A 226,588-nucleotide genomic window follows, 5' to 3' on the forward strand; every position below is an offset into this window, starting at 1 on the left:
CCGGGGTGCCCGCTCACCTGGAAGGGATCTTCATCACCACGCCGACGGGGTATTTCGAAGTGGCTGAAGCCTGTGCCGGCCTGAAGTTCCTGTTCGCGATGGTGGCCTTCGGCGCTCTGGTCGCCAACCTTTGTTTCCGATCCTGGCCGCGGCGGATCGCCTTCATGGCCGCCTCGGCGCTCGTGCCGATCCTTGCAAACGGAGTCCGCGCCTGGGGAACGATCTACATTGCCCATCGCACCGGGAACATGGATTTCGCCGCGAGCTTCGATCACATCCTGTATGGCGGAATCTTCTTCGCGGTCGTCATTGCCCTGATCCTCGCCGTCGGATGGCCCTTCTTCGATCGAGCGGTTGACGAGCCATGGTTCGATCCTTCGGCTCTTGGCGGTGCTTCCGGAGGACGCCTTGCGCCGATCGCTGCGGGCCTGCTGATGATCGTGGCTGTGCCGCCGCTCTGGTCGCTCACCGTGACGGCAGGCGCTCGGCCGGTTCCCGAAAGTTTCAGCTTCCCGGAAGTGAAGGGCTGGCGCCGGGTGACTTCAGGTTCGGACTGGAGCCCGAACTTCGCGGGCGCCGACCTCGTTCGAAGCGCGCGTTACCGCGATTCGACCGGTCGGCAGGTCGACCTCGTCGTCGCGGCCTATGGCTGGCAGGAAGAAGGGCGGGAGCTGGTCGGCTTCGGTCAGGGGGCTTCGGCACCCGGAAGCGGCTGGACGTGGATCTCCGACTCGACCGCTCCGCCCGGCGGTCGGGGGGAGCGGATTGCCGCGCGCGGGGTGGTGCGCGAAGTGGTCAGCTTCTACCGGGTCGGCACTGTCCTGACCGGGAGCGGCATGGGGGTGAAGCTGGAAACGATCAAGCGGCGGCTGCTTGGCGGCCCGCAACATGCGGTGGCGGTGCTGGTCTCGGCACCCGCACCGGCCGTCGGCATAAGCGCTCGTCCGGCCATTGACGACTTCCTCGTGGGGCTGGGCTCCACGGACGGCATCGCCGCGCTCGCCGATCGAGCCGCCGGGGCGGAGCGCTAGACCATGTGCGGCATTGCCGGCCTGTTCCATCCCGATGTCCCGAAGCCGGTCGACCCGACCCGGATCGGGGCGATGACCGATCGGCTCGTCCACCGGGGGCCGGATGGCGGCGGAGTCTGGACGGCCCCGGGAGTCGGGCTCGGTCATCGGCGCCTGTCGATCGTCGATCTCTCCGACGCGGCCGCTCAGCCGATGCTTTCCTCCGACCGGCGGGTCGCGCTCAGCTTCAACGGGATGGTCTACAATTTCCGCGAGGTGAGGGCGGACCTGGAGGCGAAGGGCCATGGCTTCCGCACCGAAAGCGACACGGAGGTCATCCTCGCAGCTTGGCGGCAATGGGGGCCGGATTGCCTTTCGCGGTTCAACGGCATGTTCGCTTTCGCGCTCTATGATGCCGATCAGGACCTGCTCTTCCTCGCCCGCGACCGGCTGGGAGTGAAGCCTCTCTTCTATTCGGAGCTCAGTGATGGCGCGCTCATCTTCGCTTCGGAGCTGAAGGGGCTGCTCGCCCACCCGACGTTCCGTCGAACCCCGAACCCGCGCGCCGTCGAAGATTATCTTGCCTTCGGCTATGTGCCCGACGACACGTCGATCCTGGAAGGCGTGAGGAAGCTTCCGGCGGGGCATTTCCTGCTGGTCCGGCGGGGCCGTCCCGTTCCGAGTCCGTCCTGCTGGTGGGACGTCGACTTTTCCAATCCCAAACGATCCTCGGCAAGTGCCCTCGAGGAGGAGCTGACCGAGCGCCTCCGGTCGGCGGTACAGTCGCGGATGGTGGCCGACGTTCCGTTCGGCGCCTTTCTGTCGGGCGGCGTCGACAGTTCGGCGGTGGTTGCCTTCATGGCCGAAGCAAGCCGCAATGCCGTCGAGACCTGTTCGATCGGTTTCGACGAAGCGGATCATGACGAGACTCGCTACGCCGCTCTGGTTTCCGAGCGCTTCGCCACCAATCATCGCAGCCGAACGGTCGCCGCAGCGGACTTTTCGCTGATCGATCGCCTGGCCGACGCCTTCGACGAGCCCTTTGCCGACGCTTCCGCTCTTCCGACCTGGCAGGTGAGCGCTCTTGCTCGTGAGAAGGTGAAGGTCGCCTTGTCGGGAGATGGCGCCGACGAGGCTTTTGCCGGCTACCGGCGCTACCGTCTCTTCCGCAACGAGGAACGGATTCGGGCACTGCTTCCCGGGCCGCTGAAGCCGGCCGTCCGCAGGCTGGGCGATCTCTACCCGAAGCTCGATTGGGCGCCGCGCTATCTGCGCGCCAAGACCACGCTCCAGGCGCTCGGCGAGGAAAGTGGCGAAGCCTATGCGCACGCCGTCGGAGTCACCCCGCCGGAGATCCGTTCGCTTCTGTACAGCGCCGACTTCACCCGCGCGCTGGGCGATCACTTGGCCGAGGCCCGCTACGTTCGCACAATGCAGGAAGCGCCGGCAGATGATCCCCTGTCCCGAGCACAATATGCCGACCTGAAGATCTGGCTTCCCGGGGACATCCTCACCAAGGTCGATCGGGCGAGCATGGGCGTCAGCCTGGAGGCGCGGGAGCCACTGCTGGATCACCGGCTCATCGAATTCGCCGCCCGGTTGCCGGCGCGGCAGCGTCTGCGGGGCGGCACCGGCAAGTGGTTGATGAAGCGGGCGCTGCGCGGGCGCCTTCCGGACGAGATACTGGACCGCCGGAAGATGGGCTTCGTCACTCCGGTATCGGCCTGGTTCCGAGGGCCGCTAGCCAGCGAAGCGGCCGCCATCGCCCATTCCTCGGCCCTCGCGGAAACCGGCTGGTTCGATGGCGCAGCCATTTCACGGATTGCGGAAGACCATCGTCGCGGCCGTTCCGATCATGGCCGGCTGCTTTGGCAATTACTCATGCTGGACAAGTCGCTCCAGCGCCTGTTCGGCCTGGGTGCCGCTAATGCTGAGGATAGACAGCCTCGACGAAGTAGAGCCCGTCGGGCGGCGCGTTGAAGCCCAGGGCCGATCGGTCGCGAGCCTCGAGCGCGGCCTTCAGATCCTTCGGCGACCATTTGCCTCGGCCGACCAGTTCGAGACAGCCGACCATCGATCGGACCTGATGGTGGAGAAAGGAGCGCGCCGCCGCCTCCACCTCGATCACCTCGCCAAATCGCCGAACCGTGAGCCGGTCGAGAGTCTTGACCGGGCTCTCCGACTGGCAATGGGCCGATCGGAAGGTCGTGAAGTCATGACGTCCGACCAGATATTGTGCGGCTCGGTTCATCTCATCGGCATGGAGCACGACCGGGACCCGCCAGGCTCGACCCGCTTCCAGTGCCAACGGCGCGCGGCGATTGACGATCCGGTAAATGTAGCGTCTTCCGACGCAGGAGAAACGGGCGTGGAAATCCTCGCCGACTTCCTCCGCGCTGAGGATCGCGATCGGCAGCGGACGCAATTTGGCATTGATCCCGTCGCGAAGGCGGAAGGCCGTGATCGGTCGATCGATGTCGACATGGGCCGTCATCGCCAGAGCGTGCACTCCGGCATCGGTCCGACCAGCGGCGTGGAGGGTCACCGCCTCTTGAGCGATGGCCTGAACCGCTTCCTCGATGGCCTGCTGGATCGATGGGCCATGCGCCTGTCGCTGCCAGCCCATGAAACCGCGACCATCATATTCGACGATGAGCTTGAAGCGTGTCACGCCAGAACGGCACCGGTGGGAATGACGAAGCCCCGGAGAAGCTCGTCAGGACTCATCGCCGCCCGTCCGGCACGCTGGACGAGGGTCGGCACGATCGAACCCTGGCTGCACGCAATGGTGAGGCCGTGGTCGAGCACCGTTCCGGACGGACCGCTCAGGTCGGCGATTTCCGCCGCCAGAACCTTGATCCGCTCGCCTTCGAAATCGAAGAACGCCCCGGGGACGGGATTGAAGGCTCGGACCTGCCGTTCAACGCAACTTGCCGGACGGGAGAAGTCCAGCCGTGCCTCCTGTTTCTCGATCTTCTGAGCGTAAGTGATGCCCTCGGCCGGTTGCGGCTGCGGCACGATCCGGTCCAGCCGGTCGAGGACGTCGGCCATCAGAGCCCCGCCCATGGCCGCAAGCTCGGCGATCAGTTCGCCGGCGGTCTTCCGATCGACGTCCGTCTCGCGCCGAGCATAGACCGGGCCGGTGTCGAGCCCCCGTTCCATGCCCATGATGCAGACTCCGGTTCTCTCGTCGCCCGCCAGTATCGCCCGGTGGATCGGCGCGGCGCCGCGCCAGCGGGGAAGTAAGGAAGCGTGGACGTTGAGGCAGCCGTGCACCGGCGCCTGAAGGATCGGTACCGGCAGGATCAGCCCGTAAGCGGCGACAATCGCTGCATCCAGTCCCAAAGCGGCGAACGATTCCTGTTCAGCCGGGTCGCGAAGCGTTGCTGGAGTTCGGACTTCGATCCCCGCAGCTTCCGCCCGGCGATGCACAGGGGAGGGGGTCAGAGCCTTGCCGCGCCCGGCGGGGCGTGGCGGCTGCGTGTAGACGGCCGCCACTTCGTGCCCTGCTTCGAGCAAGGCATCGAGCGTCGGAACCGCGAAATCGGGCGTTCCCATGAAAGCGAGGCGCATGGCCGCGCTCTAACTGATGCTTGCCGCGCTCCACCAGCCTTCTTAGTTTGTTCTCATGGCTTCCCAGGAAATTGAGGCGCTCACCCAGGCGCTGGCGCGCCTTCCCGGCCTTGGTCCTCGCTCGGCCCGCCGGGCCGTGCTTCATCTGATGAAGAAGCGGGAAGCGGCATTGACGCCGTTGCTTCGGGCGCTCGAACGGGTTCACGACCGGCTCTCGGTCTGTTCGAATTGCGGCAATATCGACACCGCCGATCCCTGTTCGGTCTGCGTCGATCCACGCCGCGACGATCGGCTGCTTTGCGTGGTTGAGGAGGTGTCCGATCTCTGGGCGCTGGACCGTTCGAGGCTGTTTCCCGGGCGATACCATGTGCTCGGCGGGCGGCTTTCTGCGCTCGAAGGTGTTCGGCCGGAAGATCTTACCATTGATCGTCTCATCTCCCGCGTGGCAGGCGGCGGAGTCGACGAGGTCGTCCTGGCGATGAACGCCACACTCGAGGGGCAGACGACGGCCCACTATCTCGCCGAGCGCCTGGAGAGCTTCCCGGTTCGGATCACCCAACTCGCCCATGGCTTGCCGGTCGGCGGCGAGCTCGACTATCTCGACGAAGGAACGCTGGCTCAGGCGCTTCGGGCAAGAAGGCCGGTGACCTGAGGTTCGTCGGGGCAGCAACCCGGCTCCCGGTACCCAACTCTCTGGCGACCCCCGTGATTCCTTGAAAATGAAGCCACTTCCGCTTATTTGCCGACCATGGCCATCTTGCCGATCTATGAAACGCCGGATCCGATCCTCCGGCAGGTCTCCTCGCCCGTCGAGGAGATCACGCCCGAGCTTCAGACCCTGATCGACGACATGTTCGCGACGATGTACGCGGCCCCCGGGATCGGTCTGGCAGCCATCCAGGTCGGCGTGCCCAAGCGGCTTCTCGTCATCGACCTTCAGGAACCCGAGGAGGAAGACGGAGAGCCGGTGCGCAACCCACTCGTCTTCATCAACCCCGAGATCCTGGAAACCTCGGAAACGACCAAGCCCTATCAGGAAGGCTGTTTGTCCGTTCCCGATCAATATGCCGAGGTGCTTCGCCCGGATCGGGTCCGTGCGCGCTGGCTGGACCGGGACGGAACGGTGCACGAGGAGTGGCTCGATGGTCTCCTGGCCATCTGCCTCCAGCACGAGATCGATCATCTCAACGGCGTGCTCTTCATTGACCATCTGTCACGCCTCAAACGCGACATGATCATGAAGAAGCTCCTCAAGGCTCGCCGGGATTTGGGCGGACGCCGAGCCGCCTGAGCGACCCGGCTCTCAAAAACAATCCGGTGATTTTGTCCGGCCGCTTGGCCGGACAGGGCATGGACCTTGCCCCCGGTCGTCACTATGTCGCTGGCGCAATGGAGCTCTTGCTTATCCTTTCGGCGCTTCTGAGCGCCGTCACCGGCGCTTTTGCTGGCGCTCGCGCTCCCGAAGCCGGAGCGAGCCATAAGACGGCCATCGAAGCCGTTTCGGTGGCTCGGGCCACGGTTGCCCCCGCCGCCCAGGCACAGGCGGCGGTCGCGCCGCGGCCGAAAGCGAGTCCCGAGCCGGAGCAACAGCCTGTACCTCCGGAACCCGCTCCCGTCATCAAGTCCCCAATCGAGACGGATCGCCTGATCGAGTGAAGCACGGGGCCGACCGGCTTCGCTCGCGCTTCATTTTTCGCTCCGGACCTTCCGGAGCCTTCCATGTAAAGATCAGGAATTCATTATGTTCGGCGGATTTGCCAAATCCATCTTCGGATCTTCCAACGACCGCTACGTCCGTTCGCTTCGCAAGATCGTCGACCAGATCAACGGGCTTGAGCCCACCATCTCGGCGATGACCGACGATGAGCTCAAGAACCAGACTTCTGTCCTCCGCACCCGCCTCGAGAACGGCGCGACGCTCGACGACATCCTTCCCGAAGCCTTCGCGACCGTTCGCGAAGCCGCCGTCCGAACGCTGGGGCAGCGCCATTATGACGTTCAGCTGATCGGCGGAATCGTGCTCCATCGCGGCGAGATTGCCGAGATGCGGACCGGCGAGGGCAAGACTCTGGTCGGGACCTTGCCCGTCTACCTGAACGCCCTGGAAGGCAAGGGCGTCCATGTCGTCACCGTCAACGACTATCTGGCCCGCCGCGACTCGGAATGGATGGGCCAGATCTATCGTTTCCTCGGAATGAGCGTCGGAGTCATCATCCCGAACATTCCCGACTCGTTCCGCCGCGACGCCTATCATTCGGACATCACCTACGGGACCAACAACGAGTTCGGCTTCGACTATCTGCGCGACAATATGAAGTATGAGCGCGCGCACATGGTGCAGCGCCCGTTCAACTACGCCATCGTCGACGAGGTGGACTCGATCCTGATCGACGAGGCGCGGACGCCGTTGATCATCTCCGGTCCGACCGACGACAAATCGGAACTCTATCTCGCCCTCGACCGCATCGTGAAGGAGATGCCCGAGGAGGATTATGAGTATGACGAGAAGGACAAGCGGGTGCTCCTCACCGAGGAAGGCACCGAGCGGATGGAGCGCTTGCTCGAGGCCGAAGGACTGCTCGTCGGTTCGAACCTGTACGATTATGAAAACACCCAGGTGGTCCACCACCTCAACCAGGCGCTGAAGGCGAATATCGCCTTCAAGCGGGACATCGACTATATCGTCAGGAAGGACGAGAAAGACGGCAAGCACAAGGTCGTCATCATCGATCCCTTTACCGGCCGAATGATGGACGGGCGCCGCTGGTCCGAAGGCCTCCACCAGGCTGTCGAGGCGAAGGAAGGCGTCGAGATCGAGCCCGAGAACCAGACGCTCGCTTCCATCACCTTCCAGAACTATTTCCGCATGTATCCGAAGCTGGCGGGAATGACCGGAACCGCAGCGACGGAAGCGGCCGAGTTCTACGACATCTACAAAATGAACGTCGTTACGATCCCGACCCACCTGCCGGTCAGGCGGATCGACGAGGACGACCAGTTCTACAAGAACCAGGGCGACAAGTTCGCCGCGATCGCCGAGGCCGTGAAGGAGAAGCAGGCGACCGGCCAGCCGGTCCTCGTCGGCACGGTGTCGATCGAGAAATCGGAACTGCTTTCCGCCGAGTTCAAGAAGGCCGGAATCAAGCATGAGGTGCTGAACGCGCGCGAACATGAGCGCGAGGCGCACATCGTCGCTCAGGCGGGGCGCCTCGGTGCAGTGACCGTCGCCACCAACATGGCCGGCCGAGGCACCGACATCCAGCTCGGCGGCAATGTCGACTTCCGGGTCCAGGACGAACTCAGTCACATGGAGGACGGCCCCGAGAAGGACGCAGCGATCGAGCGGATCAAGCGCGAGGTGGCCGAGGAGAAGGAGAAGGTGATCGCTGCCGGCGGCCTGTTCGTGCTCGGTACCGAGCGGCATGAGAGCCGGCGAATCGACAACCAGTTGCGCGGCCGCTCGGGACGCCAAGGTGACCCGGGCCTCAGCCGATTCTATCTCTCGCTGGACGACGACCTGCTGCGCATTTTCGGTCCTCAGACCATGTTCTCGAGGCTGATGAACAAGAATCTGGCGGACGGCGAAGCGATCGTCAGTCCCTGGATTTCGAAGGCAATCGAGACGGCACAGAAGAAGGTCGAAGCGCGCAACTACGACATCCGCAAGCAGGTCGTCGAATATGACGACGTGATGAACGATCAGCGCAAGGTGATCTACGAACAGCGGTCCGACATCATGGATGCCGAGACTGTCGGAGACGTGGTCGAGGACATGCGCACGGAGACCGTCAACGCCCTCGTCGGCGAGGCGATCCCACCCAATTCCTATCCTGAGCAGTGGGACATTCCCCTGCTCCAGGAGCGCGTCGAAAAGGTGTTCGGCCTGACTCCGCCCTTCGATGAATGGGTGAAGGAGGAAGAGGTCGATCCCGAGATGTTCGTCGAGCGGCTTCAGAAGCTGGCGGACGAGCAGATTGCGGAGAAGCTGAAGGACGTGCCCCAGGAAACCTGGGTGCAGATCGAAAAGAGCGTCCTGCTTCAATCGCTCGACCATCACTGGAAAGAGCATCTGTCGATGCTGGACGCGCTTCGCCAGGTCGTTCACCTGCGGGCCTATGCGCAACGCAAGCCGATCGACGAATATAAGCGGGAAGCATTCCTGATGTTCGAGCGGATGCTTTCGGCAATCCGGGAGGATGTTACCGGAACCCTCGCCCGAGCCCGGTTCACGATGATGCCGGAGGATCTGCCGGAGATGCCGGAGATCTTCACCCAGCATATCGACCCGTTCACCGGCGACGACGACACGGCCGATATCGATGCCGGAACCGGCGCGATCCTGTCCCGCTTGCCGCCGCTGGAAATGCCGCAGCCGGCCTTTCCGGAGCGTGGCCCGGCCGGCGCCGTTGCCGAGGTTCCACCGCCGGCGAGCCGCAACGCGCCCTGTCCGTGCGGATCGGGACGCAAGTACAAGCACTGCCACGGCGCCGTGGCATAAGGAAAAGGCGCCGCCCCCGTTGGGGAGCGGCGCCGCTAACTTGGATGGCGGATGGCCGAGCCGAGACTCAGGCCATCTTCATGCCTTCCTTGTTCATCATCGCGCTGAGCCGGGCATTCTGTTCCTCGGTCAGCGCATTGCGGAACTTCGGAAAGACCTCGTCTTCCTCCATCCGCATATGCTCCTGGATCATCGATCGGAAATCGCGAACGCGGGCCAGCCATTCGGGGCTGTCGTTCGGCATCGTCTCGAGTTCGTACAGATAGGTCTTGATATAGCCATGCTCTGAGTTGAGCGCGTCGGCGTCGTGCGCGGAATTCGCCTCCCGAAGCGCCGGGTAGATGACATTCTCTTCCTGATGCGCATGCTTGTCGAGGGCATATTTGAGCTTCATCAGCAGATGCGAGCGGGTGGTCGTCTGGTCGTCGTTCGTCGCTTCGAGCTTGTCGAAGATGGCCAGGGTTGCCTCATGCTCCGCCTTCAGCGCGTCGGCCCAGTCGCCGGCAGAGGCACTCATGCTCTGCACCAGGAACTTGCGGCCGTAATTGGCTGCCAGGCCAACCGCTGCGCCGGCCACCGCCGCCGCTGCAAGCACACCGGTCTGTCCGCTGCCCCAGTTGAAGGCCGAACCCTCGCCCGACCTTTTGCGAGAGCCGGCTTCTCCCTGACTGCTCTTGGAACGCGTCTTGGTCGCCATTCTTCCCTCCATTTTTTGCTTGTTCTCGCAACCAACCGCCAGCGCGGATGTTCCCCGGACGAGGGTTTCGCCTGATCAGGTAAGATCCTGTGTTCAAAGATGTTTCCGGGGCGGAACGAGGCGGGTGCGACCAGTCGTGCTTCGCTTGCGCCGCTTAAGGAGCCGAAAACGAGATCGGAGGACGGGCATGAAAGCGCTGGTTTGGCACGGCAAGGAAGACATCCGTTATGAAACGGTGCCGGATCCGGAGATCGAGGAAGAAGGCGACGCGATCATCAAGGTGACGAGCTGCGCAATCTGCGGCTCCGACCTTCACCTGTTCCACAATTTCATTCCGGCGATGAAGCCCGGAGACGTCGTCGGCCACGAAATGATGGGCGAGGTCGTCGAGGTCGGACGCGGCGTCACCAAGCTCAGGAAGGGCGACCGAATCGTCGTTCCCTTTACGATAAACTGCGATCAGTGCGATCAGTGCAAGCGCGGCAACTATTCGCTTTGCGAGCGCTCCAACCGCAACAAGGCCCTCGCCGACAAGCTGTTCGGCCACACCACGGCCGGTCTGTTCGGCTACACCCATCTGACTGGCGGCTACCAGGGCGGCCAGGCCGAATATCTTCGGGTACCGTTTGCCGACGGAACCCACATCAAGGCTCCTGACGGGCTTACGGACGATCAGCTTCTGTTCCTTGGGGATATCTTTCCGACGGGCTGGCAGGCGGCGGTCCAGTGCGACATCGAGCGTAGCGATACCGTCGTCATCTGGGGCGCAGGACCCGTCGGCCAGATGGCAATACGGAGCGCGATCATCCTCGGCGCCAAACAGGTCGTCGCCATCGACCGATTGCCGGAACGCCTCACCATGGCCGAAGCCGCTGGTGCGGAAACCATCAACTTCGAAGAGGAAAGCGTCGTCGAACGGCTCAACGAACTCACTGGAGGCAAGGGGCCGGACAAGTGCATCGATGCCGTGGGGCTCGAAGCCCATGCTGCCTCGCATCTCGACTCGATGATGGATCGAATGAAGCAGATGACGATGACGGCGAACGATCGCGCCCACGTGCTTCGCGAGATGATCTACGTCTGTCGGGGTGGCGGAGTGATTTCCGTGCCCGGAGTATATAGCGGCCTCGTCGACAAGTTCCCGATCGGCATGTCGATGAACAAGGGACTCACCTGGCGGATGGGACAGACTCACGTTCGCCGTTGGACCGACGATCTCACCCGGCGAATCGAGGAGGGGCAGATCGACCCCTCCTTCGTGATCACTCACGAAGCTCCGCTGGCGGAAGGACCCGGAATGTATCGTACCTTCCGCAACAAGCAGGACGGCTGCGTGAAGGTCGTGCTGAAACCGTAGCAGGGAGGAAAGAATGAATTCAGCAACTCTTTCGGGCGGACGCGGCGATCGAAGCATGACCTGGGGTTTGCGGTCGGCGCGTTTGATGGGCTGGGCCAGCTTCGGACTCGCCGCCGCCTTCATCACCGCTCCCGGCCGGATCGCTCGTACCTTCGGACTGCAGGGCAAGGAGAATCTGATTCGTGCTTTCGGTGCTCAGGAGGTGATGGCCGGCATGGGAGCGCTGTCGACAGAGGCTGACCTCGCCATGTGGAGCCGAGCCGCCGGGGATGTCGTCCACATCGCCACGGTATCGACCGGCCTCAGGAGCGAAGACGACCGCCAGCGCCGCAACGCACGTTGGGGCCTGGCCGCCCTGGTCGGCTTTCTCGTGGTGGATTCACTGATCGCCGCCAGGCTTGCGTCGGAAAAGAGCCGAGCCAGAGGCGACATCGACGATTATGGCGATCGCAGCGGTTTTCCCAAGGGCCTTGCCGCCGCGCGTGAGGCCGGCTCCGGCTTCGACACGCCCCGCGATTACAAGGCCGCGATACCGGCCCCTCAGCCGGCGAGGGAAACGGAAACCCAGCTCGGCTGAGCCGCCGTGGCGGATCGAAGTGGAGAAGTGGCTCCCCGGGACGGATTCGAACCATCGACCAACCGGTTAACAGCCGGTTGCTCTACCGCTGAGCTACCGGGGAGCAGCCATCAGGCGAGGGGCCTATATCAGCAAGATTCCGAGTACCGCAAGGGCTTAGCGGAGGCTTTGCGAAAGCTGGCCTAGACAGCGAACTGTTCCATCGCGATACGTTCGTCGAGCGCGTGCTCAGGATCGAACAGCAGAGTGAGCGCTTCGCTCCGGTCGACGCAGACTTCCACGGCGGCGACGTCCCGGACTTCATGCTGATCAGCCACGGCCGAGACGGGGCGCTTGATCGGATCGAGCACTCTAAAGGCGATCTTCAGCTCATCGGGAATCAGAGCGCCGCGCCAGCGCCTCGGCCGGAATGGACTGATCGGAGTCAGTGCGACCAGCCGTGAACTCAGCGGAAGGATCGGCCCCAGCGCCGAGAGGTTGTAAGCGGTGGATCCGGCCGGTGTGGCCACCAGCACGCCGTCGCAGATCAGCTCCGGGAGCACGACCCGGCCGCTCACCGAAACTTCTATCCAGCCGGTTTGCCGAGTTTCGCGCAGAAGCGAGACCTCGTTGATGGCATGGTGACGAAGCCGTTCGCCGTCCACCGTTTCCGCCGTCATCAGGAGCGGAGCGACGGAAAAGGCCTTTGCCCGCTCCACGCGATCGATAAGGCCGTCGAGCCGCCACTCGTTCATCAGGAAGCCGACGGTGCCGCGGTTCATCCCGAAGACCGGGCATACGCGGCCGCGGGCAAGCATCTCGTGAAGCGTATGGAGCATGTAACCGTCGCCGCCCAGGGCGACGATCAGCTCGGCCTCTTCCAAGGACACGAAGTCATAGCGCCGGCGCAGCATGGCTTCCGCCGCTTGCGCCGCCTCGGCACTGGAAGCGACCAGTGCCATTGCCTTGTTTCCCTGCCGGGCCATCGACTCCTTGCTAGGGTGCCGCTCCGTCCCGCGTCAATGTGCCAGGCCGGGAACTTGGCACGGAGCCGGATTGCGCAACCGCCGTGGCGCGCTACTGCTTGTCCGTGGCACCCCTGTTCATTCTCTCCTTTCGGCACCGCGACGAGTTGTCGCGACTGGCGGAGAGTGCCGGCTGGCAACCGATCGCGGCGCGACGGGCCGAGAATGCCGAGGCGCGATTCGTCGCTTCGGGTGCCGCCGTCGCCGTTGTCGACGCTCGCGGGGCGCTGCAGGAAGGGCAGGATGCGGTCCGAGCCATAGCCGACACCGTCGAGGCCAATGCGGCGGCCTTGCTCGTCCTTCTTTCCCGCAACGATTCGTCGGCTCTCGAGGTCTTTCACGACCATGGGGCGACCCACTTTCTGGTCAGTCCGTTTACCGAGCCGCAGCTCCTTCACGCCCTTCAGTTCGCGCTTCGTCATTCGGAACGGGTCGGCGGCGGAGCTTCGAGGCGGACGGCGGACCGGGGCGAGGCTTCCTGGCGCTGGCAGCCCGGATCGAGAACCGTCGACCTGAGCCCTGCACTTGCTCGCAAGGCCGGGCTTGGCGAGGAAAATGGTCGACGAATCAGCCTGATAGAGCTGTTTCGCAAGCTCGATCCGGAGGGCCGCCGAGCCGCTCGGGCCGCCATCGACCGGCTGACGACAACCGGTGAAGCGACGGCCTTCGCGCATTCCGACGCCGAAGCCGAGGGCAGCCGGATCGCGCATCACGTTCGAATCCAGGGAAGCGGAGAAATCGTTGGGCGAGCCGAGACGATCCTGAACGGAGACGGGCGCCATCTGACGGGACGCGATCCGCTGACCGGCCTTCGGGACGGTCGCGCCGTTCGGAGCTGGCTCACAAGCCAGCTGACCGGCGAGGCCAGCGGGCAGGGGGCGGTGATGCTTCTGATCTCGGTGAACCGCTACGACGCCATCAACGCCGCCTTCGGGCGTCCCGTGGGCGATTCGGTGCTTCAGGCGGTGGCGCGGCGAATCGAACGGCGGGTAGAAGCCGACGGGCGCCACCGACTCGTGGCGCGAATGGCCGGAGCCGAATTCGCCGTTCTTCTTGCCCCGCCGGCCTCGCTCGACGACGGCCGTTTCCTGGCGGCCGAACTAGTGGAGGCGATCGGCCGGCCTTTCATGTCGGGCGACCATGTCATTGCTCTTGGAAGCAGAGCGGGGGTCGCCATGTCGCAGCCAGGAGACGATGCCGCTGGGCTACTGCGTCGGGCCAGTGCCGCTCTTGCGGAGGCGAGGGGCCCGGACAGCGCGCCGGTGCGTGTGCTCGAAGAAGGCGCCGAGAGCGAGACTCAACGGGAGGATCGGCTGGAGATCGATCTCCGCCGAGCGCTCGACCTCGACGAGATCGAGATCCGGTTCCAGCCCCAGGTCTCGGTGACCTCAGGTGAGATCGTCGGCGTCGAAGCGCTCGCGCGCTGGCGGCACGGCCAATATGGCGAGCTTGGCGCTTCGACGCTCTTCAACGTGGCCGAACGCTCGGACTATCTCGCCCAGTTGTCGGAGCATGTGCAACGCAAGGCCATTCGGACGGCCTCCGAATGGCCGGAACCGCTGAAGCGGTTGCGCCTGGCCGTCAACATCACCGCGGCGGACATCGTTCGTCCGGGATTTGCCGCCCAGTTCCTCGAGCTGGTGCGATCAAGCGGATTCGACCCAGGCCGGCTCACCGTCGAGGTCACGGAAAGCGGACTCATCGAGGATCTCGCCGGCGCGGCTCAGCTTCTTGCGCAGCTGAGGAGCGGCGGCCTTCGAGTCGCCATTGACGATTTCGGGACCGGCTATTCCAGCCTTGCTTATCTGAAAGCCTTGCCGCTCGACTATCTCAAGATCGACAAGCGGCTGAGCCAGGACATTGCCGGTTCGACCCGCGATCGCGTCGTCGTCAGAAGCGTGATCGACATGGCCCGATCGCTGGGCCTGGGAGTCGTCGCGGAAGGGGTGGAGACCGAAGAACAGCTGGGTCTGCTCGCCCAGGAAGGCTGCACCTTGTACCAGGGCTTCCTCTGCTCGCCTCCGATCGGCACGGAGGAACTGACCCAGCTGGTCACAAGCTGACTCGGAGAGAGGACCGGATCCGCCCTAGCCGACGATCCTGGCCAGTCCCTTCGACAACTGGAGCGCACCGTTCAGGCGCGAAGCTGCATCGGGCCAGCTTCGGGCAATGACGAGCTTGGAGTCGGGTCGAAGCTTGGCGGTGCCCTTCAGCCGTTCGACATAAGCGAGCAGCCCCTGAAGATCGGGAAACTGGTCATTGAAGAAGTGCACCAGTGCGCCCTTGGGGCCGACGTCGAGCTTGGCGACCTGTGCCTTGCGACAATTGAGCTTGATCTCGATGACCTTGAGCAGATTCTCCGTTTCCGAAGGAAGCTTGCCAAAACGGTCGATCAGCTCCGCGGCGAAGCCCTCGATCTCGTCGGAGGTCTCGAGTTCGTTCATTCGCCTGTAGAGCCCCATGCGCAGGTCGAGATCGGGCACATATTCGTCGGGGATCAGGATGGGCGCGTCGACCGTGATCTGCGGCGAGAACTGGTCCCTCGACGGCTGAAGGCCGCCCGACTTGGCTTCCAGGATCGCGTCCTCGAGCATCGACTGGTACAGTTCGAAGCCGACCTCCTTGATGTGGCCCGATTGTTCGTCGCCCAGGAGATTGCCTGCACCGCGTATGTCGAGATCGTGGGTCGCAAGCTGGAAGCCCGCGCCGAGGCTTTCCAGGCTCGCCAGCACCTTGAGGCGCTTGTCCGCCGTTTCGGTGATCAGGCGATCGCCGGGAGTGGTGAAATAGGCGTAAGCGCGAGTCTTCGCCCGGCCGACGCGGCCGCGCAGCTGGTAGAGCTGAGCGAGTCCGAACCGATCCGCTCGGTGGACGATCAGGGTGTTGGCACTGGGAATGTCCAGCCCGCTTTCGACGATGGTGGTCGAGAGCAGCACTTCATACCTCTTGTCGTAGAAGGCGCTCATCCGCTCCTCGACCTCGGTCGGCGCCATCTGCCCGTGAGCGACGACGTAGCGAACCTCCGGGACCTCCTCGCGCAGGAACTGCTCGATGTCCGGGAGATCGGCGATCCGTGGAACGACGAAGAAGCTCTGTCCGCCGCGATAATGTTCGCGAAGCAGGGCCTCCCGCATCACCACCGGATCCCACGGCATGACATAGGTTCGAACCGCCAGCCGGTCGACCGGCGGGGTCTGGATCACGCTCAGCTCGCGAAGACCGGACATGGCCATCTGCAAGGTTCGGGGAATCGGCGTGGCCGTCAAAGTGAGGACGTGGACGTCGGAGCGAAGCGCCTTCAGCTTTTCCTTGTGCGTGACTCCGAAGCGCTGTTCCTCGTCAACGATGACGAGGCCGAGCTTCTTGAACTCCACTCCCTTGCCGAGGATCGCGTGGGTGCCGATCACGATGTCGATCTTGCCGGCCTTGAGCGCGTCCTTGGTTTCCTTCGCCTCCTTGGCCGGGACGAGCCGCGAGAGCCGGCCGATCTCGATCGGGAAGCCCTGAAAGCGCTCCTTGAAGTTCTGATAATGCTGCCGAGCGAGCAAAGTCGTCGGAGCGACCAGTGCGACCTGAAGCCCGGACATGGCAGCAATGAAGGCGGCGCGGAGGGCGACCTCGGTCTTCCCGAAGCCGACATCGCCGCAGACGAGGCGGTCCATCGGCTTGCCACGACCGAGGTCCTCGATGACGTCGCTAATCGCGCGATCCTGATCCTCGGTTTCCTCGAACGGGAAGCGGTCGGCGAAGGCGGCATAGCCGGTATCCGGTTCCGCGACCGGACTGGCCCGCAAGGCGCGCTCGGCGGCGACCTTGATCAGTTCGCCCGCAATCTCGCGGATCCGCTCCTTCATCCGCGACTTGCGTCGCTGCCAGCCTTCGCCGCCGAGCCGGTCGAGCGTCACGCCTTCGCTCTCGTTGCCGTAGCGCGAGAGAATGTCGATATTCTCGACCGGGACGTAGAGCTTGTCGCCGCCGGCATATTCGAGCGCGACGCAGTCGTGCGGCGCCCTCTGCACCGGGATCTGGGTGAGGCCCTCGTAACGGCCGATCCCATGGTCGGCATGGACGACGAGATCGCCCGGAGTGAGCGTGGCCAGCTCGTTCAGGAAGGCTTCGGTGCTCTTCTTGCGCTTGCGGCGTCGGACGAGGCGGTCGCCGAGCATGTCCTGCTCGGTCAGCAGAGCCACGTCCCGGGTGGTGAAACCGTGATCGAGCTGGATGACGGTGAGGGCGACCTGACCCTTGGCCGCGGCTCCGAGCGCTTCCTGCCAATTGTCGGCAATGCTGATCTTGGTCAGCCCGTGGTCAGCAAGCAGCCCCTTCAGCCGCTCCCGAGCACCGGTCGAATAGCTCGCCAGGATGATCTTGCGCCGGCTTCGCCGAAGCTCGGCGACATGGTCGACGACGGCTTCGTAGATGTTGACGCCCTGGGCGCGTTCCGGCGCAAAGTCACGGGCCGGCTCGACTTCGAAATCGACGACCCTGTCGCTCTCCGGCTCGTGAAAGGGCGTGACGAGATGAAAGGGTCGATCCTCGACGAGGCGTTCCCATTCGTCCCGGCCGAGATAGAGCCGCTCGGGCTCCAGCGGTCGGTAACTGCCGGCTTCCTTGGTCTCGGCGCGACGGCGATTGTCGTAATAATCCGCGATTGCCTCGAACCGGGCTTCTGCCGCGCCGCTGTCCCCCGGATCACGAACGATCAGATCCTCGTCCGACAGATGGTCGAACAAGGTGACGAGCCGCTCCTCGAAAAGCGGCAGCCAGTGATCGATCCCGGCGATCCGACGCCCGTCGGAAACGGCCTGATAGAGGGGATCGCCAGTCGCGTTGGCGCCGAACAATTCCCGATAGGCGGATCGGAAGCGCTTGACGCTGTCCTCGTCGAGAAGCGTTTCGGAGGCGGGAAGGAGGACGAATCCCTCGATTCGATCGACGCTGCGCTGGGTAGCCGGATCGAATCGGCGCACGCTCTCGATCTCGTCGCCGAAGAAGTCGAGTCGAAGCGCCTGCTCCTCTCCCGAGGGGAAGAGGTCGACGATTCCGCCGCGGACGGCGAATTCGCCGGGATCGCGGACGGTTTCGGTCCGGGCATAGCCGTTCGCCTGGAGAAGCACCGAAAGGCGATCCAGGTCGATACGCTCGCCGGGCGCCAGTCGGGCGACGAGCTGGCGGATCCGGAACGGCGTCAACGTACGTTGGAGAGCCGCGTTGACGGTCGTGACCAGAAGCTGGGGCTTGTCGCTCTTGCGCTGAAGCGCATGCAGGGTGGCCAGTCGCTCGGACGTCGACCGGAGGGAAGGCGAGGCACGATCGTAGGGAAGGCAATCCCAGGCCGGGAAGCTCAAAGTCTCCAGTTCGGGCGCAAAATAATGCGCAGAATCGACGATGGCCCGCATCGCGGCCTCGTCCGGCGCGATGAAGACGGCCCGGCCCTTCGCCGCGCGTGCGAGGTCGGCGGCAAGCCAGGGCAGAAAGCCCGAAGGCACGCCGGCCAGGGTCATCGGCCGATCAGCGGCGAGGATCTTCTGAAGGTCGGTCAACTTATTCCGGGTGCTCGATGTAGTTCACTTGCCTGAGTCGAAGCATGAGGTCTCCGCAGAACCGCTTCGGCGGCTCGGCCGTTCCGATGGCCCAGGCCAGAATGTCGACATCCTGCTCCTCGAGCAGCGCCTCGAACCAGGCAATTTCCTCTTCGCCCCATTCGGCGCCGTAGCGGTCGAAGAAGCCCCCGATCAGCAGGTCCGCTTCGCGAGTCCCGCGATGCCAGGCCCGGAAGCGGAGGCGTTTGAGGCGCGCGTCGGGTTCCATGATCTCCATGCAGGATGGGCCGGCGGGACTTTGCGAGCCAGCCGGCAGCGGTTACGAGTGCTCCAGATAGTCATGCGCCCCGACATTCTCAATCCGCTGTTCGCCGAGGTCGAGGTGCTCAAGGGCGTCGGACCTCAGCTCTCCAAGCCGCTCCACCGGCTCGGACTGGAGCGCCTCGTCGACCTGCTTTTTCACCTGCCGACGAACTGGATCGACAGGAAGCGGGTCAACCGGCTCGACGAATCGGACGTCGGGAGGATCATCACCATCGAGGTCATTCCCCGCGACTTCCGGCAGGGGGGCGTCCGAAGCCCGCTCCGGATCCGAGCCGAGGATCAGGCAGGGGAACAACTGACGCTCGTCTATTTCAATCGCGCGGAATGGGCGAAGAAGCAGTTGCCGATCGGCATGCCCAAGGTGATTTCAGGCCGGCTGGACCGCTACGGGCAGGATCTTCAGATGGTCCACCCCGACTATGTGCTGCCGATCGACGAGGTCGCGCAGATCCCGGAACGCGAGCCGGTCTATGGCCTGTCCGAAGGCCTGACCAACAAGCGGCTGAGCGACTTCGCGGAGCAGGCCCTCGCCAGACTCCCGGCGCTCGCCGAATGGATCGAACCGAGCCTCAAAGCGCGAATGGGCTGGCCCGGCTGGGCAGAAGCCTTGACGCTCGCGCACCGCGATCCCGCTTCCGCTCAGGCGCGCGATCGGCTCGCTTATGACGAGGTGCTTGCGAACCAGCTGGCACTGATGCTCGTCCGGGCGTCCTCCCGCAAACGCAGGGGTCTGCCGCTGCGCGGCAACGGATCCCTGCGGTCGCGCCTGAAGCTTGGCTACGCCCCAACCGGTGCGCAGCAAAGGGCTGTTCAGGAGATTGAGGGCGATCTTCAGCAGGAGGTTCCGATGCTGCGCCTACTCCAGGGCGATGTCGGATCGGGCAAGACCCTCGTCGCGCTGATGGCGATGCTCGTCGCCGTAGAAGCCGGTGCCCAGGCGGCGATGCTGGCGCCGACCGAAATATTGGCGCGGCAGCATTTCGAAAATCTGTCGAGGCAGCTTGCCGGCTTGCCGGTGAACGTCGCGATCCTCACCGGCCGCGAGAAGGGACGAGTTCGAGAATCCTGTCTGATGGGACTTGCCGACGGATCGATCGACATTCTCGTCGGAACCCATGCCATTTTCCAGCAGTCGGTGATCTACAAGAAGCTGGGACTGGCCGTGGTGGACGAGCAGCACCGGTTCGGCGTGGCGCAGCGCATGATGCTGGCTCAGAAGGCGGACCGCCCCCCGCATCTGTTGGTGATGACGGCGACTCCGATTCCTCGGACGCTCACCCTGACCCATTATGGAGAAATGGACGTCAGCCGGCTCGATGAAATGCCGCCCGGCCGGCAGCCGATCGAAACTCGGGTCGTCAGCGAAGAAAGATTGCCGGAAGTGGTGGACGGCCTCGGCCGTCAAATCGCGGCTGGCCGCCAGGCCTATTGGGTCTGCCCGCTGGTCGAGGAAAGCGAAACCAGCGACCTCGCCGCGGCGGAGGATCGGGCGGAGGCCTTGCGCCTGCGCTTCGGCGGCAAGGTCGGAGTGGTGCATGGCCGAATGAAGGGGCCGGAAAAGGATTCCGTCATGTCGGCCTTCCAGAGCGGCGAGATTGCGGTACTCGTGGCGACCACAGTGATCGAAGTGGGCGTCGACGTTCCGAACGCATCGTTGATGATCGTGGAGCATGCCGACCGTTTCGGCCTGGCGCAGCTTCATCAGTTGCGTGGGCGGGTCGGACGCGGCGACCAGCACAGTGTCTGCCTTCTGCTTCGCGGAAACATGCTGAGCGAAACTGCCCGAGCGCGGCTCGGGCTGATGCGCGAGACGAATGACGGCTTCCGGATCGCCGAGGAGGATCTGAGGCTTCGCGGCGCCGGTGAGATACTCGGGACGAGGCAATCCGGCGAGGCCCAGTTCCGGCTCGCGACCCCGGACCAGATTTCCAGGCTCGCGCCGATGGCGATGGACGATGCCCGGCTCCTCGTCGATCGCGACGGCGGCCTGGAAGGCGAACGCGGCCGAGCCGCGAGACTCCTGCTTTACCTTATGGAGCGGGATGCGGCAGTGAACCTGCTGAGGTCCGGCTGATGGCAGCGGGACGGCTGGTCATTCTTCACGGTTCGAACGGCTCCGCCCGCGAGATGGCGCCGCTTGTCGGGTTGCTAGCGGGCTACGATCCCTTCGTTCCCGACCTGCTGGGACATGGCGGCCGACCAGTGCCGGAGCGCCTGACCCTCGGATCGATGGTCGACGACCTGACCGCTCAGCTGGACGAAGCGGGAATCGGGCCGAGCCATTTTCTCGGCTACAGTTTCGGCGGCTATCTGGCGCTGGCGCTGGCGCTCAGGAGTCCGGATCGGGTGAAGAGCCTCGCCGGAGTGGCTCTGAAATATATCTGGGACGGTGAGTCCGTGCGCCACGTCGTCCACCTGACCGATCCGGAACGGCTTTCCCGACCGGGCAATCCTCGCCAGGAGCAACTGGCCGCCGCGCATGGGGCGGAGCGCTGGCGCCACGTCACCCTGATGAACCAGGCCCTCTTCGCCTCATTCGCCAAGGATGGTCCGCCGCTCGACGACCGCGCCGTCGCGGCCATCCAGACTCCGGCCTTGATCCTGACTGGAGACTCCGATCCGCTGGTGCCTGCGGCCGAGGCGCGGCATCTGGCGACCATCCTCCCGAATGCCCGGCTGGGTCTCTGGTCAGGAAGCGCCCATCCGCTCCGAAACGTTCCGCTCGTCGAAGCCAAATATGCGCTGGCGCAATTCATCGGCGAAGTGGACGGAGGTCGGTTCAGTCCCGGGCCGCCGCTGCGTCTCCACCGTCAACTGGTCAGCGAAGGGCTCCCCTCAGGCACGCTCGACGTCGGTTTTCGGCCGCGCTCCCGGCGCTGAGAAAGTCAGGGCGTGAGAAGCCCGTGCTTCTTCTTGCCGGCGGAAATCCGGATGTCGCAGCTCACCGCGATCGGCACGTCCTCGCTCACGGCCCGGCCGTCGATGCGGGCACCGCCCTGAGCGATCAGTCGGCGCGCCTCGTTCTTCGAACCTGCCAGCTCAAGCCCCACGAGAGCGTCGACAAGACTGATGGAGCCGCTCACCTTCAGGGTCGGAAGGGCCTCGCCCGCCTTACCCTCCTCGAAGGTCTTGCGGGCGGTCTCCGCTGCCTCGACGGCAGCGTCCTGGCCGTGAACCATTGCCGTGATCTCGTCGGCGAGCACCTTCTTGGCCAGGTTGATCTCGGCGCCCGAGAGCGACTCCAACCGCGCCACTTCGTCCAGCGGAACGTCGGTGAACAGTCGCAGAAACTTGCCGACGTCCGCATCCTGGGTGTTCCGCCAGAATTGCCAGAAGTCGTAGGGAGCAAGCTGATCGCCGTTGAGCCAGATGGCGCCTGCCGCGGTCTTGCCCATCTTTCGGCCGTCCGCAGTGGTCAGCAACGGCGTGGTGACCCCGAACAATTGTGCCCCCTCGACCCGGCGCGCCAGCTCGATTCCGTTGACGATATTCCCCCACTGATCCGATCCGCCGAGCTGGAGCAGGCACTGGTGGCGGCGATTGAGCTCCCGGAAGTCGAAGGCCTGCATGATCATGTAGTTGAACTCGAGGAAGGTGAGCGGTTGCTCGCGCTCGAGCCGCATCCGGACGCTGTCGAAGGTCAGCATCCGATTGATCGTGAAATGGGGGCCGATATCGCGAATGAACTCGATATAGCCGAGCTCCCCGAGCCAATCGTCATTGTTGACCATGATCGCCCCGGTCGGGCTTTCGTCGAAGCGGAGCACGCGTTCGAAGACGGGCCGGATCGTGGCGATATTGGACCGGATCGTCGCGTCGGTGAGCAATTGCCGGCTCTCGTCACGGCCGGAAGGATCGCCCACTTTCGTCGTCCCGCCGCCCATGAGAACGATCGGCCTGTGTCCCGCCTGCTGAAGTCGGCGGAGGAGCATCATCTGGATCAAGTGCCCGACATGGAGCGACGGCGCTGTCGCGTCGAAGCCGACATAGCCGGTGAGCACCGCCGAGGCGGCGAGGGCGTCGAGACCCTCGGCGTCGGTGATCTGATGGATGTAGCCGCGCTCGTCGAGCAGGCGTAGGAGGTCGGACTTGAACTGGGTCATGGCGCCGGGGCGCCTAGCACGGAGGAGGATGAGTGGGGAAGTGCAGCTTGATTCCGCATCCGGACTTCCCATCCGCAGCCGTCGAGGCCGTGGAGGTGGAGCTGGACCTCGCGAAGGGAAGGGCTGCCACGATCCGGTTCGGCCTGATCGGCCGCGTTGAATCGCTGCGGCTCCCGGCCAAGGCTCCACCGCGTCGGGCGGATAGGCTCTGGGAGACCACCTGTTTCGAGATGTTCGTTCTGGACCGTTCGACCGGCGGCTATCTGGAGTTCAACTTCTCGCCTTCGAGCGAGTGGGCGGCTTACCGGTTCCACGGATATCGGAGCGGGATGGCTCCCGCCGAGCTTCCCCACGGACCCACCATCTCCACCCGAAGGGGCGACGGGTTCGAGCAGGCGGTCACGCTCCCGTTCGATCTCGCTGCGGAAGGCGGGTCGATCCAGTTGTCGGCGATCATCGAGGAAATCGACGGCACCAAATCCTATTGGGCGCTGAAACATCCGGCCGGTGCGCCCGATTTCCACGATCCGGATTGCTTTGTGCTCGAACTGCCGCCAGCAGTCTGAGCCATGAAATTCGGTATCGATCGCCTCCTCGCCGAGCCCGAACTGCGCAAGCCGCTCGAGAGGCGGCGAGTCGCACTTCTGGCCCATCCTGCCTCAGTGACCGAGGACCTGACTCACTCCCTCGACGCGCTTGCGTCGAGCGGACTCGAAGTAACCGCCGCGTTCGGACCGCAACACGGCCTGCGTGGCGACAAGCAGGACAATATGGTGGAGTCGGAGGACTTCACCGATCGAGTCCACAACATCCCCGTCTTCAGCCTCTACGGTCAGGTCAGGCGACCGACTGGGCAGTCGATGGGCACGTTCGACACGATGCTGGTCGATCTCCAGGACGTCGGCTGCCGGATCTACACCTTTATCACGACTTTGCTCTACGTGCTGGAAGCGGCGGCGCAGCACGGCAAGGCGGTGTGGGTACTCGATCGGCCCAATCCGGCGGGCCGGCCGATCGAGGGACTGGCCCTTCGTCCCGGCTGGGAAAGCTTCGTCGGTGCGGGGCCACTGCCGATGCGGCACGGACTTACCCTGGGTGAACTGGGACTGTGGTTCGTCGAAAAGTTCGGGCTCGACGTCGACTATCGGCTGATCGAGATGGAAGGCTACCGCCCCGATGACGCGCCCGGCCATGGCTGGCCGGTGGATGAGCGGATCTGGATCAATCCAAGCCCCAATGCCGCCAACCTCAACATGGCGCGGGCCTATGCCGGGACCGTGATGCTGGAAGGGACGACGCTTTCGGAAGGGCGGGGCACGACTCGACCACTCGAACTGTTCGGGGCGCCCGATATCGAGGCCCGGGCGGTACTCGACGAAATGCGCGCGCTCGCACCCCAATGGCTGCAAGGCTGCACTCTGAGGGAAATCTCGTTCGAGCCGACATTCCACAAGCATGTCGGAACGCTCTGCCACGGCGTTCACATCCATGCCGAGGGCCGCTTCTACGATCATGAGGCGTTTCGCCCCTGGCGCCTTCAGGCGCTCGCGTTCAAGGCGATACGCCGCCTTTACCCCGATTACCCGCTCTGGCGCGACTTTCCCTACGAATATGAATTCGACAAGCTTGCCATCGACGTAATCAACGGCGGTCCGGCCTTGCGGGAATGGGTGGACGATCCATCCTCCATGCCCTCCGACCTGGACGCGATCACGCTTCCCGACGAGCAGGCCTGGGGTGAAGAGCGGCGGCGATATCTTCGCTACTGAGCCCGAAGTCGCGAAGGCCATAGCGATGACCGAAGTGGCTCGTCGACCGCTCCAGATAGGCTTTCATCCGCCGCTGGAGGCCGGGGGTGAATTCGAGATCCAGCCAGTCATAGACTCGCCGCATCTGCGCGAGCCAGTCGCTATTCATCGCCTCGAAGCTGATCTCGATCTGCGGAACCTTCGGGTGGGCTCGACGTGCGGTCTCGGCAATTCGCTTGCGCAGCATCGTCTTGCCCAGCCACTCGCGACCGATCCACGCCGGGTCAACGGCATCCGACTGGATGCGCATCTGGTTCCAGACCAGGGAAGCGGAGGAGCCGACGACCTGTTCGATGTCTCGCTCGAGACAGATCAGCCGAGCATCGGGGAAGGCATGGATCACCGTTGGCAGATCCTGCATGAATTGCGGAAGCTTGAGGATCAGCGGCTTCCCCGCCGGATCGCCCCGCGACCAGGCGGCGGTCTGGAGCAGCGCCTTGAATTCCCGATAAAGCCAGGCCGGGTCGGCGGCCTCCCACCAGCGGCTGAACGAGGGAATGCGCCATTGCGCTTCGAACAAGGCGCTTCCGAAAGAGAAGCCGAAAAGGCCGAATTCCTCCTCCGGCGAGCCGACGCCGGTCGGATGGATTCGGTGGACCTCCGGGTTCAAAGCACGAAGGGTCAGGAGTCCGGAACGCGCGAGCAGCTGTCGACCCTTTCTCGGCACCGGGATCATCGATTCCTCGAAGCGGGTATGGACTAGTCGGTCGTCGCAGGCGAGCAGCCGCTGAATCCGTGTCGTTCCGGAACGCATCTGGCCGAGCACGATGATCGGCGCGGGTAGCGGCCGCTCCAATATTTCGGGGCGCTCACGCCAGAGCCTCACCGCCCGAATCCGCGATCGAAGCGCCATCACGATCTGGCCGTGAGCCATGGAGAGCCCGAGCGGGTTGAGTTCCGCCTCGGTCCGCAGGGCCTCTACCAGCACGCGAAGGGCTTCGCGCCAGCCTGTATCTGGTCCAAGCGCTTCGGGCGAAGCACCGCGAAGCGCCACCCGCTCGAAATGGTCGGGATCAAGTCGCGGCTTCGGGAGCCATCCCGAGCGCCAGGCGATGCGCAGCGCCCGGTTCGCTCTGGCGACATTTGGCAGCGGCGATTGCGTCACTTAGCTCTTGCGGCTCAGCGTACGCATCGCCTCGTCCAGGCCTTCCAGGGTCAGCGGGTACATGCGATCCTGCATCAGCTGCCGGACGATCTGGATCGATCCGGTGTAGCTCCAATATTGCTCCGGCACCGGATTGAGCCAGACGGCGGCGGGGTAGGTGTTGGTCAGGCGCTGGAGCCAGACCGCGCCGGCCTCCTCGTTGAAATGCTCGATCGACCCGCCGGGATGGGTTATCTCGTACGGACTCATCGACGCGTCGCCGACGAACACCAGCTTATAATCGTGGCCGAACTTGTGGAGAATGTCCCAGGTCGGCGTTCGTTCATTGAAACGGCGGTGGTTGTCCTTCCACACGGCCTCGTAGGGGCAGTTGTGGAAGTAGAAGAATTCGAGATTCTTGAACTCGGACGTGGCAGCGCTGAACAGTTCCTCCATCAGCTTGATGTGTGGATCCATCGAGCCGCCGACGTCCAGGAACAGAAGCAGTTTCACCGCATTGTGCCGCTCGGGACGCAGCCGGATGTCGAGCCAGCCTTTGCGGGCCGTGCCGTCGATCGTCTCGTCGAGATCGAGTTCTTCGGCGGCGCCTTCGCGAGCGAAACGGCGCAACCGGCGAAGGGCCACCTTGATGTTGCGCGTACCAAGCTCAACCGAATTGTCGAGATTGCGGAATTCGCGCTTGTCCCAGACCTTGATGGCCCGGCCATGTCGGCCTTCGCCTCCGATCCTCACCCCTTCCGGATTGTAGCCGCCATGACCGAAGGGCGAGGTCCCGCCGGTGCCGATCCATTTGTTGCCGCCCTCATGCCGACCCTTCTGCTCTTCGAGCCGCTTCTTGAGAGTCTCCATGATCTCTTCCCAGGAACCGAGCGACCTGATTTCCGCCATCTGTTCGGGCGTGAGATAGAGCTCCGCAATCTTCTTCAGCCACTCCTCCGGGATCGGCACGGCCTCGGTGCCATATTCGGCCTCGATGCCCCTGAACACCTTCCCGAATACCTGGTCGAAGCGATCGAGCAGGCCCTCGTCCTTCACGAAGGTAGCCCGTGCCAGATAATAGAATTCCTCGGGCCGGGCGGCGATGACTTCGGCGTCCAGCGCCTCGAGCAAAGTCAGATGCTCTTTCATCGAAGCCGGAATGCCCGCAGCTCGAAGCTCGTCGACGAAGGAGAAGAACATGGACAGGAGCTCTAGTCGTCGGCGCCGTTCAAGGCCAGCGGTCCCGTGGTTAACGACCTTTCAATCAATTGCCCTTACCCCCTCCCCAAACAAAAAGGAGCGGGGCAGAGGTGGCGAGTTCGGCAGTGGAACGGGCGGACGGTGCGGCGATCAATGAGGTCGCGCGCAATTGCGGTTCGCTGGCAATCGAGTGCAGCGATGTCGCCGGCTACGTGGCCGGAGTCAACGAGCGCATCTCCGCCAACCTCAAGATGCTGGACACGCTTGAAGACGTAACCACTCGCCTGCTTGCGGATCAGGCGCGAGTGTCCGATTCCACCGACGAGGCCCGGGTTCTGGCCGAGCAGGCCCGCCAGAAGCTCGATCAGGGCCGTGGCGCCATCGAGGATACGATCCGGATCTTCTCGGGCCTCACCGAACTCGTCGTTCAGCTTGGCGATCGGATGGCGGGTTTCGCCGAAGCCATGACTCGGGTCCGAAGCGTTTCCTCGGCCATCGAGACGATCGCGAACAAGACGAACATGCTTGCCCTCAATGCGACGATCGAGGCCGCGCGGGCAGGCGAGGCGGGCCGCTCCTTCGCCGTCGTTGCGGCGGAGGTGAAGAAGCTTGCCCATGACACGCGGGTGGCGACCAGCGAAATCGCCGGGACGATCGCCTCGCTCACCCGCGAGGCCGAGGCGGTAACGTCGGAAATCAAGATGGGTGTGGAGAAGAGCCGAGTGGCTCAATCGAGCTTCTCCAAGATCAACGACACGGTTCGCGACGTCGCCGACATCGTCGCCCTCGTCGATCGTCAGACCGATGGAATCGCCCAGGCCACGAACCTGATCGAGCAGAGCGTCGACAGCGTGAAGAGCGGCCTGTCGTCCTTCGCGGCCGATGCTCGCGCCAATGGTGGCCAGCTTCAGGAAACCCGCGAACGGCTGACCAGACTGGAATTGCTGTCCAACGAGATGCTGGACCGACTGGCGTCCAGCGGAGTCCGGATCGACGACACACCCTTTATCGAGTTCGCCCAGCGCGGAATGGCGGAGATCCAGGCGACGATCGAGCGCGGCATCGCCCGCGGCGAGATCGACCTTGAGGCCGTCTTCGACACCAATTACGTGCCGATGCCGGGGACCAATCCGGTCCAGTATCAAACCGGCTTCTGCGATTTCGCCGACATGCACATCCGGCCAATCCTGGATCGGCTGATGGCGGCGGAAGCGCGGCACATCGCCTGCGCCATCACCGACATCAACGGCTATCTCCCGACCCACATCAGCGAACGCTCACAGCCTCAGACCGACGATCCCGAATGGAATGCGGAATATTGCCGCAATCGCCGCAACTTCATCGACGACATCACCCGGCGCGCCATCGCCAGCGACAAGGAAGCGATGCTTGCCACCTACAGCATGTCGCTGGGCCATGGGCGGCACCTGCCGGTGAAGAATGTCTTCGTTCCGCTCTACGTCCACGGCCGGCGCTGGGGCAATTTCGAACTGGCCTATCGAGACGACGCCGCCGCTTAGGTGTCAGGCTGATTTTCCGCTGCCGGGGGGGACGGCAAGGTCACATTCGTATTGCCGTCCGCCTGATGATCGATCGTGCTCCGGATCTGCCCGCCCGCTCGGTCGGCCCCGCTCAATATGTCCGCGATCTGGGCGTCCGAAGGCGGCCGGTCGTAGCTGCCCAGCACCGCCGTTCGCCCGATTTGGTGATGAAGCAGCGTGAACTGGCCCTGTTCCATTTCGACCAGCTCAAGAGTGCTGCCGGCATCGTTCATCGGCACCAGCAGCACCGCGCGCCCGACGAGGCCGACTTCGGCCGACCCGGCGCCGGCGCGGAGGATCGAGAAAGCGGAATTGCCGATCCTGGCGGTGGTCGAGCGACACCAGCGATTGCCGATCCGCGGCGGCATCCCCTCCGCGGCATTGCCCTGCGCCTCGCTCGCCTCCTCGCCGGCGCCGTCGAGCGAGGCGCTCATCGTCGCCGTGAGCAGCCGCTCATAGCCGGGTTCTATCTGGATCGCCGGCGGTTGCTGCTGCGCGCATTCGGAGATTTCCAGCGGCAAAGCCGGGCGGGGTCGACGAGCGGTGCGAAGCCCGCCGAGCAACGCGGACATGGCCGCTTCGACTTCCTGGCGTCGCGCCTCCGGACCCGACACCCGCAGCTTCACCATCCAGCGTCCCACCTTGACGAAGGCGGCGCTGCTGGCGAAGTCGCCGCGATAGCGGGAATAGTCGCGGCGCAGAGCCGAGTTCGGGACTTCGCCTGCGTTGACGACTTGGATCTCGCTGTTGCTTACCTGCGTATTGGAGCTCGACCTCACGGCGAGGTCCGTGGCGAAAGCCGCCAGGCCGACATGGGACAGGCCCGGAAGATAGATATAGGCGGTGCCCCAGACCTCGCGGTCCGGCGAGCGATACTGGACGACATTGTCGATGTTGCGGCCGGCGTGGCTCAGCTCGCGAGTCTCATGGACCGAGATCGTCCCCGCCTGGCGTGGAAGGGCAATCTCCGCCGGGAGGAGACGGACAGTCTCGCCGTTGGTGGCCCAGGCCTGCTGCTGTTCCGAAGGCGATTGACCCGCTCCGGCCACCGGAGTGATCGCGAGCGCTATGGCGGTCAGGTAACGCAGCACGGCGAGCTCCCCCTTTTTGTGGGAGGCTAACCCGAACATCCGCAGGGCGGCAAGGCCCGGGGCTCAGTTCCCCCGCCGACTCATGAAAGCGAGACGCTCGAACAGCATGATGTCCTGCTCGTTCTTGAGCAGGGCACCGTGCAACGGCGGAACCGCCTTCTTCGGATCCTGCGACTGGAGGACTTCCAGAGGCATGTCTTCGTGGAGGAGCAGCTTGAGCCAGTCGATCAGTTCGCTGGTCGACGGCTTCTTCTTCAGGCCGGGGACTTCCCGAACCTGGTAGAAGATGTCCATCGCCTTCTGGACGAGCATCTTCTGAATGCCCGGAAAGTGAACGTCGATGATCGCCTGCATCGTCTCCCTGTCGGGAAACTTTATGTAGTGGAAGAAGCAGCGGCGCAGAAAGGCGTCCGGCAGCTCCTTTTCATTGTTGGAGGTGATGACGACGATCGGCCGCTCTCTGGCCCGAACGGTCTCCCTTGTCTCGTAAACGTGGAACTCCATTCGATCGAGTTCCTGGAGAAGGTCGTTGGGGAACTCGATGTCGGCCTTGTCGATCTCGTCGATCAGCAGAACGGGCAGCTCGGGCGAGGTGAACGCTTCCCACAATTTCCCGCGCTTGATGTAGTTGGAAATGTCGTGGACTCGGGGATCGCCGAGCTGGCCGTCCCTCAGTCGGGCAACCGCGTCATATTCGTAGAGGCCCTGATGAGCCTTGGTCGTCGACTTGACGTGCCATTCGATCAGCGGGGCGCCGATCGCCGCGGCGATCTCGTGAGCCAGAACCGTCTTTCCCGTCCCCGGCTCCCCCTTCACCAGCAGCGGACGACGCAGGGTAACGGCGGCATTGACCGCCACCTTGAGATCCTCAGTTGCGACATAGGAAGCGGTGCCTTCGAAGCGCATGAACCTGCCTTAACGTAAACGTCAACCTCAGCCGGGCATAAGCGGCGTCTCGACCCGGCGCAAGGCGCCGGATCCGGCGCCGAAGCTCAGGCAGGGCAGGTGGGCGCGCGTGAACGCGCGAAATGAAGCCTGTAACTGCCGGTGGGTTCAACCGTCGCCGCGAGCCTGCTGGCGAGCGTCGAGCAGGTCCCAGATGCCGCGATGCTGGAGCGCCAACTGCTGGGCACCAAACAGCAAGGCCCGCTCGACGGCGGCGATTTCTCCGGCCCAGTCGGCGATCGCGAGCAATTCGCTTTCCGAGCCGAGCCGGGCCATCGGGATTTCGACGCCGAGGCGATGGGCTGCACCATCAAGCAGTTTGCGCACCGGCGACCAGTCGAGAGCGAAAGCCAAAGCGGCACCGAGCGCGCAGCCGTTCCGGTCGGACTGCGCAAGCGTCGCCAATGCGCTGCGCGTGGCGTTCACCGCCGTCTCGCTGCCGGAGCCTCCGGGCGTGCTCGGAGCAGGACCAGCGGCAACGGCAAGTCGGGTAAGGAACAGGCGCTCCGAGGCCATCGCTTCGGATGCGGAGATGAACCAGGCGCGGAGTTCCGGGGCGACCGCTCGTCCTGCAGCAAGGTCGATCACTCCGGGATGGCGACCGTGGAGGGTGCACAGGAAATGGACGGCATCGGCAAGATTGCGGGCAGCATGAGGTCCGGCCAGCAAAGCATTGCTTCCGAAATAGGGATGAGCGGCGCTGCCATGCTCGGCAACGCAGGCGTGCAGCAACTGCCCGGTTCGGGCGCTGCCCTTCCTTTCGACCGACCGTGAAGCCATTCATCCCTCCCGACGCCGCAACGCGGCGGATGCAGAGGCGGGCCTACATCACCGGCCGTAAAGAGGAGGTTTACGGCAGGCCCGTGCAGGTTCGAGGTATCCAGGTTCAGTCGGTCCGGCCCTCGACCCAGGCAAGCGCCTTCTCGCGCTGGTCGGGTGTGAACGTCCGATAGGCAATGAACGGGAGGATCAGGCTTTCGAGCTGAGCGCCCGCCCGAACCCAGGCCTGGTCGGCGACGACGGCGATGCGTCCGAAGCGCGACAGCTTGCCCAGGAGCGGCATCGCCCGCGCCGAATAGGTGGCGAGGCCGGAAAGCTCGATCCATCAATTCCATAGGTCTCGAGGAAGACGTGGACCTTGTCACGTTCCTGAAGCAGACGATCGAGCCGATCCATGACCTGGTCGAGATCGGCGCCGGTGATCTTGTTCGAAACTTTGATGGCGAGGACGTCCTCCCCGCTCTGGAGGAATTGGAGCATAGGTGATCTTCCTGCTTCTTCAGCGGCAGAACAACGGCTGCTCCGGGGCCCCGTTCCAGGACAGGGTGGATCAGGTTTTCTCAGGTCGACCTTCGGCCGCCGGTGGCAAGGCGGCGGCCGGACTCACCCTGAGACAGCCGCCATCGGCGCCGGTCACGATCATCCGACTGCCGGCGGGCGAATCCGGCCCCCGAGCCGCCCAGACGCTGTCGCCGACCTTCACCCGGCCTTCGCCATTCTCGATTGCGGTGACGACAATGACGTTCTGTCCGATCAGCCTGGCAGTACGATCATTGAGCAGAGGATCGCTGCTCGGCACCGGATTCTTGTCGTAGTAGCGGCGGCCGCCGAATACCGCCGCCATCGCCAGCAGACCGAAGATGGCGAGCTGGAAGGGAAGGGCGATCGGAAGCAGAGCGGCAACTATTCCGGTCAATGCGGCTGCCGCCGCCATCCAGATCAGGAAAACCCCGGGAACGAAGATTTCGAGGATGCCGAGCGTGGCGGCAAGGATCAGCCACCACCAATGATCGTCGATACCGAGCGGGTTCACCCCTGGCCTCCTTCAAACGGGCCGCGGCGCGGTACCGGATTGGTGATGGTGCCTTCGTCGCGTCCGAGCGCCGTGCGCGCGAGCTCGCCGATCCCGCCGAGCGTCCCGATCAGCTGCGTCGCTTCGACCGGGAAGAGGATGGTCTTGGCGTTGGGTGAGGTGGCGAAGGCGCTCACCGCCTCGACATATTTCTGGGCGATGAAATAGTTTATCGCCTGGGTGTTGCCGCCGGCGATCGCATCGGAAACCACCTGGGTTGCCTTTGCTTCCGCCTCGGCGGCGCGCTCACGCGCCTCTGCGTCGCGGAAGGCCGCTTCCCTTCGACCTTCGGCCTCGAGGATCTGGCTCTGCTTCTCGCCCTCGGCCCGCAAGATCGCCGACGCGCGGCTGCCCTCGGCTTCGAGGATCACGGCTCTTTTCTCGCGCTCGGCCTTCATCTGCCGTCCCATGGCGTTGACGATGTCGGCGGGCGGCCGAATGTCCTTTATCTCCACGCGCGTGATCTTGACTCCCCAGGCTTCGGTGGCGTGATCGACAACCGCGAGCAGGCGTGCGTTGATCTCGTCGCGCTTCGAGAGAGTCTCGTCGAGATCCATCGAGCCCATCACGGTGCGAAGGTTGGTGGTGGTGAGCTGCATGATCGCGACATAGAGGTCCGAGACTTCATAGGCCGCCTTGGCCGAGTCCAGCACCTGGAAGAAGACCACACCGTCGACCTGCACCATCGCATTGTCCTTGGTGATGATCTCCTGCCCGGGAATGTCGAGCACCTGCTCCATCATGTTCACCTTGCGCCCGACCCGGTAGAAGATGGCCGGGTAGAAATTCAGGCCCGGACGGGCCACCGTGGTGAAGCGGCCGAAATATTCTATCGTATATTGATAGCCTTGCCGGACGATCTTTACGCTGGCGAACAACCAGAGGACTACGAAGGCCAGAAGGATGAGCAGAGCGGTCGTGAGCATTCTGAATCTCCCCTCGCGTGACGCTCCGATCATGTAGAGAAAGCGGCCTCCATCCAAGCAGAATCGGAAAAGGGAACATGCAACCAGTCGATCTCCGCCTTTGCCGCTCGATCCTGTTCCTGCCGGCGTCGAACCTCAGGGCGATCGCAAAGGCGCGGCAGATCGACGCCGACATGGTCGTGCTCGATCTCGAGGACGCAGTGAGGGAGGAGGATAAGGCCGCCGCCCGTGAAGCGGCCGAGACTGCGTTGAAGGAGGGCTTCGGAGATCGAGCGACAGCGATCCGAGTCAATCCGAGCGGATCCAGCCATTTTGGCGAGGACGTGGTGACCGTTCGCCACTCACCGGTCGACTATGTCGTTCTCGCCAAGGTCGAAACGGCCAAGGAAGCGGCGGACGCCGGCTGGCTCATGGGAAAGCCGGTGCTGGCGATGATCGAGACTCCTCGCGGCGTTCTAGAGGCCGCTGCGATCGCTCCCGCCACCGAGGGGCTGATCGCCGGCACGAACGATCTTTCGGCGGCTCTCGGAATGCCGGTGGAGGCCGATCGCCGCGGCCTCGTCTATCCGCTGCAGCAGATCGTGCTGGCCGCACGGGCAGCGGGAGTTGCCGCATTCGACGGCGTGTACAACAGGCTGGATGACGTCGAAGGCCTCGCCGCGCAATGTGCCGAGGGACGTGCTTACGGCTTCGACGGCAAGTCGGTCATCCATCCGGGCCAGATCGGAACCGTCAACCGGATCTTCTCTCCGTCCCCATCGGAGGTTGAATCGGCCGAGCGGCTGATCGCGGCGGCGTCCGGCGGAGCCGAGCGGCACGAGGGGCGAATGATCGAGGATCTCCATGTTGCCCAGGCGCGGTCCGTGCTTGCCAAGGCCCGCCGGTGACGGCCGAATCGCTTGCCAGAAACCTAGGCGATCCCTAAGCAGCGCCATGATTTCGACGCTGTTTCGCGGCGCGACGCCGCTGCTTCTCTTCCTCTCCGTTCCTGCCGTCGCCCAGTCGGAGCGCCCCACTGCGCCTGCGGAGCTGATGCGCCACATCGAAATTTTGGCAAGCGACGAATTCCAGGGGCGTGCCCCGGGTTCGGAAGGGGAGCGCCTCACCACCGCCTATATCGTCGAGCAGTTCCGAGCGCGCGGACTCGAGCCGGCGGGAGAGAACGGGACCTGGCTCCAGCCGGTTCGCCTCGTCGAGCGCTTTCCGCAGCGGCACCAGGTCAACTGGATTGCCAATGGCCGTCCCGTCGAATTCGCTGAAGGCGACATCCTGCTGATGGGCAAGGAAGCGTCGGAGCGACTTCAGGGTGCGCCGGTGATCTTCGGCGGCCATGGAGTTCGCATGCCCGAGCGCGGCATCGACCAGCTCGCCGGAGCCGACGTGAACGGTGCCGTCGTGCTGATCATGCTCCAGGGACCGCAGGTTCAGGGCTTTCCCTCGCTTGCGGAACGAACCCGGATGGTTCGTGAAGCCGGCGCCGCGGCCGTGATCGCCATCGTCAGCGACGAAGTGCCTTGGGAAATGATCGTGCGCAGTCTGGGCTCGGGGACGACTCGCCTCGATTCGGCCGAAGTCCCCCGGATCTCCGGAGTGATCCCACAGCGAGCCGCGGAGCGGCTGATCGCCGCCGCGGGCAGCGATTTGGGTCGGCTGCTCAATGAGCAGCCAGGATCGTCCTTTCGGGCGGTCACGCTTCCTCTCCGAGCGACGATCGACGTCACCACCGGCGTCGAGCGGATCGACAGCAACAATGTGGTCGGCCGAATTGGGGGCAGCGGAAGCACTGGAGAAAATGTTCTCTTCCTCGCCCATTGGGATCATCTCGGAATTTGCCGGCCCGAAGGCGCGACCGATCGGATCTGCAACGGTGCGATTGACAATGCCAGCGGCATCGCCTCGCTGATCGAGATTGCCGGGCGGATAGCGGCCGGCCCAAGGCCGGTCCGCGACGTGCTCTTTCTTGCCACCACCGCCGAGGAGGTGGGGCTCCTTGGAGCCGAGCATTTCGCTTCCCGGCCGACTGTCCCGCTTTCGTCGATCGTTGCCGCGATCAACATGGACACGGTCGCGCTTCACCCGGCGGGGACTCCCGTCGCCGTTCTGGGGCGCGGGATTCCGGCGCTCGACCGGGTGATCGATGAGACAGTGGCGGCAGCAGGCCGCCCGCTCGATACGGACGACGAGATCGCCGTGATGGTTCAGCGCCAGGACGGATGGAAGCTCACCCAGGCCGGGGTTCCGACGGTCATGGTGGGCGGCTCGATCTCTGACATGGATCGGCTCGGCGCCTTCCTCAACGGCGCCTATCATGGACCGGAGGATCAGCTTGGCGCCCCGATCCCGCTCGATGGCGCGGCGGAGGATGTCGACCTCCTCGTCGTCCTGGGGCGCCGTCTCGCCGATCCGGCGATCTATCAGCGACCCCAGCCGGTGCAGCCATGAGCCGGGTCATGGACATTCCCCTGGGGCTGACGTTCGATGATGTCCTTTTGCGGCCGGCCGAATCGTCGGTGCTTCCGAGCCAGGCCGATACCCGTACCCGAGTGACTCGCGAGATCGCGCTGAACATTCCGATCCTTTCCTCGGCGATGGATACCGTCACCGAAGCCGACATGGCGATCGTGATGGCGCAGCTCGGCGGTCTTGGAGTGCTCCACCGCAACATGGACATCGAGCAGCAGGCCGCGGCGGTAAGGGCCGTGAAGCGCTACGAGAGCGGAATGGTGGTGAACCCGATCACCATCCGGCCCGAGCAAACGCTCGCGGACGCCCGCGAACTGATGGAGCGGCACAAGATCTCGGGTATTCCGGTGACGGAAACGGACGGTCGCCTGGTCGGGATCTTGACCAATCGTGACGTTCGCTTCGCGGAGAATCCGCGCCAGGCCGTTTCCGAGCTGATGACCCGCGACAATCTCGCCACGGTTGGTCCCGGCGTTTCCCAGGAAGAAGCTCGACGGCTGCTTCATCAGCGACGAATCGAAAAGCTGATCGTGGTCGATGAGGACAGGCGTTGCATCGGACTGATCACCGTCAAGGATATCGAAAAAGCGGTGACCTATCCGTCCGCGACCAAGGATTCCGCCGGCAGGCTCCGAGTGGCTGCAGCAACGACGGTCGGCGACAAGGGCTTCGAGCGGAGCGAGGCACTGGTCGATGCCGAATGCGACCTGATCGTCATCGACACGGCCCACGGCCACAATCGCGACGTGGCGGCGGCCGTGGAACGGATCAAGCGCAGTTCAAACGCAGTCCAGGTCATGGCCGGCAACGTGGCAACCGCCGAAGCGACCCGAGCCTTGATCGACGCAGGCGCGGATGCGGTCAAGGTCGGCATCGGCCCCGGTTCGATCTGCACGACCCGGGTCGTCGCGGGCGTCGGCGTGCCGCAGCTCACCGCCATCATGGAGGCCGCCGAGGAAGCCGCGAAAAGCGAAACTCCAATCATTGGCGACGGCGGTCTGCGCACCAGCGGCGATATCGCCAAGGCGCTGGCTGGCGGCGCTTCGGCAGTGATGATCGGTTCGCTGCTCGCCGGCACCGAGGAAGCGCCGGGGGAAACCTTCCTGTACCAGGGCCGCGCCTACAAATCCTATCGCGGCATGGGGTCCGTCGGAGCGATGGCCCGAGGTTCGGCCGATCGCTATTTCCAGCAGGACATCAAGGACCAACTCAAGCTCGTGCCCGAGGGCATAGAAGGTCAGGTGGCTTACAAGGGCCACGCCCGCGACGTGATCCATCAGCTTGTGGGCGGAGTGAAAGCGGCCATGGGCTATACCGGTGCCCGAACCGTTGCGGAGCTGCAGAAGGCGCAGTTCATCCGAATCACCAATGCCGGATTGCGCGAAAGCCATGTTCACGACGTCACCATCACCCGGGAAGCGCCGAACTATCCGACGCGCTGACACGTCCGATCGGGATCGGGAACGGCACGGCTGGGAGAGAGCGAGCGGCGGGCGCGAGATTGTCCTCATCGGATCGCCATTTCGGAGGACGAGGTGAAGCCAGCGGCACGAGCCCAGGCGGCGATCGAACTGCTCGACGAGATCGTTGCCGAAGCGCGACAAAGCGGGGCGGCAGCGGACACGATCATTGCGCGTTACTTCAAGAGCCGGCGCTATGCCGGCTCGCAGGATCGAAGGGCCGTCCGAGAGCTTGTTTATCGCGCCATCCGGCGTTCGGGAGACCCGCCGCCGAGCGGCCGGGCAGCTCTCCTGGGGCTCGCCCTTGAGGAGCCCGAACTTCTGGCTGTCTTCGACGGTTCTCCGCACGGGCCGGCACCTCCCGCTGACAACGAACCGGTAGCACCGGCCTCGGCTGCGCCTGGATGGCTGATCGACCGGTTCGATCCGCTCATTGCTGCCGAGGAAATCGGCGCCTTGCTCGATCGAGCGCCGCTCGATGTTCGGGTAAACCGGTTGAAGGGCGACCGTGAACAGGCCCGGTCCGCCTTGCCCGCTTCCAACCCGACGCCACTATCGCCGACAGGACTGCGTCTGCCGGAGGGATCCAAGGTCGAGCAGACGGAGATTTGGCGGCGGGGCCTTGTGGAGGTGCAGGACGAAGGCAGTCAGCTGATCTGCCTCGGTTGTGAAGCAACACCCGGAATGCGGGTGGTCGATCTTTGCGCGGGGGCTGGCGGCAAGACCCTGGCCCTGGCGGCGGAGATGCTGAACGAAGGCGTGGTCTTCGCCTGCGACACCGATCGCGGTCGGCTGTCCCGAATGGCACCGAGGCTGGCGAGGGCAGGCGTTTCGATCGTCGAGTCACGGCTCCTCGACCCGATGCAGGAACAAAGATCGCTCGCTGACCTGGCCGGCACGGCCGACATAGTACTCGTTGATGCCCCCTGCTCGGGAACCGGGACGTGGCGTCGCAATCCGGAAACCCGCTGGCGGATCACTGCCGATCGACTCGATCGGCTCGTCGCGCTCCAGGCGCGGCTGCTCGACCTGGCCGCGGAACTCGTCAAACCGGGCGGACATTTGATCTACGCCGTCTGTTCGCTTCTGTCGGAGGAGGGGCGGGATCAGGCTGAGGGCTTTTCGGCTCGTTCAGCCCTGGTTCCGGAAGCCCTGGCCATCGAGGCGGGACGATCGGCCGGACCGGGCTTGATTCTGAGCCCGGCGGTCGACGGGACGGACGGCTTTTTCGTCGCACGATGGCGGCGGTCATGTTAAGCCTTCCGCCGACTGGAATGGAGTTGTTGATGCGCCTCACCCCTATCGCCCTCACCCTAGCCATTGCGGTGACGACCATGGCAAGCGCGGGGCAGGGGCAGCGGCCGGACGATCAGATCGATCCGCGGTCGATACAGCTAGTCGAACAGGCACAGGGACTGGCCGCTGCCGGAAGACATAATGAAGCGATCGACCTGTTGGAGACGGCATTGGTTGTCGATCCGCGCAATCGCAACGCTTATGTCGCTCTAGGTCGAGTGGCTCAAGCGCAGCGGCTTCCGGGCAAGGCGATCAGACTTTACAGCGATGCTCTGAAGATCGAACCCAACGACATCAACGCGCTTGCCCTTCAGGGAGAGGCCTATGTTCAGCGCGGCGCCGTCGAGCGCGCCCGTGTGAACCTCGAACGAGTCCGTGAGCTGTGCAACCAGGCCTGCCCCCAGGCTCAGCAGCTCGCCTCGGTCATCAGTCGCGGCCCGCCCGCCGAAGCACTTGCTGCCCAGCAGTCGGAAACGACAACCCCGCCGGGACAGCCGCCGCGGCGCAACTAGGCACGAATTTCCCGCGCCAGGGCGACAAAATCTTCGACCGCCAGCGTTTCCGCACGTCGCTCCGAGTCGATACCAAGCCGTTCCAGCGCCTGGAGCGCACCCGGGATCGACTGAAGCGATCGACGGAGCATCTTGCGACGTTGCCCGAACGCGGCGGCGGTGAGGCGTTCGATCGCCGCGGGGCCAACCCCGTCGGGCTGTGGCTTGGGAGTGACGTGAACGACCGCCGACATGACCTTGGGCGGCGGCACGAAGGCGGAACGGTGAACCTTCATCGCCAGCTTCGGCTCCGTTCGCCATTGCGCCAGCACGGCTAGCCTGCCGTAGGCCGAGGTTCCGGGCCGGGCGACGATCCGCTCCGCCACTTCCAGCTGAAACATCAAGGTGAGCGACCTCCACCAGGGCGGCCACGACTCGCCGCCGAGCCACCTTACCAGCAGCGCCGTACCCACATTGTAGGGGAGGTTGGAAACGATGTGAGCGGGCCCAACCTCGGAAGGTTCGTCGATCGCGAGTGCGTCGCCCTCAATGATCCGAAGGCGCCCCTCCATGGCATTCCCGATCTCGGCAAGTGCGGGAAAGCAGCGCCGGTCACGTTCGACGGCGACCACTTCAGCTCCGGCACGAAGAAGGGCCCGGGTCAGGCCGCCCGGTCCCGGTCCCACTTCATAGACGCACTCTCCGTCGAGCGAGCCAGGCACCTGAGCGATCCGGTCGAGGAGCTGTTCGTCGAGGATGAAGTTCTGGCCAAGCGCCTTGGACGCACTGAGGCCGTGACGGGCGATGACCTCGCGCAGCGGCGGAAGTGGGGGGGAAGGATTGGTCAAGCCGCACTCCTGGCGGAGCGGCCCAGCGTTCCTGAACGCTTCAAGTCACGCGCCGATCAGTTGGCCGCGAGGCGCGCCGCGCACTCTCCGGCGGTGCGGATTGCGGCGATCATCGCCCCGGGATCGGCAAGGTTCTTGCCGGCAATGTCGAACGCCGTCCCGTGATCGGGTGAAGTGCGCACGATCGGCAAGCCGAGAGTGACGTTGATCCCCTCGTCGAAGTGAAGCGTCTTCAACGGAATCAGCCCTTGATCGTGATACATGCAGAGGGCGGCATCATAGTCGCGACGGCGGCGATCGCTGAACATGATGTCCGGCGGGTAGGGGCCGCTGATCTCATACCCCTCGGATCGAAGCGTCTCGATGGCCGGAGCGATGATGTCGATTTCCTCGGTCCCGAGGGCACCATTCTCACCGGCATGCGGATTGACTCCGGCGACAGCGAGACGCGGCCGTTCGATCCCGAACTGGCGCTGGAGACCGCGAATGGCTGCTCGCCCCTTCATGACGATGAGATCCGCCGTGAGCGACGCCAAAGCCTCGGTGAGAGGCAGGTGGGTCGTCACCGGAACCACTCGAAGGCTGGGGCCCGCAAGCATCATGCAGATCAGGTCACCCGCGACTCCGCAGCGCTCGGCGACAAATTCCGTCTGCCCGGGATGAGAAAAGCCGATTGCGTAGAGCTGAGCCTTCGACACGGGACCGGTGACCAGTCCTGAGGCCGCACCCGAGCGCGCAAGGCCGACGGCCAGTTCGAGCGCGTCGAGGGCGTTGCGGGCGCCGACCAGATCGGGCCGGCCGGGAGGCGCGGTCCTGTCCGAGATGCGGATGATCGGCAGGGCCTCATCGAACAGTTCGGACGCTGCTTCGGGAGAGTCCACCGCGGCTACCGGACCCTTCCACACAGCCTCGATGGCGGCGATGTCGCCAACGGCAAAGAATGGCGGCAGCCTCTCCCCGCGCCGCCTTTCCCAGCTTTTGGCGATGACCTCCGCCCCGATCCCGGCCGGGTCGCCGAGGGAGACGGCGAGGGGCGCCGCCACCATATCAGCGATAATCGATGATCGCGTCGCGGCGCAGGTCGCGAAGGTAGCGCTGAGCACGGCGACCGACCCGCTCTTCGGTCAGCTGGTTGTACACCTGGTCGAAGCTTGGGCCGCTCGCCTGCTGCGGATCGTCGCGGCCGCAGAGGATGAGCACGCTCACTCGTTCGGCAGTACCGAATGGCGGAGTCGCCTGACCGATGCCGAGGTTGAGCATGGCCTGTTGCAGAGCCGGCGGCAGATCGCGAACGCGCATCTGGTCGTTCGAAATCAACTCGGCACCGAGAGTTTGAGCCGCCTGAGCTGCACCGCCGCAGCCGCCCATGGACTGCGTGACCTGCCCAAGCTGCTCTACCCGTGCCTGCAACTGGGACTGGGGTGTGTTCGGCGGGAAGGAAATCGACATCTGAAGCAGGCTGAGTACCGCGTCCCGCTGATCGGCAACGAGAATCTGCCGCGTATCGGCAACGAGCACGATCGAGAAGCCGCCCGGAACAGCAACCGGATCGCTGATCGCGCCCGCCGGCATCTCGCGAACGAGCTCCGCCAGCTCTGGCGGCAACTGCTCGGCCCGAACCCACCCGAGCTCGCCACCCACGGCTGCGGTGGAGGCCTCCGAGAACTGGCGAGCATAAGCGGGGAAGGAGGCACCGGATCGGATCTGCTGGACGATCCGCTGCGCATTGGCGCGAACCTCGTTCATCGTTTCCGGAGTGGCAGAAAGGAAGATCTCCGCGACGCGGTACTCGGCCGTGCCACGCGACGCATTGAGACGTTCCAATATCTGCTGCACTTCTTCGTCGCCGACCGTGACGAAAGGCTCGATCTGACGTCGCTGGAGACGCTGCCACGCCAACTCGCCCCGGATCTGACGCTTCAGCGAGCGCTCGGACGAGCCGATCCTCCGAAGATAGGCGGAGAAGGATTGCGGAGTCTGATTGAAGCCCTGGGCGAAGCGGGCATAATAAGTGTCGACTTCACGATCCTCGACGTTGATCTCCTGCTGTCTCGCCGCCTGGATTTGAAGGGTTTCGTCGATCAGGTTGCGAAGCACCTGGGCCCGCACCCGTTCGACCTCTTCCTGGGGAAGCTCAATCTGCTGGGAGGCGAGGATCAGCGCCAAGCGGTGATCGATATCGCTTTCGGTGATCACTTCTCCGTTGACGATCGCGGTCGCCTTGCGGACCGCCGTCTGATTACCGAAAACCTGGACATTCTGAGGAATGTTAAGGTCGGCGTTGCCGGGGACGCTTTGCGCGGCCGCAACTACCGACAACAAGGAAGCGGTCAGCACGACTGCCGCCCTTGGGAACCTACCGAGCTTCATCATTCCTCCAATAAATGCAGGTACCTATCCTGCGGAAACCTTGCTGAACCACAGCTTAGCGGCCTCTGCCTCTAGAGCCCCAAATTCTTCAGCGCCAGCCGGATCAGGAAGGTGTTGCCCCGTCTTGCATCCCCCGTTGTCTCATAGTCGCGCCGCCACGTCACGCCAAGCTCGATGCAGTCATCGTCGTAAAGGATGCCCAGGCGGTGTCGGACCGGATCGAATCCGTCCGATACGGAGAAGGGATCCTCCCGGGGGCTCGTTAGGTCCACCACGGCCGAACCGAACACCGACCAATAGCGCGCGAAACGGATCCGGCCGCCGAGACGCACTTCCTCGCGGTCGCGCAGATCCTCGATCGCCGGATCGATGTCGCGGTTGAGCCGCAGGTAGCCGATCGTCGCGTAGGTCTGGCGTCCGCCCACCGTCGCGTCGATCTCGTTGCGGCGGATCGCCAGGCTGTCCTTGTCCAGCCGGAAACGATGAACGAAGTTGACGCGACGACCGACCCGCAACGTCGTTCGACCGACGAAATCGGAGAAGCGCCCCGACAATCCGGTGCCGGGAGGCAGGATCGTTTCGCGGGTGCTGAGCCGGTAGCTCTGGCCGATATTGGTCCGAACGGAGATGGCGGCAAAGTCGATCGCCCAGTCGGCGCCGTAGGTTACGCGCACGCCGTCCTCCCACCGATCGTAGCCGGGAAAGCGATTGAGAGCGAACAGGTTCGAATCTTCCAGGTCGACCGAGCGGGCATCCTCGTTGGGAATGTCCATATTCTCGGTAGGCGGTGAGGCAACGATCTGGAGCCGCGGCGTCAATCGCTGCGTGCCTCCGAGGAACTCCCCCACGAACGGCCATCTGACGTCGGCCGCTACCGCTCCGATGAAGCGGGCGCTCCAGCCCTCACGGCCGCTATACATGACATTGTCGGCGAGCAGGGTGTCGTTGGCATAATAGACGTCGCCTCGGGCGAAGGCGGTAAGGGTCAGTTCCTGACCTAGGCTGGTGATCGCGCGGCGCTCCCAGCGGGCGCTGGCAAAAGCGCGCTGGCTGTCCTGCCCCTCCGGCCGAAGGATGGAAAGGCTGTTGGCCTGAAGCTCGAACCGGCCGCCGAGCCACGGGTCCGCCAGGCGCCAGCGGGCGTCGATCGCGGGCAGGGCGATCGGCTGTTGTCCACCTTCGTCGGTCAGCCTCAGCCCTTGAAAGGCCCAGCCGGCGATGGAAACATAAGTGTCGGCATCGATGCGCTCGACGTCGACCATCGATCGCAGGCGGTCGTCGCGCGAAATGTCGTAGCGGCGAAGGAAGGTGCGGTCGGTGACGTACCGTCCAGAGGCCGTCAGACTCCAGCTGGGGCTCAGTTGGAAGCGGCCGTTCCCTTCGAAATAGGCACGCAGTCCCTTGTTGCCCTCAGACTCGGTGACGGAATCGATCAACAGTCGCTCGCCGTAGGTGACGTAGCCGCGGAGCTGGAAGGCGCCGAGGGAGGTAAGCTGGCGATATTCGGCCTCGAGCATCGGCAGCACGTCGGTGTAAACATGGGGAGTGAGGGTGACGTCCCGATTGGGCGCCAGCCGGAGATAGTAAGGCGCGCTGAGCTCGAGACCGTTACGCCGGCTGAAGCGTATGTCCGGAACCAGGAAGCCAGTGCCGCCCCCCTGGCTGCCGTCCGGATGTGACAGGCCGGGAAGAGCGACGATCGGGGTTCCGAACAGGTTGAGGCTCGCTCCCTGGTAGGTGATCCGACCGCGAACCGGATCGTGCACGACCCGAACCGCATTGATCTGCCAGGTTGGATTGCGCGGGCAACCGTCCGGATCGACCACGGCGCAGGGCGAATAGGCTGCCCTGTCCAAGGTGGTGACGCCATTCTCGCGGCGAGCCTGGTTCGCCGCCAACCTTCCGCCGTTGGCGAGCACGAGCAGCAAATCCTCGACCATGCCGTCGCGAAGATTGTCCTCGAGAACGAAGCTGTCGCCATAGGCGGTGTCGCCACCGGGGCTGGTGACGCGCACATTGCCCTCGGCGCGAACCTCGCCACTGATCCGGTTCCAGATCACCCGGTCGGCACGAAGGAAATAGCCTTCGCGGTTCATCCGGACCTCACCCAAAGCGGTGACGGTGTCGGCATTCTCTTCATAGACCAGCTGGTCTGCGCTGAAGGCGATATGGTCCGGCGCCTCGTCCCCCGGCGCCGTCGCTTCAGGTGGCGTCTGGGCGAACGCAGCACAGGGCACGGCCAGCAGCAGTGGCACGGCGCTCCGGCAAATCGATCTGATTCTTTTCACAAATCCCGCTGCCCTGGCCCTCAGGAGAGAGGGCAGCCTATTGCACCGGAGGCCGCTCCCTGCAATGGCAGCACTGCCCCCAGCACCGTCAACAGGAGTGACCGTTCAGTGATCAAGGTGAGCTTTGCCGCGCAGCGTCCGGAAGGCGCCTATGCGCTGGCTATTCCGGTTCGGAGCGAGGACATGCTGCACGAGCGGCTGAGCGGCTTCGGCGAAGCCGCCCGAATGTTGGCTGTCCGGTCGGCCGAAGCGCAGCGTTTCGAGCGCGACGTGGGAGCAATCGCGGATACTTTCATCGACGATTCCGGAATGGCTCGCCGGCTCCTCCTCATCGGCTATGGCACACGGCAGGACGAAGCGGCGGTTGACGAACGCGTGGGCGGCGCGCTCACGGCACGGTTGCTCACCTCCGGCGAAACCAAGCTGGTGATCGATGCGGCCGGACTCGACGGGCGGGCGGCCGCCCGGCTGGCTTTCGGAGCGGCGGCCCGAAGCTGGCGTTATGACATATACCGAACTCGGCTGGGTCGGAAGCAGAAGCCGACCCTCGAGGAAGTGGTGATCGTCGGTGCCGGCGAGGGCGCCGAGGCCGAGTGGGCCCATGAAGAAGCCGTCCTTGCCGGGTTGGACTTCACTCGGTCGCTGGTCAGCGAGCCGGCCAACATCATCTATCCCGAATCCTTCGTGGAGCGCTGCCGCTCGGAGCTGACCGGCCTCGGCGTGGAAATCGACGTACTCGACGAAAATCAGATGCGCGAACTCGGCATGGGCGCGTTGCTCGGGGTCGGGCAGGGCTCGGTTCGGCCGCCGCGGCTTCTCGTCATGCGCTGGAATGGCGGCGGGTCCGGCGCCAAGCCGGTCATCTTCGTCGGCAAGGGAATCACCTTCGATACCGGCGGAATCTCGATCAAGCCCGCTCAGGGCATGGAAGCGATGAAGTGGGACATGGGCGGCGCCGGGGCCGTTGCGGGCGCCATGAAGGCGATCGCGTCCCGAAAGGCGAAGGCCAACGTGGTCGGCGTTTGCGCCCTGGCCGAGAACATGCCTGACGGCAACGCCCAGCGTCCTGGCGACATCGTCACCTCCATGTCCGGGCAGACGATCGAGGTGATCAACACCGACGCGGAAGGACGGCTCGTCCTGGCCGACGCCATGACCTGGGCGCAGCGTCATTTCCAGCCGGAGGTCATGATCGATCTCGCGACTCTGACCGGCGCGATGGTGATCAGCCTCGGTCATGAATATGCCGGCATGTTCTCCAACGATGACGGACTTGCCGAACAGCTCAGCCGAGCGGGAATGGCCTCCGGCGACAAGCTCTGGCGGCTGCCGATGGGCGAGGCCTACGACAAGATCATGGACTCCCAGATTGCCGACATGAAGAATGCGGCGGGCCGGGAGGGCGGGTCGATCACTGCGGCCTGCTTCCTCGGCCGGTTCGTCGAGGAAGGCGTGAAATGGGCCCACCTCGACGTGGCGGGCGTGGTCTGGTCGGACAAGCCCAGTCACCTTTACGACAAAGGGGCAACCGGCTTCGGCGTCGCGCTGCTCGACCGCTACATCGCGGACAATCACGAACGGTAGGGGCGCCTTGCCCTGAGACGACGCTCCCACTAGAGAGCGCGCCAATTCCATCCCTTCAGACATGGAGCTTCATCGGCCATGGCGACCGAACGCACCTTTTCGATCATCAAGCCGGACGCGACCCGGCGCAACCTGACCGGCGCAATCACCAAGATGCTTGAAGACGCGGGTCTTCGGGTCGTCGCCTCCAAGCGAATCCGGATGACCAAGGAGCAGGCGGAAGGCTTCTACGCCGTCCACAAGGAGCGGCCCTTCTTCAATGATCTGGTCAGCTTCATGACTTCGGGCCCCGTCGTCGTTCAGGTTCTCGAAGGCGAAAATGCCGTTGCGCGCAATCGGGAAGTGATGGGCGCCACCAATCCCGAGAATGCCGACGAAGGAACGATCCGCAAGACCTTTGCCGAATCGATCGAAGCCAATTCGGTCCATGGATCGGACAGCCAGGAAAACGCGCGGATCGAAATCGACTTCTTCTTCAAGCCCGAGGAAATTGTCGGCTGATTGAAGGGCGGCGATCAGCCGAGTTCGGGCCTGACCGCCGCTTTCAACTGGATCGCCGGTCCTCGATCGACTGATCGCGCAAGGCGCGTGCATAGGCTTCGAGGGCCGGCGGATAGAGCTCGTGCTCGGCTTCCAGCACCCGTTGAGCGAGGCTCTCCGAATCATCGCGCGGGAGGATTCGGACCTTCCGCTGAGCGACGACTGGACCTGAATCCAGGTCGGGGGTCACGACGTGGACGGAACATCCGGCATATTCGTCCCCAGCCAGGATCGCTCGGCGATGGGTGTCCAGCCCCTTGTAGAGTGGCAGCAGCGAGGGATGGATGTTGAGGATCCGACCCTCCCAGGCCTCGACGAACTGGGTCGATAGCAGCCGCATATAGCCGGCGAGCGCGATCAGTTCGACATCATGGGCGCGGAGGACCTCGTCGAGGCGGGTGTCGAATTCGTGGCGCTCCAAACCTTTGTGGCTCAGCGACCAGGTCTTGAGTCCGAGCCGTTTCGCCAGCACCAGGCCTCGCGCCTCCGGTACATTCGAGGCGACCAGAACGATCCGGTAGGCCCGGTCGGGGTCGCGGCGCTTATGCTCGGACAAAGCGAGCATGTTTGAGCCGCGGCCGGAAATCAGGACCGCGACCCGGACCGGGTCAGTCATGGTGGGTGGCCGTCCAGCTCGCTCTAGCGCTCCAGGTGCCAGCGCTGCCTGCGACCGTGCAGCCGCGGTTGCCGGCCGCGATTCGTCCGATCCGGAACACGATTTCCCCGGCTTGTTCCAGAGCCGTCGTCACATCGGCCGAGTCGGCCTCGGCAACGACCACGGCCATCCCGATCCCGCAATTGAAGGTTCGGGCAAACTCCTCCGGCTCGATATTTCCCTGCGCCTGCAAGAAGGCCATCAGCCGCGGCTGCGGCCAGGAGTCGGCGTCGATCGTAGCGTGCAGATGGGTCGGCAGAATGCGCGGGATGTTTTCGAGCAGGCCGCCTCCGGTGATATGCGCCAGCGCAGCCACCTTTCCGGAACGGATCACGGGCAGAAGCGAGCGCACGTAGATCCGGGTAGGCTCGAGCAATGTCTCGACGAGCAGGTGATCCTGATCGAACAGCGCGGGGCGGTCCAGCTTCCAGCCCCTGTCTGCCGCCAGTCGCCGGACGAGAGAAAAGCCGTTGGAATGCACTCCGGAGGAGGCAAGGCCGAGAATGACGTCACCCGCCTTGACCCGGTCGCCGGTCAGAGCTTCGCCGCGTTCGACCGCACCGACACAGAAGCCGGCAAGGTCATAATCTCCCTCGGCATACATTCCGGGCATTTCGGCTGTCTCGCCGCCGATCAGGGCGCAGCCGGCAATCCGGCATCCTTCGGCGATCGAGGCGATCACCCGCTCTGCCGTTTCGCCCTGCAACTTGCCGGTTGCGAAATAGTCGAGGAAGAAAAGCGGCTCGGCGCCTTGAACGATCAGATCGTTCACGCACATGGCGACCAGATCGATTCCGACGCCGTCGTGCCGGCCGCTTTCGATCGCGAGCTTGAGCTTCGTTCCGACGCCGTCATTGGCCGCGACGAGCAGGGGATCCCGGAATCCCGCGGCCTTGAGATCGAAGAAGCCGCCAAAGCCGCCCAGGGATGCATCCGCGCCCGGTCGAGCGGTCGCCTTCGCCAAAGGCGCGATCGCTTTCACCAGTGCGTTTCCGGCGGCAATGTCCACCCCGGCCTCGGCATAGGTATAGGGCTTTTGATCGTCAGTGCTGCTCGACATCCGGCCCGCCTACCAGAACGCGCTTGGATTTCCACGGCCAACTCGCCAAAAAGGCGCCCGTGAACTTCCCGCGTCGTCTCAAAGCCGCTGCGATTCCCGCCGCCGCCGCACTTCTGATCGCAGGCGCCGGCGCGCTCTATGCCCAGCTCGAAGGTGCGGATCGCGGCATTCCCCCAGTCGACAGCACCAGCCATTTCGAAGTGCTCGGAGTCGAGGTCGACGTCACCGCCGAGAATGCAGAAAAAGCGCGGCTGGAGGGTTGGCGCCGAGCCCAGGCGCAGGGATGGAAGATGCTTTGGGCGCGCACCAACAACCGCCCGCCCGCCCAGGCGCCCAATCTTTCGGAATCCGTTCTCAACTCCATCGTATCCGGAATCGTCATCGAGCAGGAACAGATTGGACCCCGCCGCTACATTGCCCGCCTCGGCGTCCTCTTCGATCGTGCCCGCACCGGTCAGATGCTCGGGGTGGAAGGCCTTACTCGGCGCTCCGCGCCGGTGCTCGTCGTCCCGATCATGAAGACCGGCTCGACAGCCTACAGCTTCGAGTTCCGGAATGAGTGGCAACGCGCCTGGGCGCAGTTCCGGACCGCCAATTCACCGGTCGACTATGTCCGGACGGCGGGGACGGGAATCGATCCGCTGCTGCTCAACATCGGTCAGGCGCGTCGGCGCGGTCGTGGCTGGTGGCGTATGATCCTCGATCGCTACGGCGCCGCCGACATCGTCATCCCCGAAGTCGAGCTTAGACGCTTGTACCCCGGTGGTCCGGCGCTCGGGCTGTTTACCGCCCGCTTCGGCCCCGATGGTCAGGTGCTGGGCCAGTTCCGGCTTCGGGCAGCGAACAGCGCTCAGGTCCCGGCCATGCTCGACGAGGGGGTGCGGCGGATGGACGCCATCTATTCCCGTGCACTCGAGGCCGGATTGCTTCGGCCCGATCCGACGCTGGTGATCATCGAACCCGAAGTAAGGCAGCAGATCGAGGAGATCGAGCGCGAAGACTCGCCGCCTCCGCCGCAGGAGAATGCCGCGCCGGTGCCGGTCGGGGTCGCAGCGACCTTCAACATACAGGTGCCCACGCCCGATCCCGGATCGGTTCAGCAGGCCGAAGTCTCGGTAAGCCGGGTCAGTGGTGTCACCTCGGCGATCACCACCAGCCTGGCCCTTGGCGGTACGTCGGTGATGCGCGTCACTTATGTCGGCGACGCCGCGGCGCTTCAATCGGCGTTGCAGGCCCAGGGTTGGCAGGTGCAGATCGTTGGTGGCAACACGCTGAGGATAACGCGGTAGGTAGTCCTATGAACCAGATCGCGCTGCCGTTCGAATGGCCGGTGGCGGAGAAGGAGGAGGATTTTCTCCTTTCGGATTCGAACCGTGCCGCCTTCGAGCATCTGCGGCGCTGGTCGCTCTGGCCTGTCATGGCGACTTTGATCACCGGCCCTCGCAAATCGGGGCGCAGCCTTCTGGGTCGAATCTTTGCCCGCAAGACCGGTGGGCGACTGTTCGACAATGCCGAAGCCCATGACGAAGAGGCCATCTTTCACGCCTGGAATGACGCACAGGAGCGGCGGAAGCCATTGCTCATCATCGCCAACGCACCGCCTCCGCAGTGGACGGTGGACCTTCCGGACCTCCGGTCGCGACTGGCGGCGACACCGCATGTGGAGATCGGACCTCCTGACGACCTTCTGATCTCGCAGTTGATCGTGAAACTGCTCGGCGACCGGGGGATAGCGGCACCACCGGAGCTGGGCGACTATCTCGTTCCGCGGATCGAACGCAGCTACGTTTCCGTTATCAACGTCGTCGACATACTCGATCGTGTAACACTTTCGCACCACAAGCGAATGACCTTGCCGCTGGCGAAGCGGGCGCTTGATGAGGCGGGGATGATCGGAAGAGCGAAAGGCCGCCTTTGAAGCCATGACCAGCGCTGCAGTCACGCCTGCCGATCAACTGGTGCCTGGGACCGCGAGCGAAGCAGGCGAGCCGCTTTACTTCAACCGCGAACTCAGCTGGCTCGCCTTCAATCGTCGGGTACTCGAGGAAGCCTCCAACCCCGCTCATCCGCTGTTCGAGCGGGTCCGATTCCTGTCGATCTCGGGCAACAATCTCGATGAATTCTTCATGGTTCGGGTAGCAGGGCTGAAGGCCCAGCAGCTTCTCGGAGTCGAGGAACCCTCTGCCGATGGACTGACACCATCGCAGCAGCTGGCGGCGATTGCCGTCGAATCTGACGCGTTGACCAACAGCCAGCAGGCGGTCTGGGCCGAGCTCCGCCCGCTTCTGCGCAAAGCCGGAGTGGCCGTTCTTTCGAACGAAGAGATCGGTAACGACGAAGCGGCGTGGCTCGAAGAATATTTCAAGGTCCATGTCTTTCCGGTTCTCACGCCGCAGGCCATCGATCCGGCACATCCGTTTCCCTTCATTCCCAACCGTGGCTTCTCGCTCGTCTTCGATCTGAGGCGCATGTCCGATGGCGAGCCGATCCAGGAACTGCTGATGGTTCCGGCAACGCTTCCGCGTTTCGTTCGGCTCCCCGGAGAAGCGAGTCGCTATGTTGCCGTGGAGACGCTCATCCGGCGCCAGGTCGGGACACTTTTTCCCGGCTACGAGCTGCTCGGCGGCGGAGCGTTCCGAGTCATTCGGGACAGCGACATCGAGATCGAGGAAGAAGCCGAGGATCTCGTCCGGTTCTTCCGAAGCGCCATCAAGCGCCGCCGCCGCGGCCGAGTGGTCCGCTTGAAGCTCGAGGCGGACATGCCTGATCATCTCGTGGCGCTGGTGCGCGAAGGACTCGACGCCAGCGAGGCTCTGGTGTCCGAATCGACCGGCTTTCTTGGCATCGCCGACCTGGCCCAGCTCGTCGAGGAAGACCGCCCGGACCTGAAGTTTCCCGCCTTCAGCGCTCGCTTTCCGGAACGGATCCGCGAATATGACGGCGACTGCTTCGCGGCGATCCGAGCCAAGGACATCGTCGTTCACCACCCCTATGAAAGCTTCGACGTCGTCCTCGCCTTTCTCCGACAAGCCGCCGAGGATCCCGACGTCGTCGCGATCAAGCAGACGCTTTATCGGGCGGGCAAGCAGTCGGCCGTCGTCAGTGCGCTGATCGCGGCCGCCGAGGCGGGCAAATCGGTAACGGCCGTGATCGAGCTGAAAGCCCGCTTCGACGAAGAGCAGAACCTGATGTGGGCGAACGCCCTCGAGCGCGCCGGAGTCCAGGTCGTCTACGGCTTCGTCGAATGGAAGACGCATGCCAAGATGTCGATGGTCGTCCGACGGGAGGATGGCGGCTATCGCACCTACTGCCATCTCGGCACCGGCAATTATCATCCGATCACCGCGAGGGTTTATACCGACCTCAGCTATTTCACCGCCGATCCCCGGGTGGGCCGTGATGTCGCCCACGTTTTCAATTACATCACCGGCTATGTCGAGCCGCGCGGGCTGGAGCTCCTCGCCACTTCACCCCAGGGGCTGCGCGAACATCTGTGCGAGCTGATCGACCGCGAGATCGACCATGTCCGGCAGGGAAGGCCGGGATCGATCTGGGCGAAGATGAATTCCCTCGTCGATCCGCCGATCATCGACAAGCTTTATGAAGCCAGCCAGGCGGGCGTGGAGATCGACCTGATCATCCGTGGGATATGCTGCCTCAGGCCCGGCATTCCGGGCCTTTCGGAAAATATCCGGGTGAAGTCGATCGTCGGGCGGTTTCTCGAACACAGCCGGGTCTGGTGCTTCGGCAATGGCGACGAGCTGCCGAACCCGGAGGCTGGGGTCTATATCAGCTCGGCGGACTGGATGCCGCGCAACTTCGATCGCCGAGTCGAAATCGCGCTGCCGATCGACAATGAGACCGTCCATGCCCAGATCCTCGACCAGGTGATGGTGGCGAACATCATCGATAATGAGCAGAGTTGGCGGCTGCTCGGCGATGGCAGTTATGAAAGGCTTCGTCCCGCTCCGGGCGAGAAGGCTTTCAATCTCCATCACTATTTCATGACCAATCCCTCGCTGTCGGGGCGCGGCGCGGCCTTGCGCTCGACCGGTGCCGTGCCGAAAAAGCTTCAGCTTCCGCGCGGGCACCACACGTCCTAGACGCACCGCATGTTTGCGGAAGCTCCCGTGGCGATCGTCGACATCGGGTCGAACTCGGTGCGGCTGGTGGTCTATTCCGGCGCCAAACGCGCGCCATCGATCATCTTCAACGAGAAGGTGATGGCCGGCCTCGGCCGCGACATAGGAGAGACCGGCGCCTTGAGCGACCAGGCGCAGGCGCGGGCGCTGGACGCACTCAAGCGGTTCCACTTGCTGATCGACAAGATGAAGGTGGTTCGAACGCGAGTCGTCGCGACTGCCGCGATGAGGGACGCGTCCAACGGACAAAGCTTCATGAAGCGGGTTCGCTCGGTTGGCTTCGATGCCGAGATCATTCCCGGCGAGGAGGAAGCCAGGCTAGCCGGACTCGGAGTTCTCTCGGCGATCCCCGACGCCGACGGGATTGTCGGCGATCTTGGCGGCGGCAGCCTGGAGCTGGTCGAAGTGGCGAAGGGAAGGGTGCTTCGCAACGTGTCGCTTCCGTTGGGCGTCCTTCGCCTCGAGGAACTGGGCGATTCGCTCGCGAAGAAGGTCGCCAAGGCCGTCGCCGCGGCAGGGTTTGAAGGCTCCGCCTCGGGACGGCCCTTCTATCTCGTCGGCGGAAGCTGGCGAGCACTGGCTCGCATCGATCTGGCGCTGACGGGGCATCCCCTGCCAATCACCCATCAGCACGATCTTCCGCCGCCACGAGCACGGGAGCTTCGGTCCGCCCTGCAGAAGCTCGACAAGGATTTCATCCGTCGAGTGGCGTCACCCTCCCGCCTGCCGTCGCTGCCGAAGGCCGCCCATTTGCTCGAGAGTCTGGTGGACTCGCTTCGCCCGGCGGCACTGGTCGTTTCCAGCTTCGGCATCCGCGAAGGGCTCTTGTACGACGATCTCGACCCCGGCCTGAAGCGGCTCGACCCGCTCATCGAGGCAGCGCGCGAAGCCGGGGCCGGCCTCGGCCGATTCGAGCAGCATGGCGATCTGCTCGATTGCTGGATCGCTCCGGCTTTCGACGATTCACCGCGCGCAGCGCGCTTACGGCTGGCCGCCTGTCTTCTCTCCGATATCGCCTGGGCGGCGCATCCGGACTTTCGCGCCGAACGCGGCATCGACATGGCACTGCACGGCAATTGGGTGGCCATCGATGCGCCTGGCCGGGTGATGCTGGCACAGGCCTTGTTCAGCAATTTCGGAGGCGGCTCGGAACTCCCTTACCCTCGGATTGCTGCGCTCTGCACGGCAGCGGAGCTCAAGCGCGCCGCCAAATGGGGCTATGCCATCCGTCTCGGCCAGCGCCTCAGTGGCGGAGTCGCGGCAGGACTCGAGCGCAGCCGACTTATTCGCCGCTCAGGGGCCTTGCGCCTCGAGGTCGGCCGCGAGGACGGTGCCCTTCTCAGCGAAGCGGTGGAACGGCGATTGAAGACGCTGGCAGGCGAACTCGGGCTCCGCTCCGAGACGGTAATTTCCGGCTAACCGCAGGCGAAGCGATCGACCCGGTTGCTCGAATCGAGGTGAACGTTGAGCCGGTCCGGTCGATAATCCATCGTCACGGCATCGCCGGGGCGGATCCATCTCAGCTTTCGGGCGCCGCTTCGGCGCATCGCCTCGGCTCCAAGCTCGCTCGTCGCAGGACGACCGACCAGCTCGGAAAGAGCTTGCGTGCGACAGCTTCCTCCCTCGCCGGGCTCGACCGGCACTTCGTCGGCAGGAACCGTGGCGCAGGCCATGGTTCCCAGCAGGGCGCCCACTAGCAGTGCAGTTCTCATTCAGCGGCCTCCTGTTCCGTTCGGGTCATGACGAGTTTGCCGTTGCGGATGGCAAAAGCGAGGCGTCCCTCGACCAGGTCGAGCGCATCGCGACCGAATTCGTCATACCGCCAGCCCTGGAGGATCGAAAGCCCGTCCCGTCGCCCGGCCGCGAGCAATTCAAGCTCCTCCGAACGCGCCACCAGGCGCGGCGCGACATTGCTTTCCCGGGCACGGATCTTGAGCAGCAATTTCAGCAGATCGGCCACCAAGGCTCCGTCGCGGCCGAGTCCCGGACCGCGTTCTTCGCGCGGCGGCATCTCTGCTGAGGGCAAGGGATCGGCACCGGAAAGCGCTTCCATCATTCGGGCACCAATATCGTTGCCCTTCCAGGCGGCAGAGAGGCCGCGGACCTGTCCAAGGGCCTCCTGGCTCGCCGGCGGGTTCATGGCAACGTCGGCCAGAGTCTCGTCCTTCATGATCCGGCCGCGTGGCAGGTTCTTCGACCGGGCTTCGAGCTCGCGCCAGGCCGCGAGCGCCTTCAAGCGGCCAAGCACCTCGGCCTTGCGGCTCTGGATCTTTACCTTCTTCCACGCCTGAGCCGGGTCGTTGACGTAGTTGGACGGATTCGAGATGCGTTCCATCTCCTGGTCAAGCCATTCGCCGCGACCGGTCCGCCGCAAGCGCTCGAGCATTCGTGGAAACAACTCGGCCAGATGAGTGACGTCACCGATCGCGTAATCGATCTGGCGCCGGTCCAGCGGCCGTCTCGCCCAGTCGGTGAAACGGGCGCCCTTGTCGAGGCTTCGACCGAGCAGGGACTCGACGAGGTTGGAATAACCAACCTGTTCCCCGAGCCCGAGCGCCATGGCGGCAATCTGCGTGTCGAAAAGCGGATGCGGCGTCCCGCCCGTGAGATTGAAGATGATCTCGATGTCCTGTCCGCCCGCATGGAAGACTTTGAGCACATGCTCATTGTTGACCAGCAGGTTGAGAAGTGGAGTCAGATCGATCCCGCTCGCCTTGGGATCGATGGCAGCGGCTTCCTCCCGGCTGGCGACCTGGAACAGGCACAGGTCCGGCCAGTAGGTATTCTCGCGCATGAATTCGGTGTCGACGGCGACGAAGTCGCAGCGGGCGAGTCGTTCGCAGAGCTTTTCGAGAGACTCGGTGTCGGTAATCAGTGGGTGAATACGCATTGGCCGCCCTCATAACGACGGCTGCTCGCTTGACAAAGCGCAGTTAGTGACGCGAAGCGCTCGCACTCATTTTTCAGCCAGCCAAGTTCGAAAGCGATCCTCGATGCACGCCTACCGTACCCACAATTGCGGAGAGCTCCGCGAGAGCCATGTCGGCGAGCGCGTGAAGCTGTCCGGCTGGGTTCACCGCAAGCGCGACCATGGCAACCTGCTTTTCGTCGACCTTCGTGATCATTACGGAATCACCCAGATCGTCAGCGACGTGGCCGACGAAGCGTTCAAGCTCCTCGAAGGGATCCGCGTCGAGTCGGTCGTCACGGTTGAGGGCGAAGTGGTCCGGCGCGATCCCGAGGCCGTCAACCCGAACCTCGCCACCGGCCAGATCGAGATCCATGCCGCGAGCGTCGAGGTCCAGTCGGCGGCACAGGAACTTCCATTGCCGGTGTTCGGCGAGCAGGAATATCCGGAGGAGATCCGGCTGCGCTACCGCTATCTCGACCTGAGGCGCGAGCGGCTTCACAATAATATCGTCCTGCGTTCGAAGGTCATCAGCTCGATCCGTCGCCGAATGATCGATCAGGGCTTTACCGAGTTCCAGACTCCAATTCTGACCGCTTCGTCACCGGAGGGCGCCCGCGACTATCTCGTCCCCAGCCGAGTCCATCCCGGCAAGTTCTACGCGCTTCCCCAGGCGCCGCAGATGTTCAAGCAGTTGATCATGGTTGCGGGTTTCGACCGGTATTTCCAGATCGCGCCCTGCTTCCGGGACGAGGATGCCCGCGCCGATCGTTCCCCGGGCGAGTTCTACCAGCTCGACTTCGAGATGAGCTTCGTCACGCAGGAGGACGTCTTCGCTGCGATCGAGCCGGTCCTCGCCGGTGTCTTCGAGGAGTTCGCGAACGGGAAGAGCGTCACCCCGGCGGGCCAGTTTCCGCGCATTCCCTACAAGGAAGCGATGCTGAAATATGGATCCGACAAGCCCGATCTGAGAAATCCGATCCTGATCTCCGACGTTTCGGAGCATTTCCGCGGTTCCGGCTTCGGACTGTTTGCCCGGATCGTGGAAGGGGGCGGAGTGGTTCGCGCCATTCCGGCGCCGGGGACTGCTGACAAGAGCCGCAAATTCTTCGACGACATGAACGAATGGGCTCGATCGGAAGGCCATGCCGGCCTCGGCTACATCACTCAGAAGGGCGGTGAGCTGGGTGGACCTATCGCCAAGAATCATGGCGAGGAGGCGACGCGCAAGCTTATCGCCGAACTGGGTCTCGGGCCGGACGACGGTCTCTTCTTCGCCGCTGGCAATTCGGCCCAGGCAGCCAAGCTTGCTGGTGCCGCGCGGACTCGGGTTGGCGAGGAACTTGGCCTGATCGAGCGCAACTCCTACCGTTTTTGCTGGATCGTCGACTTCCCGATGTACGAATATGACGACGAACAGAAGCGGATCGACTTCAGCCACAATCCCTTTTCGATGCCCCAGGGAGGACTCGAGGCGCTCGAAACGAGGGATCCGCTCGATATCCTTGCCTATCAGTACGACATCGTCTGCAATGGTGTCGAACTGAGTTCGGGGGCGATCCGGAACCACCGCCCGGACATCATGTACAAGGCCTTCGAGATTGCCGGCTATTCGAAGGAAGATGTCGACACCAACTTCTCGGGCATGATCAACGCTTTCAAGTTCGGGGCTCCACCGCATGGCGGCTCGGCTCCCGGGATCGATCGAATCGTCATGCTCCTCGCTGACGAGCCGAACCTGCGCGAGGTCGTGCTCTTCCCGATGAACCAGCGAGCCGAAGACCTCATGATGGGTGCCCCGGGAGAAGTGACGGCCAAGCAGCTGCGTGAGCTGCATATCCGAATCGTGCCCCCTTCCGGGACAGCCGAAAAGGATCCGGCTCGAAGCGTGGCGCGGGAATAGCCGCGCTGTTAGGCTGGCCCGATGGCCATCGACCTTGCCGACTTTGAAGCCGGAGCGAAATTCCCGGGAGACTATCAGCGGGCGCTGGAGTCGCTTCAGGAACGGCTGTCCCAGCTCTTCGTCTGCTTCCACGTCCACCGGCGCAAGGCGGTCATCGTCGTCGAGGGCTGGGATGCGAGCGGCAAGGGCGGGGCAATCCAGCGCCTGACCGCGCAGTGCGACCCGCGGCACTATCATGTCTGGCCGATCGCCGCTCCGAGCGAAGAGGAAAAGGCGCACCACTATCTTTGGCGCTTCTGGGCTCGACTGCCCCGGTCTGGCGAAGTGGCGATCTTCGACCGCAGCTGGTACGGCAGGGTTCTCGTCGAGCGGGTCGAAGGCTTCGCCAGCCCGTTGGAGTGGCGCCGAGCCTATGACGAAATCAACGAGTTCGAGGCTCAGCTGACGACCGACGGCACCACCGTCATCAAGCTGTTCTTTCACATCACACAGGCGACTCAGGATTCGCGATTTGCGGCGCGCCTGGCTCATCCATGGAAGCGGTGGAAGGTCACTCAGGAGGATCTGCGCAATCGAGCGCGTCGTGACGAATATTTGACCGCACTCGCCGACATGTTCGAGCTTACCGATACTCGCTGGGCCCCCTGGACGGTGATCGACGGCAACAACAAGAAGTCGGCCCGGATCGCCGCTCTGAATGTGGTGGCGGATGCTCTCGATCGCGCCTGTCCCAAGGATCCTCCAAGGATGAGTCCTGAAATGGGACAGGTGGTACGGCAGCTCCTGACAAAGAAGGATTGAGTGCCGTCAGAAATGGTAAATGGCGCCGACTGAACGGGAAGGCTGACGATGCGCGCTATCCTCCTATTGGCCCTCGTTGCAGGCATCGCTGCTTGCGCTCACGATGTCTACGGACCTCCGCCACCAGATTATGCCGGGGCCGAATGGCGCGGAACGCGCGGGCCTCATGAAGGGCCGCTGAGGGGCCCCGGTCTCGACATCCTCGACCCTTGGCTGAAGGAGACCGAGGAAGGGCGGGCGATCGTCACGATGGGCTTCAGCGATGCCGCGGAAGGCTTTGTCAGTGAAGATGTGGCGCACCGCGTGAACATCTGGTTCCGCCGCTATGCGGATCATGACCGCGATATGAGGATCACCGATCCGGAGATCCGAACGGCTCTGGTCTACGCCGCCGGGGGCTATTTAAGGGGACCTCGGCGGCCCTAGCCGAACGGCACTGACGTCAGACTGATTGGATCAGGTCCGCGACCGTCTATCGGCGTTCGCCGGGATATTCGATCGCCAGCACCTCATATTCCCGTTCGCCTGTGGGAAGCGCCACCCGGCGCAGGTCGCCAACGGCCGCACCCCGGATGGCCCGCGCGATCGGCGAGTACCAGCTGACCAGTCCGGCCGAAGCATCGGCTTCGTCTTCGCCCACCAGGGTGAGCGTCCGCTCCTGGTCATTCTCGTCGACCAGCATCACCTTCGCCCCAAACCACACTCGATCCCTGTCCGGCTGCTGCGCCGGATCGGTGACCTTGGCCTCCTTCATCCGGCGGGCGAGGAAGTTTATCCGCCGATCAACCTCGCGAAGTCGACGCCGGCCATATTGATAGTCGGCATTTTCCGAGCGATCGCCATTGGCCGCGGCCCAGGAAATGGTTTCAAGCAGCTTCGGCCGTTCGACCGAAAACAGCGCCTCATATTCTTCCCGCAGCCGCTTGTAGCCCGCGGGCGTGATGTAGTTCGGACGATCGGGCACGCTCGACTTCTACCTTGTCGCGCCGGAAGCCGAATCAGCGGCTGCGAAGATAGGATGACGGAGCCGGAGCCGTACCTCCGCTGCGCTGAGCGCGCATGGCATCATAGACGACCGCATTCTCGATCACGCGCTGCACATAGTTGCGCGTTTCGAAGAAGGGTATCTGCTCGATCCACTCGATCATATCGACACCCGCCGTGCGCGGATCGCCATTTTCGCGGACCCACCGCCGGACATTGCCGGCACCGGCATTGTAGCTGGCGACAGCAAGCGGGACGTTGCCACCCCACTGCCGAAGCAAGGTGTCGAAATAGCTCGAACCGAGCATGATGTTGTAAGCCGGATCCGAAGTCAGCCGTCCGAAATCGTACGGGAGGCCAAGTCGGCTGGCGGTCTCACGCGCCGTGGCGGGCATCAGCTGCATCAGCCCGCGCGCTCCGGCATGGCTGACTGCGGCACGGTCGAAGGAGCTTTCCTGCCGAGTAATGCCATGGGCGAGCGCCCAGTTATGGGCATAGGCCCCAGGAAGGGAAACTTCCGGGAAGGCGGGAGCGGCGTAGAGGCTCTCGCCCTTGTTTCGCGCTTCGCGCGCCACCCATACCGGCAGGTCGAGCCGGCCGATCGCCCGGCCATACTCGGCTGCGATCAATCGCTCGCGTTCGGTATCAACCTGCTCCGCAATGGCTCGCACGAACAGCGACTGGTCCGACCATCGGCCGCTCTCGCCGAGATAGCGGGCCGCCTGCACCAGCGGGCGAGCGGTAAAGGCTGCGCGCTCCTGAGGTGTTGGCGGCACCGTCACGGGGGCGGGCGGCGGAACCGGGCGGCCGAGCCTTTCGAGCGCAAGCTGCCCATAGAACTGGTCGGGGAAGGCCGCTGCCTGCTGGAGCAGGGCGTTGGACTGCTGCGCCTGCCCGGCAGAATGGGCCGAGCGGGCGGCCCAGTAGAGGCCCTTGGCGCGGGTCTGGCCCGAGCGTCCGCCGCGGGCATAGCGTTCGAACATTCCGACAGCGTCGGCGGGTCGTCCGAGTCGATGCGCCGCCTGGCCGGCCAGCCAGGTAAGGTTCGTATATTCGTCGCGCTCGCCATAGGACAGAGCGCTGATGTCAGTGCCCGGGGCGTAGAGGTCGTCGACCTGGCTGGCGATCTGATAGGCGAGAGTCCACTGCCGGTCGGCGGCGGCGCCGCGAGCCAGAGCGACCATGGCCTCCATAAACTTCTCGGGAGCGGCGGGCCGGCTGGTCAGGCGTCTCGGACGGGCAAGCAATTGCCGGGCTCCTAGCGGGTCGCTCGAGCGCAGATAATTCGCCTTGTCGATCAGCAGGCCGGGATCGCCGTCGAAGGCGGTTCCGAGCGAATCAACGCGAGACCGAGCGTCCGAAGCGCGGGTTTGGAGCGCCAGTCGAGCTTCGAAGAGCGGCCGCTTCGCCGGCGACGTCCAGGCAAGCATCCGTTGAGCGCTCTGAGTGTCGCCGTTTCCGAGCAGCACTTCCATTCGCATGTCGTGGTCCTGCGGCGTCAGCATGCCGCCGAAGGCGCCGAGCAGGCGCTGCTCGTCGGCCACCGGCATTACGCCGGCAGTCCAGGCGGCCCGTGCCGCCGCGCGCGCCTGCTCCGTTCGGCCACTGGCCTGAAGAGCGAAAGCGTGGCGGGCATGGCCCGCCGGAGTCAGCGGTGGGAAAGCTTCGAAGAAGCGGACGACTTCGGCCGCCGAGGTCGTGGCGGGGTCGATCTGCCGCTCCGCCGAACGGCGCATGGCCGACTCGCCCGGCCAGCCGCGATGGCTGAGAAGGAAGGAGGCGTAGGAAGAGAATGGCAGGTTATCGCTTTGCCGCAGACTATGCCAACGTGCGACGCTGCCGGCGATCGCATTGGCCGGCACCGATGCCATCGACTGGGCGACGGCAGCGGCCGGAACGACCGCTGCACGACTCACCGCCGGCTCAGGCTTCTTGATGATGACAGGTCCGACGGAATTCGCGGCAACGGCCGCGACGGAGGCTCCCAACAGGAGCAAAATGGCCGCTTCTTTGTGCATGCTGGACAGAATGACATCCGGCTCCTTATCAGACGCTGAACATTCCCCCTGGAACGCTCAAACTCTTCCATAGGCCGAGCCGACTCCCGGGGTGAAGGAGGCTTTCATGTTCAAAGGGTCGTTCCCGGCTCTAGTGACGCCGTTTCGCGACGAAGCGTTTGACGAGGCGGCTTACCGTGCTTTCGTCGACTGGCAGATTCACGAAGGAAGTCATGGACTTGTCCCGTGCGGCACGACGGGCGAATCGGCGACCCTCAATGGTGAGGAGCATCGCAGAATCGTCGCCTCGTGCGTCGAGGTTGCGGCCGGCCGGGTGCCGGTGATCGCCGGCTGCGGCTCCAACGACACGACTCACGCGATCGAGCTCACCCGTTCGGCCAGGCAGGTCGGCGCCGATGCCGCGCTCCACGTTCCGCCTTATTACAACCGTCCCAACCAGCAAGGCATTTTCGCCCATTTCGCGGCGATCGCCGAAGCCGTGGACTTGCCGATCGTCCTGTACAACGTCCCGTCACGGACAGTCACAGACATTTCCGTCGAAACCATGGCTCGCCTTGCCGAGATCCCGAACATCGTCGCGGTCAAGGATGCGACGGGCAACCTGGCTCGGGTATCGGCCCAGCGCGAAGCCTGTGGCCGCGACTTCGTGCAGCTTTCCGGCAATGACGACATGGCGCTCGGTTTCATGGCCATGGGGGGTGTCGGCTGCATCTCGGTGACAGCCAATGTCGCGCCGCGCCAGTGTGCGGAGTTCCAGGAGGCCTGCCTCGGCGGGAACTTCAAGCAGGCTCTTGAGCTTCAGGACCGGCTTTATCCGCTCCATTCGGCCTTGTTCAGCGACGCTTCACCCGGACCGGCAAAATACGCGGTCAACCGTGTCCGTCCCGATTTCCCCTCCGACCTTCGGTTGCCAATGACGCCGCCGAGCGAGTCGAGCCGCCGTGCCGTCGACGCCGCCCTGCGGCATGCGGGCCTGATCTGATGCCGGTTTCTTCATCAGGTCTCGACATATATTCCCCTGATCCCGACGAGCCGATTGCAGGGAGAGGGTGCCACTCTGACGAGCTTGTCTTCGACAGACGCTTTCGCACCTTGCCATCGACACCTATCTGCTGATCATGGTTCGTCCCCGTCCCGCCACGTTCGACAAGAAGAAGGTCGTCGCCGAAAACCGGCGGGCGCGTTTCGACTACGCGATCGAAGAAACGTTCGAAGCCGGAATCGCGCTAACCGGCACCGAGGTGAAATCGTTGCGCTTCGGTGAGGGATCGATTGCCGAAAGCTATGCCGAAGTCAAAGACGGCGAAGTCTGGCTGATCAACGCCAACGTGCCTGAATTCAGCCACGGCAACCGGTTCAATCACGAGCCGAAACGCCCACGCAAGCTCCTGCTCAACGGACGTGAGATCAACAAGATGTTCGGTGCGGTCGCTCGGCAGGGGATGACGCTGGTACCACTATCCATTTATTTCAATTCCCGCGGACGGGCCAAGGTTGAACTTGCGCTGGCGCGAGGACGAAAGCTGCACGACAAGCGCGAGCACGAAAAACAGAAAGACTGGAAAAGGGAGCAGGGCCGCCTGCTTCGGCAGCATGGTTGATCGCATCACCAGATGGTTCGCGAAGAACGCGCCCAAGCGGGAGGAGCTGGCGAAGAGTCGGCTTTTGAAACCGTTCGGCACGCGTGTGCTCAGCAGCGAGTTCTGGCGCTTCACCCGCCGGTCGGTTCCGCGCGGCGCTGCGGTCGGCATGTTCGTGGGAATCTTCCTCCTGATCCCGGGCGTTCAGATCATAGGATCGGCCCTGATGGCCGTGCCGCTACGGGCCAACATTCCGATCGCCGCGGCGATGACCTTTCTCACCAACCCGGCAACCACGCCTTTCCTGCTGGGGGCGTCCTACTTCGTCGGCAGCGGCCTCGGCTTCGGTGGCCACAAAGGGGTCCCAGGCGGTGATGCAAGCATCGCCGAATGGTTCGGCTGGCTCTTCTCCGATGCGGCCCTGGCGATGGTCAGCGGGCTCTTCGTCCTTGCGGCCGTGACTTCGCTCGTCACCTATCTGGTTTCGGTCTGGATCTGGCGTTGGTGGACCGCTCGAAAGTGGCGCCGCCGCTCGCTGAGGCGCCTGCAGGGCATCTGATGAGCGCGGCATCACGCGTCCGCCCAGCGATCGAGTTGCCACTCTTCGCCGCGGCCGCCCTCGCGTCGGCGGGCCTGCTGCTTTGGGCGGTAGGCGATCGGACCTTCGCCGCGGCCTTTCTCGCTGGCCTGATCGGCGCCGGTGGGCTCCTTCTTCTGCTGAGGCGGCCACGACCCACCGCCGTTCCACTGCTCGAAGCTCCGGTCCAGGATACCGATCCGGCACTGATCCGGGCTGCGCTTGACGGGGCCGGAAAGGATATTGCGCTGGCTCTGACCGATGGCCATGGCAACCTGATCAGTGCCAACGAGGCTTGGGCCCAGTGGCTCGGAGTCGAGACCGGCCCCCTGGCTCTCTTTCGAGAGCTGCCCGAAACCGTTCGGCTGGCTCGGCGCGAGGGCAAGGCCGATCTTGGGCGCATCGAAATTGGCGGTCTCAGGTATCGAGTCGAGATCCGCGCTGTGGCCGAACATCTGCTGTGGAGGCTCACGCGCGGCGAGGGCGTGGACCTGATCGCCGAGGCCAGGCGCCTGCTGTCGGGCGAAGCCGACCGCCGACTGAGCGATGCTGGATTGATGCTGGTCCTGTCCGATTCGGAAGGCCGGATCAGCGCCGCCACATCCTCCTTCGCTTTCCGTGCAGCCGGCGAAGAGGGCGAGCAGGTCGAGGGCACTTTGCTGGTGGATTATCTCGCTGCCTCCGAAAGCGGGCAGTTCCACTTCGCGGCCGAAGGGCGGACGGGAATGCCGTTGCGCATTCTCCAGATCCCGCTCGGTGACGGCGCGGATTCGCTTTCGCTGTTCCTGATCATCGACGACGTTCCGGGCGCTCGCCTGGGCGAGGACGAGAATGCCCATATCCACGCCCTCCTGGACAGCCTGCCGCTCGGGCTTGCTCTGGCGGATACGGACGGACGCTTCGCCTTTTTGAACAAGGCCTTCCGCCGCGCCGTCGGGCTAGGCCAGAACGAGCGGCCCGCCTGGCCCGGAGATCTCGTCGTCGACGAGGACAAGGCGGCGGTTTCGGAGGCTGTGCGGCGATTCGCCCGAGGCCGATCACTGTCGGGCGACCTGGCGGTAAGGCTCAAGTCCAGCCCGGAGGAGCCTGTCGCAATGACGGTTGCGGGGGCCAGAGGCCTCGGCACGGCCGCAGTGCTGATAAGCCTCAAGGACAATAGCGAGGAAGCGCGCCTCAAGCGGGAGATCGCACAAGCCACGAAGATGCAGGCGGTGGGTCAGCTCGCCGGAGGCGTCGCCCATGATTTCAACAACATATTGACCGCCATTCTCGGCAATTGCGACCTGATGCTGATGCGCCATACGCCGGGCGACTCGGACTATGACGACATTCAGCAGATCCGCTCCAACGCCAATCGCGCCGCCAATCTCACCCGCCAGCTGCTCGCATTTTCGCGCCAGCAGACGCTTCGCCCGCAGGTCCTGCAACTTCCGGATGTCGTTGCGGAAGTGTCACACCTCCTCAATCGGCTTCTCGGCGAACGGATCAAGCTTCAAGTGAAGCATGGCCGCGGCCTGGGCCCCGTGCGCGCCGACCCCGGTCAGTTGGAGCAGGTCATCGTCAACCTGGCGGTCAATGCCCGCGACGCGATGCTCGCCAAGGATCCGGAAGGCGGAGGCACCCTGACTCTTCAGACCTATGCCGTCACTGCGGACGATGTGCGCCGGATGGGCACCGACATCCTGCCGATCGGCGACTATACGGCGCTCAAGGTTGCCGACACCGGAACCGGGATCCCCAAGCACATCATCGGCAAGATCTTCGAACCCTTCTTCACCACCAAGGAAGTGGGGAAGGGGACCGGTCTCGGACTTTCGACGGTCTACGGAATCGTCAAGCAGTCCGGAGGTTTCATCTTCGCCGAATCGCAGGTCGGGAAGGGAACGACGTTCACCATCTATCTTCCCGTGCACCGCGGCCATCCCGGCGAAGCACCCTCCAAGGCCAAGCCCAAGGAAAAGCCCGCGGAGTTGTGGGGCAGCGGCACGATCCTGCTCGTCGAAGACGAGACAATGGTCCGAGCCGTCGCCGAGCGCGCGTTGACCCGCCATGGCTATACCGTTCTGACGGCCGAGAATGGCGAGGCGGCGCTGGAAATTCTCGGCCGCGAGGAGAAGGTCGACCTGCTCATCTCCGACGTGGTGATGCCCACCATGGACGGCCCGACGACGGTCAGAGCCGCCCGGAAGATCCATCCGCAGCTGCCGATCCTGTTCATTTCCGGCTATGCCGAGGAACAGCTTCGTAAGTCGATCGACATCCCCAACGTCGCTTTCCTGGCCAAGCCTTTCTCGGTTCAGCAACTCGCCGAAACGGTCCGCGACGTGCTCGCTACGAAATAGGCTTTTTCTTTGGCGCGCAGACGCTAAGTCGGGCGTCATGCCGGACAAAAGGTCGATACTGATCGTCGAGGACGAGCCGCTCATTGCAATGATGCTCGAGGATTTTCTCGAAACGCTCGGACATGACGTTGTCGGGACCTGCGAGGGAGTCGAGGAGGCGCTGGAGCGGGTCGACCAGGGCGGGTTCGACGTCGCCATCATCGACGTCCAGCTCAAGGACGGGAAGCAGGTCTGGCCGGTTGCCGATCGCCTGGCCGAAACGGGCAAGCCCTTCATCCTCGCCACCGGCGGCCATGTCGAGCCTCCGCCGGAAAAGCATGCCGCCGCCCCAGTCCTTTCCAAGCCTTACACGATCGACGCGATCCCTCCCGTGCTTGAACGGGCCCTGGCCAGCTGATCGTCCTGGCTATGCCCTGGACGACGTTGCACGATGAGCTTCCGATCGCGTCGACAGTCCGGCTGGATCTCTCAGCCGATTTTCCCGGAGCCGCAGGGACTCGGCTAGGAGAATGGCCGTGTGGCTGGTCAAAGCGCTACTGGTGCTGCTCACCCTTTATGTGGCCGTTGCGGCCATCATCTACTTCGCCCAGACATGGATGCTGTTTCCCGCCGGCCGGGTCCTCCCTGCCGGCCCGCCGCCAACGACGGCCCGGACTCTGGAGTTCTCGACGCCCTCGGGTCACCAGCTTCGCGGCCTCCACATTCCCCCGGCAACGGGCTCCGAAGAGCAACTCCTGATCCTCGGTTTCGGCGGTAATGCCTGGAATGCGACCTCGGTTGCGGAATATCTGCACGAGACCTTCCCGGAAGCTCACGTAATCGCCTTTCACTATCGCGGCTACGCGCCGAGCAGCGGATCGCCGAGCGCTCAGGCGCTGCAGGAGGATGCGCTTCTCGTTCACGATTGGGTGCGACAGGGCTTTGGCGAAACCCGAACCATCGCGGTCGGCTTCAGCATCGGCAGCGGAGTCGCCGCCTATCTCGCGCGCCAGCGACCAATCGGCGGCGCAATCCTGGTGACCCCATTCGATTCACTCATGAGGGTCGCTGCCGGTCACTATCCGTGGCTTCCCGTTCGACTGTTGTTCCGCCATGAGATGGAGCCGGCCGAAGCGCTTCGGGACAGCCGAGTTCCGGTCGCCATCATCGCCGCCAGTCATGACACTTTGATCGTCCCGGCGCGCACCGACGCCCTGCGCCAATCGACGGGTAACCTCGTCTACGATCGCACGATTGCTGGAGCGGGCCATAGCAACATCTATGACCATCCCGCCACCAAGCCTGCGTTGAGGGAAGCTCTCCTGCGGATTGGGTCGGCCGGCTCAACTTCAGGCGCCGAACCGCTTACCCGCTAACGCGCGACCGGGGCTAAAGGAGACTGCGCATCGAGACAGATCGAGGAACGGCGAGGCGTGTTCTCTACTTGTTCCCTTGGAACGGATCATGTACATGTGACTCACGCGTTGAACGATCCGCGCGGAGACAATAACGGGAGCAAGGCCATGGTGGCGCCACTCAAAGTCGTATCCGACAGGACCAATCTCGATATGGACAAGCAGAAAGCCCTCGACGCCGCCCTGGCACAGATCGACCGCGCATTCGGCAAGGGCAGCGCCATGCGCCTCGGCTCGCGCGAGGCGATCGAGATCGAAACCATCTCCACCGGCAGCCTCGGGCTGGACATCGCGCTCGGCATCGGCGGCCTTCCACGTGGCCGAATCGTCGAAATCTACGGTCCGGAAAGTTCGGGCAAGACGACCTTGGCACTCCATGCCGTTGCCGAGGCGCAGAAGGCCGGCGGAGTCGCCGCCTTCGTCGACGCCGAACATGCACTGGATCCGATCTATGCCCGAAAGCTGGGGGTAGACGTCGACAATCTGATCGTTTCGCAACCCGATACCGGCGAACAGGCGCTGGAGATTACCGATACGCTTGTTCGCTCAGGTGCCATCGACGTGCTGGTCGTGGACTCTGTCGCGGCGCTCGTTCCCCGCGCCGAGATCGAGGGCGAAATGGGCGATTCGCACGTGGGTCTCCAGGCGCGGCTGATGAGCCAGGCGCTGAGAAAGCTTACCGGCTCCATCTCCAAGTCGCGATGCCTGGTCATCTTCATCAATCAGGTGCGGATGAAGATCGGAGTCATGTACGGGAATCCGGAGACGACCACCGGCGGCAATGCGCTCAAATTCTATGCCAGCGTCCGGCTCGACATCCGCCGTACGGGCCAGATCAAGGACCGCGACGACATTACCGGCAACACCACGCGGGTGAAGGTCGTGAAGAACAAGCTCGCTCCGCCGTTCAAGCAGGTCGAATTCGATATCATGTACGGCGAAGGGGTGTCGAAGCTGGGCGAGATCCTCGATCTCGGAGTCAAGGCGGGTCTGGTCGAGAAATCGGGCGCCTGGTTCAGCTACGACTCGATCCGGATCGGCCAGGGTCGCGAGAATGCCAAGACCTACCTCAAGGAGAATCCTGAAGTTGCCCAGCGCATCGAGCGAGCGATCCGCGGCAAGACCGAGGAGGTCGGCGATGCCCTGATGGCCGGTCCGGCCCCCGACGACGATATTTGATCACACCAGCAGGGGCGGGGGGGGCTTAATCCCTCCCCCGTTTTCATCCCTTGCGCGAAGCGGAGCCCGAGTGGCTCCGCTCCTGTTTCAGGGGGCGGTTTCGGCGACCGGCGCGCTCCGGGGATTGGCCCACCAGGCAAAGAACAAGGCGACGGCACCGCAGGAGACGAACCCAGCGACCATCGGGACAGTCGTTCCGTCGAACTGCTGACCGATCGCAAAGCCGATAAGCGCTCCGCCGACCGTGGTGATCAGGCCCTGGAGGGCCGAAGCCGTTCCGGCGATATGTCCCAAAGGCTCCATCGCGAGGGCTCCGGCATTGGCGCCGATGAGGCCGAAGCAGGCCATGGTCAGCGCCTGGAGCGCGACGAACGTCCAGATCGTTTCCCCAATGGTGAGCGCCACCGCCAGGTGGAGCAGCGAAGTGAGGGTGAAGGCGCCAAGCGCCGTCAGCAAGATCCGGCGCGATCCCAGCCGCATCACCAATCGCGAATTGGCGTAGGAGCTCACCGCCATCGGTCCGGCGATGCAGGCGAAAACGAGCCCGAGCAGAGCCGGTCGTTCGAACACGTCGAAGACGATCTGCTGGATCGATCCGATGAAAGCGAACAAGGCTCCAAAGGTCAGGGTCGTCGCCAGAGTATTGCCGAGCGAAGCCCGTCGCCCCAGCGTCTCGGATGCCGCACTCCAGACATGGGCAAGAGAAAGCGGTCGTCGAGCCTCCGTTGCGAGTGTTTCCGGCAGGCGCAAGCCTGTCCACAACATCAGCAGCAGGCCGTAAACGGCCAGGCCGATAAAGATGTGCCGCCAGCTCCCGAACGCCAGGACAGCCTGGCCGAAGGTCGGCGCCAGCACGGGAACGACGATGAAGATGATCATCACCGTGGACATGATCTGTGCCATTGCCGAGCCCTGGAAGCGATCGCGGACTACGGCGACGACCAGCACGCGCGTTCCCGCCGCGGCGACACCCTGCATCGCCCGTGCGGCCAGAAGCAGGGCGAAGCTGCCGGCAATGCCGGCCAGGCCAGCGAATAGCGCGAAAAACAGCATGCTCGCGACCAGCAACACCTTGCGTCCGTAGCGGTCGGCAAGCGGACCATAGGCGATCTGGGCACCGCCGAAGCCAAGCAGGTAGGCGGTGATCACGAGCTGTCGCCGATTTTCCTCGGCTACGCCAAGCGCTTCGCCGATGGCCGGCAACGCGGGAAGCATCGCATCGATTGCCAGCGCATTGGAGGCCATCAAAGCGGCCATGAGCACGACGAATTCTGCCCGGCCCGGCATGCGCCTGCTTTGCTTTGAAACTACGTCCATCGATGCTTTCCAGGAGATGCCCGCCGCTACTGGAGAAGCGGCGCCTTGGGAGCAAGTTCCAATTCCAGCCGTATCGCAGCTGCGCTAGGACAGGGCCATGATCGTCGTTCACCATCTCGAAAATTCGCGCTCCCAACGCATCCTGTGGCTGCTTGAAGAGCTCGGCTTCGTCTATGAGGTCCGCCGCTACAGTCGCGATCCGGATACTCTGCTCGCGCCAATCGAGCTGAGGCAGGTTCATCCGCTTGGCAAATCACCGATCATCGAGGATCGATCGGCGTCGGGCGGACCGCGAGTGCTCGCGGAGACCGGAGCGATCATCGAGTATCTGGTCGAGAAAGCAGAAGGGCGGCTGGGGCCTCCTGCCAACCGCGAAGCCGTTTTGCGCTACCGTTTCTTCCTTCATTATGCCGAAGGTTCGATGATGCCGCCGCTGTTCGCCTTGCTGGTGGTGCAGCGTCTCGGCTGGCTCGGTCGGCCGGCGCGCAGGCCATTGCTTAGGATGTTCGCTCATCATCTTGCGTGGCTGAACCGGGAACTGGCCGAAAGAGCATGGTTTGCTGGCGACGAATTCACTGCGGCAGACATCATGATGAGCTTTCCCCTGGAAGCGGCGCGAAGCCGGGCGGGACTAGGCGCGGAGCACCCGAACCTGGTCGACTGGCTCGAGCGGATCCACGCACGTCCGGCCTACGCCGCAGCGTTGCAGAAGGGCGGCCCCTACGCCTACGCCTGAGTCAAGCTCGTCGCCTGCAGCGAGCTTGGACGTCCCCGCGACTTGCCTCGAAGCGGACCTCTATCATCGGTCGAGCCAGGCGTAAGAGCCGAGGCTCCTCTTGTGATCCGGGGCAGGGGCGTTAGTTCCGATCCGCACATCGCCACTCCGATCAAATGGAGTGTTGACTTTTAGGCCGCCGGGCGCCCGGATGCCGCGCAAGAAAGCAGAGGGGATCGACATCTATGCAAAGCACCAAGCCGCGTCGGATGGCGCTGCACATGCAGATGCTGATTGGGTTCCTCGTCGGCTTGATCGCAGGCCTGTTCGTCTATGTCACCCAGCCCGATGCTCCTTGGGTCGAGGCCGTCACTCAATATGTGACCCAACCGATCGGCCAGGTCTTCCTGCGGCTGATCTTCATGCTGGTCATTCCGCTGCTCTTCTCGGCGCTAGTCGTCGGGGTATCGGAGATGGGCGAGATCCGCTCGCTCAAGCGCGTCGGCCTCAGGACCCTGGCCTATACGGTGATCGTTTCCTCGATCGCGGTGATGGTCAGCCTTGCCGTCGTCAACCTGCTCCAGCCGGGCGCCGGTGTGGACCGTGAAGCCGCCGCCGCTCTTCTTGCCGAGCAGGAGGGGCGGGCCGGCCAGATAATCGAAACCGGACGCGAGCAGCCGACCGGAATTGACGCGTTCGTCAGCATCATCCCGAACAACCTCGTCGAGGCGATGGGAAGCAACAGCACGATCCTCTCGGTGATGTTCTTCGCTCTGTTCTTCGGAATCGGCCTGATGCTCACCGATACGCCGGCCGCTCGAACTTTGAAGACCGGCTTCGAAGGGCTGTTCGACGTCACGATGCGGCTGATCATGATCGTCATCCGACTGGCGCCGATCGCCGTCGCCTGTTTCATGTTCAACCTCGCCGCACTGTTTGGCTGGGACTTGCTGGTTCGCCTGTCTGCTTATGTCGGGGTGGTGCTGCTTGCTCTTGGCATCCAGATGTTCATCGTCTTTCCGCTGCTGCTCACCACATTGGGTCGCAAGAGCCCCGTGGACTTCTTCCGTCAGACTCAGGAAGCGAGCCTGATGGCCTTTTCCACGGCCTCGTCAAACGCCACCTTGCCCACCGCTCTAAGGGTAGCGGACGAGCAGCTCGGCCTTCCGCGCCGGGTGGCACGATTCGTTCTCACCATCGGCGCGACCGCCAACCAGAACGGCACGGCCATGTTCGAGGGCGTTACCGTCATTTTCTTGGCGCAGTTTTTCGGCATCGAACTCACTTTAGGGCAGCAGGTCATGGTGATGCTGGTCTGCATCCTCGGCGGAATCGGCACTGCCGGCGTCCCGGCGGGATCGCTGCCGGTCGTGGCCTTGATCCTCGCCATGGTGGGTATCCGGCCGGAAGCGATAGCGCTCGTACTCGGCGTCGACCGCTTCCTCGACATGTGCCGAACGACATTGAACGTCGTCGGCGATCTCGTTGCCGCCCAGGTGATCTCCGCCGGGGAGCCGGCGGAAGCGGAATCTTCCCTGCCCGGCGGAGAAAGCGCTTCCGTTGCGGAAGCGCACCCCTCCTGAAGGCTCAGGCCGGTTCGAGCTCCCGCTGAACCACCTTCTCCGCCAACGCCCCATTCAGCTCGGCGAGGTGGTCGAATTCGGCTTCGTAGGTGCCGAGTCCCTGGCTCAATGAGCGAAGCTCGGCATCGAAACCCTGCATTTCGGCTTCCGGTAACAGCGCCTCGATCCGGTCCCAGCGCGACCACCCCTCGCGCGGTCCCATGCCCAGCATCTGTCCTCTCCGGCTGGCAATCGCCGAAGTCACGCGTGACGTGGCAGAACCCGGCGCCGTCACCGTCACCTTCAAAACCGGCTCGAGCAGGTGCGGCGAGGCCTGGGCCAGAGCCTCCGACATTCCTATCCGACCGGCGGTCCGGAAGGCGATCTCGGAGCTGTCGACGCTGTGATACGATCCGTCGACAAGAGTGACCGCCACATCGACGACGGGAAAGCCGAGCGGGCCCTTCACCAAGGCGTCCCGCACCCCGGCTTCGACCGCGGGAATCCATTGCTTCGGCACAACTCCGCCAGAGATACGCTCGGCGAACCTGAAGCCGGAACCGCGGGGCAGCGGTTTCACTTCAAGTACCACGTCTCCGAACTGGCCATGGCCGCCGGACTGCTTCTTGTGCCGGCCCCGCTGAGTCACCGATTTGCGGATCGATTCCTTGTATCCGACATGGGGAGGACGCGAGTCCACAGCGACTCCGTAGCGCCTTTTCAGCCGGTCCAGGGTGACCTTGAGATGTTCATCGTTGACGCCCCTGAGCCGAGTCTCGTGCATCACCTCGTCCTGTTCCCACTCGAGTGATCGATCTTCTTCGGTCAGTTTGTGGAGGGCCGTGGAGAGTCGAACGTCATCCTTGCGGTCCCTGGTGGAGATGGCGAGTGCATAGTTCCTGACCGGCCGCGGGACTTCGGTCGCAGGCAGGCTTTCGCCGCTTGTCAGCCACTGCCCGGCGCTGACGCCTTCAAGCTTGGCGATCGCAACGACATCGCCGGCTCTGGCTTCGGCGAGCTTCGCACTCTTTTCTCCCTGAACCGCGAACAGGGTTCCGACGCGGATCTGTCCCTCGGGTCCCCTGAGTTCGGCTCCTTCCTTCAGCGTACCGCCGAAGACGCGCGCATAGGTCAGCCGTCCCATCGCGCCGCTGTTCGAGACCTTGAACACAAAGGCGCAGCCGCCGGCCGCGCCGAGGCGCTTTGCCGCCGCCGACGGATCGGGGACTTCGTGGCGAAGCGTCTTGAGGAGCCGCCGAACACCGAAATCGTTGATCGCAGAGCCGAACAGGACGGGCACGATCTGGCCGGCACCCGTTTCTTTCGCGAGATCCGAATAGATGGTCTGCGGATCGGGCGTTTCGTCCATGAGCAGGGCCTCCAGCAGCGCATCGTCATGATCGGCGAGCCGTTCGAGCATCTGACTGCGTTCGAGGCTTTCCCGATCTGCGAGATCCGGCGGGATGGCCTTCTGCTCCGAAGGCTGACCAGGCCGATAATAATAGGCCCGTTCAAGAGCGATATCGACGAAGCCGGCGATCTTCTCGCCATCACGGATCGGGATCCAGCGAGCGATCAGGGGTGAGGCACTCATCGGCTGAAGCGCCTCCAGCAGCCCCTGGATGGACCCGCGTGCCTGGTCGATCTTGTTGACGAAGATCATGTGCGGGATGCCGAGCGTCTCCAGTTGCCGCAGGGTCGGCTCGGCGAGCAGGGCCCGGTCCGGGTCTGGGTCGATGACGACGATGGCAAGGTCGGCGGCGGCGGTGCCGAGTGCGCCGTCGGCAGCGAAGCCCACCGAGCCCGGAGCATCGATCAGGGCGTAGCGATCTTCGAGATAATCCAGATGCATCAAGTTGATCTCGGTCGAGCCGCCCCGCGCCCGCGCTTCCGGACTGAAGTCGCCGACGCTGGTGCCGTCGGCAACCGAGCCTTGCCGACTGATCGCCCCCGTTGCGAAAAGCAGGGCCTCGGCGAGGCTGGTCTTTCCAGCGCCGCCAGGCCCGACGAGCGCGATGGTCCTGGTGCCTGCTGCTCTTTCGGGCATGATCGTCTCCTTCACGTGCCGAGCGGCATCCGCGAGGAAGACGCGGCGCCGCGCCTTGTGGGACTTGTCAGACTTGACCCAATCTTCACCGAGCGCAAGGGGGATGGGGCAAAAAGCCGCCAGATTGCGTCAACGGCTGGTTCGAGCGAGCCAGTCAATGAGGGCACGTCGTTGGTCGGGCTCGCGGATCCCCAGAAAACCCATCTCGGTTCCAGGAGCAACCGATTCCGGGTCGGCAATGAAGCGGTCGAGAAGCTCCGCAGTCCAGCGACCCTGACGGTCCGCCAGTCGCCGAAGCGCGGGCGAATAGTCAAATCCGGGTTCGGAGGCGATCGGCCGGCCAACAATTGCATGCAGTGTTGGACCGGCGGGCGTGTTTCCGTCCGGCTCGATCGCATGACAGGCATAGCAGCGCCGGTAGATCCGCTCCCCGTCGGCAGAAGCGGGAGGCGAAGCCGCAGCCGAGGCGCTCGCGGCAAGGACCGCGACACCCGCCCACGCCAGGGGGTTCACGATCCCTCGGCGGTTCGGATGACCATGATGCGATCGAGGCCGGATTCGGGAAGATAGATCCAGCCGGGGCGCCCGAGGATCTGGCGAACGTTGCTGTTGTCGCCGCTTCCTGGATAGCGGGTCCACCGCTCTGACTGGGGATCGAAGGAAAGCACCGAATTCGCGCCGAAGTCGCTGATCCAAACGATGTCCCGATCATCGACATAAACGGCATAGACCCGTGGTCTTTCTCCCTCGGGTTTCCAGCTCCGCCATTCACCGGTTCGGGGATCGTAACGGGTCAGCTGCCCGCTATTCCACTCGGAGATCCAGAGGTTCCCGCGACTGTCTGCCCAGACTCGTCGGGCTCCCTGCTGCGGGGTGGGCGGTTCGATGATGGCCGCCTCGCCGGTCTGCCGGTTGATTCGGGCAAGATGGCTGCCCGCGAGAGAAACGTAGTAGATGTCGCCCGCCGGCGTCGCGGCAATGCCATAGGGCCCACGGCCTTCAGGATCGCGCCACACACGCATCTCCTCGGTGCGTGGATCAAGCCGGCCATAGACGCCGGTCTGGCCGGTGAACCATAGCACGCCCTCGCCATCGAAAGCGGCGGTATTGAGGTTCGAGTCCGGAAAATCGGGGGGAAGCCTCCAGGCTTTCACTTCCTCAGTGCGGGGATCGACCCGAACGATGGCATTGAGCCCGCCGTCGGTGATCCAGGCAGCGCCGTCCGGTCCCTGAATGACCCCATGGGGGGCCGAGCCCTCGCCCAGCGGGATCTCCCTGACCTGTCCCGACTGCAGGTCGAGTATGCCAAGCGTTCCACGGCGCTGGCCCGTATACCAGACCTTGCCGTCGGGCGCGGGCGCAACGTCGTGGGGCCGACTTCCCGCCGGTACTTCGTAGATCCGGACGTTGGCGGGAAGGTCCGCGCGCGCCGGCGCGGAAGACTCGGGCGAAGGGCTCCCCGATTGGGCCGAGGCGGTCGCCGCGATCAGAGCGCAAGCGGCCGCAAGGGCTGTGGCGGACTGACGGAGCATGCTGATCCTCCTTGCAGCTTCTCTGGTCCCGACCTTAGCGGCATCGCCGCAATAGCGGAAGAAGCTCGGATCGGAGCCGTTCAGGTGGCTGCCCCCTGCTTGCCGCAGCGCAGCACGTGGCTTACATCGCCGTCCATGACCTCGACCAACGACATCAGGCGCACATTCCTCGAACATTTCCGGAGCGAAGGCCATGAGGTCGTTCCGTCGGCACCTCTGGTTCCGCAGAACGATCCGACCCTGATGTTCGTCAATGCAGGCATGGTCCCCTTCAAGAATGTTTTCACCGGCCAGGAAAAGCGCGGCTATGCGACCGCCGTCTCCTCGCAGAAATGTGTGCGCGCCGGCGGCAAGCACAACGACCTGGACAATGTCGGCTACACGGCCCGCCACCACACCTTCTTCGAAATGCTGGGGAATTTCTCCTTCGGCGACTATTTCAAGGAACGGGCGATCCTGCTCGCCTGGAACCTGATCACCCAAGAGTGGGGGATTCCGAAGGATCGGCTGCTGGCGACCGTCTACCATACGGATGACGAGGCGTTCGACCTTTGGCGCAAGATTTCCGGAATGCCGGAAGCCCGGATCATCCGCATCCCGACCAAGGACAATTTCTGGGCGATGGGGGACAACGGCCCCTGCGGACCCTGCTCCGAAATCTTCTACGATCATGGTGACAAGATTCCGGGAGGTCCGCCCGGATCGGCTGACGAGGACGGGGATCGGTTCACCGAGATCTGGAACCTGGTCTTCATGCAATATGAGCAGGAGGACAATGAGATCGTCCGCGACCTGCCGCGGCCGTCGATCGATACCGGGATGGGCCTGGAGCGGATCGCTGCCGTGCTCCAGGGAGTTCACGACAATTACGATACGGACACGTTCCAGGCGTTGATCGCCGCGTCGGCGGAACTGACCGGCTCGGTGCCGACGGGCGAGCAGAAGGCAAGTCATCGGGTCATTGCGGACCATCTGCGGGCCTCCGGCTTCCTCATCGCCGACGGCGTACTCCCGCAGAACGAGGGGCGGGGCTATGTGCTCCGGCGAATCATGCGCCGCGCCATGCGCCATGCCCATATCCTGGGGGCCAAGGACCCGCTGATGCACCGGCTGGTTCCCGCGCTGGTCGCCGAGATGGGCGCGGCTTACCCGGAGCTGGTTCGTGCTCAGCCTCTGATCGAAGAGACTCTCAAGCTCGAGGAAACCCGCTTCCGTCAGACCCTCGACAAGGGACTACGGCTGCTGGAGGAGGCGACTGCTTCGATGAAGGCGGGGGAAATCCTGCCCGGCGACGTCGCCTTTCGCCTCTACGACACGTACGGATTTCCCTACGACCTCACCGAGGACGCCCTCCGTGCTCAAGGACTCTACGTCGATCGCGCGGGTTTCGACGCGGCCATGGCCGAGCAAAAGGCGGCCGCCCGGGCGGCATGGAAGGGCTCCGGCGCCAAAGCCTCCGAAGACATCTGGTTCGATATCGCCGAGGAGTTCGGTTCGACGGAGTTCATCGGCTATGCCGGCCATGAAGGCGAAGGCCAGGTCCTCGCCATCGTCAAGGACGGAGTCCGGGTCGACCGCGCCTCCGCCGGTGACACGGCCGTGATCCTGACCAATCAGACTCCCTTCTACGGGGAAAGCGGCGGGCAGATTGGCGACAGCGGATTCATCCGCTCGGACAAGGGTCTGGAAGCTGAAGTTGAAGACACGTCGAAACCGCTCGGTCGATTGCACGCCCACCATGTCGCGATCCGATCCGGAGAGTTGGCGGTAGGCGAAGCCGTGCACCTCGTCGTCGATGCGGAGCGTCGCTCCAGAGTTCGCGCCAACCATTCGGCCACCCACCTACTTCACGCCGCCTTGCGCAACCGGCTGGGCACCCACGTCACCCAGAAGGGCAGCCTGGTCGCTCCCGACCGGCTTCGTTTCGACTTCTCGCATCCCAGGCCGCTCACATCCGAAGATATCGAGGCGCTCGAAGAAGAAGTGAATCGCCACATCCGCGAGAACGAGCCGGTCACGACGCGGTTGATGAGCCCCGACGAGGCGATCGCGGCCGGCGCCATGGCTCTGTTTGGCGAGAAATATGGTGACGAGGTGCGGGTCCTCTCAATGGGTCGCGCCCCGGGGAGCAGCTATTCCGTCGAGCTTTGTGGCGGCACCCATGTCAGCGCACTCGGCGACATCCAGCTTTTCAAGATCATCTCGGAGAGCGCAGTCAGCTCCGGAGTGCGCCGCATCGAGGCCGTGACCGGCGAGGCTGCGCGCCGCTGGCTGCTCAATCGGGACTATCGACTTCGCGAGGCTGCGGCAACGCTCAAGGCTTCGCCCGACGAGGTGCCGGCCCGTGTCGCGACGCTGATCGAGGAGCGGCGCCGGCTCGAGCGCGAGCTTGCGGAGGCCAAGAAAGCGCTGGCGATGGGCGGAGGCGCGTCCAAGGAGGCCTCCGGCCCCGAGCAGGTCGCCGGCACTGCCTTCATCGGCCAGATCCTCGATGGGATGGATCCAAAGGGTCTGCGAAGCCTGATCGACGAAGCGAAGAAGAGGATCGGGTCGGGAGTGGTGGCCATGGTCGCGGTCAATGACGGGCGCGCCAGCGTCGCCGTTGGAGTGACGGAGGATCTCGCCGAACAGCGCAACGCCGTTGAACTCGTCCGCAGGGCGGTCGAGGCGCTCGGCGGGCAGGGCGGCGGCGGCCGCCCGGACCTGGCCCAGGGCGGCGGACCGGACGGGAGCAGGGCTCCGGAGGCGCTTCAGGCGGTCCGGGGAGCGCTGGAGGCGGTACCCGCCTGAGGCGAAGGCTCCGGGCCGAACACGCTCATCCCGCCATAGTCATGGCTCCGGGCGCGTTCCTCGGCGATCAAGCGCTCGAACGAGGGACCGCCCACGTAAGGCTCGAGCCTGCGCGCCTGCTCGTCGAGCCGACGGATGGCGTCCAGCTTTTCCTTCCGCCCAAGTTTTGCCGCTCCGACCGCGCTTTTGAGAATGGCGATGGTCTGGTCGTAGACCTTAAGCGGCACGGGAAAGGGGTGGCGGTCCTTGCCGCCATGGGCGAGCGAATAGCGGGCCGGGTCGGCAAATCGACAAGGCGCCCCGTGGATCACTTCGGCGACCATCGCCAGCGAGCGTACGGTCCGAGCGCCGACGCCCGCAGTCATCAGGAGCTCGGGGAAGTCCTTCGGACCGGCTTCGGCGGCGGCCACCAGCGTCCCGTGCAGTCGGCGGAGCTGGACGTCGCCTGATCTTACGTCGTGGTGCGAGGGGAGGATGAGGTGCGGGAGCTCCGGCTGCGCGCCGGTACCGACCTGGCGAAGCGCCGCGACTTCACGGGTCAGCCGTTCCGGACCGAGTTCCGACAGGAGAGCAAGCTGGGCCTGGCGCGAGAACGAAGCGCGTCGGTCGGCCAGATTCACGATCTCTCCTTGGCATTTGCCTTCGATCGCGGAGTGCGGCGCGTCGACGAAGCTTGTCAGTTCCTCGGACAGCCAGTGATAGCGACGCGCCGTTCGGCTCGCTTCATTCATCCCCTGCTGGACCACCGTCCACTTGCCGTCGTCAGTGACGATGAAGCCGTGCAGATACAGGTCGAAACCGTCCTGAACGGCGGCGCTGTCGACCTTGGCGACCAGCCGACTGACCCTTGCCAGCTCGCCGCCGTCGAAGCCGGCCCGCTCGCCGGCCGCCAACAGTTCGGCGGGGGTCTGGCGCGAATGCCGGCCGCGACCGCCGCAGACATGGACGCCGAGTTCCCTCGCAACGGGATTGAGGCCTCGCTTCAGCGCTCCCACCACGCTGGTGGTGATTCCGGACGAATGCCAGTCCATGCCCATCACCGCGCCGAAGGACTGGAACCAGAAGGGGTGCGAAAGCCGCCTGAGCAGCTCGTCGCGGCCATAATGGTGGACGATCGCCTCGGCGACAACCGTGCCGAGCCGGGTCATCCGTTCCCCCAGCCAGGCGGGCACACGCCCACCGTGCAAGGGAAGATCGGCGCTGCCGGAGCGCTTTGACATGAGTCCTCCACGGAACAGATAGCGAACGCTAGCAGAGCGCAAGCTGCTCGGCCAGTCGTTCAGCCTTGAAAGGCGTCGCGAAGCCTCTTGCCGCGCTGCGGCGGCTCATCGCTCAGCTGACCCATTTCCATGATCTGCTTTCGCAGTTCGGCCCGCTTCTCGTGGATCGAGGCGATGACCGGTCCCATCGCCATGCCGAGGTCGACAAGCACCGCCTCGGAGAGCTGAAGCGAGGATTCTAGCGTTTCGGGAACCGCGTCTGTCGCGCCCGCCTGGTAGAGTTCGGCGGCATGTTCCGGATCCCGGGCACGAGCCACGATGGTCAGGTCCGGACACCAGCTGCGTACCTTCTTGACGAGCCGAACGACCTGAACGGGATCGTCCATCGTCAGGATCAGAGCGCTGGCATGTCCGAGATTGAGCCGGTCGAGCAACTCCGGGCGCGACGCGTCGCCGAAGATTATTGGAAAGCCTTCCCGACGTGCGGCTGCCACCGAATCGATGTTGGAATCCACGGCGACATAAGGCCGCGCGTGTTGCGCCAGCATTTCGGCGACCAGCCGTCCCACCCGGCCGAAGCCGATGATGACGGCGCGGGGGTCCTCGCGAGTCGGTCGAATATCCGTGCTGCCATCATCGACGCTGCGATCGATCCGCCGGGCGACGTCGCGACCCAAACGCGCCAGGAGCGGCGTCAGGGTCAGTCCCATGGCGGTCACGATCTGCCAGAAGGCGGCGGTGTCCCGACCGATCAGCCCGGCCGCAGCGGCTGCGGCAAGGACGATCAGGGTCGTTTCCGATGGGGAAGCCATGAGCAACCCGGCTTCCGCGGCGACCGCTCGGCTGTTTCCGCCAAGCCTCAGCAGAAGGGCCGTCACGATCGTCTTGACGAGCATCACGCCGGTCAGAGCGAGCAGCAATCCGGCCCAGTTGCGCAGGATGAAACCGAGGTCGAGGCTCATCCCGACGGTGATCAGGAAAACGCCGAGGCCGAGTCCCCGGAACGGGGCAGTCATCACTTCGACTTCGCCATGATACTCGGTCTCGGCAATCAGAATCCCGGCGACCAGCGCGCCGACAATGGGCGAAAGGCCCGCCGCGGCGGTGGCCACGCTTGATGCGATGACAACGAGGAGGCTGACCGACAGGAAAAGTTCAGGACTCTTGGTTCGAGCCGCCTGCGCGAAGAGTCGGGGCAGGATGAATCGGCCGATCACGAGCATTCCGATGACGACCAGCCCGCCGACCCAGAGCGTCGTTAGCAAACCGGAGACGCCGTCAGCTTGGGCATGGGGGGCGAGCGCACCCATCGCGAAGATGATCGGAACGATAGCCAGATCCTCGAAGAGGAGCATGGCGAAGGCCGAGCGGCCCACCGGACTGGAGGTGCCGACCAGCGGTAGGACGACGGCGGTCGAGGATAAAGCGAGGGCGAGTCCAAGCGCAACCGAACCACTCACGCTCTGGCCAAGCAGGTACAGAGCCGGAGCGATGATCAGAGCCGCTCCCAGCAGTTCGGCTGCCCCAACTCCGAAGACGAGCCGGCGCATGCCCCAGAGGCGACGAAACGATAGTTCCAGCCCTATGGTGAAGAGCAGAAGGATGATCCCGAACTCGGCGAACGGCTCGATCGCCTCACGATTGGAGATCGTGACGAAGTGGAGCCAGGGCGCCGTGTCGGTCATTCCGCCGAGGCCCGCCGGCCCCACTAGGATGCCAACCAGGATGAAGCCGATGACCGGGCTGATCCGGAAGCGGGCAAAGGTCGGGATGACGATCCCGGCTGCGCCGAGGATGACGAGCGCGTCGCTGAGCCCGGACGTGCTGAAATCGTGCGTCATGCGACCCTTATGCCGCTTCCACGCCGCTTGTCAGCAATTTACGCGCCCGGTGCTCAGGGCTGCTCCGCCATCGCTGCTTCCAGATTCTCGACGATCGCCTCGAAGAACTGCTCGGTGGTCATCCAGCTCTGGTCCGGACCGATCAGGATCGCGAGGTCCTTGGTCATCTTGCCTTCTTCCACCGTCTTGATGCAGACTTTCTCGAGCGTTTCGGCGAACCGGGTCACTTCGGGCGTGCCGTCGAATCGGCCGCGATACTTGAGGCCGCCGGTCCAGGCGAAGATCGATGCGATCGGGTTGGTGGAAGTCGCCTTCCCCTGCTCGTGCATTCGGAAATGCCTCGTGACGGTGCCGTGCGCCGCTTCCGCTTCGACGGTCTTGCCGTCGGGCGTGAGGAGGATGGAGGTCATCAGGCCCAGCGAACCAAAGCCCTGAGCGACCTGATCGGACTGCACGTCGCCGTCGTAATTCTTGCAGGCCCAGACGAACTTGCCGCTCCACTTGAGCGCGGAGGCAACCATGTCGTCGATCAGGCGATGCTGGTATTCGATTCCCGCCGCCTCGAATCGATCACGGAACTCGCTCTCGTAGATCTCCTGGAAGATGTCCTTGAACCGGCCATCATAGGCCTTCAGAATCGTGTTCTTCGTCGAAAGGTAGACCGGCCAGCCACGCAGGAGCCCGTAATTGAAGCAGGCATGGGCGAAATCGCGGATCGACTCGTCCAGATTGTACATGCCCATGGCGACTCCGGCTTCGGGAAAGTCGAACACCTCATGTTCGATTTCCTCGCCATTCTCGCCGGTCCACTTGATGGTAAGCTTGCCGGGACCGGGAACCCGAAAATCGGTGGCCTTGTACTGGTCGCCAAAAGCGTGGCGGCCGACGACGATCGGGTCGGTCCAGCCGGGAATGAGCCGAGGCACGTTGTCGATCACGATCGGTTCCCGAAACACTACGCCGCCGAGGATGTTGCGAATGGTGCCGTTCGGGGAACGCCACATCTTCTTCAGTCCGAACTCTTCCACCCGAGCCTCGTCGGGAGTGATCGTGGCGCACTTGACGCCCACGCCGTGCCGCTTGATGGCTTCGGCGGCCTCGACCGTGATTCTGTCCTCGGTCTCGTCCCGCTTCTCGATCCCCAGGTCGTAATAGATCAGGTCGATGTCGAGATAGGGGAGGATCAGCCTTTCGCGGATCCACTGCCAGATAATCCGGGTCATCTCGTCGCCGTCGAGCTCGACGACGGGGTTCTTCACCTTGATCTTCGCCATTTGGCTGCTTGCTTTCCTGCCCTGTGGTGTTGCGTGCGGGTCGTGTAAGCGGAGCCGGGCGGTCGATCAACCGCAACGACCTCCGTGCTTCGCCGCGATCGATTGCGACCGGCTCGATAGGCCGTCAGGTAACCGGTGGGGCAACGTCCACCATTGCCGCCTGTGGGTCTGCACCGTAAAGGTCCCGCGATGAGCTCGCTCGAAAAGCCCGACATCGTCACGAGCAACGTCCGTTACCGGATGCCGAGCGTGCATCCGGAAGGTCGCAAGTTCGTCGTCATCGCCGCCGCGATCACTGCCTTGTTCTGGTGGATCGTCGACTGGGACGTGGTCGGCTGGCTTGCCGCCGGCCTGACCATCTGGACGGCAGCCTTCTTCCGCGATCCGATCCGGACCACGCCGACGGGCGAGGGGCTGATCGTCGCACCTGCCGACGGACTCGTGACGATGATCACGACCGTGCCGCCGCCGCGGGAACTGGTCGGTGAGGATGGCCTCAAGGACGAACCGGTGATCCGGGTTTCCATCTTCATGAGCGTGTTCGATGTTCACATCAACCGCTCGCCGATCTCCGGCACGATCAGCCGGGTCGTCTACATTCCGGGCAAGTTCCTCAACGCCGACCTCGACAAGGCCAGCGAGGACAATGAACGTCAGCACATCCTCGTCAGGGGCGAGGACGGAAGTCAGATTGCCTTCACCCAAATCGCCGGTCTCGTTGCCCGCCGAATCGTCCCCTGGATCAAGGCAGGCGATCGGGTCGTCGCGGGGCAGCGGGTCGGACTGATCCGGTTCGGAAGTCGAGTGGACGTCTACCTGCCGGCCGGAACCTCCTCGCAGGTCCTGCTCGGGCAGCGCACCGTCGCCGGAGAGACGATCATCGCCCGAACCGGTGTTTCGGAACTGATCGAGGGCGTCGCCCAGTGAGCCCGGCGCCGGTCGAGCGGGATCGGAAGGGCATTCCGCTCCGGGCGGTCGTACCGAACGCGGTTACCGCTTTGGCGCTCTGCGTCGGCCTCACCGGAGTTCGCTTTGCCATCGCCGGGGAGTGGGACAATGCGATCTACGCCATTGTCGCGGCCGGCGTGCTCGACGGAATGGACGGTCGCATCGCTCGTGCTCTCAAGGGGCAAAGCCGGTTCGGCGCCGAACTCGACTCCCTGTCCGACGTGATCGCCTTCGGCGTCTCGCCGGCAATCATCCTTCACCTGTGGGTGCTTCAGACCTGGCCGCGCATCGGCTGGATCTTCGCGGTCGCCTTCGCCGCCTGCATGGCCCTGCGCCTCGCCCGGTTCAACGCTCGTATCGATGTCGAGGATCAGCCGCACAAGTCGGCGGGCTTCCTGACGGGAGTGCCCGCGCCCGCCGGCGCCGGGCTGCTTCTTCTGCCGATCATTCTCTGGCTGGCGAGCGACGAACAGTGGGACTGGCTCCGCGATTATCGGCTGGCCGCCGCTTGGGCCGCGCTGATCGCCTTTCTCGCCATTTCGAGCATCGCAACCTTCTCCTGGGGGTCGTTCAGGCTCAGACGCAATGTCAGGCTGGAAGCGATCGTCATCATCGCACTGGTCGGCGCCGCCGTCTTCTCCGCGCCCTGGGAGACGCTGAGCATCGTGGCGCTGCTCTATCTGGCGACGATGCCGTTCAGCATTGCAAGCTATGCCAGGGTCAAGCGACAGCGCGCCGCGCCGATCGTGGATCCACCGCCCGCCGAGCCAGGATCGGTGCCGGCACAAACGCCCGGCCGCGCAAGGCGGCGACGATCTCCGCCCGATGGGCCTTCACAGTAAGCTCAAGAAGCACGACCAGGGCCAGCAGCAGGCCGAAGAAGAACAGAATCGCCGCAAAGTGAGCCACAGCTTATCCCCTTGATTATCCACAATTGAACGAAGAAGCGGCCGTCTCGATCCGCAACGACGTTGAGACACCAAGATGTTCGTCTTTTGTTCCGCTGTCAAGCAGGGTTGATTTCGGCCGCGCTGAACCTTAAGTGGCCGCCATTCCACATGCGGAAGCCACCATACCGGTGCCCCGATCGGGGTTCTCGGCACCGCAGAGGTAGAACCGGAAGGAGAAAGACCATGGCGTCCACCGACGTCAGCATGCAGCAATTGCTAGAAGCCGGAGCGCATTTCGGCCACCAGACCCACCGCTGGAATCCGAAGATGAAGCCGTACATCTTCGGCGAGCGCAATGGTGTTCACATCATCGACTTGTCGCAGACCGTTCCGCTGTTCGCGCGGGCTCTGGACTTCGTCCGCCAAACGGCCGCCGCCGGAGGCAAGGTGCTGTTCGTCGGCACCAAGCGGCAGGCGCAGGATCCGATCGCCGAGGCAGCCCGGCGCTGTGGCCAGCATTTCGTCAATCATCGCTGGCTCGGCGGAATGCTGACCAACTGGAAGACGATTTCCAACTCGATCAAGCGCTTCAAGTCGCTTGAGGAGCAGCTCGCGGGCGACACTGCCGGCCTGACCAAGAAGGAAGTCCTCCAGCTCACTCGTGAGCGGGACAAGCTCGAACTGTCGCTGGGCGGAATCCGCGACATGGGCGGCCTGCCGGACATCATCTTCATCATTGATGCGAACAAGGAAGAGCTGGCGATCAAGGAAGCCAACGTGCTCGGCATTCCGGTCGTCGCAATCCTAGACACCAACGTCAGCCCACAGGGCATCGCTTTCCCGGTGCCGGGCAATGACGATGCGAGCCGGGCGATCCGACTTTATTGCGATGCGATCGCCGATGCGGTTCTCGCCGGCAAGCAGGGCGGCGCTTCCGCTCGCGGAGTCGATATTGGCGCGATGGATGAGCCGCCGGCTGAACAGGCGCTCGCGGAGGCTTGATCTCGCCCCTCCCGTCCGCGGGAGGGACGGCCTTGCCTGTCCTGGACGGACGCTGCGGCGGAACAGGCAGAGCCTCGGCGCCACGGCCCGCACCCAACCACAGCCCCGATGCCAGCGATCGCTGGACCAGGGGAGACAGAAGGAAGAGAGACATGGCTGAGATCACGGCCGCGATTGTGAAGGAACTGCGCGAGCGCACCGGCGCCGGCATGATGGACTGCAAGCGCGCGCTCAACGAAACCGGCGGCGACATGGAAGCCGCTATCGATTGGCTGCGCACGAAGGGCCTTGCGGCCGCCGCGAAGAAGGCCGGCCGAGTCGCCGCCGAAGGCCTGATCGGGGTTGCCGTGCTCGATACGATCGGCGCCGCTGTCGAGGTCAACAGCGAAACCGATTTCGTCGCCAAGAACGATCAGTTCCAGGACTTCGTCCGCAACGTCGCCCAGATTGCCCTGGCAACGGGTGCCGACATCGAGGAGCTCGGCCGCGCCCAATATCCGGGCGGCGGCACCGTCTCCGAGGTTCTGACCAACAACATCGCCACGATCGGCGAGAACCAGTCCCTTCGACGCGCCGCTCGCCTTGAAGTGGGTCAGGGCAGCGTCGTTTCCTATGTCCACAATGCCGTCGGCACCGGTCTGGGAAAGATTGGCGTTCTCGTCGCGCTCGAGAGCGAAGCCGACAAGACGGAGTTGGGCAATTTCGGCAAGCAGCTCGCAATGCACATCGCCGCGGCGAACCCGCTGGCGCTTCGTGGCGAGGATCTCGATCCTGAACTCGTCGAGCGCGAGCGCGTGATCGCCAGCGAGAAGGCGGCCGAGTCAGGCAAGCCCGCCAACATCGTCGAGAAGATGGTGGAAGGCGCTCTGGCCAAGTTCCGCAAGGAGAATGCGCTGCTCTCGCAGATCTTCGTCATCGACCAGAAGAGCAAGGTCGAGGACGTGATCGCGGCCGAGGCGAAGCGGCTGGGCAAGGACATCACCTTGAAGGGATATGTCCGCTTCCAGCTCGGCGAGGGAATCGAGAAGAAGGTCGACGACTTCGCCGCCGAAGTGGCCGCGGCGTCTGGCGTGAACCGGCCCGAGCCGGTCTCCTGAAGGACTGGCTCCTCTCCGCTTGAGGAGGGGGGAAGATGCTTGGCAGGGTGGCGTCTCCTTACTAAGGTGCGCCACCTCAGCCCGCAGATCCCGAACGGACCCAGAGCCTCCATGTCGCGCCCGCGCTTCAACCGCATCCTCCTGAAGCTGTCCGGCGAGGCCCTGATGGGCGAAGGGCAGTTCGGAATAGACCCCGCCACTGTCGCCCGCCTGGCGGACGAGATTCGCACCGCCAAGGAAGATGGGCACGAGCTGTGCATCGTCGTCGGCGGAGGCAACATATTCCGCGGACTGGCCGGAGCTGCCAAAGGCTTCGATCGAGCGAGTGCCGATTATATGGGCATGCTCGCCACCGTGATGAATGCGCTGGCGATGCAGAATGCGCTCGAGAAGATCGGCGTCGACACTCGGGTTCAGTCGGCAATCCCCATGGCGACCGTCTCCGAGCCCTACATCCGGCGCCGAGCGGTCCGGCACATGGAGAAGGGAAGGGTGGTGATCTTCGCCGCCGGAACGGGCAATCCCTTCTTCACCACGGACACCGCCGCCGCGCTTCGGGCCGCCGAAATGGGATGCGACGCCCTGTTCAAGGGAACCAGCGTCGACGGCATCTACGACTCCGATCCGAAAAAGAACGAGAGCGCCAAACGCTACGAGAGACTGAGCTTCAACCAGGTGCTTGCGGATGATCTCAAGGTGATGGACGCGAGCGCCGTCGCCTTGTGCCGCGACAACAACATCCCGATCGTCGTGTTCAACATCCGGGAACAGGGCAATCTTGCCCGGGTACTCGGTGGCGGCGGCACGGCAACGATCGTCCAGAATGAGGGAGGAACTCATGCCAGCCTATGACAAGGCCGATATCCAGCGCCGGATGCAGGGCGCGGTTGATGCACTCAAGCACGATCTGGGCGGGCTGCGCACCGGACGGGCATCGACGACTCTGCTCGATCCCATCCAGGTCGAGGTGTACGGCGCGAACATGCCGCTGAACCAGGTCGCCACCGTCTCGGCGCCGGAGCCGCGGCTGCTGTCCGTTCAGGTGTGGGACCGGAGCAATGTCAGCGCGGTCGAAAAGGCCATTCGCAATGCCGGTCTCGGCATCAACCCTGTCGTCGACGGACAGAATATTCGGCTTCCCATTCCCGACCTGACGGAGGAAAGGCGCAAGGAACTTTCCAAGCTTGCCCACCAATATGCCGAGAAGGCGAAGGTGGCGGTGCGCAACGTCCGGCGCGACGGCATGGACGCGCTGAAGCAGGACGAGAAGAAGCACGAGATCAGCGAGGACGAGCGGAAGCGCAAGGAGACCGAGGTCCAGAAGCTGACCGACGATTCCATCGCCGAGATCGACCAGATCGTCAGCGCCAAGGATAAGGAAATCCTGCAAAGGTGACCGAAGGGTCATGACCGCAGGCCCCCAGCCCGCAGAAGCCGGACCGGAGCTCGCTTCGGTTCCCCGGCACGTTGCCATCATCATGGACGGCAATGGCCGTTGGGCGAAGGCGCGTGGGCTTCCCCGTTCGGCCGGGCATCGCGCGGGGGCCGAGTCCGCCCGCAAGGCGCTTCGAGCCGCCGGGGAGGCCGGGGTCGAGTGCCTGACGCTTTATGCCTTTTCCTCGGAAAACTGGCGCCGTCCGGCGGACGAGATAAGCGATCTGACCGGGCTCCTCAGATTCTATGTGCAAAGAGAGCTGGACAGCCTTCATCGGGAAGGGATCCGGCTGAAGATACTCGGCGATCATACGGCATTCGCGCCCGACGTTTCGAACCTGGTCGACAAGGCGGTGGCGAAAACCGCGGGCAACGATCGGATGACGCTTGCGGTGGCGCTCAATTACGGCGCCCGAAACGAGCTTGTGAAGGCGATGCGCCACCTAGCCGAACAGGTCGAACAGGGCAGGCTCGAACCGACGGAGATAGACGAGGCACGGGTTGATGCCGCCCTCGACACTCGCGACCTGCCGCCGCTCGACCTGCTCATCCGGACTTCCGGCGAGCAGCGTCTGTCCAACTTCCTGTTGTGGCAGGCGGCCTATTCCGAATTGCTGTTCGTCGACACCTTGTGGCCCGATTTCGACGAAGCAACGATGCGCGCTGCCCTGGCCGAATATGCCCGGCGCGAACGGCGATACGGGGGCCTATGAACCCGGCGGGTGCGACGAGGCCGTCCGACCTGCCCACCCGCTTCGTCGCGGGTGTCGTGATGATCGCCGTCGCGGTCGCCGCCACCTATTTCGGCGGCTGGCCGTTCCGGATTCTCGCGGCAGCGGCAACCGCCCTGATGCTGATCGAATGGAGCGACATGCATCGCGCTCCTCGCGTCTGGGCCTATGTCGGCGCAGCCTTGCTGGCTGCACTCCTGCTTGCCGGGTCGCAATACCTTTACCCCGTCGGGACAGCGGACTGGACGCTTGACGAAACCACGGGCGCGATGATCGCCTATTTCGACCGGGAGACGCTTTCGCCCAATTGGCTGGGCTTCGCGGCCATCGCCTTGCTCGCCCTGTTCCTGGGCGTGCTGAGCCGCAGGTTGGCGATGATCGGGGGCCTCGCCTATGTCGGCATTCCCGCCTTTGCGCTGATCACGCTCAGCTGGGTGTGGGAAGTGCTGGTTTTCTGGGTTTTCATCGTCACCTGGGCGACGGACATTCTCGCTTACTTCGCGGGACGGAATCTCGGCGGTCCCAAGCTTGCGCCCAGGATCAGCCCCAACAAGACCTGGTCCGGACTGATCGGCGGCGCGCTTGGCGCAGGCATTCTCGGATGGGTCACCGCCTGGTACTTCGAACTCGGGGCGCTATTCCTGTGGGCCGGCGCCCCCATGGGGGTGATCGCACAATTGGGCGATCTCTATGAAAGTTGGGTCAAGCGGAGAGCGGGGGTGAAGGACAGCGGATCGCTCCTCCCGGGGCATGGCGGAGTGCTCGACCGGCTGGACGGGCTGCTCGCCGTCGTGCTGGCCACGACCTTGCTCTTGATGTTGGGATTCTGGACCGAGTGAACGCCCGAAGCGTCACCATACTTGGAGCCACAGGGTCCGTCGGCCGTTCGACGCTCGACCTTATCGAGCGCAATCAGGACGATTTCGAAGTGATGGCTTTGACGGCACGCAAGGACGTTGCCGGTCTGGCCGAACTGGCCCGCAAATTCCGCCCGAAGCTCGTGGCGATCGGCGACTCAAGGCTCCAGCCGGAGCTCTCCGTGGCGCTCGAAGGATCAGGGATCGAAGTACTCGGCGGGGACGAGGCCATCGTCGAAGCGGCCACTCTCGGCGCCGAATGGACCATGGCCGCAATTGTCGGTTGCGCCGGCCTGAAGGCGGTCATGCGCGCACTGGAGCGTGGTGGCACCGTGGCATTCGCGAACAAGGAAGCCTTGGTCTCCGCCGGTGAGCTGATGATGGAGGCGGCGACGGCGAACGGCGCAACGCTTCTCCCTGTCGATTCCGAGCATAATGCCATCTTCCAGTGCTTCGATCGGGCTCAGCCGGAGAGTGTCCGCCGAATCATTCTTACCGCCAGCGGCGGTCCGTTCCGGACTTGGAGCCTCGAGCAGATGCGTCGAGCGACGGCCGCTCAGGCCGTGGCTCACCCGAACTGGTCGATGGGCGCCAAGATCTCGGTCGACTCGGCGACCCTGATGAACAAGGGGCTCGAATTGATCGAAGCTTACCACCTCTTCCCCGTCGGCGTGGAAGCGCTGGATGTGGTGGTCCATCCCCAATCGGTGATCCACAGTCTCGTCGAATATGTCGACGGATCGGTGCTCGCTCAGCTCGGTGCTCCGGACATGCGGATCCCGATCGCCTATACGCTCGCCTGGCCCAGGCGAATGAGCACGCCATGCGAGACTCTCGATCTCGTCAGGATCGCTTCGCTGGACTTCGAAGAGCCCGACCTCGAGCGCTTTCCCGCCCTGGCGCTGGCCCGAGCAGCGCTTCGCGAAGGAGGTGCCGCCCCGGCTATTCTCAATGCAGCCAATGAGATAGCCGTCGCTTCTTTCCTTGAAAGCCGCATTGGCTTTCTCGATATCCCTGCTCTCGTCGGCGAGGTGTTGGAGGCCTATTCGCCTTCGGCGCCCGCTTCAGTGGACGAAGTGCTGGAGATCGACGGGGAAGCCCGACGCATCGCCATCGCGACAGCAGGAAAGTATCATCCTTGAACAGCCCCGGCCTCCTTTTCACCGTTGTTGCCTTCCTCCTCGTCATCGGGCCGTTGGTTTTCGTCCACGAGCTGGGTCATTATTTCGCCGGTCGCTGGTTCGGAGTGAAGGCGGAGACCTTCTCGATCGGTTTTGGTCGCGAGCTGTTCGGCTGGACCGACAAGCGCGGCACACGCTGGAAAGTGGGATGGCTGCCGCTTGGCGGCTATGTCCGGTTCAAGGGAGACATGAATCCGGCGAGCACGCCGTCGGAAGAATGGCTTGCGCTGCCACCGGAGGAGAGGAACGAAACCTTCCAGGCCAAGAAGGTCTGGCAGCGCTTCATCATCGTTCTGGCCGGCCCGCTGACCAACTTCCTGTTCGCAATCCTCGTCTATATCGCCCTGTTCGCAAGCTACGGACAACCCCGCACCCCTCCGGTGATCGCCCAGATACAGCCCGGATCAGCGGCGGAGGCGGCCGGCTTCCAGCCCGGGGACCGTATCGTCGAAATCGATGGACGGCCCATCCAGAGGTTCGAAGACATCGCCTCCTATGTCGGCATCCGCCCGGGCCAGACAATGGACTTCGAGTTCCAACGAGACGGACAGGTTCGATCGATCGAAGTGACTCCCCGTTCGATCGAAGTGGAGGACCGCTTCGGCAATCGAGCGCGCATCGGTCGACTGGGCGTGGGGCCGGGTGGGGTCGAGGTCGCCGATCTACCGCCCCATGAAGCCGTCGGCGCCGCCTTCACACAGACCGGCGACACGGTGAAGATGATGGTCGTCACGCTCGGGCAGGTGGTGCGTGGGCAGCGCTCGCTCGAGGAGATGGGCGGGCCGCTCCGGATCGCTCAATATTCCGGTCAGCAGGCCAGCCTCGGCTGGCTGGACTTCGTCCTGTTCATGAGCCTGATCTCGATTAATCTGGGATTCATCAATCTCTTGCCAATCCCCTTGCTGGACGGCGGACACCTGCTGTTCTACGCGATCGAGGGAGTGAGGCGGAAACCGCTCAAGCCGGAGGCCCAGGAATGGGCTTTCAGGACGGGCCTGGCGATGCTGCTGGCGCTGATGATCTTCGTCACCTTCAACGACCTGGCGTCTTTCGGCCTCTTCACCAAGCTTGGCAGCTTGATCGGCTGAGCGTGATCGGGCAGGGCAGGCGACTGACAGGGAGCATCGCCGGCCAAGTTGCCGGCTCTCAATCAAAGGCGGGGACGCGTGAACGCGAAAGAAGCTTTTCCCAAGGGTAGAAAATTGTGTGCCGCTCTCCTCGTCGGGACGGTGCTCGGTGGCTTTGCGGTTCCCGCCGCAGCCCAGCAGACGCAGGCTCAGGCGCAGCAGCCGCAGGCGACGCCGTCGCCGGCAGTTCCGGAAGCAGCTCCTGCTCAGCCGACGCGGACGATCCGTTCCATCGAGGTCTCCGGTAACCAACGTCTCGAAGCGGAGACGGTGCTATCCTATACCAATTTGCGGGCCGGTGAGCCTTACGACCAGGAGCGGCTCGATCAGGCGCTTCGGGAGCTTTATGCGACCGAGCTGTTCGCTGACGTCCAGATCGCCGGAGCCGATACCGGTGACCTGATCATCCAGGTCCGTGAAAACCCGGTCATCAACCGTATCATCCTCGAAGGCAATCGGCGTCTCAAGGACGACAAGATCGTGCCGGAGATCCGGCTTGCGCCGCGCCAGATCTTCACCCGGTCGCGGGCCCGTGCCGACGTTGCCCGGATCATCGAGCTCTACCGGCGCCAGGGCCGCTATGCCGCTCGAGTCGAGCCTCAGATCGTCCAGCTCGACCAGAACCGGGTCGACGTGGTGTTCGAGATCGACGAGGGCCCGCGTTCCAAGGTGCGCCAGATCAACATCATCGGCAATGAGGAGTTTGGCGACAATCGCCTGATCCAGGAGATGGCCACCCGCGAATCCACCTGGTGGAACATTTTCAGCTCGAACGATACCTACGATCCGGACCGACTGGCTTTCGACCAGCAGGCGCTGCGCCGTTTCTATCTCACGCAAGGCTATGCCGATTTCAGGGTCGTCTCTGCGGTCGCCGAACTCACTCCCGACAGGCGCGATTTCATCATCACCTATGTGGTTGAGGAAGGTGAACGCTACAAGTTCGGCGAAGTCGGCGTAGAAAGCGACATTCGCGACTTCGATCAGCAGGCGCTTCAGCAGCGGCTGCCGATGAGGACGGGCGACTGGTACAATGCCCAGCTCGTCGAGGACACCGTCACCAGCCTGAACGAACTGGCGGGATTGTTCGGCTACGCCTTTGCCGACGTGCGGCCGCAGTTCAACCGAAGCCGTGAAGACCTGACCATGTCGGTGACCTTCCGAGTGGCCGAATCGCCGCGCGTCTATGTCGAACGGATCGACATCAGCGGCAATACCAACACTCGGGACAAGGTGATCCGGCGCGAGTTCCGCCTCGCCGAGGGCGACCCGTTCAACAATGTCCGGGTCCGCCGCTCGCGCGACCGGATCCAGTCACTCGGCTTCTTCCAGGAGAATCTGGAGATCACCCAGGAGCAGGGATCCGCACCCGACCGCATCGTCCTTGGAGTGGCGGTCGAAGAGCGGGCCACGGGTGAACTACAGGTGTCGGCCGGATTCTCCAGCCTCGAGCGCTTCCTCGTTAATCTTTCGATCCGGCAGCGGAACTTCCGCGGCCTCGGCCAGGAACTGAGGGCTGCGGTCAACTACTCCAGCTATTCCAAGTCGATCGAACTGGGCTTCACCGAACCCTATGTCTTCGACCGCAACATCGCACTGGGATTCGACCTCTACCGGCGCGATTTCAACAGCTTCAACTTCTTCGGCAACAATCGCGAAACGACCTACGAGCAGGTCAGCACCGGCGGTCAGATCCGCATGGGTGTGCCGATCACCGAGACGCTGTCGCTCGCGCTGCGCTACGGCCTGGTCTACGATGAAGTTTCGCTCAATCCGTCCATCTACTTCTCCGACCCAGACGGTCCGGGGCCGGAGCCGCTTCAGTGCGATCCACTGCTCGCCGGACGCTATCTTTGCGACGTGATCGGCAACAGGGTGACGTCGTCGGTAGGTTACTCCCTGCTCTACAGCACCCTGAACAATTCTCTTCGGCCGACCAATGGCCATCGCGTTCTGCTGAGCCAGGACTTTGCCGGCCTGGGCGGCGACGTGCGCTATCTTCGGACTCGCGCAAGTGCGGCGAAATACTGGAATGTCTTCAACAATTTCATCTTCTCGCTGAGCCTTGAAGGCGGCTACGTCCAGAGCTTCGAGGACGGTGCGCCGAACGTCGATCCACTTCGACTGACGGACCGATTCTTCCTCGGCAGCCCCCAGATCCGCGGCTTCGACATTCGCGGCGTCGGTCCGCGCATTCAGCGTATTCCTTATACCTTCGAGACCGACACCGCCGGCAATCCGATCAATGTCGCACTCTCGACCGACCGCAACCAGATCGTCGACGACGCGATCGGCGGCCGTGCTTATTATCTGGGGCGCGCCGAACTCGAGATTCCGCTCGGATCGGGCGCCCGTGAGCTTGGGCTTCGGCCTTCCATCTTCGTCGACGTCGGGGCGCTCTGGGGCGTTCGGCAGCCGTCTCTGCTCGACATCGCGCCGGGAAGCCCACTGACCCGCAATCAATGCGCTGCCGCCGATGGTACGGTGACCACCGTTCCGGCCGGCCAGGGCTGCCCCGAAAACACGACACTCACGCGTTTCGGCGTGAGTCCGTTCCGCGAAGTCTTCCTCGGCGACACGCCGAGTCCGCGCGTGTCGGTCGGCTTCGGGGTGAACTGGAACTCGCCATTCGGTCCGTTCAGGATCGATATAGCAAAAGCGCTTATCTCTGAGCCGGGTGACGATACCAAGCTCTTCAGCTTCAACGTAGGGACTGCATTCTAATGAACAGACTGACTTTCGGCGCGGCTACTGCCGCGCTTGCTCTTGCCATTCCCGTTGCCGCCAGCGCGCAGCAGCTTCCGCCGGCGGTCATCGCCGTCGTCGACAGCCAGCAGATCCTGCAGCAGTGCACGGTCTGCCAGGCGGCGAACCAGCAGCTTCAAGCCCAGCGGCAGCAGCTCGAGCAGCGTGCGCAGCAACTTGCGACTCCCCTCCAGACCGAAGAGCAGGCGCTCCAGACGGCGATCAATGCCCTTCCGCAAGGTGGGCAGCCCGACGCGGCGCTTCAGACCCGGGTGCGGAACTTCCAGCAGCAGCAGGAAAATGCCCGCCGTGAGCTGACCACCCGCGAGGAGCAGCTCCGCCGGAACCAGGCCTTCATTCTGCAGCAGATCCAGCAGCGCGTGGCTCCCGCCGTCCAGCAGGTCGCTCAGCAGCGTGGCGCCACCATTGCCATCGAAGCCAGCAGCCTGGCCTGGAATGCTCCGACCGTCGACATCACGTCAGCGGTCGTTGCCATCGTGAATCAGAACACGACGCCGCTCAACGTCAACGCGCCGCCGCCCCAGCAACAGCCGGCCCAGCAGCAGCCCGCCCAGCAGCAGCGTCCGCAGGGCCGCTAATGGCCGATAGCTCCGGCGCCGCCTCATCCGCCAAAGTCAGCATGCCACTGGACGTTCGGCGGGTGATGGCGGCGCTGCCGCACCGATTTCCAATGCTCCTCGTCGACAGAGTCGAGGAGCTCGTCGTCGACGAGAAGATCGTCGCCATCAAGGCGGTGACGATCAACGAGCCCTTCTTTGTCGGGCATTTTCCGGATCGTCCGATCATGCCGGGGGTCCTGATCGTCGAAGCTCTGGCCCAGGCGGCCGGAGTGCTTGCGGTCGAATCGCTCGGGCTCAGCGGATCGGGAAAGCTCGTCTACTTCATGGCGATAGACGGAGCGAAGTTCAGGACTCCGGTCGAGCCCGGGGTCCTTCTTCGACTTGACGTCGAGTTTGTTCAGAAGCGGGCCAGCGTCTGCAAGTTCGCCGGCCGTGCCTATGTCGGTGACAAGCTCGCTGCCGAAGCCAACTTCACGGCAATGATCGCGGATCCGCCATCGTCCTGAAGGCCGGGCGCCATTCGCCTTCCACTCGCTCGATCCCGAACACTTTCGGGATTGCCGGTCCGGCGACAAGGTCTTCCGGCGCTCCATCCGCCGCGATCCTGCCTTCCGCCATCACGATCATCCGGTCGCCATAGCGCACGGCAGCGTCGAGATCGTGCATCGCCACAAGCGCCGACTGCCCGCTCTGGCGGAGCTCCCCCTTGAGCATTTCCATGAGACGGATCTGCCAAAGCGGATCGAGGTTGGCGGCCGGCTCGTCGAGCAGCAACAAGGCCGGCTGCGGCGCCAGCGCTCTTGCGATCAGCACTCGGCTGCGCTCGCCGGTGGACAATTCGTCGACTCGTCGACCGACCACAGGGCGCAGTTCCAGTCGATCGATGGCGGACTCCATCTGTTCAACCGAAGCTCCACCCAGGCCTATGAGGTCGCGCACTTCCAAGGGCCATCGCAACTCCTTCGTCGCAGGCAGAAAGGTGAGGTAGCGAACCCGCTGGGCCGGTCCAAGCGAGCGCGGGTCAATCCCATCCACCCGCACTTCGCCCTGCGCTTCGGTCAACCCGGCAATAGCGTGAAGGAGGCTGGTCTTGCCGCTTCCGTTCGGCCCGACGAGACAGGCAAGCTGCCCCGCCGGCACGTCCAGTGAGACATCGAGCAACCGGCTTCCCAGTGCGATCCGCCTTGCTTCCAGTCTCACGGCCGCAGCCTCCAGCGCATATGAGCCACCATCCACAGAAAGAAGGGGGCACCGAGCAGTGCGGTCACGACACCGATCGGCAATGTTCTCCCGAGCGGGGCAAATCGGGCCATCAGGTCCGCTCCGGTGAGGAGCAAGGCGCCGATCATGGCGGCGGGCAGAATGGCCCGACCGGGATGGCCTCCCGTCAGTCGCCGCGCAAATATGGGCGCGACCAGACCGATGAAGCCGATGGCACCGCAAATCGCTACGCAGGCGCCAACGCCGAAGGCGGTGAGACAGACCACCTGAAGCCGTAGCGAATGGGTATCGTAACCAAGCGATTGGGCGACATCCTCGCCAAGCGCGAGGCTGTCGAGGGGGCGTACAAGCCTCAACAGCAGCGCCATCGTAAGGAGTGCAGGTAGGGCGGCAAAGGCCGTCTGGGCGAGACTGCGATCGACCAGCGAACCCATCAGCCAGTCATAGGCGTCGTAAAAGGCAAAGGGGGAGGGCGCGAGTGCCAGGGCCAAGGTCGTCAGTGCCCCCGCCATGGCGCTGATGGCGAGGCCGGAAAGAAGGAGGGTTGCAGTTTCTGCCCTCGGTCCCGCAAGGGCAAGCAAGAGCGCCAATGCGCCCAGCGCACCGAGAACCGCTCCGACGGAAAGCGCGACCGGGGCCGAAAATCCGAAAATATAGGCGGTCATCACTGCGCCGAGCGCGGCCCCGCTCGTCGTTCCGGTGAGATCGGGCGAAGCGAGGGGATTGGCGAAGAGCGCCTGGATCGCGGCGCCCGAAGCGGCGAGAGTCGCGCCATAGATCAGCGCCAGGCTCGCCCGGGGGAGGCGCAGTTCCACGAGCAGGGCCCAGGCAAGCTCGCGATGCTGCGGAAAGAGCTCCGCCAGTGCGGGCCAGGGCAGCAACAGGGAGAGCAGGAAGGCGGCCGCCGTTCCACCGACGAGCGCGATCGAGACGAACGGCTTCACCGGAAAAGCTCCGCTCGCAGGCGAATTATCTCATCGATCAGAGGTGGTCCCATACAGGTCCAGCGCCGGCCGTCCGTCACGACGCTTCGGGAGCTGCGCACCCGGCGCGCTATGGGATGAGCCAACCATCGTTGCGCTCCGGAATATTGACCCTGGCGATAGTCGCTTCGCAGCAGGACTCGGGGCGGACGGACGATCAGGGCCTCGAGCGACACGCGATCGCCGTTGACCCGTCGCTGCTGCAGGCCGGCAAGAGCCATCCATTGAGACTCCAGTCCATCGGCCGAGACGGTTCGTCCGCCTCCGCCAAGCCAGATCGTATCGAGCCGAGCCGCGGGTGCGGTTGCCTTCAAGGCCGCGATCCGGCGCCGGAGCGCCGCTCCGGCGCCCGGCCGTCCGAGCGCTTCCGCCAAGGTCGAGATACTCTGCTCGACCTCGTCGAGGCTCTGGGCGAAAGGAAGATCGACGGTTCGGATGCCGAGCCTTTCGGCGATTCGCAGTCGATCGCGCCCACCGCCGCCCATCGTCACGATGAGATCCGGCCAGAGCGATGCCACGGAGATCAGACTTCCATCATTGCGATGGTATCGCCGTGCCTGCCGCCAAACCGGCGTTTCCGCCGGATTGTGCGCGAGATGAGTGACGGACAGGATCTGGTCAGGGCTCGCCAGCGCCAACAGCAGCTCGTCGGTGCACAGGTTGAGCGATGCCACCCGCTTCGGCGCACTGGCTTCCGCCGGCGTTGCGAATGCGACGCTAATCGCCAAGAGCGACGCGAAGACCCGCATATACCGTTCGCCCCGCAGTGTTGTAGCCGACGACGTCCTGGTAATCGGCGTCGAACGCATTCTCCATTCGTCCGAACAGCTCCAGTTGCGGCAGCACCCGCCATCCGAGGCTCAGCGATGCCAAGGCATAATCGTCGAGGCGCACATTTGCGGCAGGGAAGAAATCGAAATCCGTGTCCTCCCGAACCCCGACATAGGCCAGGCTTGCGCCCCAGCTGAGTCGCCCGGAACTGCCAAAGGCGAGCAGGTTGGCACTATGTCGCGGTCGCCGGGTTTCCCGGATGAGAGCGCTTCCGGCATTCCGCTGTTCGTCCGCATCGAGGAAGGTGTAGTTGGCCGACAGATTCAGCGCCTGTGAATGACGGTAGCTGCCAGTCAGCTCGAACCCCTCCCGGCGGCTCTTGCCGTCGACATTCTCGGTGCTGGATAGGAAGGTGACGGGATCGAACACATCGACGATCTCGTCGCTCAGCCGGCTTGCGAAGCCGGTAACCCCGAGGCTGAATCGATCGTCTTCCCAGCGAATCCCGAACTCCCAGGATCGAGCGCTTTCCGGCCGAAGGTCCGGATTCCCCACGAACGAACCCGGAAAGAACCCATAAAGATCATAGAAAGAGGGCTGAGCGATGCCCTCGCCATAACCGCCATGCACGGTCCAGCCGGGTGCCGGGCGGATCATCACGGCTGCGCGCAAAGTTGTGGCAGAATCGAAGGCGCTGAAATCGTCGTGCCGAAGCGCCAAGTCGGTAGTCAGCCAATCGGCCCACTCCGCTCGCCAGCTGCCGACGAAGCCGGTGAGATTGCGCGAACGGTCCTGATCGGTGCCGCCGAAATAAGCCGTGTCCCGAGCCCGGAAGTCCTCATTCTCATGGTCGACTGCAACGGTAAGGAGGTGACCGCCAAGTCGGCGTGAAACTTGTCCGCCGAGCGTCAACCGCTCGCCGAAGGTGCTGTTCAGCGGAGCACCGTCGAGGCGGTTGCGATTGGCACTGTCGAGGAAGCTTGCCGCCGCGCGCACAGTCCAGCCGTTCCAGTTCCCGGATGCCCAGCCGCGAACCGCGCCGATCCGGTTCTCCGTCTCGTCGAGCGTGTTGCCGCGAAGGAAGGTGACGGGATCGAAACCGTCATATTCGCTTCGCCCCTCTATCCAATAGCCGACGGCACCGGCTTCGACCGCTCCGGCCCGGTAAACCGCCTTCAAGTTCGCAACGAAATTCTCGAAGCCGTCCCGTTCGATGCCGCTTCCGAAGGAATCGATTCCGTCGCTCCGCTGCCACCCAGCGCCGGCAGAAAGGCCCAGATCACCGCTCGTCAAAGCGTAGCGACCGAAAAGCCGGCTGCTGTCGAGGCTGCCATACTCGCCCAGACCAGCGAAGCCGGAAGAACGGAAGGGGTCAGCGCTTTGGATCGCGACCACGCCTGCCAGGGCTTCGGCACCCCAGAGCGCCGATTGCGGCCCACGAACGACTTCGATCCGTGAAGCCAGGTCGGTGGTCAGAAGTTCGAACCGCGCTTCATTTCCTGCCGCTGGGTCATTGAAGCGGATGCCATCGACGAACAAGGCCGTGTGGTTCGCTTCGGCACCGCGGATCCGGAGCTGAGTCTGAGTGCCGCGCGGTCCCGTCACGGCGACCGAAACGCCGGGGGCGAGCCGAAGCACGTCGCTCGCCGAGGGGAGCGACAAGGCCTGCAAGGTCTCAGTTTCGAACAGGGTTGCGGATACCAGCGCCTCGTCGGCCGCCACGGGCTCGCGTGCGGCGGTGACGATGATCGGCGATCCAGTCTCGATGGCCGCCAATGAAGCGAGTAACAACGTTGCTGACATTCTATCCTCCTGAAACGACACGTTCATGTCGCCTCGGAGGAGCCACGCGGAAGTGCCGAGCGGCGCCACGCACCGCTGGCTGGTCCCGGCCGGGTGCGGACGACAGCGAAGGCAGGTCTCCTGGCTCGCGGCTCCCGGGCCCTCGAAGTCTTCCTTCGTGGATCCTCGTCGCTCCGGCACCCTTTGCGGGTGGGGAGCTCGCCGCTTACAGTTGCGGGCACAGCGCCGGCTTTCCACCGGCTTCCCTTTTCACCACCCCTTGACGGGCGGCACCTTCACGGCGGCTGGCTAGAACCGGGCGGGCAGGCTTGTCAATCACCCGGCCAATCGCTAGATCGCCCGCCTGCCTGTCCAGCAAGGCTGGTCGGAACCAGCCGAATCCATGGAAGATTTCACCGATGAAGACCGGAACGCATCCCGACTACCACATGATCAAGGTGCAGATGACCGACGGCACCGTGTTCGAGACCCGCTCCACCTGGGGCAAGGAAGGCGACACGCTGCAGCTCGACATCGACCCCAAGGTGCATCCGGCCTGGACCGGCGGCCAGACCCGAGTCCTCGACCAGGGTGGCCAGGTGGCCCGCTTTAACAAGCGTTTCGGCGGCCTCACTCTCGGCAAGAAGTAGTCCCGAGTGGCCGACGCTCCGGTCCTGCAGACCGAGCGGCTGACGCTCCGGCCCTTTCGCCCGGACGATCTTGAGGCTCAGGCGGCGGTCTTGGCTGACGCCGATGTCGTGCGCTTCCTCGGCAACTCCCCGCTGACGCGCGAAGAGACCTGGCGCCGGATGATGACTGCTTGCGGCATGTGGTCGATGCTCGGCTACGGCTACTGGGCCGTCGAGCGTCGCGACGATGGCAGCTATGTCGGACAACTGGGCTTTGCCGATTTCAAGCGGGACATCGACCCATCGATCGAGGGCATGCCCGAGATGGGTTGGATCCTGGCGCCGTCGGCGCAGGGCCGTGGCTACTGCACCGAGGCCGCGATGGCAGCCCTGCGCTGGGCGGACGAGACGCTGAAGGCCCGCGAGATCACGGCAATCATCGCACCCGGCAATGCGGCTTCGATCGGCGTTGCGGAGCGCTGCGGCTTCAGTCGTGCTGAAGAGACGCTCTACAGGGACGACCCGATCATCATCTTCAGGCGCCGCGTCGAGTCCTGATGCGCTCTCGCGGCCAGGTGTCGTGACGATGCCTAGATTTCCCCGGCACCGGACGCTCCAAGAGCCGGGCTCGACGTTTCGGCGACCTGCCGGCGCCCATCGATCACGACCGGCGAGGCGACGCCGGGCACGCCGCCGCGCTCGATCCGCATTCCGCGGTGGATCACCTGTGGATCGGCAAAGACCTGCGCCACATCGTTGATCGGCCCCGCCGGCACCCCGGCCGAGGCCAGAACCGGAAGCAACGCCTCGGCCCGATGGACCGCGACCAGCGGCGACAGCGCCGCTTCGAGCGCGGTGCGATTGCGGACTCGATCGGCATTCGTTGAAAAGAGCGGGTCGTCGCCTAGTTCCGGGGCTCCAAGGAGGGTGCAGAGCCGCCGGAACTGCGAGTCATTGCCGACGGCCAGTGTGATATGGCCGTCGCATGTTTCGAACGTCTGATAGGGGGCGATGTTCGGATGCGCGTTGCCGAGGCGGCGAGGGGGTTCGCCCGACACGAGATAATTCATCGCCTGATTGGCGAGGACCGCTACCTGGCAATCCAGCAGCGCCAGATCGATATGGCAGCCAGCCCCCGTCGCCGCGCGGCCCCGCAAGGCCGCAAGCACCGAAACGGCGGCATAGAGGCCGGTGAACAGGTCGGCATAGGCGACTCCGGTTTTCTGCGGCGGACCTCCAGGCTCCCCCGTCAGGTCCATGATCCCGCCCATGCCCTGGATCATGAAGTCGTAGCCGGGACGCGAAGCATAAGGACCGGTCTGGCCGAACCCGGTGATCGAGCAATAGATCAGGCCCGGGTTCAGACTGGCAAGAGTGGGGTAGTCGAGCCCGTACTTGACCAGACCGCCAACCTTGAAATTCTCGATCAGGACATCGGCCTCGCCGGCTAGGGCACGCACCTGCGCCTGCCCCTCCGGGCTTTCGAGATCGATGGCGAGCGAGCTTTTGCCGCGATTGCAGCTGTGGAAATAGGCCGCTGCGCCATCCTCGGCAAAGGGCGGCCCCCAGCTGCGCGTATCGTCACCGGATCCCGGCCGCTCAACCTTGATCACTTCGGCGCCCAGATCGGCGAGCAACTGGCCGGCCCAGGGACCGGCGAGGATTCGCGCCAGCTCGACCACCTTGAGGCCGGCGAGTGGCCTGTCCATCAGAAGGCGGCAATCCCCGTGATCGCCCGACCGAGGATCAGCGCGTGCACGTCATGCGTCCCCTCATAGGTGTTGACCGTCTCCAGGTTCGCGGCGTGGCGCATCACCTGGAACTCGGCGCTGATGCCGTTGCCACCGTGCATGTCGCGCGCGATCCGGGCAATATCGAGCGCCTTCCCGACATTGTTCCGCTTGATCAGGCTGATCGTCTCAGGGACCAGCTCACCCGAGTCCAGCCGCCGTCCCACTCTGAGCGCGGCTTGCAGTCCAAGAGCGATCTCGGTCGCCATGTTGGCGAGCTTGAGCTGGACGAGCTGGGTGCCGGCCAGCGGACGTCCGAACTGCTTGCGCTCGAGCGTATAGCTGCGAGCAGCGTGGAAGCAGGCCTCGGCCGCCCCCATCGCGCCCCAGGCGATCCCGTAGCGAGCGCGATTGAGGCAGCCGAACGGGCCGGCGAGGCCGCTGACATTCGGCAGCAAGTTCGCCTCGGGAACCTCGACTCCTTCCATGACGATCTCGCCCGTGATCGAAGCCCGAAGCGACAGCTTCTCCCGGATCTTGGGCGCTGAAAGGCCCTTCATTCCCTTTTCGAGCACGAAGCCCCTGATCCGGCCGTCATGCTCGTCCGACTTTGCCCAGACGACGAACAGGTCCGCGATCGGGGAGTTGGTGATCCACATCTTCGTGCCGGTCAGCCGATAGCCGCCGTCGATCTTCTCGGCCCGGGTGCGCATCGATCCCGGGTCCGAGCCGGCGTCCGGTTCGGTAAGGCCGAAGCACCCGACCCATTCACCGCTCGCAAGCTTTGGCAGGTATCTCTGCTTCTGCTCTTCGGTTCCGTAGGCATTGATCGGATGCATGACGAGCGAGGACTGCACCGACATGGCCGAACGGTAGCCGCTGTCGACCCTCTCCACGGCTCGAGCGATCAAGCCATAGCTCACATAGTTGAGGCCGGCGCCCCCATATTCGGTCGCGATGGTTGCGCCGAGCAGGCCGAGCTCGCCCATCTCGCTCATGATCTCGCGATCGAACCGCTCCTCAAGATAGGCGCTGGTCACTCGCGGCTGGAGTCTTTCCTGGGCGTAAGCCTCGGCCGTGTCGCGGACCATCCGCTCCTCGTCGGAAAGCTGCGCATCGAGCGCGAAGGGGTCCGCCCAGTCGAAGGGCAGGGGGCGCGGATCAGTCATGAACACCTCTGCGTTGGAATCTGCGGAGGCCTAGCCGCTAGAGGAGCGGGAGGAAAGTGCGCTAGCGGCGGGAGGGTATCGGCGTTCGCTCCCGCAGGTCGAAGCGGTCGCCGGTGCCGAGGACGTGGACTCGAACGTTGTGCATCGACAGCACCCGCTCGGGCTCGGCTTCGGCCAGATTGCAGTGGCTCACCGTCGAGCCATCCACCACATAGACGGCTCCGCTACCGAGAACTTCGAACTCGTTGCCATCGACGATCGCGGCCGTGTCCTCGTCGATTCCGATCCCAAGCACTCGAGGATTATGGGCAACCGCGCCGATCAGTCGCCCGAAGCGGCCGCGCTCGGCGAAATGCTGGTCGATGATCACATCACGAACGAGCCCGAGACCCGGTGCCATATGAAGGTCACCGATGCGGTGGGTTTCCGAACTGGTGCCGCGGACCAGCATCATGTCGCTCATCACCGACGCACCGGCCGATGTGCCCGCGACGAGGCCGCCGCGCTCGTACAGTCGGCGCACCTTCGCCTCGATGCCGCTGTCGCCAATCTGGCTCGTGATTCGAAGTTGATCGCCGCCAGAGAAGAAAATGCCGGCAGCGTCGTCGAGAACGGCAAGCTTGTCGCGATCGCCGGCCTCCGTGCGGTCTTCCACATACAGCTCGACCAGTTCGCCAATTCCCAAGTCGGCGAACGCCTCCTCATATTCGTCGAAATAGCCTTCGGGCTGGTGGCTCGCCACGGTCGCGAGGACCAGTTTGCCGCCATGGAGCCGCCGCGCAACCTCTCGCAATATGTCGCGCTTTCCCCTCGGATCGCGATCCTCTCCACCGCCGATGATGATGAGGCAGCCCTGCCGGCGGGTCTCGTTCATATCTCTTCCTTGCTCAGCCACACCTTGCCGTCCGGTTCATCGCTCGTGGCGATGGCGATCGAAAGGTGAGGGCTGTTGTGCCACCAGCCGATCTTCCCCGTCTTCGTCAGCGCTATGCCGCCGCCGTCACCTCCCATGTGCGGAAGTCGGTCAAGGACGCGCCGCAGAGCCTCCTCCGGTTCGATCTCAGGGAGGTGATGCATGATCTGCGAGGCCGCCGCGATCCGGGCGAGCCCTTCGCCGTCTCCGGTCAATACCACTGCGCCGACATGATTGTCCGCATAATAGCCGCCGCCGGGCAGGGCGCTGTCGCCCATCCGACCGACCGGCTGACCCGTCAGTCCGCCGGTGGAGGTGGCCGCCGCCAGATTGCCTTGTTCATCCAGCGCGACCGCACCGACCGTATCGTGGGCCTCGGCGGCCTCGCGCTTCTTTTCCGTGATGAGATCCTGGTGGCTGCAGATTTCGGCGCCCCGCTCCCGTGCGAACCGAGTGGCGCCTTCACCGGAAATCAGCACCCAATCCTCGTCCAGCAGCATCTTCGCAACGCTCACCGGGTGGCAGACCTCCTTTATGGCTCCCACGGCGCCGACGGCTAGGTCGCTGCCGCGCATGATCCCGGAACACATTTCCACCTGACCGGCCTGGTTCAGCTCGGATCCGCGCCCGGCATTGAACGTCGGATTCCGTTCGAGGACACGCACCGCCGCTTCGACGGCGTCGACGGCGCTCCCGCCTTGTTCGAGTATGCTCTGGGCCGCGGCCAGCGCCTCGAGACATCCCCTGCGATGCGCTTCCTCCTCACCGGCTTCGATCTGCTTGGCTCCGCCATGAACCGCGAGTGCCCAACCTGTCGGCCGCCCCATCCTATTCAGCCGCGTACAAGGGTTGATGGACGACCGAGTGGTCGAGCTGGGACGGAACGAACTCGCACACTTGCTGCCAGGCCGCAAAGACATCGGAAGGGGTGATGACCAGCAAGTCGCCCTGCCTTCCGGCCCGAAGCGCCGCTGAGGTCGCTTCACGCTCCCCGGCAATCAGATGGAGCCGATCCGGTCGAGCGCCGCTTTTCAGGGCACCCTGCTTCAGCAGGTTCATGATCTCGCCGCGGGGCCGTCCGCGAGTGGACGGATCCTCCCGAAAGTAGAGCTCGTCGAAGATGCCTGCGGCAATCCGTCCAACCTCCAATATATCCTCGTCCCGCCGGTCGCCGGGGATCGAGATCACGCCCATCGTTCGCCTGTAGCGGTGCCTCAGGCCGTCGATCAGCTCTCCCAGAGCGGAAAGACCGGCGGCATTGTGGGCGTAGTCGACGATGATCCGGAATCCGTGCGCATCGTGAACGTTCAGGCGGCCGGGATTCTGTTCGAAACTCGAACGGAAGGTGGCGAGCGCGGAGCGGATCGTCAGCAAAGGAACATCATGAGCGACGGCGATCGCGCAGGCGGCAAGTGCATTGGCGACGTTGAAGCCGGCAGCGCCATGCAAGGTCGCGGGAATGTCCGCAGCGGGCATGATCACTTCGCGCCGTCCGCCATGATGGAGGATGATGCAGCCGCCTTCAGGCCCTGGCTCGCGAACCACGGCACGGCGGCCGGCGTCGATGTGCCGGCGAAGGCAATCCGGCATGTTGTCGCCGCCTTTCAGCGAGAACCAGATGATCTCGCCTCCTACCCGGCGCGCCATCTTGGCCGTGAGACGGTCGTCGGCATTGAGGATGCTTGCGCCGCTTCGCGGCACCGTCTCGGCGATCAGCGATTTGACATAAGCGAGGTCTTCAAGCGTATCGATACCGTTGAGACCCAGATGGTCCGCGGAGACGTTCAGAACGGCGGCAATGTCGGCCTCGTCGAAAGCCAGGCCTTCGCGCAACAGCCCCCCGCGCGCGGTTTCGAGGACCGCAACGTCGACGCTCGGGTCGCGAAGCACCATGCGCGCACTTCGCGGTCCAGTCGCATCGCCTTCGGAGACGAGCACGTCGTTGACGTAGACTCCGCTGGTCGAGGTGAGGCCGACCGTCACGCCGGTGTAGCGCAGGATATGGTTGACCATCCGCCCGACCGTCGACTTGCCGTTCGTGCCGGTGATGGCGATGATCGGGATCCGGCCACGTGAACCGCGCGGAAACAGCATGTCGATCACCGGACGGGCAACGTCGCGGGGCGGCCCCTCCGACGGCTCCAGATGCATCCGGAAGCCGGGAGCCGCATTGACCTCGATGATTCCGCCGCCCGTCTCGCGAACCGACTTGCTGATATCCGGGGCGATGAAGTCGATCCCGGCAATGTCGAGGCCGATGATCGCTGCAGCCCGGCGCGCGATCTCCAGGTTCTCCGGATGGATATCGTTGGTCCGGTCGATCGCCGTTCCTCCGGTGGAGAGGTTTGCGGTGGCACGAAGGTCGACCTTCTCGCCGAGCGCCGGAACGCTGTCGATGGTGAGTCCCGAGCGCGCGATGAACTCGACGAGGTGGGCGTCCACCTTGATCTTCGTCATCACCTTTTCATGACCGTCGCCGCGACGCGGGTCCTGGTTCACCTTTTCGATGAGCTGAGCGATGGTGCTTTCGCCGTCTCCGACCACCTGGGCAGGTACTCGCTCGGCAACCGCCACGACCTGACCATCGACGACAAGGATGCGGTGATCCCGACCGCTGAAATATTGCTCGACGATGACCTGGCGGCCATGTTCCCGGGCCAGCTCGAAACCGAACCGAAGCTTGGCCTCGTCGTCTATTCCGGTGGTGACTCCGCGGCCGTGATTGGCGTCGAGCGGCTTGGTCACGAGCGGCCAGCCGAGGCGCCGTGCTTCACGCAGGGCTTCATCGATACTCCGGACCACCATTCCCCGAGGCACCGGAAGCCCGCTATCGGCAAGAAGCTTCTTGGTGAGATTCTTGTCGCCGGCGATTTCAACCGCGACGAACGAAGTTCTGCCGGTGATGCTGGCGCGAATGCGTTGCTGCCGCCGGCCGTATCCCAGCTGGATAAGACTCTTGTTGTCAAGTCGAACGATAGGAATGCCGCGTCGGGTAGCTTCGTCGAGCAGCGCCTGAGTGGTGGGCCCGAAACTCGTCTCCCGCACCAGACGCTTCAAAGCTTCGAGCCGCCCTTCCAGTGTGAACTCGCCGTCGGCTTCATGGATCTTTTCGAGACCCTCGACCCCGCGAAGCTGGTCCGGGAGCAAAGAATCGACGAGCTCGAGCGCGAACCGCCCGGCCGCAAGGGCAACCCGATCGTCGCGATAGGCGAACATGACATTGTAGCGCCCTGGGTGCCCGCTGACCGACCGAGTCTTGCCTCGAGTGACGGTGTCTCCGGCAAGAGTCTGCAGCTCAAGCGCAACATGCTCGACGACATGGCCGAGCCAGGTTCCTTCCTTCAGCCGGCGGACGAATCCGCCGCGGCGGCCGTAGGAACAGCCATGCCGATCCAGCCCGGGCAACGTCTCGAGCAGGCGATCGGCGAAGCCATCGATGCGATCGGACGGCCAATCCTCCATCCGCCCCAGATCGACCTGGATCCGGACCATCGGGGTGTGACTGTAATAATGGGGCCCCCTGTAGACGCCGGTCTCGATCACCCTGACGGGCTGAGTCAGAAGCCGGGTCGCGGCGTCCGTTTCGGCACCGAAGAATAGCGGTCCGTCCCCCACAAATGTCTCCTGCACGCGGATCCCCGCGCCGGGCCGCGCAAGGACGAGGATTATCGTGTCGCCTCAAACGGCTAGAGATGATTGGGGTTCCGGAACAGTTGGCTGATTCAAGTTAGAAAGGGAGCCCGCTGCGGTGGCGGACAGGGTGGGATTCGAACCCACGGTGGGCGTGAACCCACGGCGGTTTTCAAGACCGCTGCCTTAAACCACTCGGCCACCTGTCCAGATGACCGCGGATAGCCCCGGCGCGGCCATACGTGCAAGCCACGCGCTCTTATGCTTTCACCTTGCGGACAGCACGTGTCATATAGGGGCCGGAGGAAGAGGACGAAGTATGCGTATCGGAAAGACGGTTCTTGGAGCGGCCCTGCTGGTAGCGGGATTCCCGGCGGGGCGCTTGGGTGACGGGACGATGCTGGGTTTCCCCGAAACGCCGGCAATGGCTCAGCCAAGCGGCCTCAGCCAAGCCGGATTCCAGGCCTATCTGCCACGGCTCCGAGCCGAAGCCGAGCGCGCCGGGGTGAGCCGGGCGACGATCGAACGAGTCTTTCCCGAACTCACTTTCTCTCCCAGGACGATCGAGCTCGACCGGGCCCAGCCGGGCGGTAGCAGCGGAAGCACGGCGACCCCGCCCTTTGCGCCTTATCGCGCTCGCCATCTCACGTCCGCCCTGATCGATCGCGGCCGCCAACGCTATTCGGCCAATATCGGGCAGTTGAACGAGATCGGACGTCGCTACGGGGTGCCGCCTTCCGTCCTCGTGGCGATCTGGGGCAAGGAGACGAGCTACGGATCGATCATGGGCGATTTCGACCTCCTCAACTCCCTTGCGAGCCTGGCCTATGAGGGCCGCCGCCGCGAACTCTTCACTCAGGAATTCATTGCCACGCTGAAGATGATGGATCGCGGCTTTCCTCGCTCGCGGCTACGCGGGAGCTGGGCCGGCGCGACCGGCCAGTCGCAGTTTCTCCCGTCCGTCTACATTCGTCTGGCGGTCGACGGTGACGGCGACGGGCGGGCCGACATCTGGGGAAGCCAACTCGATGCGCTCGCCTCGATCGCCAACTATCTGCGCAGCGCCGGCTGGCGGCCGGGGCAAAGCTGGGGCGTCGCGGCGCGAGTGCCTGCCGGCTTCGATCGCGCCTCGGTGGCCAACCGCCTGCGTGCTCCACGCTGCCCGCGCGTGTTCGAACGCCACAGCCGCTGGTTGACCATGGCGGAATGGCGGCGCCGGGGAGTCGTACCGCTCGGCAGCGGCATCCCGGACGATGCGATGGCCTCGCTTCTCGAGCCTGACGGCCCCGGCGGAACCGCCTATCTGTTGACCAACAACTACCGCACGATCCTCGACTATAACTGCTCCAACTTCTACGCCTTGACCGTCGGCCTGCTCGCCGATTCGGTTTCCCGCTAAAGGCCCGAGGAACGACCTGAACTATGCTGCGCAAACCTCTGTATCTGCTTGCCTTCACATCCGCGATCAGCCTTCCGGCCACGGCTTCGACGCCGCCGTTCGAGACCGCGGCTCCGATCGCCTACATGGTCGACCTGTCATCCGGCGCCATATTGTACGCCAAGGACGCCGAGCGCCGGATCCCTCCCGCCTCGATGGCCAAGATGATGACCACCCATGTCGTGTTCGATCTGCTGAAAAGCGGCGAACTGCAGCCGAACCGGATGTGCACGGTCCGTCCGGAAACCTGGCAGCGCTGGCACGGGCCCGAGGCAGGTTCGACCATGTTCCTTTCGCCCGGCGAGCAGGTCAGCGTGAGCAACCTGCTCCACGGGATCGTCACCCTTTCGGGCAATGACGCCACCGTCGTGCTCGCCGAGTGCATTTCCGGCACCGAAGCGGCCTTCGTCGCGCTGATGAACCGGGAATCGCGCGAACTGGGGCTTCGCAATTCGCACTGGGGCAATCCGGTCGGATGGCCGGACAATGGCGTGACCTACACCACCGCGCGGGACCTGGCGACGCTGGCCGCCGCAACCATCCGCAATCATCCTGAACTCTATCGCGAATATTACGGCCAGCGTGAGTTCACCTGGGGCCGGACGTTGGGGGGCAACCAGCCGATTACCCAGGGCAATCGGAATCCCCTGCTCGGACGGGTTGCTGGTGCCGATGGCCTGAAGACCGGCCACACGGCCGAGGCAGGCTACGGCTTTACCGGCTCGGCCGAACAGAATGGCCGGCGGATCGTCATGGTGGTCGCGGGGCTCGACAGCTTCAATCAGCGGATCGAGGAATCGGTCAAGTTCATGGACTGGGGTTTCCGCGCCTGGCAGACTCGGCCCCTGCTCCGCCAGGGGGAGAGAATCGGCGAGGCCCAGGTCCAGCTGGGTGACGACGACAGCGTCGGACTGGTGGCGCCGCGCAACCTTGCCGTAACCTATCCTTCGGGGCTCGGGCAGAATGTCAGGGCGCGGATCGTCTATCAGGGGCCGGTAAAGGCTCCGATCCAGCAGGGGCAGCATATCGCCGATCTGCACGTTCAGGTGGAAGGCATGCCTGCCCAGGTGACGCCCTTGCTTGCCGAGCAGGCCGTTGGCGAAGCGGGCTTCTTCCGCCGGATCTGGACAGGGCTGAAGAGCCTGTTCGCATGAATGGCGGCCGAGCGTGACCGGCCGTTTCCTGACACTTGAAGGTGGGGAAGGGGTCGGCAAATCGACCCAGCTCAGAGCTCTTGCCGAAGCCCTTCGCGCCCGCGGCCTCGAGGTGATCGAAACCCGCGAACCCGGCGGGAGCGCTGGCGCCGAGGCCATCCGGAATCTGCTGCTGCACGAAGTGGAATGGACTCCACGGGCCGAAGCGCTGCTGTTTGCGGCGGCTCGGGCCGATCATGTCGAACGCAAGATCAAGCCCGCACTCGCCGCGGGGCAATGGGTGGTCTCCGATCGCTTTCTCGACAGCTCGATTGCCTATCAAGGCGGCGCTGGCGGCCTCGGCTTCGAGGAGATCCGCCGATTGCACGATTTCGGGAGCAAGGGATTCATGCCGGATCGGACGCTGCTGCTGCGGCTTCCCGAGGCGGAGGCAAGCCGCCGTGCCGAGGAACGCGACCGCAATGGCGCCGACCTGATCGGAAGTCGGGGTCCAGCCTATCACAGGGCCGTCGCTGCCGCGTTCGATCGTCTCGCCGATGAAGAGCCGGACCGCTTTCGAATCGTCGAAGCGACGGGGAGGCCCGAAGAAGTGACGGCGCGCTTGATCGCGGCGATCGAGGATCTGCTGTGATTCCGCTCCATGGCCACGACCGGGCGGTGGCGGCCTTTCGAACCGGTCTGGACAGTGGCCGGCTCCATCATGCCTGGCTGATCACCGGTCCGGAAGGGATCGGCAAGGCGCTGTTCGCCGACAAGGCCGCGTTGCGGGTTCTCGCCGAAGGGGCGGGACCACCGATCGACGCTGCCGGACTCGACGTTCCGGGCGAGCATCCAACCGCCCGATTGGTGGCGGCCGGAAGCCATCCGGACCTGGTGCGTCTGGAGCGCCTTACCCGCGAAAGCGGTACCGATCTCGCACGATCGATCACGGTCGATCAGGTTCGGCGACTACAGCGGCTATTCGCCACGACGCCCTCCCTGTCGCCATGGCGGGCGGTCGTGATCGATTCGGTGGACGATCTCGAGCGGAACGCCGCCAACGCCCTGCTCAAGAACCTGGAGGAACCGCCACCCAGCACGCTCTTCCTTCTCGTCAGCCATTCTCCCGAGCGGCTTCTGCCGACGATCCGATCGCGCTGCCGAGTGCTTCGTCTCGCACGCCTCGACAGTGCCGCCATGGCGTCAGCCTTACGCACGGCCTTGCCCGATGCCGACGACGAGGAGATCCGGGCTCTCATCGAAGTGGGGGAGGGGGCGCCCGGCCGAGCCATCGCCTACCGCGGACTCGACATCGACTCGCTCGACCGGATGCTGGCCGAACTGGTGAGAGAGGGCGATCCGACCAACATCAGGCGGGCCGCGCTTGCCCAGAGCCTTTCGCTCAAGTCGGCGCAGCCGCGCTACGAGGCCTTTCTCGTCCGGGCGCCCTCCCTGATTGCCTCGATCGCGAGGGAGCGACGGGGAAGTTCGCTTGCGGAGGCGCTCGCCTTGTGGGAGCGGGCGACGTCCCTGGCAGCGAATGCCCGGCGGCTGTCGCTCGACACGCAGAGCACCGTCTTCGAACTGGCCGGCCTTCTTGCCGCCCTTGCGCCAGGGAAACAGGGGAGGGCCGCCTAACGAGTGTGCGAACCGCTGGGGAGGGGCTTTATCGGTCGGCCCATCCCCGCTAGGCGCGAGTGCAAATGGGCAAGCCTTTCTACATCACCACCGCGATCAGCTATCCGAACGGTCGTCCGCATATCGGGCACGCTTACGAGGCGATCGCCACCGACGCCATCGCCCGCTTCCAGCGGATGCGCGGCCGCGACGTCTTCTTCCTGACGGGCACGGACGAGCATGGCCTGAAAATGGCTCAGGCCGCGCGCGAGCGAGGCGTCGAACCCGGTCAGCTCGCGAGTGAGATGTCCAGTTATTTCCGAGAGATGGACGAGAAGCTGAATATCTCGTTCGATCGCTTCATCCGAACGACGGAACCGACCCACCACCGGGCCAGCCAAGCCATCTGGAAGGCGATGGCCGACAAGGGCGATATCTATCTCGGCCGCTACGAGGGCTGGTACTCGGTTCGCGACGAGGCCTATTATGACGAAAAGGAGCTGATCACCGCCGACAGCGGCGAGCGCCTGTCGCCCCAGGGCACGGAAGTGGAGTGGACGGTCGAAGAGAGCTGGTTCTTCCGACTTTCCGCCTATCAGGACCAACTGCTCGCTCACTATTCGGCCCATCCGGACTTCATCCGGCCGGAAAGCCGCCGCAACGAGGTGCTTCGCTTCGTCGAAGGCGGATTGTCGGACCTGTCGATTTCCCGGACCAGTTTCGACTGGGGCGTCAAAGTCCCCGGCAGCGACAATCACGTCATGTACGTCTGGCTGGACGCCCTGACCAACTACCTGACCGGGATAGGCTATCCAGATGGCGGCGAGGCCTGGGAGAAATACTGGCCCGCCGACGTGCATGTGATCGGCAAGGACGTCGTCCGTTTCCACGCCGTCTACTGGCCCGCTTTCCTGATGTCGGCGGGCTTGCCGCTGCCGAAGCAGGTGTTCGGCCATGGCTGGCTTCTGTCGCGCGGCGAGAAGATGTCCAAGTCCGTCGGCAACGTCGTCGACCCGAACGATCTCATTCGTCTCTTCGGCGTCGACCAGCTGCGCTATTTCCTGCTTCGGGAGGTCACCTTCGGCCAGGACGGCAGCTACAGTTCGGAAGCGATCGTCAACCGCGTCAATGCCGACCTCGCCAACAGCTTCGGCAATCTGGCGCAGAGAACTTTGTCTTTCATCGCAAAGAATTGCGACGGGATACTCCCAGTCGACGGCAAGGGGGATCCTGCCGACGAGACGTTGCTGAACCTCGTACGCGACGTCTGCCGCCGCGATCTGCCCGCTCATTTCGACGCTCTTCAGTTGTCGCAGGGCATCGAAAGCTGGCTGAAGGCGGTCTTCGCCTGCAACCAGTATATCGATGCTCAGGCGCCGTGGAGCCTGCGCAAGTCCGACCCGGAGCGGATGAATGCGGTGCTGGCAACGCTTTTCCAGGCGATCCGCGACTTGGCCATCGCCATCAGCCCGGTCGTTCCGGCATCGGCAGCGAAGCTGCTCGACCTGATGGGCATTCCCGAAGCTGAGCGGGGCTATGGAGCGCTCGAGGATGCCGCCAGCTACCAGCGACTGGCCGCTTCCGGATTCAGGCTGGCGGCGCCGACGCCCATCTTCCCCAAGCTGGAGCTGCCCGCCGAGGCGTGAGAATGATCGAACCGTCATGTCCCTCGATCGCCCGCAGCAACGGTGACGCATTCGGGTCGGGACGCTACAGGCGTGACCATGTTCGTCGATAGCCACTGCCATCTGAACTATAAGGGCCTGATCGAGGATCAAGCGGGCGTACTCGAACGCGCAAGAGCGGCGGGCGTGACCCGGATGCTCAACATTTCCACCCGGGCCAGCGAATGGGACTCGGTGATCGCCACCGCGGAGCGCGAACCCGACGTCATGGCGTCAATCGGTATCCACCCGCACGAGGCAGACCTTCACCCCGACGTCCAGGCCGAAATCCTGGTCGAGAAAGCCGGCCATCCGAAGGTGATCGGCATCGGCGAAAGCGGCCTCGATTATTATTACGACCATAGCGATCGCGAACGGCAGCGGCAAAGCTTCCGGGCGCATATCGCCGCCGCCCGCGCAACTCAGCTACCGTTGATCGTCCACACGAGGGACGCTGAACAGGACACGTTCGAGATCCTCGCCGAAGAGATGGGGAAGGGGCGCTACCCGGCGCTGATCCACTGCTTCACCGCCAGCGCGGATTTTGCCGACAAGGTCCTGGAACTGGGACTGTTCATCTCGATCTCCGGGATCGTGACGTTCAGGAATGCCCGCGAACTTCAGGAAACGGCGAGGACAATTCCCCTCGAGCGGCTGCTGATCGAGACCGACTCACCTTTCCTGGCTCCGGTGCCGCACCGGGGGAAGCCCTGCGAGCCGGCCTATGTGGCCGATACTGCCCGGTTCCTGGCAGAGCTGAGAGGCGAGTCGCTGGACTCGCTGGCGGCCGCAACGACCGACAATTTCCATCGGCTGTTCGCCAAGGCCGCGGCATGAGGCGAGGGGGCTGCCGCCCACTTCAAGCTGGGAAGGGCAAGCCATGAAGCTTCGCATTCTCGGCTGCGGTACTTCGTTCGGAGTGCCGCGGATCGGCAATGACTGGGGCGAGTGCGACCCCGCCGAACCGAAGAACCGTCGCCGGCGTGTTTCCATCTGCGTCGAGCATCAGGAGTGCCGGATTCTCGTCGACACGGGGCCGGATCTTCGCGAGCAACTTCTCGACGCGGAGATCTCGAACCTGGACGCCGTGATCTGGACTCACGACCATGCCGATCATTGCCACGGGATCGACGATTTGCGCGCGATCTTCCATCATCGTGGTTCACCCATTGCCGGCTATGCGCGGCCGCAGACGCTGGAGGTCCTGACCCGACGCTTCGACTATATTTTCGACGGGAGCGCTGCGGGCTATCCCGCCATCGTCGATGTTTCGCCGCTTCCCGAGGGGTTCGAGATCGGCCCGATCCAGGTCCGCGCCGTCGATCAGCCGCACGGCGAGATCACAAGCGCTGGGCTTCGGTTCGACGCGGGCGGCAAATCGGTCGGCTATTCCACGGATTGCAACGCCCTGACCGCTGAAATGGCCGAGCTTTTTGCGGGGGTTGACGTCTGGGTGGTCGATGCGCTCCGCCGCCGGCCGCATCCGACCCATCCCCACCTGGAACAGGCGCTGCGATGGATTGGCGAAATCCGCCCGGGCCGCGCTATATTGACGCACATGGACAACAGCATGGACTATCGGACCCTCGCGGCCGAGCTGCCGAGCGGAGTCGAGCCCGGCTTCGACGGTTTGGAGATCCAGCTGTGAATGATGGCGATCAAGCCGTTCATTTCATTTATCTTATCGGGGTTCTGGTCCTCGTCGTCAGCGCCTTGATGGTGCGCCGAATACCGATCGCGCAAGGCCTGAAGATGTTCATCGGCTGGGTGCTCATCTTCGGCGCCGCCTTCGTCGTCTTCACCCTGAAGGACGAGTTCCTGGCGCTTGGAAATCGGGTGCTGCTCGAGACTCGCGGCGGTGTGGAGCAACAGAGCGAAGCCGGAGAGGTGCGCGTGCGCCAGTCGCCGGACGGGCATTTCTGGGTCAACGCCGAGCTGAACGGCGAGCCGGTGCGCTTTCTGGTCGACAGCGGTGCGACGACGACGAGCATTTCGCGGGAAACGGCCCAGCGGGCGGGCATCGAGCCGAGCCGCGGCTTCGGGGCGATGGTACAGACAGCGAACGGCATCGTCGTGGTCGACCGAGGTCGGGCGCAGTCGCTGAAGGTCGGGCCGATCGGCCGACGCAATGTCGCGGTCCACATCTCGGACGCGTTCGGCGACCTCAATGTCATCGGAATGAACTTCCTTTCGAGCCTGTCGGGATGGAGCGTCGAAGGAAGAACCTTGATCATGCGCTCCGGCCAGGCGCGGGAATCGTCGGAAGGATCGGAGACGGCGGCTTCCAAAGTCCTGCGCACAACGGCCGGGCCGTCGCGGCTCGCTTCCTGATCGACCTGGATTTAACATAATGTATATTATCGGACTTTGTCATGTCCTCATCTGACGCTCTTTCTGCCCCGGCGGCCCTCGCCGAACTGATCGACGTCATGGCCCGATTGCGCGACCCGCAAGATGGTTGCGAATGGGACCGCGAACAGACGTTCGAAACGATCGCGCCTTACACGATTGAGGAAGCCTATGAGGTCGACGACGCTATTCGCCGCGGCGATATGGCGGCGCTGAAGGACGAGCTCGGCGATCTTCAGCTTCAGGTCGTCTATCATTCGCGGATTGCGGAGGAACTCGGCGCCTTCAGTCTCCATGACGTCCTTGTCTCGATCGTCGGGAAGATGATCCGAAGACATCCCCATATCTTTTCCGACGCCCGACAAAGCCCGGGCTGGGAAGCGCTCAAGGCCGCCGAGCGCGAGGACCAGGACGATCGCAGCGCGCTCGCCGGCGTGGCCCTCGCCCTTCCCGCCCTCAAGCGCGCGGAGAAGATCCAGCGGCGGGCCGCCCAGGTCGGCTTCGACTGGCCGGATGCCGAAGGGCCGCGGCAGAAGATCGACGAAGAGCTTCAGGAGATCGAGCAGGCGGAAAACGACGCTGAACGGGAATCAGAGGTCGGCGACCTGCTCTTCGCCGTCGTGAACTATGCTCGTCACCTCAAGGTCAATCCCGAGACGGCTCTTCGAGAGGCGGTCGCCCGGTTCGAACGGCGTTTCCGCAAGGTAGAAGAATTGTCCAGCAAGCCACTGAAAAATATGGATATTGTTGAATTAGAAGCGCTTTGGCAGAAGGCCAAGAAGCTGGTCTAGGCGCGCTCCGTCTGGCGCGCCTTGAACCGAGCCCAATCGGTGTCGGACAAGCGGACCTCCAGCCGGTTCCGGATGCCGTCCTGCTGCTGGCTCAGAACCTCTCCATGAGCGTGGAGCCAGGCCATCGCCTCGCCGTCGCTTGCGTCGAGAGTCACCGTGCGCACCGGTGCGCCCTTGCGCAAATGGTTTGCGGCACAGGCCAATAGAGCCTCCACGCCCTCGCCGGACAATGCCGAGAGCACAACGACATCCTCTCGGCGAGCCGCTTCGGAGCGAACCCGTTCCGCTTCCTCGCCGGCGAGAGTGTCGATCTTGTTCCAGGCTTCGATGAGCGGTGCGCCGCCTTCGCGGACGGCACCGATCTCCTCCAGGACTTGCTCGACGTCCTGCCGCTGCGCGTCGCTGTCCGGGTGAGAGATGTCGCGGACATGGACGATGAGGTCGGCGGCAACGACCTCCTCCAGTGTCGCTCGAAAGGCCGCGACGAGCTGGGTCGGCAGTTCGGAAATGAAGCCCACCGTATCGGAAAGAATCGCCTTGTCGATGCCCGGAACGTCAATCTCCCGCATGGTCGGATCGAGAGTCGCGAAAAGGAGATCCTCCGCCAGCACCTCCGCTCGAGTCAGCCTGTTGAACAGGGTCGACTTGCCGGCATTGGTGTAGCCGACAAGGGCAATGACCGGCCACGGAGCGCGCTGGCGGCGGGCTCGATGGAGGTTGCGAGTTCGGGACACCTGTTCGAGCTCTCGTCGCAGTTTGGCCATTCGATCCCGGATCAGTCGCCGGTCCGCCTCGATCTGGGTTTCGCCGGGCCCGCCGAGGAAGCCGAAGCCACCGCGCTGCCGCTCAAGGTGAGTCCAGGACCGGACGAGTCGGCCAGCCTGATAGTCGAGATGGGCCAATTCCACCTGCAAGCGGCCCTCCGAAGTCGCGGCGCGTTCGCCGAAGATCTCCAGAATCAGTCCGGTCCGGTCGATGACCTTTGCCTTTGTCTCATCTTCAAGATTCTTCTGCTGGACCGGGGAAATGGCCCCGTCGACGATCAACAGCTCGGCTTCGGCAAGCCGGACGGCTTCGGCAATCTGCTGGACCTGGCCTGATCCGAACAGGGTTGCCGGACGCGGCTGCCGCACCCGGAAATGCAGCTTCTCCTCGACCTCGATACCAATCGCCTCGGCAAGCCCCGCCGCTTCCTCGAGCCGGGCCGAAATGTCGCGCTTCGCCTCCCTGCCGAGATCGGGCAGGGCAATCACGGCCCTGGCCCCGCGTGCGAACTCGGAATCGTCGCGATTGAAAACGCTCAGGCTTCGGACTCCTCACCTTGCGGATCGACCAGGCTGACCGGATGTTCAGGCTGCACCGTCGAGATGGCATGCTTGTAGACGAGCTGGGACAGACCGTCGCGCTCCAGGAGCATGCAGAACAGGTCGAAGGCGGCGATCTCTCCCTGGAGCATGACGCCATTGACGAGGAACATCGTCACCGGTTCGCCTGAACGGCGAACCGCGGTGAGGAAGACTTCCTGCAGCAGCGTCGGCTTCTTCTTGTCGAGCTGCTCCTCGAACAGCTTGCGAAGTTCGCCAAGGTCGACCGGCTGCGCCGGCATGATGGTCGATATCGCGTGCTTGTAGATCAGCTGCGCCTGCCCGTCCCGCCGGAGCAGCACCGAAAAATTGTCGAACCAGGTGATGATCCCTTGCAGCTTGACGCCCTTGACCAGGAACATCGTCACCGGCGTCTTGGTCCGCCGAAGCGTGTTGAGGAACATGTCCTGCAGGTTGTTGACCTTGTCGGCCATTCTCATTCTCCCGCACCCGCACACGCGATCCGTGGCGGGAAGCCAATATCACGCCCACCGCCGCGAAGCTATTCGCCGCCGTCGCCGCGCGTGTCGCCAAGGCCAAGGGCCTTGAGCTTGCGATGCAGCGCCGACCGCTCCATGCCGATGAAGTTCGCCGTGCGCGAGATGTTCCCGGAGAAACGCCGGATCTGAACTTTCAGATATTCGCGCTCGAAGGTTTCACGCGCTTCGCGAAGCGGTGTGCCCATGATGGCCTTGACGGCCTCGCTCGGCGTGAGCTGCGTCTGCTCGTCCAGTATTTCCGGCGGCAGCATGTCCATCTCGATGCAGCCGATGCGGTCTCCGGGTGCGAGGATCATCGTCCGCTCGATGACGTTGCGCAGCTGGCGGACATTGCCGGGCCAGTCATAGGCCTGAAGCGCCGCCATGGCGTCAGCCGATACGCGCGGTGTCGGCACGCGCTGGTCGGCCGCATAACGGGCAGCGAAATGATCGACCAGCGCCGGAATGTCCTCCCGCCGCTCGGCAAGCGCTGGCAGGTGGACGGGCACGACGTTCAGACGATAATAGAGATCTTCGCGGAAGCGACCGCCGGCTATCTCCTCCGGCAGGTTTCGCGCCGTCGAGGACACGACCCGCATATCCACCTTTACCGTCCGCTGTCCCCCCACCCTCGTGAAGCTCTGATCGGTAAGCACGCGAAGAATCTTGCCCTGGGTGGAAAGCGGCATGTCCGCGATTTCGTCGAGGAACAGGGTTCCGCCATGGGCTTGCTCGAGCAAACCGGGACGGGAAAGCTCGCCGCCCTCCTCCACGCCGAACAATTCCTCCTCCACGCGCTCCGGAGTCATCCGAGCCGCGGTGACGACGATGAACGGTCCCACCGCCCGAGGGCTCCAATTGTGGAGCAAGCGGGCCGCGACTTCCTTGCCGACCCCCGCTGGACCGGAAACCAGCACTCGGCTGCCGGTTGCGGCGACTCGCTTCAGCGTTGCCCGCACATTGTTGATCGCGGCGCTTGAGCCGGTCAGCTCCATGTCGTTGCCGACCTGCTGCCGAAGCGCCTCATTTTCGCGCCGGAGCCGCTCCGTCTCGGTCGCACGGGCGACGAGGTGAACGAGGTGCCCCGCTTCGAACGGCTTCTCGATGAAGTCGACCGCCCCCTGCCTGATCGCCGCGACCGCCGTGTCGAGATTGCCGTGACCCGATATGACGAGGACCGGAAGCGAGGGATCGCGCCGCTTCATCTCCTCCAGAAGCTGGAGCCCGTCGAGCTTGGAGCCCTGCAGCCAGACATCCAGCAAGGCGAGCGACGGTCGCCGATCGGCCAGGGCCTGCAACGCCTCGGTGCTGTCCGCGGCGGTGCGGGTCGTATAGCCCTCGTCTTCGAGTACGCCCGAGACAAGATCCCGGATGTCCTGCTCGTCATCAACTATGAGGATATCCAAAGCCATATATAATCAGCCACTTGCTACATTGTCTTCAGTGTGCCTCGCGGTCGTCCCGCGAAGCCGGCCCAGGACCTCCGGATCGAACAGGAACCGGATGATGGAGCCACCTCCCGGCCGATCGTCGAACTCCATCTGACCGAAATGTTCCTCCACGATCTTCTTGACGATGGCGAGCCCCAGTCCCGTTCCCTTCACCCGAGTCGTCATATAAGGCTCCGTCAGGCGACCGCGTTCCGTGGGGAGGCCGACTCCGGTGTCGCATACCTCGATTGCGAGCTTGCCCTCCTGCTCTCGGATAACCATCGCAACCCGCTCCCGTCCTTCGGAAGAACCTTCCTGTTCCTGCTTCTGCTGGATCGCTTCCACCGCGTTCTTGACGACGTTGGTCAGCGCCTGACCGAGAAGCCGCCGGTCGCAAACCAGTCGAACGGGAGATTCCGGCGCGTCCAGGAAGAAATCTATTTCCGGATGAGCGACCTCGTGAAGGAACAGGGCCTGGCGCGCGATTTCCGTCAGCGGCTCTTCCTGGAAGGTCGGCTTCGGCATTCGCGCGAAGGAGGAGAATTCGTCGACCATCCGCCTGAGATCGCCAACCTGCCGGACGATGGTTCCGGTCAGACGCTCGAAGGTGGCCGGGTCGGACTTCACCTCATCGGTGTAGCGGCGCTGGAGCCGCTCGGCAGCGAGCTGGATCGGTGTCAGCGGATTCTTGATCTCATGGGCGATCCGTCGAGCCACGTCGGACCAGGCGGCGCGCCGCTGATCCAGTAGCTGCTCGGTGATGTCGTCGAAAGTGAGCACGTAGCCGCCCTTCACCTTCACGGTCTTGACGGCGAGGGTGCGCGGCTCACCCGTCGACGCGAACTGGATGATGTCCTCCCGACCCTCGGCGCTGAGCTGCCGGTCGAGTTCCGGAGCCAGATCCGCAAGCTTCTGGCCGACCGGACTCTGGCCTCCGGTCTTCAGAAGGGCTTCGGCCGAGCTGTTGATCAGTTGGACGACATGATCTTCGCCGACGGAGATGACGCCAGCAGTCACGCCGGAGAGCACGGCCTCGATGAAGGCGCGGCGACTCTCAAGCTGGGTGTTGGCCGTTCTGAGTGCTCCCGTCTGCTCCTCGAGCCGCCGGGTCATCCGGTTGAAAGCACTGCCGAGGGTCGCAATCTCGTCCTTGGTGTCGGTGACCGGGACCCGCACCGACAAATCGCCAGCAGTGACATGGCGGGCCGCGTCCACCAACTGCCCCATCGGTCGCACCAGCCGCTCGGCCAGCTTTAACGCGATCCAAATCGATATTGCGACGATCAAGAGAGAAACGAGCAGGAGAATCGCGTTGAATCTCAGCTGAAGATCGCGCGACCGATTGAGAGTCCGGGCATAGGCACTCGCCGCGCTTTGTGCCTCGCGCCACTGCTGGAGCGCGGCCTCGTTCAGAGCACGCGAAATGTAGAGATAGATCTCCGCACTTGGATCGAGTTTTATCACGGCTTCGATGCGATCGCCGGCATCCGTCACCACGCGGGGCTCTCCACCGCTGAGGGATTGGCGCACTTGTGGAGGCAAGCGCCGCTCCAGCGGTCTGCTATCCAGGTTGACCAGCGCTTGGATCTGTAGTTCGCCGCTGCTGCTAACGGAGATGATGGCTGCTTCGCTGAGATCACGCAGAACGACCTGGCGGAACAATGCCTCTTGGAAGATCGGGCTTTCCAAGCCGAACTCATTGATATCGGCGACAACGTCGCCACCCATCGCGATCAGCTCTCTGGTGATGCGCTCTTTATTCTCGTCTACATAGATCTGCGCGACTCTCCCTGAGCTTTCGAGTACGGTCCGCGCTCTCTCCGAAAACCAGAACTCGACGCCGCTCTGGAAGAGCATCGACGCAAAGATGACCACAAGCACCGTCGGAACGCTGGCAATGACAGAGAAGATCGCCACCAGTCTCACCGGCAAGCGGCTCTTCATCCCGAGCGGCGACTTCGCCGCCCGGCGCTTGGCAAGACGACGAGCCAGAAGGACCATGAGCGCCATCGCTGGCACGAGTGTCGCGACCAGCAGCATCGCCACCATCGGAGGCTTGAGCAGCGAGCCGCTCTCCCTGCCGGTAACCGCGTGATAGGCCACGGCAATGGTCGCGAGCAGTGCGACAAGGGCAGCGACTTCGATGAGCGGAATGAAGCCGTGACGTCGGAAGGTCACTGCGAGACGTCGCCGCCAGCGCGGCCGGGTGTCGACTTGAATCGCTGCTTCGGCGTTCACAGCGCGGCTCTAGCACATCAATGTGGCACAAAGAACACAGTCTTTGAGCCACTCACCGCAGTGCAAGCCGGTCCGGTCGCTCAGGCGGCGGCCTTGCTGAGCCAGGGAGCGTAGAAATCGCGCAACATGGCACGGGCCCTGCCCGGGTCACCTTCCTTGTTGAAGGCGTTGCGGAATTCGGCAGAGCCGTGCAGGCCCTTGGTGTACCAGCCGATATGCTTGCGCGCGCAATTGACGCCAATCACCGGACCATAAAGTTCGAGCATGGCGTCATATTGCTCGATGATGACGGCAAACTGCTCGTCGAGGCTCGGGTCCGGCAGACGCTGGCCGGTGCCGAGCCAATGCATCACCTGCCTGAGCAGCCAGGGTCGGCCGTAGGCGCCGCGCCCGATCATCACCCCATCCGCGCCCGACAGTTCCAAGGCGCGATCGGCATCCTCGATCGAGTTGATATCGCCATTGGCGATCACCGGCACCGTGACCGCTTCCTTGACCTTGCGAATGAATGCCCAGTCGGCCTCGCCTTTGTACATCTGGCACCGGGTGCGGCCATGGACCGTGATCATCCGGACTCCGAGATCCTCGGCGATTCGGGCAAGCTCCGGCGCGTTGAGGCTGTTATGGTCCCACCCCATGCGCATCTTGAGGGTGACCGGCACCTGCACGGCCCGGACCGTCGAATCGATGATCGCCGCGGCAAGCTTCAGGTCGCGCATCAGCGCAGATCCCGCATCGCCATTGACGACCTTCTTCACCGGGCAGCCCATGTTGATGTCGATGATGGCGGCGCCGCGATCCTCGTTGAGCTTCGCGGCCTCGGCCATTTCGATGGGGGAGCAGCCGGCAAGCTGCATCGATACCGGCTCTTCGACCGGATCCCAGGCCGCCTTCTGGAGCGACTGGCGGGTTTCGCGAATGGCCGCCTGGCTGGCGATCATCTCTGTCACGGTGAGACCTGCGCCATAGCGTTTCACGAGCCGGCGGAACGGCATGTCGGTGACGCCGGTCATCGGCGCCAGAATGACTGGCGTTTCGATCCGAACGGGACCGATCTCGATGGGTTTCAGGCGCGGCATGGGCTTCGGGAGATAGGGTGAAAGGCGCTGGCGGGCAAGGTTGGGCTCGGCTAGTCGGGCCGGCGATGGAGAGTCGGGGCATAACGGCGGCACTGATCGTCGCGGCCGGCAGCGGCAGCCGCGCCGGCGGAGGCGCAGGCACTTCGCCCAAGCAGTACCGACCGGTCGGCGGGCACCCCGTGCTTGCCCATGCCGTGCGATCCCTCCGAGTTGAGGGTGTCGATCTCATCCAGGTGGTCATCGGTCCCGACCAGGAGGAGGCCTTTCACGAGACCGTCGGCCGTCTCGACCTCCCCTCACCTGTTTTCGGCGGAGCCAGCCGGCGTGAATCGGTCAGGAACGGCCTAGAGGCGCTTGCTCGTTGCGACTCGGTGGATCGGGTTCTCATCCACGACGCTGCCCGACCCTTTGTCCCCTCCCCGGTGATCGGGCGATTGCTGAAGGCGCTGGAGACCAGTGACGGGGCCGTTCCCGTGCTGCCGGTGGTCGACACCCTCGCCAGGGCAAAGAATGCGCTTGGTGAAACCGTGCCTCGCGACGAGATCGTCCGCGTGCAGACACCGCAGGCCTTTCATTTTCCCGAAATCCTTCGGGTGCATCGCGAATGGGAACGGGGCGAAGCGACGGACGACGCCCAGATGGCGCGAGCGGCGGGTCTCACCGTTGCAACGGTGACCGGAGACACGATGCTGGAGAAGCTGACCTACGAACCGGATTTCGACCGCGCCGAGCGTTGGTTGGCTGCCTCCAGGGTGCCGCGCACCGGCATGGGCTTCGATGTCCATCGGTTTGGTGCGGGCGACGCAGTGTGGCTGGGCGGGATCCGGATCCCCCACGATCGGGGCTTGGTGGGGCATAGCGATGCCGATGTCGTCCTTCACGCCTTGACCGATGCGCTGCTCGGCGCCGTCGGCGCCGGCGATATCGGGGATCATTTTCCGCCAAGCGATCCACGGTGGCGTGGCGCGGACTCGGCGCTGTTCCTGGAACATGCCCGCGACCTGGTGGAGGCGCGACACGGAGAGATAGCGCATGTCGACGCCACGATTATTTGCGAGACTCCGCGAGTCGGTCCGCACCGACAGGCGATGCGCGAGCGGATTGCCGGATTGTTGCGGCTGCCCCTGGAGCGGGTTAGCATCAAGGCAACGACGACGGAGCGGCTCGGCTTCACCGGGCGCGGCGAAGGAATCGCCGCCCAAGCGATCGCAACTATTCTCGTGAGGGAGAAATGATGAACCCGCCGTGCTTCGTCACCGCTCTTGCGCCTTCGGCGGCATGAACTCGTCCAGGCATCTCCTTCCCGATGAACTCGTCGAGCTCGGCCGGCGTGTCCTGGAAGAAAATCGCGCCGCCGGCCGAACGATCGCCGTGGCGGAAAGCTGTACGGGCGGTCTCGTCGCCGCCGCTCTGACCGAGGTTCCCGGCAGTTCCGACATCTTCCAGGCCGGCTTCGTCACCTATTCGAACGAAGCGAAGATGGACCTTCTCGGGGTTGCCCGTGACGTGATCGAGACGTTTGGAAGCGTTTCCGTCGCCGCCGCCTGGGCGATGGCCCAGGGTGCCCTCAAGAAGAGCGGCGCCGACGTGGCAGTGGCGATCACCGGGATCGCCGGACCCGGCGGAGGATCGGAACTCAAGCCCGTCGGAACGGTGGTTTTCGCCCGCGCCGAACGTGATGCCGATCCGAAGGAGATCGTTGCCGACCGCAAGAATTTCGGTGACCTTGGACGCGCTGGCGTCAGGTTTCAGGCGGCGGTCTGCGCGCTCGAATTGCTGCTCCCGGGAAGCTCGGAGCCATAAAGCGAGTCCGCCCGTTCCTCGAAAGCCCCGATCATCCGGCGAAGCGCCCGGTCAAACATCTGGCCGGCCAGGCTTTCGAAAATCCGGTTCTTGAAGGCGAAGTCGACGCAGAAATCGACATGGGTGCCCCCTTCGCCGTCCGGTTCGAAGCGCCAGCTGTTGTGAAGATATTTCAGCGGGCCTTCGATATAGTCGATGGTAATCTCGTTCGGCCGCCTCTTGTGCACCCTGGACGTGAAGGTTTCCTTCAGCGCCCTGAAGCCGACGACCAGATCGGCGATCATTTCCGTGTCGCTGTCTGACCGGACCCGGACGGCGGCGACCCAGGGCAGGAAATGCGGATAGCTTCCGACGTCCGCGACCAGGTCGAACAGCTGCTCCGGACTGTAAGGTAGATGCCGCTTCTCGGTGTGACGCGGCATCAGACCGGCTGCAGCGCTGCCAGCCTCGCCTCGCGGGCTGCCTTCATCTTGGCGAAATCGTCGCCGGCGTGATAGCTGGAGCGCGTCAGCGGGCTTGCCGCCACGAGAAGGAAGCCCTTGGCGCGAGCGATGGCCGAATAAGCGCTGAACGCCTGCGGCGTAACGAACTCCTCGACTTTGGCGTGGCGAGGCGTCGGCTGGAGATACTGGCCCATGGTGAGGAAATCGACGTCGGCCGAACGCATGTCGTCCATCACCTGATGGACCTCCAGGCGCTGTTCGCCGAGGCCGACCATCAGCCCTGACTTGGTGAAGATCGACGGATCGTGGCGCTTCACGCTCTCGAGCAACCGCAAAGAAGCATAATATCGCGCTCCCGGGCGGATCGTCGGATAGAGCCTCGGTACCGTTTCGAGATTGTGGTTGTAGACGTCGGGGCGAGCGGCAATGATCTTCTCCACCGCCGCTTCAGATTTGTTGCGAAAATCCGGAGTCAGAATCTCGATTGTGGTCGAAGGCGTGTTTCGCCGCAAGGCCTCGATAACCCGAACGAACTGCATCGCGCCGCCGTCTGGCAGGTCGTCGCGGTCGACACTGGTGACGACGATATGCTCGAGACCGAGCTCGGCGGCGGCAACGGCGACATGCTCCGGCTCCATCGGATCCACGGGTCGAGGCATCCCCGTCTTGACGTTGCAGAAGGCGCAGGCGCGCGTGCAGGTGTCGCCAAGGATCATCACCGTCGCGTGCTTCTTGGTCCAGCACTCGCCGATGTTCGGGCAGGCGGCCTCCTCGCAGACGGTGGCGAGATTGAGACGGCGCATCAGCTTGCGGGTTTCGGTAAATCCGGCACTTACCGGCGCCTTGACCCGGATCCAGTCGGGCTTTCGCTGCCGCGGCACGGCCGCGAGGGGATCGGCTTCGCTCATGGCGGCGAGATAGCGATTGTCGCACCGTCTTGCCACCCCTCCCCGCCCCTTGATGTGGTCTTGTCGCAACAGGGAGCGGCGGCTAGCGCGCGGACCATGGATACAGTGATCGCGACACTCAGCTCGCCGGTGGTGTTGTTCTTCGTTCTCGGGCTGGGTGCGGCCTTCCTTCGTTCGGATCTCACCATTCCCGACGCCGTTGCCAAGGGCCTCTCCATCTACCTGATGATCGCGATCGGCCTCAAAGGCGGGGTCGAAGTCTCCAAGACCGGGTTCACCCCGGAGCTTGGAGTCGCTGCGCTGGCCGGCCTCGGGCTCAGTTTCGCGCTGCCGTTTCTGGCCTACACGATCCTCACTCGCTTCGGTCGGGTCGAGCCCGTCAACGCCGCAGCGGTCGCCGCCCATTACGGATCGGTCAGCGTCGTGACCTTCGTCACCGCATCGGAAGTCCTGAGCCGCGGCGGCCTTGGGCCTGCCGGCTACATGGTCGCCGTCCTCGCCCTCATGGAGACTCCGGCGATCGTCAGCGGGCTAGTGCTGGCCCGCCGAAGCGGCGGCATGGACCGCACCGGTTCGAGCGCCCTGATGCACGAAGTCCTTCTCAATGCGTCGGTCGTGCTCCTGATCGGCAGCTTTGTCATCGGATTCGCTGCCGGGCCGGCCGGCTTTGCTCCGATCGCACCGGTCTTCGACACTTTGTTCCGCGGACTGCTATGCCTGTTCCTGCTCGACATGGGACTCATTGCGGGACGCCGGTTGGTCGAGAATCGCTCGCTGACTCATCGAACGGCAGCGCTCGCCATCGCTTTTCCTCTTCTGAACGGCACGATCGGAACATTCGCCGGTGCGTTGATCGGGCTGGACGTCGGCTCGACCGCCGCGCTCGGCATTCTTGCGGCCAGTGCCTCCTATATAGCGGTTCCTGCGGCGATGCGCCTTGCGCTCCCGCAAGCTGATCCGGGCCTGTATCTGTCGATGTCGCTGGGCGTAACCTTCCCTTTCAACATCATCCTCGGCATACCGCTGTTCGCAATGCTGGCACGGATCGTTTCATGAAATGGTGAGCACGTTCACTCGGAAGCGGGTAGAGATACTCGTCGACACTCCGCTCGCGCCCCGGCTGATCCAGGCCGCGGCCGATTCCGGGATTGCCGGCTATACGCTGATCCCGGTCCAGTCCGGCGCTGGTCGTGGCGGCACCTGGAGAGATGATGCCGTAACCGGAGCCGGGGCCAAGACGATCTTCCTGACCATCGCCTCCGAAGAGAAAGCCGGCCGCTTGGTCGACATGCTCGTGCCTTACCTCGAATCCTACGGAATGCTGCTTACCCTGTCCGACGTCCAAGTCGTCCGCGGGGAGCGCTTCTGAGATGCCGGAATTCAAAGTCCTGCTCGAAGGCTATCGGCGGTTCCGAACCGGCGATTATCTGGTCGAGAAGCAGCGATGGGAGCGGCTTGCGCACGGCCAGGAGCCGCCGGTGATGGTGGTCGGCTGCTGCGACAGCCGAGTCGACCCGGCGACCATCTTCGACACCTCTCCCGGACAGATGTTCGCCCTTCGCAACGTCGCCAACCTCGTCCCTCCCTACGAGGTCGGAGGCGGTCTTCACGGTGCGTCCGCGGCGCTCGAATTCGGTGTCGTTCATCTGAAGGTCCGCCACATCGTGGTGCTGGGGCACGGCGCTTGCGGGGGCATTGCCGCAGCGCTTGCCGGAGACGATCTCGGCGAACCTGGTCACAGCTTCATCGATGACTGGATGGCGATCGTCCGGGAGGCGCGCGACCGAGTCGTCGCCAGCGGCGGCGCCGACCCCCAGCGAGCGCTGGAACTGGAGGCGATCAGGACCAGCCTTCGCAATCTTCGAACCTTTCCTTTCGTCCGGGAACGCGAGGATTCCGGTCAACTCAAGCTGCACGGAGCCTATTTCGCCATTCATGACGGCATCCTCCACGTGCTTGACGAGAGCCGAGGCGATTTCGAGGCGGTGGACTGATGGAAACCGGCACCATCGTCTCGCTCGCGCTCTATTTCGCCGGAATGATCGCAATCGGTCTGTGGGCCTGGAAGCGCTCGACGGACGATATTGACGGCTTTCTCCTCGGAGGTCGAAAGCTCAGTCCTCAGGTTGCCGCGCTTTCGGCTGGAGCGTCGGACATGAGCGGCTGGTTGCTGCTCGGACTTCCCGGGGCAGCCTTCATGTCCGGACTCAGCGCGGCATGGATCGCGATCGGATTGTTCGCCGGCGCCTTCGCCAACTATCTGGTCGTCGCGCCGCGACTGCGCGTCCATACTGAAAAAACATCCAACTCCATCACGATACCCGAATTCTTTGAGAAACGGTTCGATGATCGGAGCCACTCGCTCCGGGTGATTGCCTCACTCGTCATCATCCTGTTCTTCACGCTCTACACCTCGTCGGGCGTGGTCGCGGGCGGGAAGCTGTTCCAGAGCGCATTCGGCGCGGATTATGCGCTTGGCTTGTGGGTGACGGCCGGCGTCGTGGTCGCCTACACCCTGTTCGGTGGCTTCCTCGCGGTGAGCCTGACCGATTTCGTCCAGGGCCTCATCATGTTCGTGGCCCTGATCCTGGTGCCGCTGGTCGCCTTTCTGCGCCTGGATTCGAGCGTTGCCGCCGACATAGCGGCGGTCAACCCGGACGCGCTCGATCTGTTCGCCGGCACGACACTGCTCGGGATCATTTCGGCCCTGGCCTGGGGATTGGGCTATTTCGGTCAACCGCACATCATCGTCCGCTTCATGGCCGTGCGCTCGGTTCGCGACGTCCCGGTAATGCGCAATATCGGCATGAGCTGGATGGCGGTGACTCTCCTGGGAGCGCTGGCGACGGGCTTCGTCGGCCTGGCCTTTGCCACACGCAACGGCCTTGCTCTCGAGGATCCCGAAACCATTTTCATCCTCCTTTCCCAGGTCCTTTTCGACCCGCTGATCACCGGATTTCTCCTGGCGGCGCTCCTCGCCGCGATCATGAGCACGATCTCGTCGCAGCTTCTCGTCTCTTCCAGCTCGCTCACCGAGGATTTCTATCGGATCTACTTCCGCCGGCAGGCAAGCCAGCGGGAGCTGGTGATTGTGGGAAGGATCTGCGTCCTGGCGGTCGCTCTGGTGGCGATCCTCCTGGCCTACGATCCGGAAAGCAACATCCTTGGACTGGTGGCGAATGCCTGGGCGGGTTTCGGTGCCGCCTTTGGGCCGATCGTCATCCTCAGCCTCACCTGGAAACGGCTCACTCGCAACGGCGCGCTTGCGGGGATGATCACCGGTGCCGTCACGGTCCTCTTCTGGATCTTCGCGCCGGTGCTCCCCGACGGCGAAACCTTGAGCTCCGTCCTTTACGAGATCGTCCCGGGATTCCTCCTGTGCGGGTTGGTCGCCTGGCTGGTCAGTCTCACCGGTTCGGCTCCTCCGGAGGCGGTCGTCCGCACGTTTGAAGACAGCGAAGTCGAACGCCTTGCCGCCCGGCCCTGACGAAAATCAGGGGACCCGCTGCCCGACCACATTGCCCGAAGGCGCGTAGCGGCAGACCAGAAAGTCCCAGCTCGACGATCGATGGATCGCACAGCCCACGCGATCGGTACTTCGCCATATCATCTGCGTGTAGTGCGCGACGTCGCTCCAATGGCCGCTGGCGCTGACGTCAGGAAAGGTGCCAGGGCGGAACAGTCTCTTTTCCCCTGCCCAGCCCGCCACCATCTCCTCGAGACTATAGGCTCCACGACTTCCCATCCAGAGATTCTCGCCCTGCCCCGGACGTGTTTGGGGAGCTGAATGGGCCAGCCGCCCCAGCCGTTCGAGCTCGGGACCGTAACTGGCTGCCGCCGCCGCGAGTCGAGGATCCCAGCTGAGCGGCGTCACGCCAACCGCCGCCCGCTCGCGATTGTGCAATGACAGGAGTCGCTCGGACAGGCGGGACAGGTCCTGGGGCGGTCCATCGGCCGGACGCTCGGTGCGAACCATCGCTCCATCGGCCCAGGGCGGGCGTGAAGGTCCGCAGCTTGCAAGCGCGATCAGAGCCAGGAGCGAGATGGCGACACGCCTCGGCATTGCGGCAACAAAGCCGTGGACGAAGACCGGTTCCGTCAATCTGACGTCATAACGCCACGCCCTCATCAGTTTCTTCTCCTGCGGCGGAACCGAGCAGCTTGATTTGTGTTAGTAACCGTTCAGCGGGCGGGGAGTCGAAGACAGCAGCGTGCCTGAAGCCAAACCTCTATTCACACATCACAAGCCGCAGCTTCCGGACTCGATCGTTGCTCGCGCGGTGGACGCGGCGCGTGCTGGCGAGGAGGCCCTTCATTCGGCGCTGGATTCGGAACCTGCGGCTGTCTACCTCACGGACGCCGACGGCTGGGTGACCTACTTCAACCGAGCCTGCGTCGATTTCGCCGGAAGAACGCCCGTTGCGGGTCAGGATCGCTGGTGCATCAGCTGGCGGCTCTATACCGAAAGCGGCGAGCCGCTTGCTCATGAGGATTGCCCGATGGCCGTCGCGCTTCGGGAACGGCGCCCGATCCGCGGCCTGGTCGCGGCTACCGAGCGACCGGATGGCAGCCGGGTCATCTTCTCTCCCTTCCCCACTCCGATCCATGACGATCATGGAAATGTCGTCGGCGCCGTGAACATCCTCCTCGACGTGACCGACCGAAGACAGGCTGCTGAACTTCGCGCGCAGGCGGCGCGATGTCGGAGACTGGCCCAATCCATGACCGATGCTCGAACCGTCGAAACGCTGATGAGCATGGCCAGCGAATATGACGAAGAGGCAAGCAGCCTCGGTCGCGACTAGCTGACGAACGATCCGGCTCGCCCAACAGGTGCGGGCAAGGCGTCTTCCCGTAAACAAGACGAGTGACTAGGCGGGGCCATGGCGAAATTCCGCTATGCGATCGCGCTCGGCTCCAATCGACGCCATGGCCGACATGGCCTTCCTCGTGGCGTCCTCACGGCCGCGACGCGCGCCCTGTCGCGGCTTGGCGAGATAGAGATCGGCTCTGACATCGTCTCTACGCCGGCGCTGGGGCCGGCCGGACGAGCCTTTGCGAACGCGGTCGTCATCCTCTCGTCCGACCTGCCTCCCGAGCCGCTGCTGGAAGCGCTGAAGGACCTCGAACGGGATTTCGGGCGACGCAAAGGGCGGCGTTGGGGGCCGCGAGTGCTGGATCTCGACATCATCCTCTGGTCGGAAGGGGCCTGGAGCGGCCCCGGCACGCTGATCCCGCACCCTGAGTTCAGGAACCGCCGATTCGTGCTCGAACCGCTCGCGCGCGTTGCTCCGGATTGGCGGGATCCGATCAGCGGAGCAACGGTGCGACAACTTCTTGCCCGTCTTCGCCGACCTCGCGCGGTTGACCAGGGCCGCCGCCACTCCTAGGTGGAACTGCTCGTTCAAGGGCCCATAGCTCAGTCGGTAGAGCAACTGACTTTTAATCAGTAGGTCGCTGGTTCGAATCCAGCTGGGCTCACCACATTTTCGGTCGACCCCGCCCGGGAACAGGGCCCGGTGCCGAAGGTTCTTTGGCTGTCAGCAGCCGGGAGCCAATCGATGACGAGCAACGTTCGACACGCATCCTACTGGAACGCGACCGCGCCGAGGAGCGACCACCCGGCTCTCGCGGGAGAGATCGATGTGGACGTGGCCATCATCGGCGGCGGAATGGTGGGTACCACGACGGCTCGGCTGCTCAAGGATCGGGGGCTTACCGTCGCCCTGGTCGAGGCGCGTCGGATCGGCGAGGAGGTCACCGGCAAGTCGACGGCGAAGATCACGTCGCAGCACAACATCAAATATTCAACGCTCGCCCGAAAGTTCGGGGAGGACGGAGCCAAGGCCTATGCCGACGCCAACGAGACGGGGCTACGCACCATCCTCGAACTGGCGGAGCGCCACGGCATTTCCTGCGAGATCGAGCGGGCGCCGGCCTTCACCTATACCAATGACGAGTCCTACGTGTCGCAGATCGAAGATGAGGTCGAGATCGCCCGTCGCCTGGGACTGCCGGCATCGCTGACAACGGACACCGGCCTGCCCTATCCGGTACTCACCGCCATGAAGTGGGACCAGCAGGCGTGGTTCCACCCCGTAAAATATCTGAAGGGGCTTGCCGCAACGCTTCCCGGCGACGGGAGCCACGTCTTCGAAGGCTCGCGCGTGGTGGATTGGGACCCGCAACGCATCGCCACGGACCAAGGCACGGTGCGGGCCCGCCAGGTGGTGATGGCGACCCACATGCCGCTGGGCCAGGTAGGCCTCTATTACGCCATGGCCTATCCCCACATCCACCCGGTCATCATGGGTCGTGCCGAGTCCGGCCGGGTTCCGCACGGCATGTTCATCAATGCGGAGTCGCAGCCGAACCATTCGGTGCGGCCGCACCTTGACGAACAGGGCACCGCCTGGATGATCTTCGGCGGAACCAGCTTCAAGCCCGGCCATGTCGACGAGGAACGTCAATATTTCGAGGAGATCGAACGCTACGCCCTGGAGCAGTTCGGCGTTCGTCCGGAGTATCGCTGGACCAATGAGGATTATACGCCGATGGACCAGTCACCGTTCGTCGGCTGGTCGTCTGCTGCACGGGACGGTTACCTTGTTGCCACCGGGTTCGATGCCTGGGGTATCGCCAACGGCACCGCCGCGGCCATCCTGATCGCCGACCTGATTGCCGGGCGCGACAATCCGTGGCTGAAGATTTATGACGCCTCGCGCGTGAAACCGGTCGCCGGCGGCAAGGAGTTCGTTAAGGAGAACACTTCAGTCGCGACGCACCTGGTGAGCGGCTACCTTTCGCGCAAGCCGCTCAGTTTCGCCGAGCTGGCTCCCGGCGAGGCTGCGATCCTCAAGATCGACGGCAACAACGTCGCGGGGTTCCGGGATGAGCAGGGCCGACTGCATGCCGTATCGGCCGTGTGTACCCACATGGGCTGCCTGGTCGGCTGGAATGAAACCGACCGGACCTGGGACTGCCCGTGCCACGGATCGCGGTTCGCACTGGACGGAGAGGTGATCCATGGCCCCGCCGTTTCCAACCTGAAGCCGGCACCCGGCGAGGCGCCAGCGGAGGATCAGGCCAGTCTGTCGGCGTAGAGGAAGCGCCCCGGCCCGAGCCTCGCCAGGACTTCCTGAAGGCTTGCATTCGGGAGCGCGAAGCAGCCTTCGCTTCGTCCAAGGCGCCCGTGCGCCTCCACCTGGTCAGGTTCGGCATACCAGGCGGTGTGAACGACGATCGCACGCGCTTCGGCATTGCTGTTGCTCGGGTCCAGCCCCTTCACCCGCATCGATCGGCCATATTTCCCGTAATAGTAATTGCCGGTGAGATAGGCACCATCGGAACTCGCCTCCGAACCGATGCGATTGGAGAAATGCTGAAGGAAACCCGTATGGCCGGGATCGGAGCCGCGGCCATGCGAAACAAGATGAGGCGTGACCCGACCGGTATTGGTGTCCAGAAGGTAGAAACGGGGCTCGCGCGAAGGCCGGGTAAAGTCGACGATTCCGACGATATCGCCATGAGCGATCTGCGGCCTGTGCCGGTCGAAAGCGGCACGGGCACGAGTGACGATCCGGGGATCGACGATCGGGTCCACCATGACTCGCGGACGGGCCGGAACGGGCACCGGCGAAGCCTGTCCGGGAGAAGAACCGACGACCTGGGCCAGCAATGGCGAGCTTGCCATCACCGCGAGCGCACCAGTGGCGGCTCCAGCCTCGATAATCTGTCGTCGCGTCAATGACATGAAGGTCCCTCCCCGGCTTCGACCGAAAAGCTAGGAATTTTCTCGAAGCGTCTCAATGATTAGGCCCTCATTATTAGCTCGGTTCATCCTGTCCGCGCCGCCGTTCGCCGCAGCCTCGGGAACTTTGGTAAAGAAGTGTTTCGCGCTTCGGCGACCCGTGCGGGAACCGCGACAAGCTTCCGGAGTCTCACCCTTTGCGAAACTGCCAGGGAGAGATCGTGGCCGAATTCGACCGGCTGGAGATCAGACCGCCTTTAGCACCGATGGAGGCGAAGCCGGCCGAGTCCCTGCCGTCCGACGAGGGATGGCAGTTCGAGCCCAAATGGGATGGCTTCCGTTGCCTGGTCTTCCGCGACGGCGACCAGGTGCACCTGCAGTCGAAGTCCGGAAAGCCGCTAGGACGCTACTTCCCCGAAGTGGTCGACACTTTGCTGTCGATGGAGGCCGACCGTTTCGTCGTCGACGGCGAGCTGATCATCCCGGTCGGCGGCCTGCTCTCGTTCGAAGCGCTTCAGCTTCGGCTGCACCCGGCAGAAAGTCGGGTACGCAAGCTCGCCGCCGAGACTCCGGCGCAGCTGATGCTGTTCGACATGCTGTTCCACAAAGAGACCCGCTATATCGACGCTCCACTGTCATTGCGGCGGCGAGGCCTTGAATTGCTGGAGCTTGGAGACGTCAGCGACGGCGTGTTGCTGTCGCCTCGGACCGACAGCCGGGATCAGGCCCAGCGCTGGCTCGATCAGGTAGGAAACGCTCTGGATGGCGTCGTCGCCAAGCGAATCGACGGCCGCTACGACCCCGGCGAGCGGGCGATGCTGAAGATAAAGAAGATCCGAACCGCCGACTGCGTCGTCGGCGGTTTCCGCTATGGCACCGGCAGCCGGGAAGTCGGCTCGCTCCTTCTCGGCCTCTACGACGACGATGGGCTATTGCATCATGTCGGCTTCACCTCGGCGATCAAGCTGCGGGACCGAGGTGCGCTCACTCGGCGGCTCGAGGCGTTGCTCGAGCCCCCCGGCTTCACGGGCGACTCACCAGGCGGCCCGAGCCGATGGGCGACCGATCGCACCGGCGAATGGCAGCCCTTGCGGCCCGAGCTGGTCGTCGAGATCCGCTACGATCATGTCACCGGGCGCCGCTTCCGGCACGGCACCGGTTTTCTTCGCTGGCGGCCCGACAAGGCACCGGAACAATGCCTGATCGACCAGCTTCAACCGGAAGCCGCCCCGCAGCGGATCGAACAGGTGACTTCGGCATGAGCGAACGGATCGTCGAGGGCGTTCGGCTCTCCAATCCAGACAAGATCCTCTATCCCGAACAGGGCATCACAAAGGGGGACCTTGCCGACTATTATCGCGCCGTCGCCGACCAGATCCTTCCGCATGTCGCACTGCGACCGATCAGCATCGTTCGCTGCCCCACCGGACGGCAGAAGAAATGCTTCTACCAGCGCCATGCCGGCGCGGGCGTGGCTTGGCAGATCGAAAAAGTCACCATGCCCGGGTTCGACAATCCCTACCTGTTAGTCCGCGACCTCCCCGGACTGATCGCCTTGGTGCAGATGGGAGTCTTGGAAATCCATCCCTGGGGCGTGACGGTGGATCGTCGCGACAAACCCGACCGAGTGATCTTCGATCTCGACCCCGACGAAGGCCTGGCCTTCGATGCCGTAGTTCGTGCGGCCTTCGAGGTGCGTGATCGCCTAGGATCACTGGGACTCACCAGTTTCGTCAAGACGACCGGCGGCAAGGGGCTGCACGTCGTCTTGCCGATTGCGGCCGTGCATGAGTGGCCGGTCGTCAAGTCGTGGGCCAAGTCCCTGTCCGAGCGCATGGCCGCCGACTCGCCGGAGCGATATCTGACCCGGATATCCAAGGCCGAGCGCGAGGGCAGGATCTTCATCGACTATCTCCGCAACGACCCGACATCGACGGCGATCGGCCCCTACTCCACTCGAGCCCGACCGGGCGCTCCGGTGGCGACGCCGCTTCACTGGAACGAGCTCGACGAAGGACTGGATCCGGCGGCCTTCACCATCGACTCCGTTGTCACCCGGATCCGGCAGAGTTCCGACCCGTGGCAGGACATCGACAGGCTGGACCAGCGACTCCAGAGCTTGGATTCGGAATAAATCGAGTCATTTCCCGGTTCGGCGACGCACTTCTTCGACCGCCTGCATCAGCCGCCGCGCCGTCTCTTCAGCCGCATCGGCCGTGAAAGTGACGGCGACGCCGTCCGGGCCTTCGACGATGATTTCACCCTCTTCGACAACGACTTCGCTGGGATCGGATTGCGCATCAGCTGGGCACATGCCGCTCGCTCCTTTGGCGGCCTTCAACCAGCCTCTCCAGTCCGCGGTTCCAACCTTTCGCGGCTGTTTCGCCGTTCATGGTTACCGGGCTGATTTGGATCAACTTCTCTTGCTCTTTGGCGGTCTAGCTCCCATTGTCGACACCGGGGCCAGAACCATTCCAAACGAAGGACTAAGACACTGAATTCGTATCAAGTGTATGTGGTCGACGACGATCGGGATGTCCGGCGTTCGCTGAGCTTCATGCTTGGCGCTTCTGATATCCGATCCCATCCGTTCGGGTCGGGGGCGGATTTTCTCGATGCCATTCAGGACCTCCAGCCGGGATGCGTCCTGCTCGACCTTCGAATGCCGCAAGTGGATGGTTTCCACGTCATGGACGAAATGAATCGGCGTGGGATCGACTGGCCCGTCATTGTCATGACCGGGCATGGCGAAGTCCCCGTCGCGGTTCGTGCCATGAAGCTCGGAGCAGTCGACTTCATCGAGAAGCCTTTTTCTGAGGAATCTCTGCTTTCCTGTTTCAGCCACGCCTTTTCACTGCTGAGCGAGCGTGAAGTCGAAGGGCGGCGCAAGCGCGCTGCGCTCGAGCGCGTTTCACAGCTTACCACACGCGAGAAGGAAGTGTTGGAAGGCCTTCTTTGTGGCGAATCGAACAAGCAGATTGCGAACCGACTCGGGATCAGCCTTCGAACGGTCGAGATGCACCGCGGCAACATGATGGAGCGGCTGCAGGCCTCCAGCCTCGCCGAGGCACTTACGACGGCGATCGAGGGCGGGATGAAGCCGACATCGGAGCAGGCGGCCTGAACGGTGAACAATCTTTCACCGCTGCCGGTCGGGGGATCAGCGGATCTTGACTCCGAGTCTGCCCGCCTCAGGGCGGAGCTGAGCCTCCTCAAGGCTCAGAACAAGCGGTTGCGCGAAAGCGAGAAGATGTATCGCTTCGCGGCCGAGATCGGCGGACACCTCGTCTGGGTCGCCGATCCCGACGGCGCGATCAGATCGATGAGCAAGGCCTTCCGCGACCTTTCTGGTCTTCCGGAAAACCGTGCCTTGGGATCCGCTTGGCTGGAACTTGTCCACCCCGACGAACGCGACCGAGTGACCGCCTCGTTCGAAAGCTCGATCGCCTGCGGAGAACCCTTCTCGATTGAGTTCCGCGGCCGAGTAGCAGACGGATCCTATCGGACCGTGCTTGCGAGGGCCTTGCCTGCCAAGGATCGCAGCGGACGAATCACGTGCTGGTACGGGTCAACGCAGGACGTGCATGAGGCCCGCGTCGCCGAACAGGCCTATCGCGACGCGGAGGAGCGCTATCGACTGGCCGTTCGAGCGACGAGCGAAGCCGTGTGGGACTATGACGTCGCGCGCGGTACCGTCGATTGGAGCGAGAACACGGCCGGGATTCTCGGCCGTACGGACGACCCGCCTGGTCGGACGAGCATCGGCTGGTGGGCGGAACGAATCCATCCTGACGACAAGGCTGCGGCCGTTCAGAGTCTCGCCGACGCGATTGCGGGCAGCGACAATCGCTGGTCGGCAACCTATCGCTTGCTCAAGGATGACGGCAGCTATGCCGACGTGCTCGACCGCGGCTTCATCATCCGCGATGAACAGGGCCGCGCCACTCGTGCAGTTGGCGCCATGGCGGACCTCACAGAGCAGCATCGCGCACAATCCGAGATTCGCCGCATGGAAGCCCAGCTGATCCACGTCTCCCGACTGAGCGCGATGGGGACGATGGCTTCGACCCTGGCCCATGAGTTGAATCAGCCCCTCACGGCCGCGAGCAATTTCATCAGCGGAGCACGACGTCTTGCGGCCAGCGTTCCCGGCCAGCCTGAGGACATTTTGGAAGCGCTGCAGTTCGCCGAAGCGGGAGCGAGGCGGGCCAGCGAGATTGTCCGTCGGCTTCGTGAACTGGTCGCCCGCGGGACTGTCTCGATGACGGTGGAGCACCTGCCGCGGCTGATCGAGGAAGTCGGAGTTCTCGCATTTCTGGATGAGGCGGCGCTGGGGATTTCTCACCGGGTCGAGCTGGATCCAGCGGCCAAGTGGGTGCGGGCCGACCGAGTTCAGGTCCAGCAGGTGCTTCTCAACCTGATCCGGAACGCCGTCGATGCAGTGGGGCAAAGCGATCGCCGGGAGATCCTGATTTCCACCCATGCGCTGACCGATGAACTCATCGGGATCAGCGTTGCCGACACCGGATGCGGAATACCTCCCGAACTGCTCGATCATCTGTTTTCCCAGTTCATGACCACCAAGCGCAACGGGATGGGAATCGGGCTGCCCATCTCTCGAACCATTGTCGAAGCCCATGGGGGCACTATCTGGGCAGAGAACCGCCCCGAAGGCGGCGCGGTCTTCAGGTTCACTCTCCCTCGTTCCCGAAGGGGTCGGGAAGGGTCCGAGCCGACAGCAGGAGAATGATCATGGCCACTCAGCAGGCGACCTTCGCAGGTGGCTGCTTCTGGTGCACCGAGGCGGTCTTCAAGGACGTGGTCGGAGTCCAGGCGGTCGAAAGCGGCTATATTGGCGGTCACGTACCGAACCCCAGCTACAAGCAGGTTTGCGACGGCAATACCGGTCATGCCGAGGCGATCCGGATCACCTATGACGACGAAGCGATCAGCTACGACCAGCTTCTCGATATCTTCTTCGCCACCCACGATCCGACCCAGTTGAACCGGCAGGGCAACGACATCGGCCCGCAATATCGCTCGGCCATCTTCCCGCACAATGAGGAGCAGGAGGAAGCCGCTCGACGTGGCATCCAGCGCGCCCAAGCCGATTGGCCGCAGCCGATCGTCACGCGGATCGAACCGCTCGGTGAATGGTGGCCCGCCGAGGAGTATCACCAGGACTATTGGGAGAATGAGGGGCAGCGAAACCCGTATTGTCTTGCCGTCATTCCCCCGAAGCTCCAGAAGCTGCGCAAGAGCTTCCAGGCTCGGCTGAAGAGCAACGCGGCCGTCTAGTCTCGGCGCTTGGCATCGCGAACTGCTCGTCGACGACGTGTTCCGGGCGGGAGCGTCGTCCGAAGCTCCCCGCCAAAATCTCCGTCTACCGCGGCGCGGCCGCGCGACGGAGACGATCGTTGACCGCGACGCCGATCCCCTGATCGGGAATGGGCGCGACGGCAATCCTTGGCGGCGCCGCCCGGTCCGCCTCATGGAGTCGATCGAACAGGCTTGCGGCGGCCTCAATCAGGTCGCCGGCAAGGCTGAGGCTGGAATGACCCGAAACCGGCCCGAATCCGATCAGCCATTCGTCGATCTTTGCCTCCCTGGCCTTCAGTCGAAGCGGCTTGGCGGGAGCATAGTGGCTTTGAAGCTGGCCGGGAGCTTCGATGCCTGAACGGGTGCTGCGAGCGACCGCCAGATCGATCGGCCCCGGCCGCAGCATGCGCAATTCGCCGTCCGTGACGGCAATGATGGTCGATTCCAGGCCGTGCGATGTCCTGCCGCCGTCCACAATCAGCGGGATTCGTCCATCCAGGCTGGAAAGGACGTGCTCGGCGCGGGTCGGACTGATCCGGCCACTCGCATTGGCGGAGGGCGCCGCAAGCGGCTTCCCCGACAATCGCAACAGGTCGCGAATGGCCGCGTGGGCCGGAGCGCGAAGAGCGATGGAGGGCAGCCCGGCCGTCACCAGGGAGGCGATCGGCGCCCCCTGCTTGAGGGGCAGCACTATCGTCAACGGGCCCGGCCAGTAGCGGCTTGCCAGGGAAAGGCCCGAGTCCGGCAAGTCGGCAATCTCTGCTGCCTGCTCGATCCCAAGGACGTGAACGATCAGCGGATTGAATCTCGGCCGCCCTTTGGCCTGGTAGATCCGGGCGACGGCCTCTCCGTTGGTCGCATCCGCGGCAAGTCCGTAGACGGTTTCGGTCGGAATCGCGACCGGCTGTCCGGCGTCGATCAGCCGAGCCGCTTCGGCGATGGCCTCCGGTCCATAAGGGAGCAGCCGCGTTTGCACCATGAACCGCGCCGGCTATAGCCATGGCGTCGTCCGCGCAACCATTCCGGGAACACCGATGAACTATACGCCACCGGTCGAGGAGCAGAATTTCCTTCTTCGTCACGTCGTTGGGATGGACGAGCTGGCGGCCCATCAACTCTTCGCGGAAGCTACGCCGGATCTCGTCGAGGCCGTGGTCGCTGGCGCAGGTGAATTTGCTGCGGGCGAGTTCGCGCCGCTCAACCGGATCGGCGACCAGATCGGTGCCAAATGGTCTCCGGACGGCGTGACCCTGCCACCAGGTTTTCGCGAAGCCTACCGCGCCTATGTGGAGGCCGGCTGGGGAACATTATCGGGGCCGCAGGAACATGGCGGCCAGGGCCTGCCGCTTAGCCTTGCCACTGTGGTGATGGAGGATCTCGGCTCGGCGAACATGGCCTTCTCGCTGGTCATGATGCTGACTCCCGGCGCCGTCGAAGCGCTTAAGCATCATGGCTCCGACGATCTCAAGCAGACATGGCTACCTAAGCTGATCAGCGGCGAATGGACCGGAACAATGAACCTGACCGAGCCGCAGGCGGGTTCCGACGTCGGCGCGCTGAAGACTCGGGCGATTCCCAGCGACGACGGCTCCTACCGGATCTTCGGTCAGAAGATCTTCATCACGTTCGGCGAGCATGACCTTGCCGACAATATCGTTCACCTCGTCCTTGCCCGGCTGCCCGACGCCCCCCAGGGAACGAAGGGAATCTCGCTCTTTCTGGTGCCGAAGATCCTGCCCAACGGAACCCGCAACGACCTGCGCTGCGTCTCGATCGAGCACAAACTCGGGATTCACGCATCTCCCACCTGCGTGATGTCCTACGGGGAGGACCGGGGCGCAGTCGGGTGGCTGATCGGCGAGGCCAACAAGGGAATGGCGGCGATGTTCACGATGATGAACAATGCCCGGCTCAATGTCGGCCTCCAGGGCGTGTCGATCGCCGAGCGCGCGCTGCAACAGGCGGTCGGTTTCGCCCGCGAGCGCGTCCAGGGCTCCCGCGAGGGTCAGCCAGCCCCAATCATCGGTCATCCCGACGTCCGGCGGATGCTTCTCAGGATGAAAGCGCTGACTCAGGCAGCGCGGGCGCTTGCCTACTACACGGCGGGGCAAACCGACCGGGCGACTCTCGGCGACCCGGCGGCAAAGGCGCGGGCCGATCTGTTGACGCCGCTGGTGAAGGCCTATGGAACCGACGTGGGCGTCGAAGTGACCAGCCTGGCGGTTCAGGTCCATGGCGGAATGGGCTATGTCGAGGAGACGGGCGTTGCACAGCATTATCGCGACGCCCGAATATCTCCCATCTACGAAGGTACGAATGGCATCCAGGCTGCAGACCTGGTGGGGCGCAAGCTCGCCCTGGCGGGTGGAGCCGCATTGAACAGCCTGCTTGCCGAGATCCGGGAGGCATCCCGCGGCGAAGCGAGGCTCGTCGAACTGACCGACGCGTGCGAGGCGCTTGCCCGCGACCTGATGGCCGCTACCCCTGACGACCGGCTGGCCGCCTCCTACCCGTTCCTGACGATGCTCTCGACCACGGTCACCGGCTGGCTCTTTGCGCGGCAGCTGACCGCGATCGATCAATCCGGAGAGACATCGGCTTTCGCCCGCTCGAAACAGGCGGCAGCGCGCTACTTTCTCGACATCCTCGTTCCGGAAGCGCTCGGACTCGAAGCCGCTGCGCGCCTGCGGGCGGATCTCCTTTATTCGATCGACGAAGAAACCTTCGCTGCCTGATCAGACCCGCTTCGCGAGCTTGTGCGGTCGCTGTCCGACCGTTCGCCAGATCCGTGGCCCCTGGTCGACCCGGAATGCCCCCATCTTGTCGCTCTGCTCCTGGAGCTCCCGTCCGACGACATAGGATTTGGAAGTCTGTCCGGTTCGTCCCTCGCCCCAGTCATAGAGTATGTTCACGGCGACAACCGGAATGAAGAGAAGGCGATCGTCCAGCCGGACCGCACGTATCTCGTCTCGCGGCATCGCGACTTCGCCGCGGATCACGCCTGTATTCTCAGCGCCGATCCCCGGCAGGTTGAGTTTGGTGCTTTCGCGTCCCGCAGTCTTGAAGAAGGCGCCGATCGCCTGATCCTGTTCCCGTCCGGCGTTGAACATCTTGACGTCGATACGCAGGTTTCGAGCGGGACTCTTGCCGGTATTGCGAACGGTCAGCTCGAACTGGACGACTGCTTCGGTCGCCGTGAAGGAAGCCCGCTCGGTCTTGAGTTCGAGTTCCAGCCATGGCCGTGGCACGGGATCGGGCCGGGGCTTGGGCGGCGCCGCGGCTGGCGCAGGCGCTGCGGCCGGTTCGGCCGCACTGATCCGGCGCCGGCGTCGGAACAAAGCAGCGCCGAGCAAAGCCAGACCCGCTGCCGGGATCGCGTACAGCCAGTAGGACCCGTCCTCTTGCTGCTCCGACGTGGGCTGCCGAGCAGCGGGATCGATCGGCGCCTGCTCCGGCAATGCTGGCGTCGGCCGGGGGGGTGGAAGGGCATCGACGGTCGGCGCTTCGCCCGTGGTAGCCGCCGGCAAGCTGGGCGCGGTCTCCGTCGGCCCCGGCCGCTCCTGGGTATCCGCCGGTCGGCTCGGCTGCGCTTGAGTGGGTCGAATGACGGTGCGGGATGGGGGTTCCTGCGACTCCGGCTGAGGCGTGCGGACCGGGGACGGCGGTGCAACCTCGACGGGCGGCGCCGGAGCCGGCGTCGGTTGAGTCACGATCCGCTCCTGAGGCTGCAGCCGGAAGTCCCGCAGCTGGGGCGGACCGATCACCGTCCCCGAATTGCCTGCTGGGGCGGCGCTGCTCCCCAGGTCTTGAGCTAAGGCGCCGAACCCCGTGCAGAGCAGGCAGCTCCCTACGCCGCCGACCAACAGGCTCCGCTTCTTCGTCAACATGAACCTTTCGACCCCCCGGCTCCGGCGATCAGACACCCGGTCGATCGCACGCGCGGCACACATAAGCGTCAAGGCGCCGGATTTTAACGGCGAGTCAATGTCCTGACGCTGAACAGGCGCGCAGCTGCGGCAAATCGGTCACAGCCGCTCGCCGTCGATGTCGCCTGCCTTCTAGTGGTTCTCGCCGTCGTGGTCGGCGTCATGAGCGCTGGCCTCGCCCGCGGCCCCGCGGACTCGTACGCAGCGCGCAATCAGGCGATCTTCGTTTCCGGAAGATTCACCCAGATGGCCTTCTTCGCCCGTTACCGACCAGACCAGCGACGCAGCCCCCTCCCCGCTCGGGTCGGCGCGATAGCGCATGCCCGTGACCGCCGGGGCAGCCCGAAGCTCGCTCGTCCTGCCGTCATAGGTCAGCTTGACCGTGGCGTAGCGATAATCGCCGCCATGTTCGTAAACCGCCGTGACCGGACGCCCATCTTCACAGAGATAAGGAATGATCGGCGGCCCGGACTTGGCACTCGGAGCGGCAAATCCGGACAGAAGAAGGCCGGCGCCCACCAGGGTCGCCGCGGCGAACATGCCTGGATACTTCATCATTCTCCTCCGCAGCAGCGTCGATGCGATGGTGCGGCAGCCGCCGCGCCGAATCAAGCGCCTAAGCGGACAAACGGCGCTCGCTGGCAGTCTCCACCGGAGCCGCGAGGGCCCAGCTGATCAGCCCATGTCCAGTGAACAACACCGTCAGTCCGGCGGCGAACGAAAGCAGGAAGGCGCGAAGCGGAGTCATCACACGATCCTTTCGTCGGAAACAGATTGGAGTGCCGCCGGCGCCAGATCACTTTCGGGGGGCGTAGGAAATTTACCCGGCACCGGCGGCTGACGGCTCAATGGCGTGCCGATGTTTCGGCCTCATGCCTCTCCGGGCGCAACTTTGTTTCAGTTGTTACAATCGTCCTCCGGAGCGTCCGGGCGTCAGGCGAGCGAACGCTCAAGCAGATCGTCGACATCGAGCCCGAGACGCCGAATGTGCGACACGACCGCCGGCCAACGGTTTTCGAGGAAATCCTTGCGCTCCGCCTCGCGCAACCGGGCCGACGCGCCGGCCGCGACAAACATTCCGACGCCGCGCTTCACCACCACCAGTCCTTCTTCCTGGAAAGTCTGATAGGCCTTGGCGACGGTCAGGGGATTGGCGCCGAAGTCGGCGGCAAGGGTTCGAACGGAGGGAAGCGGATCGCCATCTCCGACACGCCCTTCCAGGATCATTGCAGCGATGGAATCGCGCAGGCGGAGATAGACGGGGCGTTCTTCGGTCATGCGTTATGCTGGACTAACACACCGCATGACGGGAGTCCAGCATAAAATATCATGCCTGCCAGCGAGATATCACCTGGTCGGGGTCCGGCCGCGCCCGTTCCTCCAGCGCCGTCGGGCAGCTGCCGATGAACACGAACCCCGCGATCCGCTCCGGGGCCGTTCCGAAAGCCTGAAGCACTTCCTGGGAGTAAGCGGCCCAGCCGGTCACCCATCCTGCGGCATAGCCTGAGGCATGGGTCGCCAGCAGCAGGTTCATGAGGGCAGCGCCGCAGGACAGCTCCTGCTCCCAGACTGGGATCTTGTGGCCGAGCGTCGGGCTGGAAAGCGCAACCACGAGTTCCGGCGCCTGATGCGCAAACCGTTCCGTCGCCTCGATCTCCAGGCGGCCGGGGGCGGGATTGTCGATCCGATAGGCGCGGTGCAGCAACGCAGCGAAGGCTTCGCGAGATGGCTTCGGCACATGGACGAAGCGCCACGGATGGAGTTTGCCATGGTCGGGCGTCCGAGTGGCGATCTGGAGGATTTGGCGAAGCTCTTCCGGTGACGGTCCGGGTTCGACCAGGTCGCGAGGTCTGGCCGAACGCCGGGTGCGCAGGAGGCTGAGCGGCGACGACAGGTCGTTGAACATCGCCAGCCGCTAGCAGTCCGGGAAGGGCGCAACAATCCCGCTTCACAATGGGAATTCTCCCGCTAGTCTGCCCCGCCAACGACCGCCGCCCGAGCGGACGGGAAACCTTGGGAGCAGCTGCCTGATGGCCACCACCACGCCCGACACGTACGACTCGAAGACATTTCTGGGGCACCCCAGAGGGCTCTTCGTCCTGTTCTTCGCCGAAATGTGGGAGCGCTTCTCTTACTACGGCATGCGGGCGCTGCTGATCTTCTATCTCACCCAGCACTGGCTTTTCTCGGACGAAAGGTCCGGGGTCATCTACGGCGCCTATACTGCGTTGGTCTATATCACGCCGGTGCTCGGCGGCTATCTTGCCGACCGATGGCTCGGCCAGCGCAAGGCCGTCCTCTACGGCGCCGTGCTGCTCACCTTCGGCCACTTCCTGATGGGCTTCGAAGGGACGGGCGGCCAGGACGCCGCGTCGCTCAACATCTTCTGGCTTGCCCTCAGCTTCATCATCGTCGGCTCCGGCTTTCTTAAAGCCAACATCTCAGTGATCGTCGGCCAGCTTTATCCGCGTACCGACGTTCGGCGCGACGGCGCCTACACAATCTTCTACATGGGCATCAATCTCGGCGCCGCGCTGGGTTCGCTGCTGTGCGGTTATCTCGGCCAGACCTACGGCTGGAGCTACGGCTTCGGTGCCGCCGGTGTCGGCATGCTCCTGGGGCTCGTCGTTTTCGTGATCGGCAAACCGCTGCTGATGGGCCGCGGCGAGGCGCCGGATCCCTCAGCCCTGTCGCGGCCGGTTGCAGGCATCAAGTTCGAATGGCTGCTCTACCTGGTCGGGTTCGCCGCGGTGGTCGGAATTTGGCAGCTCATCCAGTACCAGGAGGTCGTCGGCTGGTTGCTGCTCGTCGCCGGTGTGATTCTGGTCAGCTACGTACTGTTCACAGCCGTGGCCAAGCTTCCGAAGGAGGATCGTGACCGGATCTTCGCCGCGATGTTCCTGATCCTGGGATCGATCCTGTTCTGGGCTTTGTTCGAGCAGGCGGGATCGTCTCTGAACCTGTTCACGGACCGCTCGGTGGATCGCAGCATGATGGGCTGGGAGGTTCCGGCCTCCATGTTCCAGTCGATCAACGCCATCTACATCGTCCTTCTTGCGCCTCTGTTCGCCACGCTCTGGACCTGGCTCGGACGGCGCGGAATGGAGCCGTCCACGCCCGCGAAATTCGGCCTCGCCATGCTTCAGCTGGGACTCGGCTTCCTTGTCCTCGTCTGGGGATCGCAGGCCGCCGGGATGGAGAACCTGACCCCGGTCATCTTCATCTTCCTGATCTATCTGCTCCATACGACCGGTGAGCTTTGTCTCTCCCCTGTGGGCCTCAGCGCGATGAACCGGCTGGCCCCCAAGCATATGGCGAGCCTGATCATGGGCACATGGTTCTTCGCTTCGGCGACCGGCAACTTCGCGGCCGGTCTCATCGCCGCAGCGACCGGCTCGGGCGAGCTCGAAGGCGAAGCGGCAGGCGCCAAGGAGGTCGTGCTGGACGTCTATTCCACGGTCGGCTGGGTCGCCGTGGCGTTTGGGGTGGCCGTCATCATCGTCTCGCCGCTGGTCAAGAAGCTGATGCACCTCGACACGCTTCGCGATGACGAGGAGCTGGCCGGCTATAAGGAGCTGGCCGAGAAGCAAGCGCCCGGCATTCACCCGGAGCGGGAAACCAAGCCGTCGAGGAGCAAAATCTGACATGAAGTCACGCCTGATTGCCGCGGCTGCGGCCGTGGCGCTGGCCGGTTGCGCCGCGCAAGGAAACGACGCGCGGTCGGCCTCGTCCGAATCCCGCCCGGCTTCGCCTCGATATACCCCTCCCGCGGATCCCTATCCTTCCACCTACCGGCCCTATCCCGGAGTCCCGACCGCAATCACCGGCGCGACGATATTCGACGGCGAAGGCGGCCGGATCGAGAACGGCACGATCGTCCTCGTCGACGGCCGAATTCAGGCGATCGGCGGGCCGGAAACGCCCATCCCCGAGGGCGCCACTCGGGTTGACGGCGCGGGTCGCTGGGTGACGCCCGGGATCATCGACGTTCACAGTCACTTGGGAGACTATCCAAGTCCCGGCGTCCAGGCCCATTCCGACGGCAACGAGATCACTTCGCCCGTCCGCCCCGAAGTCTGGGCGGAGCATAGCGTCTGGCCGCAGGATCCCGGCTTCTCGCGGGCGCTCGCCAATGGCGGAGTCACGACTCTGCAGGTGCTGCCGGGATCGGCCAACCTGTTCGGCGGCCGCGGCGTGACTCTTCGCAACGTTCCGGGGCGAACTATGCAGCAGATGCGCTTCCCCGGCGCACCGCGCGGCCTCAAGATTGCGTGCGGCGAGAATCCCAAGCGCGTCTATGGCGGGCGCAATCAAATGCCGCAGACGCGCATGGGCAATGTCGCCTTGATGCGCCAAACCTGGCAGCGGGCGGCGGAATATCGCGAACGCCGTGCCCGCGATCCCGGTACGGCTCGCGACATGGCGCTCGAGACCCTCGCCGAAGTCCTCGACGGCGACATCCTCGTCCACAATCATTGCTACCGTGCCGACGAGATGGCGATCATGATGGACATGGCCCGGGAATTCGGCTTCCGAATTTCCACCTTTCACCACGCGGTCGAGAGCTACAAGATTGCCGACCTGCTGCGGGAGAATGACGTCTGTTCCGCAATGTGGGCGGACTGGTGGGGCTTCAAGATGGAAGCCTATGACGCGGTCAACGAGAATATCCCCCTGGTCCACAATGCCGGCGCCTGTGCCATCGTTCATTCGGACGATCCCAACGGGATCCAGCGCCTGAACCAGGAGGCGGCGAAGGCGCTCGCCGACGGACGCCGGATGGGAATCAACATTTCCGACGAAGTCGCCTGGCGCTGGCTGAGCTTCAATCCCGCACGGGCGCTCGGAATCGACCGCGAAACCGGGTCGTTGCGAGTAGGCAAGCGCGCCGACGTCGTGCTCTGGAACGGCGACCCCTTCAGCGTTTACACCCGACCGCAGCAGGTCTGGATCGACGGTGCCCTGCTCTACGACATGAACAATCCGCGGCTGCGACCGGTGTCCGACTTCGAACTGGGGCAACCAGGCGAGGGAGATGTGAAATGAGGCGGCTCGCCATTTTCCTGGCGGGGATCGCCGCCGTCGCCGCCGCGCCCGTCGCGGCTCAGAACGATGGTGCCTCGCTGTCAGTCGGTCAGCGTGGCGATGGCGCGGTCATCGCCATCACTGGCGGACGAGTCGTCGTCGGCGACGGCACTGATCCGATCGACGGCGGCACCGTGGTGATCCGCAACGGCCGGGTCGCCGCGGCCGGAGCCGGTGTCCCGATCCCAGCAGGCGCAACGGTGATCGACGCCCGAGGCAAATGGGTGACACCCGGCATCGTTGCCGGATTCTCCCGCATCGGTCTCGTCGAAGTCGACGCCGTCGACCCGACGAACGACGTCCAGGCCAACAGTTCGCCATTCAGCGCCGCCATCGACGTCGCGCCCGCAATCAACCCGCAGGCGGCATCGATCGCCGTGAACCGCGCCGCGGGCGTCACTCGAGCCGTGGTCTCGCCCGCGACGGGTCGAAGCATTTTCGCCGGACAGGGCGCGGTGATCGACCTCGGCGGCGACATGGATCCGATTACGCGCGCTCGCGCCTTCCAGTTCATCGAACTGGGCGAGGCCGGAGCCAGCGACGCCGGCGGCAGCCGTGCCTCGGCGCATGTCCTCCTTCGCAACGCCCTTCGCGAAGCCCGGGACCTTCGTGCCCCGATCGGCAGCGGCGGGCGCATTCAGCGCTCCGCCTCCGAGCCGCCGCCCGAAGATATCGAGGAAAACCCGTACCTCCTGCCGGGTGCGCAGCGATCGGAGGACGTGCTCCTGACCCGCTTCGATGCGGCCGCCCTGGTGCCCGTTTTGCAGGGACGGCAGCTGCTGCTCGTCCATGTCGAACGGGCGAGCGACATCCTCCAGACGTTGGCGCTCAAGCGCGAATTTCCCCGGCTCCGGCTCGTCATCGTCGGAGCGGCCGAAGGCTGGCGAGTTGCCGACCGGATCGCGGCGGCGGGCGTTCCCGTCATCGCCAACGCGCTCACCGACCTTCCGAACAGCTTCGAGCAACTGGCCGCCACTCAGTCCAATATCGGAAGGATGCGGGCTGCAGGCGTGGATGTCGCGATCGGGATGATCAACGACGACGAAACCCGGCAGATCAGGGTTTCCACCCAATATGCCGGCAATCTCGTCGCCATCGGCCGAGTACCGGGTCATACGGGGCTGAGCTGGAACGAGGCCTTCGCGGCGATCAGCTCCCGTCCCGCCGAGGCGATCGGCCTTGGCGACCAGATCGGCTCGCTTCGCCCCGGTCGGCGCGGCGATGTGGTGATCTGGGACGGCGATCCGCTCGAACTCGCGAGCGGCGTCGAAGCCGTCTGGATCGACGGAGTCCAGCAGAGCCTCGAGAACCGACAGACCCGGCTGCGCGACCGTTATCGCAATCCGACCGAGGGCCAGTTGCCCAATGCCTATGAAAGGTGATGATCGAGGATCGGACCGGACGGTCTCCGCCGCCGGCTAGCTTCTTGAGGATGGCTGGGAATTGAGCCCGCTTGCGCAGCTCGCGCTGGCAACAGGGGCGTTTGTCGGCTCGCATCTGGCGCTTTCTCATCCACTACGAGCGAAGCTGGTCGAGCGGCTCGGCGAGCGCGGCTTTCTCGGCCTATATTCCTTCATCGCGCTGGCCACCCTTGGCTGGATGATCATCACCTTCCGTTCGGTGGAACTGGCAAACCCGCTCTGGATCGCGCCGTCCTGGTGGTGGCCAGTCGCGTCCGCGATCATGCTCGGCGCCAGCATTCTCCTTGTGGGCTCCTTGCGTGGAAATCCCGCCTTCCCTCATCCCCGCTCTTCGCTGCGACCGGTTCCAGGACCGCGCGGAGTCTTCGCGATCACACGTCACCCGATGAACACGAGTTTCATCCTTTGGGCGCTGGTGCACATCTCCGTTTCCGGTACTGCTCGAAATCTGATCGTCGCGTCCGGGATCCTTGTGCTGGCGGTGCTGGGGTCGATCGGACAGGATCACAGGAAGGCCTGCCGGACGGCAGAGGCCTGGCCCGATTGGCAGCGGCAGACGTCGTTCGTTCCCTTCACTGCCTTGTTTCAGGGCAGGATCCGCTGGCGTGATGCAGTGCCGAGCTGGGTGGCGCTTGCCGGCGGCCTGATCCTCTGGGCGGCCGCCACTTCCGTTCACGTCCCGATCGTTTCACCGATCGGTGAGCTGCTCTATTCCGCCGCTAGCGACTGAACAGGAAATGCTCGGTTTCTGCCGTTTCGGGCTCCGGCGAACTCGGGAAGAGCCGGCTCGTGATCTCAGCGACATGCCTCCCTTGGAAGCGCGCGCCGGCAAGTTCGTTGTCGCTCGGCTGGCGTGATCCGTCGGCGCCGGCAATGGTGCTCGCGCCATAGGGACTTCCGCCCGTAATCTCATCGAGGGTCATCTGCCCCGCGAAGCTGTAGGGCAGGCCGACAGTCACCATGCCGAGGTGAAGCAGATTGGTGTGGATCGCCATCAAGGTTGTCTCCTGGCCGCCATGCTGGGTGGCGGTGGAGGTGAAGGCCGAACCTACTCTTCCGTTCAGCGCGCCCCGCGCCCAAAGAGCGCCGGTCTGGTCGAGGAAGTTGGCCATCTGTGACGCCATTCGTCCGTAGCGTGTGCCGACGCCGATGATGATCGCATCATAGTTCGGAAGCTCGTCGACGGTCGCGATCGGTGCAGCCTGATCCAGCTTGTAGCCGGAGCTTCGCGCCACCTCTTCCGGCACCAGTTCGGGAACCCGCTTCACCTGGACCTCGGCGCCAGCCTCACGAGCGCCTTCGGCAACTGCATAGGCCATTCTTTCGACATGTCCGTAGGTCGAATGGTAGAGAATGAGGATCCGGCTCATCAAAGTCTCCGCAAGTCTGGCTTGCCGCGAGAACGTCCAAGGTCAATGCCGGCTGCCGCGCTGGCGACGCAACGTTGGAAAGCGGCGTCAGGCCGCGTCGGAGACCGGCGACCTCAGTCGGTTCGAGGAGAGGAAGCCGTCAATCTCCTCGACGGGCAAGGCTGGCGCGTAGAGGAAGCCCTGGAGTCCGTCGCATCCGGCCTCGATCGCGATCATCTCCTCCTCGGGACAGGAGATGCCCTCGGCGATCACCTCAAGGTTCATCGCATGGCCGAGAGTCACCGCCGCGCGGATGATGGCAACGCTCTGGTCGCGCGCGGCAAGGTCAATGAAGGAGCGGTCGAGCTTGATCTTGTCGACGGGGAAGCGGCGCAGGCAGCTCAATGACGAGTAACCGGTCCCGAAATCGTCGAGAGCCACCCGGAAGCCATAGCCGCGCAACTCCTCGATCGCCTGGCTGCACAAGGCGTCGTGCTCGATGAAGAGCGTTTCCGTAATCTCCAACTCGATCTGTCTGAAATCCACGCCTTCCTGTTCGGCGATGCTGCGCAAGCTGGCCGGGAAGGCGGTATTTCGGAACTGGACGGGCGACAGGTTGATGGCGACGGTAAGATCGGGCCAGCGCCGAGCCGTACGGCAGGCGTCCCGGAATAAGATCAGCCCAAGTTCTTCGATGATCCCGCACTCCTCTGCGATCGGGATCACGTCGCTGGGCGGAACCTGCCCAAGCACGGGATCGTTCCAGCGCAGAAGCCCTTCGAGGCCGATGACACCCCCGGCGCTCCCGATCACGGGCTGGAAGAATAACCGCAAGCCAGTGGCGTCAGGAAGTTCGGACCGAAGAGCATTTTCGATCCGGTCACGACGCTGTACGTCGGCATCCATCGCTTCGGTGAAAATTCGGAAGCAATCACGACCGGCCGCCTTGGCACGATACATGGTGATGTCGGCTTTCCGCAAAAGCTCCGAGGCTTCGGAGACTTCTGCGCTGGCGAAGACCGCGCCGATGCTGACTCCTACTCGGGCTTCGCGATCGCCGATCTGGAAAGGCTGGCGAATGGTGCCGATGATCCGCTCGCACATCCGCCGAACGTCGGCTTCGCCCTTGGGGCTGACCTGGACGATCGCGAACTCGTCTCCGCCGATCCGGGCGACGGTATCCGTTTCCCGGACCAGCGACCGCAGCCGGTCGCCCACCTCGGCAACGAGCCGGTCGCCGGCATGGTGTCCGAGGGTGTCGTTGACCTGCTTGAATCGATCCAGGTCGAGCATCAGCAGGGCCACTTGCTCACCGCTTCGCCGGTAGCGGGTGAGGGCCTGCGCCAACCGGTCTTCAAGCAGAGCGCGGTTGGCAAGGCCCGTAAGCTGGTCGTGAAGCGCCTGATGCTGGGCGGCAGCCTGCCGATTTTCGAGCTCCTGAACGAGCTCGACCAACGACTTGTAGAGGAAGGACATGACCAGCACGACGGCCACGGCCGAAGTCAGCGCGATCGGCCAGATCGCACCGAACAGCTCGATCCGCGAAGCAGCATCGTCCTTGACGATGCTCACCGTCGCGAAGTTCGTCAGAACGATCGTGGCCACCGCTGCCGCGACAATCGGCGGGCCGACCTGACGTGAATAGCCCACTCGCGTCCCCTTCACGAGAAACTCGGCCGATAGCGTCTCAGCAGTTAACAAAATGCCTCCCCCCACGGAGGAGGCGAGCTTCGTCGAAAGTTTGGCGGGGCTTCATCGAAGGAGGAATGACGATCGTCGCCGCCGACAGAAGACCCGCATTCGAGGGGAATGTTGTCATGATGAAGTCAGCGTCTGTCTCGGTCGCGGCCGTTGCCGCCTTTCTCGCCGCCGCTCCAGCCGAGGCCCAACGGAGCAACGAGAATGTCGTGACCTCGGCCGGCGATGCTTTCGGAACCAGCGTCGGCAACGAACGCGTGGGCATCTACAATCCCTACAGTGCTCGCGGATTCAGCCCGGTCCAGGCGGGCAATGTCCGGATCGAAGGTCTCTATTTCGACCTCCAGGCCGATCTCGACCAGCGTCTGATTTCCGGAACGACGATGCGCGTCGGAATAGCCGCCCAGAGCTATCCCTTTTCCTCCCCCACCGGAATCGCCGATTTCAGCCTGCGCAAGGCCGGCGACGAAGCGGTTCTTAGCACGGTGCTGAGCTACGGCACGTTCGGCAGTCTTCGCGCCGAAGCGGATGCGCAGCTTCCGATCAATGACGCCCTCGGCATTGCGGCCGGTGCGACGATCCTGCGCGAGAACCTTCATTATGGCGGCGCCCGCACCTTCATCAGCGGTGCGGTGATTCCAAGGTGGCGGCCGAACGACCGGGTCGAAATGATTCCGTTCGTCAGCTATTTTTCATCGCAGGGAACACAGGCCCAGCCCATCTACTTCATGAACGGGTCCTATCTTCCGCCCGAAATCGAGCGCCGGCGCTTCTATGGACCCTCCTGGGCGGAAAGCGACTCGGAAGGACTGAATTGCGGCCTCCTGAGCACCGTTCGCGCAGGCGAATGGACGATCCGCGGCGGGCTGTTCCGATCGCGCTTCGCGCCGGAGAAAACCTTTACCGAGCTATCGCTCAACACGGATCGTTCGGGTGTCGGCGATCGGTTCATCTCGGTTGAGGCGGATCGGCTCTTTGCATCCACCTCGGGTGAGATGCGGGCGTCTCGCAGCTTCGCCGATGGACCGCGCCTTCACACGCTCCATTTCGCGCTGCGCGGCCGCGAGCAGCAGCGGCGTTATGGTGGCGGCTTCTCGGTTCCCCTGGGACGCCGGCCGATCGACGAGCCGGTCGAGGTCGATGCTCCGGACCTGGCGATCGGTCCCCAGACGACGGATCGGGTCCGCCAGTTCACCGGCGGCATCGGCTACGAAATGCGATGGCGGGAAGTCGGGGAACTGGCGGTCAACCTCCAACGAACGGACTACCGCAAGGAAGTGGAAACACCCGCAGGCCCCCTCCCCGTCTCCACGGCTCAACCCTGGCTGCTCAACGCGACCGCGTCCGTTCACGCGACCGACTGGCTGAGCGTCTATGCCGGTTATGCACGCGGGCTCGAGGAAAGCCCGGTTGCCCCGACCGTGGCGCGCAACCGCGACGAAGCACCGCCCGCGATCCTTACCGAGCAGATGGACGCCGGCGTGCGGCTAGTCCTGCCTCGAAACCTGAGGCTCGTCGCCGGATTGTTCGAAGTCACCAAACCGTATTTCGGACTGGACAACAATCTTGTCTTCGGCCGGCTCGGGATGGTCCGGCACCGGGGCGCGGAAGTGTCGCTTGCGGGATCTCCGTTGCCGGGCATGACCGCTGTGGTCGGAGTGATGTTCCTGGATGCCGAACTCAGTGGCGAGGCGGTGGAACAGGGTCTGGTCGGGCCACGCCCGGTCGGAGTCTTCGGACGCTACATCAACGGCGCCTTGGACTATAGATTGCCCTTCGCGCCCGGTCTGTCGGTCGACCTTGCCTATGAGAGCACCAGCGATCGAACCGCGGATCGGCTGAATACATTCGCGATCCCCGCCCGCTATGTCATTGCGCTGGGAACGCGCTACCGCTTCCGGATTGCAGACGCACCGGCGACCCTTCGCGCGCAGGTCGCAAACATCATGGGCAATTACGGCTGGAACAATATCGGCGAAGGCTTCCACTACAATCTGCCGCGCCGCTACAGCCTTTCCCTGACGGCCGACATCTAGGACGGAACGGAAAATTCGATGCCCTGGGCCAGGGGCAGTTCCAGTCCATAGTTAATCGTGTTGGTGGCTCGGCGCATATAAGCGCGCCATGCATCCGAGCCGCTTTCGCGTCCGCCTCCGCTATCCTTCTCACCGCCGAAAGCCCCGCCTATTTCGGCGCCGGACGGACCGATATTGACGTTGGCAATGCCGCAATCGGAGCCGGCGGCGGACAGGAAAAGCTCCGCCTCCCGAAGGTTGGTGGTGAAGATGGAGGAAGCGAGGCCCTGCGGTACGTCGTTGTGAAGTGCCAGAGCCTCCTCGAATGTCCGATAACGCAGAACGAACAGGATCGGAGCGAAGGTTTCCCTGCGTACCACCTCCGTTTGGTCCGGCATCTCGACGAGCGCCGGGCGAACATAGCATCCCTCCAGCCTTTCGCCGCCGTGCACCGTTCCCCCCTGGGCGCGTGCCTGATCGAGCGCGACCTGCATCGCAAGAATCGCCGCTTCGTCGATCAGCGGTCCTACCAGAATCCCGGGCTCCAGCGGATTGCCAATGGGCAGACCTGACCAGATCCGCTTCAGTCGTTCCATCAAAGGTCCGTAGATCGCTTCGTGAACGATCAGTCGTCGAAGGGTCGTGCAGCGTTGCCCTGCCGTTCCCGCCGCAGCGAAGGCGATGGCCCTTTCCGCCAGGTCGAGGTCGGCGGACGAGGTGACGACCATTCCATTGTTGCCGCCGAGCTCGAGCAGGGTTCGTCCGAGGCGGGCCGCGACACGCGGCGCCACGTCGCGTCCCATCCGGGTCGATCCGGTGGCGGAGACGAGAGGAATGCGGGGATCGTCCACCAGGGCTTCCCCGGTCTCGCGGCCGCCCTGGACCAGTTGGAGCAGGCCCGATGGAGCCTCGCCGAACCTTTCCCGCGCCCGCTGGAACAGTGCCTCGACGGCCATGGCCGTCAGCGGCGTCTTTTCGGAAGGTTTCCAAACCACCGTGTCGCCGCACACGAAGGCAAGACAGGCATTCCAGGCCCAGACGGCGACGGGAAAGTTGAAAGCGGAGATGACCGCCACCGGTCCGAGCGGATGCCAGGTCTCCATCATCCGGTGGCTGGGCCGCTCCGTGGCGATGGTCAGCCCGTAGAGCTGCCGCGACAGACCGACGGCGAAGTCGCAGATGTCGATCATCTCCTGCACCTCACCGAGTCCCTCCTGAAGGATCTTCCCCGCTTCCAGACTGACCAGTCGAGCCAGCGGCTCTTTCTCCTCGCGAAGAACCTCGCCGAACAGCCGGACCAGTTCCCCGCGCCTGGGCGCGGGAACGAGGCGCCAGCTCAGGAAGGCTTGTCGGGCCCGGTCGACCGCGGCGGCGACATCGGCAGCGCCGTTCGAAGCGACTCGCCCGATCACTTCCCCGTCGATGGGAGAGAACGACGCCAGGTCGCCGGAATCCGGGCGGATACCGAGCCTTGCGAACACAGGCTCGGCTTCCCGCGAGGAGGAAAAGTTCATTTCAGACGCTCCATAAGGCCCTGGGCAGCTGCCGGATTGCGGATTTTTGCGCCGCTGATCACGAAAGCGAAAACGTCGCGCGGGTTGGCCGACGCCCTGGCATCGCTGACATAGTCCAGACCGTCCGGGCTTTCGCCTCGGGCCCATGTCCGGATTGTGCCGGCCCACCGATCGAGCTCGGCCGACGAATAGCCCGCCGGCTCCTCCTCCCGAGTCCGCTGCAGCCGCGCATAAACGAAGTCGGCCGTGAGATCGGCAATGGCAGGATAGATGTCGCTGTCGGCATAGACGATCGCGACCCCAGCAGCGCGAGCCATCGCCACGAACTCGCGACTTCGAAAACTGTCGTGCCGGACCTCGAGCGCATGTTTCAGCGCGACACCGTCCTGTCTCGTCGGCAGCAGCATGAGAAAGGCGCGGATCTCCTCAGGATCGAACCGCTTGGTCGGTGCGAGCTGCCAAAGGATCGGCCCGAGCTTCTCGCCAAGTTCGGTGAAGCCCTGGGCGCAGAACTTCCCGATCGCCTCGGCCGAGTCTCCCAGCCTCTTGCGATTGGTGCAGAATCGCGAGGCCTTGATCGCGAACTTGAAACCCTCAGGTACCGAATCAGCCCACCGCTTGAACAATTCCGGAGATTGCAGCTTGTAAAAGGTTGCGTTGATCTCGGTTGCCGTCAGATTCTGACCTGCAAATTCCAATTGCTTCGTCTTTGGCAATCCCTCCGGGTAAAAGGTACCGCGCCAGAGATCGAAGTCCCATCCACCCACGCCGAGGTAAATATTCGAAGTTGGCGAAATGCTCATGCGCTCAGCATAGCTTTGGAACTTTACATCGTGCAATTTACTTTGCTCCGCTGAATCCGGGTTGACGCTGTCCCCTCTCCCGCGGGAGTGAGCCGCCATGAACGCCTCGTCCAGCGGAGAAAGTGTTCCGCATCGCCGCTTCAATCCGCTCAACGGAAGTCATGTTCTGGTTTCGCCCCAGCGCGCCTTACGTCCCTGGCAGGGCGCCGTCGAGAAGGCGATCGGGGATCCTCCGCCTGCCTACGATCCGCATTGCTATCTCTGCCCCGGCAATCTCCGGACCAGCGGGGAACGCAATCCCGACTATCCCGGCACCTACGTCTTTCCGAACGACTTCCCCGCCCTCACCGGCGAACGCGCCTCGCCCGCCAGCGACGATCTGTTCATCGCCGAGGAAGCCACCGGAGAGATGCGCGTCGTCTGCTTCTCCCCCGATCATGGAGCCACGCTGCCCGAGCTGCCGCAGGCGGCCGTTCGAGCCGTCGTGGACACCTGGTGTGCACAGACCGCCGAACTGGGTGCGATCTACCCCTGGGTACAGGTGTTCGAGAACAAGGGTGCCGCGATGGGATGTTCCAATCCGCACCCCCACGGGCAGATCTGGGCCACCGGCTTCGTCCCCGACGAGCCGGCGCGCGAAGACGCCTTGCAGCGGGACTGGTTCGCCCGAACCGGGCGACCCCTGCTGATCGAAGTTGCGGAACGGGAACTGTCATTGGGCCAGCGACTCGTCCTTGCCAATGACGACTGGCTTGCCGTCGTCCCCTTCTGGGCGGCCTGGCCTTTCGAAGCGCTTCTGTTGCCGCGATTCTCGGTCGCCCGGCTCCCGGATCTCGGTTCAGCGCAGCGCGACAGCCTGGCAGCCGCCATTCGCGAACTGACCATCCGTTACGACAATCTGTTCGAAACGAGCTTTCCCTATTCGATGGGTTGGCATGGTGCGCCGTTCGACGGCGACGCCGAAGGTTGGCAGCTTCATGCCCATTTCTACCCGCCGCTGCTCCGCTCCGCGACGGTAAGAAAGTTCATGGTCGGGTTCGAAATGCTCGCCGAAGCGCAGCGCGACCTCACCCCGGAACAGGCGGCAGAACGGCTTCGCGCGGTCGGCAACGTCCATTATCGGAGCCGGTCATGAGCGTCCCTGCTCGTCTTGTCGATCGGATCCTGGAGGCCTTCGCCGGCCGCTTCGGCGGATCTCCGACGCTGATGACCTATGCCCCCGGTCGGGTGAATCTGATCGGCGAGCATACCGACTATAATGACGGCTTCGTTCTGCCCTGCGCCATCGATCGGGGCACGATCGTGGCCGCTCGTCCACGCGAAGATTCGCAGCTTCGCTTGTTCGCCGCAGACCTGGAAGAGGAGGACAGGTTCGATCTCGAGACGATAGTCCCCAGTGCCTCGCGACCCTGGTCCAACTATATCCGGGGAGTCGCCTCGCTGCTGGGCGGACCGGCTCGCGGCGCCGACATCGCCGTCGCCGGCAACGTTCCGCAGGGAGGCGGCCTGTCCTCCTCCGCCTCGCTCGAAATCGCTACCGGACGCGCTCTGGCCGAAATGTGGGGCCTCGAGCGAAGCCTCGACGAGCTGGCGCTGATCGGCCAGCGTGCCGAACATGAGTTCGCCGGCTGCGCGTGCGGGATCATGGACCAGCTCGTATCCGCGCGGGCCGAGGCCGGGGCGGCTCTGCTGATCGACTGCCGCTCGCTCGACTGCAGATCAGTGCCGATCGCTTCGGGGATCATGGTCATGGTCGCCGACTCGCGAGTCCAGCGTGGCCTCGTCGACAGCGCCTATAACGAGCGACGCCGCCAGTGCGAGGTCGCTTCCAGACATTATGGCGTACCGGCGCTGCGTGATCTCGACAGCGCCACGCTCGAAGCCGGACGGGGGGGGCTTGATCCGGTCAGCTTCGCCCGCGCCCGCCATGTCGTTTCCGAGAATGCCCGAACCCTCGCCGCAGCGTCGGCGCTCGCCTCCGGTGACCTGCGCCAGCTCCGGATGTTGATGGCGGAGTCGCACAGGTCGATGCGTGAGGATTTCGAGATCACCGTCCCCGCCATCGACCAGCTCGTCGGCATCGCCCAGAAGGCGGTCGGGGAGCAAGGCGGCGCACGCATGACGGGCGGCGGCTTCGGTGGCTGCATCGTCGTCGTCGGCCCAGAGGATCGCGAACAAGCGGTACGGGAGGCGATCGCGGCCGATTATCGATCACCCACCGGCGAATCCGCCCAGGTGCTCGTCATTCGACCGTCGGCAGGAGTCACCCTCCTCTGAACGCGCTGCGCCGGGCGCCGGATCAGCCGCGCGAGCGGCGCGGTCCGGAACCCTTGCGGAACGGCTTGGGCTGGTGACGCGGTGACGGCGGCCCGCCCCGTCGCTGCTCGCGCGCCCGATGGCGTGGATTGCCCTCCGCCGCTTCGATCCTGATGCCGCCCTCGCCCTCGGAATCGCTTCCGGCGGTCCGTTTCAGCGCCGCCGCAAATTTGCCGGCAACGGCGCTTCGGACCTCGAACAGGGTCTCGCCCGCGGTGATCCGGATCGCTCCGATCTCGTTCTTGGTGATGTGTCCGCGGCGGCAGAGCAAGGGCAGGATCCATCGCGGGTCGGCATTGTCCCGCCGGCCGACGTCCATCCGGAACCAGACGGTCTGCTCGAACCCAGGACGTGGACCGTCCGACCGTTCGCGCGGTGCGGCCCCCGCGTCGGTCAGCTCTTCGGCCGCCGGAAGCCGCGAGCGATGGGTCCGGACCAGCGCCGCGGCAATCTCTTCGGGGCTCTTCTGTTCGAGGAGCTGGCGGCCCAGTCCGAGATCCTCGTCATCGATCTCGACCGGGGCGAGCAAGGTGGAAAGCAGCCGCTCGCGATCGGCCCGGGCGATCTGTTCCGGTGTCGGCGGCTGGATCCAGTCGGCGGCGATTCGCGCGCCGCGAAGCATCGACTCCACGCGCTTCCGGCGCGGATAGGGAACGACGAGGACGGCAATGCCCTTCTTGCCTGCACGTCCGGTGCGGCCGGAGCGGTGCTGCAGGGTCTCCGCGTCGCGCGGGAGCTCGACGTGGACGACGAGGCTGAGACTGGGAAGATCGATCCCCCGAGCCGCGACGTCGGTCGCGACCAGGACCCTTGCCCGGCCATCGCGAAGCGCCTGAAGCGCCTGATTGCGCTCATTCTGGCTGTGCTCACCCGACAGGGCAACCACGCTGAACCCCCGCTCGGTCAGGCTGGAATGGAGCCGGCGGACATTGTCGCGAGTCGCACAGAAGAGAAGTGCCGACTCCGCCTCGTGCAACCGAAGCAGGTTGACGACGGCATGTTCGATGTCGGCCGGCGCTACCGCCATCGCCTGGTAGGCGATATCGCCATGCCCCCGCTCCTCCCCGATCGTCGAGATCTGCAAGGCGTCGCTCTGATAGCGACGGGCAAGTGCGAGTATCGGCCTCGGCATCGTCGCGGAGAAAAGCAAGGTTCGCCGGACCGAAGGCGTTGCGTCGAGTATCTCCTCCAGATCCTCGCGGAAGCCCATGTCGAGCATCTCGTCGGCCTCGTCGAGGACCACCGCCTTGAGCTCGCCAAGATCGAGAGCGCCCCGCTCCAGATGGTCGCGAAGGCGGCCCGGCGTGCCGACGACGATATCGGCGCCGTGCGCAAGGCTGCGCCGCTCCCGCGACGGATCCATTCCTCCCACACAGGTGGCAATTCGCGCCCCAGCCTTGCCGTAGAGCCAGATGAGCTCGCGGCTGACCTGGAGCGCCAGTTCACGGGTTGGCGCGATCACCAGGGCGCGGGGCCTCGGCGTCGGGGCGAAACTGCCGTCGGGCTCGAGCAACTGCGAGGCCATGGCCAGGCCGAAGGCCACGGTCTTGCCGGAACCGGTCTGAGCGGACACGATGAGGTCGCGGCCTTCGGCGCCGGCCTCGAGAATTGCGGCCTGGACCGGGGTCGGGCGATCATAGCCGCGTTCAGCGAGCGCTTCTCCGAGAAGCGGCGGAAGAGTTTCGAATGTCATATCCTGTCCAAATGGGGGTCGCGGGCCGGACCACAAGAGCAGCGAGTCACAAGGCTTGTGCGGCCGCCCAGCCGCTGGACCAGGCCCACTGGAAATTGTAGCCGCCGAGCCAGCCGGTGACGTCCACGGCTTCACCGATCGCATAAAGGCCCGGCACTCGGCGGGCCTCCATCGTTTGCGAGGAAAGATTGTCGGTCGAGATCCCTCCGGCCGTGACCTCCGCCTTTGCGAAACCTTCGGTGCCCTCCGGCCGGAAGCGCCAATCGGCGAGCTTCGCTTCCGCCAGTCGAAGCCGCTCGTCGGCAAGGTTGGCGAGTTCGCTCCACAGGCCGATCTTTCGGGCAAGGGTCTCGGCCAGTCTCCCGGGGAGCAGCTCACCAAGCAAGGTGTGGAAATGAGTCCTCGGGCGCGCTCGCTTCGCGGCCACGGCCCAGCCGGCAGGCTGATCGGGAAGGAAGTCGATCGCGACCTCTTGTCCGTGGCGCCAGTAGGATGAGACCTGAAGGATGGCGGGCCCTGAAAGGCCGCGGTGGGTGAACAAGGCCGCCTCCCGGAAAGCCGCCTTGCCGGCCCGGGCGACGACCTCCGCCGAAACGCCGGAAAGCTCCCGAAACAGCCTTTCTTCGCCGCTGAGGGTCAGCGGCACCAGGGCCGGCCGCGGCTCGACGATCTTCAGGCCGAACTGGCGCGCCAGATCGTAGGCGAAGCCGGTCGCCCCCATTTTCGGAATCGAGGGACCGCCGGTCGCGATTACCAAAGCGGGCGCCATCGCCACGTCCTCGCCGAAGCGGACCGTGAAGCGTCCATCACCATGGCTGACTTCGTTGATCGGCTTGCCGAGCGAAAGGCGCACCTGCCCCTTGGCGCATTCCGCCGTCAGCAGCCCGACAATCTCCCGTGCCGATCCGTCGCAGAAGAGCTGGCCGAGAGTCTTTTCGTGCCAGGCAATGCCGTAGCTTTCGACGAGCGCGAGGAAATCCTCGGGGCGATAGCGCCTCAACGCCGACTTGGCGAAATGGGAATTGGCCGAAAGGAAGCGATCGGGCGCGCAGTGCAGGTTGGTGAAATTGCAGCGCCCGCCGCCCGAAATGAGGATCTTCTTCCCCGGCCGATCCGAATGATCGATCACCAATATCCGGCGGCCCCGCTGGCCGGCGACGCCGGCGCACATCAGACCGGCGCCGCCGGCGCCGAGGACGATCGCATCGAAATCACGGCTCCTGACGCTCATGGACGGTGCCCATGGCACGGAGCTGAGTTCGGGGGGAGATTCATTCGGCCCCTCAAGAGCAAGACGGTTCATTTCGATCAGGATTTCGCTTCAACCACGAACGGGATTGATGTTGGACAGTTGGTCCGGACCGGGCGTCAAAGTCCCGTCGCCGGTCCCACCGACGTTCGTTACCAAAGGACCCCTTCCGGCTGCCTTGCTCTCAAGGGACAGACAAATCGCCTGCGGGAGCGACGCCTCTTTGGGTCAGGTAGAAAAATCAGACTGGAAGCGGCGACTGCTTGGTCGCTGCGTCGCTACCGAAGCGGTTGGCCGCCTCCCCTTTCGCCTGAGCCAAGAAGATCATGACGGACCAGACTCGTACAGGGCTTCGACCCGTCGGGCGCGTTGCAGCAGTTCCTCACGCAGCTCCTTCGGCTCCAGAACTTCGATCTCATCCGAAAACCCGAGCAAAAGGCCGGCCGCATGCTCGATCGTCTCGATCGGGACCGACGCCTCGCGCCATCCCTGCGGGTCGGGCTCGGCCGAGCGCAGGCTTTCCGCCATGTCCGCCCCCAGCCGGTCCAGCCGGTCCATGCAGGACTTTGCTACCCTGAGCACCGCGGTTCCACGCCTGAGGCTCGCTTCGAAACCCTCGACCGACTCGCTCCATGTCCGCTGCAGATCGAAATCCTTCGGACGCTCGAAGCTTTCGTCGAGCATGGCGGCTTCGCGGACCTTGTCGAGCCGATAGATCGCGACCCCCTTTCCCGACCCGGCCAACAGGTACCAGCGTCCGCCCTTCATCACGACCCCGAGGGGCTCGACCGTCCGAAGCCGGGTGCGGCTCCAGCTCTCGTAGTTCAGCTCGAGCCGGCGGCTTTCCCACACCGCCCCGGCGATGACCTGAAGATGTTCCGGAGGACGGGGGCGGCTGTACCAGTCGGATGGGTCCAGATGAAATCGATCGGCAACGATCTGGGCGCCCTCCCGGGTCGCCGCCGGCATCGCCGCCAGCAGCTTCAGGCGTGCGGCCAGAGCAGTTGTGGCGAGACCAAGGTCGGCGGCCGCCGCGGGAACGCCCGCGAGCAGCAGGGCCTCCGTCTCCGCGGTGGTCAGACCGGTGAGGCTGGTCCGAAACCCGTCGACAAGCGCAAATCCGCCGCTGGGGCCGCGATCAGCATAAACCGGCACACCGGCGGCGCTGAGCTCATCAATGTCCCGATAGATCGTGCGCTTGGAGACCTCCAGCTGCTCGGCAAGATCCGCAGCCGTCATCCGGCCTCGCGATTGAAGCATCAGAAGGATCGAAAGGAGCCGGCTGGCACGCACATTTTTCTCCTACCTTCGGAATGCTGACAGAGGATGTCAGCTAATGCTCGCTATCGTCCGTTTCTGTCCATTCAATCCGGAGCGACCATGTGCCAGAAGCGCGACGATCATTTGCCAGACGGGAGCTCCTCTCGCTCCTCAGCGTCCTCCCCGTTGTTCCCTTGTTTCCAGCACCGGCGGGAGCCGTCATGAGCGGGTCAGAGGGTTCCGCCGGCGAACGGGATTTCGATTTTCTTCACGGCCGATGGTCTGTCTTACACCGGAAGCTCCGCGATCGACTCGTCGGAAGCGCCGACTGGTACGAATTTCCGGGCACCCTTGAGGTCTGGCCGATCCTCGGCGGCCTCGGAAATATCGACGAGAATGTGCTCGACGACCCGTACGGTCGCTATCGAGCCAATTCCATCCGAACCTTCGACCGACGCCGGGACGAGTGGTCGATCTACTGGGCCGACGGCCGCTTCGGCGGCCTCGATAAACCCGTCGTCGGCCGGTTCCTCGACGGGCTCGGCACCTTCTACGGGGACGACGAGCTGAACGGCCGGCCGATCCGCGTCCGCACCACTTATCAGCTCTACGGTCTCGAAGCGGCTCGCTGGACCCAGGCTTTCTCGCCCAATTCGGGGTCAAGCTGGGAAACCAACTGGATAATGGAGTTTACAAGGGAGGGTCGCGCGTGACCTCGATAGAGTCTGCTCCGAGCGATTTCGCTTTCCTAACAGGAAGTTGGGAGGTCCAGCACCGCAAACTGGCTTCACGTCTCACCGGCTCGAACCAGTGGATCGAGTTCGGCGGGACCTGTCGAGCCTGGGAGTTGCTTGGCGGGTCGGCGAATGTCGACGACAATTTCCTGGACGACCCCAACCAAAGCTATCATGCCGATACCTATCGTCGACGGGATCCCGAGACCGGCCAATGGTGGATCTGGTGGCTGGACCCGCGCCACCCGCTGGACCCGCCGGTCGTGGGCGGATTCCGGGACGGCGTGGGCACCTTCCTTGCCGATGACCAGCTGAACGGCCGTCCCATTCGGGTCCGCTTCATATGGTCCGACATCTCGGCCGATTCCGCGCGCTGGGAGCAAGCCTTCTCGCCCGACGCGGGCGCCACCTGGGAAACCAATTGGGTCATGACCTTCCGCCGGACCGGCAACTGAAGCGGCCGCCGGACCCACCCCTGCGCGATCGATCGCGCCCGCGGGGGAGGAACCACGCGCTCGAAAGGATCGAAACATGAGCGATGTGCAAGTGATCGAGCTACGCCAGTATACTTTGTTCAAAGGGCAGCGGGACAAGCTGATCCAGCTTTTCCACGGGGAGTTCGTCACCCCCCAGGAAACCGTCGGCGCACGTGTTCTGGGAACCTTTGTCGACCTCGACGATCCGGACCGGTTCGTCTGGTTCAGGGGCTTTTGCGACATGGCTGCGCGGGAGAGGTCCCTCGCCCAGTTCTACGGTGGACCTGCTTGGCGCCAGCATCGCGAAGCCGCTAATTCGACGATGCGCGACTCCGACAATGTTCTGCTTCTTCGTCCCCGCGGCGGGATCGATCTTTCGGCTCTCGCCGCTGACGACCCGGGCCCGCTCTCGGTCATCATCTATGGTCTCCGCGGTGTGACGCCCGAAGTCTTCGCTGATTTCTTCGAGCGGGCGCTGCTCCCGCCGTTTCTGGACCTTGGAGCGGAGACTGTCGCTTGCCTGGAAAGCCACCCCGGGCCCAACAATTTCCCGCGACTTCCGGTGCGCGAAGACGAACCCGTATTCGTCTGGGTGGGGCGCTTGCCCGACCGGGCTACGCTCGAAGGTTTCGAGCTCGGCCTGACCCGACTGAGCGGGTGGCGTGACGAGGCAGCGCCGGAACTGCTCCGCTCTCTCATGCGCAAGCCCGAGCGTTTGCGATTGGCCCGGCCGAACTGCTAACCAGCACCCTGAAGCGCCTCCCGCGCGCCACTGCCCTGGATCGGAACCCGAGGGCAAATGCATCCTTAACATCCAGCCGATCCGCATAAGGTCACGAGGCCTGCCCAGTGGACCCGATCCGTCGCACCGACCCCATCGAGAGCAGCGCAAGCAGTGCAGTCGTGCTCGCTAGGCCGATGAGACCACCCAGTTCGAGCGCCTGGCCGCCGGCAAAACTGCCAAGGGCGATGCCGATGTTTGCAGCCGAGATGTTGAGGGATCCGGCAAGCCTCGGAGCCTCGGGCATCGCGGCCATAAACCGCACCTGACTGAGGACGAAGCCCGCCGAATGGGCGATGCCCCAGACCAGCATCGCCGCTCCGATCGCCGCTGCCCCGAGCGGCTCGGCGACAGCCAGCCAGGCGGCCGACCCCGCGACGGCGAGCAGGACGCCCTGAGTAGCCGGCAGGAGCCACTTCGCGAGCAGGCCGGCCAGCACGTTGCCGCCCAGTCCGGCGATCCCGAAACCGAGCAAGGCCAGCGTGACGGCGTCCGATCCGAGACCGGTACGGTGCAGGAGAAGGCCGACATAGCTGAAGCCACTGAACATCGTTGCGAACAGCAAGGCGGAAAGCAGCAGGTGTGAGCGTATGATCGGTGCGGCGAGCCGCTCGAGCGATACTCGCTGTTCCGCTGCATTGCCGCGGCCGCCTATCAGCAAACAGCCTGCGCCTGCCGCGAGGGCGAGGAGACCGATGGCCGCCATCGGCACGCTCCAGCCCAAGCGCTCCGCTGAAGAGGTGCCGACCGGCGGTGCAATCGTCCCACCGATCGTCACTCCAACGTAGAGGAGCGCCACGCCCTTGCCAGCACCGAAGGTCGACGCGAGTCGAGCCGCGGCGAGGCTCATGAACAGAGGCAGCGCCGCGCCCTGGAGCAGGCGAAGGGCTGCGGCGACCGCGAAGGTCGGAAACGGAAGCAGGAGCAGGTTCGCAGCGAAGGGCAGAAGAGAAGTGGCCAATACCGGCCCAGGTCGGAAGCGCGTCGTGGCGGCAACCAGCAGAGGCCCGATCAAGGCGGAAGCCAGCGCGAACAATGTGACAAGCCAACCCAGTTTCGATGGCGAAAGGTCGAGCTCGGCCGCCATTGCCGGCGCGAGGCCGATGACGATGAACTCGGCACCGACGACGAGCGCGGCACCGAACCCCAGCAAGGCGGCCCAGGCCCGCTTCATGCGTTCGCGCCATTGTCCACGAGTATCGCCGTCCCGGTGATCGCTCCGGCCTCGGGCGATGCGAGATAGGCCACCGCAGCGGCAATATCGGCCGGCGTGCCGTAGCGCTTGAAGGCGGTCCGGGCCACCTGAGCGCCAGCCTGCTCGCCGTCGGCCGGATTCATGTCGGTGTCCGTCGAACCGGGATGGACCGTATTCACGGTTATCCCGCGAGGCGCGACGTCCCGCGCCAGCGCCTGCCCCATCATCGCGAGACCCGCCTTGCTCGCCGAATAAGCGGCAAGCCCCTCATGGGGCGCCTGAAGCGCGAGATTGCTGCCGATCGCGATGATCCGTCCCCCCTCGCCCATGTGCGGCAGAACCGCTTGCACCGCTACGAAGGCCGCACGCAGATTTACCGCCATGACCGAGTCGAAGTCCTCAAGACGGAGGGAGTCGACCGGAGCGCCGACGAATATGCCGGCATTGTTCACGAGGATGTCGATCCCGCCGAACGCACCCGCTGCGGTTTCAACGGCGGACTGGATGGCGTGCGCCTCGCGATTGTCGGCGCCGATCGCCAGCGCCTTTCGTCCAGCCCGCTCGATCTCTTCAGCCAGTCGATCCGCCGCCATGGCCGACGAGGCATAGGTGATCGCGACATCCGCGCCTTCGGCCGCGAGCCGACGAGCAATGGCGGCGCCGATGCCGCGGCTTCCGCCGGTCACGAGGGCGCGTCTTCCATTCAAGCGTGTCATGTTCATCTCCATTCTGTAGTGATCGATACATATATGGAGATGAGTTGCGGTTCGGGTCAAGGAAAATATATAGTGTCCGCTACAAAAGGAGCGGGTTCATGGCTGAACGCGGACGACCCCGGAGTTTCGACCGGACGAAAGCCCTCGATCGGGCGATGCGTCTGTTCTGGGAAAAGGGCTATGGCGGCGCCTCGCTTGCCGAGCTGACGGAGGCGATGGGGATCAATGCGCCCAGTCTGTATGCCGCTTTTGGAAGCAAGGATGAGCTGTTCCGGGAGGCGGTGGAACATTATGTCCGCTGCCAGGGAAACAGAATATGGAGCGCGCTCGAAGAAGCGCCGACGGCTCGCGAGGCGATCGAGCGGTTCCTCCTTGAAACGGCCATCGCCTATTCGAGACCGGGCGACCCGCCCGGTTGTCTCGTCGTCCTCGGAGCGCAATTCGCCCTTGACGAAGCCAATGCTGCTTATTCCGAGTTGAGAGCTCGCCGCCGCGAGAATCTCCGTGAGATCAGCACCCGACTTGCAAGGGCGGTTGATGAGGGCGAGTTGCCTGCCACCTTCCCTGTCGACGACGCAGCCGCCTTTTACCTCAGCGTCCAAACCGGAATGTCGGTGCTCGCCCGGGACGGTGCCGACCGCGCCGCGCTAGAGGCGGTCGCTCGAGGCGCAATGCTGGGCTGGGACCGCTGGTCCGCCGCCGAGCCGGATACCCATAAGGCTGGCCGGCGAGGCTGAGCTCAATCGGTAACCTGGCGGTCCCCCCGCCCCGGACCCAAGCCCGGCTCAGCTGAAGTTCGCGATTCGTGCCCCGGAAGGCGGAAGCCGCACCCAGCGCCAGTTCCCAGGCCGTCGGCCCCCGGCGGGCCCGCCGCTTAGGATTTGGCGGCTGAACTTGCCGCGTTCAGCACGACCTGCGCCCGGTCAACGGCCCCAAGGATGACGGCCGTTTCCTCGTCGACGAGCAGCAGGCGCGGCGGCGATTCAAGGCCGAGCCGCGCCGCCACCTGATCCTCGGCGTCCGTTAGCTCCATACAGGCACCCGCCAGTCGCCGACGCACGCCGGGGCCAAGATCGGCGAAGCTGGGAAGGTGGCGCCGCCGTGTGAAGAGCCGGTCCAGCCAGCGCATGGGTCAGCTGCCGGCCTTGTGGAACGGCAGGATCGCGAAGGCGACCGCCTGAAGCAGCAAGGACAGAAGGATCAGCCTGAGCGCCCACGTCCGGTGGCGCGCGCTGGTCGCATTGCCTCGAAGATATTGCTCGTAGGCGACCGCGTAGCTCGCAGTCAGCACGGCACGAAGCCTTGCTTCCGCTTCCTCGGCGTCCTTCGCTCCCTCCTGCACTTCGACCAGGCCTTCCAGGCGCGGCGGTTCATGGTAGACGAACAGCCATTCCGACATGACGACGTGCCAGGCCGACGCGAACAGGGCGGCGATGGCGGCAAGGCCGAGCACCATGATCGGGAGGGTCGCAGCTTCCCGCCAGCGGTCGACTTCGAGCTCGAGAGCCAGATTGCTCAACGCGAACACCGCGAAGGAGATCGCGGCGACGGGTGTGCTGATGCTGCCCCGGATAGTCTCCCGGCGCGAACGCTCGCTGAGGAAAAGCGTACGACAATGCTCAAGGTGGAGGGCCGTCACGGAAGCCGCCACTCTCGAGTTGGAGAGCCACGCGGGTTCATCGCAGTCCGTCCACCGCCCATTCGTCCCGCAGTCTGCCTCGACGAAACACCGACGCCGTACTCTTTCGGACGAGTGCTGTAGCCATCACGAGGAGAAACGAGACGGGCCAGCAGTGGTTGCAGGGCGATCTGCAGCAGCTTCCGCGTGTTGGACCAGCAAGAGCTTCCAATCTGTCTCACGCTCAACTTGCTTGGGAGCACCGGATCCGGATGTCATCCGTCGACATTGCCGCGAAGCGGTCGGATATCCAGGATTTGCTGCGGGAAGCCGTTAACGCAGTGCCATGCAGGCCCGTGCCTACCTTCCCGGGATTGGCAAGTGGGGACGCCTGATTCGCCGGATTGGCAAATAAGCGTCGAGAGGCCGGAAACGAATTGGGCGGCTCAGCGCCCGCCGCCGCCGAGAAGCCTGTGCGCATTCTCGAACCTGATCCTCCTCTTCTCCTCATCGGTCAGGCTGAGCTGCTCAAGCGCCTCGGAAGCTTCGGCGAACGTATACTGAGGATAATCGGAACCGAGTAGCACATGGTCGATGCCCACATTGCGGACTGTCCAGACGAACTCCTCGGCAAGCGGCGATCCGGCGACGAGATTCACCGTCGCCGAGATGTCGAAATAGATGTTCTCGCCGAACAGCCCGTCCGCGGTCCGTGCCGCCTTGAGGATGTTCCAAAGCCGGAAATTCATCCCGCCCATGTGAGTGAAAATGAATGTCGTGCCAGGAGAATGCAGCGCCAGGTTGAAGAGACGTTCGCTGTCGCCCGGCAGAATGCCGGCATTGTCCATCATCACGATCACGTCGAGCTCTCCAGCAAGACGCACCAACTCCAGAACACGGGGATCGCCGGCGTCGAAAATCTGCGTGTGGGGATGGATCTTCAGCAGCCTCACGCCAAGACCGGCAACGCGCCGCAGCTCCTCGAGCGCATCCTCGCCATCATAGGGATGCACCGTCGCGGCAGGATGCAGACCGGCTCGCCGGTCAGCCAGCGCGATGATGGCATCGTTCGCAGCCCGGATCACGCCCGTCTGCCCGTGGCGTGCCTGGTTGGGACCGCCGAACCAAATGACGCCGACGCCGGAAACCTCCTGCCCCGCCGCCCGCAGCTGCGCCTCGTAGCGCCGAAGCGAGTCCTCTCCCGCGTGGAGATGGACGTGAATGTCGAAGCCCGTTCGCGAGCTAGCCTCGGCGGGCGAGGCGGATGCGAGCAGGCTGGCGATCAAGCATCCAATCGATATGGGCATCCAAACAGGTCCTTGCCTCCACGATGCATTCGTCCTGGCCATCCCAACCGCAGGATGCCTTCTGATGAAGCGCCATCCGCCTCGCGGCGACCAAGACGGCAGCACAGCGCGGAGCGCTCGACGTGCGTGATCCATCGTGCAAACAGCCGTCGCGGCTCTGGTGCCGAGCTGGCGGCGCCTCGGCAACTACCTGACAGGTCATTGCGGAGTTCTCCTGAACCGGGCCGAATTGTCCCGCTTTCCACCGGTAGAGGGCGGGCCTGGAACTCCTCGTCACATCCCGTCTGCCTATCGCCAAACCAAAGAGGGCCACTAGCGCACCGAGCGCCTCCCTGTCCGCCGAGCGTGCAGTGTTCGGTCGCCCCTACCTGGGGCGTAATTGAAGCCGATCGGGGCAACATGCAGGAAGAGGGCATGAGCGAATCCGAACCCACCGGCAGCAGCCCGGCCTCGTCATCCTTTCGTCCCCTCGGCTACGATGGCGACCCGGGGGAGAATGACGGCGTCTCCATCTGGGGCGCCGCCGAATTCCACGCCGCCCGCAGGTTCGCCGACCTGCCGACAGGCCGCATTGCTTATGTCGAGCGAGGTTTCGGCCCCGTCGCGATTTTCCTGCACGGATATCCGCTGAACGGATTCCAGTGGCGCGGGGTCATGGCCCGCCTGTGTGCGAGCCGCCGTTGCATCGCGCCGGACCTGATGGGACTCGGCTATAGCGAGGTCCCAGACGGAACGCCCCTCTCACCGGAGGCGCAGGCCAGAATGGTGGTGGCGTTCATGGACGAGCTGGGGATTGGCGACGCCGATCTCGTCGCAAACGACAGTGGCACCGGAATCGCGCAGCTCCTCGCCGCAAGCCATCCCGGACGCGTGCGCAGCCTCCTGCTCACCAACGGGGATGTCGAGGACTATTGTCCACCGCCCCTGCTGATGCCGTTCATCGAAATGTGTCGCAGCGGCGAGGCCGACGAATGGTTCGCGCGGCACCTGGTCGATTCCGGCTGGGCCCGTTCCGGAGAAGGCTTGGGCGTGACGTTCGAAGATCCCGCAGCAGCCCTGACGGACGAGGTGCTCGAGACATATCTCCGGCCGCTAGCCTCATCGCCGGAGCGCCGCGTTCAGGCTCGCCGGTACGCGATCGAGATGATTCCGAACCCGCTTCCTTCCATCGCAGCGCAGCTTAGGCAATTCCTCCGTCCGGCCCGAATGGTCTGGGCGCGCGACCAGGACTTTTTCCCGGAGGAGTTGGCGGTCTGGCTGGACCGGACAATTCCCGGGTCCCGCGGAGTCCGGTTTGTGTCGTCTGCAAGATTGTTCTTCCCGGAGGAGCGTCCCGAGCTGGTCGTGGAAGAAGCGCTGACACTCTGGGCTGATTGAAGATCAGAAGATCCGGTCGACTCTCAGCTGGCTTCCCCAACTCCGCTGCGCCTGACTGCGATCCGGTCGTGCAGATCACTCCCGGAGAAGCGCTCCGGCGGATGATGCCGCAGGGCGCTGCGGTTGAGAAAATCTTCCTGCGAAAGATCGATCGCCGCATTCGCGGCACCTAAACAGCCCCCAGCCGGGCTCATCCGTCTCGCGCGTGAGGCTGGCTTGCTACCGATTGAGAGACCCGTCCGGAACGGGCAGGCTTGAATGTGTCGTCAGTGCCCGGTCCGGACAGTCCACAGCAAGCTTCGTCCAGTCACGCCTTAACCAAGGGTCCCAAGGTCCACCTGATACGGCCGGATCGCTGCAGGAGACTTTGTGGCGTATGACTTCCCAGGCCGGGGATCGTTCAATCGAACGCATCCTTGAAGATGGGTGGGAGGTCCTTCTCGGATGCATTCGGTAGCGCGGCCGAGAACGCGACCCACGCACCGGTCGAACGGCCGAAGGCATCGCAAAGCAGGATCTGCCGGAACGGGTGGACCTTGACCGTGCCGTCTGCATGCAGGACTGGAATATTGCCGGCCGACTGCGGCCGATCCACGCCGGTTCGCTCCATGGCGCCCCGAAAACCGCGCCAATGCCGGTCGCGATACTTGGGCGGGATGATGAAGTCGACCGAGCGGCCCGTTACCTCTGCGGCGTAGAATCCGAATATCCGAGCCGAGTCCTCGCTCCAGAAAAGGACAACGCCTTCGCGGTCGACCAGAACCTGCGCCGAATACTCCGATGACGCCAACCCTTCAGCACGGACTTCGAAGGTCATCCGCATGTCTCACCGGCTTGGATCGGCCACTCGCACCAGTTGCACAGCTACCCCTCAGCCCGCCGGTGAACGCGATGAGATCCCATTGAGCCGCGCGGCATGGTCAGAGGCAATCCGTGCAGAGCACCCGCCTGCCGTAGCGCCCGTGGCAAGTCTGAAAAGGTCTCGTCGCTCCATTCCCGCCGAAGTTCCTCCATGGACGACGCCTTGTTGCGGCGAACTGAAGCCGACGTCGATTATCCAGCAGGTAATTGCCGCGCCCCAGCCGCCGGCTATGCGTTGCTCACCACAGGCAGGAGACAGCACGAATGCCGCCAAGGAGAGCGATTTTGGCGCTGACGCTCCTGCTGGGGGCGTGTCAGCTGGAGACTGGCCAGACCTCCGGAAGCGCGGCCACGCCTGGAGGTTACGAGCAGGCAGCCGCCGCGCTCGATTCGGCGATCTCCGCGAAGGACAGGGCCACACTGGAGTCACTCATCGCCGAGGATTTCGTGTGGATCCGCGGCAGCGGCGCCAAGGGCGACAAATCGGCCTTCATCGCCGCCCTCACCGCGCCATCGATCAGGATCGAGCCGTTCCGGCCGAGCGAAGTCCAGTGGATCCTCGAAGGGAATGCGGCCCTTCTCACTGCCACGAACAGCTTACGGGGGTCGATCGATGGTGAACCCTTCCTCGATCGCCACCGGTTCGCGGACCACTGGCTCTGGCGGGACGGCCGCTGGCGCCTGGTCTACGCCCAGGTGACCCCCGCCCCCTGATCGGCCGAGACACCCTAGTCGTCCCGCAGGCGCTGGGCCGCCCTCCGCCGAGCCACGCCCGAAGATCGGGAAGTCCCCGGAGGAGGCGGGCGGACAAGGCTCATCCGAGCAAGCGGCGCTCCGCAAGAAATCGAAAGACGGGATGGTCGGAGTGGATATGGTTCTCCTGGACATATCCCTCCCGCAGGATCAGCCGATCGACGCCGGTGATCGTCCCCGCCCCCACCGGCGGCGCACCCTCCACGATCCAGCGAACGAAGGCGACATCCCCGTCGCGGGCGTGTTCCGTCACCCTGGCCGAGAAGAAGGGAAAGGCAGCGAGAAAGTTGGCGATGCCCCGGACATAGGCCTCGCGCCCGACGAGTGGTGCAGTCGCGCAGGGCCAGTGGCCCCGCACGTCCGGCCAGACCACGTCTGCCACGACGGCGGGATCCCTGAGCGTGGACCAGAAATAGGAAAATCCCTCAACGGACCAGCGTGTGCGTGGTCCTGGCGCCTGGTGGGGTGCAGACATGGCTTTCTCCTCAATCGAGGTGGAAGTCGATCGAAACCGAGCTTGCCGGCTTGGGAAATCGCTTCCGGCTCATCCCTCGAGTATCGGCAACCGGTTCCCCTTGCCGCCGGCGCCGAGTTCCAACCGCCGGGCGTGCCCTTGAGCAATCCTGTCACTGTCGCAAAGAGCCGTCGGCACGACCTCTTGTTCGGGAGCGGTCAGGCGGCTGCTTGGGCTTTTGAATGCCCGGGCATGTGCCGATACTCCGCCAGTGCGAGAGCAGCGACCACCAGAGCCTGCGCGAGAATGAAGAGCGTTCCCAGAAGGGTCGGCCGGGTCAGGAACAGCACCCCGACACTCGCCAGGACCCAGCCGACATTGCCGACGACCGCGACCAGCACGAGCCCCGTGCCCAGACGAGACGTTCGCGACATCCACCAGAACAGGGCAGCAACGCCGAGCAAGGCGAGACCGGCAAGCAGGATCAGGGCCGAAGGCAGACCAAGCGGCCCGGCGAGGGACGATGCTCCAAGGCTCATCACCAAGCCGGAGAGCAGGCACGTGAGAGCGTCGAAGGCGAGGACGCGGCGAACGGAATGATCGGCTCTGGTCATCACGGCACTCCTTCTTTGGCCTCCATTGCATCGCAAGCCCGCACGGCGCGGTCGATTACCCGGCACGTAATCGCGCTCCCACTCCAGGCGGGATAGTGGCGGCACCGGAGGTGCGACATGGCGAGAGCATGTAACGAAGCGGGCAGGCAGCTGCAGGCCCGGCGCCTGAAGCGCCGGATGAGCCAGAAGGATCTGGCGCCGGAAGTGGCGATCTCCGCAGGGCGTCTCAGCCTCCTGGAGACCGGTCGTGGCCGCCCGGGTCGCGCGATGATCCTGCGCGTGACCGAAGGACTGGAGATGCCGCCGTGCCGATGTAACAGGCTGTTTCCTGCTGGCCGGACAGGCATCGGGGACGTGTCGTCGCCGCGCTGGTCGAATCGTAGCCCGCGCCTGAAGTCCGGCGGTGCGAGAGGAGCATACGCCTCGGTGCCGCTTTCGCTACCCCGCAGGTAATCGACCGCCCGTCAGCGCACCCCTCTCGTCAGCACCATAGCAAGCGAAGATGCAAACGATCGACGACAGGTCGGATGGCCGGACACCCTTCGGCCGAGCACTGGCGCGATGGCGCGCACACCGCGGCGTTTCGCAGATGGAGCTGGCGCTGCGTGCCGACGTCTCGGCCCGGCACGTCAGCTTCCTCGAGACCGGCCGCGCCTCGCCGAGCCGGACGATGGTGATGAAGCTCGCCGAGGCGCTGGGCCCTCCTCCGGGACCGGTTGACGAACTCCTCCTCGCCGCCGGCTACGCGCCGCACGGTCCCGGCGCATTCAGCCGTGATGCGATGACGGCTGCGGGATGGCGACGTCACACCGGGCCCGACCTGGTCGACACGCTCCTCGAGATCCAGGATGCAGCCCATGAAGATACCGCGGCCGAGATTGCCTCCGTTGCTCTGGCGAAGCGTGGACTCACCCATTTCCTCACCGGAACGATCAGGCAGTCCGACGGCAGCGCGGCGGACGTCCGGCTCGGCAATACCAGCCATGGGCTCCTTTGCTGGATCGCCCATTTCCGCCAGCAGGGTTATCACGGCGACTGTCCCTTCACGCGAGCTGCAGCCACCTGGCGGCGCCCTTTCTTCTGGGAGGACGTCCTGCGCACCAGACCGCGCCTGACTTCCCGTGAAAAGCAGATACTCGGAGAAGCGGCGGAGCATGGGGTGCGAACCGGGTTCGTGTTGCCGATCCGGCTACCGGACCGGCGCATCCACGCGCTTTCCGCGATGGGAGAGCAGGTCGATGTGTCCAATCCCCGCACGGCGATCGAAGCCAGATTGATCGCGACCGCCTTGCTGGAGCATCTGGAGCGTGCCCGCGTGCCGGACAGGCCCTCCTCGCCGCGTCTGGGCCTCGGCGAGCTCGATTCTGATTGCCTGCGTTGGGCGGCGGCGGGACGCGACCTGGAATGGATCGCCGAGCGCCACGGCAAGCGGGTCGATGAGGTCGACAAAATCCTTGCCCGCGCCTGCACCGCTCTGGGAGCGACGGATTTCGGCCAGGCCGTCGTGCGTGCGAGACGCTACGGCCTGGTGGAGTTCGCCTGACGGACCTGATCCGTACCGTCGGCCAGTGGAAGCAGTTTCGGACGCGTGAGCGTGGAAACCGCCCTGCCCTCGGCGGCCATCAGCACGCCACGATCACGCGCGGTCCGGGATCGACCGCCCGATTACCCCAGAGGTTATCGCAATCCGGCGCCAGCCTCTGCATGTGAGGCCCGAGAAGGGAGTTCCGCCAATGATCAGACGACTGATGCTCTGCGTTGTCCTTGCCGCCACCGGCCTCGCCACTCCGGCGCCGATCTTCGCTCAGAATGGGGGGGCACCGGCCGGGACCCCCGCTGCGACCGTGCGTTCGGCGATCGCGCGGTCAGGGGACCTGGCGATCGCCTATCAGGTACATGGCGATCTGGGATCCGGGACAATGCCGATCCTCGTTCTGCACGGCGCCTATATGTCCGCCAACGCCATGGCCGCGTTCGTCGAGCGTTTCGCACGAACCCGTCCGGTCATCGTCTTCGATCAGCGCGGCCATGGCCGAACCGGTGATGCGCCCGGCCCGATCACCTACGAGGCCCTGGCGGACGATGCCGCTGCCGTCCTCGACTCAGCCGGCGTCGGGACGGCCGACGTGTTCGGCTACTCGATGGGCGGCTCGGCCGCGATGCAGCTGGCCATCCGTCATCCGGAGAGGGTCGGCAAGCTCATCACGGTTTCCGCCAGCAGCCGTCTAAACGCTCTCTATCCGGAGGTGCTCGCCGGCATCGCCGCCATCGAACCTTCTGTGTTCGAGAACACGCCGATCCGCCGGGAATATGATCGCCTGGCGCCGAGACCCCAGGATTTCCCGCTCCTGGTCCGCAAGCTCAAGGTCCTCGACGCGACGCCGTACGACTGGGAAGGAGCGATCCGGGCCCTGGCGCACAAGACGATGATCGTGATGGGCGACTATGACGTCATCACACCCGAGCATGCGGTGGAGCTGTTCCGCATGCGCGGTGGCGGAGCCGCGGCGACGGCCGCCCAGGGTTTCCTTGCCGCGCCGCCTCCGGCGAGGCTCCTCGTGCTGCCCGGCGCCTCCCATATCGGGGTGATGGCGGAGGCCGAGGCGATCGTTGCCTTCGCACTGCCCTTTCTGGACGACGTCACGCCGCAAATGCCACCAGGGTTCTTCTGACAGGCGCCCGCCCACCGGAGCCGTCCTCAAGCGCCGCGGGCGCGGACGCGATCCTCTCACAGAGGGCGATGATCCGATCTGGACCATCCCCCATCAGAGCATGGAGTAAAGAAATGCCGAGAATGATCTTCATCAACCTTCCGGTCGCCGATCTGGCCGTCTCGACGCGCTTCTACGAGGCGATCGGCTGCCGCAAGAACGCGCAGTTCAGCAACGAGCAGGCCTCGTCGATGGTCTGGTCGGAAGCGATTACCTTCCAGCTTCTTGCACGAGACTATTTCAGCACCTTCATCGCCAAGGACATTCCGGACGCCCGTCAATCCTGCCAGGTGCTCATCTGCCTCTCACTCGATGCCCGCGACGCGGTCGACTCCACCATTGCCGCGGCCGTGGCAGCCGGCGGCCGCGGCGACCTTCGCGACCCTATCGACATGGGGTTCCTTTATAACAGGAGCGTGGAGGATCCCGACGGTCACGTCCTCGAAATCGCGTGGATGAACCCGGACGCCGTGATGCCGCCCCAAGAAGCCGCAGAGTGACGCTTCGTCCGTCGACGTTCGCCTAGGCTGGGGAACGGGTCCCGTGGGGAGCTCGACGTGCAGCGAGGTGCCCGTGAAACTGACCATCAGGCCGGCCGAGCCGAGCGACTGGCCGTCGATCTGGCCGATCGTCCACAACGTGGCGGCGGCCGGCGAGACCTTCGCGATCGACCCTGATCTGACGGAGGATCGCGCCCGGGCAATGTGGATTGAGGCGCCGCCGGGACTGACGGTCGTAGCGGTGGACGGCGACCATGGAGTGGTTGGCTCCGCCAAGATGGGGCGCAACCGCGAAGGCCCGGGCGCCCATGTCGCCACGGCCAGCTTCATGGTGGCAGCCGCTGCGAGACGCCGAGGCGTCGGGCGGGCCCTTGGTCGCTATGTGCTGGCCTGGGCCCGCCAGCAGGGCTTCCTCGGGATCCAGTTCAACGCGGTCGTCGAGGTCAATCGAGCGGCTGTGAATTTGTGGACCGAGCTCGGCTTCGCCGTCGTCGGGACCGTACCCAAGGCGTTCAACCACCCGGAACAGGGTCTGGTGGGTTTGCATGTCATGCACCGGTACCTGCCTTAGTTGGAGCACCGTCGGATTGGCTCGTTCGAGCCTCACCCAGGAATCTGAACATGCCATCATTCGATCGCGGGGAGAACGGACGGGCCTTGTGCGCCCACAGCTGCGAGGAAAATAGGGTGCTAGCCGACGTCCCAAATAATCCCATTTGGGCGGATGATGGAGCCGAGCACGACTCTGAGCGCGCCAGCCGATTCCGATGTCACGTTGGACACTGCAATCTGCCGTGCTTGGAAAGCGAGCGGAATGAGCGCAGAGATCGACTTTTGACGCTGTGCGAACAGCGGTGCACTTCGACTTCAGTCAGCAGGTCAAGGATCTGGCCATCGGACAGGCGGAAACTCGCGCAACCAAGAAGTGCGGCCGCGCCGATAGACGTGTTAGATGGATGCCATGCGCCGACTTCTCCCGGCTCGCCGCGGCCCAATCGATGCGCCGGATTCGAACCTTCACGAGGTGAAGCCAGCAAATCCAGGCACTTCGTTGTGAATTGGCTGGGGCGGCAGGATTCGAACCTGCGAATGCCGGTACCAAAAACCGGTGCCTTACCACTTGGCGACGCCCCAGCAGCGCGGACGCGCGCGCCTTATAGCCGCGCATCCGTGGATCGGAAGCTCTATGCGTTCGAATTTCGGCGATAGACGAGATCGAAATAGTCGCGCCGGAGGCCGAGGGTAAGCTCACCCACCTCGAAATTCCACGGTCCGGCCGAGGCAACTGGGGTGACCTCCGCGGCGCTTCCGGTCAGGAACATCTGCTCGAAGCTTTCCAGCTCCTCCGGCCAGATTGGCCGCTCGATCACCTCGATCCCGCGCCGGCGGGCGAGTTCGATGATCGTCTGGCGAGTGATTCCGTTGAGGAAGCAATCCGGCGTGGGCGTGTGGAGCGCGCCGTCGCGAACGAAGAAGGCGTTGGCGCCGGTCGCCTCCGCCACCCGGCCGCGCCAGTCGAACATCAGCGCGTCGTCGAAGCCCTTGGCCTGGGCGGCATGGCGCGACAGAGTGCAGATCATGTACAGGCCAGCCGCCTTGGACTCGGTCGGGGCGGTATAAGGGGCGGGCCGGCGCCAGGGCGCAATGTCGAGCCGGACGCCCTTCAGCAACGCCTCCTCGCCGAAATAGGCGCCCCAGGGCCAGCAGGCGATGGCAAGATGGATCATCGACCGCTGCGCCGATACGCCCATCTGCTCCGATCCGCGCCAGGCGAGCGGGCGCATATAGGCGTCCTCAAGTGCGTTCGCCTTCAGCACTTCGCGGCAGGCCTCGTCGATCTGATCCACCGTCCAAGGGATTTCGAAACCCAGCAGTTCCGCGCTTCGGCGAAGTCGGCGGCTATGCTCGGTCAGCTTGAAGACCTCGCCCCCATAGGCCTTCTGCCCCTCGAACACCGACGAGGCGTAGTGAAGCGCATGGGTGAGGACGTGGACGTTCGCCTCTCGCCACGGTACCAGTTTGCCGTCGAACCAGATCCAGCCGTCGCGGTCGTCAAAGGTGCGCAGATCGCTCATGGGCAGCGGATATAACCGACCTCCCGGTCGGTCAACTTTGCGGGGCAGAACGCGCTTCCGCTGCCATTTCGAGGCTCCGACGACGCGACGCGCCGAGCGTTCGAGCGATCAGCGCGTTGAGCGCTTCGTCCTGATCGAGAACCTGAAGCCCCGCTTGAGTGGTACCGCCCGGGCTGGCGACCCGTGCCGCAAGTCGCTCCGGCCCCTCGCCTGAAGCGACGGCAAGCGCGGCTGCGCCCTCCACCATCGCGGCAGCGAGACGGGCCGCCTGTTCCCCGGGCAGCCCGAGCTGGGCCGCGCCTTCGCCAAGCGCCTGGAGGAATCGGAACAGGAAAGCCGGCCCCGCTCCGGTCAACACGCCCGCAAGCTGGAACAGGCCCTCCTCCTCGATCCACTCCGCATGCCCCAATGCCGACATGAGGCCGGTCACCATGGCTCGAGCGGCGAGATCGCCGCTGTCGCTGTGGAGGGGGACGACTCCCTTGCCGAGCGCGACCGGCAGGTTGGGCATTGCCTTGACCACGGTCTGCGGCATCAGGAAGCGTGCCCGAAGCGAAGCCTGTTCGACTCCCGCCAGGATGGAGACAAGCAGGGTATGAGGATCGAGGACCGGCGCGAGCCGAGGCGCGACCAGGTCGATCTGGTAGGGCTTCATCGCCAGCACGACGATCGCCGGGACTTCATCCTCGGGATAGTCGGTAAGGACTCGCACGCCATGGCCGACAGGTCGGCCGCTCGGGCGAACGACGGTCACATGAGCGGGATCGATCCCGGCGGCGATCCAGCCCTCGAGCATCGCCGAGCCCATATTGCCGCAGCCGACGAGCCAGAGCGGTCCGGGAAGCAGTGGATCTTCCGACATGACCGCGCTCTAGCTTCAAAGCGCGGCGAATCCGAGCCCTCGCTCAGGCTTCGCCCTGAGTTTCGATCAAGGCTGCGGCGATCGCTTCCTGGGGAGTCTTGTTCGCCCAAAGGACGAACTGGAAAACGGGATAGAAGCGCTCGCATTCCTCGATGGCCGCTTCGACGAGGGTTTCCGCCTGCTGGAGGCTGAGCGTTCCCCGGTCCTCGCCCTCCAGAAGTGCGGCATGGCGGAAGAGGACGAGGCCGGAGGCCGACCACAGCTCGAAATGGCCGAGCCAGAGTTGCTCGTTGATCAGGCCGATCGTTTCGTAAGTCGCGTCCCTCTTGTCGGCCGACACCCGAATATCCGGCAGCGCCAGGAACTGGAGCACCTGATCTTCCTCGCGCCAGATCGCGCGAAGCTCATATTGAGTCCAGCTGCCCTGAAAGCTGGAGACGATTTCGTCGTCGCCATTACGCTCATAAGCCCAGCCGAGAGCGCTGAAATATTGTTCGAGCATGTCGATCGGCGCGCTCGCCTCCCGTTCCAGCTCGTACTCATCCATATCCATGCAGCGTCCCCGGCCTTGTTTTGTTCGCACGGAATCTGCCTGTCTCTCCTGCAAAGCGCAAGGAGAGCCATGGTTCCGCATTAACAAAGCTGTGGATACTCAGGCGATTCCCTCGCTTGCGCCCGAACTCTTTCGGGCACGGGAACCGGCCGGCTTGGCAGAGGCCGTGGCCGCAAGCGCTGCTTCAAGCGCCTCGATCCGGGAACGAAGCGCCTCATTCTCTTCACGGGCGGCGACGGCCAAGGCGCGCACTGCCTCGAACTCCTCGCGGCTGATCAGGTCGAGGCCTCCGACCCATTCGCGAGCGCGGTCCTGAAAGGCGGCCTGAGCCTCGCGGGTCATTCCGGCAATCGTTCCGGCGGCGCCGTTCATCACTTTGACGAAATCGTCGAACAGGCGGTTCTGGGACTGCATCGCGAGCCTTCCTCCGAATGGTTCAGAGAGGGATATCGGCACTTGCCCCGTCCGGCACAAGTGCGGCTGCGTCGGGATTCAGCCCCGAGATGGAAATCGTGAGAAGGGCTGCGAAACAGATCCAGGCGAGATAAGGCAACATCAGGAGCGACGCGAGGCGCCGGATTCTCCACAGCAGCACGACCAGGGCGACGGTGAGAACGACCATGGCGCCGATCAGCAGCAAGGCCGATCCGACATCGTGAAAGCCGAAGAAGACCGGCGACCAGGCATAATTGCAGGCGAGCTGAAGGAGGAACAAGCCAATCACTGCTCCTCGCCTGTGGGCACCGCGAGCATGCAACAGGATCGCTAGAACAAGCCCGAGTAGAATGTAGAGCGCCGTCCAGACGGCGCCGAACACCCAGCCCGGCGGCATGAAGTCCGGCTTGGCGAGGGCATCGAACCAGGGATTGCCGTAGCCGGAGTTGGCGATCCGTCCCGAAATCGTCCCGAGCAGCACCACCAGCGGAACGGTGATCAGCGCATAGCGAAGAAACGACATCCTGAGCTGCGATCTCGAGGCCAGTTCCATCATTCTCTCACTCCGCGGGCGCTGGCTGAGGCCCGCCGGAAAGCTCCGTCTCGAGCTTGCGGGTCACGGCGAGCGGAGATCCGGTAAAACGCGCCAGGCGCGAATAAAGCAAGGGGATGAGAAACAGCGTGATCAGGGTCGAGATCGAGACTCCGAAGACGATCACCGTTCCGATCGTGCTTCGTGCTGCCGCGCCCGCTCCGCTCGCGATCATCAGCGGCACCGCGCCCGCGACGGTGGCGATCGAGGTCATCAGGATCGGTCGAAGCCGACGGCGGGAGGCGTCGCGTATCGCGGCGCCGATCTCCCGACCGGAATCGCGCAACTGATTGGCGAACTCGACGATCAGGATTCCGTTCTTGCACGCCAGACCGACGAGCATGACGAGGCCGACCTGGCTGTAGAGGTTCATGGTCTGGCCCATCACGGAGAGGCCGAGCACCCCGCCGGCGACGGCCAGCGGCACCGTCATGATGATGACCGCCGGATGAACGAAGCTTTCGAACTGGGCCGCGAGCAACAGGTAGACGACGAGGATGGTGAGAGCGAAGACCAGATAGATCGATCCTCCCGTCTCCCTGAAAGCCTGGCTCTCGCCGCGATAGCCCACCGCCACTACTTCGGGCGCCTGAGCGGCCTGCTGCTCGAGGAATTCGAGCGCCTCGCCAAGCGAGTAGCCGGGGGCGAGGCCGGCCGAGAGGGTGATGGCGCGAAGCTTGTTGAAACGGCCGAGATCGCGCGCTCCCGCGGCTTCACGCACCGTCACTAGGTTCGACAGCGGAACGAGGGCCCCGGTCCGGCTGCGCACATAGATCGATCCGAGATTGGCCTCGGTCGCCCGCGCCGACTCCTCGGCCTGGACGACGACCCGATATTCCTCGCCGCGGTCCATATAGGTCGACACCCGGCGCGATCCGAGCAGGGTCTGCAGAGCCTGGCTGACATCGGCGACCGAGACTCCGAGATCGCCGGCGCGAGTCGTATCCACGTCCAACCGGAGCTGCGGCTTGGTTTCCTTATAGTCGCTGTCGAGGTTGATCAGCCCGGGATTGTCCGCGGCCGCCGCAATGATCCGATCCCGAGCCCGAGCGAGCCCCTCGTAGGTCGGCCCGGCGATGACGAAGTTGACCGGCTGCCCGCGGCCTCGGCCGATCGACGAGCGGACCTGAGCATTGCCCCGAACCGCCGGCACCTGGCCGAGGATCCGGTTGACCTGACCGACCACCTCCTCGGTGGTTTCCTCGCGTTCCTCCCAGGGCCGAAGGAAGACGATGACGGCGCCGCTGTTGAAATCGTCGCTCGAGCCGAAGCCGCCGGGCGTACGCGTGATGATCGAGCGGACCGGGCCGTCGTCGCCGACGAGCTGGAGAACCCGAGCCTGGACGTCGAGCATGTAACGGTCCATCTCGGCATAGCCGGTGCCTTCCGGCGCGGAAACATTGGCGCTGAGGATTCCGACATCCTCTGCCGGCACCAGCTCCGATCGAAGCATCGTGAACAGCACGCCCGATCCGGCGACGAAGATCGCGACGGCGATGATCGGGATCAGCGGCCTGGTGAGCACGCGATCGAGAAGACGCGCATAAAGGTCTTCAAGTCGTCGGAAATTGCGGTCGACCCAGGCGGCCAGGCCGCCGCGCTCCTCCCGCTTGAGCAGCTTGGAGCAAAGCATCGGCGCCAGGCTGAGGGCGAAAAAGCCGGAAAAGGCGACGGCGCCGATCATCGCCGCCGCGAGCTCGCGAAACAGGAGACCGGTCTGGCCGGCGATGAACATGATCGGGACGAACACCGCACAGACGACAAGCGTTGTCGAGACGACGGCGAACGCGACCTGGCGCGCGCCGTTGAACGCCGCCGACAGCGGCGGCTCGCCTTCCTCGATCCGGTGATAGACATTTTCGAGAACGACGATGGCATCGTCGACGACGATTCCGATCGACAGCACCAGCGCCAGCAGGGTGAGCAGATTGATCGAGAAGCCGAACAGCCAGAGCACCGCGAAACTTGCGAGCATGCAGAGCGGCACCGTCACGGCCGGGATCAAGGTCGCGCGCCAGCTGCCCAGAAAGAGATAGATGACCAGAACGACGAGGACGGCCGCTTCGGCCAGGGTCACCCAGACCTTCTCGATCGCGCGATCGATGAACAGGGAATCATCGGACCCGACGACGATTTCCATGCCTTCCGGCAAAGTCGGCCTGACCTGCTCGACAGCGGCCTTGGCCGCTTCGGCGACGGCGAGCGTGTTGGCGCCCGACTGGCGCACTATCCCCAGGCCGACGGCAGGATCCCCGTTGAGCCGGAAAGCCGTGTAGGGGTTTTCCGGCCCCTGCTCGACCCGGGCCACATCGCCGAGCTTGACGAGATAGCCGTCGGGGCCGCGACCGACGACGAGCTGAGCGAAATCCTGCGGAGTCGTGAAGGGCCGGTTGACCCGCAAGGTGACGTTCTGCTGCTGCGATTCGAGCCGCCCGGCGGGCAGCTCGACATTCTGGCTGCGCAGGGCGGCCTCGATGTCTGCCGGAGTCAAACTGAAAGCGGCAAGCCGCTCCGGCCTCATCCACACGCGCATGGCCGGGCGTGCCTCGCCGCCGATGAAGACCCGAGCAACTCCGTCGAGCGAGGAGAATCGATCGACCAGATTGCGATCGACCCAGTCGCTGAGCTGGAGCCTCGACCAGTCCGGCTTCGAAATCACCAGGAACATGATCGGCGAGGCGTCGGCGTCCACCTTGCGAACCTCAGGGGTCAGCGCTTCGTCAGGCAAATCCTCCGCAGCGGCGCCGACCCGGTCGCGGACGTCGTTGGCCGCGGAATCGATGTCCCGGCCGGGAGCGAATTCGATGGTGATGTCCGACTGGCCGTCGCGGGAGCGCGAAGTGATCGTCTGGAGACCCTCCACCCCCGAAAGCTGCTCCTCGAGCACCTGGGTGATTCGGGTCTCGATCACATTTGCGGCGGCGCCGATATAGCGCGTCTCGACCGAGACGATCGGCGGATCGACGTCCGGATATTCGCGGACGGAAAGGCTGAGAAAGCCGACGATGCCGACGACCGCCGCCAGGATCGCGAGTACCGCCGCGAAGACCGGACGCTTTACGGAGACGTCGGAGATGAGCATGGGCTAGCCGCCCTGCCTCGCCGGCTGTCGAGCGGCGCGCTGCTGGCCATTTTGCGGACCCGCCAGTCGTATCTGCATTCCGTCGGCGACCTTCACCACGCCCTCGGTGATCACCCTCTGGCCAGGTCTCAGTCCTTCCAGGATCTCCACCCGGCCGGCCGACCGGACGCCGGCCCGGACCGCCGTTCGGCGGGCCCTGCCCTGCTCGTCGACGACGAACACGTAGCGGTCCTCGCCTTCGCCGACGACCGCCAGCTCCGGAACCGACAGGCTCATCCGCGGCTGGTTCTGGATGCTGACGCTCAGCATCATGCCCGGACGAAGCAAACGGTCGGGATTGGGCAGGCGAGCACGCACCTTCACCGCCCGGGTACTCGGATCGACCACCGGGTCGATCGTATGGATCTGACCGCGAAACGGCCGATCCGGATAGGCTGCAGAGCGGGCTTCGATCGACAATCCGGGTCGGATCGCACTCAGCATCGTTTCCGGCACGGTGAAATCGAGCTTGATCGTCGACAGATCGCTGATCGTCGCGATTTCCGTTCCCTGGCTGGCGATCGCGCCGACGGAGATGTTGCGAAGGCTGACCCAGCCGGAAAAGGGCGCCCGAACGACTCGCTCGCCGATCTGCGCCTGAACCTGCTGCGCCTGGGCGCGCGCTGCAGCGGCCTGCGCCATTTGGGTATCGTAGCTGGACTGCGTCGCGAAGCCGCGCTGCTTGAGCTCGGCAATTCGATCGAGCTGCTGTTGCGCTTCGCGGGCCCGCGCCTGGGCTTCGCTGAGCTGAGCGCTCTGCTGAGCCTGCTGGAGAACCGCGACGACCTGCCCGGCGCGGACGAAGCTGCCGTCGTCGAAATTGAGGCGGACGATCCGCTCCGTTACGGGCGCAGCCAGAGTCACCTGCTCGTTGGCATTCGCGGTTCCGATCGCCTCGATCGTGTCCGCGAACGGCATTGTCGAAGCCGGCTCCGCCTTGACCAGAGGCGGCGGGCGCTCGCGACTCTTTTCCGCGCCGCCGCTGCCGCAGGCCGCAAGGGCCGCGCTCACGGCGACGATCAGCAGACGGCGAGCAACCGCGACCATGTTGGGGTCTCTCAGCATGCGAGGCCGCTCAATGCCGGATTTTCGTTACTTGTCGAGTGCGGGCTTGTATCAATTTGTATCCCCCGCCTTGCTCAGCACGGCAGCCAGGAGGAACTCCACATTTCCCTCGGGTCCGGTGATCGGGCTCTTCTCGATTCCGATCACGGCCCAGCCCCGCGACTGGACCCAGTCCGCGGCGGCGGCGCAGACCCGCTTGTGCACCGCGGGATCCCGGACCACGCCGCCCTTGCCGATCTCCTCCCGCTCCGCCTCGAACTGCGGCTTCACCAGGGCGACCAGCCGGGCGTTCGGACCGGCAAAGCTGAGGGCGGAATCCAGCACCTTGGCGAGGCTGATGAAGCTCGCGTCGCAAACGATCAGATCGACCGGCTCGGTGACGATGTCGCGGGTCAGATAGCGGGCATTGGTCTGCTCATGAACGAGCACCCGCGGGTCCTGGCGAAGCTTCCATGCCAGCTGATTGGTGCCGACGTCGATCGCGAAGACCTTGGCCGCCCCTCGCTGCAGGAGGACGTCGGTGAAGCCGCCCGTGGAGGAGCCCACGTCGAGCGCCACCGCCCCGCTCACGTCCCAGTGGAAATGATCCAGGGCGTGGGCGAGCTTGATCCCGCCCCTCGATACCCAGGGATGGTCCTTTCCGCGGACGTGCAACGGCGCATCGGCCGCGATCGGCTGACCTGCCTTGTCGATCTTCCGGTCGCCTGAAGAGACGAGCCCGGCGAGGATCAGCGCCTGCGCCCGGGCGCGGCTCTCCGCCAGACCGCGTTCAACGAGCAGCTGATCGACGCGAACTTTGGGCATATGCCTGCCAGACGATTTTGAACAAGGATCGCCGCTCGGCCCGAGCCGGGTTCAGGCGCGCGCGCCCTCCACCACTCCAGCGCTGTTGTGGCGAAGCGCCTTCAGCACCGTGTCGACGATGCCGTCCGCGTTAAGGCCGGCTTCCTCATACTGCTTCTCGGGCTTGTCCTGATCTTGGAAGCGGTCGGGAAGGCGCATGGTTCGAAGCTTGAGGCCGGCATCGACGAGGCCCAGATCGCTCGCGAGGGTGAGGACATGAGCCCCCAGGCCTCCGATCGCCGCCTCCTCGATCGTGACGGCCACTTCATGGCTAATGAGAAGGCGCCGGATCAAAGCTTCGTCCAGCGGCTTGGCGAAGCGGAGATCGGCCACCGTGGTCGGGAGGCCCTGGGCGTCCAGCCGCTCGGCGGCCTTCAGCGCTTCGGCAAGACGGGTTCCAAGCGACAGGATCGCCACCTTCTTGCCTTCGCGGACGACCCGGCCCTTGCCGATCTCGAGAACCTGAGGCTCCTCGGGCAGGGGAACGCCGACACCATTGCCGCGGGGATAGCGGACCGCGATCGGCCCGCTGTCATGCTCCGCCATCGTCTTGACCATGTTGGCCAGTTCGGCCTCGTCGGCAGCGGCCATGACGACAAAGTTCGGCAAGGTGCATAGATAAGCGAGATCGAAGCTGCCGGCATGCGTGCTGCCGTCGGCGCCGACCAGCCCAGCCCGATCCATGGCAAAACGCACCGGCAGGTTCTGGATGGCCACGTCATGGACGACCTGATCGTAGGCGCGCTGGAGGAAGGTCGAATAGATGGCGCAGAACGGTCGCATACCCTGCGCCGCCAGGCCGGCAGCAAATGTGACCGCATGCTGCTCGGCGATACCGACGTCGAACGCTCGATTCGGATGCTTCTGGGCGAACTTGTCGACCCCCGTTCCCGATGGCATCGCCGCCGTGATGGCGCAGATCCTTGAGTCGGTCTCGGCCAGCTTGGCGAGAGTCTCGCCGAACACGTTCTGGTAGGCGGGAGGGCCGCCGCCCGGCCCCTTGTCCTGTTTGCCGGTGACGACGTCGAATTTGACGACGCCATGATATTTGTCCGCCGCCGCCTCGGCCGGAGCATAGCCCTTGCCCTTCTTGGTGACGACGTGGACCAGCATCGGACCTTCGTCGGCGTCGCGGACATTCTCCAGGATCTTGACGAGGGTGTCGATATCGTGGCCGTCGACCGGCCCGACATAGTAGAAGCCCAGCTCCTCGAACAGCGTCCCGCCCGTCGCCATTCCCCGCGCATATTCCTCGATCTTGCGCGCGGCATTGTGCAGAGGGTCGGGCAGCTTGCGGGCGAAACGCTGCGCCAGCTGACGGACGCTCAGATACTTGCCCGACGAGACGAGCCGGGCGAGATAGTTCGAAAGGCCCCCGACCGGCGGCGCAATCGACATGTCGTTGTCGTTGAGAATGACGATCAGCCGATTGCCGGCCTGTTCGGCATTGTTCATCGCCTCATAGGCCATTCCGGCGCTCATCGCGCCGTCGCCGATCACCGCAATCGCCTTGCCGGGCTTGTCTGCCAGCTTGTTCGCCACCGCGAAGCCGAGGGCGGCGGAGATCGACGTCGAGCTGTGGGCTGCGCCGAACGGATCATACTCGCTCTCGCTGCGCTTGGTGAATCCGGAAAGGCCCCCGCCCTGCCTCAGAGTCCGGATCCGGTCGCGGCGTCCGGTCAGGATCTTGTGCGGATAGGCCTGGTGTCCGACGTCCCAGATGAGAATGTCACGCGGCGTATCGAAGACATAATGAAGCGCGACGGTGAGTTCGACGACGCCGAGGCCGGCGCCGAGATGGCCGCCGGTGACCGACACGGCCGAAATGGTTTCGGCGCGCAGCTCTTCGGATAGTTGACGCAATTGCTCCCGCTCGAGCTTCCGGAGCTGCTCGGGCGTGTCCACTCCGTCGAGCAAAGGCGTGTGCGGACGTTCGGTCATTCTGTCCCCTCTCAGCCCGCCTACATAGTATGCGGGCGAAGGGATGTCGAACCGAAAGGCCGCCTCAGCCAGCGCTGCGCTCTCCTCGCCAAAGCCCATCCAGGCTCCACCGACCCGGCCCGGCAAAGACGAACAGGAGGAAGACGAAACAGTAGAGGATGGCCGCGTCGCCGCCATTGTTGACCGGAAAGAAGTTCTGAGGCGCGTGGGCGTACCAATAGGCGACCGCCATCGTACCCGAAGCCAGGAAAGCCGCCGGGCGAGTGAGGAACCCGAGGGCGATCAGAAGGCCGGTAACCAGTTCGACGATGCCCGCAAAGGCACCCGGATTGTCGAACGCCCATCCGGCTCCGGCCCGTTCGCCGCCGGGAAAGCTCAGGAATTTCTGGGTCCCGTGGGCAAGGAAGAGGAGCCCGGCGACGATCCGCAGCATCCCGAGGGCATGCGGAGTCCAGGCAGAAATCGAACGGGAATCAGGCATGGCGAACTTCCTCCTCCTCGAAACCAGCGACATAGTCGCCGCCGCAGGCCCAAGCGTCCATCCTCAAGATGGCGCAGGTGCTGCTGGAGTGGAGATGGCGCGCTGCCGCGGTTCCCGGCCCGTCCAGAATTGCGAAAAACGCGACGTCCTCAGTCAGCGTCGCAATCTCCGCACCGTCCGTGAACCTCGATCACCGGCCGGGCCGGCGAGAAGCCAGCGCGTCTGGCAGCGTCGCGAACGCCTCCGGAAAGCCGGTCGTCATCGATATGCTTGGCCTGACCGCAAGTGTCGCAGATCAGGAAGATGCAGTCGTGGAGGCAGTCCGGATGGTCGTTGGCGACATAGGCATTGGCGCTTTCCACCCGCCGCGCGAGATTGGCGCCGACGAACAGGTCCAGGATTCGATAAACGCTGTTGGCGGCAACCCGCCGACCCTGCTCCTGCGACACCTTTTCGGCGATGTCGTAGGCCGAGGCCGGTTTCTGGAAGCTGGCCAGAGCTTCGAAGACGGCGGCGCGCATCGGTGTCCACTGCTCGCCCGAGCGCTCCATGGTGGTTCGGGCAGCTTCCGAGAGATCGGCGCCGCTATGGCTATGATGGACATGCTCCATGAGCGGAGATGTAAGCCGTTACGGCGGCGCGAACAAGTGACTGGCCGGGCAGCTCAGATCACGGCGCGGCGGTTGAGATCGTGGCCGAGCGCGAGAATCAGGACGCCGGCAACGGAATAGAGAGTCGTCGTCCCGCCATGCTCCAGAGTGAGAGCCCCCGCCATGATCCCGAGCCCTAGGCTGCCGATCGCCGCCGGAAGCATGAAACCGTGGTGCAGGACCCCGCGGCCGAGCCCGACGACTCCGAGGACCAGGGCCACCATCATTCCGACCTCGTGAAAGATCGGGTCGAGCAGAACGCCGCTGGCGGAAGCCAGCATCGTGACCAGAACGGCGCTGGCAATGCAATGAACGAGGCAGAAGCCGGACACGCCAATCGCGAGCCGGTCGATGCTCCCACTCCTGATTGCACTCTCAAGCACACGCATTCCTTCCTGCCGCCTTTATAGCGTGCCCATGTTGAAGTTACAACATCACATCGCCGTCAAACGTTCCCAGCCGGCGATTGGCAAGACGCCGCGGCTGAGCCATAGGCGGGCCATGTTTGAGCGTCCCGCCGAGCCGCGACCGCGCCCCCACGCCATCTCCATCTGGCTTCTTTTTGTTGCCGTCCTCGTCTTCCTGATGGTGATCGTCGGCGGAATCACGCGACTGACGGAGTCCGGTCTCTCGATCGTCTACTGGGAACCGATTTCGGGGACGATCCCGCCCTTGAGCGAAGCCGACTGGCAGGCCGAGTTCGATCATTATCGATCCTCCCCGCAATACCAGCTCGTCAACAGCGGAATGACCCTGGACGATTTCAAGACCATCTTCTTCTGGGAGTATGTGCATCGGCTGCTGGGGAGGATCATCGGCCTGGTCTTCGCCCTGCCCCTGCTGTGGTTCTGGTGGAAGCGCGCCATTCCGGCAGGCTTCGGCTGGAAACTGAGCGGGATCCTCGCACTCGGCGGGCTCCAGGGGGCGATCGGGTGGTGGATGGTCGCGTCGGGTCTGGTCGACGTTCCGGAGGTCAGCCATCTTCGGCTGGCCGTTCACCTGCTCACCGCGCTCCTGATCCTGGCCGCCTTGATCTGGGTCGCTCTTGACCTTCTATCCGGCCGTTCCCGAATGCCGCTGCTGGGAATCTGGACATTCTGCCTGCTCTTCCTCCAGTTCCTGTTCGGCGCCTATGTGGCCGGTCTGGAAGCCGGCTATGCCTTCAACACCTGGCCACTGATGGGCGATGAGTTCTTCCCATCCGATGCGCCGATGGTGGAACCTCTTCTTCGCAACCTCGCGGACAATCCGATCGTCGTCCAGTTCATTCACCGCTGGCTCGCCTTCCTGGCCGGAGGCGTGGCTGTCTGGCTTGCCGTTCGGGCGTGGAATTCGGGCTTCATGATCGAGGGAGCGGCGCTGGGCGTTGCCGTCATTGCGCAGATCTATCTGGGAATCCTCACCATTCTGTCTGGCGTCCAGATCGAGATTGCCGTGGCTCATCAGGGGATGGCCGCCCTCCTTCTCGCCGCCGCGGTCCTCGCTGCCCATCGGCTAGGAGAGAAAAGAAGTTGACCGGAATCGTCAGCGTCTACGCGACCTTCGCCAACGAGGAGGAAGCCCGGCGCGTCGCCCGGATCGTGGTGGAGGAGCGCCTGGCGGCCTGCGCCAACATCCTCGCGCCCTGTCGGTCCATCTATCGCTGGCAAGGCGAAGTCGAGGAAGCGATCGAGGTTCCGGCACTCTTCAAGGCTCGCTCCGAGGGCGCGTCGGTGCTGCTCGCGCGGATCGCCGAACTTCACAGCTATGACGTCCCGGCGGCGGTCGTCTGGCCGATCGCGGAAAGCCTGGACGACTATCGGTCCTGGGTCCGAGGCGAAACATCAGGGTAACATAATACCTCTCGTCAAACCACCGCTTTTCCTTGACTTCTTCCCACTCCACTGCCATTTGCCCGCCGTCCGCGCCGCTCGTCTAGGGCGGCGCTGCTCGTTTCAACAAGAGGTCCGGGCCCATGAAGGCGCTGATGAAGACCACCAAGGCCGCCAAGCCGGCCGAGGTGGAGAAGAAGTGGCATCTGATCGATGCCGATGGTCTGGTGGTCGGGCGGCTCGCCACGATTGTCGCCAATCTCCTGCGCGGCAAGCACAAGCCGAGCTTCACGCCGCACGTCGATTGCGGCGATCATGTCGTGATCGTCAATGCCGACAAGGTTCGCTTCACCGGCCGCAAGCTCGGTCAGAAGGTGTATTACAAGCATACCGGCTATCCGGGCGGCCTCAAGGAGGTCACCGCCGCCAAGGTGCTCGAGGGACGTTTCCCCGAGCGTGTGCTTGAAAAGGCGATCGAGCGCATGATCCCGCGCGGGCCGCTCGGCCGGCAGCAGATGCGCAGCCTTCACCTTTATTCCGGCGCCGAGCATCCGCATGGCGGCCAGAACCCCGAAGTCCTCGATGTCGCGGCCATGAACCGCAAGAACAAGGTGGGTGCCTGATGTCCGATACCCGTCAATCGCTTTCCGATCTCGCCGACCTGACTTCCGGTGCGCCCGCAGCGGCGCCCGCTGCCGCTGAAGGCGAGACCGCTGCACCGCAGGCGCCGACGGCGCCGCTTCGCGAGCAGCAGCTCGACAAGCATGGCCGCGCTTATGCGACCGGTCGCCGCAAGGACGCCGTCGCGCGGGTGTGGCTCAAGCCGGGCAACGGCACGATCACGGTCAACGGCCGCGACCAGACCGTCTATTTCGCTCGTCCGACGCTTCGGCTCGTGATCAATCAGCCGTTCGACATTGCCGGTCGCCAGGGCCAGTATGACGTGATCTGCACCGTCACCGGCGGCGGTCTTTCCGGCCAGGCCGGAGCGGTCAAGCACGGCATCGCCCAGGCGCTGAGCCGCTTCGAGCCGGCACTGCGTACCACGGTGAAGCAGGCCGGGTTCCTGACGCGCGACCCGCGCGTCGTCGAGCGCAAGAAGTACGGCCGCGCGAAAGCTCGCCGCAGCTTCCAGTTCTCGAAGCGCTAACGCCTTCAGGTCAGGACAGAAGTCACCGGTCGGGGCGGCTCGGAAACGGGCCGCCCCTTCTCTTTGGGCGCTGGCTCTCGGACGATCGGCGTGAGCCACCCCGAATAGCGAATGATTCGACCCACGAGCGGCATTCCGACATCAACCAAAAAGCGGAACCGTTCTTCCTCCTCATATTCAACCGCATCGATCCTCGGAGCCATCGCGAGAGGAAGTGGTATCCGAAACACGCTCCACCGGCGCAGTTTCATCTGGAGCCTCCTGTTTCGGACCAGCAACTCAAAGGCGAAACGGATCGGCCCGAACCGCTCCACAACCTGCTCGCCCCTCGCGCTCAACTCGCTTGAAAAGCCATGGCCGCCGAAATCGCGAGTCCACTGCTCCGTGCCATTCCGTTCAGCAAATGCGACATGAAGCGGCCATGATCCGGGCGGCGGGAATCGCATCATGGCCGCGATCACCCGGGCCAGCCAACTATTGCCCCGAACCACCGTGCCCTCCCCCGCCGCACCGGCGTCGGCGTAGACTAGATGGACGGCTCGCAACACCGGCGGCAGGCTCTCGAAAGCCGCTCCCATCACTCTGGCGTATAGGGGTGGAGGCAGCAGCCTTTCTCTTGTTTCATGGCGAACGGCAAGTCGGGAGAAGGCCGGCTCGAACTGGTCCAGCGAGAGGAGGCCGGCGGAATCGAACGCACCGGGAGCCAGTCGGCCGGCGAGGATCTGCTCCGCCAGCAGTTCGGCGGCGAGTGTTGGGATCTCCTGCCCCTCCCCTCGTTCGGCCACGATCGTCCAACGTCGCTCCAGGGCGCGCTGACCGCTGCGGCCACGGGCCGTGATGCTCATTGCCGATCGCATTCCGCCCAATGGAGCGGTCAAGCCATAGAAAGCCCGCAGCCCACGGCGAGCGCCTCGCAGCGATGGCAACAATCCTGAACGCACGAGCCAGCTTGCCAGCCAGAGGCTCCGCATCTGGAAATTCAGCTCGGTGCCGGCCCGAAAGGTTACCGCCGGCCGACCCGGGAACAATTCAGGAAGGATTTCGCAGTCGGGAAGGTCCGCCAGGGCGACCAGTCGGCGGCGGAGTCCTTTGGCTCCAGAAACGAGAAAATCCTCCCGCTTCATCTCTTGCCAGCCGAAACCGCGAGTCCAGCGCCTGCCCCGCCACAAGCGGATGGGCTGACCGACGTAGCTGAGGATCGCGGCAATGACCGCCTCACCCCCGCTTGCGCGATTGGCCGCACTGAGGGCGATGTCGACGCTGTGAACTTCGTCCAGCTGGGCGCAAAGCCGGCGCATGATTGCGCCGGTCAGCCCCGGTGAAGTTGATGCGCCGGTGATCACAGGCACACCAGCCAGGCGCGCAGCCTCGTCCAACGCACCGATACCGAGAACGAAGTCGCGGGCGTCGGCAAGATCGAGATAGGGTATCGCGGCGGCAATGCAGCTTTCCGGGACGGAATAGCCGCTCCCCTGGAACGGCCCCGCGGCGTCGATCACGAGGTCCGGACGGTGCACTTGCAATGCTCCGATGATGTTGGCGTTCCGGTCGAGTAGGATCGGCTCGCCACTGCGAAGCTCAGCGCAGAAACGTGACGCTCTTTGCAGGTTTCGGCCCGCCACCAGCAGATGGTGCCCCGCCGCCGAGAGTCGCCGACAGAGCCGAGCTCCAAATCCCCCATAGCCGCCGATGACGAGAATCCGGCTCATAGGACGCGATCCGCATATTGGCTGTCGGGCACCCAACAGCTTTCCAGGCGTCCAAAGAGTCGAAAGCGATTCCGTGCTACCCATGAATAGATCGGGTTGCGCAACTGGCGGGGTATCAAGCGAGCAATTCCGGCCAGGCGCCACGGCCAGCCGAGGCCAGCAAATATGGCGAGAACGGCGTCGCTGCTCCTGAAGACCTGGTCACCGCGGATGAGCAGGAGCGTTTCCGGCTCGGACGGATCAAGCCCGAACCGCCGATAGAGGGCCGCGCCCGCAGTGCTCTGTACTGACGCCAGTCGGAAGCGCCTTTCCCGATCCTGCTTTAAGATGAAGCGAGCGTTCGCCGAACAAAGGAGGCACTCCGAGTCGAATACGATTACCGCTCCTTCCCGATCGCTCATCGCCCGCCTCCCTCGCAGGCGTCGGCAAACATGACGACTTGGTGGATCATTTCGCCCAACAAGGAATGGTTCAAGGCGAACTTGAACGCAAAGCGGCCATGGCTGCAGTCGATGTGGCTGACTCGCAGATCACCAGGCGATAGCCATTGCGGCAGGCGGAAACGCCATCCGAGCAGGGAAAGGAAATAATGGTCGCCAACGAAGTGCAGCCCGCATTGATCGGTCTCCACTCGCAGGGCGACACCGAACCCGCGCCCGAGATACTCCTCCAGCCCGGTCGGGCCGGCGAAGCGCTTGCTGGAGTGGATGACTTGCGGAAAGCCACGACGACGGCCGTATATCCGGGTCCAATACTGGCCGCTGCAGCTTTCATCCTCGGTCACACTGACTGCCGCCGGAACATTGATGTCGCGGGTCAATGGCAGCGGCGCTCCGATGAGGCGCGTCAGCTGAGCCAACAGCCAGCCCCAGCGGCTCATACTGCACTCGATAACCTCGCCGACATAAAGAACCGTTCGGCAGTCGGCGATCCGCGTGCCGAACCGGGCACGAGTGGAATCGGGCAGCCTGACCCATTGCTCTGGCGGAAGCAAAGCCCGGAACCGGAGGTCGTCCAGAGCCTCTCCGGCGTGCGGCCGATGCGACGGGAATGGGATCACCTTAGCGTCAGTTTGCTGCCTCGCCACCAAGGACCTCCCCTCCTGAAGCTCAAGACCGATATCCGAGTTGGAGAAAGCTCAACTTCCTTCCTTCTCCTTGCGACCGAAGCTGAGAAAATTGACCACCCGGGAGCCCATCCGGACCAACGCCATGATCTTGCTCGGGGGCACGCCCAGCATCTGCTCGTACCAGCGGTTCAGAGTCTCGATGAAAGCCTGCAATTCGCTGAGGCGCTCGCGTGCGGTGGCGCTGACCCGTGGATCACCTTCGGCTTCGGCCATGCATGACCGAAGCGCCGCCGCGGCGGGATCGATCTCACGTTCCTTGCGGCCCTGAGCGATACGGGTCACCATCGCGAGGATATCGGTTTCCGCTTCGAAATGGTCGCGCCGGTCCCCCTTTACCGGAACCCGTCGGACCAGCTTCCAGCCGATCAGTTCCTTGAGGCTGTTCGAGACGTTGGAGCGGGCCATTCCCAGCGTCTCCGCAATTTCCTCTGCCGTTCGCGGCTGCTCGGAAAGGTAGAGCAGGGCATGGATCTGGGCCACTGAGCGGTTGACGCCCCATTGATTGCCCATGTCCCCCCAGTGGAGCACGAACCGCTCAACGGCCGGAGGTAGTTTTGACGACTGGACTGTAATTTCTGTCATGACAGAAATATCCAACATGTCTGCGAACTAGTCAATAGCTCCATGCCGGCACTCGCCCTGTTCACGCACAATCAATGTGCTCGGGTCCATGGGCGAGAGATGCGTGCCGCTTTGATCCTGACGCTTTCTGTTTTCCTTTCCGGCTGCCTGGCACGGACGGCGGTGGATATCGTCACCTTGCCGGTGAAAGCCGTGGGCGCTGGAGTGGACGCCGTCACCACCAGCCAGGCTGAGGCCGACCAGAGGCGAGGACGGCAGATAAGGGAAGAGGAAGAGCGGCTGGGGCGGCTCGCTCGACGGTGCGCGCGCAATCCGGATCGGCGCGAATGCGAGGAACTGCCCGACCGACAGCTGCCCGAGGGCAACTGATCAGGCGGCGAGGCGCAAATCCTGCCGCATCGTCCGACTCATTTCCTGCTCAATCCAGTCATAGGCTGAGCCCCAGGCGAGCTCGATCTCGGCTGTCCAGCCGGGCCCGAGCGCCTGCCGCCCGGTCCTCAGCAGAGCTTCGCGCAGCACGGCATGGTGCGCCTGCTCAAGGCCATAGCCGAAATGCCGCACGGCCAGCACTTCCAGCGCGGGAACGAACATCTGGGGGCGATGGAGATTGTCGACCATCACGGCGATCGCATCGACCAGCCGGGAGCCGCGCCCGCCGCCATCCACCACCAAGCGCAGTCGGAAGGTCGGATCGATCTCGAGGAGATTGCGATGGAAGAGATCGGCCAGGCGTTGGCGGACCGGCGCCATTCGAGCGAAGCTCTGTCTCACGATTCTGATGTCACTCGGCGTCATCATCCTGCCTCCGGCGAGCCCCTTTCCGCTCCCGCCGCTACCGGCCGATCGTTTCGTCTGGATGCCGCAGGATCGCCGGGATGGTTTCAATTGTCACAGGTCGCTACGCCAGGCCGTTGCAGTTTTTTGACGACCTAGGGGCGACAATCAGGGGCCTCGACACTATATGCCCGCCAGGCGAAGTGCACGGGCGGGGCAGATGCTGACGACCAATCCATTCGATGACGACAAGCTGCGTGAGGAATGCGGCGTATTCGGTGTCTGGGGTGCCGACACGGCCGCGGCCGTGGTCGCGCTCGGCCTTCATGCGCTTCAGCATCGGGGCCAGGAGGCGGCTGGGATCACGAGCTTCGACGGTCACGGATTCCACAGCCATCGGGCGATGGGCCACGTTGCCGGCAATTTCGACAAGGACGGAGTGATCCGAGCTCTGGCCGGACGCTCCGCGATCGGTCATGTCCGTTATTCCACGACCGGAGAGACGGCGCTTCGCAACGTTCAACCGCTCTTCGCGGAGCTTTCCACGGGCGGGTTCGCGGTCGCCCATAACGGCAACATCTCGAACGCGATGCGGCTTCGGCGCGAGCTCAATCGCCGTGGCTCGATCTTCCAGTCGACCAGCGATACGGAGGTGATCATCCACCTTGTCGCGACTTCGGCCCAGCCGACCCTTCTCGACCGCTTCATCGATGCTCTGAAGCAGGTCGAAGGCGCCTACAGCCTGGTCTGCCTGACCGACGACGGTCTGATCGCATGCCGCGATCCGCTCGGCATTCGCCCCCTGGTGATGGGTCGCCTCGGCGACGCCTACATTTTCGCTTCCGAGACGGTCGCCCTCGACGTGGTCGGAGCTACCTACATCCGCACCGTCGAACCGGGCGAGTTGGTCGTCGTGTCCGAAAAGGGCATCCGAACCCACCGTCCGTTCCAGGGCGCCAGGCCGAGGCCCTGCATCTTCGAACATGTCTATTTCTCCCGCCCCGACAGCATCGTCGACGGAGTCTCGGTTTATTCCGTCCGCAAGCAGATCGGCGCCGAGTTGGCTCGGGAGAATGCGGTCGAGGCCGATTTCGTGGTGCCGGTGCCCGACAGCGGCGTGCCGGCGGCGATCGGCTATGCGCAGGAAAGTGGAATTCCGTTCGAACTCGGGATCATCCGATCGCATTATGTCGGGCGAACGTTCATCCAGCCGAGCGATCAGGTTCGTCACCTGGGTGTGAAGCTGAAACATAATGCCAACAGCGCCCTGATCCGCGGCAAGAGGCTGGTGCTGATCGACGATTCCATCGTCCGCGGAACGACCAGCCTGAAGATCGTCCAGATGCTTCGCGAGGCCGGCGCTCGCGAAGTGCATATGCGGATCGCTTCGCCGCCGACCCGCCACAGCTGCTTCTACGGTGTCGACACGCCCGAGCGGACGAAGCTTCTCGCCGCTCAGATGGATGTCGCCGCCATGAACAAGTATATCAAGGCGGACAGCCTCGCCTTCCTCTCGATCGATGGTCTTTATCGTGCCCTCGGCGAGGAAGTTCGCGAGGAAAACGAGCCGCAATATTGCGACGCCTGCTTCACCGGAGCCTATCCGACTCGACTGACCGATCAGGAAGACCTGGAGCAACGCGATCAGCTCCTTCCGGCGGAACGCTACGCCTGATGCCGGGGAAGATGGACGGAAAGCTGGCGCTGGTCACCGGCGCAAGCCGCGGAATCGGCGCTGCGACCGCCGAGGCCCTTGCGCGCGCGGGCGCCCACGTGATCCTGACGGCGCGCAAGGCAGATGAGCTGGAGCAGGTGGAGGAACGAATCCACGCATCCGGCGGATCGGCGACGATCGCTCCGCTCGACCTGACGGAGCGGGACAGCATCGCCCGCCTCTCCCAGGCCGTGAGCAGCCGCTGGGAAGCGCTCGACATCCTTGTCCTCAATGCCGCCATGCTGGGCTCGCTGTCTCCGGTGGCGCAGATCGACGGCAAGGAGTTCAACAAGGTCCTGACCCTCAACCTGCTCGCGCAGCAGGCGCTGATCGCGGCTTTCGATGCGATGCTGAGGCGCAGCCCGGCCGGTCGGCTGGTCAGCGTCACCTCCAGTGTCGGCAAATCTCCTCGCGCTTATTGGGGTGCCTATGGAGCGTCCAAGGCCGCGCTGGACACTCTGGTGCTGAGCTATGCCGAGGAAGTTCGCAATCTATCCGCGGTCAAGGTGGCGATCGTAGACCCGGGCGCGACGGCGACCCAGATGCGCGCCAAAGCCTATCCGGGCGAGGATCCGGCGACTCTGAAACCGCCGAGCGCGGTTGCCGACGCGATCGCCGACCTTCTGACCTTCGACTTCGAAACCGGCCATCGGCTGGAAATCGGTCGTTAGCCTACGCGTCTAGGACTTGACCAGAGTAACCTGGGCGACGTCGATTCCACCGCCGCGAAAGCCCCCTTCGCAGTACATGAGATAATAGCGCCACAGATTGTGGAAGGCCTCGTCGAATCCGTCGGGAAATCTCCCTTCCCGCACCGCATTGTCATAATCCAGCCGCCAGCGTCGAAGCGTTTCGGCATAATGGAGCCCATAGCCGCGGCGATCCCGCCATTGCAGCCCGGTCCGTTCGGCGATCCGGCGAAAGCGCTCCTCGCTGATCAGCAGGCCGCCCGGGAAGATGTAGGTCTGGATGAAATCGGCGTTGGCGGCATAGCGTTCGAACAGTTCCTCGCGAATGGAGATGAGTTGGAGCGCCGCCCTGCCGTCTGGTTTCAGGAGCCGGGAAATGCTCTCGAGATAATCCGGCCAATATTCCTGGCCGACCGCCTCGACCATTTCGACCGACGCCACGGCATCGAATTCGCCGCTGGCGTCGCGATAGTCGACAAGCTGGATTGACGACCGATCCGCCAATCCGGCGTCCCGGAGCCGCTTTTCGGCATAGACCTTCTGCTCGCTGGAAAGGGTGAGTCCGGTCACGCGAACGTCGTAGTGACGAGCCGCGGCCTCCATCAATCCGCCCCACCCGCAGCCGATCTCGAGCAGCGAGTCTCCTGACTTCAATTCGAGACGGTCGAGCAACAGCCGGATCTTGCGCTCCTGCGCTTTCTCCAGTGCCTCCTCGGCCGAGATCGGCTCGGCGAAGATGGCGCTCGAATAGGTCATCGTCGGATCGAGCCAGGCGGCGTAGAAATCGTTTCCGAGATCGTAATGATGCTCGATATTCTGCCGCGCCCGCGACTTGTCGTTCGCTCGAAAGGCATGGGCGGCGCGATTGATCAGCCTCCAGGGCCCCTTCGCCCTGGCGGTATCGCCCAGCGAAACGGCGTTGAGCGAGAAGATTGCGAATACCGCCACCGGATCGGGACTGGCCCATTCGCCGTTCGCCCAGGCCTTGTACCAGCCGACCGACCCCGACGTGGCGAGCCGGATGAGTGGTCGCCAGCTTCTCAGGTTGACGATGGCGGCAGGTCCCTCGCCGCGACCGCCGAGAATGTGAAGCCTTCCGTCAGGAAGGATCGTCTCCAGCCGGCCGTGAACGAGGCCGCGGTCGATGCGATCGAACACTCGCGAGACGCCGCCGGCGAAGATGCGCGCGATCAGGCCGCCGCCAGTGGCGAAGCCCCGGTCCGCTGCGACCAGATGTTTCCCCCGAGCCGTCACGGATCCAAAGTGCGGCGGATTGGTCGAGCCTGCAAGCGTCGGCTTCAGATTTCACGCGGTTCCTTGGTGACCTGCCAGGTCTGCCCCTTGGACACGAGCGCCTGAAGGTCCGGCGCCTTGCCGACCGCTGCTTCCTCGTTCTGGCGAAGGATCGCGCTCTCGAAGGTGGGACGCGGATCGTCGTAGATCACGCCGAGAGCCATCGGGAAGCTGCCGAACGGCATGTCGATCAGCATGTGGGCGACGGCCTTGTTCTTCGGATCGTGGACGATCACGTCGGCGGCTTGCCAATCCCCGTCGACGACATCGACCACCTTGAGGTTGAGCGCCTCCCGGTCGAGGGTCAGCCCCTTGGTTCCGCCATCGAACAGCATTGGTTCCCCCGGCTTCAGCCAGAGCTGCTTGCCGGCATTGTCCTTGGCGGTGAAGGGCGCGAACACGTCGTCATTGTAGACGATGCAGTTCTGGAAGATTTCCACGAAGGCAGCGCCCTTGTGGGCATGGGCCGCCTTCAGCACGTCGGGCAGATTCTTGTGAACGTCGATCGCTCGGGCGACGAAGCGCCCCCCCGAACCGAGCGCGAAGGCGCAGGGACGCACCGGCCGGTCCACCGACCCGAAGGGAGTCGAGGGCGATCGCGTGCCGACCCGACTGGTAGGGGAATATTGCCCCTTGGTGAGTCCATATATCTCGTTGTTGAACAGCAGGATCTGGCAATCGAGATTGCGCCGAAGGATATGCATCGTGTGATTGCCGCCAATCGACAGAGCGTCGCCGTCGCCGGTGACGATCCACACGTCCAGCTCGGGATTGGCCAGCTTCACTCCGGTGGCGATCGCCGGTGCGCGCCCGTGGATCGTATGGAAGCCGTAGGTTTCCATATAATAGGGAAAGCGGCTCGAGCAGCCGATGCCGGAGATGAAGACCGTCCTCGAAGGGTCGACCCCGAGATCGGGCATGGTCCGCTGGACCGCCTTCAGAACGGCATAGTCGCCGCAGCCGGGGCACCAGCGAACCTCCTGGTCGGTGGCGAAATCCTTGGGGGTCAGCTTGACCATCTCGGTCATCGGAAAATTCCTCAGTTCAGATAATAGATGATCGCGACCACGACGATCAGCATCAACACCAGCGGAATGAGCCGCGGCGGGTTCATGCAAGCGCTTCCTCGATGGCGGTTTCGATCTCGGCGATCTTGAAGGGCTGGCCCGAAACCTTGTTCACCGGTCGCGCATCGACGAGATACTGGTCGCGAAGAAGCGTCTTCAACTGGCCCTTGTTCATTTCGGGAACGATCACCCGCTCATAGGAGCGAAGTAGATCGCCCAGATTCTTCGGCAGCGGCCAGATGTGACGAATATGGACGTGGCTGACGTCGAGCCCCCGGCGACGCGCACGCCGGACGGCCTGATGAATGGGACCGAAGGTCGATCCCCAGCCCACCACGACGAGCCTTCCCCCCGGTTCGCCGAGGCAGACGTCCTGATCGGGAAGGGAATCGGCAACTCCGAGCACCTTGTTTGCGCGGATGTCCGTCATGGCCTGATGGTTCTCCGGCGCATAATCGATATGGCCGGTGCCGACATTCTTTTCGATCCCGCCGATGCGGTGCCGAAGTCCCGGGGTACCCGGCTTGATCCAGACCCGAGCGAGCTTCTCGTCGCGGGCATAGGGGTTCACCCCCTCCCCCTCGGCCGGAGGCGTGTCGTGGAAGCGGACCGGGAAGCGCGGGTAGACGGCCATGTCGGGCACTCGCCACGGCTCCGCGGCATTGGCGATATAGCCGTCGGTGAGAAGCATGACCGGAGTCATGTATTGCACGGCGATCCGGCAGGCTTCGATCGCGCAGTCGAACGCGTCGGCAGGCGATCGGGCGGCAATTACCGGGAGCGGTGCATCGCCGTTGCGGCCATAGACCGCTTGATAAAGATCGGACTGCTCGGTCTTCGTCGGGAGACCGGTGGACGGGCCGCCACGCTGCGAATTGACGATGATGAGCGGAAGCTCGGTCATGATCGCCAGGCCCATGGCTTCGGTCTTCAGCGCTATTCCCGGCCCAGACGAGGACGTCACTCCGAGCTGACCGGCAAAGCTGGCGCCGATCGCGGCCGCAATCGCCGCAATCTCGTCCTCCGCCTGGAAGGTGGTGACTCCATATTCCTTGAGGCGCGACAGATGGTGAAGGATCGCGCTTGCGGGCGTGATCGGATAGCCGCCGAAGAACATTGGCAGGCTGGCCAGGTTGGCGCCGGCGACGAGGCCGAGCGAGATCGCTTCGGCCCCGGTGACCGTGCGGTAAAGGCCCGGCTCGGCCGGTGCCGGGTCGATATGGTGCTGCTTGAGCGGCGAACCGATTTCCGCGGTCTCGCCAAAGGCGTGACCGGCATTGAGAGCGGCGATATTCGCCTCGGCCAATTGGGGCGCCTTGGCGAACTTGGCCTTGAGCCAATTCTCGATCGGCTGGCGGTCGCGGTCGAACATCCACAGCGCCAGCCCCAAGGTCCACATATTCTTGCAGCGCAGGGCTTCCTTGTTGCCGAGGCCGAACGGCTTGACGGCGTCGAGGGTCAGCTGGCTGATGTTGAACCGAACGACCTGCCAGCGGGCCAGCGATCCATCCTCGAGCGGATTGTTCTCATAGCCTGCCTTGGCGAGATTGCGGGCGCCAAATTCACCTTCGTCGGCGATGATCAGGCCGCCCGGCTTGAGATCCCCGACATTGGTCTTCAGAGCCGCCGGATTCATCGCGATCAGGACGTCGGGCGCGTCACCGGCCGTCTCGATCGCCGCCGAGCCGAAATTGATCTGGAAGGCGGAGACTCCGAACGTCGTTCCCTGCGGCGCCCGAATCTCTGCCGGAAAGTCCGGAAAGGTGGCGAGATCATTTCCGGCAAGCGCGGTCGAAAGCGTGAATTGTCCACCCGTCAACTGCATTCCGTCACCGGAATCCCCGGCGAAACGGACGACAACCGCTTCAGGCGCTTCGGCCGAACCGGCTTCTTCAGGCGTGAGATAGTGAGTGGCCGTGGCCAAGGCGGGTTCCTTTGATGCTTCGCTTCATGCCTAGCCGCGTGCGCACATAGTCACAACCTGTGGCGCGCGGACGCATTCGCCTAGATAGGAGGTCCGAATCGCTTGTGAAACCGGAGTTGTTCGTGATCGACCCCTATGTGCGTCCAGACGTGCGGCTGTTCCTCGATTATCTGAACAACCTGCCTGGGCCGCAGACCTATGAAGCGGGCCCGGAAGAAGCCCGGACGATGATGCGCAAGTCGCGGCACGTGGCGGATCTTCCGACCGGCCCGCTCGCCTTGATCCGAGACCTGTCCTGCCCCGGTCCCGCCGGAGAAATTCCGCTTCGGCTTTTCGATTCGCGGGAGCGGCGCGACCCCGGACCCCTCCTCCTGTTCTTCCATGGCGGCGGCTTCGTTTTCGGCGATCTCGACACTCACGAGCCATTTTGCGCGGAGATGGCCCGAGCGCTGGACTTGCCGGTCCTCGCGGTCGACTATCGGCTCGCACCGGAACATCCCTGGCCAGCCGGGGTCGAGGACTCGATCGCCGCGGCGCGCTGGGCGGCGGCAAGCCCGGCAGCGCTCGGACGTGAAGTGACGGGTCTCGTCGTGGCCGGCGACAGCGCCGGCGGTAATTTCACGATCGTCACCTGCCTCGCCCTTCGCGACGAGCCGGCGCAGGTCCCGGTCCTTGCGCAATGGCCGATCTATCCCGCCGCCGATCCTGTGAAAGGCTATCCCTCAAAGAAGGATTTCGCGGAAGGCTATTTGTTGAACCGGCTCAGCATGGACTGGTTCGACCGCTGCTATTGCGGCGATCCCCGGGACTGGCGCTATGCCCCGCTGCTGAAGAGTCAGACGGGCATGCCGCCGACCCTGGTCGTGACAGCCAGCCTCGATCCGATCCGCGACCAGGGGCGAGCCTATGCCGCCGCCTGCATCGACGCCGGCGTTCCGACCATTTATCGCGAAGCCAGCGGACAGATCCACGGCTTCATCAACTTGCGACGAGCCATCCCCTCGGCGGTGGAAGACGTCGCGGGCTGCGTTGCCGCCCTGAAGCTCATTCTAGCGGAGGCTCGTCAATGAACCGGTCCGGCTATCGTCCAGCGGTCGGCATCATGCTGATCAACGACCAGAAGAAGGTCTGGGTAGGCCAGCGGCTCGATAGCACGCTCGAGGCCTGGCAGATGCCGCAGGGTGGCCTCGACCCGGGCGAGGAACCGCTCGAGGGCGCTCTGCGCGAACTGGAGGAGGAGACGGGCATTCGCGCCGATCTGGTCGAGATTCTCGATCGCGCGAAGCAAGAGCTGACCTATGACCTGCCCGACGATCTTGTCGGCAAGGTCTGGAAGGAGCCCTGGCGCGGCCAGCGGCAGACCTGGTTCCTGGCGCGCTTCCTTGGCCAGGACAGCGACGTCGATCTCGCCACGGCGCATCCGGAGTTTCGCGCCTGGAAGTGGGCAGAACCCAGCGAACTCCCGGTCATGATCGTGCCGTTCAAGAAGAAGCTCTACGAGGAGGTACTCCGGACCTTCGCGGATTGGCTTTAGCCGCTTCCCACGGCTACAGGCTCGCCATGCGGGGACTTTCGAGCATCGAAGCGGCGGCGGTGGAACGTTGCGCCGAACCGCCTCTGCTGGAGCAGGTACGGCAATGGTCTGCAATCAACAGCGGATCGCGAAATCTGCAGGGATTGGAAGAGGTCGGTGGCAATCTTGCGGAGGCCTTCTCCGTCCTGCCCGGCGATCTTGCACTGGTCGAGCCGGCCCCCGTAGAGAGAATGGAGGCTGACGGCTCACTCGCTGCGGTCGCTCATGGCCGCAACCTGCATCTCAGGGTTCGTCCGCAAGCTCCCGTACAGATCCTGCTGACCGGCCACATGGATACGGTGTTCGGTCCTGATCACCCCTTCCAGAACGTCTTCTGGCGCGAGGAAGGTGTGCTGGGCGGCCCGGGAGTGGCCGACATGAAGGGCGGCATTGCGGTGATGCTCGCCGCCCTCCGCTCATTGGAGGCTTCGCCGTTGGCCGGGCGGATCGGCTACGAGGTCGTGATCAACAGCGACGAGGAAGTCGGATCGCCCGGATCGGCAACACTGATCGCCGAAGCCGCACATGGGAAACTTGCTGCGCTGACCTACGAGCCTTCGGCGCTTCCGGACGGAACGCTTGCCGGGGCCCGACCCGGAAGCGGCAATTTCTCGCTGTTCGTGGAAGGCCGAAGCGCTCATGCGGGCCGCAATCCCGAACAGGGAAGAAATGCTCTGCTCGCCGCAGCCGACCTCGCCCTGCGGCTCGCCAAAGCCAGGACGCCCGGCCTGAAGATCAATCCCGCCAGGATCGATGGCGGCGGGCCGAACAATGTCGTGCCCGACAGGGCCGTCCTCCGGGTCAATCTGCGCCCGACCACGCTTGAGGACCAGGCCAGCGCCCAGACGATCATCCAAGAGGCGATCGCCGCGGTCGCGGCCGAGCACGACGTGCGCGTTCATCTCCATGGCGGATTCGCACGACCGCCCAAGCCGATGGATCCTCGGACCGGCAGGCTCTTCGAGCTCGTCCGCCAGTGCGGCGTCGATCTGGGCCAGGAGATCGGCTGGCGCGACACAGGCGGGGTTTGCGATGGGAACAACATCGCTGCCTGCGGCGTGCCTGTGGTCGATACGATGGGAGTTCGAGGCGGCGCCATTCATTCGGCCGATGAATTTTTGATCGTCGAGAGCCTGGTCGAGCGCGCACAACTTTCCGCGCTGACGATCCTGCGCCTCGCCAATGGGGAGAAACCGTGAGCTTTCGCATCCGACCGATCCGCAACGAGGACTTCGACGCGATCTACGAAATGGCGAAGCTCACCGGCGGCGGCTTCACCAATCTGCCGCCCGATCGGGGAACGCTGGTTACCAAGCTTGCCCGTTCCGACTCCGCCTTCTCGCAGGAGGAGGGCAGCCCTGAAGGCGACCTCTTCATGTTCGTTCTGGAAAATGCCGAAACGCAGCAGATCCGGGGAACCTGCCAGATCTTCAGCAAGGTGGGCATGCAGCAGCCCTTCTACAGCTACCGCCTCGCAACCCTGACCCAGACGTCGCGCGAACTCAACCGGACGTTCAAGGCAGAGATGCTGATCCTCTGCACCGACTTCGAAGGCTGTTCCGAGGTTGGCGGACTGTTCCTTCACCCTGGCGAACGCGCCGGCGGCCTTGGAATGCTGATCGCGCGCAGCCGCTATCTCTTCATCAAGCTCAACCGCGAACGCTTCGCCGACAAGGTCATCGCCGAACTTCGCGGAGTCATAGACGAAGCCGGAGGGTCCCCCTTCTGGGATGCGATCGCCGGCCGCTTCTTCGGCATGAGCTTCCAGGAAGCGGACGAGTTCAACGGCAAGCATGGCACTCAGTTCATCGCCGACCTGATGCCCAAGACTCCGATCTATACGGCGATGCTTCCCGACAGCGCCCGGGCGGTGCTCGGAGTGCCTCACCCATCCGGCAAGGCCGCGATGAGAATGCTGGAGAATGAAGGCTTCAGGGGCGACGGCTATGTCGACATTTTCGACGGCGGCCCGACCATGTGCGCCGCCACCGACGAAATCCGGACCATTCGGGAATCTCGGACTTTCTCGCTCAGCGGCGCGAGCGATCGGGAGGGGGGGCAAAGGGTGCTGCTGGCCGCAGGAAAGCTGAAGAATTTTGCCGCCTGCTACGGCCGCATGTATCCGGACAATGAAGGCACAGCCACGCTCGACCCCGAAAGCGTGTCGCTGCTGGGGTTGAAGCCCGGCGACAGCTTCCTCGCAATGGGACGCTGATCGATGTCCCTCCTGGAAATCAATTTCGACGGAATCATCGGGCCCAGCCACAATTATTCCGGGCTCAGCCTCGGCAATATCGCATCCACAACCAACAAGGGCATGGTCGCCTATCCGCGCGACGCCGCGCTTCAGGGCATCGCCAAGATGCGGCACAATCTTCGCCTTGGATTGGCTCAGGGCGTCCTGCTTCCCCATCGACGACCGAACCGTGGCTGGCTCGAAGCGCTCGGCACCTCCCTTGAGGACGTTCCCGATTCGCTACGCCCGGCCGCATTCTCCGCTTCGGCGATGTGGGCAGCCAATGCGGCAACGGTATCCCCTGCCCCGGATACCTCGGACGGCCGCTGCCATCTGACGGTCGCGAACCTCCGGACGATGCCGCATCGAAGCCACGAGTGGCCGGAGACCCTCGCTCAGCTTCGGCTCGCCTTCGCCGACGACGCCCATTTCGCCGTTCACGCGCCTGTCCCCGCAACCTTCGGCGACGAGGGAGCGGCCAATCACATGCGGCTCGGCGCCAGACACGACGGGCCTGGCGTCGAGGTCTTCGTCTACGGCGTGCGCGGCGGCGAATTCCCGGCAAGGCAGCATGTCGAGGCGTCGAGGGCGGTCGCCCGGCTGAATTGCCTCGATCCGGAGCGAACCTTGTTCGTCGCTCAGTCCGAAACGGCGATCGCAGCCGGCGCCTTCCACAACGACGTCGTCGCCGTAGCCAATGAAAACGTTCTCTTCGCGCATGAGCAGGCCTTCGAGGACCGGCCCGGCTTTTACGCGGCGCTGAAACGATCCGTTCCGGAACTCGAGATCGTCGAGGTACCCGCAACCGTGATCAGCCTCGAAGACGCGATCAAATCCTACCTGTTCAACGCTCAGCTGGTCACTCTTCCAGAAGGCGGCATGGCGTTGATCCTTCCGGAGGAGGCCCGTGAGACGCCCAGCGTCTGGGCCTGGCTCGAAGCGATGGTGGGCGGGAACGGGGCGATCCGCAAGCTGTGCGTCGTCGACGTCCGCCAGTCGATGGCGAATGGCGGTGGTCCCGCCTGCCTTCGCCTCCGCGTTGCCGCCGACCCCATGACCGTCGATCCCCGGTTCCTGGTAGACGAAGCGAAGCTCGACCGCATTGCCGAATGCATCGCCCAGCATTGGCCGGAAAAGATCGCCCCACCCGACCTCGCCGATCCCGAACTCTGGGCGAGAATCGAGAGTGCGCGCCAGGCGCTATACGGACAGCTCGACCTCGACCAGCTGCTCTGAGGAACCGTGGCTCGCCACGAGCCGTTCTCCGTTCGAAAGGAGATCGGCCATGCCTGCCAAATCCGCCGCTCAGCAGAAGGCCGCCGGTGCCGCATTGTCGGCCAAGCGCGGCGACACGCCGAAGAGCCAGCTCAAGGGGCCATCCAAGCAGATGGCCGAATCGATGAGCGAGAAGGAACTCGAGAAGATGGCGTCGACGAAGCGCAAGGGCAAACCCGAGCACGTCGGCGACTGACGAGGGACGAACCGGCTCGGCTGCTCGACTGCCGCCGGACCTGTCGCGTCTCAAGCATTGCGGGTCCGGCGGCGATCCCTTGCCTCCCTGACGCCCCGCGTCAGTCCGGCGGCGATCCCTTGCCTCCCTGACGCCCCGCGTCAGTCCGGCGGCGATCCCTTGCCTCCCTGACGCCCCGCGTCAGTCCGGCGGCGATCCCTTGCCTCCCTGACGCCCCGCGTCAGTCCGGCGGCGATCCCTTGCCTCCCTGACGCCCCGCGTCAGTCCGGCGGCGGGATAGTTCCCGGTCCGCCTTTTCCGGGGCGACCGTCCTCGCCAGAATCGTCTCTGGCGATCTTGCTGTTATCGACTTCGCTGGCGGGAAGCCCGAGATTCTCGCCCTTCTCGATCAGGGTTTCGCCGCCGCGCCATTTCTCGCGGGCTTGCGCCTCGTCGTGCAGCGGGAGCTTTTCTTCCTTGGCCGGCATGTCCTTCTCCATTCTGCAGTAGCAACGAGAAGACGGAGTATTTGTTCAGGAATAATTTCAAACTTTTGCTTCAAATCGGGTTGAATCCCAAGATCTCGTCTGTAGGTTACGGAACAGAGGGGAATCCATGTCATTTTTTTACTTTGGGCTCACGGCGACGGCGCTTGCGATCGCAAGCCAATCGGCGCAGGTTCCCGATCGACCCGCCACCCAGTCCGTTCAGCAGCAGTTCGACGCGGCTTCCGCCGCACTTGAGGCCTCCAATTGGGAAGAGGCGCTCCGTCTGTTCACCGCGCTCGAAGCCGACATCCGCAGTCCCCGCAGCCTCGCAGTCGTCCGCGTTCGCAAGGCGGAATCCTTGATCGAACTCGGCCGAACGGAAGAGGCGGAACCGATCCTTCGATCGGCGCTCCCGCACCTGCCGGCGGATGATGAAACGCTGAACAGCGATCGATTCCGCGCTCTCACGACGCTCGGCCGGATCAGCGAGGGTCGCCTGGCCTATGGAGAGGCGCAGTCGCAGTATCGCAGGGCTGTCGAGATCCCGGTCCCGCCGGAAGAAAAGCTGCTGGTCTATCGCGGACTGATCCAGACCTTGCTGTTCGAGGATCCCGGCGCGGCCCTCCGCAGGGCTGACGAGGCCATCGCCGCGGCGGCGAGATCGCCCGTCGATCGCCAGGTGCAGGGTTACTTCCACACTCTCAGGGGCAGAGCTTTGCTGAACCTGGGGCGCCACCGCGAGGCCAGGGACTCTCTCGAAACGGCGCTCCGGCTGCTCGGGAATCTCACCTTGAGAGTCGACCGCGCGGACCTGGTCGCCCGTTCCGACCTCGCCCTCGCGGCCCTGCTGACCGGCGACGTCGAGCGGGCCCGCCGCTATCTTGCCTATACCGGTGCCGGGCGGTTCGAACGCGGCGCGCTGGTCCCGAATGCCGGAATCATGCCTCCACGTTGCGGCGAGGACGACTTGCGCCCGCAGGACGTTGCCGTGGTCGAATTCTCGGTACTTGCCGACGGCACGGTCGGCCACGCCCTGCCGGTCTATGCCTCGCGCCAGGGAGCCAGCGCCCTCGCCTTTGCGCGTGCCGTGTCCCGATGGACCTTTCGTGCCGACCGACTGGAAAATGTCGCGCCGCTCCTTCGATCAGTCTCCCGCGTCGAGATTCGCTGCACCACGATCGAACCTGCCCACCCGCCCATGGAAGATGACGCGCTCGGCCCATGGCGGACTCTGGTAGACCGCGAGAGCGCCGATGCCGATGTCCCTGCCGCACCCATTGCCCAGCTTCGCGATCGACTCGCCGCTGCAGAGCGGTCGAATCCGCCGGACCGGGTCCGGCTCGCCGCTGCGGCAGTCCAGATGGCGAGGCACAGTGCGGTCGCGCCGGCCGAGCGCGTTCAGCTTCTTCGAAGGGCTTTGCTGCTCACGTCCGAAGCTCAAGCGCCAGGCCTCGTCGTCGGCTCTCTCGCCCTGCAGCTTGGCCGGGCGTTGCGGGAACAAGCGGACGATGACCAGGTCGATCATGAAGCCCTGCTTTCCTTGCCCGAAGTTGCTCGCGAGCCGGTCGCCAGCGCCATGGTACGGATCGCGGAAACGCAGCATCATTTCGGAGAGGGCAGAGAGGATCGGGCCATGCAGCTAGCAACGGAGCTGAGCGCGCTGCCCGAGGTGCTTCGGGAGCCGCAACTGCGAGTCCGAGTGAACGCGCTGCTGACGGCGATCCATGCCGCCAGCGGCGATGTTGCCGCGGCTCGAGCAGCTTATGAGGCGATCGGGCCAGGGGCGGAGCCATGTTGGCTTCCTCGGCGCGGTCGACGATTACCTGCCTCCTCCTCGGACTTCCCCAATGAAGCGCTTCGCTGGGGCTTTGAAGGTTGGACCGTCACGCAGGCCGATGTCTCTCCCGAGGGCCGGCCGACCGGCGTCAGGACGTTGATCTCCTATCCGGCCTTCGTCTTCAGCGAGGCAGGACGGAAGATCGTGGAGCGAGCCCGCTTTTACCCGAGCTATGTTCCGGATGGCCGGACCTGCCCGATCGGCCCCCAAAGGATCCATTTCCGGCTGGCCTACTGATCGGCTTTCGAGCGGAAGCGCTTGGCATCAGCCTGGATCTCAACACGAGTCGACGGCGACCTGGGCTGGAGCGAAGCTTCGGCAACCCGGACCGGCCCGCCCAGCCTGACCACGACGTCGTCGACATGGACTCCGCCGCGCTCGATCAGCAGGTTTTGAAAGTTGCGCTCGTCCTCGCGAGTGGTCGCCGGAATGTCGCCCTCGCGCCGGAATCGGCGACGCACATAGGTCGCAAGCTCCCCGGCGGTCACGATGCGGTCGCCATCATCATCCGCTTCGCCGCTCATTCCGGAGCGAAGAAAATAGGACAGAAAGCCCCCCGCCTTGAACCGACTGGCAACGAGGCTCGTGAGATCCTCCTCGGAGCTGAAAAGCCCCATCACGTTGGGACGATCGACCAGATTCCGAAAGCCGCCGGCATAACAGGCGTCGATCACCACCATCGCCATTCGGCTGTTCACCCCGGCAAAGAGGCGGTGAAGTTCGGCATCCGTCATCGCCGCGTCGAAGAGCTCGATGGTCTCACTTCGTCCATCCAGCTCGGCGGCGCTCCGCTCGACATCGATCTGATCGCCATGGCCCGAGAAGAAGAACATGAACAGGTCATCCGGTCCGGCCTGCGCCGCGGCTCGGGCGAACGCAGCGCCGACGCCCTTGGTCGTCGCCTGTTCGTTGGTCAGTACCATGCTGGCGGGATGGAGCAGGCCGGCTCCGCGAAGGCTTTCGAAGAGCTGCCGAGCGTCCTGGTCGGTGTTCGGCAGGTTGGAGGTCCGCCCGCCATAGTCCGACACGCCGATCAGAAGCGCCAGTACTCGAGGGCCTCCGGGCACTCCGGCCTGGCGAGGCAGACCCGGACTTTCAGCAAGGGTCAGGCGGTAGTCTCCGGTCTCGCCCGGACGATAGGAGGTGGCGACGAGAACATATTCACCGTCCTCCGCCAGCACCGTGTCGATTCGGCTGTTGGTCGAGGCCTGACCATCGAACAGGCTGTCGTCATTGTCGTCCTGGGTGCCATCGGGCCGACGAAGCATGAGATAGGTGTCGAACTTGCCGGCCGTCAGTTCGGCGCGGATCCGCTGCCCGCGCCGAGCCGAGAAACGATAAGAATCGCTATATTCGCCGGACGCAAGCCTTCCGTCGCTTTGCCCTAGCCGACCCTGCACGCTCGCGCCAATCTGGATCGGCTCCGCCGGCTCGGAGCGTGAGACAGCAAGTCCGGCCGGCGGATCCGAGGCCTGGAGCTGGTAACGTCCAGTCTCTCCGGCACGATATGTGGTGACGGCGACCCGGTACTCGCCGTCGACCGGCAGCTCGATGACGAGGCGGCTGTGAAGCGCCTCCCCCTGCCCCGGCTCGTCATCGTTTGAGAGACTGAAGCCACCCGGTCCGGTCACGACGAGGTAGGAGTCGAAATCGTCGGAAGCGAGACGAAGATCGATCCTTCCGCCTCGACGGCCCTGGAGTAGATAAACGTCCTCAAACTTGCCGGAGCGCCGCTGAACGTCGTTCGGGCTGATCTCGCCGGAAATCGTCTGACCGACGGAAATCGCGCCGACGGGGCGAGACTGCGCAAACGCAGACGAACCGCCCAGGAGCATCACCCCAAGCAGAAGCCCCTTCGCAATTCCCTTCATCCCCATCTCCGTCGTTCTGCTCGAAAAGCCTAGCATATGGCCCGTCAGCGTGCGAGACGATTGGCGATGCAGCCTTAGCAAAGACTTACGGTTTCAGACACTTCAGCGCGAGCGTTCGACTTGGCTGTGGCAAATCAGCAGCCTCAATGGTCGTATCCGACGTCCTCTCCGACCTTCCCGCGGAAGACCCAGTAGGTGTACGCGAAGTACCCCAGGAGAACAGGCAGAAGAGCCAGCATTCCCACCAGCAGGAATAGCTGACTGGAGCGGGGAGCAGCTGCCTCGTAGATGCTGATGTCGGGCGGTATCAGATTGGGCCAAAGGCTGATGGCAAGGCCCAGAAATCCCAGCAGGAACAGTATCATCGTCAGAAGGAAAGGAAGGATGTCCCTCCCCTGCGCACGGCGGACAGTCCGGAAGAGCGCGTAGCCCGTCCCGGCGACAAGCAGGGGCACCGGCGACAGGAAGGCTATGTTCGGCCACGAAAACCATCTGCTCGCGATTTGCGGGCTGAGGAACGGGACCCACAGGCTCACAATGACCATCAGTCCGATCACCGTCAGAACCAGCTTGACCGAAGTTTGCCGCGCCCAATCGTGCAGCCTGCCGGTGGATTTCGCGACAATCCATGTTGCCCCGAGAAGCGCATAACCGGCGACGAGTGCGAGCCCAGTGAACAAGCTGAAGGGAGTCAGCCAGTCGAACGCGCCGCCGGCATATTGGCTATTCTCGACGCGGACGCCTTGGACGAACCCACCAAGAACGATGCCCTGCGAGAAGGTCGCGAAGAACGAGCCGAAGAAGAAGGCGCGGCTCCAGAACGGCTTGTGCTCATGAACCTTGAACCGGAACTCGAAGGCGACGCCCCTGAAAACAAGGGCTATCAACATCACCAGAATCGGCAGGTAGAAGGCAGGGAGCAGAGTTGCATAAGCGAGCGGAAATGCACCGAAAAGTCCGGCTGCACCAACGATCAGCCAAGTTTCGTTGAAGTCCCAGATCGGTGCCACCGAATTCATCGCGACATCGCGTTCGCGCTCGTCCTGCATGAGTGGAAACAGGATGCCCAGTCCCAGGTCGAACCCGTCAAGCAGAACGTACATGAAGACAGCGAAGGCGATCACCGCCGTCCAGATGATGGTGACGTCCATGTTCATCGGGCCGGCTCCGTCGGATCGCTAGGATCAGGACTTTCATCGAGTACGGAGAGCGGGCGCTTGGGCCGTTTGTCGTAGCGGGCGTGGCCAGGGGTCGGCGAATCGACATCTGACGTCTTAGGACCGGCCGCGATCAGCTTCAGCATGTAGTAGGTGCCAGCACCGAATATCGCCAAATAGACGATGAAGAACGTGGCGAGGGACGTGGCGACGCTGGCAGCCGGAATGGGTGAAACCGCATCGGCGGTCCGAAGATAGCCATAGACTACCCAGGGCTGACGCCCCACTTCCGCCGTGAACCAACCCGTCAGGACGGCTATGAAGCCACTTGGAGTCATGGCCATGCAGGCGAACAAGAACCACCTGCTTTGATAAAGGCGCTTTCGCCACCGAAGGTACAGGCCGGCAAGGCCAATGAAGAGCATCGCGAAGCCGATCGCTACCATGATCCGGAACGAGTAGAACGGGATCTTCACCGGCGGCCGATTTTCTCTGGGCCATTCCTTCAACCCGCGAATGACGCCGTTCGGATCGTGCACAAGGATGATGCTGCCCAGCTTGGGAATAGCAATCTCATAATCGTTCCGCTCCTCTTCCTCGTTGGGCAAGGCGAACAGGATGAGCGGTGCACCCGCTCGGGTTTCCCAATGGCCCTCGATGGCGGCCAACTTCGTGGGTTGCTGGTCAAGCACCGCCAATCCCTGAAGGTCACCGGCCACGATCTGCATCGGCGCTACGATCGCCGCGAACCACATTGCCATCGAAAACGAGGTCTTGGCGTGTTCGACGGCCTTGCCTCTCCAGAGCTGCCAAGCGGATACGCCGGCCACCACAAAGCAGGTCGTGAGATAGGCACCCAGAACCATGTGAACGATGCGGTTGGGAAAGGAAGGATTGAAGACGATCTGCCACCAATCCGTGGGGACGAACCGCCCGTTCTCGATTGCGAAGCCCGCCGGCGTCTGCATCCAGCTGTTGGTGGAGATGATCCAGAAGGACGAGAGCAAGGTGCCCAGCGCCACCATGGAAGTTGCGAAGAAATGAAGCTTCGGGCCGACCTTGTTCCAGCCAAACAGCATGATCCCGAGGAAGGACGCCTCCATGAAGAAGGCGGTGATGACCTCATACTGCATCAGTGGGCCGACCACCGGACCGGCAATGTAGGAGAAGCGGCTCCAGTTCGTGCCGAACTGATAGCTCATGATGATTCCGGAAACGACTCCGAGACCGAAGGAGATGGCGAAGAGCTTCACCCAGAATCGAAACAGTTCGATGTAGAGGGTGCGCTTCGTGCGCAGCCACATGGCCTCCAGCATCCACAGCCAGCTCGCGAGGCCGATAGTGAAGGCGGGGAAGAGAATATGGAACGAAACGACGAAGGCGAACTGAATCCGCGATAGAAGTAGCGCGTCGAGTTCCACCCCAGCCCTCCTTCGTGCTGAGCACGAGCGCCCTGGGGATGGAAAAGTTCCGTACAGATCGGTTCGGACTCGATGCGCCAGGCGAGTTGGACCCCTTCGGGACTGTTCGCCGTGTTCGGCTGTACCCCGGCAGGACCTGGCGCCGTCAAGCGGGAGCGATGTTGATCGCCCGAGCCAGCTGGTCGCCGATCTTGTCCGATGCCGAAGTCATACGGCCGAACGGCCGATCGACGTGAGTGTCGCGGCTAAGCCTTGCAACCGGCTGCTCTTGCCGAAATGTCGCAGTGTTCAAGGGAATGTGGCGCGCCCGAAAGGATTCGAACCTCTGACCCCCAGATTCGTAGTCTGGTGCTCTATCCAGCTGAGCTACGGGCGCGCGGGAGAGCGCCACATAGGAGCTGGAATCACAGCGCGCAACCCCCGTTGCCGGACGACTGTGACGGGAATAGGAAGGTCGCGGTGACCTCTCGAACCCCTCACGTTGCCGCGGCCCTGGCTGCGGCATTTAGCCTGTCCGCTTGTGTCAGCGAGGGAGATTTCCCATCGCTGGCGCTGCGCGACGTCGAACTGGATCGATCGACCGAAGCTCCGCTGCGTCCTGCGATCGACATCCCCTCGGATCCGGAGCTGCGCCGGCAGGTCGAAGAGTTCGCCGCCCAGGCGAGGGCCGGACAAGCCGCCTTCGAAGCGGAAGCCCCCTCAGCGGCGGCGATCGTCGGTCGAGCCGGGACCGAGGGCAGCGACGGCTGGGTGGACGCCCAACAAGCGCTGTCCCGGCTTGAAGCTGCCCGGGCCGGAACGATGAGGGCGTTGGCCAATCTCGACGAGCTGGCGATCGACCGGGCCGGCGAAGCGACGGCTGCCGAGGATCGGGCCGCACTCAACGCCGCCATCCAGGCAGTGGAGCGGCTGGCGCTTCAACAGCAGCAGCGAATGGACGCCCTAAGGGCGAGCCTCAGGCGCTAAAGGCGGTTAGCGCGGTGACAGCGGTTGTGCGGTTTCCGAGAGGGCCTGACGGTGGCGCCTCGATAGATCGACATAATGCCGGGCGCCAAGCCGCATCCCTTCCAAGTCGGCGAGACTGAGATCGCGAACGAACTTGGCGGGACGGCCGGCCCATAGCTGGCCGGAGGGTACCCGCTTGCCTGGGGTCAGCATGGCCCCGGCCGCCAGCATCGCGTCGCCCTCGATCTCGCAACCGTCCATGACGATCGCGCCGAGGCCGACAAAGGCGCGGTCATGAAGGATGCAGCCATGGACCATCGCCATGTGCCCGATAAGCACGTCGTCGCCGATGAGACAGGGATAGCCGTTTTCGGGGCCTCCCGGCCGTGGCGGATCGACGTGGATGACGGTGCCGTCCTGAACGTTGCTCCGAGCCCCGATCCGGATCAGGTTCATGTCCCCGCGAAGAACGCAACTGTACCAGACGCTGGACTCCGGACCCATTTCGACATTGCCGATCAGATGTGCACCGGGCGCGACGAAGGCGGTCGGATCGAGCTTTGGCGAATGCCCTTCGAAATCGATCAGCCGCATCTCAGTCGAGCCCCAGCCAGTCGGGATAGTTGATGATCGGAAGGATCGAGGCATGATCGTCGGTCCATCCGGAGAAGCCGGGCGTCGGCTCGAGTACCTCCCAATAGGCGCCGTCTGATCCACTCAACTGAACGAGACGATCGATGGTAGCCGGATTTCGTGACAGCGCGATCCAGACCGAGATGGTGGCGTTCAATGCCTCCTCGTCCTCGTCGGGAACATATTGCAGCAGCGCACTTGACCAGCCGCCGCGCTCCGCGATGTCGGCGATGACCGGTTTGAGGTCGAGATAGCGGTTCGAGATGTGGAACAGGACGAGGCCGTCCCGCTGAACCGCCTGACCGTAAACCTCCAGCGCCTCCCTCGTCAGAAGGTGCATGGGCACGGCGTCGGACGAGAATGCGTCGACCGCCAGAACGTCGATCGAGTTCGCCGGCTGGCGTGCGAGGGTCAGTCGGGCATCGCCCAGAACCACTTCTGCCTGTGGAGCGCACTGGCTGAGGAAGGTGAAGCGGGTTCGGGCGACTTCGACCATCGCCGGATCGATTTCGAAAAAGGTCCAGCGTTGACCGGGCTGGGCGTAGCAGGAGAGCGTTCCGCTGCCGAGACCGATCACCCCGATCCGTGCCGCCGGCCCGTAAAGCGCCTCGGCATTGGCAAGGGCGAGGCCGACGGCCGAGCGCCGCGCATAGTAGCTGGTCGGCACCGTCTCCAGCCCGGGCTTCAGGTTCTGGATCCCGTGGAGCGTCGTGCCATGGGTCAGGACCCGGGCCGAGCCGTCATAGCGGACGCTGACCTCGTATATCCCGAAATAGGAGCGGGTCCGCGAATCCCCCGCCGAGCGCTCGATCGTCGACCAGCCGCCATAGCTGAGCATCAGTGCGGCGAGACTGGCGGCGAACGCCCAGGGGCGGCCGAGGCAGGCGAGCGCGACCAGCGAGACGGTGATGCTCCCTGCCATCGTTCCGAAATCCGAAAAGCTCAGCAGGCCCCGCTCGGTCGCGAAGGACAGAAGGAAAGCTGATCCCGGCAGGACGATCCGGAGCAGCCATTCCCATCTGGGCGGCCAAGGCACGAGCGCATATTGCGGAACCAGCAAGGCAGCCGCGAGAATCAGCAGCGGATGTTCGTACGCCCAGTCGAACAGAAGCGGTGCGACGATGGCGCAGAACAGACCTCCCAGCATTCCCCCGAAGGACATGGCGAGATAGAATCGGGTGAGGTGGCCTACGGCCGGCCGGAGGCGGAACAGCTCGGCGTGGAGCGCGACTGCGACGACAAAGAGCAGCACGAGACCCAGGGTTGCGGAGAAGAACGGATTGCGTGTGCCATCGGTGAAAGCCAATCCGCCGGCAATCAGGATCATCAGCGGCGCGACCACCGTAAGCAGGTTCGCGATCCCTCTGCGCTCGGCGAAGGCGATCACGAAGCTTAAAAGGTAAAGTCCCAGCGGCAGCGCCCAGAGCAGGGGCATGGCGACGATGTCGGTCGTGAGGTGGGTCGTCGTCGACAGCATCAGCCCGGAAGGCACGGCCGCCAGTGCGATCCAGTTCAGCATTTGACGCCGAGTCGGGGCAGGCGCCGTCTCTTCGGGCCGGACCTCGACCGCTTCCGGTGGCACGGTGAGTGCGCATATCGAGACGAGCAGCACCAGCAGCGCATAGATTGCGGTCCACAACCAGCTCTGCTGCTGCAGGCTCAACAGCGGCTCAACGATCAGGGGATAGGACAGAAGCCCGGCGAAGCTTCCGAGATTGGACGCGGCATAAAGCGGATAGGGGTCGCCGCGGCTCGTCTCCAGCGCATACCAACGCTGCATCAGCGGCGCCTGACTCGAGACGATGAAGAATAGCGGGCCGATCGACGCGATCAGGAACCAGGGCACCCAGAAGGCCAGCTCACCTTCGGGCGGGGGGAGCGCTCCAGCCAGCCCGATCGGCAGCCAGAGCGCCGCCAGAGCCAGCAGGACGAGGTGAATTCCGACCTGCTTCCTCGGCCGGAGCCGAGCGACCCAATGGGCATAGCCATAGCCGCCGAGAAGAAGCAGCTGATAGACGAGCATGGCGCTGTTCCAGACGGCCGGAGCGCCGCCGATCCGCGGCAGCGCCATGCGCGCGATCATCGGCTGAGTAAGGAAGAGCAGGAACGATCCGGTGATGATCGTCAGCAGGAACAGCGGACGCGCATATCGCTCCTGCACTCTTCTGCCGACGGCTCCACCGGCCAAATCAGGTCCTTCCGTCACGCGGCGAGCAATCGCGCCGCGACTGGCGCGTGATAAGTGAGCACACCCGAGCAGCCGGCGCGCTTGAACGCCAACAATGTCTCGATCAGCAGCGAGTCCCGGTCACCCGCGCCAGCGGCAGCGGCGGCTTCGATCATCGCATATTCGCCCGACACCTGGTAGGCGAAGACCGGAGTTTCGAAGCGATCCTTTACCCGCCGGATGATGTCCAGATAGGGCAGACCCGGCTTCACCATCACATGGTCGGCCCCTTCGGCGATATCGAGGGCAACTTCGCGCAGCGCCTCGGAGGAATTGGCGGGATCCATTTGGTAGCTCTTCTTGTCGCCCTTCAGAAGGCCGCGAGATCCCACGGCGTCCCTGAACGGTCCGTAAAAGGCGCTCGCATATTTCGCCGCATAGGCCATGATCTGGACGTTGACGTGACCAGCCTGCTCCAGAGCTGAACGGATCGCGCCGATCCGCCCATCCATCATGTCGGATGGGGCGACGATATCCGCGCCGGCCTCTGCCTGGACCAGCGCCTGCTCGGCGAGGATCCGGACGGTTTCGTCGTTGAGTACATAGCCCTTTTCATCGACCAGTCCGTCATGACCATGCTCGGTATAAGGATCGAGTGCCACGTCGGTGAGAACGCCGACCTCCGGAGCCGCCTCCTTCACCGCCCTCACCGCCCGGCAGATGAGATTGTCGGGGTTGAGCGCCTCGGAAGCCCCGGCCGACCGCAAGCTAGCGGGCGTGTTCGGAAACAGGGCGAGGCAGGGTATTCCCAAAGCGCGAGCCTCCTTCGCTTTCTCGCCAATCCTGTCGATGGACCAGCGCGAAACTCCCGGCAAAGTCGCGATCGGCTCCTCCATTGCCTGGCCGTCGGTCACGAAGAGCGGCCAGATCAGATCGGACGGAGTCAGCACTGTTTCGGCGACCAGGGCGCGGCTCCAGGCGTGAGCCCGAACGCGGCGCATTCGAAGGGCGGGAAAGGCAGGCACGGACATCGCGGTGGGGCTTAGCGCGGCCGAGCCCCCGCGCAAAGCGGATTGGACATTCCGCCGCTCTTGCGAGTTTGGCTCCTCGTGACAGAGAGCAAGCCCGTCCCCCGAACCGCGGTACTCGTGGTCAACGCCCATTCGAGACGGGGGCGCGAACAGCTCGACGAGGCTGTCAAAAAGCTTCGCCAGGCCAATATCGAGCTCACCGCCGTCTATCCCGTTCGCAATCCCCGGAATCTCATTTCGACCATGAAGAAGGCGGTTCGCAGCGGCGCTCCGATGGTGATCGTCGGCGGTGGCGACGGCTCTCTCTCCTGTACCGTCGACGAGGTGGTCGACCAGGAGGTCGTCTTTGCGCTGCTTCCGCTCGGGACAGCGAACAGCTTCGCGCGAACCCTCGGAATCCCGCTCGACCTGGACCGCGCCATCGAGGTGATCGCCACCGGCAAGCGGCGACGTATCGATCTGGGCAAGGTCAATGGCGATTATTTCGCCAATTGCGCCGCCATGGGCTTGTCGCCGATGATCGGTGAAGGCGTGCCGCACAGATTGAAGCGCTATCTCGGTCGGGTCGGCTACCTTATTTGGGCGGTCTACTGCCTGATCCGGTTCCGCCCCTTCCGCCTCACGGTCGACGACGGCAAGGAGATCCGCAAACTCTGGGTCAGCGAGGTTCGCATCGCCAACGGAACCTTCCATGGCGGAGTCGAGCTGATCGAGCAGGCGGACGTCGCGAGCGGGGAGATCGTGGTTCAGGCCGTGACCGGGCGGTCTAGCCTGCGGCTCATCTGGGACTGGTTCGCGCGCTATTGGAAGCTGCCGGCGCGCGATGCCGCCGCAGTGGAGTTTCATGCCCGCCGGCTCCGGATCGACGCCAGACCGCGCCAGCGAATCTCCATCGACGGCGAGGTCCTGGCGAAGACTCCTGCTGTGGTCGAAGTGGCCGAAAGGGCGATCGAGGTCGTCGTGCCCGCCGATTCGCCGAGTGCGAGCTAGTCAGCCCAGCCGGTCGAGAGCCGCCCGATATTTCTCCGCCTGAGCCGATTTCTCCGCATGATCGGCTCGGGCCTTCTCCACGGCGTCGGGCTTCGCTCGCTCCATGAAGCTCGGGTTCGACAGCCGAGCGGCAAGCGCGTCGCGCTCCTTCTCCGCCGCTTCCGCTGCCCTGGTCAGCCGGGAACGCTCGGCGCCGATATCGATGACTCCCTCCAACGGAAGGATGAAGGTGGCCTCGTCGACCACGACCTGTGCGGCCCCTCCCTCGAACGGCTCGTGGCTGAGCGAGTCGATGCGTGCGAGGCGCTGGATCGCGGGCTGGTTGCGAGCAAGCCGCGCTTCCGTCTCCTCTGAGGATTCACGGACATGGAGCGCCAGCTTGGCGGCCGGAGGCACGTTCAAGTCGGCACGGGCGGCGCGGATCCCGCTGATCACCTTGATCAGCCAGTCGATTTCGGGACCGGCCTGCGGATCAAGCGCGCGGGCATCCGGGACCGGCCATTTCGCCAGGATCAGCGGATAGGGGCGATCCCCCATCGCGTTCCAGAGCTCCTCCGTGACGAAGGGCATGAAAGGGTGAAGTAGGACCAATATCTGATCGAGCACCCAGCCGGCGACCGCCTTGGTCTCACCGTCGATCTGGCCCTTGATGAGTTCCAGATACCAGTCGCAGAACGTGTCCCAGACGAAGTGGTAGAGGCTGTTGGCGCTCTCGTCGTAACGAAGCTCCGCCAGGGCGAGATCGAGCGACTGGATCGTCTTGACTGTCTCGCCGATGATCCAGCGGTTGACCGGCAGTTCGGCCCGAGGCGGATCGATCGTCGCCGAAGCGCCAATTCCGTTGCTCTGGCAGAAACGCGCGGCGTTCCAGAGCTTGGTCGCAAAGTTGCGATAGCCTTCGACTCGCTTCTCGTCGAGCTTGATGTCCCGGCCCTGGCTTTCCATCGCGGCGAGAGTGAAACGCAGCGCGTCGGCGCCATATTTGTCGACGAGCAGCAGCGGATCCACCGTATTGCCCTTCGACTTCGACATCTTCTGGCCCTTGGCGTCGCGGACCAGGCCATGGAGATAGAGCGTCTTCCAGGGCTTCTCCCCCATGAAGTGGAAGCCCTGCATCGCCATCCGGGCATCCCAGAAGAAGATGATGTCAAACCCGGAAATCAGCACGTCGTTCGGGTAATGACGCCGCAAGGCTTCGGTCTGCTCCGGCCAGCCGAGCGTTGCGAACGGCCAAAGAGCCGACGAGAACCAGGTGTCGAGCACATCAGGGTCGCGGCGAAGAACAGCCCCCTCCCCGGCCTGTGCCTGAGCTTCGGCCTCGCTTTCAGCGACATAGACCTTGCCCTGATCGTCGTACCAGGCAGGTATCTGATGGCCCCACCAGAGCTGACGCGAGACGCACCAGGGCTGGATATTCTCGAGCCAGTTGAACCAGGTTTTTTCCCACGTCTTGGGAACGACCTTGATGTCGCCGCTGCGCACGGCCTCGATCGGCCGCTTCGCAAGCTCGGCTGCATCGACATACCATTGGTCGGTAAGCCAGGGCTCGATCACGACTCCGGAGCGATCGCCATAGGGCAACTGAATGACTCGGTCCTCGACTCGTTCGAGAAAGCCGCCGTCCTTTAGAATTTCAACCACACGCTTGCGCGCTTCGAACCGATCGAGGCCGAGGAGCTCCTTCGGGATGAGGCCGTCTGCCGTCTGGACGACACGAGCCTCGGCGTCGAACATGTTGAGCATGTCCACAGCCCTGATACCTGCCCGGCGGCCGACCTCGAAATCGTTGAAATCGTGCCCGGGCGTAATCTTGACCGCGCCCGAGCCAAGCTCCGGATCGGCATGTTCGTCCGCAATGACCGGGACCAGACGTCCGGTGATGGGGAGGCGAACCTTTCGGCCGACCAGTTCCCGATAACGCTCGTCGTCGGGATGGACCGCAACGGCCATGTCGGCCAGCATGGTTTCGGGACGCGTGGTCGCCACCTGGATGAAGCTACTGCCATCTTCGAGCGGATAGCGCAGATGCCAGAATTGGCCCTGGACCTCTTTCGTCTCGACTTCGAGATCGGAGATGGCGGTCTGGAATCTCGGGTCCCAGTTGACCAGCCTCTTGTCGCGGTAGAGCAGCCCGTCGCGATAGAGCTGGAAGAAGACCCTGGTGACTGCGGCGGAAAAACCCGGATCCATCGTGAACCGCTCGTTCGACCAGTCGCACGACGCGCCGAGCCGGCGAAGCTGGCGAGTGATCGCACCGCCGGACTGGGCTTTCCAGTCCCACACGATGTCGAGAAACTTCTCGCGCCCAAGCTCCTGACGAGTGAGGCCCTGTCCAGCGATCGTCCGCTCGACCACCATCTGGGTTGCGATTCCCGCATGGTCGGTGCCGACGACCCAGAGCGCATCCTTGCCCTGCAAGCGGGCGTGGCGCGTCAGAATGTCCTGAAGCGTGATATCCAGTGCGTGACCGATATGAAGTGAGCCGGTCACGTTGGGCGGCGGGATCACGATCGTCCAGGGCTCGGCTTCGCGCCGCTCAGGGCGGAAGAGACCCTTCTCCTCCCAATGCTGGTACCAGCGCGCTTCGATTGCGGCCGGGTCGAAGGTCTTCGGCAACTCGCTCATTCCGCCGCTCTTAGCGGCGCGGCGCGTCTCCGCCAGCCCCCCTGAGCCAGCGGTCGAGCCAGCCATGGACTTCGCGATACCATTGGATGCTGTTCTGGGGCTTCAGTATCCAGTGATTTTCGTCGGGGTAGATGAGAAGTCGAGACGGTATGTCGCGCCGCTGGAGCGCGTTGAAGGCGGCGAGCGACTGGCTGTACGGGATTCGGAAGTCGCGCTCGCCATGAATGACGAGCATCGGCGTCTGCCAGCGATCGACGAACAGGACCGGATTGTTGCGCTCCATCACCTGCGCCGCCGCGGTGTCGAAATATGGGCCGCCAAACTCCCACTCGGTGAACCACAGCTCCTCGGTTTCATAGGCCATGGCGCGAAGATCGAACACGCCGGCATGGCTGACGAGGCATTTGAAGCCGTCCGGCCACTGACCGGCGATCCAGTTGACCATATAGCCGCCATAGGAGCCGCCGAGAGCGCAGGCATTGGCCATGTCGATCTGTGGATCCTCACGACCAGCGGCGGCGAGACCCAGCCGAAGATCTTGCAAAGGTGCCCCGCCCCAGTCCCGGTTGATCGCGTCGGTGAAGGCCTGCCCATATCCGGTGGAGCCGTGGAAATCGACCGTGACCGCCGCATAGCCGGGGCTCGCGAACAGCCAAGGGTTCCAGCGGTAGGACCAGGAGTTGCCGAAGGAACCCTGTGGCCCGCCATGGATGAGGTAGGCCACGGGCAGGCGACCGCTGGCGTCCGCCGGCTTGACGATTTGGCCCCAGACGCGGTCGCCCCCCGCGCCGGCGAAGCTGAAACGCTCCACCTCGATCGGATCGAGATCGGCGAGCCGGTCGGCATTCACGGCAGTCAACCGGGTCGAGCGGCCGCGACGATCGACGCGATAAAGATCGTCGGGAGCGCTCAGGCTGTTCAGAGTATGAACGACCGTTCCGTCGGGAAGCGGGCTTACGTTGCCAGCGGTTCCGCTTCCGGTGAGGCGGGTTACACGCCCGGTGCCCACGTCGACCCGGAACAGCGGCGTGTCCAGCACCTCTCCAGCGGTCACATAAAGGCTTCGCCCGTCCGGTGCCCACGCGATCGAACCCACCGAGCGGTCCCAGTCCGCGGTCAGCGCCCTCACCTCTCCGGTGCGGAGATTGCGGAGCTGAACGACCAGACGGTCAGCCTCATAGCCTGGCCGAGCCATCGCCGCATAAGCAAGCCAGCGCCCGTCCGGGGAAACGGCCGGGAGCGTGTCCGTCGCCCGATTCCCAGCCGTCAGGTTCACTGGCGAGCTGCTGCCGTCCGCCGGCACGGCGAAGATGTCGAGATTGGTCGAGAGAGGCTCGCCCGGCCCGCCTTCACGCAGGGTGAAATAGAGCGTTCGCCCATCCGGGCTCCAGGCAATCTCCTCCGCGCCCCCGAAGGGCTTGGAAGGCGAATCGCCGGTCAGATTGGGGGCGACCGGCGTTCCGGCGCCCTGCGGAACGCCATCGACCAGAGGGAGCGTGAAGATCCGCGACCGGACCCCTGGCTCGACCCAGAAATCCCAATGGCGAACGAAAATCTCGTCATAGACCCGGCCACTGCCGCGACCGGCCGCAGGTGGCGGAACGTTCAGGCAGTTGATGTCGGCACAGGCCATGTCGCGGTCGGCCCAGATTGCGATGCGATCACCGCTCGGTGCCAGCGAGTAGCCGGAAATATCCGTGGCGAATCGAGTCACCTGCTCGGGAACGCCGTCCGGAAG

Annotated in this window: 212 protein-coding genes, 5 tRNA genes, 1 pseudogene and 1 riboswitch (2 of these 219 cut by a window edge); of the genes and pseudogenes, 113 read left to right on the forward strand and 105 right to left on the reverse strand. The window is 64.2% G+C overall.

Annotated elements, in window-relative coordinates:
• Both xrtA and ACRYLT_RS13445 read left to right on the forward strand, forming a co-directional pair.
• A protein-coding gene (xrtA, locus tag ACRYLT_RS13440) for an exosortase A (RefSeq protein WP_482664597.1) crosses the window boundary here: on the forward strand, positions 1-1,031 show its 3' portion. The gene continues 502 nt to the left of window position 1, outside the view; the window shows 1,031 of its 1,533 coding nt (coding positions 503-1,533); its start codon lies beyond the left edge, outside the window; it ends in the stop codon at positions 1,029-1,031.
• Positions 1,032-1,034: 3 nt separating this feature from the next.
• On the forward strand, positions 1,035-2,990 hold the full coding sequence (locus ACRYLT_RS13445) for an XrtA/PEP-CTERM system amidotransferase (RefSeq protein WP_482664598.1): 1,956 nt from the start codon (positions 1,035-1,037) through the stop codon (positions 2,988-2,990).
• Here the strand turns inward: ACRYLT_RS13445 and truA are convergent.
• A complete protein-coding gene (truA, locus tag ACRYLT_RS13450; RefSeq protein ID WP_482664599.1) occupies positions 2,935-3,681 on the reverse strand; it encodes a tRNA pseudouridine(38-40) synthase TruA in 747 nt (248 codons plus the stop codon). The two genes, ACRYLT_RS13445 and truA, sit on opposite strands and share 56 nt — an antisense overlap.
• A complete protein-coding gene (gene fmt / locus ACRYLT_RS13455) occupies positions 3,678-4,583 on the reverse strand; it encodes a methionyl-tRNA formyltransferase (RefSeq protein WP_482664600.1) in 906 nt (301 codons plus the stop codon). Before fmt ends, truA begins: the two co-directional genes overlap by 4 nt.
• Before the next feature lie 55 nt (positions 4,584-4,638).
• Between fmt and recR the strand changes: the two genes are divergently transcribed.
• The 4 genes from recR to secA all read left to right on the forward strand — a co-directional run bounded on the left by recR (position 4,639) and on the right by secA (position 9,081).
• Positions 4,639-5,235, forward strand: coding sequence for a recombination mediator RecR (gene recR, locus ACRYLT_RS13460; RefSeq protein ID WP_482664601.1), 597 nt, complete (start codon positions 4,639-4,641; stop codon positions 5,233-5,235).
• A gap of 96 nt (positions 5,236-5,331) precedes the next feature.
• Positions 5,332-5,874, forward strand: a complete 543-nt coding sequence (gene def / locus ACRYLT_RS13465; RefSeq protein WP_482664602.1) for a peptide deformylase — start codon at positions 5,332-5,334, stop codon at positions 5,872-5,874.
• 59 nt (positions 5,875-5,933) lie between these two features.
• Positions 5,934-6,239 (forward strand): hypothetical protein, encoded by a 306-nt coding sequence (locus ACRYLT_RS13470; protein ID WP_482664603.1) that lies wholly within the window; start codon positions 5,934-5,936, stop codon positions 6,237-6,239.
• A gap of 85 nt (positions 6,240-6,324) precedes the next feature.
• Positions 6,325-9,081 carry a preprotein translocase subunit SecA gene (secA, locus tag ACRYLT_RS13475; protein WP_482664604.1) on the forward strand — a complete coding sequence of 919 codons (2,757 nt, stop codon included), beginning with the start codon at positions 6,325-6,327 and terminating at the stop codon, positions 9,079-9,081.
• A 67-nt stretch (positions 9,082-9,148) separates the two neighbouring features.
• Here secA and ACRYLT_RS13480 read toward each other — a convergent pair whose 3' ends face one another.
• On the reverse strand, positions 9,149-9,778 hold the full coding sequence (locus ACRYLT_RS13480; RefSeq protein WP_482664605.1) for a hemerythrin domain-containing protein: 630 nt from the start codon (positions 9,776-9,778) through the stop codon (positions 9,149-9,151).
• Positions 9,779-9,965: 187 nt separating this feature from the next.
• On the opposite strand from ACRYLT_RS13480, the gene ACRYLT_RS13485 reads away from it, so the two are divergent.
• Both ACRYLT_RS13485 and ACRYLT_RS13490 read left to right on the forward strand, forming a co-directional pair.
• On the forward strand, positions 9,966-11,135 hold the full coding sequence (locus ACRYLT_RS13485) for a zinc-dependent alcohol dehydrogenase (protein ID WP_482664606.1): 1,170 nt from the start codon (positions 9,966-9,968) through the stop codon (positions 11,133-11,135).
• Positions 11,136-11,148: 13 nt separating this feature from the next.
• Positions 11,149-11,712, forward strand: coding sequence for a hypothetical protein (locus ACRYLT_RS13490; protein ID WP_482664607.1), 564 nt, complete (start codon positions 11,149-11,151; stop codon positions 11,710-11,712).
• Between the two features lie 28 nt (positions 11,713-11,740).
• On the opposite strand, the gene ACRYLT_RS13495 is transcribed toward ACRYLT_RS13490, so the two are convergent.
• Both ACRYLT_RS13495 and ACRYLT_RS13500 read right to left on the reverse strand, forming a co-directional pair.
• Positions 11,741-11,815, reverse strand: a tRNA-Asn gene (locus tag ACRYLT_RS13495).
• 79 nt (positions 11,816-11,894) lie between these two features.
• Positions 11,895-12,677 (reverse strand): NAD kinase, encoded by a 783-nt coding sequence (locus ACRYLT_RS13500; protein WP_482664608.1) that lies wholly within the window; start codon positions 12,675-12,677, stop codon positions 11,895-11,897.
• Positions 12,678-12,781: 104 nt separating this feature from the next.
• Between ACRYLT_RS13500 and ACRYLT_RS13505 the strand changes: the two genes are divergently transcribed.
• Positions 12,782-14,779, forward strand: a complete 1,998-nt coding sequence (locus tag ACRYLT_RS13505) for a putative bifunctional diguanylate cyclase/phosphodiesterase (protein WP_482665448.1) — start codon at positions 12,782-12,784, stop codon at positions 14,777-14,779.
• A gap of 24 nt (positions 14,780-14,803) precedes the next feature.
• Here the strand turns inward: ACRYLT_RS13505 and mfd are convergent, their stop codons facing one another.
• On the reverse strand, positions 14,804-18,259 hold the full coding sequence (mfd, locus tag ACRYLT_RS13510) for a transcription-repair coupling factor (RefSeq protein WP_482664609.1): 3,456 nt from the start codon (positions 18,257-18,259) through the stop codon (positions 14,804-14,806).
• Between the two features lies 1 nt (position 18,260).
• Positions 18,261-18,527 carry an FAD assembly factor SdhE gene (locus tag ACRYLT_RS13515; RefSeq protein ID WP_482664610.1) on the reverse strand — a complete coding sequence of 89 codons (267 nt, stop codon included), beginning with the start codon at positions 18,525-18,527 and terminating at the stop codon, positions 18,261-18,263.
• A 72-nt stretch (positions 18,528-18,599) separates the two neighbouring features.
• On the opposite strand from ACRYLT_RS13515, the gene recG reads away from it, so the two are divergent.
• Both recG and ACRYLT_RS13525 read left to right on the forward strand, forming a co-directional pair.
• Positions 18,600-20,657 (forward strand): ATP-dependent DNA helicase RecG, encoded by a 2,058-nt coding sequence (gene recG / locus ACRYLT_RS13520; RefSeq protein ID WP_482665449.1) that lies wholly within the window; start codon positions 18,600-18,602, stop codon positions 20,655-20,657.
• Positions 20,657-21,463, forward strand: coding sequence for an alpha/beta fold hydrolase (locus ACRYLT_RS13525; protein ID WP_482664611.1), 807 nt, complete (start codon positions 20,657-20,659; stop codon positions 21,461-21,463). The genes recG and ACRYLT_RS13525 overlap by 1 nt, the downstream gene beginning before the upstream one ends.
• A 5-nt stretch (positions 21,464-21,468) precedes the next feature.
• Here ACRYLT_RS13525 and tyrS read toward each other — a convergent pair whose 3' ends face one another.
• Positions 21,469-22,686 (reverse strand): tyrosine--tRNA ligase, encoded by a 1,218-nt coding sequence (tyrS, locus tag ACRYLT_RS13530; protein ID WP_482664612.1) that lies wholly within the window; start codon positions 22,684-22,686, stop codon positions 21,469-21,471.
• 47 nt (positions 22,687-22,733) lie between these two features.
• Between tyrS and ACRYLT_RS13535 the strand changes: the two genes are divergently transcribed.
• Positions 22,734-23,252 (forward strand): DOMON-like domain-containing protein, encoded by a 519-nt coding sequence (locus tag ACRYLT_RS13535; RefSeq protein WP_482664613.1) that lies wholly within the window; start codon positions 22,734-22,736, stop codon positions 23,250-23,252.
• A gap of 3 nt (positions 23,253-23,255) precedes the next feature.
• A complete protein-coding gene (locus tag ACRYLT_RS13540) occupies positions 23,256-24,455 on the forward strand; it encodes an exo-beta-N-acetylmuramidase NamZ family protein (RefSeq protein WP_482664614.1) in 1,200 nt (399 codons plus the stop codon).
• Here ACRYLT_RS13540 and ACRYLT_RS13545 read toward each other — a convergent pair.
• Complete coding sequence (locus tag ACRYLT_RS13545; protein ID WP_482664615.1) at positions 24,397-25,599, reverse strand: sulfotransferase family protein; 1,203 nt, start codon at positions 25,597-25,599, stop codon at positions 24,397-24,399. The genes ACRYLT_RS13540 and ACRYLT_RS13545 overlap by 59 nt on opposite strands.
• A complete protein-coding gene (locus ACRYLT_RS13550; RefSeq protein ID WP_482664616.1) occupies positions 25,600-26,778 on the reverse strand; it encodes a vWA domain-containing protein in 1,179 nt (392 codons plus the stop codon).
• A gap of 110 nt (positions 26,779-26,888) precedes the next feature.
• Here ACRYLT_RS13550 and ACRYLT_RS13555 point away from each other — a divergent pair, with 110 nt between their 5' ends.
• A complete protein-coding gene (locus tag ACRYLT_RS13555) occupies positions 26,889-28,298 on the forward strand; it encodes a methyl-accepting chemotaxis protein (protein ID WP_482664617.1) in 1,410 nt (469 codons plus the stop codon).
• Here the strand turns inward: ACRYLT_RS13555 and ACRYLT_RS13560 are convergent.
• The 4 genes from ACRYLT_RS13560 to ACRYLT_RS13575 form a co-directional block, all read right to left on the reverse strand.
• Positions 28,295-29,410 (reverse strand): hypothetical protein, encoded by a 1,116-nt coding sequence (locus ACRYLT_RS13560; RefSeq protein WP_482664618.1) that lies wholly within the window; start codon positions 29,408-29,410, stop codon positions 28,295-28,297. The genes ACRYLT_RS13555 and ACRYLT_RS13560 overlap by 4 nt on opposite strands.
• Positions 29,411-29,473: 63 nt before the next feature.
• Positions 29,474-30,316 (reverse strand): AAA family ATPase, encoded by an 843-nt coding sequence (locus tag ACRYLT_RS13565; RefSeq protein WP_482664619.1) that lies wholly within the window; start codon positions 30,314-30,316, stop codon positions 29,474-29,476.
• A gap of 147 nt (positions 30,317-30,463) precedes the next feature.
• Complete coding sequence (locus tag ACRYLT_RS13570; protein ID WP_482664620.1) at positions 30,464-31,135, reverse strand: DUF6975 family protein; 672 nt, start codon at positions 31,133-31,135, stop codon at positions 30,464-30,466.
• Between the two features lie 106 nt (positions 31,136-31,241).
• Positions 31,242-31,418: a SpoIIAA family protein gene (locus tag ACRYLT_RS13575; protein ID WP_482664621.1), complete on the reverse strand. Its 177-nt coding sequence runs from the start codon at positions 31,416-31,418 to the stop codon at positions 31,242-31,244.
• A gap of 68 nt (positions 31,419-31,486) precedes the next feature.
• Here ACRYLT_RS13575 and ACRYLT_RS13580 point away from each other — a divergent pair, with 68 nt between their 5' ends.
• The gene (locus ACRYLT_RS13580) at positions 31,487-31,621 is read left to right on the forward strand and encodes a hypothetical protein (RefSeq protein WP_482664622.1); all 135 of its coding nucleotides are present in this window, start codon (positions 31,487-31,489) and stop codon (positions 31,619-31,621) included.
• Between the two features lie 64 nt (positions 31,622-31,685).
• Here the strand turns inward: ACRYLT_RS13580 and ACRYLT_RS13585 are convergent, their stop codons facing one another.
• Both ACRYLT_RS13585 and ACRYLT_RS13590 read right to left on the reverse strand, forming a co-directional pair.
• Positions 31,686-32,168: an NfeD family protein gene (locus ACRYLT_RS13585; RefSeq protein ID WP_482664623.1), complete on the reverse strand. Its 483-nt coding sequence runs from the start codon at positions 32,166-32,168 to the stop codon at positions 31,686-31,688.
• Positions 32,165-33,133 carry an SPFH domain-containing protein gene (locus tag ACRYLT_RS13590; RefSeq protein ID WP_482664624.1) on the reverse strand — a complete coding sequence of 323 codons (969 nt, stop codon included), beginning with the start codon at positions 33,131-33,133 and terminating at the stop codon, positions 32,165-32,167. The genes ACRYLT_RS13585 and ACRYLT_RS13590 overlap by 4 nt, the downstream gene beginning before the upstream one ends.
• Positions 33,134-33,210: 77 nt before the next feature.
• Between ACRYLT_RS13590 and ACRYLT_RS13595 the strand changes: the two genes are divergently transcribed.
• The 5 genes from ACRYLT_RS13595 (at position 33,211) to ACRYLT_RS13615 (ending at position 38,864) form a co-directional block, all read left to right on the forward strand.
• Positions 33,211-34,020: an HpcH/HpaI aldolase/citrate lyase family protein gene (locus ACRYLT_RS13595; RefSeq protein ID WP_482664625.1), complete on the forward strand. Its 810-nt coding sequence runs from the start codon at positions 33,211-33,213 to the stop codon at positions 34,018-34,020.
• 46 nt (positions 34,021-34,066) lie between these two features.
• A complete protein-coding gene (locus tag ACRYLT_RS13600) occupies positions 34,067-35,575 on the forward strand; it encodes a M28 family peptidase (protein WP_482664626.1) in 1,509 nt (502 codons plus the stop codon).
• Positions 35,576-35,583: 8 nt separating this feature from the next.
• Positions 35,584-37,038 (forward strand): IMP dehydrogenase, encoded by a 1,455-nt coding sequence (guaB, locus tag ACRYLT_RS13605; RefSeq protein ID WP_482664627.1) that lies wholly within the window; start codon positions 35,584-35,586, stop codon positions 37,036-37,038.
• Between the two features lie 93 nt (positions 37,039-37,131).
• A complete protein-coding gene (locus ACRYLT_RS13610) occupies positions 37,132-38,313 on the forward strand; it encodes an RsmB/NOP family class I SAM-dependent RNA methyltransferase (protein ID WP_482664628.1) in 1,182 nt (393 codons plus the stop codon).
• Between the two features lie 29 nt (positions 38,314-38,342).
• Positions 38,343-38,864 (forward strand): tetratricopeptide repeat protein, encoded by a 522-nt coding sequence (locus tag ACRYLT_RS13615; RefSeq protein WP_482664629.1) that lies wholly within the window; start codon positions 38,343-38,345, stop codon positions 38,862-38,864.
• Here the strand turns inward: ACRYLT_RS13615 and rsmA are convergent.
• The 4 genes from rsmA to ACRYLT_RS13635 form a co-directional block, all read right to left on the reverse strand.
• Positions 38,861-39,691, reverse strand: a complete 831-nt coding sequence (rsmA, locus tag ACRYLT_RS13620; RefSeq protein ID WP_482664630.1) for a 16S rRNA (adenine(1518)-N(6)/adenine(1519)-N(6))-dimethyltransferase RsmA — start codon at positions 39,689-39,691, stop codon at positions 38,861-38,863. The genes ACRYLT_RS13615 and rsmA overlap by 4 nt on opposite strands.
• Before the next feature lie 56 nt (positions 39,692-39,747).
• The gene (pdxA, locus tag ACRYLT_RS13625) at positions 39,748-40,737 is read right to left on the reverse strand and encodes a 4-hydroxythreonine-4-phosphate dehydrogenase PdxA (protein ID WP_482664631.1); all 990 of its coding nucleotides are present in this window, start codon (positions 40,735-40,737) and stop codon (positions 39,748-39,750) included.
• Between the two features lies 1 nt (position 40,738).
• Entirely contained in the window at positions 40,739-42,061 is a 1,323-nt protein-coding gene (locus tag ACRYLT_RS13630) for a peptidylprolyl isomerase (protein WP_482664632.1), read from the reverse strand.
• Between the two features lie 71 nt (positions 42,062-42,132).
• Positions 42,133-44,349 (reverse strand): LPS-assembly protein LptD, encoded by a 2,217-nt coding sequence (locus ACRYLT_RS13635; RefSeq protein WP_482664633.1) that lies wholly within the window; start codon positions 44,347-44,349, stop codon positions 42,133-42,135.
• Between the two features lie 111 nt (positions 44,350-44,460).
• On the opposite strand from ACRYLT_RS13635, the gene ACRYLT_RS13640 reads away from it, so the two are divergent.
• Both ACRYLT_RS13640 and ndk read left to right on the forward strand, forming a co-directional pair.
• Positions 44,461-45,933 (forward strand): leucyl aminopeptidase, encoded by a 1,473-nt coding sequence (locus ACRYLT_RS13640; RefSeq protein ID WP_482665450.1) that lies wholly within the window; start codon positions 44,461-44,463, stop codon positions 45,931-45,933.
• Between the two features lie 78 nt (positions 45,934-46,011).
• A complete protein-coding gene (gene ndk / locus ACRYLT_RS13645) occupies positions 46,012-46,434 on the forward strand; it encodes a nucleoside-diphosphate kinase (protein WP_482664634.1) in 423 nt (140 codons plus the stop codon).
• 43 nt (positions 46,435-46,477) lie between these two features.
• Here ndk and purN read toward each other — a convergent pair whose 3' ends face one another.
• Both purN and purM read right to left on the reverse strand, forming a co-directional pair.
• Entirely contained in the window at positions 46,478-47,089 is a 612-nt protein-coding gene (gene purN / locus ACRYLT_RS13650; protein ID WP_482664635.1) for a phosphoribosylglycinamide formyltransferase, read from the reverse strand.
• Positions 47,082-48,188 carry a phosphoribosylformylglycinamidine cyclo-ligase gene (purM, locus tag ACRYLT_RS13655; RefSeq protein WP_482664636.1) on the reverse strand — a complete coding sequence of 369 codons (1,107 nt, stop codon included), beginning with the start codon at positions 48,186-48,188 and terminating at the stop codon, positions 47,082-47,084. Before purM ends, purN begins: the two co-directional genes overlap by 8 nt.
• Positions 48,189-48,247: 59 nt before the next feature.
• Between purM and ACRYLT_RS13660 the strand changes: the two genes are divergently transcribed.
• The 4 genes from ACRYLT_RS13660 to ACRYLT_RS13675 are packed head-to-tail and all read left to right on the forward strand — an operon-like array spanning position 48,248 to position 53,749.
• Positions 48,248-49,477 (forward strand): heavy-metal-associated domain-containing protein, encoded by a 1,230-nt coding sequence (locus ACRYLT_RS13660; RefSeq protein ID WP_482664637.1) that lies wholly within the window; start codon positions 48,248-48,250, stop codon positions 49,475-49,477.
• Positions 49,478-49,485: 8 nt separating this feature from the next.
• Positions 49,486-50,106, forward strand: a complete 621-nt coding sequence (locus tag ACRYLT_RS13665; RefSeq protein ID WP_482664638.1) for an HdaA/DnaA family protein — start codon at positions 49,486-49,488, stop codon at positions 50,104-50,106.
• A gap of 4 nt (positions 50,107-50,110) precedes the next feature.
• Entirely contained in the window at positions 50,111-52,291 is a 2,181-nt protein-coding gene (locus ACRYLT_RS13670) for an RNA degradosome polyphosphate kinase (protein WP_482664639.1), read from the forward strand.
• 9 nt (positions 52,292-52,300) lie between these two features.
• Positions 52,301-53,749 carry a Ppx/GppA phosphatase family protein gene (locus ACRYLT_RS13675; RefSeq protein ID WP_482664640.1) on the forward strand — a complete coding sequence of 483 codons (1,449 nt, stop codon included), beginning with the start codon at positions 52,301-52,303 and terminating at the stop codon, positions 53,747-53,749.
• Here ACRYLT_RS13675 and ACRYLT_RS13680 read toward each other — a convergent pair.
• Both ACRYLT_RS13680 and rnd read right to left on the reverse strand, forming a co-directional pair.
• The gene (locus ACRYLT_RS13680; RefSeq protein WP_482664641.1) at positions 53,746-54,042 is read right to left on the reverse strand and encodes an I78 family peptidase inhibitor; all 297 of its coding nucleotides are present in this window, start codon (positions 54,040-54,042) and stop codon (positions 53,746-53,748) included. The genes ACRYLT_RS13675 and ACRYLT_RS13680 overlap by 4 nt on opposite strands.
• The gene (rnd, locus tag ACRYLT_RS13685) at positions 54,039-55,220 is read right to left on the reverse strand and encodes a ribonuclease D (protein ID WP_482664642.1); all 1,182 of its coding nucleotides are present in this window, start codon (positions 55,218-55,220) and stop codon (positions 54,039-54,041) included. The genes ACRYLT_RS13680 and rnd overlap by 4 nt, the downstream gene beginning before the upstream one ends.
• Before the next feature lie 103 nt (positions 55,221-55,323).
• Here rnd and aspS point away from each other — a divergent pair, with 103 nt between their 5' ends.
• The 3 genes from aspS to ACRYLT_RS13700 are packed head-to-tail and all read left to right on the forward strand — an operon-like array spanning position 55,324 to position 58,368.
• On the forward strand, positions 55,324-57,141 hold the full coding sequence (aspS, locus tag ACRYLT_RS13690) for an aspartate--tRNA ligase (RefSeq protein ID WP_482664643.1): 1,818 nt from the start codon (positions 55,324-55,326) through the stop codon (positions 57,139-57,141).
• Positions 57,142-57,162: 21 nt separating this feature from the next.
• A complete protein-coding gene (locus tag ACRYLT_RS13695) occupies positions 57,163-57,942 on the forward strand; it encodes a polyphosphate kinase 2 family protein (protein WP_482664644.1) in 780 nt (259 codons plus the stop codon).
• Positions 57,943-57,990: 48 nt separating this feature from the next.
• The gene (locus ACRYLT_RS13700) at positions 57,991-58,368 is read left to right on the forward strand and encodes a hypothetical protein (RefSeq protein WP_482664645.1); all 378 of its coding nucleotides are present in this window, start codon (positions 57,991-57,993) and stop codon (positions 58,366-58,368) included.
• Between the two features lie 46 nt (positions 58,369-58,414).
• Here ACRYLT_RS13700 and greB read toward each other — a convergent pair whose 3' ends face one another.
• Complete coding sequence (gene greB, locus ACRYLT_RS13705; RefSeq protein WP_482664646.1) at positions 58,415-58,906, reverse strand: transcription elongation factor GreB; 492 nt, start codon at positions 58,904-58,906, stop codon at positions 58,415-58,417.
• 34 nt (positions 58,907-58,940) lie between these two features.
• Positions 58,941-60,842, reverse strand: coding sequence for a lytic transglycosylase domain-containing protein (locus ACRYLT_RS13710; protein WP_482664647.1), 1,902 nt, complete (start codon positions 60,840-60,842; stop codon positions 58,941-58,943).
• Positions 60,843-61,050: 208 nt separating this feature from the next.
• Here ACRYLT_RS13710 and dapA point away from each other — a divergent pair, with 208 nt between their 5' ends.
• The 7 genes from dapA to recA all read left to right on the forward strand — a co-directional run bounded on the left by dapA (position 61,051) and on the right by recA (position 68,016).
• A complete protein-coding gene (dapA, locus tag ACRYLT_RS13715) occupies positions 61,051-61,926 on the forward strand; it encodes a 4-hydroxy-tetrahydrodipicolinate synthase (protein WP_482664648.1) in 876 nt (291 codons plus the stop codon).
• Between the two features lie 136 nt (positions 61,927-62,062).
• Positions 62,063-62,545 (forward strand): SsrA-binding protein SmpB, encoded by a 483-nt coding sequence (smpB, locus tag ACRYLT_RS13720; protein ID WP_482664649.1) that lies wholly within the window; start codon positions 62,063-62,065, stop codon positions 62,543-62,545.
• A gap of 64 nt (positions 62,546-62,609) precedes the next feature.
• The gene (locus ACRYLT_RS13725; protein WP_482664650.1) at positions 62,610-63,083 is read left to right on the forward strand and encodes a DUF2062 domain-containing protein; all 474 of its coding nucleotides are present in this window, start codon (positions 62,610-62,612) and stop codon (positions 63,081-63,083) included.
• The gene (locus ACRYLT_RS13730) at positions 63,083-65,443 is read left to right on the forward strand and encodes a response regulator (RefSeq protein ID WP_482664651.1); all 2,361 of its coding nucleotides are present in this window, start codon (positions 63,083-63,085) and stop codon (positions 65,441-65,443) included. Before ACRYLT_RS13725 ends, ACRYLT_RS13730 begins: the two co-directional genes overlap by 1 nt.
• Before the next feature lie 37 nt (positions 65,444-65,480).
• Positions 65,481-65,840, forward strand: coding sequence for a response regulator (locus tag ACRYLT_RS13735; RefSeq protein WP_482664652.1), 360 nt, complete (start codon positions 65,481-65,483; stop codon positions 65,838-65,840).
• Positions 65,841-65,958: 118 nt separating this feature from the next.
• Positions 65,959-66,798, forward strand: a complete 840-nt coding sequence (locus ACRYLT_RS13740; RefSeq protein ID WP_482664653.1) for an alpha/beta hydrolase — start codon at positions 65,959-65,961, stop codon at positions 66,796-66,798.
• A gap of 192 nt (positions 66,799-66,990) precedes the next feature.
• Positions 66,991-68,016: a recombinase RecA gene (gene recA, locus ACRYLT_RS13745; protein ID WP_482664654.1), complete on the forward strand. Its 1,026-nt coding sequence runs from the start codon at positions 66,991-66,993 to the stop codon at positions 68,014-68,016.
• A gap of 87 nt (positions 68,017-68,103) precedes the next feature.
• On the opposite strand, the gene ACRYLT_RS13750 is transcribed toward recA, so the two are convergent.
• Complete coding sequence (locus ACRYLT_RS13750; protein WP_482664655.1) at positions 68,104-69,303, reverse strand: multidrug effflux MFS transporter; 1,200 nt, start codon at positions 69,301-69,303, stop codon at positions 68,104-68,106.
• A 127-nt stretch (positions 69,304-69,430) separates the two neighbouring features.
• Here ACRYLT_RS13750 and ACRYLT_RS13755 point away from each other — a divergent pair, with 127 nt between their 5' ends.
• Together ACRYLT_RS13755 and ACRYLT_RS13760 are read left to right on the forward strand one after the other, a co-directional pair.
• Positions 69,431-70,069, forward strand: a complete 639-nt coding sequence (locus ACRYLT_RS13755) for a glutathione S-transferase family protein (RefSeq protein WP_482664656.1) — start codon at positions 69,431-69,433, stop codon at positions 70,067-70,069.
• Positions 70,070-70,335: 266 nt separating this feature from the next.
• Positions 70,336-71,631, forward strand: a complete 1,296-nt coding sequence (locus ACRYLT_RS13760) for a dicarboxylate/amino acid:cation symporter (protein WP_482665451.1) — start codon at positions 70,336-70,338, stop codon at positions 71,629-71,631.
• 4 nt (positions 71,632-71,635) lie between these two features.
• Here the strand turns inward: ACRYLT_RS13760 and ACRYLT_RS13765 are convergent, their stop codons facing one another.
• From ACRYLT_RS13765 to ACRYLT_RS13775, 3 genes are all read right to left on the reverse strand, one after another.
• Positions 71,636-73,657: an elongation factor G gene (locus ACRYLT_RS13765; RefSeq protein WP_482664657.1), complete on the reverse strand. Its 2,022-nt coding sequence runs from the start codon at positions 73,655-73,657 to the stop codon at positions 71,636-71,638.
• 129 nt (positions 73,658-73,786) lie between these two features.
• Positions 73,787-74,170: a c-type cytochrome gene (locus tag ACRYLT_RS13770; protein WP_482664658.1), complete on the reverse strand. Its 384-nt coding sequence runs from the start codon at positions 74,168-74,170 to the stop codon at positions 73,787-73,789.
• Positions 74,167-75,189, reverse strand: a complete 1,023-nt coding sequence (locus tag ACRYLT_RS13775; RefSeq protein WP_482664659.1) for a Vgb family protein — start codon at positions 75,187-75,189, stop codon at positions 74,167-74,169. The genes ACRYLT_RS13770 and ACRYLT_RS13775 overlap by 4 nt, the downstream gene beginning before the upstream one ends.
• Before the next feature lie 135 nt (positions 75,190-75,324).
• On the opposite strand from ACRYLT_RS13775, the gene alaS reads away from it, so the two are divergent.
• On the forward strand, positions 75,325-77,979 hold the full coding sequence (alaS, locus tag ACRYLT_RS13780) for an alanine--tRNA ligase (protein WP_482664660.1): 2,655 nt from the start codon (positions 75,325-75,327) through the stop codon (positions 77,977-77,979).
• Here alaS and ACRYLT_RS13785 read toward each other — a convergent pair.
• The 3 genes from ACRYLT_RS13785 to ACRYLT_RS13795 are packed head-to-tail and all read right to left on the reverse strand — an operon-like array spanning position 77,940 to position 82,314.
• Positions 77,940-79,199 carry a DUF763 domain-containing protein gene (locus ACRYLT_RS13785; RefSeq protein WP_482664661.1) on the reverse strand — a complete coding sequence of 420 codons (1,260 nt, stop codon included), beginning with the start codon at positions 79,197-79,199 and terminating at the stop codon, positions 77,940-77,942. The two genes, alaS and ACRYLT_RS13785, sit on opposite strands and share 40 nt — an antisense overlap.
• 59 nt (positions 79,200-79,258) lie before the next feature.
• Positions 79,259-81,040: a cation:proton antiporter domain-containing protein gene (locus tag ACRYLT_RS13790; protein ID WP_482664662.1), complete on the reverse strand. Its 1,782-nt coding sequence runs from the start codon at positions 81,038-81,040 to the stop codon at positions 79,259-79,261.
• Positions 81,041-81,093: 53 nt separating this feature from the next.
• The gene (locus ACRYLT_RS13795; RefSeq protein WP_482664663.1) at positions 81,094-82,314 is read right to left on the reverse strand and encodes an NADP-dependent isocitrate dehydrogenase; all 1,221 of its coding nucleotides are present in this window, start codon (positions 82,312-82,314) and stop codon (positions 81,094-81,096) included.
• Between the two features lie 189 nt (positions 82,315-82,503).
• Between ACRYLT_RS13795 and ACRYLT_RS13800 the strand changes: the two genes are divergently transcribed.
• The 13 genes and pseudogenes from ACRYLT_RS13800 to fabZ all read left to right on the forward strand — a co-directional run bounded on the left by ACRYLT_RS13800 (position 82,504) and on the right by fabZ (position 95,413).
• A complete protein-coding gene (locus ACRYLT_RS13800; protein ID WP_482664664.1) occupies positions 82,504-83,241 on the forward strand; it encodes a phosphatidylserine decarboxylase in 738 nt (245 codons plus the stop codon).
• Positions 83,238-84,104, forward strand: coding sequence for a CDP-alcohol phosphatidyltransferase family protein (locus ACRYLT_RS13805; protein WP_482664665.1), 867 nt, complete (start codon positions 83,238-83,240; stop codon positions 84,102-84,104). The genes ACRYLT_RS13800 and ACRYLT_RS13805 overlap by 4 nt, the downstream gene beginning before the upstream one ends.
• 291 nt (positions 84,105-84,395) lie before the next feature.
• Positions 84,396-85,154: a 30S ribosomal protein S2 gene (gene rpsB / locus ACRYLT_RS13810; RefSeq protein WP_482664666.1), complete on the forward strand. Its 759-nt coding sequence runs from the start codon at positions 84,396-84,398 to the stop codon at positions 85,152-85,154.
• A gap of 152 nt (positions 85,155-85,306) precedes the next feature.
• Entirely contained in the window at positions 85,307-86,251 is a 945-nt protein-coding gene (tsf, locus tag ACRYLT_RS13815) for a translation elongation factor Ts (RefSeq protein WP_482664667.1), read from the forward strand.
• Between the two features lie 111 nt (positions 86,252-86,362).
• A complete protein-coding gene (gene pyrH / locus ACRYLT_RS13820; protein ID WP_482664668.1) occupies positions 86,363-87,103 on the forward strand; it encodes a UMP kinase in 741 nt (246 codons plus the stop codon).
• Complete coding sequence (gene frr, locus ACRYLT_RS13825) at positions 87,090-87,647, forward strand: ribosome recycling factor (RefSeq protein ID WP_482664669.1); 558 nt, start codon at positions 87,090-87,092, stop codon at positions 87,645-87,647. The genes pyrH and frr overlap by 14 nt, the downstream gene beginning before the upstream one ends.
• 14 nt (positions 87,648-87,661) lie before the next feature.
• A pseudogene (locus ACRYLT_RS13830) lies at positions 87,662-88,398 on the forward strand (isoprenyl transferase); the annotation flags it as partial.
• The gene (locus ACRYLT_RS13835; RefSeq protein ID WP_482664670.1) at positions 88,395-89,255 is read left to right on the forward strand and encodes a phosphatidate cytidylyltransferase; all 861 of its coding nucleotides are present in this window, start codon (positions 88,395-88,397) and stop codon (positions 89,253-89,255) included. The pseudogene ACRYLT_RS13830 and the gene ACRYLT_RS13835, both read left to right, overlap by 4 nt.
• Positions 89,252-90,415, forward strand: a complete 1,164-nt coding sequence (locus ACRYLT_RS13840) for a 1-deoxy-D-xylulose-5-phosphate reductoisomerase (RefSeq protein ID WP_482664671.1) — start codon at positions 89,252-89,254, stop codon at positions 90,413-90,415. The genes ACRYLT_RS13835 and ACRYLT_RS13840 overlap by 4 nt, the downstream gene beginning before the upstream one ends.
• A complete protein-coding gene (gene rseP / locus ACRYLT_RS13845; RefSeq protein WP_482664672.1) occupies positions 90,412-91,542 on the forward strand; it encodes an RIP metalloprotease RseP in 1,131 nt (376 codons plus the stop codon). The genes ACRYLT_RS13840 and rseP overlap by 4 nt, the downstream gene beginning before the upstream one ends.
• Before the next feature lie 78 nt (positions 91,543-91,620).
• Complete coding sequence (bamA, locus tag ACRYLT_RS13850; RefSeq protein WP_482664673.1) at positions 91,621-94,305, forward strand: outer membrane protein assembly factor BamA; 2,685 nt, start codon at positions 91,621-91,623, stop codon at positions 94,303-94,305.
• Positions 94,305-94,925 (forward strand): OmpH family outer membrane protein, encoded by a 621-nt coding sequence (locus tag ACRYLT_RS13855; RefSeq protein ID WP_482664674.1) that lies wholly within the window; start codon positions 94,305-94,307, stop codon positions 94,923-94,925. Before bamA ends, ACRYLT_RS13855 begins: the two co-directional genes overlap by 1 nt.
• Positions 94,925-95,413, forward strand: a complete 489-nt coding sequence (gene fabZ, locus ACRYLT_RS13860) for a 3-hydroxyacyl-ACP dehydratase FabZ (RefSeq protein WP_482664675.1) — start codon at positions 94,925-94,927, stop codon at positions 95,411-95,413. The genes ACRYLT_RS13855 and fabZ overlap by 1 nt, the downstream gene beginning before the upstream one ends.
• Here fabZ and ACRYLT_RS13865 read toward each other — a convergent pair.
• From ACRYLT_RS13865 to ACRYLT_RS13880, 4 genes are read right to left on the reverse strand one after another with little or no spacing between them, the layout of a single operon-like run.
• On the reverse strand, positions 95,379-96,107 hold the full coding sequence (locus tag ACRYLT_RS13865) for an ABC transporter ATP-binding protein (protein WP_482664676.1): 729 nt from the start codon (positions 96,105-96,107) through the stop codon (positions 95,379-95,381). The genes fabZ and ACRYLT_RS13865 overlap by 35 nt on opposite strands.
• A complete protein-coding gene (locus tag ACRYLT_RS13870) occupies positions 96,104-97,072 on the reverse strand; it encodes a FecCD family ABC transporter permease (RefSeq protein ID WP_482664677.1) in 969 nt (322 codons plus the stop codon). Before ACRYLT_RS13870 ends, ACRYLT_RS13865 begins: the two co-directional genes overlap by 4 nt.
• Entirely contained in the window at positions 97,069-97,860 is a 792-nt protein-coding gene (locus ACRYLT_RS13875; RefSeq protein WP_482664678.1) for an ABC transporter substrate-binding protein, read from the reverse strand. Before ACRYLT_RS13875 ends, ACRYLT_RS13870 begins: the two co-directional genes overlap by 4 nt.
• Positions 97,829-99,685 (reverse strand): TonB-dependent receptor plug domain-containing protein, encoded by a 1,857-nt coding sequence (locus ACRYLT_RS13880; protein WP_482664679.1) that lies wholly within the window; start codon positions 99,683-99,685, stop codon positions 97,829-97,831. Before ACRYLT_RS13880 ends, ACRYLT_RS13875 begins: the two co-directional genes overlap by 32 nt.
• 93 nt (positions 99,686-99,778) lie before the next feature.
• Positions 99,779-99,977: riboswitch (cobalamin riboswitch) on the reverse strand.
• 106 nt (positions 99,978-100,083) lie between these two features.
• On the opposite strand from ACRYLT_RS13880, the gene rpmE reads away from it, so the two are divergent.
• Together rpmE and ACRYLT_RS13890 are read left to right on the forward strand one after the other, a co-directional pair.
• Complete coding sequence (gene rpmE / locus ACRYLT_RS13885) at positions 100,084-100,314, forward strand: 50S ribosomal protein L31 (protein WP_482664680.1); 231 nt, start codon at positions 100,084-100,086, stop codon at positions 100,312-100,314.
• Positions 100,315-100,320: 6 nt separating this feature from the next.
• Positions 100,321-100,851 carry a GNAT family N-acetyltransferase gene (locus tag ACRYLT_RS13890; protein ID WP_482664681.1) on the forward strand — a complete coding sequence of 177 codons (531 nt, stop codon included), beginning with the start codon at positions 100,321-100,323 and terminating at the stop codon, positions 100,849-100,851.
• 32 nt (positions 100,852-100,883) lie between these two features.
• Here the strand turns inward: ACRYLT_RS13890 and ACRYLT_RS13895 are convergent, their stop codons facing one another.
• The 6 genes from ACRYLT_RS13895 to ACRYLT_RS13920 form a co-directional block, all read right to left on the reverse strand.
• Positions 100,884-102,002, reverse strand: coding sequence for a CaiB/BaiF CoA transferase family protein (locus ACRYLT_RS13895; protein ID WP_482664682.1), 1,119 nt, complete (start codon positions 102,000-102,002; stop codon positions 100,884-100,886).
• Entirely contained in the window at positions 102,002-103,192 is a 1,191-nt protein-coding gene (locus ACRYLT_RS13900; protein WP_482664683.1) for an acyl-CoA dehydrogenase, read from the reverse strand. The genes ACRYLT_RS13895 and ACRYLT_RS13900 overlap by 1 nt, the downstream gene beginning before the upstream one ends.
• Positions 103,193-103,253: 61 nt before the next feature.
• Complete coding sequence (locus ACRYLT_RS13905) at positions 103,254-104,066, reverse strand: cyanophycinase (RefSeq protein WP_482664684.1); 813 nt, start codon at positions 104,064-104,066, stop codon at positions 103,254-103,256.
• Complete coding sequence (locus ACRYLT_RS13910; protein WP_482664685.1) at positions 104,063-104,932, reverse strand: isoaspartyl peptidase/L-asparaginase family protein; 870 nt, start codon at positions 104,930-104,932, stop codon at positions 104,063-104,065. The genes ACRYLT_RS13905 and ACRYLT_RS13910 overlap by 4 nt, the downstream gene beginning before the upstream one ends.
• 1 nt (position 104,933) lies before the next feature.
• Positions 104,934-107,720, reverse strand: coding sequence for a cyanophycin synthetase (gene cphA / locus ACRYLT_RS13915; RefSeq protein ID WP_482664686.1), 2,787 nt, complete (start codon positions 107,718-107,720; stop codon positions 104,934-104,936).
• A gap of 134 nt (positions 107,721-107,854) precedes the next feature.
• Positions 107,855-107,944, reverse strand: a tRNA-Ser gene (locus ACRYLT_RS13920).
• Positions 107,945-108,132: 188 nt separating this feature from the next.
• Here ACRYLT_RS13920 and ACRYLT_RS13925 point away from each other — a divergent pair.
• From ACRYLT_RS13925 to mazG, 9 genes are all read left to right on the forward strand, one after another.
• Positions 108,133-109,134 (forward strand): lytic murein transglycosylase, encoded by a 1,002-nt coding sequence (locus ACRYLT_RS13925; protein WP_482665452.1) that lies wholly within the window; start codon positions 108,133-108,135, stop codon positions 109,132-109,134.
• Positions 109,135-109,160: 26 nt separating this feature from the next.
• Positions 109,161-110,327, forward strand: coding sequence for a D-alanyl-D-alanine carboxypeptidase family protein (locus tag ACRYLT_RS13930; protein WP_482665453.1), 1,167 nt, complete (start codon positions 109,161-109,163; stop codon positions 110,325-110,327).
• A 13-nt stretch (positions 110,328-110,340) separates the two neighbouring features.
• Positions 110,341-110,958, forward strand: coding sequence for a dTMP kinase (gene tmk / locus ACRYLT_RS13935; protein WP_482664687.1), 618 nt, complete (start codon positions 110,341-110,343; stop codon positions 110,956-110,958).
• Positions 110,955-111,944: a DNA polymerase III subunit delta' gene (locus ACRYLT_RS13940; protein WP_482664688.1), complete on the forward strand. Its 990-nt coding sequence runs from the start codon at positions 110,955-110,957 to the stop codon at positions 111,942-111,944. The genes tmk and ACRYLT_RS13940 overlap by 4 nt, the downstream gene beginning before the upstream one ends.
• Positions 111,945-112,009: 65 nt before the next feature.
• Positions 112,010-113,569 (forward strand): methionine--tRNA ligase, encoded by a 1,560-nt coding sequence (metG, locus tag ACRYLT_RS13945; RefSeq protein ID WP_482664689.1) that lies wholly within the window; start codon positions 112,010-112,012, stop codon positions 113,567-113,569.
• A gap of 78 nt (positions 113,570-113,647) precedes the next feature.
• Complete coding sequence (locus ACRYLT_RS13950) at positions 113,648-114,424, forward strand: TatD family hydrolase (protein ID WP_482664690.1); 777 nt, start codon at positions 113,648-113,650, stop codon at positions 114,422-114,424.
• A gap of 43 nt (positions 114,425-114,467) precedes the next feature.
• Positions 114,468-115,235, forward strand: a complete 768-nt coding sequence (locus tag ACRYLT_RS13955) for an MBL fold metallo-hydrolase (RefSeq protein WP_482664691.1) — start codon at positions 114,468-114,470, stop codon at positions 115,233-115,235.
• On the forward strand, positions 115,232-115,918 hold the full coding sequence (locus ACRYLT_RS13960) for a retropepsin-like aspartic protease family protein (RefSeq protein WP_482664692.1): 687 nt from the start codon (positions 115,232-115,234) through the stop codon (positions 115,916-115,918). Before ACRYLT_RS13955 ends, ACRYLT_RS13960 begins: the two co-directional genes overlap by 4 nt.
• 41 nt (positions 115,919-115,959) lie before the next feature.
• Positions 115,960-116,727, forward strand: a complete 768-nt coding sequence (mazG, locus tag ACRYLT_RS13965; RefSeq protein ID WP_482664693.1) for a nucleoside triphosphate pyrophosphohydrolase — start codon at positions 115,960-115,962, stop codon at positions 116,725-116,727.
• Here the strand turns inward: mazG and hflX are convergent.
• The 5 genes from hflX to dusB form a co-directional block, all read right to left on the reverse strand.
• Complete coding sequence (gene hflX / locus ACRYLT_RS13970) at positions 116,724-118,031, reverse strand: GTPase HflX (RefSeq protein ID WP_482665454.1); 1,308 nt, start codon at positions 118,029-118,031, stop codon at positions 116,724-116,726. The two genes, mazG and hflX, sit on opposite strands and share 4 nt — an antisense overlap.
• Positions 118,028-118,525, reverse strand: coding sequence for an RNA chaperone Hfq (gene hfq, locus ACRYLT_RS13975; protein ID WP_482664694.1), 498 nt, complete (start codon positions 118,523-118,525; stop codon positions 118,028-118,030). The genes hflX and hfq overlap by 4 nt, the downstream gene beginning before the upstream one ends.
• A 68-nt stretch (positions 118,526-118,593) precedes the next feature.
• Positions 118,594-119,982, reverse strand: coding sequence for a nitrogen assimilation response regulator NtrX (gene ntrX / locus ACRYLT_RS13980; RefSeq protein WP_482664695.1), 1,389 nt, complete (start codon positions 119,980-119,982; stop codon positions 118,594-118,596).
• A 6-nt stretch (positions 119,983-119,988) separates the two neighbouring features.
• Positions 119,989-122,238 carry a sensor histidine kinase gene (locus ACRYLT_RS13985; protein ID WP_482664696.1) on the reverse strand — a complete coding sequence of 750 codons (2,250 nt, stop codon included), beginning with the start codon at positions 122,236-122,238 and terminating at the stop codon, positions 119,989-119,991.
• 80 nt (positions 122,239-122,318) lie between these two features.
• Positions 122,319-123,317 (reverse strand): tRNA dihydrouridine synthase DusB, encoded by a 999-nt coding sequence (gene dusB / locus ACRYLT_RS13990; RefSeq protein WP_482664697.1) that lies wholly within the window; start codon positions 123,315-123,317, stop codon positions 122,319-122,321.
• A gap of 65 nt (positions 123,318-123,382) precedes the next feature.
• Between dusB and ACRYLT_RS13995 the strand changes: the two genes are divergently transcribed.
• Both ACRYLT_RS13995 and ACRYLT_RS14000 read left to right on the forward strand, forming a co-directional pair.
• Positions 123,383-124,552: a bifunctional 2-C-methyl-D-erythritol 4-phosphate cytidylyltransferase/2-C-methyl-D-erythritol 2,4-cyclodiphosphate synthase gene (locus tag ACRYLT_RS13995; protein WP_482664698.1), complete on the forward strand. Its 1,170-nt coding sequence runs from the start codon at positions 123,383-123,385 to the stop codon at positions 124,550-124,552.
• 43 nt (positions 124,553-124,595) lie between these two features.
• Complete coding sequence (locus ACRYLT_RS14000) at positions 124,596-125,120, forward strand: CinA family protein (RefSeq protein ID WP_482664699.1); 525 nt, start codon at positions 124,596-124,598, stop codon at positions 125,118-125,120.
• Here the strand turns inward: ACRYLT_RS14000 and ACRYLT_RS14005 are convergent.
• The gene (locus tag ACRYLT_RS14005; RefSeq protein WP_482664700.1) at positions 125,066-125,542 is read right to left on the reverse strand and encodes a type II toxin-antitoxin system RatA family toxin; all 477 of its coding nucleotides are present in this window, start codon (positions 125,540-125,542) and stop codon (positions 125,066-125,068) included. The two genes, ACRYLT_RS14000 and ACRYLT_RS14005, sit on opposite strands and share 55 nt — an antisense overlap.
• Positions 125,542-126,471, reverse strand: coding sequence for a lipoyl synthase (gene lipA / locus ACRYLT_RS14010; protein WP_482665455.1), 930 nt, complete (start codon positions 126,469-126,471; stop codon positions 125,542-125,544). Before lipA ends, ACRYLT_RS14005 begins: the two co-directional genes overlap by 1 nt.
• A 96-nt stretch (positions 126,472-126,567) precedes the next feature.
• On the opposite strand from lipA, the gene ACRYLT_RS14015 reads away from it, so the two are divergent.
• Genes ACRYLT_RS14015 through putP form a run of 4 tightly spaced genes read left to right on the forward strand, consistent with a single transcriptional unit; the run spans position 126,568 to position 129,958 of the window.
• On the forward strand, positions 126,568-127,527 hold the full coding sequence (locus ACRYLT_RS14015) for a sodium-dependent bicarbonate transport family permease (protein WP_482664701.1): 960 nt from the start codon (positions 126,568-126,570) through the stop codon (positions 127,525-127,527).
• Between the two features lies 1 nt (position 127,528).
• Positions 127,529-127,840, forward strand: a complete 312-nt coding sequence (locus tag ACRYLT_RS14020; protein ID WP_482664702.1) for a P-II family nitrogen regulator — start codon at positions 127,529-127,531, stop codon at positions 127,838-127,840.
• A 1-nt stretch (position 127,841) separates the two neighbouring features.
• Complete coding sequence (locus ACRYLT_RS14025) at positions 127,842-128,465, forward strand: carbonic anhydrase (RefSeq protein WP_482664703.1); 624 nt, start codon at positions 127,842-127,844, stop codon at positions 128,463-128,465.
• Positions 128,465-129,958 (forward strand): sodium/proline symporter PutP, encoded by a 1,494-nt coding sequence (gene putP, locus ACRYLT_RS14030; RefSeq protein WP_482664704.1) that lies wholly within the window; start codon positions 128,465-128,467, stop codon positions 129,956-129,958. Before ACRYLT_RS14025 ends, putP begins: the two co-directional genes overlap by 1 nt.
• 6 nt (positions 129,959-129,964) lie before the next feature.
• Here putP and ACRYLT_RS14035 read toward each other — a convergent pair whose 3' ends face one another.
• Positions 129,965-130,600 carry a CAP domain-containing protein gene (locus ACRYLT_RS14035; protein WP_482664705.1) on the reverse strand — a complete coding sequence of 212 codons (636 nt, stop codon included), beginning with the start codon at positions 130,598-130,600 and terminating at the stop codon, positions 129,965-129,967.
• Positions 130,601-130,682: 82 nt separating this feature from the next.
• On the opposite strand from ACRYLT_RS14035, the gene ACRYLT_RS14040 reads away from it, so the two are divergent.
• The 4 genes from ACRYLT_RS14040 to ACRYLT_RS14055 all read left to right on the forward strand — a co-directional run bounded on the left by ACRYLT_RS14040 (position 130,683) and on the right by ACRYLT_RS14055 (position 133,574).
• Positions 130,683-131,276 carry a PAS domain S-box protein gene (locus ACRYLT_RS14040; RefSeq protein ID WP_482664706.1) on the forward strand — a complete coding sequence of 198 codons (594 nt, stop codon included), beginning with the start codon at positions 130,683-130,685 and terminating at the stop codon, positions 131,274-131,276.
• Between the two features lie 78 nt (positions 131,277-131,354).
• Positions 131,355-131,861, forward strand: coding sequence for a 2-amino-4-hydroxy-6-hydroxymethyldihydropteridine diphosphokinase (gene folK, locus ACRYLT_RS14045; RefSeq protein ID WP_482664707.1), 507 nt, complete (start codon positions 131,355-131,357; stop codon positions 131,859-131,861).
• Positions 131,862-131,879: 18 nt separating this feature from the next.
• Positions 131,880-131,955, forward strand: a tRNA-Lys gene (locus ACRYLT_RS14050).
• A 77-nt stretch (positions 131,956-132,032) separates the two neighbouring features.
• Positions 132,033-133,574, forward strand: a complete 1,542-nt coding sequence (locus ACRYLT_RS14055; protein WP_482664708.1) for an FAD-dependent oxidoreductase — start codon at positions 132,033-132,035, stop codon at positions 133,572-133,574.
• Here ACRYLT_RS14055 and ACRYLT_RS14060 read toward each other — a convergent pair.
• On the reverse strand, positions 133,553-134,224 hold the full coding sequence (locus ACRYLT_RS14060; RefSeq protein ID WP_482664709.1) for a murein L,D-transpeptidase catalytic domain family protein: 672 nt from the start codon (positions 134,222-134,224) through the stop codon (positions 133,553-133,555). The two genes, ACRYLT_RS14055 and ACRYLT_RS14060, sit on opposite strands and share 22 nt — an antisense overlap.
• Before the next feature lie 218 nt (positions 134,225-134,442).
• On the opposite strand from ACRYLT_RS14060, the gene ACRYLT_RS14065 reads away from it, so the two are divergent.
• Positions 134,443-135,483, forward strand: coding sequence for an ATP-dependent DNA ligase (locus ACRYLT_RS14065; protein ID WP_482664710.1), 1,041 nt, complete (start codon positions 134,443-134,445; stop codon positions 135,481-135,483).
• Positions 135,480-136,355, forward strand: coding sequence for a non-homologous end-joining DNA ligase (ligD, locus tag ACRYLT_RS14070; RefSeq protein ID WP_482664711.1), 876 nt, complete (start codon positions 135,480-135,482; stop codon positions 136,353-136,355). Before ACRYLT_RS14065 ends, ligD begins: the two co-directional genes overlap by 4 nt.
• Positions 136,356-136,361: 6 nt before the next feature.
• Here the strand turns inward: ligD and ACRYLT_RS14075 are convergent, their stop codons facing one another.
• Entirely contained in the window at positions 136,362-136,535 is a 174-nt protein-coding gene (locus tag ACRYLT_RS14075) for a hypothetical protein (RefSeq protein WP_482664712.1), read from the reverse strand.
• Positions 136,536-136,736: 201 nt separating this feature from the next.
• On the opposite strand from ACRYLT_RS14075, the gene ACRYLT_RS14080 reads away from it, so the two are divergent.
• The 3 genes from ACRYLT_RS14080 to msrA are packed head-to-tail and all read left to right on the forward strand — an operon-like array spanning position 136,737 to position 139,519.
• Positions 136,737-137,345, forward strand: coding sequence for a response regulator transcription factor (locus ACRYLT_RS14080; protein WP_482664713.1), 609 nt, complete (start codon positions 136,737-136,739; stop codon positions 137,343-137,345).
• A 3-nt stretch (positions 137,346-137,348) separates the two neighbouring features.
• Positions 137,349-138,971 carry a PAS domain-containing sensor histidine kinase gene (locus ACRYLT_RS14085; protein WP_482664714.1) on the forward strand — a complete coding sequence of 541 codons (1,623 nt, stop codon included), beginning with the start codon at positions 137,349-137,351 and terminating at the stop codon, positions 138,969-138,971.
• A 2-nt stretch (positions 138,972-138,973) separates the two neighbouring features.
• Positions 138,974-139,519 carry a peptide-methionine (S)-S-oxide reductase MsrA gene (gene msrA / locus ACRYLT_RS14090; protein WP_482664715.1) on the forward strand — a complete coding sequence of 182 codons (546 nt, stop codon included), beginning with the start codon at positions 138,974-138,976 and terminating at the stop codon, positions 139,517-139,519.
• An 85-nt stretch (positions 139,520-139,604) separates the two neighbouring features.
• Here the strand turns inward: msrA and ACRYLT_RS14095 are convergent, their stop codons facing one another.
• Positions 139,605-140,519 carry an L-threonylcarbamoyladenylate synthase gene (locus tag ACRYLT_RS14095; protein ID WP_482664716.1) on the reverse strand — a complete coding sequence of 305 codons (915 nt, stop codon included), beginning with the start codon at positions 140,517-140,519 and terminating at the stop codon, positions 139,605-139,607.
• A gap of 55 nt (positions 140,520-140,574) precedes the next feature.
• Between ACRYLT_RS14095 and ACRYLT_RS14100 the strand changes: the two genes are divergently transcribed.
• Positions 140,575-142,275, forward strand: coding sequence for an acyl-CoA dehydrogenase (locus ACRYLT_RS14100; protein WP_482665456.1), 1,701 nt, complete (start codon positions 140,575-140,577; stop codon positions 142,273-142,275).
• On the opposite strand, the gene ACRYLT_RS14105 is transcribed toward ACRYLT_RS14100, so the two are convergent.
• The 5 genes from ACRYLT_RS14105 to ACRYLT_RS14125 form a co-directional block, all read right to left on the reverse strand.
• Entirely contained in the window at positions 142,276-143,250 is a 975-nt protein-coding gene (locus tag ACRYLT_RS14105; RefSeq protein WP_482664717.1) for a hypothetical protein, read from the reverse strand.
• Between the two features lie 348 nt (positions 143,251-143,598).
• Positions 143,599-144,024, reverse strand: a complete 426-nt coding sequence (locus ACRYLT_RS14110; RefSeq protein ID WP_482664718.1) for an MliC family protein — start codon at positions 144,022-144,024, stop codon at positions 143,599-143,601.
• Between the two features lie 58 nt (positions 144,025-144,082).
• Complete coding sequence (locus ACRYLT_RS14115) at positions 144,083-144,214, reverse strand: hypothetical protein (RefSeq protein ID WP_482664719.1); 132 nt, start codon at positions 144,212-144,214, stop codon at positions 144,083-144,085.
• A gap of 185 nt (positions 144,215-144,399) precedes the next feature.
• On the reverse strand, positions 144,400-144,744 hold the full coding sequence (locus tag ACRYLT_RS14120; RefSeq protein ID WP_482664720.1) for a GntR family transcriptional regulator: 345 nt from the start codon (positions 144,742-144,744) through the stop codon (positions 144,400-144,402).
• A 49-nt stretch (positions 144,745-144,793) separates the two neighbouring features.
• Entirely contained in the window at positions 144,794-145,372 is a 579-nt protein-coding gene (locus ACRYLT_RS14125) for a nitroreductase family protein (protein ID WP_482664721.1), read from the reverse strand.
• Between the two features lie 124 nt (positions 145,373-145,496).
• Between ACRYLT_RS14125 and ACRYLT_RS14130 the strand changes: the two genes are divergently transcribed.
• The 4 genes from ACRYLT_RS14130 to ACRYLT_RS14145 all read left to right on the forward strand — a co-directional run bounded on the left by ACRYLT_RS14130 (position 145,497) and on the right by ACRYLT_RS14145 (position 150,702).
• The gene (locus ACRYLT_RS14130; RefSeq protein ID WP_482664722.1) at positions 145,497-147,110 is read left to right on the forward strand and encodes a peptide MFS transporter; all 1,614 of its coding nucleotides are present in this window, start codon (positions 145,497-145,499) and stop codon (positions 147,108-147,110) included.
• A gap of 1 nt (position 147,111) precedes the next feature.
• Complete coding sequence (locus ACRYLT_RS14135; RefSeq protein WP_482664723.1) at positions 147,112-148,512, forward strand: amidohydrolase; 1,401 nt, start codon at positions 147,112-147,114, stop codon at positions 148,510-148,512.
• Entirely contained in the window at positions 148,509-149,933 is a 1,425-nt protein-coding gene (locus ACRYLT_RS14140) for an amidohydrolase family protein (RefSeq protein WP_482664724.1), read from the forward strand. Before ACRYLT_RS14135 ends, ACRYLT_RS14140 begins: the two co-directional genes overlap by 4 nt.
• A 61-nt stretch (positions 149,934-149,994) precedes the next feature.
• Positions 149,995-150,702, forward strand: a complete 708-nt coding sequence (locus ACRYLT_RS14145) for an NnrU family protein (RefSeq protein WP_482664725.1) — start codon at positions 149,995-149,997, stop codon at positions 150,700-150,702.
• Here ACRYLT_RS14145 and wrbA read toward each other — a convergent pair.
• Positions 150,692-151,342: an NAD(P)H:quinone oxidoreductase gene (gene wrbA, locus ACRYLT_RS14150; RefSeq protein WP_482664726.1), complete on the reverse strand. Its 651-nt coding sequence runs from the start codon at positions 151,340-151,342 to the stop codon at positions 150,692-150,694. The two genes, ACRYLT_RS14145 and wrbA, sit on opposite strands and share 11 nt — an antisense overlap.
• Before the next feature lie 87 nt (positions 151,343-151,429).
• Entirely contained in the window at positions 151,430-152,971 is a 1,542-nt protein-coding gene (locus tag ACRYLT_RS14155; protein WP_482664727.1) for a putative bifunctional diguanylate cyclase/phosphodiesterase, read from the reverse strand.
• Positions 152,972-153,138: 167 nt separating this feature from the next.
• Here ACRYLT_RS14155 and ACRYLT_RS14160 point away from each other — a divergent pair, with 167 nt between their 5' ends.
• A complete protein-coding gene (locus tag ACRYLT_RS14160; RefSeq protein ID WP_482664728.1) occupies positions 153,139-155,055 on the forward strand; it encodes a TonB-dependent receptor domain-containing protein in 1,917 nt (638 codons plus the stop codon).
• On the opposite strand, the gene amaB is transcribed toward ACRYLT_RS14160, so the two are convergent.
• Complete coding sequence (gene amaB, locus ACRYLT_RS14165) at positions 155,052-156,548, reverse strand: L-piperidine-6-carboxylate dehydrogenase (RefSeq protein WP_482664729.1); 1,497 nt, start codon at positions 156,546-156,548, stop codon at positions 155,052-155,054. The genes ACRYLT_RS14160 and amaB overlap by 4 nt on opposite strands.
• The gene (locus tag ACRYLT_RS14170; RefSeq protein WP_482664730.1) at positions 156,545-157,351 is read right to left on the reverse strand and encodes a DUF72 domain-containing protein; all 807 of its coding nucleotides are present in this window, start codon (positions 157,349-157,351) and stop codon (positions 156,545-156,547) included. Before ACRYLT_RS14170 ends, amaB begins: the two co-directional genes overlap by 4 nt.
• Before the next feature lie 97 nt (positions 157,352-157,448).
• On the opposite strand from ACRYLT_RS14170, the gene ACRYLT_RS14175 reads away from it, so the two are divergent.
• Positions 157,449-158,486: a UDP-glucose--hexose-1-phosphate uridylyltransferase gene (locus ACRYLT_RS14175; protein ID WP_482664731.1), complete on the forward strand. Its 1,038-nt coding sequence runs from the start codon at positions 157,449-157,451 to the stop codon at positions 158,484-158,486.
• Positions 158,483-159,628 (forward strand): galactokinase, encoded by a 1,146-nt coding sequence (gene galK, locus ACRYLT_RS14180; protein ID WP_482664732.1) that lies wholly within the window; start codon positions 158,483-158,485, stop codon positions 159,626-159,628. The genes ACRYLT_RS14175 and galK overlap by 4 nt, the downstream gene beginning before the upstream one ends.
• A 22-nt stretch (positions 159,629-159,650) precedes the next feature.
• On the opposite strand, the gene ACRYLT_RS14185 is transcribed toward galK, so the two are convergent.
• From ACRYLT_RS14185 to ACRYLT_RS14195, 3 genes are all read right to left on the reverse strand, one after another.
• Complete coding sequence (locus ACRYLT_RS14185; protein WP_482664733.1) at positions 159,651-161,360, reverse strand: DEAD/DEAH box helicase; 1,710 nt, start codon at positions 161,358-161,360, stop codon at positions 159,651-159,653.
• A gap of 46 nt (positions 161,361-161,406) precedes the next feature.
• Positions 161,407-162,591, reverse strand: coding sequence for a BaiN/RdsA family NAD(P)/FAD-dependent oxidoreductase (locus tag ACRYLT_RS14190; RefSeq protein WP_482664734.1), 1,185 nt, complete (start codon positions 162,589-162,591; stop codon positions 161,407-161,409).
• Between the two features lie 342 nt (positions 162,592-162,933).
• Entirely contained in the window at positions 162,934-163,902 is a 969-nt protein-coding gene (locus ACRYLT_RS14195) for a helix-turn-helix transcriptional regulator (RefSeq protein WP_482664735.1), read from the reverse strand.
• A 188-nt stretch (positions 163,903-164,090) separates the two neighbouring features.
• Between ACRYLT_RS14195 and ACRYLT_RS14200 the strand changes: the two genes are divergently transcribed.
• The 3 genes from ACRYLT_RS14200 to ACRYLT_RS14210 all read left to right on the forward strand — a co-directional run bounded on the left by ACRYLT_RS14200 (position 164,091) and on the right by ACRYLT_RS14210 (position 165,821).
• Positions 164,091-164,582, forward strand: coding sequence for a DUF1579 domain-containing protein (locus ACRYLT_RS14200; RefSeq protein ID WP_482664736.1), 492 nt, complete (start codon positions 164,091-164,093; stop codon positions 164,580-164,582).
• Complete coding sequence (locus ACRYLT_RS14205; protein ID WP_482664737.1) at positions 164,579-165,058, forward strand: DUF1579 domain-containing protein; 480 nt, start codon at positions 164,579-164,581, stop codon at positions 165,056-165,058. Before ACRYLT_RS14200 ends, ACRYLT_RS14205 begins: the two co-directional genes overlap by 4 nt.
• Before the next feature lie 76 nt (positions 165,059-165,134).
• A complete protein-coding gene (locus ACRYLT_RS14210) occupies positions 165,135-165,821 on the forward strand; it encodes an NIPSNAP family protein (RefSeq protein WP_482664738.1) in 687 nt (228 codons plus the stop codon).
• A gap of 91 nt (positions 165,822-165,912) precedes the next feature.
• On the opposite strand, the gene ACRYLT_RS14215 is transcribed toward ACRYLT_RS14210, so the two are convergent.
• Positions 165,913-167,034, reverse strand: coding sequence for an MFS transporter (locus ACRYLT_RS14215; RefSeq protein ID WP_482664739.1), 1,122 nt, complete (start codon positions 167,032-167,034; stop codon positions 165,913-165,915).
• Complete coding sequence (locus ACRYLT_RS14220; RefSeq protein ID WP_482664740.1) at positions 167,031-167,771, reverse strand: 3-oxoacyl-ACP reductase family protein; 741 nt, start codon at positions 167,769-167,771, stop codon at positions 167,031-167,033. The genes ACRYLT_RS14215 and ACRYLT_RS14220 overlap by 4 nt, the downstream gene beginning before the upstream one ends.
• A 98-nt stretch (positions 167,772-167,869) precedes the next feature.
• On the opposite strand from ACRYLT_RS14220, the gene ACRYLT_RS14225 reads away from it, so the two are divergent.
• A complete protein-coding gene (locus ACRYLT_RS14225) occupies positions 167,870-168,508 on the forward strand; it encodes a TetR/AcrR family transcriptional regulator (RefSeq protein ID WP_482664741.1) in 639 nt (212 codons plus the stop codon).
• Positions 168,509-168,645: 137 nt separating this feature from the next.
• On the opposite strand, the gene ACRYLT_RS14230 is transcribed toward ACRYLT_RS14225, so the two are convergent.
• The 3 genes from ACRYLT_RS14230 to ACRYLT_RS14240 form a co-directional block, all read right to left on the reverse strand.
• Positions 168,646-168,900 carry a hypothetical protein gene (locus ACRYLT_RS14230; RefSeq protein WP_482664742.1) on the reverse strand — a complete coding sequence of 85 codons (255 nt, stop codon included), beginning with the start codon at positions 168,898-168,900 and terminating at the stop codon, positions 168,646-168,648.
• A 3-nt stretch (positions 168,901-168,903) separates the two neighbouring features.
• Positions 168,904-169,410 carry a hypothetical protein gene (locus ACRYLT_RS14235; protein WP_482664743.1) on the reverse strand — a complete coding sequence of 169 codons (507 nt, stop codon included), beginning with the start codon at positions 169,408-169,410 and terminating at the stop codon, positions 168,904-168,906.
• Positions 169,411-169,835: 425 nt separating this feature from the next.
• Entirely contained in the window at positions 169,836-170,696 is an 861-nt protein-coding gene (locus ACRYLT_RS14240) for an amidohydrolase family protein (protein WP_482664744.1), read from the reverse strand.
• Between the two features lie 414 nt (positions 170,697-171,110).
• Here ACRYLT_RS14240 and ACRYLT_RS14245 point away from each other — a divergent pair, with 414 nt between their 5' ends.
• Positions 171,111-172,073 (forward strand): alpha/beta fold hydrolase, encoded by a 963-nt coding sequence (locus tag ACRYLT_RS14245; protein ID WP_482664745.1) that lies wholly within the window; start codon positions 171,111-171,113, stop codon positions 172,071-172,073.
• Positions 172,074-172,473: 400 nt separating this feature from the next.
• Here ACRYLT_RS14245 and ACRYLT_RS14250 read toward each other — a convergent pair whose 3' ends face one another.
• Positions 172,474-172,896 carry a PAS domain S-box protein gene (locus ACRYLT_RS14250; protein WP_482664746.1) on the reverse strand — a complete coding sequence of 141 codons (423 nt, stop codon included), beginning with the start codon at positions 172,894-172,896 and terminating at the stop codon, positions 172,474-172,476.
• Between the two features lie 323 nt (positions 172,897-173,219).
• Between ACRYLT_RS14250 and ACRYLT_RS14255 the strand changes: the two genes are divergently transcribed.
• A complete protein-coding gene (locus tag ACRYLT_RS14255) occupies positions 173,220-173,648 on the forward strand; it encodes a nuclear transport factor 2 family protein (RefSeq protein ID WP_482664747.1) in 429 nt (142 codons plus the stop codon).
• 100 nt (positions 173,649-173,748) lie between these two features.
• Here ACRYLT_RS14255 and ACRYLT_RS14260 read toward each other — a convergent pair whose 3' ends face one another.
• The gene (locus tag ACRYLT_RS14260) at positions 173,749-174,162 is read right to left on the reverse strand and encodes a nuclear transport factor 2 family protein (protein ID WP_482664748.1); all 414 of its coding nucleotides are present in this window, start codon (positions 174,160-174,162) and stop codon (positions 173,749-173,751) included.
• Positions 174,163-174,359: 197 nt separating this feature from the next.
• Entirely contained in the window at positions 174,360-174,755 is a 396-nt protein-coding gene (locus ACRYLT_RS14265; RefSeq protein WP_482664749.1) for a hypothetical protein, read from the reverse strand.
• Positions 174,756-174,872: 117 nt separating this feature from the next.
• On the opposite strand from ACRYLT_RS14265, the gene ACRYLT_RS14270 reads away from it, so the two are divergent.
• The 5 genes from ACRYLT_RS14270 (at position 174,873) to ACRYLT_RS14290 (ending at position 178,537) form a co-directional block, all read left to right on the forward strand.
• Complete coding sequence (locus tag ACRYLT_RS14270) at positions 174,873-175,208, forward strand: helix-turn-helix domain-containing protein (RefSeq protein WP_482664750.1); 336 nt, start codon at positions 174,873-174,875, stop codon at positions 175,206-175,208.
• Positions 175,209-175,257: 49 nt separating this feature from the next.
• A complete protein-coding gene (locus ACRYLT_RS14275) occupies positions 175,258-176,298 on the forward strand; it encodes an autoinducer binding domain-containing protein (RefSeq protein ID WP_482664751.1) in 1,041 nt (346 codons plus the stop codon).
• A 190-nt stretch (positions 176,299-176,488) separates the two neighbouring features.
• Positions 176,489-177,427 (forward strand): alpha/beta fold hydrolase, encoded by a 939-nt coding sequence (locus tag ACRYLT_RS14280; protein ID WP_482664752.1) that lies wholly within the window; start codon positions 176,489-176,491, stop codon positions 177,425-177,427.
• Between the two features lie 113 nt (positions 177,428-177,540).
• Positions 177,541-177,966, forward strand: a complete 426-nt coding sequence (locus ACRYLT_RS14285) for a VOC family protein (protein ID WP_482664753.1) — start codon at positions 177,541-177,543, stop codon at positions 177,964-177,966.
• A gap of 73 nt (positions 177,967-178,039) precedes the next feature.
• Positions 178,040-178,537, forward strand: a complete 498-nt coding sequence (locus tag ACRYLT_RS14290) for a GNAT family N-acetyltransferase (protein WP_482664754.1) — start codon at positions 178,040-178,042, stop codon at positions 178,535-178,537.
• Positions 178,538-179,025: 488 nt separating this feature from the next.
• On the opposite strand, the gene ACRYLT_RS14295 is transcribed toward ACRYLT_RS14290, so the two are convergent.
• From ACRYLT_RS14295 to ACRYLT_RS14355, 13 genes are all read right to left on the reverse strand, one after another.
• Positions 179,026-179,100: transfer RNA gene (locus ACRYLT_RS14295), tRNA-Gln, on the reverse strand.
• Between the two features lie 50 nt (positions 179,101-179,150).
• Entirely contained in the window at positions 179,151-180,041 is an 891-nt protein-coding gene (locus ACRYLT_RS14300; protein ID WP_482664755.1) for a branched-chain amino acid aminotransferase, read from the reverse strand.
• A 31-nt stretch (positions 180,042-180,072) separates the two neighbouring features.
• Positions 180,073-180,903: a pyrroline-5-carboxylate reductase family protein gene (locus tag ACRYLT_RS14305; protein WP_482664756.1), complete on the reverse strand. Its 831-nt coding sequence runs from the start codon at positions 180,901-180,903 to the stop codon at positions 180,073-180,075.
• A 43-nt stretch (positions 180,904-180,946) separates the two neighbouring features.
• A complete protein-coding gene (locus ACRYLT_RS14310) occupies positions 180,947-181,456 on the reverse strand; it encodes a type III secretion system chaperone family protein (protein ID WP_482664757.1) in 510 nt (169 codons plus the stop codon).
• 99 nt (positions 181,457-181,555) lie between these two features.
• Positions 181,556-181,870, reverse strand: coding sequence for an accessory factor UbiK family protein (locus ACRYLT_RS14315; RefSeq protein ID WP_482664758.1), 315 nt, complete (start codon positions 181,868-181,870; stop codon positions 181,556-181,558).
• A 22-nt stretch (positions 181,871-181,892) separates the two neighbouring features.
• Positions 181,893-182,447: a TspO/MBR family protein gene (locus ACRYLT_RS14320; protein ID WP_482664759.1), complete on the reverse strand. Its 555-nt coding sequence runs from the start codon at positions 182,445-182,447 to the stop codon at positions 181,893-181,895.
• Between the two features lie 4 nt (positions 182,448-182,451).
• Positions 182,452-185,565, reverse strand: coding sequence for an efflux RND transporter permease subunit (locus tag ACRYLT_RS14325; RefSeq protein ID WP_482664760.1), 3,114 nt, complete (start codon positions 185,563-185,565; stop codon positions 182,452-182,454).
• Between the two features lie 3 nt (positions 185,566-185,568).
• Positions 185,569-186,669 carry an efflux RND transporter periplasmic adaptor subunit gene (locus ACRYLT_RS14330; protein ID WP_482664761.1) on the reverse strand — a complete coding sequence of 367 codons (1,101 nt, stop codon included), beginning with the start codon at positions 186,667-186,669 and terminating at the stop codon, positions 185,569-185,571.
• 51 nt (positions 186,670-186,720) lie between these two features.
• Positions 186,721-187,473, reverse strand: coding sequence for a TlyA family RNA methyltransferase (locus ACRYLT_RS14335; RefSeq protein WP_482664762.1), 753 nt, complete (start codon positions 187,471-187,473; stop codon positions 186,721-186,723).
• A gap of 51 nt (positions 187,474-187,524) precedes the next feature.
• Positions 187,525-189,453 carry a 1-deoxy-D-xylulose-5-phosphate synthase gene (dxs, locus tag ACRYLT_RS14340; protein WP_482664763.1) on the reverse strand — a complete coding sequence of 643 codons (1,929 nt, stop codon included), beginning with the start codon at positions 189,451-189,453 and terminating at the stop codon, positions 187,525-187,527.
• A 64-nt stretch (positions 189,454-189,517) separates the two neighbouring features.
• Positions 189,518-189,934 (reverse strand): DoxX family protein, encoded by a 417-nt coding sequence (locus ACRYLT_RS14345; RefSeq protein ID WP_482664764.1) that lies wholly within the window; start codon positions 189,932-189,934, stop codon positions 189,518-189,520.
• Between the two features lie 149 nt (positions 189,935-190,083).
• Positions 190,084-190,545 carry a Fur family transcriptional regulator gene (locus ACRYLT_RS14350; RefSeq protein WP_482664765.1) on the reverse strand — a complete coding sequence of 154 codons (462 nt, stop codon included), beginning with the start codon at positions 190,543-190,545 and terminating at the stop codon, positions 190,084-190,086.
• Positions 190,546-190,598: 53 nt separating this feature from the next.
• The gene (locus tag ACRYLT_RS14355) at positions 190,599-190,967 is read right to left on the reverse strand and encodes a MerC domain-containing protein (RefSeq protein ID WP_482664766.1); all 369 of its coding nucleotides are present in this window, start codon (positions 190,965-190,967) and stop codon (positions 190,599-190,601) included.
• A gap of 118 nt (positions 190,968-191,085) precedes the next feature.
• Here ACRYLT_RS14355 and ACRYLT_RS14360 point away from each other — a divergent pair, with 118 nt between their 5' ends.
• From ACRYLT_RS14360 to rpsI, 4 genes are all read left to right on the forward strand, one after another.
• The gene (locus ACRYLT_RS14360; RefSeq protein WP_482664767.1) at positions 191,086-192,099 is read left to right on the forward strand and encodes a COX15/CtaA family protein; all 1,014 of its coding nucleotides are present in this window, start codon (positions 191,086-191,088) and stop codon (positions 192,097-192,099) included.
• The gene (gene cutA, locus ACRYLT_RS14365) at positions 192,096-192,416 is read left to right on the forward strand and encodes a divalent-cation tolerance protein CutA (protein ID WP_482664768.1); all 321 of its coding nucleotides are present in this window, start codon (positions 192,096-192,098) and stop codon (positions 192,414-192,416) included. The genes ACRYLT_RS14360 and cutA overlap by 4 nt, the downstream gene beginning before the upstream one ends.
• 122 nt (positions 192,417-192,538) lie before the next feature.
• Positions 192,539-193,018: a 50S ribosomal protein L13 gene (gene rplM, locus ACRYLT_RS14370; protein WP_482664769.1), complete on the forward strand. Its 480-nt coding sequence runs from the start codon at positions 192,539-192,541 to the stop codon at positions 193,016-193,018.
• Positions 193,018-193,545, forward strand: coding sequence for a 30S ribosomal protein S9 (rpsI, locus tag ACRYLT_RS14375; RefSeq protein ID WP_482664770.1), 528 nt, complete (start codon positions 193,018-193,020; stop codon positions 193,543-193,545). The genes rplM and rpsI overlap by 1 nt, the downstream gene beginning before the upstream one ends.
• Positions 193,546-193,550: 5 nt before the next feature.
• On the opposite strand, the gene ACRYLT_RS14380 is transcribed toward rpsI, so the two are convergent.
• From ACRYLT_RS14380 to ACRYLT_RS14395, 4 genes are all read right to left on the reverse strand, one after another.
• Positions 193,551-195,254, reverse strand: coding sequence for a saccharopine dehydrogenase family protein (locus ACRYLT_RS14380; RefSeq protein ID WP_482664771.1), 1,704 nt, complete (start codon positions 195,252-195,254; stop codon positions 193,551-193,553).
• Positions 195,251-195,655, reverse strand: coding sequence for a thiol-disulfide oxidoreductase DCC family protein (locus tag ACRYLT_RS14385; RefSeq protein WP_482664772.1), 405 nt, complete (start codon positions 195,653-195,655; stop codon positions 195,251-195,253). Before ACRYLT_RS14385 ends, ACRYLT_RS14380 begins: the two co-directional genes overlap by 4 nt.
• Positions 195,652-196,314 carry a DUF4166 domain-containing protein gene (locus ACRYLT_RS14390; protein WP_482664773.1) on the reverse strand — a complete coding sequence of 221 codons (663 nt, stop codon included), beginning with the start codon at positions 196,312-196,314 and terminating at the stop codon, positions 195,652-195,654. The genes ACRYLT_RS14385 and ACRYLT_RS14390 overlap by 4 nt, the downstream gene beginning before the upstream one ends.
• Before the next feature lie 78 nt (positions 196,315-196,392).
• A complete protein-coding gene (locus ACRYLT_RS14395) occupies positions 196,393-196,965 on the reverse strand; it encodes a GbsR/MarR family transcriptional regulator (RefSeq protein WP_482664774.1) in 573 nt (190 codons plus the stop codon).
• A gap of 42 nt (positions 196,966-197,007) precedes the next feature.
• On the opposite strand from ACRYLT_RS14395, the gene ACRYLT_RS14400 reads away from it, so the two are divergent.
• The gene (locus ACRYLT_RS14400; protein ID WP_482664775.1) at positions 197,008-197,334 is read left to right on the forward strand and encodes a hypothetical protein; all 327 of its coding nucleotides are present in this window, start codon (positions 197,008-197,010) and stop codon (positions 197,332-197,334) included.
• On the opposite strand, the gene ACRYLT_RS14405 is transcribed toward ACRYLT_RS14400, so the two are convergent.
• Positions 197,335-197,763, reverse strand: coding sequence for a globin domain-containing protein (locus ACRYLT_RS14405; RefSeq protein WP_482664776.1), 429 nt, complete (start codon positions 197,761-197,763; stop codon positions 197,335-197,337).
• 196 nt (positions 197,764-197,959) lie between these two features.
• On the opposite strand from ACRYLT_RS14405, the gene purF reads away from it, so the two are divergent.
• Entirely contained in the window at positions 197,960-199,414 is a 1,455-nt protein-coding gene (gene purF / locus ACRYLT_RS14410) for an amidophosphoribosyltransferase (protein WP_482664777.1), read from the forward strand.
• Positions 199,415-199,425: 11 nt separating this feature from the next.
• Complete coding sequence (locus ACRYLT_RS14415; RefSeq protein ID WP_482664778.1) at positions 199,426-200,124, forward strand: SDR family NAD(P)-dependent oxidoreductase; 699 nt, start codon at positions 199,426-199,428, stop codon at positions 200,122-200,124.
• Positions 200,125-200,133: 9 nt separating this feature from the next.
• On the opposite strand, the gene ACRYLT_RS14420 is transcribed toward ACRYLT_RS14415, so the two are convergent.
• The 3 genes from ACRYLT_RS14420 to ACRYLT_RS14430 all read right to left on the reverse strand — a co-directional run bounded on the left by ACRYLT_RS14420 (position 200,134) and on the right by ACRYLT_RS14430 (position 204,426).
• Complete coding sequence (locus tag ACRYLT_RS14420) at positions 200,134-201,396, reverse strand: class I SAM-dependent methyltransferase (protein ID WP_482664779.1); 1,263 nt, start codon at positions 201,394-201,396, stop codon at positions 200,134-200,136.
• A gap of 44 nt (positions 201,397-201,440) precedes the next feature.
• Positions 201,441-202,463 (reverse strand): 2-oxoacid:ferredoxin oxidoreductase subunit beta, encoded by a 1,023-nt coding sequence (locus tag ACRYLT_RS14425; RefSeq protein WP_482664780.1) that lies wholly within the window; start codon positions 202,461-202,463, stop codon positions 201,441-201,443.
• A gap of 82 nt (positions 202,464-202,545) precedes the next feature.
• The gene (locus tag ACRYLT_RS14430) at positions 202,546-204,426 is read right to left on the reverse strand and encodes a 2-oxoacid:acceptor oxidoreductase subunit alpha (RefSeq protein WP_482664781.1); all 1,881 of its coding nucleotides are present in this window, start codon (positions 204,424-204,426) and stop codon (positions 202,546-202,548) included.
• A 122-nt stretch (positions 204,427-204,548) separates the two neighbouring features.
• Here ACRYLT_RS14430 and ACRYLT_RS14435 point away from each other — a divergent pair, with 122 nt between their 5' ends.
• From ACRYLT_RS14435 to ACRYLT_RS14460, 6 genes are read left to right on the forward strand one after another with little or no spacing between them, the layout of a single operon-like run.
• Entirely contained in the window at positions 204,549-205,496 is a 948-nt protein-coding gene (locus ACRYLT_RS14435) for an alpha/beta hydrolase (RefSeq protein ID WP_482664782.1), read from the forward strand.
• Positions 205,493-205,960 carry an RNA pyrophosphohydrolase gene (locus ACRYLT_RS14440; protein ID WP_482664783.1) on the forward strand — a complete coding sequence of 156 codons (468 nt, stop codon included), beginning with the start codon at positions 205,493-205,495 and terminating at the stop codon, positions 205,958-205,960. The genes ACRYLT_RS14435 and ACRYLT_RS14440 overlap by 4 nt, the downstream gene beginning before the upstream one ends.
• 26 nt (positions 205,961-205,986) lie before the next feature.
• A complete protein-coding gene (locus ACRYLT_RS14445; protein ID WP_482664784.1) occupies positions 205,987-207,198 on the forward strand; it encodes a hydrolase in 1,212 nt (403 codons plus the stop codon).
• Positions 207,195-208,214, forward strand: coding sequence for an arginine N-succinyltransferase (locus ACRYLT_RS14450; RefSeq protein WP_482664785.1), 1,020 nt, complete (start codon positions 207,195-207,197; stop codon positions 208,212-208,214). The genes ACRYLT_RS14445 and ACRYLT_RS14450 overlap by 4 nt, the downstream gene beginning before the upstream one ends.
• Positions 208,215-208,217: 3 nt before the next feature.
• Complete coding sequence (locus tag ACRYLT_RS14455; RefSeq protein WP_482664786.1) at positions 208,218-209,471, forward strand: N-succinylarginine dihydrolase; 1,254 nt, start codon at positions 208,218-208,220, stop codon at positions 209,469-209,471.
• 49 nt (positions 209,472-209,520) lie between these two features.
• A complete protein-coding gene (locus ACRYLT_RS14460; protein WP_482664787.1) occupies positions 209,521-209,706 on the forward strand; it encodes a DUF3008 family protein in 186 nt (61 codons plus the stop codon).
• A gap of 260 nt (positions 209,707-209,966) precedes the next feature.
• On the opposite strand, the gene ACRYLT_RS14465 is transcribed toward ACRYLT_RS14460, so the two are convergent.
• Entirely contained in the window at positions 209,967-210,173 is a 207-nt protein-coding gene (locus tag ACRYLT_RS14465; protein WP_482664788.1) for a hypothetical protein, read from the reverse strand.
• A gap of 127 nt (positions 210,174-210,300) precedes the next feature.
• Here ACRYLT_RS14465 and ACRYLT_RS14470 point away from each other — a divergent pair, with 127 nt between their 5' ends.
• The gene (locus ACRYLT_RS14470; RefSeq protein ID WP_482664789.1) at positions 210,301-212,247 is read left to right on the forward strand and encodes an energy transducer TonB; all 1,947 of its coding nucleotides are present in this window, start codon (positions 210,301-210,303) and stop codon (positions 212,245-212,247) included.
• Here ACRYLT_RS14470 and ACRYLT_RS14475 read toward each other — a convergent pair.
• The 4 genes from ACRYLT_RS14475 to ACRYLT_RS14490 form a co-directional block, all read right to left on the reverse strand.
• Positions 212,241-213,881 carry a caspase family protein gene (locus ACRYLT_RS14475; protein WP_482664790.1) on the reverse strand — a complete coding sequence of 547 codons (1,641 nt, stop codon included), beginning with the start codon at positions 213,879-213,881 and terminating at the stop codon, positions 212,241-212,243. The genes ACRYLT_RS14470 and ACRYLT_RS14475 overlap by 7 nt on opposite strands.
• A 143-nt stretch (positions 213,882-214,024) precedes the next feature.
• On the reverse strand, positions 214,025-215,038 hold the full coding sequence (gene cydB / locus ACRYLT_RS14480) for a cytochrome d ubiquinol oxidase subunit II (RefSeq protein ID WP_482664791.1): 1,014 nt from the start codon (positions 215,036-215,038) through the stop codon (positions 214,025-214,027).
• A complete protein-coding gene (locus ACRYLT_RS14485) occupies positions 215,035-216,459 on the reverse strand; it encodes a cytochrome ubiquinol oxidase subunit I (RefSeq protein WP_482664792.1) in 1,425 nt (474 codons plus the stop codon). The genes cydB and ACRYLT_RS14485 overlap by 4 nt, the downstream gene beginning before the upstream one ends.
• Positions 216,460-216,758: 299 nt before the next feature.
• A tRNA-Arg gene (locus ACRYLT_RS14490) sits at positions 216,759-216,835 on the reverse strand.
• A gap of 83 nt (positions 216,836-216,918) precedes the next feature.
• Here ACRYLT_RS14490 and ACRYLT_RS14495 point away from each other — a divergent pair.
• The gene (locus tag ACRYLT_RS14495) at positions 216,919-217,425 is read left to right on the forward strand and encodes a hypothetical protein (protein WP_482664793.1); all 507 of its coding nucleotides are present in this window, start codon (positions 216,919-216,921) and stop codon (positions 217,423-217,425) included.
• A gap of 6 nt (positions 217,426-217,431) precedes the next feature.
• Here the strand turns inward: ACRYLT_RS14495 and ACRYLT_RS14500 are convergent, their stop codons facing one another.
• The 3 genes from ACRYLT_RS14500 to hemB are packed head-to-tail and all read right to left on the reverse strand — an operon-like array spanning position 217,432 to position 221,235.
• On the reverse strand, positions 217,432-217,998 hold the full coding sequence (locus ACRYLT_RS14500) for a gamma carbonic anhydrase family protein (RefSeq protein WP_482664794.1): 567 nt from the start codon (positions 217,996-217,998) through the stop codon (positions 217,432-217,434).
• A gap of 1 nt (position 217,999) precedes the next feature.
• Positions 218,000-220,198 (reverse strand): fused MFS/spermidine synthase, encoded by a 2,199-nt coding sequence (locus ACRYLT_RS14505; RefSeq protein ID WP_482664795.1) that lies wholly within the window; start codon positions 220,196-220,198, stop codon positions 218,000-218,002.
• A gap of 41 nt (positions 220,199-220,239) precedes the next feature.
• The gene (gene hemB / locus ACRYLT_RS14510) at positions 220,240-221,235 is read right to left on the reverse strand and encodes a porphobilinogen synthase (RefSeq protein ID WP_482664796.1); all 996 of its coding nucleotides are present in this window, start codon (positions 221,233-221,235) and stop codon (positions 220,240-220,242) included.
• A gap of 78 nt (positions 221,236-221,313) precedes the next feature.
• Between hemB and ACRYLT_RS14515 the strand changes: the two genes are divergently transcribed.
• The gene (locus ACRYLT_RS14515; protein ID WP_482664797.1) at positions 221,314-222,225 is read left to right on the forward strand and encodes a diacylglycerol/lipid kinase family protein; all 912 of its coding nucleotides are present in this window, start codon (positions 221,314-221,316) and stop codon (positions 222,223-222,225) included.
• Here ACRYLT_RS14515 and ACRYLT_RS14520 read toward each other — a convergent pair whose 3' ends face one another.
• Positions 222,226-224,850, reverse strand: a complete 2,625-nt coding sequence (locus tag ACRYLT_RS14520) for a valine--tRNA ligase (RefSeq protein ID WP_482664798.1) — start codon at positions 224,848-224,850, stop codon at positions 222,226-222,228.
• Between the two features lie 10 nt (positions 224,851-224,860).
• On the reverse strand, positions 224,861-226,588 hold the 3' portion of the coding sequence (locus ACRYLT_RS14525) for a S9 family peptidase (RefSeq protein ID WP_482664799.1). It continues 351 nt past the right edge of the window; 1,728 of the gene's 2,079 nt are visible here — the last part of the coding sequence; its start codon lies off the right edge, out of view; the stop codon is at positions 224,861-224,863.

Source organism: Sphingosinicella sp. SM1-17 (genome assembly GCF_056821765.1).

Excerpts from the sequence above, each read along its gene's own strand:
- recR (WP_482664601.1), top strand. The coding sequence starts at position 4,639 with ATGGCTTCCCAGGAAATTGAGGCGCTCACCCAGGCGCTGGCGCGCCTT.
- dapA (WP_482664648.1), top strand. The coding sequence starts at position 61,051 with ATGTTCAAAGGGTCGTTCCCGGCTCTAGTGACGCCGTTTCGCGACGAA.
- pyrH (WP_482664668.1), top strand. The coding sequence starts at position 86,363 with ATGTCGCGCCCGCGCTTCAACCGCATCCTCCTGAAGCTGTCCGGCGAG.
- ACRYLT_RS13485 (WP_482664606.1), top strand. The coding sequence starts at position 9,966 with ATGAAAGCGCTGGTTTGGCACGGCAAGGAAGACATCCGTTATGAAACG.
- ligD (WP_482664711.1), top strand. The coding sequence starts at position 135,480 with ATGAGCGAACGGATCGTCGAGGGCGTTCGGCTCTCCAATCCAGACAAG.
- recA (WP_482664654.1), top strand. The coding sequence starts at position 66,991 with ATGGACAAGCAGAAAGCCCTCGACGCCGCCCTGGCACAGATCGACCGC.
- ACRYLT_RS14310 (WP_482664757.1), bottom strand. The coding sequence starts at position 181,456 with ATGGATATGGATGAGTACGAGCTGGAACGGGAGGCGAGCGCGCCGATC.
- ACRYLT_RS13730 (WP_482664651.1), top strand. The coding sequence starts at position 63,083 with ATGAGCGCGGCATCACGCGTCCGCCCAGCGATCGAGTTGCCACTCTTC.
- ACRYLT_RS13795 (WP_482664663.1), bottom strand. The coding sequence starts at position 82,314 with ATGGCGAAGATCAAGGTGAAGAACCCCGTCGTCGAGCTCGACGGCGAC.
- ACRYLT_RS14520 (WP_482664798.1), bottom strand. The coding sequence starts at position 224,850 with ATGAGCGAGTTGCCGAAGACCTTCGACCCGGCCGCAATCGAAGCGCGC.
- ACRYLT_RS14075 (WP_482664712.1), bottom strand. The coding sequence starts at position 136,535 with ATGTGCCCAGCTGATGCGCAATCCGATCCCAGCGAAGTCGTTGTCGAA.
- ACRYLT_RS14400 (WP_482664775.1), top strand. The coding sequence starts at position 197,008 with ATGCCGGCACTCGCCCTGTTCACGCACAATCAATGTGCTCGGGTCCAT.
- ACRYLT_RS13855 (WP_482664674.1), top strand. The coding sequence starts at position 94,305 with ATGAACAGACTGACTTTCGGCGCGGCTACTGCCGCGCTTGCTCTTGCC.
- rnd (WP_482664642.1), bottom strand. The coding sequence starts at position 55,220 with ATGCGTATTCACCCACTGATTACCGACACCGAGTCTCTCGAAAAGCTC.
- folK (WP_482664707.1), top strand. The coding sequence starts at position 131,355 with ATGGCGAAATTCCGCTATGCGATCGCGCTCGGCTCCAATCGACGCCAT.
- purF (WP_482664777.1), top strand. The coding sequence starts at position 197,960 with ATGCTGACGACCAATCCATTCGATGACGACAAGCTGCGTGAGGAATGC.
- ACRYLT_RS13575 (WP_482664621.1), bottom strand. The coding sequence starts at position 31,418 with ATGCCGCTCCTGGGCAAGCTGTCGCGCTTCGGACGCATCGCCGTCGTC.
- ACRYLT_RS13590 (WP_482664624.1), bottom strand. The coding sequence starts at position 33,133 with ATGCTCACGACCGCTCTGCTCATCCTTCTGGCCTTCGTAGTCCTCTGG.
- frr (WP_482664669.1), top strand. The coding sequence starts at position 87,090 with ATGCCAGCCTATGACAAGGCCGATATCCAGCGCCGGATGCAGGGCGCG.
- ACRYLT_RS13615 (WP_482664629.1), top strand. The coding sequence starts at position 38,343 with ATGCGCCTCACCCCTATCGCCCTCACCCTAGCCATTGCGGTGACGACC.
- ACRYLT_RS13445 (WP_482664598.1), top strand. The coding sequence starts at position 1,035 with ATGTGCGGCATTGCCGGCCTGTTCCATCCCGATGTCCCGAAGCCGGTC.
- ACRYLT_RS14250 (WP_482664746.1), bottom strand. The coding sequence starts at position 172,896 with ATGCGGATGACCTTCGAAGTCCGTGCTGAAGGGTTGGCGTCATCGGAG.
- ACRYLT_RS13480 (WP_482664605.1), bottom strand. The coding sequence starts at position 9,778 with ATGGCGACCAAGACGCGTTCCAAGAGCAGTCAGGGAGAAGCCGGCTCT.
- ACRYLT_RS14110 (WP_482664718.1), bottom strand. The coding sequence starts at position 144,024 with ATGATGAAGTATCCAGGCATGTTCGCCGCGGCGACCCTGGTGGGCGCC.
- ACRYLT_RS13490 (WP_482664607.1), top strand. The coding sequence starts at position 11,149 with ATGAATTCAGCAACTCTTTCGGGCGGACGCGGCGATCGAAGCATGACC.
- ACRYLT_RS13925 (WP_482665452.1), top strand. The coding sequence starts at position 108,133 with ATGCTGGGTTTCCCCGAAACGCCGGCAATGGCTCAGCCAAGCGGCCTC.
- def (WP_482664602.1), top strand. The coding sequence starts at position 5,332 with ATGGCCATCTTGCCGATCTATGAAACGCCGGATCCGATCCTCCGGCAG.
- ACRYLT_RS13550 (WP_482664616.1), bottom strand. The coding sequence starts at position 26,778 with ATGTTCTTCTCCTTCGTCGACGAGCTTCGAGCTGCGGGCATTCCGGCT.
- mazG (WP_482664693.1), top strand. The coding sequence starts at position 115,960 with ATGTCCTCATCTGACGCTCTTTCTGCCCCGGCGGCCCTCGCCGAACTG.
- secA (WP_482664604.1), top strand. The coding sequence starts at position 6,325 with ATGTTCGGCGGATTTGCCAAATCCATCTTCGGATCTTCCAACGACCGC.
- ACRYLT_RS14025 (WP_482664703.1), top strand. The coding sequence starts at position 127,842 with ATGCCGGAATTCAAAGTCCTGCTCGAAGGCTATCGGCGGTTCCGAACC.
- ACRYLT_RS14360 (WP_482664767.1), top strand. The coding sequence starts at position 191,086 with ATGTTTGAGCGTCCCGCCGAGCCGCGACCGCGCCCCCACGCCATCTCC.
- ACRYLT_RS14015 (WP_482664701.1), top strand. The coding sequence starts at position 126,568 with ATGGATACAGTGATCGCGACACTCAGCTCGCCGGTGGTGTTGTTCTTC.
- ACRYLT_RS14315 (WP_482664758.1), bottom strand. The coding sequence starts at position 181,870 with ATGCAGTCCCAGAACCGCCTGTTCGACGATTTCGTCAAAGTGATGAAC.
- ACRYLT_RS14425 (WP_482664780.1), bottom strand. The coding sequence starts at position 202,463 with ATGACCGAGATGGTCAAGCTGACCCCCAAGGATTTCGCCACCGACCAG.
- ACRYLT_RS14225 (WP_482664741.1), top strand. The coding sequence starts at position 167,870 with ATGGCTGAACGCGGACGACCCCGGAGTTTCGACCGGACGAAAGCCCTC.
- ACRYLT_RS14200 (WP_482664736.1), top strand. The coding sequence starts at position 164,091 with ATGAGCGGGTCAGAGGGTTCCGCCGGCGAACGGGATTTCGATTTTCTT.
- ACRYLT_RS14120 (WP_482664720.1), bottom strand. The coding sequence starts at position 144,744 with ATGACCGAAGAACGCCCCGTCTATCTCCGCCTGCGCGATTCCATCGCT.
- ACRYLT_RS14325 (WP_482664760.1), bottom strand. The coding sequence starts at position 185,565 with ATGCTCATCTCCGACGTCTCCGTAAAGCGTCCGGTCTTCGCGGCGGTA.
- ACRYLT_RS14220 (WP_482664740.1), bottom strand. The coding sequence starts at position 167,771 with ATGACACGCTTGAATGGAAGACGCGCCCTCGTGACCGGCGGAAGCCGC.
- ACRYLT_RS14465 (WP_482664788.1), bottom strand. The coding sequence starts at position 210,173 with ATGCCGGCCAAGGAAGAAAAGCTCCCGCTGCACGACGAGGCGCAAGCC.
- ACRYLT_RS14020 (WP_482664702.1), top strand. The coding sequence starts at position 127,529 with ATGGTGAGCACGTTCACTCGGAAGCGGGTAGAGATACTCGTCGACACT.
- guaB (WP_482664627.1), top strand. The coding sequence starts at position 35,584 with ATGGACATTCCCCTGGGGCTGACGTTCGATGATGTCCTTTTGCGGCCG.
- ACRYLT_RS13540 (WP_482664614.1), top strand. The coding sequence starts at position 23,256 with ATGAAATTCGGTATCGATCGCCTCCTCGCCGAGCCCGAACTGCGCAAG.
- ACRYLT_RS14440 (WP_482664783.1), top strand. The coding sequence starts at position 205,493 with ATGAACCGGTCCGGCTATCGTCCAGCGGTCGGCATCATGCTGATCAAC.
- lipA (WP_482665455.1), bottom strand. The coding sequence starts at position 126,471 with ATGAGCGAAGCCGATCCCCTCGCGGCCGTGCCGCGGCAGCGAAAGCCC.
- ACRYLT_RS14240 (WP_482664744.1), bottom strand. The coding sequence starts at position 170,696 with ATGCCCATATCGATTGGATGCTTGATCGCCAGCCTGCTCGCATCCGCC.
- ACRYLT_RS14305 (WP_482664756.1), bottom strand. The coding sequence starts at position 180,903 with ATGTCGGAAGATCCACTGCTTCCCGGACCGCTCTGGCTCGTCGGCTGC.
- alaS (WP_482664660.1), top strand. The coding sequence starts at position 75,325 with ATGACCTCGACCAACGACATCAGGCGCACATTCCTCGAACATTTCCGG.
- ACRYLT_RS13790 (WP_482664662.1), bottom strand. The coding sequence starts at position 81,040 with ATGACGCACGATTTCAGCACGTCCGGGCTCAGCGACGCGCTCGTCATC.
- putP (WP_482664704.1), top strand. The coding sequence starts at position 128,465 with ATGGAAACCGGCACCATCGTCTCGCTCGCGCTCTATTTCGCCGGAATG.
- ACRYLT_RS14380 (WP_482664771.1), bottom strand. The coding sequence starts at position 195,254 with ATGAGCCGGATTCTCGTCATCGGCGGCTATGGGGGATTTGGAGCTCGG.
- ACRYLT_RS14230 (WP_482664742.1), bottom strand. The coding sequence starts at position 168,900 with ATGCGCTGGCTGGACCGGCTCTTCACACGGCGGCGCCACCTTCCCAGC.
- purN (WP_482664635.1), bottom strand. The coding sequence starts at position 47,089 with ATGACTGACCCGGTCCGGGTCGCGGTCCTGATTTCCGGCCGCGGCTCA.
- tsf (WP_482664667.1), top strand. The coding sequence starts at position 85,307 with ATGGCTGAGATCACGGCCGCGATTGTGAAGGAACTGCGCGAGCGCACC.
- ntrX (WP_482664695.1), bottom strand. The coding sequence starts at position 119,982 with ATGGCTTTGGATATCCTCATAGTTGATGACGAGCAGGACATCCGGGAT.
- recG (WP_482665449.1), top strand. The coding sequence starts at position 18,600 with ATGCGCCCCGACATTCTCAATCCGCTGTTCGCCGAGGTCGAGGTGCTC.
- fabZ (WP_482664675.1), top strand. The coding sequence starts at position 94,925 with ATGGCCGATAGCTCCGGCGCCGCCTCATCCGCCAAAGTCAGCATGCCA.
- ACRYLT_RS14350 (WP_482664765.1), bottom strand. The coding sequence starts at position 190,545 with ATGGAGCATGTCCATCATAGCCATAGCGGCGCCGATCTCTCGGAAGCT.
- ACRYLT_RS14095 (WP_482664716.1), bottom strand. The coding sequence starts at position 140,519 with ATGGTGCAAACGCGGCTGCTCCCTTATGGACCGGAGGCCATCGCCGAA.
- ACRYLT_RS13895 (WP_482664682.1), bottom strand. The coding sequence starts at position 102,002 with ATGGACAGGCCACTCGCCGGCCTCAAGGTGGTCGAGCTGGCGCGAATC.
- ACRYLT_RS13525 (WP_482664611.1), top strand. The coding sequence starts at position 20,657 with ATGGCAGCGGGACGGCTGGTCATTCTTCACGGTTCGAACGGCTCCGCC.
- ACRYLT_RS14170 (WP_482664730.1), bottom strand. The coding sequence starts at position 157,351 with ATGAGCATTTCGCCAACTTCGAATATTTACCTCGGCGTGGGTGGATGG.
- ACRYLT_RS14285 (WP_482664753.1), top strand. The coding sequence starts at position 177,541 with ATGCCGAGAATGATCTTCATCAACCTTCCGGTCGCCGATCTGGCCGTC.
- ACRYLT_RS14060 (WP_482664709.1), bottom strand. The coding sequence starts at position 134,224 with ATGTCATTGACGCGACGACAGATTATCGAGGCTGGAGCCGCCACTGGT.
- ACRYLT_RS14385 (WP_482664772.1), bottom strand. The coding sequence starts at position 195,655 with ATGAGCGATCGGGAAGGAGCGGTAATCGTATTCGACTCGGAGTGCCTC.
- ACRYLT_RS14160 (WP_482664728.1), top strand. The coding sequence starts at position 153,139 with ATGATGAAGTCAGCGTCTGTCTCGGTCGCGGCCGTTGCCGCCTTTCTC.
- ACRYLT_RS14445 (WP_482664784.1), top strand. The coding sequence starts at position 205,987 with ATGCGGGGACTTTCGAGCATCGAAGCGGCGGCGGTGGAACGTTGCGCC.
- ACRYLT_RS14100 (WP_482665456.1), top strand. The coding sequence starts at position 140,575 with ATGAACTATACGCCACCGGTCGAGGAGCAGAATTTCCTTCTTCGTCAC.
- ACRYLT_RS14260 (WP_482664748.1), bottom strand. The coding sequence starts at position 174,162 with ATGTCTGCACCCCACCAGGCGCCAGGACCACGCACACGCTGGTCCGTT.
- ACRYLT_RS14460 (WP_482664787.1), top strand. The coding sequence starts at position 209,521 with ATGCCTGCCAAATCCGCCGCTCAGCAGAAGGCCGCCGGTGCCGCATTG.
- metG (WP_482664689.1), top strand. The coding sequence starts at position 112,010 with ATGGGCAAGCCTTTCTACATCACCACCGCGATCAGCTATCCGAACGGT.
- ACRYLT_RS13670 (WP_482664639.1), top strand. The coding sequence starts at position 50,111 with ATGACCAGCGCTGCAGTCACGCCTGCCGATCAACTGGTGCCTGGGACC.
- ACRYLT_RS13835 (WP_482664670.1), top strand. The coding sequence starts at position 88,395 with ATGAACCCGGCGGGTGCGACGAGGCCGTCCGACCTGCCCACCCGCTTC.
- ACRYLT_RS14265 (WP_482664749.1), bottom strand. The coding sequence starts at position 174,755 with ATGACCAGAGCCGATCATTCCGTTCGCCGCGTCCTCGCCTTCGACGCT.
- ACRYLT_RS13665 (WP_482664638.1), top strand. The coding sequence starts at position 49,486 with ATGAACCAGATCGCGCTGCCGTTCGAATGGCCGGTGGCGGAGAAGGAG.
- ACRYLT_RS14115 (WP_482664719.1), bottom strand. The coding sequence starts at position 144,214 with ATGACTCCGCTTCGCGCCTTCCTGCTTTCGTTCGCCGCCGGACTGACG.
- cydB (WP_482664791.1), bottom strand. The coding sequence starts at position 215,038 with ATGAACATGGACGTCACCATCATCTGGACGGCGGTGATCGCCTTCGCT.
- ACRYLT_RS14395 (WP_482664774.1), bottom strand. The coding sequence starts at position 196,965 with ATGACAGAAATTACAGTCCAGTCGTCAAAACTACCTCCGGCCGTTGAG.
- ACRYLT_RS13800 (WP_482664664.1), top strand. The coding sequence starts at position 82,504 with ATGAGCTCGCTCGAAAAGCCCGACATCGTCACGAGCAACGTCCGTTAC.
- dusB (WP_482664697.1), bottom strand. The coding sequence starts at position 123,317 with ATGCCGCGCCTGAAACCCATCGAGATCGGTCCCGTTCGGATCGAAACG.
- ACRYLT_RS13765 (WP_482664657.1), bottom strand. The coding sequence starts at position 73,657 with ATGCCCGAAAGAGCAGCAGGCACCAGGACCATCGCGCTCGTCGGGCCT.
- ACRYLT_RS13675 (WP_482664640.1), top strand. The coding sequence starts at position 52,301 with ATGTTTGCGGAAGCTCCCGTGGCGATCGTCGACATCGGGTCGAACTCG.
- ACRYLT_RS13775 (WP_482664659.1), bottom strand. The coding sequence starts at position 75,189 with ATGCTCCGTCAGTCCGCCACAGCCCTTGCGGCCGCTTGCGCTCTGATC.
- ACRYLT_RS13570 (WP_482664620.1), bottom strand. The coding sequence starts at position 31,135 with ATGGCTTCACGGTCGGTCGAAAGGAAGGGCAGCGCCCGAACCGGGCAG.
- wrbA (WP_482664726.1), bottom strand. The coding sequence starts at position 151,342 with ATGAGCCGGATCCTCATTCTCTACCATTCGACCTACGGACATGTCGAA.
- ACRYLT_RS14455 (WP_482664786.1), top strand. The coding sequence starts at position 208,218 with ATGTCCCTCCTGGAAATCAATTTCGACGGAATCATCGGGCCCAGCCAC.
- aspS (WP_482664643.1), top strand. The coding sequence starts at position 55,324 with ATGCACGCCTACCGTACCCACAATTGCGGAGAGCTCCGCGAGAGCCAT.
- ACRYLT_RS13500 (WP_482664608.1), bottom strand. The coding sequence starts at position 12,677 with ATGGCCCGGCAGGGAAACAAGGCAATGGCACTGGTCGCTTCCAGTGCC.
- ACRYLT_RS13600 (WP_482664626.1), top strand. The coding sequence starts at position 34,067 with ATGATTTCGACGCTGTTTCGCGGCGCGACGCCGCTGCTTCTCTTCCTC.
- tyrS (WP_482664612.1), bottom strand. The coding sequence starts at position 22,686 with ATGACCCAGTTCAAGTCCGACCTCCTACGCCTGCTCGACGAGCGCGGC.
- ACRYLT_RS14405 (WP_482664776.1), bottom strand. The coding sequence starts at position 197,763 with ATGATGACGCCGAGTGACATCAGAATCGTGAGACAGAGCTTCGCTCGA.
- hemB (WP_482664796.1), bottom strand. The coding sequence starts at position 221,235 with ATGTCCGTGCCTGCCTTTCCCGCCCTTCGAATGCGCCGCGTTCGGGCT.
- ACRYLT_RS13755 (WP_482664656.1), top strand. The coding sequence starts at position 69,431 with ATGATCGTCGTTCACCATCTCGAAAATTCGCGCTCCCAACGCATCCTG.
- ACRYLT_RS14005 (WP_482664700.1), bottom strand. The coding sequence starts at position 125,542 with ATGCCGCGTCACACCGAGAAGCGGCATCTACCTTACAGTCCGGAGCAG.
- ACRYLT_RS14140 (WP_482664724.1), top strand. The coding sequence starts at position 148,509 with ATGAGGCGGCTCGCCATTTTCCTGGCGGGGATCGCCGCCGTCGCCGCC.
- ACRYLT_RS14320 (WP_482664759.1), bottom strand. The coding sequence starts at position 182,447 with ATGATGGAACTGGCCTCGAGATCGCAGCTCAGGATGTCGTTTCTTCGC.
- ACRYLT_RS14280 (WP_482664752.1), top strand. The coding sequence starts at position 176,489 with ATGATCAGACGACTGATGCTCTGCGTTGTCCTTGCCGCCACCGGCCTC.
- ACRYLT_RS14215 (WP_482664739.1), bottom strand. The coding sequence starts at position 167,034 with ATGAAGCGGGCCTGGGCCGCCTTGCTGGGGTTCGGTGCCGCGCTCGTC.
- ACRYLT_RS13760 (WP_482665451.1), top strand. The coding sequence starts at position 70,336 with ATGCTGATTGGGTTCCTCGTCGGCTTGATCGCAGGCCTGTTCGTCTAT.
- ACRYLT_RS13880 (WP_482664679.1), bottom strand. The coding sequence starts at position 99,685 with ATGTCAGCAACGTTGTTACTCGCTTCATTGGCGGCCATCGAGACTGGA.
- rpmE (WP_482664680.1), top strand. The coding sequence starts at position 100,084 with ATGAAGACCGGAACGCATCCCGACTACCACATGATCAAGGTGCAGATG.
- ndk (WP_482664634.1), top strand. The coding sequence starts at position 46,012 with ATGGCGACCGAACGCACCTTTTCGATCATCAAGCCGGACGCGACCCGG.
- ACRYLT_RS13595 (WP_482664625.1), top strand. The coding sequence starts at position 33,211 with ATGCAACCAGTCGATCTCCGCCTTTGCCGCTCGATCCTGTTCCTGCCG.
- ACRYLT_RS13700 (WP_482664645.1), top strand. The coding sequence starts at position 57,991 with ATGCGCGCTATCCTCCTATTGGCCCTCGTTGCAGGCATCGCTGCTTGC.
- ACRYLT_RS14275 (WP_482664751.1), top strand. The coding sequence starts at position 175,258 with ATGCAAACGATCGACGACAGGTCGGATGGCCGGACACCCTTCGGCCGA.
- ACRYLT_RS13695 (WP_482664644.1), top strand. The coding sequence starts at position 57,163 with ATGGCCATCGACCTTGCCGACTTTGAAGCCGGAGCGAAATTCCCGGGA.
- pdxA (WP_482664631.1), bottom strand. The coding sequence starts at position 40,737 with ATGGTGGCGGCGCCCCTCGCCGTCTCCCTCGGCGACCCGGCCGGGATC.
- ACRYLT_RS13910 (WP_482664685.1), bottom strand. The coding sequence starts at position 104,932 with ATGGGGCGGCCGACAGGTTGGGCACTCGCGGTTCATGGCGGAGCCAAG.
- fmt (WP_482664600.1), bottom strand. The coding sequence starts at position 4,583 with ATGCGCCTCGCTTTCATGGGAACGCCCGATTTCGCGGTTCCGACGCTC.
- ACRYLT_RS14125 (WP_482664721.1), bottom strand. The coding sequence starts at position 145,372 with ATGTTCAACGACCTGTCGTCGCCGCTCAGCCTCCTGCGCACCCGGCGT.
- purM (WP_482664636.1), bottom strand. The coding sequence starts at position 48,188 with ATGTCGAGCAGCACTGACGATCAAAAGCCCTATACCTATGCCGAGGCC.
- ACRYLT_RS13470 (WP_482664603.1), top strand. The coding sequence starts at position 5,934 with ATGGACCTTGCCCCCGGTCGTCACTATGTCGCTGGCGCAATGGAGCTC.
- ACRYLT_RS13565 (WP_482664619.1), bottom strand. The coding sequence starts at position 30,316 with ATGCGCTTCGAAGGCACCGCTTCCTATGTCGCAACTGAGGATCTCAAG.
- ACRYLT_RS14500 (WP_482664794.1), bottom strand. The coding sequence starts at position 217,998 with ATGCGGCTGATCGATTTCGAAGGGCATTCGCCAAAGCTCGATCCGACC.
- dxs (WP_482664763.1), bottom strand. The coding sequence starts at position 189,453 with ATGACCGAACGTCCGCACACGCCTTTGCTCGACGGAGTGGACACGCCC.
- ACRYLT_RS13875 (WP_482664678.1), bottom strand. The coding sequence starts at position 97,860 with ATGCGGGTCTTCGCGTCGCTCTTGGCGATTAGCGTCGCATTCGCAACG.
- ACRYLT_RS14335 (WP_482664762.1), bottom strand. The coding sequence starts at position 187,473 with ATGCCCAAAGTTCGCGTCGATCAGCTGCTCGTTGAACGCGGTCTGGCG.
- galK (WP_482664732.1), top strand. The coding sequence starts at position 158,483 with ATGAGCGTCCCTGCTCGTCTTGTCGATCGGATCCTGGAGGCCTTCGCC.
- ACRYLT_RS13905 (WP_482664684.1), bottom strand. The coding sequence starts at position 104,066 with ATGAACGAGACCCGCCGGCAGGGCTGCCTCATCATCATCGGCGGTGGA.
- ACRYLT_RS13515 (WP_482664610.1), bottom strand. The coding sequence starts at position 18,527 with ATGGAACCCGACGCGCGCCTCAAACGCCTCCGCTTCCGGGCCTGGCAT.
- ACRYLT_RS13785 (WP_482664661.1), bottom strand. The coding sequence starts at position 79,199 with ATGTCAAAGCGCTCCGGCAGCGCCGATCTTCCCTTGCACGGTGGGCGT.
- ACRYLT_RS14300 (WP_482664755.1), bottom strand. The coding sequence starts at position 180,041 with ATGAGCGATCTGCGCACCTTTGACGACCGCGACGGCTGGATCTGGTTC.
- ACRYLT_RS14000 (WP_482664699.1), top strand. The coding sequence starts at position 124,596 with ATGAACTCGTCCAGGCATCTCCTTCCCGATGAACTCGTCGAGCTCGGC.
- ACRYLT_RS14190 (WP_482664734.1), bottom strand. The coding sequence starts at position 162,591 with ATGAGCGTCAGGAGCCGTGATTTCGATGCGATCGTCCTCGGCGCCGGC.
- rplM (WP_482664769.1), top strand. The coding sequence starts at position 192,539 with ATGAAGGCGCTGATGAAGACCACCAAGGCCGCCAAGCCGGCCGAGGTG.
- smpB (WP_482664649.1), top strand. The coding sequence starts at position 62,063 with ATGGTTCGTCCCCGTCCCGCCACGTTCGACAAGAAGAAGGTCGTCGCC.
- ACRYLT_RS14185 (WP_482664733.1), bottom strand. The coding sequence starts at position 161,360 with ATGACATTCGAAACTCTTCCGCCGCTTCTCGGAGAAGCGCTCGCTGAA.
- ACRYLT_RS14135 (WP_482664723.1), top strand. The coding sequence starts at position 147,112 with ATGAAGTCACGCCTGATTGCCGCGGCTGCGGCCGTGGCGCTGGCCGGT.
- rpsI (WP_482664770.1), top strand. The coding sequence starts at position 193,018 with ATGTCCGATACCCGTCAATCGCTTTCCGATCTCGCCGACCTGACTTCC.
- ACRYLT_RS14130 (WP_482664722.1), top strand. The coding sequence starts at position 145,497 with ATGGCCACCACCACGCCCGACACGTACGACTCGAAGACATTTCTGGGG.
- ACRYLT_RS14415 (WP_482664778.1), top strand. The coding sequence starts at position 199,426 with ATGGACGGAAAGCTGGCGCTGGTCACCGGCGCAAGCCGCGGAATCGGC.
- ACRYLT_RS14330 (WP_482664761.1), bottom strand. The coding sequence starts at position 186,669 with ATGCTGAGAGACCCCAACATGGTCGCGGTTGCTCGCCGTCTGCTGATC.
- ACRYLT_RS13750 (WP_482664655.1), bottom strand. The coding sequence starts at position 69,303 with ATGCCGGGCCGGGCAGAATTCGTCGTGCTCATGGCCGCTTTGATGGCC.
- ACRYLT_RS14035 (WP_482664705.1), bottom strand. The coding sequence starts at position 130,600 with ATGAGGGCGTGGCGTTATGACGTCAGATTGACGGAACCGGTCTTCGTC.
- ACRYLT_RS14245 (WP_482664745.1), top strand. The coding sequence starts at position 171,111 with ATGAGCGAATCCGAACCCACCGGCAGCAGCCCGGCCTCGTCATCCTTT.
- ACRYLT_RS14175 (WP_482664731.1), top strand. The coding sequence starts at position 157,449 with ATGAACGCCTCGTCCAGCGGAGAAAGTGTTCCGCATCGCCGCTTCAAT.
- msrA (WP_482664715.1), top strand. The coding sequence starts at position 138,974 with ATGGCCACTCAGCAGGCGACCTTCGCAGGTGGCTGCTTCTGGTGCACC.
- ACRYLT_RS13900 (WP_482664683.1), bottom strand. The coding sequence starts at position 103,192 with ATGACTGATCCGCGCCCCCTGCCCTTCGACTGGGCGGACCCCTTCGCG.
- ACRYLT_RS13995 (WP_482664698.1), top strand. The coding sequence starts at position 123,383 with ATGGAGAGTCGGGGCATAACGGCGGCACTGATCGTCGCGGCCGGCAGC.
- ACRYLT_RS14345 (WP_482664764.1), bottom strand. The coding sequence starts at position 189,934 with ATGCCTGATTCCCGTTCGATTTCTGCCTGGACTCCGCATGCCCTCGGG.
- ACRYLT_RS14270 (WP_482664750.1), top strand. The coding sequence starts at position 174,873 with ATGGCGAGAGCATGTAACGAAGCGGGCAGGCAGCTGCAGGCCCGGCGC.
- amaB (WP_482664729.1), bottom strand. The coding sequence starts at position 156,548 with ATGAACTTTTCCTCCTCGCGGGAAGCCGAGCCTGTGTTCGCAAGGCTC.
- ACRYLT_RS13680 (WP_482664641.1), bottom strand. The coding sequence starts at position 54,042 with ATGAGAACTGCACTGCTAGTGGGCGCCCTGCTGGGAACCATGGCCTGC.
- hfq (WP_482664694.1), bottom strand. The coding sequence starts at position 118,525 with ATGGCCGACAAGGTCAACAACCTGCAGGACATGTTCCTCAACACGCTT.
- ACRYLT_RS13955 (WP_482664691.1), top strand. The coding sequence starts at position 114,468 with ATGAAGCTTCGCATTCTCGGCTGCGGTACTTCGTTCGGAGTGCCGCGG.
- ACRYLT_RS14470 (WP_482664789.1), top strand. The coding sequence starts at position 210,301 with ATGTCATTTTTTTACTTTGGGCTCACGGCGACGGCGCTTGCGATCGCA.
- ACRYLT_RS13630 (WP_482664632.1), bottom strand. The coding sequence starts at position 42,061 with ATGAAGCTCGGTAGGTTCCCAAGGGCGGCAGTCGTGCTGACCGCTTCC.
- ACRYLT_RS13735 (WP_482664652.1), top strand. The coding sequence starts at position 65,481 with ATGCCGGACAAAAGGTCGATACTGATCGTCGAGGACGAGCCGCTCATT.
- ACRYLT_RS14475 (WP_482664790.1), bottom strand. The coding sequence starts at position 213,881 with ATGAAGGGAATTGCGAAGGGGCTTCTGCTTGGGGTGATGCTCCTGGGC.
- ACRYLT_RS13950 (WP_482664690.1), top strand. The coding sequence starts at position 113,648 with ATGTTCGTCGATAGCCACTGCCATCTGAACTATAAGGGCCTGATCGAG.
- ACRYLT_RS14055 (WP_482664708.1), top strand. The coding sequence starts at position 132,033 with ATGACGAGCAACGTTCGACACGCATCCTACTGGAACGCGACCGCGCCG.
- rpsB (WP_482664666.1), top strand. The coding sequence starts at position 84,396 with ATGGCGTCCACCGACGTCAGCATGCAGCAATTGCTAGAAGCCGGAGCG.
- ACRYLT_RS14210 (WP_482664738.1), top strand. The coding sequence starts at position 165,135 with ATGAGCGATGTGCAAGTGATCGAGCTACGCCAGTATACTTTGTTCAAA.